At 59.4% G+C, this 230,686-nt stretch carries 158 protein-coding genes, 19 pseudogenes and 1 riboswitch (1 of these 178 cut by a window edge); of the genes and pseudogenes, 105 read left to right on the plus strand and 72 right to left on the minus strand.

Annotation, left to right across the window (positions count from 1 at the left end; all coding sequences use genetic code 11):
- From ACOIX3_RS10145 to ACOIX3_RS10190, 10 genes are all read left to right on the plus strand, one after another.
- Nucleotides 1-105, plus strand: the final stretch of a protein-coding gene (locus ACOIX3_RS10145; RefSeq protein WP_420969603.1) for a hypothetical protein. The gene continues 564 nt to the left of window position 1, outside the view; the window shows 105 of its 669 coding nt (coding positions 565-669); its start codon lies beyond the left edge, outside the window; the stop codon is at nucleotides 103-105.
- Nucleotides 102-1,088 (plus strand): type III secretion system cytoplasmic ring protein SctQ, encoded by a 987-nt coding sequence (gene sctQ, locus ACOIX3_RS10150; protein ID WP_420969604.1) that lies wholly within the window; start codon nucleotides 102-104, stop codon nucleotides 1,086-1,088. Before ACOIX3_RS10145 ends, sctQ begins: the two co-directional genes overlap by 4 nt.
- Nucleotides 1,085-1,747 (plus strand): type III secretion system export apparatus subunit SctR, encoded by a 663-nt coding sequence (sctR, locus tag ACOIX3_RS10155; RefSeq protein ID WP_420969605.1) that lies wholly within the window; start codon nucleotides 1,085-1,087, stop codon nucleotides 1,745-1,747. The genes sctQ and sctR overlap by 4 nt, the downstream gene beginning before the upstream one ends.
- 26 nt (nucleotides 1,748-1,773) lie before the next feature.
- The gene (sctS, locus tag ACOIX3_RS10160) at nucleotides 1,774-2,004 is read left to right on the plus strand and encodes a type III secretion system export apparatus subunit SctS (RefSeq protein WP_420971704.1); all 231 of its coding nucleotides are present in this window, start codon (nucleotides 1,774-1,776) and stop codon (nucleotides 2,002-2,004) included.
- Nucleotides 2,005-2,100: 96 nt separating this feature from the next.
- Nucleotides 2,101-2,889: a type III secretion system export apparatus subunit SctT gene (sctT, locus tag ACOIX3_RS10165; RefSeq protein WP_420969607.1), complete on the plus strand. Its 789-nt coding sequence runs from the start codon at nucleotides 2,101-2,103 to the stop codon at nucleotides 2,887-2,889.
- Nucleotides 2,890-2,895: 6 nt separating this feature from the next.
- The gene (locus ACOIX3_RS10170) at nucleotides 2,896-3,957 is read left to right on the plus strand and encodes an EscU/YscU/HrcU family type III secretion system export apparatus switch protein (protein ID WP_420969608.1); all 1,062 of its coding nucleotides are present in this window, start codon (nucleotides 2,896-2,898) and stop codon (nucleotides 3,955-3,957) included.
- 1,457 nt (nucleotides 3,958-5,414) lie between these two features.
- Nucleotides 5,415-5,918, plus strand: coding sequence for a SycD/LcrH family type III secretion system chaperone (locus ACOIX3_RS10175; protein WP_420969609.1), 504 nt, complete (start codon nucleotides 5,415-5,417; stop codon nucleotides 5,916-5,918).
- A gap of 1 nt (nucleotide 5,919) precedes the next feature.
- A complete protein-coding gene (gene sctE, locus ACOIX3_RS10180) occupies nucleotides 5,920-7,041 on the plus strand; it encodes a type III secretion system translocon subunit SctE (protein ID WP_420969610.1) in 1,122 nt (373 codons plus the stop codon).
- A gap of 229 nt (nucleotides 7,042-7,270) precedes the next feature.
- Nucleotides 7,271-7,951 (plus strand): hypothetical protein, encoded by a 681-nt coding sequence (locus ACOIX3_RS10185; RefSeq protein WP_420969611.1) that lies wholly within the window; start codon nucleotides 7,271-7,273, stop codon nucleotides 7,949-7,951.
- A 48-nt stretch (nucleotides 7,952-7,999) separates the two neighbouring features.
- Nucleotides 8,000-8,530 carry a hypothetical protein gene (locus tag ACOIX3_RS10190; protein ID WP_420969612.1) on the plus strand — a complete coding sequence of 177 codons (531 nt, stop codon included), beginning with the start codon at nucleotides 8,000-8,002 and terminating at the stop codon, nucleotides 8,528-8,530.
- Nucleotides 8,531-9,282: 752 nt separating this feature from the next.
- Here ACOIX3_RS10190 and ACOIX3_RS10195 read toward each other — a convergent pair.
- Nucleotides 9,283-11,007, minus strand: a complete 1,725-nt coding sequence (locus ACOIX3_RS10195) for an outer membrane beta-barrel protein (RefSeq protein WP_420969613.1) — start codon at nucleotides 11,005-11,007, stop codon at nucleotides 9,283-9,285.
- A 530-nt stretch (nucleotides 11,008-11,537) separates the two neighbouring features.
- Between ACOIX3_RS10195 and ACOIX3_RS10200 the strand changes: the two are divergent.
- Both ACOIX3_RS10200 and ACOIX3_RS10205 read left to right on the plus strand, forming a co-directional pair.
- Nucleotides 11,538-12,749: pseudogene (locus tag ACOIX3_RS10200) on the plus strand (IS3 family transposase).
- 293 nt (nucleotides 12,750-13,042) lie between these two features.
- Entirely contained in the window at nucleotides 13,043-14,233 is a 1,191-nt protein-coding gene (locus ACOIX3_RS10205) for a hypothetical protein (protein WP_420969614.1), read from the plus strand.
- Here ACOIX3_RS10205 and ACOIX3_RS10210 read toward each other — a convergent pair.
- Nucleotides 14,218-14,433 (minus strand): annotated as a pseudogene (locus ACOIX3_RS10210) (transposase); the annotation flags it as partial. The gene ACOIX3_RS10205 and the pseudogene ACOIX3_RS10210 sit on opposite strands and share 16 nt — an antisense overlap.
- A 351-nt stretch (nucleotides 14,434-14,784) precedes the next feature.
- Between ACOIX3_RS10210 and ACOIX3_RS10215 the strand changes: the two are divergent.
- The 8 genes and pseudogenes from ACOIX3_RS10215 (at nucleotide 14,785) to ACOIX3_RS10250 (ending at nucleotide 21,003) form a co-directional block, all read left to right on the plus strand.
- The gene (locus tag ACOIX3_RS10215; protein WP_420969616.1) at nucleotides 14,785-15,891 is read left to right on the plus strand and encodes an IS5 family transposase; all 1,107 of its coding nucleotides are present in this window, start codon (nucleotides 14,785-14,787) and stop codon (nucleotides 15,889-15,891) included.
- Nucleotides 15,892-16,356: 465 nt separating this feature from the next.
- Nucleotides 16,357-16,554 (plus strand): hypothetical protein, encoded by a 198-nt coding sequence (locus tag ACOIX3_RS10220; protein WP_420969618.1) that lies wholly within the window; start codon nucleotides 16,357-16,359, stop codon nucleotides 16,552-16,554.
- A 365-nt stretch (nucleotides 16,555-16,919) separates the two neighbouring features.
- The gene (locus ACOIX3_RS10225) at nucleotides 16,920-17,195 is read left to right on the plus strand and encodes a helix-turn-helix transcriptional regulator (protein WP_342710075.1); all 276 of its coding nucleotides are present in this window, start codon (nucleotides 16,920-16,922) and stop codon (nucleotides 17,193-17,195) included.
- On the plus strand, nucleotides 17,195-18,556 hold the full coding sequence (locus tag ACOIX3_RS10230) for a type II toxin-antitoxin system HipA family toxin (protein ID WP_420969620.1): 1,362 nt from the start codon (nucleotides 17,195-17,197) through the stop codon (nucleotides 18,554-18,556). Before ACOIX3_RS10225 ends, ACOIX3_RS10230 begins: the two co-directional genes overlap by 1 nt.
- A 166-nt stretch (nucleotides 18,557-18,722) precedes the next feature.
- Nucleotides 18,723-19,296: pseudogene (locus tag ACOIX3_RS10235) on the plus strand (DNA polymerase III subunit alpha); the annotation flags it as partial.
- 292 nt (nucleotides 19,297-19,588) lie between these two features.
- Nucleotides 19,589-19,718 (plus strand): annotated as a pseudogene (locus tag ACOIX3_RS10240) (IS5/IS1182 family transposase); the annotation flags it as partial.
- A 111-nt stretch (nucleotides 19,719-19,829) separates the two neighbouring features.
- Complete coding sequence (locus ACOIX3_RS10245; RefSeq protein ID WP_420969622.1) at nucleotides 19,830-20,024, plus strand: NAD(P)-binding protein; 195 nt, start codon at nucleotides 19,830-19,832, stop codon at nucleotides 20,022-20,024.
- Nucleotides 20,025-20,598: 574 nt separating this feature from the next.
- On the plus strand, nucleotides 20,599-21,003 hold the full coding sequence (locus tag ACOIX3_RS10250; protein WP_420969624.1) for an FAD-dependent monooxygenase: 405 nt from the start codon (nucleotides 20,599-20,601) through the stop codon (nucleotides 21,001-21,003).
- Between the two features lie 201 nt (nucleotides 21,004-21,204).
- Here the strand turns inward: ACOIX3_RS10250 and ACOIX3_RS10255 are convergent, their stop codons facing one another.
- Nucleotides 21,205-22,392 (minus strand): outer membrane protein, encoded by a 1,188-nt coding sequence (locus tag ACOIX3_RS10255; protein ID WP_420969626.1) that lies wholly within the window; start codon nucleotides 22,390-22,392, stop codon nucleotides 21,205-21,207.
- Nucleotides 22,393-22,498: 106 nt separating this feature from the next.
- Complete coding sequence (locus ACOIX3_RS10260; RefSeq protein WP_420969628.1) at nucleotides 22,499-23,686, minus strand: outer membrane protein; 1,188 nt, start codon at nucleotides 23,684-23,686, stop codon at nucleotides 22,499-22,501.
- A gap of 661 nt (nucleotides 23,687-24,347) precedes the next feature.
- Between ACOIX3_RS10260 and ACOIX3_RS10265 the strand changes: the two genes are divergently transcribed.
- Nucleotides 24,348-24,602: a hypothetical protein gene (locus tag ACOIX3_RS10265; protein ID WP_420971705.1), complete on the plus strand. Its 255-nt coding sequence runs from the start codon at nucleotides 24,348-24,350 to the stop codon at nucleotides 24,600-24,602.
- Nucleotides 24,603-25,092: 490 nt separating this feature from the next.
- Here ACOIX3_RS10265 and ACOIX3_RS10270 read toward each other — a convergent pair whose 3' ends face one another.
- On the minus strand, nucleotides 25,093-25,962 hold the full coding sequence (locus tag ACOIX3_RS10270) for a LysR family transcriptional regulator (protein WP_420969629.1): 870 nt from the start codon (nucleotides 25,960-25,962) through the stop codon (nucleotides 25,093-25,095).
- Nucleotides 25,963-27,236: 1,274 nt separating this feature from the next.
- Between ACOIX3_RS10270 and ACOIX3_RS10275 the strand changes: the two genes are divergently transcribed.
- Both ACOIX3_RS10275 and ACOIX3_RS10280 read left to right on the plus strand, forming a co-directional pair.
- Entirely contained in the window at nucleotides 27,237-28,562 is a 1,326-nt protein-coding gene (locus ACOIX3_RS10275; RefSeq protein WP_420969631.1) for a glycoside hydrolase family 28 protein, read from the plus strand.
- Between the two features lie 231 nt (nucleotides 28,563-28,793).
- Complete coding sequence (locus ACOIX3_RS10280; protein ID WP_420969633.1) at nucleotides 28,794-29,780, plus strand: pectinesterase family protein; 987 nt, start codon at nucleotides 28,794-28,796, stop codon at nucleotides 29,778-29,780.
- Nucleotides 29,781-30,392: 612 nt separating this feature from the next.
- Here the strand turns inward: ACOIX3_RS10280 and ACOIX3_RS10285 are convergent.
- The 4 genes and pseudogenes from ACOIX3_RS10285 to ACOIX3_RS10300 form a co-directional block, all read right to left on the minus strand.
- Nucleotides 30,393-30,962 (minus strand): HPF/RaiA family ribosome-associated protein, encoded by a 570-nt coding sequence (locus ACOIX3_RS10285; protein WP_420969635.1) that lies wholly within the window; start codon nucleotides 30,960-30,962, stop codon nucleotides 30,393-30,395.
- Between the two features lie 79 nt (nucleotides 30,963-31,041).
- Entirely contained in the window at nucleotides 31,042-31,881 is an 840-nt protein-coding gene (locus tag ACOIX3_RS10290; protein ID WP_420969637.1) for a sulfite exporter TauE/SafE family protein, read from the minus strand.
- Between the two features lie 303 nt (nucleotides 31,882-32,184).
- Nucleotides 32,185-33,371, minus strand: a protein-coding gene (locus ACOIX3_RS10295; protein WP_420969330.1) for an IS3 family transposase whose coding sequence is annotated in 2 segments (ribosomal slippage) — nucleotides 32,185-33,119 and nucleotides 33,119-33,371 — 1,188 coding nt in all. Because the reading frame shifts where the segments join, the coding sequence is not laid out codon by codon here.
- A gap of 26 nt (nucleotides 33,372-33,397) precedes the next feature.
- Nucleotides 33,398-33,900: pseudogene (locus ACOIX3_RS10300) on the minus strand (transposase); the annotation flags it as partial.
- A 1,119-nt stretch (nucleotides 33,901-35,019) separates the two neighbouring features.
- Between ACOIX3_RS10300 and ACOIX3_RS10305 the strand changes: the two are divergent.
- Together ACOIX3_RS10305 and ACOIX3_RS10310 are read left to right on the plus strand one after the other, a co-directional pair.
- Nucleotides 35,020-35,562: pseudogene (locus ACOIX3_RS10305) on the plus strand (TlpA disulfide reductase family protein); the annotation flags it as partial.
- Nucleotides 35,563-35,810: 248 nt separating this feature from the next.
- Nucleotides 35,811-36,633, plus strand: a pseudogene (locus tag ACOIX3_RS10310) (IS701 family transposase); the annotation flags it as partial.
- 149 nt (nucleotides 36,634-36,782) lie between these two features.
- Here ACOIX3_RS10310 and ACOIX3_RS10315 read toward each other — a convergent pair.
- The 3 genes from ACOIX3_RS10315 to hemN (ACOIX3_RS10325) form a co-directional block, all read right to left on the minus strand.
- On the minus strand, nucleotides 36,783-38,876 hold the full coding sequence (locus ACOIX3_RS10315; RefSeq protein ID WP_420969639.1) for a prolyl oligopeptidase family serine peptidase: 2,094 nt from the start codon (nucleotides 38,874-38,876) through the stop codon (nucleotides 36,783-36,785).
- Nucleotides 38,877-39,263: 387 nt separating this feature from the next.
- A complete protein-coding gene (locus ACOIX3_RS10320; protein WP_420969641.1) occupies nucleotides 39,264-40,556 on the minus strand; it encodes a carbohydrate porin in 1,293 nt (430 codons plus the stop codon).
- Nucleotides 40,557-42,632: 2,076 nt separating this feature from the next.
- Nucleotides 42,633-43,967 (minus strand): oxygen-independent coproporphyrinogen III oxidase, encoded by a 1,335-nt coding sequence (hemN, locus tag ACOIX3_RS10325; RefSeq protein ID WP_420969642.1) that lies wholly within the window; start codon nucleotides 43,965-43,967, stop codon nucleotides 42,633-42,635.
- Nucleotides 43,968-45,877: 1,910 nt separating this feature from the next.
- Between hemN (ACOIX3_RS10325) and ACOIX3_RS10330 the strand changes: the two genes are divergently transcribed.
- A complete protein-coding gene (locus tag ACOIX3_RS10330) occupies nucleotides 45,878-46,000 on the plus strand; it encodes a hypothetical protein (protein ID WP_420969644.1) in 123 nt (40 codons plus the stop codon).
- A 624-nt stretch (nucleotides 46,001-46,624) separates the two neighbouring features.
- Nucleotides 46,625-47,350, plus strand: coding sequence for a LuxR family transcriptional regulator (locus tag ACOIX3_RS10335; RefSeq protein WP_420969646.1), 726 nt, complete (start codon nucleotides 46,625-46,627; stop codon nucleotides 47,348-47,350).
- A gap of 370 nt (nucleotides 47,351-47,720) precedes the next feature.
- On the opposite strand, the gene ACOIX3_RS10340 is transcribed toward ACOIX3_RS10335, so the two are convergent.
- From ACOIX3_RS10340 to ACOIX3_RS10350, 3 genes and pseudogenes are all read right to left on the minus strand, one after another.
- The gene (locus ACOIX3_RS10340; RefSeq protein WP_420969648.1) at nucleotides 47,721-48,452 is read right to left on the minus strand and encodes an outer membrane protein; all 732 of its coding nucleotides are present in this window, start codon (nucleotides 48,450-48,452) and stop codon (nucleotides 47,721-47,723) included.
- Nucleotides 48,453-50,749: 2,297 nt separating this feature from the next.
- Nucleotides 50,750-50,860 (minus strand): annotated as a pseudogene (locus ACOIX3_RS10345) (transposase); the annotation flags it as partial.
- A gap of 75 nt (nucleotides 50,861-50,935) precedes the next feature.
- Nucleotides 50,936-53,647 carry a DUF5695 domain-containing protein gene (locus ACOIX3_RS10350; protein ID WP_420969650.1) on the minus strand — a complete coding sequence of 904 codons (2,712 nt, stop codon included), beginning with the start codon at nucleotides 53,645-53,647 and terminating at the stop codon, nucleotides 50,936-50,938.
- Nucleotides 53,648-53,752: 105 nt separating this feature from the next.
- On the opposite strand from ACOIX3_RS10350, the gene ACOIX3_RS10355 reads away from it, so the two are divergent.
- Nucleotides 53,753-53,905 carry a hypothetical protein gene (locus ACOIX3_RS10355; RefSeq protein WP_420969652.1) on the plus strand — a complete coding sequence of 51 codons (153 nt, stop codon included), beginning with the start codon at nucleotides 53,753-53,755 and terminating at the stop codon, nucleotides 53,903-53,905.
- Nucleotides 53,906-54,005: 100 nt separating this feature from the next.
- Entirely contained in the window at nucleotides 54,006-54,290 is a 285-nt protein-coding gene (locus ACOIX3_RS10360) for a hypothetical protein (protein ID WP_420971988.1), read from the plus strand.
- A gap of 57 nt (nucleotides 54,291-54,347) precedes the next feature.
- On the opposite strand, the pseudogene ACOIX3_RS10365 reads toward ACOIX3_RS10360, so the two are convergent.
- The 5 genes and pseudogenes from ACOIX3_RS10365 to ACOIX3_RS10385 form a co-directional block, all read right to left on the minus strand.
- Nucleotides 54,348-54,410: pseudogene (locus tag ACOIX3_RS10365) on the minus strand (DUF2274 domain-containing protein); the annotation flags it as partial.
- The gene (locus ACOIX3_RS10370; protein ID WP_420971989.1) at nucleotides 54,382-54,687 is read right to left on the minus strand and encodes a hypothetical protein; all 306 of its coding nucleotides are present in this window, start codon (nucleotides 54,685-54,687) and stop codon (nucleotides 54,382-54,384) included. The pseudogene ACOIX3_RS10365 and the gene ACOIX3_RS10370, both read right to left, overlap by 29 nt.
- A gap of 286 nt (nucleotides 54,688-54,973) precedes the next feature.
- The gene (locus tag ACOIX3_RS10375) at nucleotides 54,974-55,348 is read right to left on the minus strand and encodes a NolY (RefSeq protein ID WP_420969653.1); all 375 of its coding nucleotides are present in this window, start codon (nucleotides 55,346-55,348) and stop codon (nucleotides 54,974-54,976) included.
- A gap of 1,147 nt (nucleotides 55,349-56,495) precedes the next feature.
- A complete protein-coding gene (locus ACOIX3_RS10380) occupies nucleotides 56,496-57,524 on the minus strand; it encodes an LLM class flavin-dependent oxidoreductase (protein WP_420969655.1) in 1,029 nt (342 codons plus the stop codon).
- 172 nt (nucleotides 57,525-57,696) lie between these two features.
- Nucleotides 57,697-57,954, minus strand: a pseudogene (locus ACOIX3_RS10385) (transposase); the annotation flags it as partial.
- A gap of 545 nt (nucleotides 57,955-58,499) precedes the next feature.
- On the opposite strand from ACOIX3_RS10385, the gene ACOIX3_RS10390 reads away from it, so the two are divergent.
- On the plus strand, nucleotides 58,500-58,733 hold the full coding sequence (locus tag ACOIX3_RS10390) for a hypothetical protein (RefSeq protein ID WP_420969656.1): 234 nt from the start codon (nucleotides 58,500-58,502) through the stop codon (nucleotides 58,731-58,733).
- A 1,016-nt stretch (nucleotides 58,734-59,749) separates the two neighbouring features.
- On the opposite strand, the gene ACOIX3_RS10395 is transcribed toward ACOIX3_RS10390, so the two are convergent.
- The 3 genes from ACOIX3_RS10395 to nodD1 all read right to left on the minus strand — a co-directional run bounded on the left by ACOIX3_RS10395 (nucleotide 59,750) and on the right by nodD1 (nucleotide 64,008).
- Nucleotides 59,750-60,463 carry a MerR family transcriptional regulator gene (locus ACOIX3_RS10395; protein WP_375789989.1) on the minus strand — a complete coding sequence of 238 codons (714 nt, stop codon included), beginning with the start codon at nucleotides 60,461-60,463 and terminating at the stop codon, nucleotides 59,750-59,752.
- Between the two features lie 972 nt (nucleotides 60,464-61,435).
- Nucleotides 61,436-62,419: a transcriptional regulator NodD2 gene (gene nodD2 / locus ACOIX3_RS10400; RefSeq protein ID WP_420969658.1), complete on the minus strand. Its 984-nt coding sequence runs from the start codon at nucleotides 62,417-62,419 to the stop codon at nucleotides 61,436-61,438.
- A gap of 644 nt (nucleotides 62,420-63,063) precedes the next feature.
- Nucleotides 63,064-64,008 (minus strand): transcriptional regulator NodD1, encoded by a 945-nt coding sequence (gene nodD1, locus ACOIX3_RS10405; protein WP_420969660.1) that lies wholly within the window; start codon nucleotides 64,006-64,008, stop codon nucleotides 63,064-63,066.
- Nucleotides 64,009-64,865: 857 nt separating this feature from the next.
- Here nodD1 and ACOIX3_RS10410 point away from each other — a divergent pair.
- The 14 genes from ACOIX3_RS10410 (at nucleotide 64,866) to ACOIX3_RS10475 (ending at nucleotide 82,577) form a co-directional block, all read left to right on the plus strand.
- Nucleotides 64,866-65,498, plus strand: coding sequence for a NodA family N-acyltransferase (locus tag ACOIX3_RS10410; RefSeq protein WP_420969662.1), 633 nt, complete (start codon nucleotides 64,866-64,868; stop codon nucleotides 65,496-65,498).
- The gene (nodB, locus tag ACOIX3_RS10415) at nucleotides 65,495-66,154 is read left to right on the plus strand and encodes a chitooligosaccharide deacetylase NodB (protein ID WP_420969664.1); all 660 of its coding nucleotides are present in this window, start codon (nucleotides 65,495-65,497) and stop codon (nucleotides 66,152-66,154) included. Before ACOIX3_RS10410 ends, nodB begins: the two co-directional genes overlap by 4 nt.
- Nucleotides 66,155-66,170: 16 nt before the next feature.
- Entirely contained in the window at nucleotides 66,171-67,538 is a 1,368-nt protein-coding gene (gene nodC, locus ACOIX3_RS10420) for a chitooligosaccharide synthase NodC (protein WP_420969666.1), read from the plus strand.
- A 52-nt stretch (nucleotides 67,539-67,590) separates the two neighbouring features.
- A complete protein-coding gene (locus ACOIX3_RS10425; RefSeq protein WP_420969668.1) occupies nucleotides 67,591-68,085 on the plus strand; it encodes an SAM-dependent methyltransferase in 495 nt (164 codons plus the stop codon).
- Between the two features lie 12 nt (nucleotides 68,086-68,097).
- Entirely contained in the window at nucleotides 68,098-69,807 is a 1,710-nt protein-coding gene (nodU, locus tag ACOIX3_RS10430; protein ID WP_420969670.1) for a nodulation protein NodU, read from the plus strand.
- A gap of 1 nt (nucleotide 69,808) precedes the next feature.
- Nucleotides 69,809-70,729 (plus strand): nodulation factor ABC transporter ATP-binding protein NodI, encoded by a 921-nt coding sequence (gene nodI / locus ACOIX3_RS10435; protein ID WP_420969672.1) that lies wholly within the window; start codon nucleotides 69,809-69,811, stop codon nucleotides 70,727-70,729.
- A gap of 3 nt (nucleotides 70,730-70,732) precedes the next feature.
- Nucleotides 70,733-71,521 carry an ABC transporter permease gene (locus tag ACOIX3_RS10440; protein WP_420969674.1) on the plus strand — a complete coding sequence of 263 codons (789 nt, stop codon included), beginning with the start codon at nucleotides 70,733-70,735 and terminating at the stop codon, nucleotides 71,519-71,521.
- A gap of 322 nt (nucleotides 71,522-71,843) precedes the next feature.
- Nucleotides 71,844-73,859: a carbamoyltransferase gene (locus tag ACOIX3_RS10445; RefSeq protein WP_420969676.1), complete on the plus strand. Its 2,016-nt coding sequence runs from the start codon at nucleotides 71,844-71,846 to the stop codon at nucleotides 73,857-73,859.
- A 181-nt stretch (nucleotides 73,860-74,040) separates the two neighbouring features.
- Nucleotides 74,041-75,153, plus strand: a complete 1,113-nt coding sequence (locus ACOIX3_RS10450; protein WP_420969677.1) for a nodulation protein NodZ — start codon at nucleotides 74,041-74,043, stop codon at nucleotides 75,151-75,153.
- An 840-nt stretch (nucleotides 75,154-75,993) separates the two neighbouring features.
- Nucleotides 75,994-76,830, plus strand: a complete 837-nt coding sequence (locus tag ACOIX3_RS10455) for an SDR family NAD(P)-dependent oxidoreductase (RefSeq protein ID WP_420969679.1) — start codon at nucleotides 75,994-75,996, stop codon at nucleotides 76,828-76,830.
- A 184-nt stretch (nucleotides 76,831-77,014) separates the two neighbouring features.
- Nucleotides 77,015-78,838 carry a nif-specific transcriptional activator NifA gene (gene nifA / locus ACOIX3_RS10460; RefSeq protein ID WP_420969681.1) on the plus strand — a complete coding sequence of 608 codons (1,824 nt, stop codon included), beginning with the start codon at nucleotides 77,015-77,017 and terminating at the stop codon, nucleotides 78,836-78,838.
- 863 nt (nucleotides 78,839-79,701) lie between these two features.
- Nucleotides 79,702-80,544: an electron transfer flavoprotein subunit beta/FixA family protein gene (locus ACOIX3_RS10465; RefSeq protein WP_420969682.1), complete on the plus strand. Its 843-nt coding sequence runs from the start codon at nucleotides 79,702-79,704 to the stop codon at nucleotides 80,542-80,544.
- Nucleotides 80,545-80,570: 26 nt separating this feature from the next.
- Nucleotides 80,571-81,893: a GFA family protein gene (locus ACOIX3_RS10470; RefSeq protein WP_420969684.1), complete on the plus strand. Its 1,323-nt coding sequence runs from the start codon at nucleotides 80,571-80,573 to the stop codon at nucleotides 81,891-81,893.
- A gap of 6 nt (nucleotides 81,894-81,899) precedes the next feature.
- Nucleotides 81,900-82,577: a 2OG-Fe(II) oxygenase gene (locus ACOIX3_RS10475; RefSeq protein WP_420969686.1), complete on the plus strand. Its 678-nt coding sequence runs from the start codon at nucleotides 81,900-81,902 to the stop codon at nucleotides 82,575-82,577.
- Nucleotides 82,578-83,142: 565 nt separating this feature from the next.
- Here the strand turns inward: ACOIX3_RS10475 and ACOIX3_RS10480 are convergent.
- From ACOIX3_RS10480 to ACOIX3_RS10520, 9 genes are all read right to left on the minus strand, one after another.
- Entirely contained in the window at nucleotides 83,143-84,441 is a 1,299-nt protein-coding gene (locus ACOIX3_RS10480; protein WP_420969688.1) for a peptide ligase PGM1-related protein, read from the minus strand.
- Between the two features lie 184 nt (nucleotides 84,442-84,625).
- Nucleotides 84,626-86,161 carry a class I adenylate-forming enzyme family protein gene (locus tag ACOIX3_RS10485; protein WP_420969689.1) on the minus strand — a complete coding sequence of 512 codons (1,536 nt, stop codon included), beginning with the start codon at nucleotides 86,159-86,161 and terminating at the stop codon, nucleotides 84,626-84,628.
- A 1,422-nt stretch (nucleotides 86,162-87,583) separates the two neighbouring features.
- Nucleotides 87,584-88,708, minus strand: coding sequence for a M20 family metallopeptidase (locus tag ACOIX3_RS10490; RefSeq protein WP_420969691.1), 1,125 nt, complete (start codon nucleotides 88,706-88,708; stop codon nucleotides 87,584-87,586).
- A 470-nt stretch (nucleotides 88,709-89,178) separates the two neighbouring features.
- Nucleotides 89,179-89,703 carry a flavin reductase family protein gene (locus tag ACOIX3_RS10495; protein WP_420969693.1) on the minus strand — a complete coding sequence of 175 codons (525 nt, stop codon included), beginning with the start codon at nucleotides 89,701-89,703 and terminating at the stop codon, nucleotides 89,179-89,181.
- Between the two features lie 849 nt (nucleotides 89,704-90,552).
- The gene (gene trpD / locus ACOIX3_RS10500; protein ID WP_420969695.1) at nucleotides 90,553-91,566 is read right to left on the minus strand and encodes an anthranilate phosphoribosyltransferase; all 1,014 of its coding nucleotides are present in this window, start codon (nucleotides 91,564-91,566) and stop codon (nucleotides 90,553-90,555) included.
- A gap of 745 nt (nucleotides 91,567-92,311) precedes the next feature.
- Nucleotides 92,312-93,919, minus strand: a complete 1,608-nt coding sequence (locus ACOIX3_RS10505; RefSeq protein ID WP_420969697.1) for an acyl-CoA carboxylase subunit beta — start codon at nucleotides 93,917-93,919, stop codon at nucleotides 92,312-92,314.
- A gap of 1 nt (nucleotide 93,920) precedes the next feature.
- Entirely contained in the window at nucleotides 93,921-94,424 is a 504-nt protein-coding gene (locus ACOIX3_RS10510; RefSeq protein WP_420969699.1) for an acetyl-CoA carboxylase biotin carboxyl carrier protein subunit, read from the minus strand.
- A gap of 1 nt (nucleotide 94,425) precedes the next feature.
- On the minus strand, nucleotides 94,426-95,895 hold the full coding sequence (locus ACOIX3_RS10515) for an acetyl-CoA carboxylase biotin carboxylase subunit (RefSeq protein ID WP_420969701.1): 1,470 nt from the start codon (nucleotides 95,893-95,895) through the stop codon (nucleotides 94,426-94,428).
- A gap of 2,402 nt (nucleotides 95,896-98,297) precedes the next feature.
- On the minus strand, nucleotides 98,298-98,834 hold the full coding sequence (locus ACOIX3_RS10520) for a YopT-type cysteine protease domain-containing protein (RefSeq protein ID WP_420969704.1): 537 nt from the start codon (nucleotides 98,832-98,834) through the stop codon (nucleotides 98,298-98,300).
- A gap of 1,785 nt (nucleotides 98,835-100,619) precedes the next feature.
- Here ACOIX3_RS10520 and ACOIX3_RS10525 point away from each other — a divergent pair.
- The 10 genes from ACOIX3_RS10525 (at nucleotide 100,620) to ACOIX3_RS10570 (ending at nucleotide 110,714) form a co-directional block, all read left to right on the plus strand.
- Nucleotides 100,620-100,790 carry a hypothetical protein gene (locus ACOIX3_RS10525; RefSeq protein ID WP_342710133.1) on the plus strand — a complete coding sequence of 57 codons (171 nt, stop codon included), beginning with the start codon at nucleotides 100,620-100,622 and terminating at the stop codon, nucleotides 100,788-100,790.
- A 182-nt stretch (nucleotides 100,791-100,972) separates the two neighbouring features.
- A complete protein-coding gene (locus tag ACOIX3_RS10530; RefSeq protein ID WP_420971706.1) occupies nucleotides 100,973-101,191 on the plus strand; it encodes a DUF7694 domain-containing protein in 219 nt (72 codons plus the stop codon).
- Between the two features lie 807 nt (nucleotides 101,192-101,998).
- Nucleotides 101,999-102,616 (plus strand): nucleotidyl transferase AbiEii/AbiGii toxin family protein, encoded by a 618-nt coding sequence (locus tag ACOIX3_RS10535; RefSeq protein ID WP_420971707.1) that lies wholly within the window; start codon nucleotides 101,999-102,001, stop codon nucleotides 102,614-102,616.
- A gap of 612 nt (nucleotides 102,617-103,228) precedes the next feature.
- On the plus strand, nucleotides 103,229-104,758 hold the full coding sequence (locus tag ACOIX3_RS10540) for a class I tRNA ligase family protein (RefSeq protein WP_420969706.1): 1,530 nt from the start codon (nucleotides 103,229-103,231) through the stop codon (nucleotides 104,756-104,758).
- Nucleotides 104,755-105,972 (plus strand): MFS transporter, encoded by a 1,218-nt coding sequence (locus tag ACOIX3_RS10545; protein WP_420969707.1) that lies wholly within the window; start codon nucleotides 104,755-104,757, stop codon nucleotides 105,970-105,972. Before ACOIX3_RS10540 ends, ACOIX3_RS10545 begins: the two co-directional genes overlap by 4 nt.
- 24 nt (nucleotides 105,973-105,996) lie before the next feature.
- Nucleotides 105,997-107,307 (plus strand): lysine N(6)-hydroxylase/L-ornithine N(5)-oxygenase family protein, encoded by a 1,311-nt coding sequence (locus tag ACOIX3_RS10550; RefSeq protein WP_420969708.1) that lies wholly within the window; start codon nucleotides 105,997-105,999, stop codon nucleotides 107,305-107,307.
- A 49-nt stretch (nucleotides 107,308-107,356) separates the two neighbouring features.
- On the plus strand, nucleotides 107,357-107,698 hold the full coding sequence (locus ACOIX3_RS10555; protein ID WP_420969709.1) for a cupin domain-containing protein: 342 nt from the start codon (nucleotides 107,357-107,359) through the stop codon (nucleotides 107,696-107,698).
- Nucleotides 107,695-108,759 (plus strand): NAD(P)/FAD-dependent oxidoreductase, encoded by a 1,065-nt coding sequence (locus ACOIX3_RS10560; RefSeq protein WP_420969710.1) that lies wholly within the window; start codon nucleotides 107,695-107,697, stop codon nucleotides 108,757-108,759. The genes ACOIX3_RS10555 and ACOIX3_RS10560 overlap by 4 nt, the downstream gene beginning before the upstream one ends.
- A gap of 35 nt (nucleotides 108,760-108,794) precedes the next feature.
- On the plus strand, nucleotides 108,795-109,949 hold the full coding sequence (gene alr / locus ACOIX3_RS10565) for an alanine racemase (protein ID WP_420969711.1): 1,155 nt from the start codon (nucleotides 108,795-108,797) through the stop codon (nucleotides 109,947-109,949).
- 12 nt (nucleotides 109,950-109,961) lie between these two features.
- Nucleotides 109,962-110,714, plus strand: a complete 753-nt coding sequence (locus ACOIX3_RS10570; protein ID WP_420969712.1) for a hypothetical protein — start codon at nucleotides 109,962-109,964, stop codon at nucleotides 110,712-110,714.
- A 461-nt stretch (nucleotides 110,715-111,175) separates the two neighbouring features.
- Here ACOIX3_RS10570 and ACOIX3_RS10575 read toward each other — a convergent pair whose 3' ends face one another.
- From ACOIX3_RS10575 to ACOIX3_RS10600, 6 genes are all read right to left on the minus strand, one after another.
- The gene (locus tag ACOIX3_RS10575; RefSeq protein WP_420969713.1) at nucleotides 111,176-112,780 is read right to left on the minus strand and encodes an acyl-CoA dehydrogenase family protein; all 1,605 of its coding nucleotides are present in this window, start codon (nucleotides 112,778-112,780) and stop codon (nucleotides 111,176-111,178) included.
- Nucleotides 112,781-113,559: 779 nt separating this feature from the next.
- On the minus strand, nucleotides 113,560-115,200 hold the full coding sequence (gene groL, locus ACOIX3_RS10580) for a chaperonin GroEL (RefSeq protein WP_420969714.1): 1,641 nt from the start codon (nucleotides 115,198-115,200) through the stop codon (nucleotides 113,560-113,562).
- Nucleotides 115,201-115,273: 73 nt separating this feature from the next.
- Nucleotides 115,274-115,588 carry a co-chaperone GroES gene (gene groES / locus ACOIX3_RS10585; RefSeq protein WP_420969715.1) on the minus strand — a complete coding sequence of 105 codons (315 nt, stop codon included), beginning with the start codon at nucleotides 115,586-115,588 and terminating at the stop codon, nucleotides 115,274-115,276.
- Between the two features lie 523 nt (nucleotides 115,589-116,111).
- A complete protein-coding gene (locus ACOIX3_RS10590) occupies nucleotides 116,112-118,484 on the minus strand; it encodes an LPS-assembly protein LptD (protein WP_420969716.1) in 2,373 nt (790 codons plus the stop codon).
- 844 nt (nucleotides 118,485-119,328) lie between these two features.
- Nucleotides 119,329-119,964, minus strand: a complete 636-nt coding sequence (locus ACOIX3_RS10595) for a hypothetical protein (RefSeq protein WP_420969717.1) — start codon at nucleotides 119,962-119,964, stop codon at nucleotides 119,329-119,331.
- Nucleotides 119,965-120,240: 276 nt separating this feature from the next.
- The gene (locus tag ACOIX3_RS10600) at nucleotides 120,241-120,864 is read right to left on the minus strand and encodes a hypothetical protein (RefSeq protein WP_420969718.1); all 624 of its coding nucleotides are present in this window, start codon (nucleotides 120,862-120,864) and stop codon (nucleotides 120,241-120,243) included.
- 258 nt (nucleotides 120,865-121,122) lie between these two features.
- On the opposite strand from ACOIX3_RS10600, the gene ACOIX3_RS10605 reads away from it, so the two are divergent.
- Entirely contained in the window at nucleotides 121,123-121,770 is a 648-nt protein-coding gene (locus ACOIX3_RS10605) for an FkbM family methyltransferase (protein ID WP_420969719.1), read from the plus strand.
- A 201-nt stretch (nucleotides 121,771-121,971) separates the two neighbouring features.
- On the opposite strand, the gene ACOIX3_RS10610 is transcribed toward ACOIX3_RS10605, so the two are convergent.
- The 7 genes from ACOIX3_RS10610 to ACOIX3_RS10640 all read right to left on the minus strand — a co-directional run bounded on the left by ACOIX3_RS10610 (nucleotide 121,972) and on the right by ACOIX3_RS10640 (nucleotide 129,245).
- Nucleotides 121,972-122,193, minus strand: coding sequence for a hypothetical protein (locus tag ACOIX3_RS10610; RefSeq protein WP_420969720.1), 222 nt, complete (start codon nucleotides 122,191-122,193; stop codon nucleotides 121,972-121,974).
- A gap of 635 nt (nucleotides 122,194-122,828) precedes the next feature.
- Nucleotides 122,829-123,590 carry a hypothetical protein gene (locus tag ACOIX3_RS10615; RefSeq protein ID WP_420971708.1) on the minus strand — a complete coding sequence of 254 codons (762 nt, stop codon included), beginning with the start codon at nucleotides 123,588-123,590 and terminating at the stop codon, nucleotides 122,829-122,831.
- Nucleotides 123,591-123,645: 55 nt separating this feature from the next.
- Nucleotides 123,646-124,158, minus strand: coding sequence for a hypothetical protein (locus ACOIX3_RS10620; protein ID WP_420969722.1), 513 nt, complete (start codon nucleotides 124,156-124,158; stop codon nucleotides 123,646-123,648).
- A gap of 20 nt (nucleotides 124,159-124,178) precedes the next feature.
- Entirely contained in the window at nucleotides 124,179-125,324 is a 1,146-nt protein-coding gene (locus ACOIX3_RS10625) for an MFS transporter (protein ID WP_420969723.1), read from the minus strand.
- A 98-nt stretch (nucleotides 125,325-125,422) separates the two neighbouring features.
- Nucleotides 125,423-126,370 carry a sulfotransferase family protein gene (locus ACOIX3_RS10630; RefSeq protein ID WP_420969724.1) on the minus strand — a complete coding sequence of 316 codons (948 nt, stop codon included), beginning with the start codon at nucleotides 126,368-126,370 and terminating at the stop codon, nucleotides 125,423-125,425.
- Nucleotides 126,371-126,394: 24 nt separating this feature from the next.
- The gene (locus tag ACOIX3_RS10635) at nucleotides 126,395-127,702 is read right to left on the minus strand and encodes an aminotransferase class III-fold pyridoxal phosphate-dependent enzyme (protein WP_420969725.1); all 1,308 of its coding nucleotides are present in this window, start codon (nucleotides 127,700-127,702) and stop codon (nucleotides 126,395-126,397) included.
- Between the two features lie 28 nt (nucleotides 127,703-127,730).
- The gene (locus ACOIX3_RS10640; RefSeq protein WP_420969726.1) at nucleotides 127,731-129,245 is read right to left on the minus strand and encodes a GMC oxidoreductase; all 1,515 of its coding nucleotides are present in this window, start codon (nucleotides 129,243-129,245) and stop codon (nucleotides 127,731-127,733) included.
- 1,652 nt (nucleotides 129,246-130,897) lie between these two features.
- Here ACOIX3_RS10640 and ACOIX3_RS10645 point away from each other — a divergent pair.
- Nucleotides 130,898-131,218, plus strand: a pseudogene (locus ACOIX3_RS10645) (class I SAM-dependent methyltransferase); the annotation flags it as partial.
- Here ACOIX3_RS10645 and ACOIX3_RS10650 read toward each other — a convergent pair.
- Nucleotides 131,217-131,468 (minus strand): annotated as a pseudogene (locus tag ACOIX3_RS10650) (IS6 family transposase); the annotation flags it as partial. The pseudogenes ACOIX3_RS10645 and ACOIX3_RS10650 overlap by 2 nt on opposite strands.
- Nucleotides 131,469-131,855: 387 nt before the next feature.
- Nucleotides 131,856-132,347: a calcium-binding protein gene (locus ACOIX3_RS10655; RefSeq protein ID WP_420969727.1), complete on the minus strand. Its 492-nt coding sequence runs from the start codon at nucleotides 132,345-132,347 to the stop codon at nucleotides 131,856-131,858.
- A gap of 806 nt (nucleotides 132,348-133,153) precedes the next feature.
- Between ACOIX3_RS10655 and ACOIX3_RS10660 the strand changes: the two genes are divergently transcribed.
- Entirely contained in the window at nucleotides 133,154-134,896 is a 1,743-nt protein-coding gene (locus ACOIX3_RS10660) for a type I secretion system permease/ATPase (RefSeq protein WP_420969728.1), read from the plus strand.
- Nucleotides 134,893-136,203 carry an HlyD family type I secretion periplasmic adaptor subunit gene (locus tag ACOIX3_RS10665; RefSeq protein ID WP_420969729.1) on the plus strand — a complete coding sequence of 437 codons (1,311 nt, stop codon included), beginning with the start codon at nucleotides 134,893-134,895 and terminating at the stop codon, nucleotides 136,201-136,203. Before ACOIX3_RS10660 ends, ACOIX3_RS10665 begins: the two co-directional genes overlap by 4 nt.
- 1,276 nt (nucleotides 136,204-137,479) lie before the next feature.
- Here the strand turns inward: ACOIX3_RS10665 and ACOIX3_RS10670 are convergent.
- Nucleotides 137,480-138,595, minus strand: coding sequence for a branched-chain amino acid ABC transporter substrate-binding protein (locus ACOIX3_RS10670; protein WP_420969731.1), 1,116 nt, complete (start codon nucleotides 138,593-138,595; stop codon nucleotides 137,480-137,482).
- Nucleotides 138,596-140,366: 1,771 nt separating this feature from the next.
- Here ACOIX3_RS10670 and ACOIX3_RS10675 point away from each other — a divergent pair.
- A pseudogene (locus ACOIX3_RS10675) lies at nucleotides 140,367-140,645 on the plus strand (integration host factor subunit beta); the annotation flags it as partial.
- 370 nt (nucleotides 140,646-141,015) lie between these two features.
- On the opposite strand, the gene ACOIX3_RS10680 reads toward ACOIX3_RS10675, so the two are convergent.
- A complete protein-coding gene (locus ACOIX3_RS10680) occupies nucleotides 141,016-141,702 on the minus strand; it encodes a Crp/Fnr family transcriptional regulator (protein WP_420969732.1) in 687 nt (228 codons plus the stop codon).
- A 1,502-nt stretch (nucleotides 141,703-143,204) separates the two neighbouring features.
- On the opposite strand from ACOIX3_RS10680, the gene ACOIX3_RS10685 reads away from it, so the two are divergent.
- The 4 genes and pseudogenes from ACOIX3_RS10685 to ACOIX3_RS10700 form a co-directional block, all read left to right on the plus strand.
- Nucleotides 143,205-143,357, plus strand: a complete 153-nt coding sequence (locus ACOIX3_RS10685) for a hypothetical protein (protein ID WP_420969733.1) — start codon at nucleotides 143,205-143,207, stop codon at nucleotides 143,355-143,357.
- A gap of 60 nt (nucleotides 143,358-143,417) precedes the next feature.
- Nucleotides 143,418-144,182: an amidohydrolase family protein gene (locus ACOIX3_RS10690; protein WP_420969734.1), complete on the plus strand. Its 765-nt coding sequence runs from the start codon at nucleotides 143,418-143,420 to the stop codon at nucleotides 144,180-144,182.
- Between the two features lie 464 nt (nucleotides 144,183-144,646).
- Nucleotides 144,647-145,237 (plus strand): hypothetical protein, encoded by a 591-nt coding sequence (locus ACOIX3_RS10695; RefSeq protein WP_420969735.1) that lies wholly within the window; start codon nucleotides 144,647-144,649, stop codon nucleotides 145,235-145,237.
- A gap of 33 nt (nucleotides 145,238-145,270) precedes the next feature.
- Nucleotides 145,271-145,434: pseudogene (locus ACOIX3_RS10700) on the plus strand (IS5/IS1182 family transposase); the annotation flags it as partial.
- A 520-nt stretch (nucleotides 145,435-145,954) separates the two neighbouring features.
- Here ACOIX3_RS10700 and ACOIX3_RS10705 read toward each other — a convergent pair.
- The 3 genes from ACOIX3_RS10705 to ACOIX3_RS10715 all read right to left on the minus strand — a co-directional run bounded on the left by ACOIX3_RS10705 (nucleotide 145,955) and on the right by ACOIX3_RS10715 (nucleotide 149,070).
- Nucleotides 145,955-146,671, minus strand: a complete 717-nt coding sequence (locus ACOIX3_RS10705; RefSeq protein WP_420969736.1) for a carbonic anhydrase — start codon at nucleotides 146,669-146,671, stop codon at nucleotides 145,955-145,957.
- Between the two features lie 31 nt (nucleotides 146,672-146,702).
- Nucleotides 146,703-147,428, minus strand: a complete 726-nt coding sequence (locus ACOIX3_RS10710; protein ID WP_420969737.1) for a thermonuclease family protein — start codon at nucleotides 147,426-147,428, stop codon at nucleotides 146,703-146,705.
- Between the two features lie 817 nt (nucleotides 147,429-148,245).
- Nucleotides 148,246-149,070, minus strand: coding sequence for a nodulate formation efficiency C protein (locus ACOIX3_RS10715; RefSeq protein ID WP_420969738.1), 825 nt, complete (start codon nucleotides 149,068-149,070; stop codon nucleotides 148,246-148,248).
- A 1,424-nt stretch (nucleotides 149,071-150,494) separates the two neighbouring features.
- Nucleotides 150,495-150,698, plus strand: a riboswitch (cobalamin riboswitch).
- Nucleotides 150,699-150,798: 100 nt separating this feature from the next.
- Between ACOIX3_RS10715 and metE the strand changes: the two genes are divergently transcribed.
- Nucleotides 150,799-153,144: a 5-methyltetrahydropteroyltriglutamate--homocysteine S-methyltransferase gene (metE, locus tag ACOIX3_RS10720; protein ID WP_420969739.1), complete on the plus strand. Its 2,346-nt coding sequence runs from the start codon at nucleotides 150,799-150,801 to the stop codon at nucleotides 153,142-153,144.
- 765 nt (nucleotides 153,145-153,909) lie between these two features.
- On the opposite strand, the gene hemN (ACOIX3_RS10725) is transcribed toward metE, so the two are convergent.
- The 4 genes from hemN (ACOIX3_RS10725) to ACOIX3_RS10740 form a co-directional block, all read right to left on the minus strand.
- Nucleotides 153,910-155,262, minus strand: a complete 1,353-nt coding sequence (gene hemN / locus ACOIX3_RS10725; RefSeq protein ID WP_420969740.1) for an oxygen-independent coproporphyrinogen III oxidase — start codon at nucleotides 155,260-155,262, stop codon at nucleotides 153,910-153,912.
- A gap of 484 nt (nucleotides 155,263-155,746) precedes the next feature.
- The gene (locus ACOIX3_RS10730) at nucleotides 155,747-156,376 is read right to left on the minus strand and encodes a hemerythrin domain-containing protein (RefSeq protein ID WP_420969741.1); all 630 of its coding nucleotides are present in this window, start codon (nucleotides 156,374-156,376) and stop codon (nucleotides 155,747-155,749) included.
- A 161-nt stretch (nucleotides 156,377-156,537) separates the two neighbouring features.
- Nucleotides 156,538-157,131, minus strand: coding sequence for a helix-turn-helix domain-containing protein (locus ACOIX3_RS10735; protein WP_420969742.1), 594 nt, complete (start codon nucleotides 157,129-157,131; stop codon nucleotides 156,538-156,540).
- A 673-nt stretch (nucleotides 157,132-157,804) separates the two neighbouring features.
- Nucleotides 157,805-158,638 carry a universal stress protein gene (locus ACOIX3_RS10740; RefSeq protein ID WP_420969743.1) on the minus strand — a complete coding sequence of 278 codons (834 nt, stop codon included), beginning with the start codon at nucleotides 158,636-158,638 and terminating at the stop codon, nucleotides 157,805-157,807.
- A gap of 167 nt (nucleotides 158,639-158,805) precedes the next feature.
- Between ACOIX3_RS10740 and ACOIX3_RS10745 the strand changes: the two genes are divergently transcribed.
- A complete protein-coding gene (locus ACOIX3_RS10745) occupies nucleotides 158,806-159,162 on the plus strand; it encodes a hypothetical protein (protein WP_420969744.1) in 357 nt (118 codons plus the stop codon).
- Between the two features lie 395 nt (nucleotides 159,163-159,557).
- Here ACOIX3_RS10745 and fixJ read toward each other — a convergent pair whose 3' ends face one another.
- The 3 genes from fixJ to ACOIX3_RS10760 form a co-directional block, all read right to left on the minus strand.
- Nucleotides 159,558-160,154 carry a response regulator FixJ gene (gene fixJ / locus ACOIX3_RS10750; protein WP_420969745.1) on the minus strand — a complete coding sequence of 199 codons (597 nt, stop codon included), beginning with the start codon at nucleotides 160,152-160,154 and terminating at the stop codon, nucleotides 159,558-159,560.
- Nucleotides 160,151-161,581 (minus strand): PAS domain S-box protein, encoded by a 1,431-nt coding sequence (locus ACOIX3_RS10755; protein WP_420969747.1) that lies wholly within the window; start codon nucleotides 161,579-161,581, stop codon nucleotides 160,151-160,153. Before ACOIX3_RS10755 ends, fixJ begins: the two co-directional genes overlap by 4 nt.
- 102 nt (nucleotides 161,582-161,683) lie before the next feature.
- The gene (locus tag ACOIX3_RS10760) at nucleotides 161,684-161,911 is read right to left on the minus strand and encodes a hypothetical protein (protein WP_420969748.1); all 228 of its coding nucleotides are present in this window, start codon (nucleotides 161,909-161,911) and stop codon (nucleotides 161,684-161,686) included.
- A 1,741-nt stretch (nucleotides 161,912-163,652) separates the two neighbouring features.
- Between ACOIX3_RS10760 and ACOIX3_RS10765 the strand changes: the two genes are divergently transcribed.
- The 11 genes from ACOIX3_RS10765 to ACOIX3_RS10815 all read left to right on the plus strand — a co-directional run bounded on the left by ACOIX3_RS10765 (nucleotide 163,653) and on the right by ACOIX3_RS10815 (nucleotide 173,968).
- Nucleotides 163,653-163,880, plus strand: a complete 228-nt coding sequence (locus ACOIX3_RS10765) for a hypothetical protein (RefSeq protein WP_420969749.1) — start codon at nucleotides 163,653-163,655, stop codon at nucleotides 163,878-163,880.
- A 442-nt stretch (nucleotides 163,881-164,322) separates the two neighbouring features.
- Complete coding sequence (locus ACOIX3_RS10770) at nucleotides 164,323-164,652, plus strand: hypothetical protein (RefSeq protein ID WP_420969750.1); 330 nt, start codon at nucleotides 164,323-164,325, stop codon at nucleotides 164,650-164,652.
- Nucleotides 164,653-164,721: 69 nt separating this feature from the next.
- Nucleotides 164,722-166,413: a cytochrome-c oxidase, cbb3-type subunit I gene (gene ccoN, locus ACOIX3_RS10775; protein ID WP_420969751.1), complete on the plus strand. Its 1,692-nt coding sequence runs from the start codon at nucleotides 164,722-164,724 to the stop codon at nucleotides 166,411-166,413.
- Entirely contained in the window at nucleotides 166,382-167,116 is a 735-nt protein-coding gene (ccoO, locus tag ACOIX3_RS10780) for a cytochrome-c oxidase, cbb3-type subunit II (protein ID WP_420969752.1), read from the plus strand. The genes ccoN and ccoO overlap by 32 nt, the downstream gene beginning before the upstream one ends.
- Before the next feature lie 11 nt (nucleotides 167,117-167,127).
- Nucleotides 167,128-167,292, plus strand: a complete 165-nt coding sequence (locus tag ACOIX3_RS10785; RefSeq protein WP_420969753.1) for a cbb3-type cytochrome c oxidase subunit 3 — start codon at nucleotides 167,128-167,130, stop codon at nucleotides 167,290-167,292.
- 6 nt (nucleotides 167,293-167,298) lie between these two features.
- Complete coding sequence (gene ccoP / locus ACOIX3_RS10790; protein WP_420969754.1) at nucleotides 167,299-168,171, plus strand: cytochrome-c oxidase, cbb3-type subunit III; 873 nt, start codon at nucleotides 167,299-167,301, stop codon at nucleotides 168,169-168,171.
- 89 nt (nucleotides 168,172-168,260) lie between these two features.
- On the plus strand, nucleotides 168,261-169,718 hold the full coding sequence (ccoG, locus tag ACOIX3_RS10795) for a cytochrome c oxidase accessory protein CcoG (protein ID WP_420971709.1): 1,458 nt from the start codon (nucleotides 168,261-168,263) through the stop codon (nucleotides 169,716-169,718).
- A gap of 22 nt (nucleotides 169,719-169,740) precedes the next feature.
- Nucleotides 169,741-170,241 (plus strand): FixH family protein, encoded by a 501-nt coding sequence (locus ACOIX3_RS10800; RefSeq protein WP_420969755.1) that lies wholly within the window; start codon nucleotides 169,741-169,743, stop codon nucleotides 170,239-170,241.
- 12 nt (nucleotides 170,242-170,253) lie between these two features.
- Entirely contained in the window at nucleotides 170,254-172,440 is a 2,187-nt protein-coding gene (locus tag ACOIX3_RS10805; protein ID WP_420969756.1) for a heavy metal translocating P-type ATPase, read from the plus strand.
- Nucleotides 172,440-172,667: a cbb3-type cytochrome oxidase assembly protein CcoS gene (gene ccoS / locus ACOIX3_RS10810; protein WP_420969757.1), complete on the plus strand. Its 228-nt coding sequence runs from the start codon at nucleotides 172,440-172,442 to the stop codon at nucleotides 172,665-172,667. Before ACOIX3_RS10805 ends, ccoS begins: the two co-directional genes overlap by 1 nt.
- 114 nt (nucleotides 172,668-172,781) lie before the next feature.
- Nucleotides 172,782-173,968, plus strand: a protein-coding gene (locus tag ACOIX3_RS10815) for an IS3 family transposase (RefSeq protein WP_420969330.1) whose coding sequence is annotated in 2 segments (ribosomal slippage) — nucleotides 172,782-173,034 and nucleotides 173,034-173,968 — 1,188 coding nt in all. Because the reading frame shifts where the segments join, the coding sequence is not laid out codon by codon here.
- A 1,264-nt stretch (nucleotides 173,969-175,232) separates the two neighbouring features.
- Here ACOIX3_RS10815 and ACOIX3_RS10820 read toward each other — a convergent pair.
- Nucleotides 175,233-175,724 carry a MarR family winged helix-turn-helix transcriptional regulator gene (locus ACOIX3_RS10820; protein WP_420969758.1) on the minus strand — a complete coding sequence of 164 codons (492 nt, stop codon included), beginning with the start codon at nucleotides 175,722-175,724 and terminating at the stop codon, nucleotides 175,233-175,235.
- A gap of 1,149 nt (nucleotides 175,725-176,873) precedes the next feature.
- Here ACOIX3_RS10820 and cysD point away from each other — a divergent pair.
- From cysD to ACOIX3_RS10860, 8 genes are all read left to right on the plus strand, one after another.
- On the plus strand, nucleotides 176,874-177,773 hold the full coding sequence (gene cysD / locus ACOIX3_RS10825; RefSeq protein WP_420971710.1) for a sulfate adenylyltransferase subunit CysD: 900 nt from the start codon (nucleotides 176,874-176,876) through the stop codon (nucleotides 177,771-177,773).
- A complete protein-coding gene (cysN, locus tag ACOIX3_RS10830; RefSeq protein WP_420969760.1) occupies nucleotides 177,773-179,656 on the plus strand; it encodes a sulfate adenylyltransferase subunit CysN in 1,884 nt (627 codons plus the stop codon). Before cysD ends, cysN begins: the two co-directional genes overlap by 1 nt.
- A 1,774-nt stretch (nucleotides 179,657-181,430) precedes the next feature.
- Complete coding sequence (locus tag ACOIX3_RS10835; RefSeq protein ID WP_420969761.1) at nucleotides 181,431-183,842, plus strand: 2-aminoethylphosphonate--pyruvate transaminase; 2,412 nt, start codon at nucleotides 181,431-181,433, stop codon at nucleotides 183,840-183,842.
- 31 nt (nucleotides 183,843-183,873) lie between these two features.
- Nucleotides 183,874-184,932: a dhydrorhizobitoxine desaturase gene (rtxC, locus tag ACOIX3_RS10840; RefSeq protein ID WP_420969762.1), complete on the plus strand. Its 1,059-nt coding sequence runs from the start codon at nucleotides 183,874-183,876 to the stop codon at nucleotides 184,930-184,932.
- Complete coding sequence (locus ACOIX3_RS10845; protein WP_420969764.1) at nucleotides 184,929-185,747, plus strand: gamma-glutamyl-gamma-aminobutyrate hydrolase family protein; 819 nt, start codon at nucleotides 184,929-184,931, stop codon at nucleotides 185,745-185,747. The genes rtxC and ACOIX3_RS10845 overlap by 4 nt, the downstream gene beginning before the upstream one ends.
- Nucleotides 185,748-185,876: 129 nt before the next feature.
- Nucleotides 185,877-186,779, plus strand: a complete 903-nt coding sequence (locus tag ACOIX3_RS10850) for an EamA family transporter (protein WP_420969766.1) — start codon at nucleotides 185,877-185,879, stop codon at nucleotides 186,777-186,779.
- Complete coding sequence (locus tag ACOIX3_RS10855) at nucleotides 186,776-188,065, plus strand: ATP-grasp domain-containing protein (protein ID WP_420969767.1); 1,290 nt, start codon at nucleotides 186,776-186,778, stop codon at nucleotides 188,063-188,065. Before ACOIX3_RS10850 ends, ACOIX3_RS10855 begins: the two co-directional genes overlap by 4 nt.
- Complete coding sequence (locus tag ACOIX3_RS10860; RefSeq protein WP_420969769.1) at nucleotides 188,062-189,399, plus strand: glutamine synthetase family protein; 1,338 nt, start codon at nucleotides 188,062-188,064, stop codon at nucleotides 189,397-189,399. Before ACOIX3_RS10855 ends, ACOIX3_RS10860 begins: the two co-directional genes overlap by 4 nt.
- Before the next feature lie 967 nt (nucleotides 189,400-190,366).
- On the opposite strand, the gene ACOIX3_RS10865 is transcribed toward ACOIX3_RS10860, so the two are convergent.
- Nucleotides 190,367-191,296: a TauD/TfdA dioxygenase family protein gene (locus tag ACOIX3_RS10865; protein WP_420969770.1), complete on the minus strand. Its 930-nt coding sequence runs from the start codon at nucleotides 191,294-191,296 to the stop codon at nucleotides 190,367-190,369.
- Between the two features lie 267 nt (nucleotides 191,297-191,563).
- Entirely contained in the window at nucleotides 191,564-192,352 is a 789-nt protein-coding gene (locus ACOIX3_RS10870; RefSeq protein WP_420969771.1) for an HAD family hydrolase, read from the minus strand.
- 338 nt (nucleotides 192,353-192,690) lie between these two features.
- Here ACOIX3_RS10870 and ACOIX3_RS10875 point away from each other — a divergent pair.
- Nucleotides 192,691-192,869 (plus strand): annotated as a pseudogene (locus ACOIX3_RS10875) (GMC oxidoreductase); the annotation flags it as partial.
- A gap of 675 nt (nucleotides 192,870-193,544) precedes the next feature.
- Here the strand turns inward: ACOIX3_RS10875 and ACOIX3_RS10880 are convergent.
- Nucleotides 193,545-193,913 (minus strand): LysR family substrate-binding domain-containing protein, encoded by a 369-nt coding sequence (locus ACOIX3_RS10880; protein ID WP_420969772.1) that lies wholly within the window; start codon nucleotides 193,911-193,913, stop codon nucleotides 193,545-193,547.
- 120 nt (nucleotides 193,914-194,033) lie between these two features.
- Between ACOIX3_RS10880 and ACOIX3_RS10885 the strand changes: the two genes are divergently transcribed.
- A protein-coding gene (locus ACOIX3_RS10885) for an IS3 family transposase (protein WP_420969330.1) occupies nucleotides 194,034-195,220 on the plus strand; the annotation gives its coding sequence in 2 pieces (ribosomal slippage) (nucleotides 194,034-194,286 and nucleotides 194,286-195,220; 1,188 coding nt in all).
- Here the strand turns inward: ACOIX3_RS10885 and ACOIX3_RS10890 are convergent.
- Nucleotides 195,108-195,719, minus strand: a complete 612-nt coding sequence (locus ACOIX3_RS10890) for a LysR family transcriptional regulator (RefSeq protein ID WP_420969773.1) — start codon at nucleotides 195,717-195,719, stop codon at nucleotides 195,108-195,110. The genes ACOIX3_RS10885 and ACOIX3_RS10890 overlap by 113 nt on opposite strands.
- Nucleotides 195,720-195,856: 137 nt before the next feature.
- On the opposite strand from ACOIX3_RS10890, the gene ACOIX3_RS10895 reads away from it, so the two are divergent.
- From ACOIX3_RS10895 to ACOIX3_RS10910, 4 genes are all read left to right on the plus strand, one after another.
- Nucleotides 195,857-196,825: a hydroxymethylglutaryl-CoA lyase gene (locus ACOIX3_RS10895; RefSeq protein WP_420969775.1), complete on the plus strand. Its 969-nt coding sequence runs from the start codon at nucleotides 195,857-195,859 to the stop codon at nucleotides 196,823-196,825.
- Nucleotides 196,815-198,017, plus strand: a complete 1,203-nt coding sequence (locus ACOIX3_RS10900; RefSeq protein ID WP_420969777.1) for a CaiB/BaiF CoA transferase family protein — start codon at nucleotides 196,815-196,817, stop codon at nucleotides 198,015-198,017. The genes ACOIX3_RS10895 and ACOIX3_RS10900 overlap by 11 nt, the downstream gene beginning before the upstream one ends.
- 7 nt (nucleotides 198,018-198,024) lie before the next feature.
- Nucleotides 198,025-199,524 carry an MFS transporter gene (locus ACOIX3_RS10905; RefSeq protein ID WP_420969779.1) on the plus strand — a complete coding sequence of 500 codons (1,500 nt, stop codon included), beginning with the start codon at nucleotides 198,025-198,027 and terminating at the stop codon, nucleotides 199,522-199,524.
- A gap of 349 nt (nucleotides 199,525-199,873) precedes the next feature.
- On the plus strand, nucleotides 199,874-200,326 hold the full coding sequence (locus ACOIX3_RS10910; RefSeq protein ID WP_420969780.1) for a hypothetical protein: 453 nt from the start codon (nucleotides 199,874-199,876) through the stop codon (nucleotides 200,324-200,326).
- A gap of 726 nt (nucleotides 200,327-201,052) precedes the next feature.
- Here the strand turns inward: ACOIX3_RS10910 and ACOIX3_RS10915 are convergent.
- The 3 genes from ACOIX3_RS10915 to ACOIX3_RS10925 all read right to left on the minus strand — a co-directional run bounded on the left by ACOIX3_RS10915 (nucleotide 201,053) and on the right by ACOIX3_RS10925 (nucleotide 204,408).
- Nucleotides 201,053-201,355, minus strand: a complete 303-nt coding sequence (locus tag ACOIX3_RS10915; protein WP_420969781.1) for a HigA family addiction module antitoxin — start codon at nucleotides 201,353-201,355, stop codon at nucleotides 201,053-201,055.
- A gap of 19 nt (nucleotides 201,356-201,374) precedes the next feature.
- Nucleotides 201,375-201,656 carry a type II toxin-antitoxin system RelE/ParE family toxin gene (locus tag ACOIX3_RS10920; protein WP_420969782.1) on the minus strand — a complete coding sequence of 94 codons (282 nt, stop codon included), beginning with the start codon at nucleotides 201,654-201,656 and terminating at the stop codon, nucleotides 201,375-201,377.
- A 1,939-nt stretch (nucleotides 201,657-203,595) separates the two neighbouring features.
- Complete coding sequence (locus tag ACOIX3_RS10925) at nucleotides 203,596-204,408, minus strand: FadR/GntR family transcriptional regulator (RefSeq protein WP_420969783.1); 813 nt, start codon at nucleotides 204,406-204,408, stop codon at nucleotides 203,596-203,598.
- 173 nt (nucleotides 204,409-204,581) lie between these two features.
- On the opposite strand from ACOIX3_RS10925, the gene ACOIX3_RS10930 reads away from it, so the two are divergent.
- The 11 genes and pseudogenes from ACOIX3_RS10930 to ACOIX3_RS10980 all read left to right on the plus strand — a co-directional run.
- Nucleotides 204,582-205,547 (plus strand): dihydrodipicolinate synthase family protein, encoded by a 966-nt coding sequence (locus ACOIX3_RS10930; protein WP_420969784.1) that lies wholly within the window; start codon nucleotides 204,582-204,584, stop codon nucleotides 205,545-205,547.
- Nucleotides 205,548-205,573: 26 nt separating this feature from the next.
- On the plus strand, nucleotides 205,574-206,686 hold the full coding sequence (locus ACOIX3_RS10935; RefSeq protein WP_420969785.1) for a BMP family ABC transporter substrate-binding protein: 1,113 nt from the start codon (nucleotides 205,574-205,576) through the stop codon (nucleotides 206,684-206,686).
- A gap of 38 nt (nucleotides 206,687-206,724) precedes the next feature.
- A complete protein-coding gene (locus tag ACOIX3_RS10940) occupies nucleotides 206,725-207,774 on the plus strand; it encodes an ABC transporter permease (RefSeq protein ID WP_420969786.1) in 1,050 nt (349 codons plus the stop codon).
- Between the two features lie 3 nt (nucleotides 207,775-207,777).
- Nucleotides 207,778-208,704, plus strand: a complete 927-nt coding sequence (locus tag ACOIX3_RS10945) for an ABC transporter permease (protein ID WP_420969787.1) — start codon at nucleotides 207,778-207,780, stop codon at nucleotides 208,702-208,704.
- Between the two features lie 38 nt (nucleotides 208,705-208,742).
- Nucleotides 208,743-210,257 carry an ABC transporter ATP-binding protein gene (locus tag ACOIX3_RS10950; protein ID WP_420969789.1) on the plus strand — a complete coding sequence of 505 codons (1,515 nt, stop codon included), beginning with the start codon at nucleotides 208,743-208,745 and terminating at the stop codon, nucleotides 210,255-210,257.
- Nucleotides 210,258-210,299: 42 nt separating this feature from the next.
- Nucleotides 210,300-211,799 (plus strand): CoA-acylating methylmalonate-semialdehyde dehydrogenase, encoded by a 1,500-nt coding sequence (locus ACOIX3_RS10955; RefSeq protein ID WP_420969790.1) that lies wholly within the window; start codon nucleotides 210,300-210,302, stop codon nucleotides 211,797-211,799.
- Nucleotides 211,800-212,810: 1,011 nt separating this feature from the next.
- Complete coding sequence (locus ACOIX3_RS10960; RefSeq protein ID WP_420969792.1) at nucleotides 212,811-214,928, plus strand: prolyl oligopeptidase family serine peptidase; 2,118 nt, start codon at nucleotides 212,811-212,813, stop codon at nucleotides 214,926-214,928.
- 1,907 nt (nucleotides 214,929-216,835) lie between these two features.
- The gene (locus ACOIX3_RS10965) at nucleotides 216,836-217,159 is read left to right on the plus strand and encodes a hypothetical protein (protein ID WP_420969793.1); all 324 of its coding nucleotides are present in this window, start codon (nucleotides 216,836-216,838) and stop codon (nucleotides 217,157-217,159) included.
- A 90-nt stretch (nucleotides 217,160-217,249) separates the two neighbouring features.
- Nucleotides 217,250-217,483 (plus strand): annotated as a pseudogene (locus ACOIX3_RS10970) (IS21 family transposase); the annotation flags it as partial.
- A gap of 109 nt (nucleotides 217,484-217,592) precedes the next feature.
- Nucleotides 217,593-219,131 carry a S10 family peptidase gene (locus ACOIX3_RS10975; protein WP_420969794.1) on the plus strand — a complete coding sequence of 513 codons (1,539 nt, stop codon included), beginning with the start codon at nucleotides 217,593-217,595 and terminating at the stop codon, nucleotides 219,129-219,131.
- 114 nt (nucleotides 219,132-219,245) lie between these two features.
- Nucleotides 219,246-219,647 (plus strand): annotated as a pseudogene (locus ACOIX3_RS10980) (hypothetical protein); the annotation flags it as partial.
- Nucleotides 219,648-221,123: 1,476 nt separating this feature from the next.
- On the opposite strand, the pseudogene ACOIX3_RS10985 reads toward ACOIX3_RS10980, so the two are convergent.
- Both ACOIX3_RS10985 and ACOIX3_RS10990 read right to left on the minus strand, forming a co-directional pair.
- Nucleotides 221,124-221,460: pseudogene (locus tag ACOIX3_RS10985) on the minus strand (transposase); the annotation flags it as partial.
- A gap of 1,513 nt (nucleotides 221,461-222,973) precedes the next feature.
- On the minus strand, nucleotides 222,974-223,513 hold the full coding sequence (locus tag ACOIX3_RS10990; RefSeq protein WP_420969795.1) for a hypothetical protein: 540 nt from the start codon (nucleotides 223,511-223,513) through the stop codon (nucleotides 222,974-222,976).
- A gap of 565 nt (nucleotides 223,514-224,078) precedes the next feature.
- Between ACOIX3_RS10990 and ACOIX3_RS10995 the strand changes: the two genes are divergently transcribed.
- A complete protein-coding gene (locus ACOIX3_RS10995) occupies nucleotides 224,079-224,591 on the plus strand; it encodes a hypothetical protein (protein WP_420969796.1) in 513 nt (170 codons plus the stop codon).
- A gap of 606 nt (nucleotides 224,592-225,197) precedes the next feature.
- Nucleotides 225,198-225,401 carry a hypothetical protein gene (locus ACOIX3_RS11000; protein ID WP_420969797.1) on the plus strand — a complete coding sequence of 68 codons (204 nt, stop codon included), beginning with the start codon at nucleotides 225,198-225,200 and terminating at the stop codon, nucleotides 225,399-225,401.
- A 34-nt stretch (nucleotides 225,402-225,435) separates the two neighbouring features.
- Here the strand turns inward: ACOIX3_RS11000 and tnpC are convergent, their stop codons facing one another.
- The 3 genes from tnpC to tnpA are packed head-to-tail and all read right to left on the minus strand — an operon-like array spanning nucleotide 225,436 to nucleotide 227,867.
- On the minus strand, nucleotides 225,436-227,007 hold the full coding sequence (gene tnpC, locus ACOIX3_RS11005) for an IS66 family transposase (RefSeq protein WP_420965445.1): 1,572 nt from the start codon (nucleotides 227,005-227,007) through the stop codon (nucleotides 225,436-225,438).
- Nucleotides 227,008-227,059: 52 nt separating this feature from the next.
- Nucleotides 227,060-227,413 (minus strand): IS66 family insertion sequence element accessory protein TnpB, encoded by a 354-nt coding sequence (tnpB, locus tag ACOIX3_RS11010; RefSeq protein WP_229179435.1) that lies wholly within the window; start codon nucleotides 227,411-227,413, stop codon nucleotides 227,060-227,062.
- Nucleotides 227,394-227,867 (minus strand): IS66-like element accessory protein TnpA, encoded by a 474-nt coding sequence (gene tnpA / locus ACOIX3_RS11015; protein ID WP_253576817.1) that lies wholly within the window; start codon nucleotides 227,865-227,867, stop codon nucleotides 227,394-227,396. Before tnpA ends, tnpB begins: the two co-directional genes overlap by 20 nt.
- Before the next feature lie 813 nt (nucleotides 227,868-228,680).
- Here tnpA and ACOIX3_RS11020 point away from each other — a divergent pair.
- Together ACOIX3_RS11020 and ACOIX3_RS11025 are read left to right on the plus strand one after the other, a co-directional pair.
- A complete protein-coding gene (locus tag ACOIX3_RS11020; RefSeq protein ID WP_420969798.1) occupies nucleotides 228,681-229,508 on the plus strand; it encodes a Ulp1 family isopeptidase in 828 nt (275 codons plus the stop codon).
- A gap of 109 nt (nucleotides 229,509-229,617) precedes the next feature.
- A pseudogene (locus ACOIX3_RS11025) lies at nucleotides 229,618-230,032 on the plus strand (DDE-type integrase/transposase/recombinase); the annotation flags it as partial.
- Nucleotides 230,033-230,686: the final 654 nt, after the last annotated feature.

Below are 230,686 nucleotides of genomic sequence, written 5' to 3' on the forward strand. Positions count from 1 at the left end.
ATTGCGGTAGTTGCCCAAGGCTCACTCTGGAAGGAACAAGACGGTCATCGGCACTCTTCCGGCTCGGAGGCGATACTCCGTTACAGGGCTGAGAAGGGCGCGTGATCAATCTCCCCCATTATGACGGGCGTGAGGCAGTCGCAATATCCCGAATTGCTAGCCGCCTTCCGCTTGCTTTCAGTCTCGCCGGCATAGAGGTGCAGGCGGTCATGTCCGATGCAGCGCTGCGACAGATCCCGGCGCCAAGCTACAACGTGGTAATGAGTGTGCGCGGGCACGAAATCCGCCTCGCGTTGGGACGCATGCTCCTTCCGCAGTTGGCCGTAGAACGGTGGCCGGAGATCACCACATTGCCCTCGGACAACGGGTTAGGCGAAATATTGTTTGATATCGTTCTCCAGGATCTGGCGATTGAGGTCGAGCGATGGTGTGGTCAGCGGCCGACCTGGTCCTGCTCCGGCATCGCGGTCCCGCGTCCCTACGCGTTCAAGGTTGTTCGGCTGGAGCGTCCGAATGATCTGGTCGGTTTGATAGAAGTCGATGGTGGGGGGCTGCAGTGGGTCGCCGATTGTTGCTCCGACCTGCCGGTCGTAGCCGCACCGCTCGATGAGCTTCCGCTTCTTCTGGATGTGCGAATTGCTCCCATCAGCCTTGCCTTAGCGGAACTGCAGCGACTTGCGCAAGGTGACGTCATCCTGCTGGACAATCAACCGGTGGGCAATGATGGCGCGATGACCGTTGTCGCGCACCTCTCCGACAGTCCCTGGTTTCGTGCCTCGATCCTGGATTGCCGCCTCTCTGTCCAATCAGTAGTGGATCGTTTGATGGATAAGCCGGAGTTCCTCCTGTCTGAAAGCTTCGATAGCATCAACCTACCCGTTGATGTGGATGTCGGACGCTTGACCATGCCGCTCAGACAGCTTCGTGAACTCGCTGTGGGACAGGTCATTGATCTTGGCTTTGATGCAACTACTAACGTTTCTTTACGCGTCAACGGCCAAGTAGTCGCAACGGGTGAGTTGGTGCGCATCGCTGAGCGGACGGGTGTGCGCTTGTTGGATTTGCGCTTACCGCGGGCGGAACGATGAACAGGTTGCCCGATCCGGCTACGCTTATCGTCCTGATGGGGGCCATCGCGGTCGTCCCCTTCGTTGCAATTACGGTTACGTCTTACGTGAAGCTTGTCGTTGTCCTTGGGCTGCTGCGCAACGCCCTCGGCGTTCAGAATATTCCACCGAACATGGCCTTGAACGCGATCGCTATCTTGCTTTCGGTCTACATCATGCAACCAGTGGCGAAGAGCGCGTATCAGGCTCTGCGTGACAGGCCGATCGCGTACGAAACGTTCGGAGAATTAGTCGACACGATAGCGATAGGTGCCGAGCCAGTTCGTGACTTCCTCGTGAAAAACACGCCCCAGGCAACACGTTATTTCTTCGTCAATGCGACGCGCAAGTTGTGGAGCAAGGACGATTCGGCTGACGCGGTCGACAACGCGTTCTTGATCTTGGTGCCGGCCTTCATCACATCCGAACTGGAAGAGGCATTCAAGGTTGGGTGCTTGCTGTTCCTGCCCTTCATCGTCATCGATCTCGTCATCTCCAACATTCTTCTAGCGATGGGCATGATGATGGTTTCACCCATGACGATATCCTTGCCATTCAAGCTGTTCTTGTTCGTTGCCGTGAACGGGTGGCAGCGCCTGATCCACGGCCTCATCTTGTCCTACGTAGGACCCGCGTCTTGAATTCCGCCACACTCGTCAACGTCGCCATTGAAGCGCTTACATTGTCGGTCGTCCTGTCCATGCCGGCAGTCCTCGTCGCTACAATAGTGGGGCTGACTGTCAGTCTCGTGCAGGCCATGACTCAGGTTCAAGAGCAGACGCTTCCCTTCGCTTTGAAGCTGATAAGCGTGAATCTCGTGCTAGTGGCCACGGCGAGCTGGTTTGAGGCGCTTGGCCGGTATACCACGCGTATCTTCGACAAGATCGGCGCAGTGTAGGCGTCGGGGCTCGAGCAGATCGTCGATTGTTCATCGCGGCATCTACAACAGCGACCGCAGCCGCAGCCGCTCTTCATCATTCTGGTTGCCCCTTTCATGTTGCCACTTGATCCGGCCGAGATGCATACCGCCCTCGTTGTTCTTGTGCTCGCGGTCGCGCGCATGACGGGCATGATGCTGGTAGTCCCAGTCCTGGGGCGCCCCATGATGACGGGAATGGCGCGCAACAGCGTGATCGTCGCATTGGCATTCCCTGTAATAGGGCTCGCCTGGACAACAAGGCCTGCGGACCTCGACCTTACCAGCCTGACGCTGATCCTGGGCCTTGGACTCAAGGAGCTTTTGCTCGGGCTTGTGCTCGGCTTGCCAGTTGCTGCCGTCATGTGGGGCGTGGAGGCGTCCGGCACGTTCATTGACAACCAAAGGGGCGCAACGATGGCCAGCCTGCTTGATCCGGCAAGCGGCAATCAAACGTCGCCGCTTGGGACATTTCTAGGCGAGCTTTACGTCACATGGCTCTTCGTCACGGGAGGATTCTCTAAGCTCTTGGAAGCACTCTATCGCTCGCATGAAATCTGGCCTCTGTGGACCTTTCGTCCGACAATTGGTCCAGCATTCGTCGGGGCGGTCCTGAGTGTCGCAGACCTGGTAATGTTGCTGACATTGCTTCTGGCCGGTCCAGCCATCGTCGCCATGCTTCTAAGCGAATTGGGTCTGGCGCTGATTGGTCGGTTCGCGCCACAATTGCAGGTCTTCTATGTCGCTATGCCAGTCAAAAGCGTGGTTGCTGTGCTCCTTCTGATCCTTTCGCTCGCGACCGTTTTGGCCCATGCCGGCGATCACGGACTATCGCCTGTCGCATTTGTTAGCCGCATCGCCATGTGACTGTTCATGCCAAGTAGCAAGAGCGAAAAACCGACCCGTCAGAGGCTACGCGAGCTGCGTAAGAGAGGACAAGTCGCTCAGAGCAGGGAGCTTGTCTCGGCGGTGTTGACCATTGGGTTCTTCGCCTTGTTCTTCGCCTCTTTGCCTGGTCTGGTAGACCGATTTAAGGCAGCGCTCCTGTTCCCGATCCCGTTTCTGAAAAATGAGGACTTTGTCGTTGTCGCGCTGCAACTCGTTGAATCGTACAGCCGGGAAATACAGAGCCTAACAACACCGTTTCTCGGCGTCGTCCTGATCGGCGGTGTGGGCGCCCACCTGTTGCAGATCGGAGTGCTTTTCTCGCCCTCAGCGGCCGCGCCATCGCTCATGAAGCTGGACCCAAGTGAGAACATCCGCAGGATTTTCTCGTCGCAGAGCCTTTTCGAGCTGAGCCGGTCAGTAGTAAAAGTGCTGTTACTCGGTCTCGTTCTTCTATTTGTTATTCGTGCAGGCGTAAGTTCGCTTGTATGGATCCCGACCTGCGGCATATCCTGCCTGGCTTTACTGACGGGTAACCTCTTATTCTATGTCGCCGTTTGTACGGGATCGATCCATCTTGTGGTGGCAATTGCGGACTTCGCGTTCCAGCGGTGGCAGTTCGAGAAGAGGAATATGATGTCGCTGGAGGAAGTGAAGCGAGAGTATAAGCAAAGCGAAGGCGACCCGTTGATCAAACGGCGTCGCAAGAAACTCCATTCGCAATTAATGGCCAAAGATCCGATTGCCCTATCGCGCAGTGCGACCGTGTTGATCTCCAATCCCACCCATGTTGCAGTGGCAATTTACTACGATGGGCAACAGGTTCCGCTACCCATGATTGACGCTATCGGTACTGATCTCGTCGCACAGCAAATGATTGCGGCCGCCGCGTCCGCTGGTGTGCCGGTGATGCGAAACGTTCCGCTGGCGCGCGCGCTACTAGAAGGCGGTCTGGTCGATGAGTATATTCCGTCGCACTTGATTGAACCTATCGCAGAGGTGTTGCGAGCGCTCGGAGATCTTGCGACCGAGACTGGCAGTCGGTTCTGATATCGTCAGGTCAATTGCGGGATTGCGGAATAGTCACCATCGGCGCGAATGAAATGGACCGCATGTTTGGGACCAGGGACTAAGTTGGAGATTGGCGCTCCGCCTGATAGACGGAGCGAACCGTCATGAAGACGAGACGCACGATTGATGCCGCTTAGAGGCGACGAATGCCCTGCAGGCGGTGCGGGAGCGGGCCGCGGTTGCCGATCTGGCGGTTCACCCAACTCCTCTTACTGCGTCGTAAGTGGTCGTCTGGGTGGGCGAACGTGATCGCACAACAAGGACATCTCGACAGCGTTCGGACGAGTCCTTGTTCGAGCCGCCGTCGTATCGTCGCGATCGAATTGAAATTTGGCGGTGGGTCCGCGGCGGCAGACCCGCGGGGTCTGTAATCTGCGGAAATGCGAGCGAGCGGGATCGGCCCGGCGCGCCACGCGCCTGAGGGGCAATCGTCTTGCGCTCGGAGATCAGGGCTCTGTAGGCGCGCAATGCGCATCGTTGGTTGATGATGAGCGCCGCGCCAGGCGCGTCCCTCGAAGTGGCCGAGCCCGATCTCCTGCTTGAGGTCCTGATAGTCGCGCTCGATACGCCAGCGCGATTTAGCCGTCTCAACGAGCGTCCAGAATACCACTTCTTCCGGCAATGTCGGGAGCCAGTATGTGGTAGCCTGGTCCTCGCCTTACGGCCATTCGATCAGCAACCATCCTTCAATTGCCGGGTAGTTTGCCAATAATCACGATGCGCGGCACGAACCCGCACGCGGGCCAAGCCCGAGGTCAACTTTCGTTCGTTCCTCGGTGCTACGCGATGGTGCACCAAGCGTTGGCCGGCAGGCTGAGTTCGCTGAGGTGGACTTGGTTGCGCCGAGACGAGCGGCCCTATCATTCCTGCCAATATACTCATAGCGATTCGATATTTTGCACGCTGCGGATTCCCGGCTACTTAAGTGGCGTCGGGTACTCGTGGATGCTCAAGTTATTCTCGGCGCCGTTCAGCCGAGATAAACGGCATCTTGTGTCGGACCTGGTTGTCTCGGCGGTAGAGCCGAGCCGCCGATCTGGCAGTCGACGTCCTCGAGCGGTTTGCGCGCTGCTAGCGGCATGGCGTCGTCGGCGTGCGGTTGCACTTAAGTTGTTTCGGCATAGAGCTCGTGGGGGAAGCGAAGGTGGATCTCGATGAAACGATACAAAGGTCCCGAGAAACCATCGAGCAGATGGATAGCCTCTTGAGGAGGGCTGACGCTCAATTTGAGTTGCTGGCTCAACTGTTAAACGTCGCTTCTGTTGGTCCAGAGTCAATTCCGGCGCGGAGCGGCGGCTGCGACGAGGGCTGTCACGCAAGTCATTTATGCGAGCAGGCGACCCAAAACGATATTTTGCCTCCGCTCGAAGCGACTTTGCGTCTTTCATGGGCCGGACGAAGGGTGTGATATGGTGGACGGGGGCAGGCATGACCTGTTGAGCGATCCTGACGCGACTGACGCGATTGAGGGGGGAGCCTTGTCGGGCGTCGCCATCGACCTCATGGCAGGACGCGCAACGCTTGCCGATGTAGTTGGCATTACAGACGAAGAGCTTGAGGCGTTATATGTGCTTGGCTACCGCTATTACTGTTGCGGCAAGTATGAGCACGCGCTGAGTTTCTTCCGCTTTCTATGCTTGCATCGGCACACAGACGCGCGATCCTGGCTCAGTCTGGCTGCTGCGAGTCAGATGCTGGAGGACACAGAGGGCGCGGTACAAGCTTATAGGTTGGCTGCGCTCCTGAACAGCGAGGACCCGCAGATACCGCTTCGTGCTGCAGAATGTTTCGTCAAGCTAGGGCGGCCGGCAGCAGCAATGGTCGCGCTCGGTGATGTCCTGGCGCTCAGCGCCGGAAATCCCGGGCGCGACACGCTCGCCTGGCGTGCACGCAGGATGCTCGATCGTCTCAAACCGGAAAGCAACCCAGATAATGCATAGCTTGAACGTAACCGGCTGGACCGGTGAAGCGCAGCACGAAGCAGGGCCGCTGCCGCTAGCCGGTTGCTCCTTCAATGCTCCTTCAGCCGCGCCCCATACGACTGCAGTTGGCCGTTTGCCGCCAGCGGCCTCCTACAAAATGGTCGCGTCAGCGTCGATTCCGAAGTTGGCGGTGCCGCGCGAGTTCGACCCGGTCGAACTCGCTACCAGCCTGCTCGCGCTGAGGGTCAAGATGGCTGACCGGTTAATTGCGAACGGGATGGCGGATATCCGACACGGAGGCGAATTGCTAAAGCAGCAGCACGAGACGATCGGCAAGAAGATCATCGAAGCCGCAGACGCCATGGCGAAGTCGAAGAAGAGCTCACGGATAAAGAAGTTCCTCGGATGGCTTGCAGTCGGGCTCTCGGTCGCGGCTGCCGTTGTCACCGGCGGCACTCTTGCTATGGTGGCGGCGGCAGTCACAGTTGGAGTAGCGGTGCTCAACGAAACGGGAGTCATCGACAAGATGACCCAAGCGATCGCTAAACGTCTCATGAGCGATGGCACGATGGACGCCGCCAAAGCGAACAGAGTGGCTATGGGCATCACGATTGGCATCATGTTATCCGTCGCCGTGCTGTCGGGAGGCGCTGGGTTTATGAGTGGCGCTGCGAATGGAGTCCGCGCCACCGCTGTGTGCAGCCAGCTCGGTCAGGCCGGCGCTTCGGCTCTCCGTGGACTTGCCGCCCTCGCAAGCAAGCCGAGCTCGTTGGCGACCGTCCTCGCAAGAGCCCTTAATCAAGCCGCTTCCACGGTCGCGGATACAACGTCAAACGCTACTAAGATTGCTCAGATCAGCCAGAAGGTTTCGACTGCCGCTAGCGTTGGCGAAGTAGGTGCTTCGCTGGGCGAGGCCGCCGCGGGCATCGCGACTGGGGTTCAGCAGAAGGAGGCAGCGGACACTCAGGCGGAAACATTGGACATAAGGAAGCGCATTACGTGGATGAAGGAGCTTCAAAACAACGAGATGGACTTCATCAAGCAACTCGTCCAGGACCAGAAGTTGACCACGCAGAAGATTGCCGAGGTTATCGAGAGCCGTAGTGTCAGCGATGCGTCTCTTATCCGTGTCTTCGGCTAACCAATTCTAAGAGCCTCCCTCGAGCTTAAGGAACGCATTTTTGCTAGGTGCTATTGAACGTGTAAGTGTTGCCGGCATCGATCCATTGGATACTGCCGCACATCGTCAGTTTCCTCTGGGGCGGCCCTCGGTCCCCCTCCGCGGCGCGCGCGTAGCAGAGGCGACCATCGCTCAGTCGTTTGCGCGGGGTGTTAACGACGCGCCAAATAGGGCATCGTTCGGAAACTCGATGTTTCCTGAGCGTGTTACTCAAGAGACGCTCTCGAGTATCCAGCCTAAGCTCAAAGACTTCGCAACGGGGAGCAACCTATCGGCGGTCGCCGCACTCATTGTTCGTCTCAGTTCCGAGCGTCGCAAGGCGGCGAGAGAGGATCTGTGGGCTGCGCTTGATGCCGATATTGCTGCGCAGGACGCGGCTGCCGAGTCGCTTCGAAAATCAGGGCTCTGCCAGTTGTTTGGCGCAATACTCGCGTCGGGTGGCGCTATCGCCGGTGCCGGCATGAACCTCAAAGGCGCTCGCGAGAGTCAATTGCGATTCGACAGCAATGCACCCAAGGCTTCATCGGGCCTGGACGGCCGCAGTTCTAGTGGCGTGGACCCGCTTGACACTACGCGCATCGCTCACGCGCAAACCGCAGCGGCACGGGAGACCATGAGATGGAGTGGCATGGCTACGATCGTAGCGGAAACATCTAAGATCTACGGGGCCGGCTTGAATATGGCGTCTACTAACTATCAGGAAGAAAAAGCGAAGCACGAGGCAGATAGCACCAAGGCTAAGGCCCACGTGGAGGACGAAAGGCAATACATGGAATATTATCAGGCGCAGATTCAGGATATGCTGGGCAAGCTTGCTGAGATCCGTAGTGCAGATAGCGAGACGAGGGGCAAACTCGTCAACATGGTATGAGTACAATGCATCGTTAACACGCGATGTTAGATCGAACGAGGGTTTGAGATGATCAATCGAGCTGCCAGTGTAACGTCTTACAGTGCAAACTATCCCATCGGGGATGGGGAGTCGCTATATTCGACCATGATGATGATCATGATGGAGCGACACGGGATCTACGAGACCGAGCTGCGAGCTGAATATGCCAGCATGCAAGCGCGTAACAATCTTTTGAAAGACATGAATAGCGCATTGGCGACTCTGCGTGCCGAAAGGCCAAACGACGACAAGACCGTTAAAGCGTACGGCGTCTTTGTTGATTCGCAAGGCAAGACCCAGAGCGTTTATAGGTTCATGGAGGCGAATGGCATCGCCATCGAGCACATCAACAACGACGTGTATGGCATACAGGCGGAGTTCGAGGCCGCGATCAACAATCTTAAAGCGGCGGTTGATAGCGCCAACAGCGAATCGCAAATGGCAGTACTTTACTTGCAGGGGCTTCTGGATAAGCTCAACCGGGCCACTGAATTGACATCTAACTTCATTTCGAAAGACTCAAAGGCCAAGGAGGCTGTCGTTGGCAATATTCGGTAATGGGCCAACATTGACCGTGCGGGGCAGTTAATCGCTGTTGCAATACTAAATCGACATAGGATGGGTCAGCAGGGTACGGCCAATCAATCGGTTGACGCTGATGGGTAGCAGGGGCAGCCTCGCTGAGGTCCTTCAGTCGGCGGACGTCGTTCTTCAAGACCTCAAGGTCGAGACGCTTGTGCGTACGCGAGGCGATTGCGACGCCTTCGGGCTTAATCCACCCATCGAGCCATGGCGCGACCCCGATACTGAGTTTTCGTGGGTTGCGCTGGGCAGACTCCTAGAGCGAAGCCCACAGCGCACGTGCTGCGGTTGATATTCGCCAGCATTGAGCCGGAAGAGGCGGACATACGGTTCTTACGAAAGGCCCATGCATATTTGCTTTGATTGCGAAGCGCCTTCAGGTTCTGCGAAGAAAAACCTGGTGCTCCAGGCCTGCCGACCCAATGCTGGCTATGTAATTCAACCCGCGTATAGTCAAGCCTGTCGTATCCCTTCATTGAGGCCCGCCTTGTTTGACGGACGCGAGCGCTGCAGGTCCTCGGGGTAATCCTAGGAGAAGCGCTTTGGTCCGAGCATTGGAGTTGCGCTCGCCTTGTCCACGCCGTTGATCTAAATTCGGCTTTCACTCACGAGGGGTGAGCCGCGCCTTAACAACGGTGTCGGCGCCAATGTTGGCGCCGACGTTGATTGTCACCAGCCGGCTTCAGGATGCCGTCGAAGAGGCTGGAGCTTGGCTGTGGCGAGCCCTTTCAATTGAACTTGTAGGAGGCCTGAAAGAATGTACCCCAGCGCTCCATGCTGTACTTCGCAAATGAGGGCGGCTGACCGACGCAGCCGCTGCTGCTGCACACAGAGTCGCCCCACCTTTTGGTCCACATGGCCCAATAACGGCCACCGACACCGACGCTGATGTTTTCGGTGATGAAGTAGGACAATACGCCTTCAACCTGGACCCCGCCGCCACCTGCGCCGCGTTGTTCAACAAAGGTGCTCTTGTCGCGATTGAGATGATGGTCACGGCCCTTGAAATCGGTCCAAGGCAGGTAAGCGACATCGGCGCTCAAACGCCAACGCTCGGTCAGCCTGGTTTCTGCGCTCAGACCGATCCGAGGCGCATTCCATTGAGTATCCTCGCTCCCAACAACCTTGGCGTCACCCGGCGCAAGACATGCATAGCGGGGGTTGGGGTTGGCGATCTGCACGCATCCGATTGAGTCCGAGCTCTGGCCATAATAAGTCCAGCCTAGAAATCCGCCGATTTTGTAGTCGATACCGCGCAAGAAATCGTAACCGGCATCGGCCGTGTAGTACGTGAACCTTCCGTTTGCTTGCCCTGATATGGTGTTGACGTAAGGGACGCCCCAATCTTCATTGTTCATGTTTCCGTTGTTGAAGTGGCCGATGCCGATATTGCTCTTCAGGAACAATTCCCAAGGGCTGTCAAGACGGCCGAACAACTCCCCGGAAAGTCCGCCCAGTCCGTGATAAGTGAGCCTCGATAAGAGCATGCTGGGATCTTGAGGCTGGCCGTACTTCACTGTGCCGTGGTCCCATTGGAACCTTCCCCGGCTGAGCCATAGCCGTGAGCCGCCTTCGAACGACCAACCGGCCGTGTAAGCAATCGGCGGCCCGCTGGCGGGTGCCTTCGCGTACAGCGGCGTATCGAACCATTGTGCGGCCTGCGCCTCGGCGCCAAAATGGTAGTTCAGACCAAGCTTTGCGATGTGATAGTTGCTGGAGAGGCTGGTTGAGTTCGCGGGCAGAATTGCAAACGGTGGGTACTGCACGGTCGGAGCGGTCGAGACGCTCGGTCCGCCAAAATGCAGATATTCATACTCGGCTTTGACCGACCATGCAGGCGTGAGCGCTTGCTCGACGCCCAGCCCGATGATGCCGCCGAGGCGACCATAGTCGAAATGGGTTTTCTCCTGTGGCCAGCCGCTTTCAAAGTTGCGGACGACGTCGCCCCGATTGTTTTGCCAGGCCACACCTGCCTTGAGATAGGCCAGCGCGTGGCCGAGCGCGCCAAACGCGTAACCAACGCGACCGGTCCCGGTGGCAAAGACCTTGGGACCAGCCCTGCAGTTTGCGCTCAGTATGAAGCCGGAGGCGGCGAGGCAGGTATTTGTGCCGTCGGAGACAGCGCCGCTGGCGTCCAGTTCGACGCCAAACATCCAGCCGTTGTTCTGCCAATTGTAGCCGATCTGGCCACCTGCCAGGAACACTGGGGTGTCGACGACACCACCATAGATTGACGGACCGTAGGGATTGCTGAAGGAGGTGCGGCCGTACCCACCGCCGACGTGCCCGCCAATATAGCCTCCGGACCAGTTCCACACAGCCGGCGGCAGTTTCACTTCTGGCTGAAGGTCCACCGCCTTGGCTGCAACGCTTGCGACGAGTGCAATTGTTGTGGCGCCCCACAAAAGAACTCTAGATCGCATCAAAAATTTGCCTGCACGTTCCCGGTCCACAACCCGGCTCCTTGAGTGATCGCCGCACGGCGGACCGCTTGGGCAAACCAGACACTAACGGCAACGCGCGCTGAGTCCGCCTCGAAGATCACCGCACTGCGATTGGTGATGATGCTTCAGCGAAGCAAGCCGCGTGCCGAATTAAATTCGCTGTCTTCTGCAGGCACTTCGCAAGAGAGTGTAGCGTCGATTTGCTGACAGTGGTCTCAAGTCTGACAATCGAAACGTGCGATAAGTTCGCCGTCGCGCGGTAAATGTGCGAGACACGATTTGATGCGCGGCATTCCTGTTTCGTGCGGGGCGCGCGACGGATCTTTCGGCTTTGTCGATGTGATTTCAACATAGAACATCCTTGTCGCCGCGGCCGCGGCGGTCCGTGGCAATGAGCTGATCGCCCTGCAAAGCTCAGCGCGTTCGAACTATTCGGGTGAGCGCGAGCGTAGAAGCCCGCGCGGCTGAAATGGACCCCGGTTTTGGGACCAGAGGCTAAGTTGGAAAAGGGCCGCTCCGTTTGATAGACGGAGGGCATGATGACGAAGAAGACACGACGGAAGATCGACGCGGCGTTAAAGGCAAAGATCGCGCTGGAAGCGGTGCCGGAGCAGGCGACGGTGGCCGATCCGGCCCAGCGCTGAGGTTCACCCGAACCAGATCTATGCCTGGAAGAAGCAGCTGCTGGACCAGGCGGCCCGGGCTTTTGACGCGGGTGTCGGGCGCGAGAGCGAGGAAACGCGCGAACGCGAGATCGAGAAGCTGCACGCCAAGATTGGACAACTGACAGTTGAGCGCGATTTTTTAGCGCGGAGGTCCGGAAGATGAGCACGCCGGACCGTCGAGGAATGCTTGATCGCGCCGACCAGGCGCTGTCGATCCGCCGGCAATGCATGTTGCTTGGCATCGCCCGTTCTGGGGTCTACCGGCCGCCACAGCCGGCCAACGACAACGACCTTGCCCTGATGCAGCGGATCGACGAGCTGTTCACCGCCTGGTCATTCCTCGGCTCGCGGCGAATGACCGCGATGCTGAAGGCTGAGGGGCTTCAGGTTAATCGCAAGCGCGTGCAGCGGTTGATGCGCAAGATGGGCATCGCGGCGCTGGGACCGAAGCCGAACACGACAAAGCCGGCGCCGGGCCACAAGATCTATCCCTATCTGCTGCGCAACATGACGATCGACCAGCCGAACCAGGTGTGGGCGGCCGACATCACGTATCTGCCGATCGGGCGCGGCTTTCTCTATCTCGTCGCCATCATCGACTGGGCGAGCCGTGCGGTTCTGGCGTGGCGGTTGTCGAATACGATGGACGTCTCGTTCTGCGTGGCGGCTCTGGAAGAGGCGCTGGCGACGTACGGCACGCCGGAGATTTTCAACACCGACCAGGGCAGCCAATTCACTAGCGTGGCCTTCACCGGCGCGCTGGCGGCCGCAGGGATCAAGATCTCCATGGATGGCTGCGGTCGTTGGATGGACAACGTCTTCATCGAGCGGCTGTGGCGGTCGCTCAAGCATGAGGACATCTATCTCAAGTGCTATGCCGACGGCCGCGAGGCCAAGGCAGGGATCGCGAGCTGGATCGCCTTCTACAACGATCGTCGCCTTCATCAGTCCCTCGGCTATTGCATGCCGATGGCGGTCTGGCGCGAACGGATGCAGGCCGCGAAGGCTGTGGACATGGTGGACAACGCTGACGCGTTGACCACATGCCCACAGCAACTGCAGCAGACAGAAGCTCTGTCTGCGTGATAGAAAGGGATTAGGAGCGATCCGTTTCCAACTAACAAGCCGGTTCAACCGGTCCCGCTCCGCGGGTCCATTTCATCGTCCAGAACACTTCCCAGCTCAGTACACACTTTGTTTTGGGACAATTTCTAGGCCCATGATGCTACTCCACATAATAGAATCTGTTCGTGTGTGGCAGTCGGGCTGGCCAATTTGGCTCACTCGTCAGCTTGTCGACAGCTGATCCTAATAGAGCGAGAACCAGAGCGCGACACTATCTGCTCAGGATTGCGAACCGACTCAAACCGGGAGGGGACATGGACCCATTTAACAGCATCAACCCATTCGATCGGGATTTCGCTGCTTACAACGCTGCGGTGCCACAACCGCAACAGCAGCAAGCGGAGTTTGAGCCGTACTTGGACGAAGTGCCGCAGCTTGATACCACTGCCGACGCGGGGGTCCCTGTTTCTCCAGATCGCTACTATCCTCATCTGTCTGACGAAGACCGTAGACTCACCGAGGCGCTGGAACTTGGGACAACCGCGCGCGATCACCAGGCACCGGATCCCGGAGAAGCCGTTCGTCACTTCGACTGGAGCGACGGCTACCAGCCGGCTCCGAACGAGCTGACCGGGAGCGCTCCCTCTTCAAGTCACGAGGTCCTCATGGGTGAGGATTACACCGGGGAGTTGAGGCCTGCGAAGAGGCAAAGAACACTAAGCCATACGGAAGGGGATGCCATTGGGCGCCAGCTGAGCGAGTCCGGCAATTCAGTCGCTCCCGTGCTGATGGAACACGCCGGCGCACCGTCGCCTTTCGGGCCGGTGGTCGGTTCGCCGTTGGTCCTTCCTGCGGAAGGTTACGATCAGCATCTGCTGTGGGCGATGGAAGACGCCGGCCCATCGTCGTCTCGCGAGCCACCTGTGCACCATCACCAAGCGCTGGATTTAGAATCGGTCGTTCGTCCCTTCAATTTCCCGCAGGGCGACCAGCACGCGTCCGCTGCGCTTGACCCTAGCAACGTCCCGCCGAGCCAGGACAGCCGACCCAACAGTTTTATCGTTCACAATGACCGCTACACGGCGCTGTTCGTGCCCGCTGCGGCGATGAGGCGAAGCACCCCACTCAATCCGCCAGGCGCTGCCATTCCTCTCCGATCTCGACCGGAAAACGTTCCGCAGCCCGGCGCGCAGCGAGCGAATCGAGCCTCACCAGCGCTGCTTGGACGGTCGATGGAGCAAGCCGCTCCGGCGTCCGCCAGGGTTGAGACGACGTCCCCCGCGGTCCGCGAGATTTATGCTGCATCATTCGCCGTTCCCGAGGACTTTTCGCACGGCACCCAACCCGCCTCGGACACGATGCTCTCGAGGCTCGGCCGCTGGGGCCTCTTGCCGGACGCGGCGCAGCCGGTAATGCAATACGACATTCGCGGCGAGCGCTACAGCGCCCTTCTAGGGCCGGGAGGGCCCAATGACGTTCGGCTCATCCATCACCCTCGAGTGTAGACGCCGACGGACACTCCCGACGCTAGGAGCCCGTCCAGATAGCTCTGGTACTTGGCCAGGTTGTGGGCGGTGCAGATGGGCGCCCACTCGGCTTTCACTTTGTCCATGACGCGCAGCAGGAATTGCCTGAACCTGCGCGCCTGCTTGATCTGTCCGAAGATCGGCGCGACGATTTGCTTCCTGAGCCGATAGCGGCTTCGCCACCTGAGCGCCTGCATGAGGAGATCACCGCCGACTACAACGACATAATTGCCGGGGCGACCCGCGAGAAGATCGAGGCGCGGCGCAAGGCCTACGCGCGATAACGCGGCGCCGGCCTAAGTCTACTCAAACCCCAAAACGAATGTCTGCCGCAGCATCGCTATGACAGCGTTGGTAGTCGCCCGCGAAGAATTCGGAAGCGATTGATACGTCGCGATGATTTAACCTGAGCAAGTATTCGATTTTGCAAGAAAGCCGGGGTGGGTGTCGGTTTTCTTGCGTTTTGGGATACCGGATTTTGGTGGATCGTGATTCCTTTGACGGCAAGATTCGCTGTTGGAGAACGGGCCGTGAGTGAGCCGCACGACGATCGCCAGGACGACCTATTTCGGGCTTCTCTGGATGCGATCATCAACCTTCGTCATCCGCTGGTGCGGCTTGCGGCGGAGATTGATTGGGATTTTCTGGCGAAGCGCTTCAGCTCGGTCTGTCGCATCGGGCCGGGCCAGCCGCCGCTGCCAACGAGGCTCGTGGCCGGGCTGTTCATTCTCAAACATATGCACAATCTGTCTGACGAAGCGCCGTGCGACAGGTGGGTAGAGAATCCGTATTTCCAGTATTTCTGCGGCGAAGTGGTGTTCCGGCACGAGCTGCCGTTTGACCGCTCGTCGTTGACCCGCTGGCGCCAGACATTGGGCGAGGAGCAGATCGCCGCGTTGTTGCAGGAGAGCCTCTCGGTGGCGCATCGGGCCGGGGCGATCGAGACCAAAGATCTCGAGCGGATCGTGGTGGACACCACCGTGCAGGAGAAGGCGATCGCGCATCCGACCGATGCGCGGCTCACCCACCGCGCGATCGAGAAGCTGGTCGACCTGGCCAAACGCGAGGGTGTCGAACTGCGTCAGAGCTATCTGCGCGTAGCCAAGCGTGCCGCCATCATGGTGGGGCTACACCCATGCCCATCAGTTCAAGCGCGCCCGGCGCGAACTCAAAAATTCCTGCGAACCCGGCTCGGCCGCGTGATCCGTGATATCAGCCGCAAGATCGAGGGCAATCCCGCGCTCGATGACCGCTTCGGCCCGCTGCTCGATCTCGCGCGGCAGGTCCGCCTTCAAGAGCAGCGCCAGCGCGGGCCCAAGGTCTACTCGCGGCACGCCCCCGAGGTGGAGTGCATCGGCAAAGGCAAGGCTCGAGCGCCATATGAGTTAATGGCATGGACCACGCCCGCTCCCGGCGGCAACATACAGTCCCCGGCAAGAGAAGGAGCGCAAGCCATGCCCCATACGATTGTCACGATCGGTATCGATCTAGGCAAGAACACATTCCATGTGGTGGGTTTCGATGCCACGGATGCAATCATCCTACGCAAGAAGCGATCGAGAAATCAGCTTGAGCCGCTATCCTGGCGGATGAATCCGAAACCTGCGTCAGGATTGACGTGCTGGATGATGCCCTGATTCAATCGACGCTCCTGGCGGGATGGCCGCGTCCAGATGACCAAATGATTTGGCATCGCCGATGAACGTGAGTCTGCCACCAGCTTTCGTAGCGAGAGCTTTGCCCTGATATCGCTTGGCGCAATGCCGCGAGCGATCGCTCTGATCCTTGAATGTATCGCTCTTTTACCTGGTCGAACGTCACGATGGGTATGATCAGATTGCAATGGGTATGATCAGATTGCAGATGACACGTGTTTCGTCGAAGTTCTTTCTCGTAACTTCGACCTGCTTCGTCAGCCGACCATACCGACCGGACGGCAGGGGGGCTCGGCCTCGACCTCTGCGATCGTCGCGACGTCGCGGGCTTCCTCGTTCCTGAGATCGGTGAGCAACGACCCGAGCCGGTCGCGGTTTGCTTCGAACGGAGAGAAAAGGGCGCCTCGGCAGGAAGCGGTCTGCCGCTGCCGAAGGGCGTTTGTAACCGTGCGCCGCTATCAGCCCGGTGTTGGCTTTCACGAATCTGCCACAGCACTGGCACGTCATCTCGCCGCCTCGCCTGACGGCTTGGACGACGAAGACGAAATGGCGAAAGCGAAGGAGAATTTCGTCGAAGCCGGGACGAAGTGCTTCGCCGGAGGCGCCGAGGGCGTCCCGGAGCGATTCAAGCGGCTAGGCCGCTGAAACGCGGGCCGACCGCTCGGGGCCGGCTCAGTTTTCAGAGCGCACTCGGGACAGGTACCATCGACCGCATGCGACGTCTTCGGCGCCGTCTGCGGGGCGGCGCGGACGACGTCGAAGGCGCGGTCCAGCTCCTCGCATTTGCCGGCTCCTGGTGAGCAGATTTTCGAGAAACGGACGCCCTTCCTCTTTATAGTTTCCCGATCGGAAAAATTGGCTCGCTTATCGGTCCCGATGGCAAGTGGATTTACCGCTCGGGAAATTTAACTCTTCGCGAGCTAGTTCCAAGCGCGAATATTCCCGCTCGGGAAATTTTTCTTGAAAACGCTAGTTTGCCTTATTAAATATTCCCGCTCGGGAAAATGGATATGGCTATCACGACGACATCGGAACTCGGCGAAACCATTCGGAACCGACGCACGTCGCTTGGGCTACGGCAACAGGACCTAGCGCTTGCGGCGAACGTCGGCGTGCGGTTCATCGTCGATATCGAAAATGGCAAGGAAACCAGTCAAGTAGGGCTCGTCCTTCGGCTGCTCGGCGCGCTCGGCATAACGCTGACTGCCCAAATGCATCCGGCGCCGACGGCACGGCCGACGGCCGACGATGCCGAGCCCTTCGACCCAGAGCAATTCCATCCGTGATGAACACGAAGAAATCCGGCGCCGCTGGCGAAACCCTCCAAGTCCGCTTCGGCGACGAGCTCGTCGGGCTGCTGCGCCGTCGCTCGGAAGAGATCCAAGACATCGAGTTCGTGTACGATAACGCGTGGATGGCGGATCCGCAGGCGTTCGCCGTCTCCACCCGTATGCCGTTGGCGCAACAGATCCACGATCCGGGCGTCGTGTATCGATGGTTTCTGAATCTGCTGCCGGAAGGACGAACGCTTGCCACCATAGGTACTATCCTCAAGATTCCGGAAGCGGACGTCTTCGCGCTCCTGGAAGAATTGGGAGAGGACCTTCCCGGAGCGCTCGCGGTGTACCGTCCTGCCGACCAGCGCCCGGAGCGCAGGCCGCGGTACCATCGCCTGACGGAAGCGGAGCTCGCCGCGGCGATCCGCCGTCTTCCGGAGAAGCCGCTTCTCGTCGGCGAGGAGGGCATCCACATGTCCTTGGCCGGCGCGCAGGATAAACTTCCCGTCGTCCGATATCCGGACGGTGGCATCGGCCTCGCGCTCGACGGCGCGCCTACGACGCACATCCTCAAACCGGCCAACAAGCGTCTCAACAACGCGGTCGAGAACGAAGCCTTCTGCCTTCGTCTCGCGGCAAAGGTGAAGTTGCCCGTCGCCGAGTGCACCGTGGGCAAGGCCGAGGATCTCGATTACCTCCTCGTGAAGAGGTACGACCGCGAACCCCACGGGCGAAGCATCCGGAGAATCCATCAGGAGGACTTTTGCCAGGCGACCGGCCACATCCCTTCGACGAAGTACGAGTCCAATCCGGCGACCAAGTTGCGCGGCCCGACGTTGAAGGACTGCTTCGACGTCCTGAGGAACACGCAGGCCGGCGCGTTCAACGCGACCCGTTTCCTCGACTTCTTCGTATTCAACGTGCTCTGCGGAAACGTCGACGCCCACTCGAAGAACTACTCGTTGCTCCTTCAGCCCGGCGGAGCCGTCTCGATGGCACCCCTCTACGACGTCATGAACGCAGACATCTATCCGGACGTCACGCGCAACATGGCGATGAAGATCGCGGGCAAGAACCATGGCCACTACATCCACGCGCGGCATTGGAACAGCATGGCTGCGGAGAACAAACTTTCCGCGTCGCAAGTGCGGCGCCGCGTCGGTGACCTGTCTCAAGCCGTTCTCGATGCGCTCCCGTCCGTCGTCGACGAATTGAATGCGCTGAAGGTCTCGCCCGTCTACAAGCAGCTTTCCGACTTCGTCGCGGGTTACTGCCGCGACATGCTGCGCAATCTGAAGACCGACGTCGCCGACGAGCCGGCGGATGATCCGGAATCCGAGAACGCTGCGCGCCCGCCGGGCTTCTCTTGAACGCCTCGAAATGCCCGGCGTCCGCGCGGCTCCGTGCCGACGCTCCGACGTCGAATTGCTCGCCATGGTAATCGAGCGAACCGACGATAAACGGGCATCATCATCCCTTCAGATAGGCAAGCCGAGTTGCGGTTCTTCCTGCCCCTCGCCATGCAGCGCGGAGAGCGAGATGACCGCCGGCGGCGAAGTCGTGGAAGACTACCGGCACATCGGCCTCACGCTGCGGCGGCATCCGGTCGAGTTTCTCCGCGCAGACCTGACCGCGCGGCGGATCGTGACCTGCGCCGAAGCGATGGCGGCGAGGGACGGGCGTTGGCTCGAGGCCGCTGGTCTCGTGCTGGTCCGGCAGCGCCCGGGCTCCGCCAAAGGCGTCATGTTCACCACCATCGAAGACGAAACCGGCGTCGCCAGCCTGGTGGTCTGGCCCTCGTTGTTCGAACGTCAACGACGCATCGTGCTGTCTGCCGGCATGCTGGTGGTGCGCGGCAAGATCCAGCGCGAGGGTGCCGTCGTCCACCCCGTCGCGCATCACCTCACGGATCTGTCAGACCTTGCCAGCGTCGGCGAACGCGACTGAGGCTTCCCGCTGCCGTACGGACGCGGCGATCAGATCAGCGACGGCGGCAGCTTCTCGGCCGATCAGCGGGGATCAACCACCGCCGGCTCTCAAGACTCGGGAGATCTACATTCCCGACCTTCACATCGACGCCATCAAAGTGAGGACGCGGGATTTCCGATGATCATCTTCTGTCTCATCGCTTGTCATCGACGCTTGTGGCGAGCGAGAGATCAGCACGGTATCGGATGGCACGATCGTTCACGCAGTGACCGACCCTTGAGGATCAAGCTCGCTGCCGTCGCGGATTGTAAATAAGCCCGGGGCGACGTGAGGCCAACCTGTTGATTTGTTTCGCGAATTTGGAAGGTGGCCGGGGCGATCGGCGCCGATCCGGCCCCCATCGTGAACGAATTCGTGCGACATCAAAGCGCTGCGTTCATCTGAGTTGGGGTCCCGCTTCGGTGCTTATTCACACTCAGCGCCATCTCGTCGAATGCTGCTTCAGCAAGCTGAAACAGTTCCGCCGTGTCGCAACTCGTTTCGAAAAAACCGCCCAACCTTGCCGTCGTCACTCTCGCAGCCATCGTCTTATGGATACGATAAGTGTCACCACTGCCTAGTGGCTCACTGAATACGATACTTTTCATAGAACGCGCGGCGTCCGCGAGGTGTGATCGCCAAGATAACAAAATGCCAACAAGGAGAGGAGGAAACATGGGCGCGGTGAAGACCGTTTTCATCGCAGGTGGCGGAATTGGCGGCTTGACGGTCGCCCATGCGCTTCAACAGATAAACGTATCCACCAGAGTCATTGAACTGGGAGACAAGCGTGACCGGATCGGCACCGGTATTACGCTGCTGGGGCTTGCGGTCACTCGCCGAACTGGGATTGGTGGATGCCTGCCTTGAAGGCGGCCTTGGTTGGGACATCGTGTCGGTGCGCGATGGCGCGGGAACGATTCTCAGCGAGCAGTCCTCACCAAGAATTTGGGACGCTGATTGTCCAGCCGCACTGGGAATCATGCGGCCACGTCTAGGACAGATTCTGGAAGACTTTGCGACGAAGGGCGGCGCGAAGATCGATTTCAACGCAACGGTCACCCGAATTGATCAGGACGATGGAGGGGACAGTTCAGCTATCGAACGGCGAGACAGATCGCGCCGACCTGCTGATCGCTGCGGACGGTGTCTATTCCAAATTCCGCCAAAACATGTTCGGCGAAGAGTTCAAGCCGCATTACGCCGGCCAAGGGGTATGGCGCTACACTGTCTCCCCGCACCGAGGCGATGAATGGCTTCGTCCTATATCGCCTTCCGACGGGCCGGGTAGTTCATGCGCTGCCCATATCAAAGGAATTGTGCTATCTGTTCTTCCTGGAAAGCACCGACGAAAAGCTTCGCATTCCGCAAGATCAGGTGTGCGATTATCTCCGTAGCCTGCTCGCCCCCTTTACGGCGCCCGAACTGGGTCGCGGCTGCCAAGGTGATCGGCGAAGACAAGCACATAAGCTACCGCCCATTTGATGTCTTGATGATGCCAGCCCCCTGGCACCGTGGCCGTGTCGTGCTGTTGGGCGATGCGGCCCATTCGTCGACGCCGCAAATGACATCCGGCGGCGGTATGACAATCGAGGATGCACTGGTTCTTGCCCAGGAACTGGATCGCAAAGACGACTTGGAGACTTCGCTCGTGACCTATTGCCGTCGGCGCGAGCAAAGGGTCAGTCGCGTATACGAGATCGCGTACGCTATTTGCCGGGAAGAGCGCAAACCGGAGCATGGCCGGGACTATTCGATGGGCCTTCTTCGTGAAGGCTACGCGTTTCTGGCTACGCCAGCCTGCTCGGAAGCAGGCGAAGGGAATCGGAACGGCCGAAAATCCAACTAACAAGCCGGTCCACGTGGTCCCACGGATAGGGTCCACTCAGTTCGGGTGCGCTGCAACGACGGTTTTTCGTGATGCTCAAGGTGCCGGGCATTGGCCACAGACGGATCATCGCGCGCTGGGCCGGCCGTCCAATCACGAAGGACGAGCTGGACCAGAACGCGAGAACCATTCATCAAATCACCGATCTCCATCGAGATGAAATCAAAACTTGTAGTTCACGCCGAGCTTGAAGGCGTCGACGCCCTGCTTCATTTTGATGGTCTTCGAATTGATCTCGCCGACGGTCGGGAACGGAACGATCGTCGAGGGAACGCCGATGTGGTTGTATTCGGCGAACGCGGTCCACTGGTTGGTCAGTGCATATTCGACACCGCCACCAATCACCCAACCCCACGTATTCAGGGTGGTGACGCCGGTCCCCCAAAGGTGGGCGTTCGTGTCGGCCAATAGATCGTAGGTGGTCCTGCTTAGAGCGCCGCCGGCTTTGGCATAGGCAAGTGCGCGACCCCACGCATAGCCGACGCGTCCAGTGAAGGTGGCGATAGCCTCGGCCGTGTGCTTGCAGTTGATGCCGCCGATGCCGGAAAAGCAGGTGTCCTCGCCGCGGATGTTAACGGCGCCGAGTTCGCCCTGAACGCCAAAAACCCAAGTTCCCCATTGCCAGTTGGCACCGATCTGAGCACCTCCGAGCGGGCCGGTGGCGCGTGTCTGGTTGCCGAAACCGGCGACATTGACGAAACCATTCAAGCCATCCGTGGACGCGAACGGATCAGACCAACGACCAACACTGAGGCCGCCGCCCAGATATCCGCCGACATAGAATCCGCTCCAGTCCATTGGGCCTGTCGCCGGGCGGGGCGCCTTGGTGGGCAAGATGGAGCCTTCAGCGGGAACGGCCGAGTCGCCCCAGCGATAGCTCGACTGCATGAATATGCCGTAACGCTCCGTGCTGGCCCGCTGCGGCTCAACGGCTTTGGCAGCCGGATCGGTGAGTTCGACGAAGCCTGCCGTGCCGGTGTTCATCTGCCAGGCCCAGTACCGTCCGCCAACCCCAATGCTCCAGGCATCGGTGAACTTGTAGTCCAGCACAGCCTCGAACATGACCCCGGTCCCGCTATGCGACGCGTTGGGGCCGAGCAATTGACGCAGCAGATGGTTGTCCAGTCCGCTATAGGTGACAAGCGGCGCGACGGCGGCATCTGCGGTCAATCGCAGCCGGTCACTCAACATCACTTCGCTGGACAGACCGACTCGCAGTGAATCGAAATGATCGTTGTTGGTCAGCCCGAGAAGCGTCGACGACAATGGTGGTGCGCAAATGACGTCGCCCGCAAGTTGCGCGCACCCATAGGTGTTGATCGCCTGGGCATAATAGTTATAACCGACCAACGCGCCGACCTTGGCACCGGGCGCTCTCAGGAAATTGTAGCCGAGATCGATCGTGGCATAGCCGATGTGTCCCGAGGCATCATGCCTCGTGTTGGAATAGGCGTACTCAGCGGGAAAATCCTCGTCGTTGAGCTGTCCGTTGCCAATTCCGCCAGCTCACAGATGGCCTTTTGCAAAAAAAACCGCTGCGGTGATCAATGCGGGCAAAGGCTTCGCCGGAGACCGCGTCAAGGCCGCTGTAGATCAGCCGGGACGCGAGTCGAAAAGGCGGAGTGTTGAACAACGGTCCTTCGCCGTCAACACCTGTGCTGATCCAGACGCGAGTGCCAGTTTCGATGCTCCAATCGCTTAAACCGTTCCGAGCCGGTATTTTGAGCCACTGGATCGGAGCACCGCCGGCCGACGTATTGCTGCCGCCGAACCGGTAGTTCAACCCCACACGGGCGAGGTCGGCCCGAAGACCACTGGAATGCGTGACGACCTGGCCGGCGGCGCCGACATTCGCCATTCCCCCGGCGTTGGGGAAGTCGACATGAAGATAGTCAGCCTTGACGCTCAACCGATCGGTGAGCGGCACCTCAACGCCGGCGCCGACGGCATAGCCAGCCCCGACGGCGTTCAGCCTTCTCCCTGATTTCGCGGCACCGTCGATAAACGAGAAGTCGGTTTGCACCTGGGTGAGCGCGAGGCCGCCCGTGATATAGACAAGCCATTGGTACGGCGTGACGAAGCCCAGACGCGGTCGCGCGGTGAACAGCCCGTTGGCGTTGCCATAGGACGTGATGGTGAAAGAGTCGCCTGAAGACCCTGACGACGGGCGGTACCCGGCATGGCTGGTCGCCGCACCGTTCAGATGAACGGCTTGCAAATCGGCTTCCCAGCCGACCAGCAGATTGCCGATCTGCCAATTGTAACCGCCTTCGATGCCAGCGGCAAAACCCCGGGGCTTGATGCGTTGCACTCCGGCCGCGGTAACGGTCTCTGCATCAGTGAGGTTGAAATACGGACCCTCACTCGCTGCGGTGGTCGGATCATACTGTCCCCACGCGCCACCAGCCGTAACGCCGGCATAGTACCCAGTCCAATTATAGGATCCGGTCCCTCCGAAGTTGATCGGGAGATCGGCAGTCATCGCAGGAGCAGCGAGCATGCAGAGCCCAAACGCGATCGAACCCGCCGGCCCGAAATTGATGGGCCGCAGGCGGATTTGCCCGCAGTCAGGAACCTGCTTGCGGCAGAGGACAGTGTACATGCGCTGCTCCAGAAGTTGCGAGGACTTCAGATAGAACAGCAAGTGCCGTACCAGTCCTGGCACTCTCGAAAATAGGGCGTCGAACCAAAGGGTTGAGAGGATTGCAGCTGGGCTCGAGCGTGTTATGCGCATCGACGCAATTTCGATATTGTCGCAGATGCGACAGCGCGTTTGGAAGGCCGCGACATCCGTTGATATAGACTGGCGGTCTAAGGGGCATTCGGCAAGAGCTGCGCACGTATCAAAGCCGAGCGGCTGCCCGCGACTGAATTCTCGCCCGACTTGCTGGGCGATGCCAGCATTGTCAGAGTTCGTTTAGATGACGTACTCGCCCACGGCGCATAACAACCGCGATACTGTGCGAAAGCGGTCGGCGTGACTGAGTTCGCGCAGCTCGCCTGATCGCCGGGCTTGCCGCGTAGGCCAGAGCTTCGCCGCCCCAACGCGACGGCCCGGCGAAGCGCTTGGTCCGGCGCTTCGCTGCTTGTGAATCGCCTTTGTCGGGAGCCAGTATCACCGTGAGGTTGGCGGCCAGGATTACTACCTCGACCTCGTTTCTATCACCTCCGCTCGCGCTGCTTCGTGGCAATCGAGCTAAAGATCGAGGACTTCAAGCCGAGTTCGCTGGCAAGATGAAATTCTATCTTTCAGCTGTCGATGATCAGCTGCGCCATCCGGTGACAAGCCGACCATCGGTATCATCCTGTGCAAGGGACACAACGAAGTCATCGTAGAGTACGCGCTGCGGGATACCAGCAAGCCGATGGCGTCCCGCACGGCGGCGAAAATGCCCGGCGCCCGCACCGATCCATGTTCGCTGATCAACATCAAGCCAAGGGACCACGCCACGTGTGCGTCCTTATATGGTGTTGCCTTTCGTTGTATGAAACAAAACGCGGTACCCACGCTTTCCAATCTTCTTCAGACCACTTCCACGTCCGGAGGTTCCCAAACGTAGCGGCGCGCTCTTCGTGCGCCGCCTTCTCCTCAGGCGTCATGCGCTCCAACTGCGCCACCAACGCCGCAGCCAAGTCGCCTCCGTTGAGCGCTTCGCGGTGCACGTCCACGATGACGGGCGGCGGTAGCCGCTCGCCAACATCTCGCGCACGCTAAGCAACGGGAGCAGACGCGCGTTCAAAACAGGAAAACCAACAACGTTCACTTCGCAATCTCCACAATCTCAAGCCGCACATGCGCGCCTGACGACATGGCCATGTTGGAGCGGTCAGGAGCGTCAGGTTTTCTGCGCCAACAAGAGTAGTGGATTGCCGCACCGCTAACAGCAGAGCAAGCCACTCCCGATCATCTGGAGTCCAAAAGATCGACCGTTACGTACCGAGAATGTTCGCGGACCCCGAATTCCGACCTGATGTCGATCCCCGGGGCCGGGACCCGGCAGTCGGCGAGCAACTGTCCGCAATCCATGCGTCATCGTTTATTCATGCTCTCTACCGAGCGAGCACAGTGGCTTGATGGTGTTTGTCGTCAAATATTCCCCTGACCCTTTGTACAAGCCTGGTCGCAACTTCCTTTCGCAGTCCCGGCCTCGCACAGATGACAGCCCGGAGATCAGACAGTTGCGGTAAGTAGTACTCGGGGGATTGAACCAAATCATCAGGCACGCAGAACGAAGGCAGTGCGGTCAAACCTATGCCAAGGCGTACAGCTGACAACCTCACCGAGTGGTCAGAGGCGTGAAGAACAACCCTGTAAGCCGATCCCATCCGATTTAGTTGACCAATCATCCAATCGTGGTCCGGAGGGGTCACTATCGGAATAGGGGCGCCCGGACTGAGAACAAAGTCGCGCGAGCGAACCCAGGTGGCCGAGAATGCCCGTTGCTCTAGGATGGTTTTTGAAAGTTCGGAATCGACGTCCGAAGCGAAAATGCAGGCTACGTCTATGTAGCCCTCAATTAAGCCCTTGCGGATCTTGCTGGAACGATCGGCGCAAATAAAGAGATCCGAAAAGTCGTCCTTTCCGGCGCGCTCCAAAAGCCGTTGAGCAAAGAGGCTGCTGAGGCCAACACGATGAACGGTCGCGTTGCCATGACCAGCAAGCCTGAGCACTTGATCGTTGGCCTCGAGTATTATGCGTGCCTGTTGGAGGACGAGTTCGCCGAGGCCGGTGACGGTCGTGCCGTTGGGGGTTTTGACGAACAGTTGCCCGCCAACTAATCCCTGCAATCGCTTAACCTGAGCGGTGACAGCGGGTTGACTAAGCCCGAGCTTGGTTGCGGCTCTTGTTAAGCTACCCGTCTCAGCTATGGCGACAACAGTACGAATTGACTCAATAGGAAGGTTTAGTGCTCGTAGCATTATTCCGCACTGAATCACGAACTTGCATTGGTTGTACCAGTGTAGTCGCAATAGCACACCGCAGGCAAAGCACTAACCCCAATGTCGGGCAGAGCGGCTAGTTGGTCCAAAAGGTCTGTACGCAACGTACGCATCTCCCCGTTCTCGCATCTAGATCATCACGCCTCATTCGCCCGAAATGACCAACGACCAACTTGCATCGGCATCCATAGACGCGCCGCCAAGCGCCAGCGGTTTAGAGGGAGAGCTGCAAAGTAGTCGGACACTTGCTGCCCTCTGTTCGGCCTCTAATGCGCAGCTGCGGGCCTGTATGGCCGCGGGCCGTCATCTTTAGGATCGGGGGTTGCTGCCTGCCCTCGATTCGATGCTTTCAGAACCGAGATGCCTGCTAAATGGGGTAACGCGCTGCAGACCACGACCGCCGGCGTCGTGAACTCCGCCATTTGATCACCAACCAATAGTCAGTCGAAGCTGCAACGATGACGAGGGGCCGCCCGCTCTTGATGGAGCGGGAGCCCTCGCTAGAGCTGTAGACGAGCGGCCTAAAATATCCCGCCTTTTTGCGCATTCTTGGATGGATCTTAGCCCGGCCGCGATGGGATTCCGCTCGCCGGTCCTGCTGCGCCAGAGCCAATCCGTGACCCAGGCGGACGGCTCGATCAGCTGCATGTCGTGTCAGCCGCGCTCAGCAGTTCTTTCCCGTCTCGGTGTATCGCACCTAAATGCATGCTCTATGCCTGTCGCTTTGGGCCATCCAAGATCTACTTGATCCTGCTCGCAGGTTTCATTGATGTAGATCACAATGGAAGCGAGTGACTGTCCAGTGCGACGCGCCGTGCGATGAGGGGCTTGCTGGAAGTCTCCGCTGTTCGAGGTTTTGCCGACGGTATATCCGATCTCGGACAAAATGGAGCAGCCGAGATAGGAATGTCAGCTCATACCCACAGGCCATCGATCGGCCTGATCTTGCTTCGCGCGCTCTGTTCAGACCCTGTAGGCCCGGTCCACCTGAAGCGCACCGGCGCCCGGGCCGTCTCGTCTTTTGATGCCCCTTTGCTGGGGAATCCATGCGGACGTGACGAGCTTCCGGCTCCGCCTCGGCACCGTCAACCCGCTAGTGCGGTGGCTGCTGACAACGACGAGGTCTACGCTCTCCTTTGCGGCCTTATTAATGTCATTTTGCGCGGGCCACTGAGGGCTGCGCTCGATCTCACTTGTGTTTGGTTCCCCGACGGATCACGCGGTAGAATGCGTACAGAGCCGCGAGGATGTCGATGACAAGGCGTTTCCGTTACTGGGCACTGTTGTCCATCGCTGCCTGCGTGCTTCAATGCGGCGCCGTCCAGGCGAAAGACCGACGCATTGTCGTCGAACCTGTTGCGCCTCGTAACGTCTGCGCCCGCCCGGTGCCCTCCGGCAGGGATGATACTTCCGCACTGCAAGAGGCTATTGCGCATTGCTCCGCCGGCGCCGCGGTCTATTTGGCTGGTGGAGAGTTCCTGTCCGGTCCGTTCGAGATGAAGTCAGGTGTAACGCTTTGGATCGAGCGCGGCGCCACACTTTTCGCCATCCCCAGGCCGACGGCCTTTGACAAGGGCGGGGGATATTGCGGGCGCATCGCTGGCAAAGGCGACGGCTGCCGCCCACTCATCAGCTTTTCGAAGACGCGCGGGGGCGGCATCTATGGTCAAGGTGTCATCGATGGTCAGGGTGGCATGCCCATGGTCGGCAGTGCCGAAACTTGGTGGCAGCTGGCGCGACGTGCGCAAACCGAGGGAGGCAACCAGAACGTTCCGCGCTTGATTCAGGTCGACCATGCGCAGGACATCACGTTCCACGGCGTCACGCTGCGCAATGCGCCCAGTTTCCACGTCGCGATGAACCGGGTCGAAGGTGCCACCTTTTGGGGGCTCACCATCGATGCACCCGTCGACGCTCGCAACACCGATGGCATCGACCCAGGCGCAAGCCAGGATGTCACCATCACCCACAGCTTCATCCGCACAGGAGACGACAATGTGGCGATCAAGGCGGGCAATAATGGTTCGAGCCGGCATATCTCCATCATAGATAACCATTTCGGCTGGGGGCATGGGATGTCGATCGGCAGCGAGGTGAACTCCGGTGTCAGCGACATACTGGTGCGCGGCCTGACCCTCGACGGTACGACGTCTGGCCTGCGCATCAAGAGCGACGTTGGTCGGGGCGGAGTTGTGGAACGGGTGACTTATGAGAATGTGTGCCTGCGCGGCAACCGATGGCCAATCGTGTTCGATACAAAATACGATCCACACGCCCAAGGCGACAGTATTCCACTCTATCGCCAGATCGTTCTGCGCCACGTGCATGGCGACAATGGTGTGCTGCTGATGCGCGGGATAGACGAGGGGCATGCCCTTGACGTTACGCTGGAGGATGTTCGATTTGCCGATTCCGCCACCTGGCAGCTAGAAAATGCCAATGTGACCGTGGGGCGTTCCGGCGTGTCACCGCCGCTGCCGGGGCGAGCTGGAGGACCGGCGCCGAGCGGATGGGAGGGATGTGCAAAGGCATTACGTGAAAGCAACCAAAAGCCGGGGCGACCTGGTGGCGAACGTTGAGCCGGTAAGGCTCGCGCTGATGCGGCTTTGGATGCATCGACGTTGCGTCCGAGCAGCTCGATGGCGGTGCCATCTCGCTGCAGGCTTTTCGACGAGCCTTCCTGCGAGCTTTCCCTCGGCAGTTGGCGCGGGGGGCGACGGCGATACGAATACCTTGACAGTTCTCAGCAGCTATTTCGTGGTGGCACGATCGTATCGAAAGTGCACGAGCCCTACCAAAAGTGAGATGACATGCGGGCTTTCCTGATTTCTGCTGGGGCGCTGGCCGGATGCTTCGGCTTCTCGGCAGTATATGCACAGCGGCTTCTTGTCTCGCAGGCTGATGAGACGGCCTATCACTCCCTGCAGGCAGCCATCGACGCATTACCGGCGCGAGGCGGGGATATCCAGATCGCCCCTGGCATCTATCGCGAGAAGATCAAAGTCGTCAAATCCGGTGTTCATCTCAAAGGTGCTGGCGGGAAGCCGAATGATACGGTCATCGTGTATGGCGACGGAGCTATCAATGTGGGAGGGACCGCTCATTCTGCAACGCTGGACGCTTCCGGAGATGACTTTCGGCTTGACAATTTGACTGTTCAAAACGACTACGCCCTCAACCCGGCCAATCCTGCTTCGCAGGCCGTGGCGCTGTCCGTCACCGGAGACAGGGACGTTATCACCCGTGTCCGCCTGCTCGGCGCACAGGACACGCTGTTCGCCGGCAGGGGGCCGAACGGCCGACTGTCGCGACAGTACTTCTCGGATTGCTACATCGAGGGGCATGTCGATTTCATATTTGGCAATGCCAAGGACTATTTCCGGCGCTGCGAGTTGCACGGCATCGCGAACCAAGCGGTCGTTTATACCGCGCAAAGCAAAGCCACGCCGGACGAGGACAGCGGCTATGTGTTCGATCGTTGCAGGCTGACTGCCGACCCTGCCGCGCGCTATGTTGCGCTTGGGCGCGCTTGGCGCCCCTATGCCGCAGTGATCTTTCTGGCAACGAAGATGGATGCGCCGGTCATCGCGGAAGGGTGGCGCGAATGGACTCCCGGCAAGACCAATACGCTGACAACGGCCTACTATGCCGAATACAAATCCTCGGGCATCGGCGCCAATTCGGCGGGTCGCGAGCCTCACTCTCATCAACTGTCGGACAGCGAAGCCGCGAAATGGTCCCTGAGAGCATTCTTCGGTCGTGCCACAGATTGGTTGCCCAGCGAACCATCAAGATAGGGATTGGAAAAACGTTCAAGAAGCCGCCATTAGTCCTACTGCGTCATATAATTCGATGGCTACTTTGACTTGAGATTGCTCTGATGCAACAAGGACATTGAGATAGGGCCCGAGAAGTATGTCGGAGTGACCGCCCGCGTATGCTTGAGCATCTGCTCAAGCTCGCGGATGTGTCCTTTCGGTGTGACCGAACACCTCGTCATAGGGGCGGACGACCAGTAAGACGCGCGATCGCTTGCTTATGGCACTCAACAAACCACAGTCTCCCACAGGCTACGAACGCGGGCCTCCACCGGCCGGTAAAGCCCACCGTGCACCGCGTCTGCTCAATCACGTCCGCACACCAGATCACAGTTGCGATCCCGATTCGGAAAATTAGCGCCGCCTCGTGCCACGAAAGACCGTCCTCGAGGATGGCCTTGATCATTGGAATGCGAAGACCCTCTCCGTGCGCCATCCTCGGGGTCCCTCCCGGGGATTAGGCAGGAGCGCGCTTCGCTCAATTTGGGCATCCCTCGATTTCGACCCCAAGCTGCTCTAAGGCGCATGCAGGTGCTATTGATTCGAAACTGACACAAGGAAAATAAAGAGGGTCATGTTTGGCGACAGCCCTCATCGTGCAAAGACGGACAAATTTGCTCGAACTTTGATTGCGAAGGCTTGCAGACCGTCTTCACCGAGCTCCGCGACGTAGCTGACACGCGAGCCGACAACGATATCGTCGCGACCTTCTAGGACACTGATAAAACTGAAGTAGATCTCATGGCCGTTAGCGCTCTGGAGGACGCCGAACGCGCCGCCGGGATCTATCCGCACCACGGTCCCAACCGGCTCTCCTTCACGGAAACCTGTCTCGCAGCCCATCAGGCGCTTTTGATCTTGCAGCTGGTTCCGTGCTTGATTGAAGGTATCGTCCAAGGCGTAGGCGAGATCGGCGTACCGCTTATCCTGCTTGGGCGTCCGTCCGACATTGACCTCCCGCCTATTGGGAAGCGCGAGCCGAATGCTCACCTGATACTGACCACCCGGCTCGTGACGATCAGCCGGGCCTCGCACGGTGATGCGCCCTGCCGACACTCGACCATACAGTCTTTCCAGCTCGCAGATTTGCTGCTCGATGACGGCTTGCAGTTCTGGGGGCGTCGTTAGATTGCCGAACTCGACTAGAACCGTGGTTTGCACAATATTTCACTCCAACCTCGATGCTGAGCGATTTCCTAGGGCTCGCCGCCAACTTCCTGTGCCACCAGCGACTGAGACCTCAAACGAAAATCAACTGGACGCCGGCAGCGAGCAGAAGCGCCGCGAGAATGAACCTGATGGCTGTCTGACTTAACCACTTTAGGCCGATGGCCGTTCCAGCGATGGCGCCCGCCAGGGCGGCGATTGCATAATGATCCAAATGCAAGGACGGAGATTGACCAACGAAGAGAACTCCGGCCAACCCCACGGTGGAGTTCGCCAGGATAAAGGGAGCCGACAACCCGGCGGTCTGCTTGGGTGATGCCCAATTCATTGCGATGAGCGTCGGGGCCAGGAACACTCCGCCGCCCACGCCGGTCAGGCCAGAAACCAGGCCGATGACCGCTCCAATGCTCAAGGCTCCACAGAGCGGCGTTTTGCGAACCCGATCGGTGGCGCGTCCCCGCCGCACGATCGTCACGGCGCCTGCCAGAAGAAGGACGACCCCGGTCAGCGGCTGGTAAACGTGCCCCCCGAGCGCGATGAGGCCACCGGCAAGCGCCGTCGGCATCGATGAAAGCAGAAGCGGACGCAGCATTGTCCAGTCAATGACTTTGTTGCGGTGGAAGAGCCATGTCGAATAAGTCGCGACCACGATATTGAGCGCCAGTGACGTCGGGCGCATTTCTGCCGGCGGCAGACCGGCGAAAGCCATCAGCGCGAGAAACGCAGTACCGCCCGCCTGTCCAACGGTCGAATAGAGCAGTGAGATGACGGCGAAGAGCAGAGAAAGCACGCTACATCGATCCTGACGAAATTCTTCGCCTTGCTTGCATTCACCACGCAGCGATGTTCTCGCGAGCCATGGCGCATTGTCTTGCCGTTCCGATACGTTTGCTGCGGTGTCCGAGCGCTTCAATCGGGGTACGCTCGTCTCGGTGGTAGATCGTTACTGCCTTCGTCATTCCGACGGAAGGGGCAGTGACGTCAATGAGCTGCGGCGGCGCAGGAGAGCCGAAGCGCGTGTATGCATTCCATGTAAGAGATCACGAACAGCCGACGATTTAGCACATCATCAAGTCCGTCGGCATCTTCATCAATTGCCAAGGTTGGTAGTTGACCTAATCCTACTGCGTCACAAACGATGATCTGTCTAGTGGTCGAACTTGATCGCACAACAAGGACATCTCGACAGCGTTCGGACTGACCTGCCACCGAACTTTCATCCAGCGGCGGTTAGAGTCTCGGGGTTTTGTACGCCGAGTGGCGCGGGTGGAGCAACGGGCGATCGGCGGAGCTGGTCGGGGTTGCGCAGCCGATCGCCCGTTGCGGTGAATGTGGCGGCGTAGGCCGCGGGGGTCTGGTATTTCAGCGAGGAGTGCGGTCGCTCCCCATTGTAGTCGGCGATCCATGCGGCGACCTTCGATCGGGCATCGTCGAGGTCGAAGAACAGCGTCTCGTTCAAGAATTCATCGCGCATGCGGCCGTTGAAGCTCTCCACAAAGGCATTCTGGATCGGTTTGCCTGGCGCAATGAAGTGCCAGTCGATGCCAGTCTCCTTGCACCAGACCAGCATCGCATTGCAGGTGAACTCGGTGCCGTTGTCGGAGACAATCGAGCCCGGTTTACCGCGCCGCGCGACGATCGTCGTCAGCTCCCGCGCCACCCGTCGCCCCGAGATCGAGGTGTCTGGGATTGCGCCCAGACACTCCTTGGTCACGTCGTCGACGATGTTAAGGACGCGGAAGCGTCGTCCGTTGGCAAACTGGTCATAAACGAAGTCGAGCGACCAGCGCGCGTTCGGCCTCGCTTCCAGAAGGATCGGCACCCGGACGCCAACCGCCTTGCGGCGGGCGCGTCGCTTGCGCACGGCCAGCCCTTCCTCCCGATAAAGCCGGTGGATGCGGTTGATCCCTGACGGCTCGCCCTCCCGCCGTAGCAGGATGAACAGCCGACGGTAGCCGAACCGGCGGCGCTCATTGGCAAGCTCGCGAAGCCGCCCACGAAGCTCCGTGTCCGGACGACGGCGGGAACGGTAGCGGACCGCCTTCCGATCCGCACCGACGATCAAGCAGGCCCGCCGTTCCGAAAGGCCCATGACGGCTTTCAGGTGCGCGACCCCTGCGCGCTTGGCGACGGGCCCTACCATTTTTTTGACAACAGCTCCCGGAGCGCTGCCGCATCGAGCATCTGCTCGGCCAAGAGCTTCTTCAGTTTGGCGTTCTCATCTTCCAGCGCCTTCAGCCGCCTGGCCTCGGAGACGTCCATCCCGCCGTATTTGGACTTCCAATTGTAAAACGTCGCTTCAGAGATCCCGTGCTTCCGCGCAAGATCAGCCGTCTTCGCTCCAGCCTCGTGCTCCTTCAACACCGCAATGATCTGCTCTTCCGTGAACCTTGCTCGCTTCATCTGTCCGTCCTTCGTCAGGCCGGACTCTAACTCCTTCTGGAGGAAATTCTCAGGGGCAGGTCAGGACGAGCCCATGTTCGAGGCGCCGTCGCATCGTCGCGATCGAATTTGGAATGTGACGTTGGGTCCGCAGCGGCAGATCCGCGGGGTCTGTAATCTGCGGGAATGCGATCGAGCGGGATCGGCCGGGCGCGCCGAGCGCGTAAGGGGGAATCGTCTCCCGCTCGGAGATCAGGAATCCGTAGGCTGCGATGCACATTGTTGCGTGATGATGAAAGCCGCGCCAGCCGCGTCCCTCGAAGTGGCCGAGCCCGACCTCCTGCTTGAGTTCCTGATAGTCGCGTTCGATGCGCCAGCGCAATTTAGCCGTCTCAACGAGAGTCCGGAATGCCACATCCTCCGGCGATGTCGAGAGCCAGTATTTGGTAGGCCGGTCCTCGCCTTTTGGCCATTCGATCAGCAACCATTCCTCCAATCGCCGGGTGGTTTGCCAATAATCACGATGCGCGGCGCGGACCCGCACGCGTGCACAAGCGCGACGAGGTGTCGGACGGGGCGGAAAAAAGGAATCAACGGGCCTCTGCCTCGGCCAACCATGCCTGCCGTACATCACGCCATCGTCGATCTCATCCTGCGGCCGCCGGCTCGGCGGTGTCCATACTGCAGAAAACAAATCCTTGAAAAACACTGGCGCAAACAGATTCTGCCAAAGTAGTGCTAGACTGGAATTCCATAAGTGATCACGATCATGGCGGCGCGAGCCGTGTCCAATTCGACCAGCTTCCTGAGCGCTTGCTCGCGCTAGCCGAGCAAGACACGCGTTGTCGGTATCCGTCCATGACATCGCGCGAGCCACGTATTGCGATTGTCTGTGTTGAGACAATATCAGCAACTTGACGCCACACACCGCAACGAAGTGGCTGCGTAGCCTGCGAATTCACTTCGACACGAGACTTGCCCTCGTTGCGGCATGATCACCAATCGCAGTGCGATAGTCTTCGGGACGGACTCGGCGCGCGTCGCTATTAGCGTCTGGTCCGCCCCGTGGTTTGCTGCGGCGCTAACTTTAAGGGCGCTCGGTCGTGCGCCGAGAAAATGCAGGGAAGTGTTGGGCGCGATCTGGAGTTCTTCTTCTGGGAACCACAACAATTGCGCTCGCCGCAAGCGGCGAGCCAATGCGGCAGACCTTGAGGCAGAAGTGAAACTGCCATCCCCAGTGTGGAATTGGTCCGGAGGCTATATCGGCGGGCACATCGGCGATGGGCACGGCCGCACCCCCTCGCAGGCGGCCAGATCGGCTACAATTGGCAGAGGAACGGCTGGGTGTTTGGCGTCGAACTCGATGCCAGCGGTGCTGCACGCTGACGACATGGCACAGACGTTGCTAGTAGGTGCAGCAATAGCGAACGAGTGCTGACTGCACACAGATGAGACGACAGATGCTTTCCTTCAACTCATGTGCCCCGCTCCTGAGATGAAAAACTCCCTGCTTGTGACTTGGAGCGTCGCCGCGCTTAGTGCGGCGGCACCGACATTCGCCGCGGATCTCGCTGCGCAGTCCGTACACACCAAGCCGCTCTGTGCCGCGAAAAGAGATCAGCTAGCACAAAGAGTGGCGCAAGGTCGGGCAATAGTTTTGCAGAGTGATATGGTGCTGGGCTTAGAATCTCCAGCTCCTCCGATCAAAGTCGAAAAATGGCTGCGTGGCCAGCCCCTTGTAAGCTTCCAGCCCGGAACAGTATATATCGTCGAATTCTGGGCAACTTGGTGCAAACCGTGTGAGGCAGCCCTGTCCCATCTGGTGCAGTTGCAAGAGAAATATAAAGACAGCGGAGTTGAGGTCCTCGGACTCGCAGCTCTTGAACGCGCTCAAACAGCGGACGAGGCCCAAAACAAGTTGGACGCATGGTTGACCAAAAAGTTGCCGAATCTCAACTACCGGATCGGGTTCGACTACACACGCGAAATGGAAAAGCTTTGGTTACGTCCCAGCCGTTATGTCGGGATTCCCACCTCGTTCGTCGTCGACCGTGACGGCCGCATCGCCTTTGTCGGTTTGACGATGCAACTCGATGACGTTCTACCCAAAGTTCTGACCGGCAGCTGGCGCACCAGCGGTGAAGCTAAAGCCGCCGAGACAGAGCGGATCGCCCAAGACAAGCGCATAATGGGCGAAACGTCGCGCAAGAAGCGCTGACTGATACCACGTCGTGATCCGGTTTGGATCCGCCACTAACTGCAGTAGTCCTCCGCGCCACGTTTGTGCTCAACAGGTTTTCTCGGGCCAACGGCGGCAGACCCGTCGCTACCCGCGGCCTTACCGCCAAGTAGGCGGCTTGCGCGACGAGAACGGCTCGGTAACCATGGCTTGGTCGACCAGGCGGGCAAGGTCGCAATTGCGTCGCGCCTCACATCCGATCCTTCAGCATGGCGTCAAAAGACGCGGGCTATGGCAATAACAGCGACCTGCGCACGGAGATCACGGCGCTGGGATTGACCTATGTGGCGGGTCTTCTGTCGAGCACAACGGTATGGGCGCCCGGCACCGGTCCGTTGCCGCCGAAGCCATGGTCGGGCCGCGGCCGTCCACCGAAACTGATGCGCCGCAACCGTCAGCATCAGCCGGCCGCTGTCAAGGCGCTCGCGATCGGCCTGCCGGCCAAAGCTTAGCGCACCATCACGTGGCGGCAAGGAACGAACGAAAATCTGACCTCGCGCTTGTGCACGCGTGCGGGTCCGCGCCGCGCATCGTGATTATTGGCAAACCACCCGGCGATTGGAGGAATGGTTGCTGATCGAATGGCCAAAAGGCGAGGACCAGCCTACCAAATACTGGCTCTCGACATTGCCGGAGGATGTGGCATTCCGGACTCTCGTTGAGACGGCTAAATTGCGCTGGCGCATCGAACGCGACTATCAGGAACTCAAGCAGGAGGTCGGGCTCGGCCACTTCGAGGGACGCGGCTGGCGCGGCTTTCATCATCACGCAACAATGTGCATCGCAGCCTACGGATTCCTGATCTCCGAGCGGGAGACGATTCCCCCCTCACGCGCTCGGCGCGCCCGGCCGATCCCGCTCGATCGCATTCCCGCAGATTACAGACCCCGCGGATCTGCCGCTGCGGACCCAACGTCACATTCCAAATTCGATCGCGACGATGCGACGGCGCCTCGAACATGGGCTCGTCCGAACGCTGTCGAGATGTCCTTGTTGTGCGATCAAGTTCGACCACTAGACAGATCATCGTTTGTGACGCAGTAGGATTAGGCCGCTGACGGGAAAGCGGGGATTCGAAGAGCGTCTAGCTGTTCTGGTCGAGCCAGCCGCTGCCTTCATGGCTCCTCTGCGCCCTGACATCGCTGTCATCCAACAATCACCTTGAATTGTGGGATCGTACGGGACTGCGCCCCCTAAGCCTCGCCATCTGACCAGCCGATCTTGCTCTTCAAGAATCGAAAGCCCAGGACCTCGAAGCCGGCGTGTTCCTTGCTGTCTCGGCCATAGCCATGTCCGTCCGCAGCCAGCTCGAAGAAATAGGCTTCATAACCCATCGCCTGGAGCTTCGCTGCCATCTTGCGCGCATGTCCAGGATGAACACGATCGTCTCGCCGCGTGGTGGCGATCAGGATCGGCGGATATTTTTGTCCGCTTTTGGCGGCATGATACGCGGAGTAAGTCTTGAGCCATTCCCAATCCGCGCGCTTGTCGGGGTCGCCATATTCCGCGATCCAGCTAGCTCCTGCCAGAAGCTTACTATAGCGGCGCATGTCGATCAGCGGGATCGTACAGAACAGCGCGCCGAAGCGTTCCGGATAGCGCGTCAGCATATTGGTGATGAGGATGCCGCCGTTCGATCCGCCCTGGGCCGCGATCCGCTTCGGCTTCGTCACGCCGCGACGCACGAGATCGGCGGCGACGGCCGCGAAGTCGTCATGCGACAATTTCTTGCCGGCGAGCCGGCCGGCATCGTGCCAGCGCGTGCCGAACTCACCGCCGCCCCGTAAATTCGCCTGAACCGTTGTGCCACCCCGCTCCAGCCAAAGCTTGCCAAGCGCTGGATCGTAGTGTGGCATCCACGAAATCCCAAAGCCGCCATAGCCGCTCATATGGACCGGCGCATCGCCGCTCTCGCCGGCCGGACCGGTTTGGACATAGGGAATGCGCTCGCCATCGATCGAAATGGCCTCGTGTTGAGTGACCACAAGCCCATCCGGGTTAAAGGTCATTGGCGCCCGCTTGAGCACGGCCGGACTGCCGATGCCATTCTCGATCAGCATCAGCGAAGGTGGCGTGAGCGGATCCTGGCTGATGACGAGCAGGTCGCCATTGCTTTCGGACGGTTCGCTGTCGATGGGCCCGACGTCGACAACCCCGATATCGGGAAGCCCGTGCAGTTGCGTGCGGCGCCACCCATGATCAGAGGGCGTGCAGATCTCGAAGGAGGGCCGTAGCTCGTCGAGAATGGAAAGCACAAGCTTGCCGGCGCTCCAGAAGAACTCTTGCAGGCAGCGGCGCAAGCCCGGTTCGAACAAAACCTCGAACTTGCGGTTGCCTGCTAGGAAATCTGCCAACGAGATAACGATCACCTGATCCGCGGCATAGGTCTGCCCCGCCACAGACCAGGATTTGCGTGGCCCGATCGCAAGCCAGTCGCCATGGGCTTGCAGGCGGATGTCGCTTGGAAGATCGAGCTTCGTCGTGGCGCCCGTTTCATCGCCAAGCCACCAGAAAGAGTCGAAGGCGTCCAGCTGATCGACGAACCACATCCGTGGTGGCACGACGGTGTGGTCGACACCGCACCATGCCATTACATGATCGACTGGGACCTCAAAGATCACCGGAGCTTGATCGATCCGGGTACCGCGCCGCCACAGCCGCACCGTGCGCCCATAGCCGCAGTCGGTGGCCATGCCCGGCCCATGAGAGCTCGTCAGCACCAGCGTATCCGAATCGAGCCATTCAACGTCGCTCTTCGCTTCCGGCAAGGCAAAGCCATCCCGGACAAAGGTTTTCACCTCCGTATCGAACTCGCGCAGGGTGACGGCATCGCTGCCACCGCGCGACAACGCCAAAATCGCCCGTCCATGATTTAGTGGCAGGAAGGCTCTCTTCAGAAGCCAGTCTTCGCCTTCGCTGCCGGCCACTTGATCGATGTCGAGCAGAACTTCCCATGACGGGTTTGGCCTGCGAAATTCTTCCAGTGTAGTTCGTCGCCACAGGCTGCGTGGATTGTCGGCGTCGCTCTCCTGATTGTAGAGATAGCCGCCGCGTCGGCTGACGGAGGGGATGTTGTCCTCTCGATCGTAAATAGAGGCCAGCGCGTCCCGATCCCGCTCGAATGCCATTCCGCCAAACACCTGCAGCGTCTTGCCATTCTGCCGCTCGACAAATTTCAGCGCCCGCACGCCCTCGATCTGCTCCAACCACAGATAGGGATCATCATCAGGAGCGAGGATGGTCGGCCTTCCAGCCGGTGATCTTGCCGACGCGCTTGCTTTGACCACGCTTCACTCCACTTCTGGCCTTGATGCGCACGCCCATCGCCGCATCAAAGCCTCGCAGTCTTCAACCTTGAACGACCGTCCGAGTCTACATCCTGACGCTCGGGATAATTCAAGATGATTCCTGCGAGCTGAATGTCGCACGCCCAATTGCGGTGAATCGGCGTTCGGGCTGCTAAGATGCCGCGCAGCCGCGATCGTCAAAATGACTGAAGCTCGAATAAAGAACCTGTCTCTTGCGACTGCTGGCATTGTGACGTCCGTCGCGATGGTACCAGCGTGCGCTGCGGATATCGCTGCGCGGCCGGTCTCGCCAGTCGTCGTCGCGATCGGCAGGCAATTCATCAGAAGCGGGCGTCCCGGGCCGAATTGGTGAGCATTCTCGATGAGTCAGAAGAATATCAACGTGGACACCAGGAGATTGAGGGCATGTTCCGTTTGGGGCGTGTGTGTGACGCTCGTCGCGTTATGAATGTATGACATCCCGACGCTTGCATATATCCCCGGAGCGAGATGCGCGGTATATGTTCCCGTGATTGCTGTGGTATCGCGATGCGCAAGCTGCCCTTCAGCCAAGGCCGCATCCACCGCAAACTTGCTCCAGGCCGTGTTGGTGGCAACGAGAGCAATCAGATCACTGGGCCGACTATCAAAAGGTCCCTTCGCATAAAGACGAAGCTCGTAATACCGGCTGATTCTGTTCAGGTCAGCCGGAGCAACCATGACCGAGAATCCGCCGTAGATGCCGCGAGATGGCGCCCCCTCAGCGTCACTCTGCGAGAGCTGCCTGTCCGCTGCGATGTAATGAAAGTTATTCCCACTCTCCCTTTGCTGATCCGGATCCGCTAGGTTCTTGTAGTGACTGGTGTTGAAGCCGACGCCCGCGCGCAGCCACGTGTCGGGCACGCCGGTAGCGGCGTTGCTCTTGTAGCCAAGTTCATCAACGAAAAGAATGCCCGCGTTGGCTGTGCTCCAGTTCAAGCCGGAGAGATTCTCGGTTATCTGCGCATAGGGACCATCTGGGCTGATCGAGCGCTGCACGGAGACTTTGTTGTACAAGCGATTACCAAGATTGTACTTCAGGTTGACCGCGGGCGTGGGCGCGGCATTGGTACTCATGCCTGCTTGGAACAAGGCAAACATGTTTGATCCCGAGATCCCTCCTCCGAAAAATGTGCCGGTGAACTCGTTTTGATTTCTGAGATAACCTAGTTTGAGTTCGAGTGTCCTGTCGAAGAAGGTCTGATAGTAGGCGAGCGTATTCAGTCCCACTCGATCTGGCCCCGGGCGCTTCCATGTCCAGTATTGCTGCTCGGCTCCCACGACGATCTGGCCATCGGGAACGCCAAACCGGCTGAGATCGTAAGTGACGATCATGAAGTTCGCTGTAGCAAACGTCGGATTCTGACCCATATAGAGCTGGTTGGCGATGCTGCTTCTGGTTGCATTCGGCAGCTGGTTGTTTGCAAAGGTGTTATGTGTCCAGCCGATATAGCCGATGCCGACGTCTGCCAGCGCGGATCTGATGCCGTGCTTGTCCTGATCAATCGTATCGGCAGGGCCAGGTATGTCGAGCCACAGCCCCTTTTCACGCAGATTTTCGTACCTTGCGAAGGGCTCGATCGTCTTTTGTGTTCTCACCTGAGCAGCCCTATCCGCACTGTTGATCTTGTCGACAGACATGTCGGGACTTACTACTGGCGCCCAGGCACGAGAGTGGATTGCCCGACCGATCATGCCGATCCGGAACTTTGTGGCCAGATCGGAAGGCCTTTGAATTCTTCGTCTGTTGGCCCGATCCGCGGTGCCGCTCTTGGGATCAGGTTCGTTAGCGGCTTGTGCCAGCACGGAATTGCCGACCAGACAAGCCGCTAGCAAAAGTGCAATGGCAAGCCCACGTCGCTTCCCCGCTGGTCGAAAGTTGATAGAAAGTGCCGCCGTAACCGAGTCTATCCGAGGCGATATCGTCGCAAGAAGGCAATCACGCGTAGGGCACTTTGGTTCGTGTCTGCTAGCCATGAATGGATTGAACTCCGGTCTGATTGGCCCAGAGCGGACTCCCAATTTTTCGCGTCAGAGGGCGGACGAGGGGGACGCCCTACAGCAGGATATCCCTTCATCCCGGCGAATTCCGCTTAGCCTTGCCGGACCTCGTCACTGGTGGGCGCAAGCATGATCTGGTTGCACCTTGCTTTGTGCATCGTTCGAGCGGCGCGCGCGGGCTCGGCGAGATGCTGGCTGCGACCCGTGCGGAGCCTCAGCTGTCCTCGCCACCAAGACATTGCGAACGACGACCTTGCTTCACTGTGGGGCGGAGGATTCTGGCGGTACCGAATACTTTGATCGAAGGCGCCTTTCTCGGTGCAATGGCAGCTACCAGAAAGCAAGCTTCGCCGGCGACGTCCACGAGACGTGGCCTCATGAAGCTTCCTTGGTACCGTCGTGACCGAAAGACAAGACAATCGATCGGCCCGGAGGTCAGTGAGCGTTGGAGCCTGTGCGCCCGGCGATCGCGCCACAACGTCCATCATGGTTGCCCGGGAGATCAGAGGAATAAGCCTTCCAGCAGCTTTGGTTGGGGCGGACGAGCAGTTGGTAAATCCTTCGGCTCGGCTGGACCGGCCAAATCTGTCCTGCATTCGGAGTCCCTTGACGTGTGCGGCTTTCGTTAGTCACGTTTGCCATGTACCCGTCATCTCGATCAATCTGCCGAGATTGGTAGTTGACCATGTGCAACGGTTCGATGAAGTCGCGGGTCGCGGCAAAGCCGCAAGTCGGGCTCGATCGCGAAGAGACTCCGGGAGCAGTGGCGTTCGCATTCGAGCGCCGTCAAAGAATCTGCAACGATCTGGAAAATGCTGCGCGATCGCCGACGAAGACGAGAACTGTTGCTCGCTGGTGGCGCCATAATGCAGGGGTCCGCGCAAAGGGTGAGGTTGAGAAGAATGATATTGTCCTCGCTGCCGCAGGAACACGTGAGCGTCGCAAGCTGTCGCGTCGGCGAAGCAAGTCGCTCGGAACAGGGATGTTGGGTGAGGGACGATGGAGATGATGGATCAAGCGGCCGCTTCGGACTTGCGGCCGCTCTTGCACAGACCGCCAAGACGCATTCTCTGGGTTTTGGCGCTCCTATTCGCCATCCTCGGCTCGTGTGCTGCTGGCGCCTATTTTTGGGCCAACCTCGGGGAGTTTGTCGAGACGCCGGTCGCCCGGGAAGTCCCTCCAACGATGGACCTGTCACCGGTGGACAGGGCATCCCTGTCCGAAATAAAGTGGGCCCAGCAGAAGGCCAGCGATGAGGTCGCAGAACTCAACCGCCGGTTCGATGCCCAGCGGCAGGACCTCAAAGCAACCTTGGATCAGATTACCGCGCTGAGTTCGCGGATCGAGTCCCTGCAGAATTTAATGCCCGTCCCCTCTGCTCCTTCCGTCCCTCCCTCGTCGCCAACCCAAGCTGTTTCCAGACCAGCCAAGAAACGCGTTGGGCGGTCCAAACCACAGGGACCTGTTTCCGTCGGAGGCGCGCCAGTGATCGCAAGACCGAAGACAGGCGAGCCCTGACGTCTCAGACGGCTACAGGCGTGGCCGAATCCTCATTCGCACCCGAGGAGGTGGGCCGTAGTTTCGCAAAGCGCTCGCTTTGTGGCGGCAAGACGCCCGAAGCTTTGGAGGGCGGCAGCGTCCCGGGGCGCATTGTTCCGATTACTCGTTCGCGAGAAGCGTTGATGCGTCTGGAGTGTGGTCACATGCGTGGCTATTTTAGTATGGTGCGCGGTCGAAATGAGTGTCGAAAGCGGCAGCTACAGCGCGAATGACAAAACGGTGCTCCTGCCTGACACGGATGAAACCCTCTTCGATGTCCACTATCCCGTCTTCCGCGAGCATTCCCAAGCGGTCAGCTGAATCGAGAACAGCAATCGGATCAAATCCGTGAGCAGCACAGATTGCGGGTACGTCGGCCTGCAAATCGCACATCAGACGCTCGATGATTGCGGCCCGGAGCCGATCCTCGGCCGTGAGACAGCAGCCCTTAGCGATTGGCAGACGGCCAGCTCTGATGTGCTGGCTATAGGAAGCGGTTGTGGTTTCGTTCTGGACGTAACCATCACGGAGGCGGCCGATGGCTGATGGACCGAAGCCGATCACGGCTTTACAGGTATCGGCCGAATAACCCAAGGAGTTGCGGCGTAGCTGACCGGCTTTCTGCGCCAGCGTGAGCTCGTCGTTCGGCAAGGCGAAGTGGTCGAGCCCGATTTGCAGGTAGCCGGCGGAGACAAGCGTATCGGCCACGGCCGCGGCTTGCTCGGCGCGCGCAACATTGTCCGGCAGCGCAGCCTCATCGATCCGGCGCTGACGTTTCATATAGGAGGGAACGTGGGCGTAGCCGAAAACCGCAAGCCGGTCGGGCTGCATGGCCAGCGCCGTCCTCGCGGAGTTCACGCAGGACTGCACCGTCTGATGTGGCAGTCCGAAGAGGAGGTCGAAATTAATGCGGCTGATTCCATGCTGGCGAAGGCTTTCGACGGTAGAAGCCGTCTGCGCCTCGCTCTGGAGGCGGTTGACTGCCCTTTGGACCAGAGGGTCGAAGCTTTGGACGCCGATGCTCGCGCGGCTGGCGCCGGCCGCTCCTAGGGTTTCGGCCATCTCGGCCGTGAACGCACGGGGGTCGATCTCGATGGCGACGGTAGCCGATTTGCTGAACGCGAAGCAGTGGCGCAGGACTTCCATCAGGGCCAGGAAATCGGCCGGCGCGATGGTGGTCGGCGTTCCACCGCCAAAATGCACGTCGCTGACGGGCAGCGCGTGCGGCGCTTGCTCTGCGACCAATCGAATCTCCTCCCGCAGCACCGCCAAGAAATCACGAATCGGCCGCTCGCTGCGAGCAAGGCTTGTGGGGAAGCCGCAATACGAGCAGATCGCCCGGCAGAACGGAATGTGGAGATAGAGCGATACGGGTTCGTCCGGCGGCAGCCCCCTCAACCATGTCTCACAAGCCTTGGCGCCGACGGTCGCAGAGAAATCAGGTACGGTTGGGTAGATGGTGTACCAAGGCAGACGAGCATCGCAATACTTGTTCAGGAGTGAGGGCTGCAAGGCTTAATATTCCCATGCTGATACAGCATGAAGCTGACCTATGCTGTCCCCTGTGTCTTTGCGTTATGTCAACGCGCCCACTTTGGTCCTGAAATCTGGGTCCCATTCTCGATGTCACTGCCATGGCGGCTGAGCGACCGAGAGCGCGAGTGGGACTCGCGGCCAATCATTTGGATGCCCTTGGAAGAATGAACGTGTCGTATGAGCACGGCTGAAGCGGCTAGACGTCTCCCGACTGACCTGCGCAAGGCACATCGCTTCTGCATCCACTGAGGTGCAGTCTCTTGTGAAGAAAACAGGAATCGAAAGGCCTCACCCCAAGGCGAGCCAAACTGCCCCCCAGCCATCTCAAGCTGGTTTTCCGTGGAAAAGCTGAGCTCATGGTATTCGACCCAGGATGTGGAAATCGCGCCACAGCCGGGTGGTGGAGCACGGGAAGGCTGGCGAGATCACGTTCAGTCCGGCAGCACAGGATCAATGCGGTAGGAGAGCTCATGAACCTGAAAACACGTCAACCGCGAGATCGTACAACTTGACGCTACGTGCGATTCAAGTCCCTTGGAGCCGCGCATGAAAACATTTTGAGCTCCGAGTTAAAGGAATGGATGAGCCTCAATTCCGCCACGCTGCTTGTCTCATTGCCACAAGCGTCATCACGGATGTACTGATGATGTCGGGGCCGGCCCGGCGCACTTCCACCCCCGGCAAAGTGCGTCGGGGCGCCTTGGTTCGCCAGCGTTCCGTCTCGTCGCCAAATCCAGGCAACTCACCAATTCACAACCAAGTTGGGGTGCTGCTGATCACGAACGTGAGCCAGGTCAGCTTCCTCGCATGTGAAGGTGAACTGCGATATGTTTCTGCTCCGCTTCAGCACTTCATGTCGTTCGTTCTTTGCGATTGCTTACGCGTGGCCGCGGTCGATCCTCGCGAAAGCTCGCGCAGTTTTTGCAGTTCGGCTCCTTATCGGTGCTGTCGCATCAATCCGACACTCCTGAGCTTTCACTGCTTCACATACGCCGCCATGTGACGCGTCGATGGATAGAGCTCGCCCGCGGTCGGCCCTTATCGACATTCGTCAACGCGAGAGCTGCGTCGTCCAAGAGGCGGCGAGGTCCCTCGGACATGACCGGCGTCCCAGGCGCGAGATCGGTATGGATCCTGGGTTATCTCTGTTGATCGTAGCCATACGACGATTTGGTTGCGGCGATGGATCGGCAGCATCCCCGCGATCCGTTCGACGTCCTCGAATGGAACCTGATGGGAATGCCACATCTGGAGCAGCTCCCGGGGGGCGACGGAAGCTGCAAAACCTTGAGCGACTGCACAAAGCCGAGATCCGAAAGTCTGCCAAACAATCCCAGCGCCTGGCGAGACCGTTGGGGTGATAGCCGGATGAGGCAAGCAGCAGTGTCGACTTTGCGGGGCTCATGCGCTCGTGCTGGCAGGTCGCCCCACCGAAGAGACGGAGCGACGATCGAGCCCGCTCCCCGCAGTTGGCGCGAATGGCGCTGTCGCGTTTCCGTCCGATGTCACGATTGCTTCAATGCGTATAACGGGGCGCGAACCGATCCCCATCCTGTCAAGTCCTTGTCTGGTCGGTTGATTATAGCGAACCCAACAATTGGTACGACACTTGCTGGTCCGATCCGAGGTCCTCTCCCTTTTTGAGATGCGCATGCAAAGTGTCCTCTGCATCAAACAGGTCTCGCGACTCGGCGTATCTCCCGTTGCGTCTCGGATGCGACCATTATTTGCCCCCTCGATTCATTCGCGCCGGACCGGCACGACAGAACCGCTCAGAGGCCGGGCACTGATGCCAGGCGGTCACCGTTTTCGTCGACTGTTGCGCGTTGCTCATCGATCGCGTCCTCGACGCCGTCGAAAGGCGGAGGATCAGCCAAGGGCTAGCGATGGAAATCCGCAAGATTCGGAAGAAATATGACGCCCCTGTCATCTTCGCCAGCAAGCAGGGCATCGATGCCCATACAGAACAGGTGGAATCCGGCTCGGTCAAGCGAGCCGACGTGCTCTAGCTCACCTAGATCGCGAACTGCAGCGCCTACGGCCTCCTTGTGCTCGGCCTTGAGACGGAACGAAGTGTCATTCAGGCCGGACCTCGGCTTTGCGCAGCCTAATCTGACCTGTGCCGATGCCGTAGCCGCTGGTGCTGGTTGGTTCGTATCGCTAGCTGGGTCTTTAGGACGGCCGGACCGCTTCCGATCGGTTGGTCGTGCATGTCGGCCAGACCTACTGTCACTGCCGGCATTACCAGGGCAATTCAGCTTTAGGTCGGCACCGAGAGCTCAGACCATCAACACGGACAGCCCTGCAGCGATATTCGATGTCGCCCGTGCGCCATCCGCGAGCGAGCCGGACAGATCACAATGAATGGGCACCGGCGCTGCGGTTGCGGCGTGCCGTTCAGCATCAGACGAAGGATAGCGGCAGCACCTCGGCTGTTTGACGGTGACGATCACGCGCCGCGGCTGGCTGCACGCAACGAATTCGGGATGGGCGTCTGACGCAGCATGCGAGCGCTCCAGACTTCACGAAGAACAAACCGAAGAGTTCAGGTCATGCAATGGAACTTGGCTCCGCTTGAAACAAGCGCAATTCCGCGTGAGACCGACCTTGATCGGCGTCCTGAGGCGCCCATCATGGATCTCTTTATCTTCACTGAATGCGCAAACCGAACACATTCGCTCAGAGCGCTGTTCGATCTTCTTGTAAGCTGTGCCACTGAGGAGGGCTTCAGTGAAGTTGCTTACGGCGCCCTCAACTTCGTCGATCCACTTCGGCTGGCGGAGTATCCACCCCCCACCGTGGCCGTGAAGTGGCCGCCAGACTGGTGCGACCGATACTTCAAACGCAAGTACCACACCATCGATCCTGTGATCCGGCGGACGCCGATGCTGTCGCGGCCGTTCTTGTGGGATCAACTCGCCGACCACTATCAACTTCAGCCCGACGAGAGGCGCGTACTCGATGAGGCCAGAGAGGCAGGCCTGAAGCATGGCATGAGCGTGCCATTGTTTGGGCCGTTGGGCCGCGTATCTGTGGTGTCGTTTGCATCTCCGTCCGATGATGCTGATCCTCAGGACCGCATCGGTCACCTCAACGCACTGGCCTGGCACTTTCACACCGCCTATGGCGAGATCGCACGCCCCTGCGATAATGGTCGTGAGAAAAAAGTGGCACTATCGCAGCGGGAGATCAGTTGCATGCGGTGGGTGGCGGAGGGGAAATCGTCATGGGAAATCGGGAAGATCCTGCAAATCAGCGAAAATACAGTCAATTTTCATATTAAGAACGCGATGCGAAAGCTGGGGGCGACCAGCCGAATCCAAGCCATCGTTATGGCGCTTCGCCTTAATGTTCTGTGAATTCCTCGCGAGAGTGAAGCAAGCGGCAATTGGCTAAATTGTTGCTCCCGGCTTCTGGCAAGTCTCAGCATGGCGCTATTTGCCGAAACCGCAGACACACCGCTCCGTCGAGACGAGCGATTTGAAACCTCACGCTGCGTCAGGTTGTGGAGCTCCGAAACCTTCAGATGACATGTCGAGTCAACTGACGTGGACCGCCAACGTTGGGGCTCGGCGACGTCGTGCCATCCAGCCAGGGATCGCTGACGAGCTCGAGCCTGGGGCTTCGGAAAGTGCTGCAGGGATACCGTTGGAGAGAGGAGCGCTTAAAGAAAGAACCCCGGCCGATGGTCGGGGCTCTCGATTCACCGCTGCAAGCGCGTGGTGATCATTATTTGGCAAACACGGGGCTGAACTTGTAATTGAGCCTAGCCGTAATGAGATCGACATCCTGGTGGACGCGGTCGGAACCAACGGCTGTTGGGAAGGTTACATTGCTGCCCTGCATGAACAAGTGGTCATACTCGACGGCAGCTGACCAGCTCGGCGTGAGGCTGACTTCAACACCGGCGCCGAGCGCGCCGCCCCAACGCACATCGTTGTTTCTCGCAATCTCGGGCCCAGGAGCTACTGGGTTGATGTGATAGGTGTTGCTGGTCACCGCAGCACCGCCCTTCGCGTAAAGCAGCACGGCATTGAAAGCGTAGCCGATGTGGCCGGTGAGCAAGCCGAACGCATCGGTCTTGGTGCCAACGGTGCTTGCTGGGAAGGCGGTGCTGACATTGGAGCCGCTGAAGTCGGCCCAGTTGCCCTGACCTTCGATGCCGTAGACCGTCCTGAAGATCTGCCAACGATAGCCAATCTGGCCGCCGACGCTGCCACCAGTTGAATTATGGCAGCCCTCCGGAGTGACGCCATTGAAGTCCCAGCAGTTGTGGCTCGATCCCCAGCCACCATTGATACCGATATAGTAGCCGGTCCAGTCGTTGATTGCGGCTGCGATCGGCGGCGGAGGGGGAGGCGCCTGGATGTTGACCGGCTGCGCGGCGAAGTCCGCACTGAATGCGGGAGCGGCCGCACTGAGTGCGCCGATGCTTGCAGCCAGAATCAGAACATTCTTCATTCGAGTATCATTCCTTTCGATGCCCCCCGGCGCCTTGCGTCTTAGCAACATCATCGCGAATTGCTGTAACTGCAGCACAACATTGTTTCGGAAGAAATGGGTCGAATCGCACGCGGCGTCAGCTTGTGAAACGCGCAACCGTCATCATGCACAGCCGCGACAGAGGTTTTCCGAACCGAGAGTGGATCATGGTGAGCGAACGGTAAACCCGGACCAAACCACGCTGAATGAACTGACAGTCTTGGATCGATTCGTGTGTTCGTTCTTAGAAGGCAATCCGCTCACGATGGTCGACGAAGGGCAACGCAGCGGTGCGGCGTGTTTTGCTCTCACGTCACTAACCAGCTTCAAAGCCAAGCTGTGCAACACCAGCCGGTGCACGCTCGCTGTCCAGCTGAGTTTCGTCAGATGATGGGCGGTTGAGAAAAACACTATTCGAGGGACGATCAAGCTCATCCGTCCAACAGGACGACCATGCTGCCGTTTGCGATCGTGACGCGCGCGGCGATCATCGATAAAATCCGTCAAGGCCTCGAACTTTACGGCTCAGCCGGTCCGATCGCAGGTCTTGCGCGATGTTGCTCGATCTATAAGCGCTCGCGGGAGCGACAAAAAGTCCGACTCAGCCGGGCTCGTGTTTAGGGCTGTTTTGCAGCGCAGTGTTCGCCGCGCTTGGCGAAGCGCGACCCTGAATGTGCGCAAGCTTGCGTTGAGCCGACGGCAGGGCGGAATTTATCGCATGCATCGTGTGCGCAAGGATAGCGCATGTCTCGCTCGTCATCGCGGTGCTTGGGCTTTGAGCTGACTGGTCGCCCAGCGCCACGAGGTTTGCACAGGCAACAGTAGTCGTGGTTCGCCTTCAGCGGAGCGGAATGCTAGCGGAGGACGGCTAGCTCGAGCACGATCTATGCGGGGTTAACTTCCGAAGATCACGAAGAGCCGTAACGAAAGCGAAGTGTTCCTGCCAGTGGAGGTGCGAACGACATTACTGTTTGGTCGACGGTGCCAGTTCTGCGCGCAAATTACGTATCGCCTCGTTTGCTAGACGCAAGGTATTCCGTTCGCCGTTTCTTATCGAAAACTCTAGGAAAGCTCGCAATCGGCTATGAAGGACTGTCTTGAGATTGTGCGCCAGGAACGGGTCCTTCTCGACAAAGCGCCACGCTTTGTCAAATGCGACGCTCACGAGAGCCTCTGGCACTTTCGCTTGTTCGGATAAGACCTGATCCATCTCAAAACCTCACTCGACGTCGTGACAAGGAAGTAACTTGTCCAAGGCGAAACCGAGCGCCTGCGATTTGTCCCAGAAAGCAAGAGATTCGCGGCCGGCTCGCGTACCGAGCTGCGCTCGGCGCTACAATGAAGTTTATATAGATGATTGTTGAAGTTCGGATGACCGAATGTCGTAGTGCGAAGCTCGATTCGAATAAATCTCAGGCGCTTGAATCGAACTGCGTTGTCGCGTGCGTCTCTGTCCCATTGGCCGTGGTGCTGGGTGTCGGCCAACACTGGTGGCTCGTCTTCCAAGCAATCGGAAGATCGGTCCCGTACTTGTCGCTGCCACAGCCGTCCTTGACGAAGTGGCCGTTCGCCACGCTTTCGCAGCGTCAAGCCAAGGAGCGTTCTAGCTGCAATGCCGTCCGTGTTCTATGATGTGGTCTTCCAATCGTGTGACGTATTCCGCACATTGCTCGTTTGCTTTGTGACACGTCTCTGCGGCATGCCCGTCGATCTGTTGCATGGCCCCGTGCACTTGGTCGCGGCGTTTCCTCGAGTAAGGCGCACTAAAGGAGAGGATGACGAGATGCAGGGCAATCGCGACAACGATCTTTGGATTGCTCCGCAGCCTTGACGCTGACTCTTCTTCTCGGACCCTGGGTGTTCTAATCGACCAATTTAGAACGAGCTTAAAGCAACACATGGTGAATATGGCCTACGGGCCGCGGCGTCCTGGGTATCATGCGGTCCACAAAAGCGCGGGTGATCCGATTCGGGCGTTCTACCGAACGAGCCTCGGCCGGCTCTGCCAGCCCTATCGCGACGCGGAAAAGCCACGTGCGACGCAACAATTCATGTCTTCTTGAGCCTTGCCCTCCGAAGGCGCGCGTCAAGCTGGCTGGTGCGAAAAGTGAGGAAGAAAGACTATTGTAATGCAATCGCTTGCGAGGGTGGCGCGTTGGGGTTAGCTCATGCGCGAAATCTGCGTACGCACTAGTCTGGAGGCGATTCTCCCGGGTGAGCGCGGCCCCGGCATTCACTTTTTCCATATTCAACGATTATTGAATTTGCCGCCGATGCCCACCCGGCACGATCATGTGGATGTGCGGATGGTGGGTCATCGCTGAACCCGAGGTATGCAGCACCGCGGTGATGCGGATTCGTGCGCCGAGATGCTCGGGATTTGCGGCGATGATTGTCATCGGCTCGGAAGCCGCGTGGAACAGCAGGCCATAAGTGCCGATCGCACCCGATAATCGGCAACACTAGCGAACCTGAACCCGCGGTAAGCGCGCCACAGGCAAGCGGACCACGATCTGGCTGTCCGTGATGTCGACGACTTCCTTGCGCTTCCTCCCGTCATCGTACCGCAATTCGAACGTCACTCCCGATGCAGATGGGGCAAAGGGCTCAGGCGTAAGGCTGATCCACCCGTCCTCCAAATTCAGAATGATCGGTCCATCCGCCCGGAATCGGGCGTCAAGCAGCACCAAGTCCAATCGGAGAGACTGGAGCCGCACGTTGAGCCGCCGCCGCACGCCATCACGTGGCCAGATGCGCAGGGTGTGAGCGAACGTCTCCATGATGCCACCGTGACAAACCTGCCCAAAGACGGGATCGTCGGCAACGATCGTCGCAGCAGCGCGGACCGCCCCACAAAATCCCAGGTCGATCTCGCACGAGTAATACCACGTTCCACGGTGATGCGGCTGACCGAGCCATGTGGTCCCGCTCGGCGCCGGCTCGAAGCCGCCACCGGCCGCGCCGTCATTCTCCTCGCCCGGATACCAATAGCCATGACCGACCGACGCAGGGCCGCTGTTCAGCAAGGCCCACGCGCTGAGTTGTGACGCATAGCCGAGACGAAGGAGCGGATGCGGGTCGTCTGCATCGTTCAGCGCATGATCAAGCAGCGCCCAGCCGCCCATCTGCGCCATGTAGGTCAGCGTATAGGCGTCGCCCGCAGTCCCGCGATAATCGCTGCCCAGGTAGTAATAAGCAGGTTCCAGCCAGCCACGGCAGAACAGGTTTGCAGCGATCTGACGCTCCGCGAAGGCACGGGCTGCCGCCTTCGAAACCCCCATGGCGACAGGGTCGTCAAGTGCCGAGCGCGCCAGTGCCTGTGTTGATTCGAAGCCTGTGGAATCGAACGGATATTCCGACCCGAACAGGTCCGCCTTCGGATCGACGAAGGCGCGCACCTTACGCGCCCAGTGCGCCTCCAGCGTCGCCGCCTCGCGCAGCAAGCCCGCTGTCGTGAGCGCCGAAACCAGTTCGGGGATCACACATTCGTTGTAGAAGCCGGTGTGGTAGGCAGACCACATCATCACGCGCATCGGCACCGTGAACATGGCCAGCGCCGTACCGTAGGCGCGTACCAAATAATCTCGTGCGCTCTGGCGGGTGGGTATCGCGGGATGGTCACGCGCGATGCGGTGCATGGCCAAATACATCGCGAAGATGTGCGGATAGTCATAAGGCTGCCAGATATGCAGGCGGCCCTTTGGGCCGGGATCGCTGCTTTCCCGGTTCTGCTTCCAATCGGGTATGCCGTAGAGGCCGTAGGCGTATGCCTCCTGTGTGGTACGTTGCAGCCCGCCCCAGACGAACGTATCGATATACCGGTCCAGCGCCGCCACTTCCGCCGGATCAGGATGCTCGGCATTCTTGGTCGCGAGGTAAGCGGGCTTGCTCAGTCCGGGATCGTCGCACGTCACCTCGTAGATGCGCCAGCCCTTGATCCGGTCGTAATTGTCCGGGCCAAGCAGGACCTGCGTCTCCATGTTCCACTCGCCGAACAAACCGTCGTACCATTTGGACGGGTCACGATGCTGCCGCTTCACGATGAAGGTTGCGCGCTTCTTCATCATCGTCTCGACGGGTTCGGTAGCGAAGAATTCAAGAAAGGTCTGGCGGGCACCCGGCTGGTGCAGGGTCAGCCGGTTCTCGCCCAATCGCGAAAACCGGACCCGCCACAGTCGCCTGCCAGCCCGATCCGGCAACCGTTGCACCACCGTGTCGCCGCTAAATTCCGCTTCGATTCGCTCCACCGGAATGGAGGACGCGAGCGCGATGTCGACATGCAGGTCGTTGGGAACCGTCATGCCCGGCATTACTTCCACGTCCACCAGACCGGCGTCCGCGATAGCCCTGCGCGCCGCCTCATAATCGGCAACCCACTGGAAGCGGAGACGGTAACGCCGTTCCTCGGCCGGCGACAGGGACAGGGAATGGGTCGGCTGTCGCCAGCGAGTCCCGCCCGCCACTGCCTCGCCGGCGGCCGCCCCGCCCAAGATGTAGGCGCACCACGTCCCACTGGCTTCGGCCGAATCCTTGTGGACATCCCAATATTCCAGTGACGTGTCCGCGTCCGGTAAGAGCATGAGGAGGGGACCGGTGCTGTTGCCGCGAATCCAGAAGATGTGCGATCCATGCCCCGAGACGAAGCTGTGCTTCAAAACAGCCGCCGACACCGGTTGCCCTGCCGGAAATTCGGTGTTCATCGGCATGGGCAAATAGAGGTCGCCAACCTCCACGCTCGCCATGCCGTCGTTCCGCAGCATGATCTCCCACGTCAATCCAGCCTCGTCGACTGCGAGGCGGGTCGTGAGAAGGACGCCGGCATCGCGGGCTGCTAGTTCAAGGGCCGCGCTATGCATCGGCTTCGTTGCATCAACGCCGGTTCGAAGCGTATGCCACTCGGATCCGGCACGCCGAACTCTAGCGTGAGCCGTCCCCAGCACGGCTCCAGGCAGGACATAATCCGTGTCATACGTATCGTTACGATAACGCAACGAGGTAATGCCGTCTTGTGTGCACCCAACGACGAAGGGAGAGTCAGCCGCCTTCAACACCATGGCAACCTTGCGCTGCGGCCGATTGGGTGTAGGCACCGTAACGCCCCCGAACAACGCGCTACCCAAGAAGCTACTGCCCAACAGCATCGTGCGACGCGTATACGTCCAGACTTTGGACATTCGTCATCAACCGTATCCGGTATTGCCCCATCCGGATGATCAAGGCGTGCCGTTTCCCGCCGTAAACGTCAACGCGACAAAGCGACATACGTTCTCAAGTACCGAGTGTTCGGTCGGCAGCGCTTCGTCACCATCGGTCCTCACGGTGCCCCTTGGACACCAGCCCTTGCACCCAAGGAGGCCAAGCGGCTTTTGGGCCTGGTTGCCAATGGCAAAGACCCGGTCGACGACAAAGACTCCCCCAGAACCATCCGCTGACAGGTCGTGATGTGGTCCACTGGGGCGAACTGAGGCGCGAACCGCTGTTGTCGTCACAGCGCGGCGCCGGACCGGAATTCCTCAAGCTCTCATCAGCAAAATGGGATATTTCGACGCTTGCCTGCTGCCTCGCCACGATGTCGGGCTCGACCGGCTTCTCATCTTGGTCGGCGCGGGCTGGGGTATCCTGCTGGTATTGGAAAGTGCGACTGGAGCTGCCTATCCTGGTGTCATCTTCCGCGAGGTGCATGATGCCGAGGGGCCGACACGGTTGAGCTTTCGCGCTTATTGGCGGCAGGCCAACGGCAATCCATCGCTGCGTCCGTTCCTCGACCTGCTTCGGGAGCGCCATCCGGATCTCTCGACTGCCCCAGGAGCAGGCTGAGCGACTACGCGTCAGAATCTCGACGTAGCTCTTGATATCCCCGAAGAACGCCGCCAGCAGTCCGATCGTGAGCTTAACCGGATTGTCCTCTTCAAGGGGCCCAAGCCTGCGCCTGGTCATGGCGTCCTCCCTTTCCGTAGCGCGCCAGCACGAAATCGCGCGTCACGATAAACCGCACCGGGAAGCCTGGCAGGATAGTCAGCGCCGGCTGGATGTTCAACTGGCGCTGCACGGACTGCTGGCCGATCGGAGGGTTCGTTGTCGTCCTGCCAAGAAGTGTGGCGTGTAGTTCGTTGTGGGCGTGTAAGGGGCAATGCGGCCGCAACAGGGGTGCAACCGTCCGGGGAAAGTCAAGCATTAGACCGGCGATCAACCCGTACCCGCGCTTCACGCTCATGCGTTGCTTCGCGCGACTCCGCTATCGGCCGCGAGGTTGGCAAAAGTAGCTGTACCATCTCGGCGCAAGATCGTTTAGTACGGCGCTGCCCTTCCGAATCCGGCGGCGATTGGGGACGGCAGCGAAATGGGCAAACCAGTGGAATCGGCACGCTCGCGCAATGGTAAGCCCATCCAATCGCGAACCTCGCTGCGGTACTCAGTGCAAGGTCGCAATGCGATTTTCAGTTCAGCAGTGAACGTTCTGTAAGCGCGCCGTCAACCACAGAAAAGTGCCAGGCGGCATCTCACTCCCTTGCACGCGACAGAATGAGCGTGGCGATCTTCATCTGGTTGGCAGGAGTTCGCAGAGCTGCCGGTAAGGCCGCCACCGCTTGATCGAAAACGCGTCCCAAGACCAGAAGGTCTTCTGGATAATAAACGCCGCGGTCCCGGGACATTCGCGTCGTTCGCCCATCGCCGGTGCGGCCACCGGTTCTCGTATCGCCGAGCCGGCTAAGCTCCAGTTCTGCCGTGATCATTTCGTTTGTGAGCACGTTAAGTAGTCGGATCGTTTCGAGCTGGTTGCCTTGTTCGCCGACTAGCGCGGCAACGATGTCCAGTTGCAGGTCGATGCGATCCTCGAGGTCCTGTTTGCGTGAATTGGAAGGGTCAAGTTCCACGGTGTTGCTCCAGAGTAATTAAACAGCAGGGTAGGCCGAGTAAGAATGTGTGTCTCGTTTTTCCGACCCGCGAGGTGGCGGATGCGAGGCTGGAACGAAATGCCGCATAGGGCCGTGCGCGTGCGGTCAGTCGAGAGCGGCGCACAGGACGAGATGGCGACGGTCCGGATTGTGGGAAGCAGGTGTGGGCGACCGCCGCCGGGCAAGACCGAGCACGCGAGCGGAACGACAATCTCCGATCACACGACGTAGTGGCCGGGCAGTGAGACCGCGAAGCTGGTCTGGTCGCACAGGTCAACAGCAGTGCCTCGTCCTGACCGGAGGACATGTGTCTCGCAATTGGGATAGTCGGTTGGCAGCCAGCACTGCGTCGCCGGCAGGCCCGCCACAGTGCCAGTTCGATGGCGCTGCCCAAGCTGTTCAAGGCGACAAGTCCAGGCCACGCTTGCTAAGACCGCTGTTTGCCAGTCCGAGTTCTGGGCGGCGCCACGCATCAACCCCGGCCAATGAGAGTGCGTGAGAACCAATCTTCTGGGGCGCCTCTGGGGTGGTGGCAATTGGGTCGGCGACGACGCGATAGATTGCGCGCCAGACGTTGCGATGGGCCATCTGACTGCAGCGGGGCCGCACGTGTGTCGATTTGAAAGAGTGGGGAGTCGCGTTGGAGATGCAGGCACGAGGGATTTGAGTTGCCCTGCGACTACGCTGAAAGCAAAGAGGGTCCATTGTCACACGACGTCGTCAAAGGTGCTTTCCGGAAACCGGCGATCTCGACTATGGGGTATTTGACTAAAACCGGTAAAATCGAAAGTTTTGATGGGACGCATCCAGCTCCCGGATAGCGCGCGCGAGCAGGATCAACCTGCTTTGGATGACGCACTAGGCCAAGCCCATATGAATCGATTCGGCTTGTCATGCCAGCGCGCCCGAAGCCAATCACGTCATTGCTGATGATATCGGTCAAGCAGCTGACATGATGGTGCTCGAGGCGCGCTCTGGTGTCCTTCTTGTCGGTCGACCTCCTGCAGTGCAGGCGAGAGGTCCAGATCTCCGGCCAATATGCCCTCTGCGGTCGGCAGGACGCCCGATCATAGACGGAGGTAGCGATGCGTTGGCCTATTGAGGCGCAAAGCTCGGATAGACCTCGTCACCCAGGCCGAGGGATGATTTCGGATTGAATTGTGGTCGCGGTGTATAGGGAAATCTCCAACGGAAGGTTCCCGAATGCAAGCTGGCAAAGTAGGTAGTTGGCACCTGCCTGCTCCATCTGATTAAGGAGGAGCTGTCGGACGGAAGCTGGCGTTCCGACGACGCACAATTCGCTCTCAAGCGCGGCATCGAAGCTCAGCGGCAGGTTAGGTGGTGTCGGAATGGCGTTCCGCTCGTAAAGGAATTTGAAGCTCTCCAGCCATCGTCGATAAGCAGTTTCGGCGGCGGCATGGGCGTCCTGGTCAGACTGCGCGATCACGACCATGCGGAGCAACCCAAGAAATGGCTCTCGACCGTTCGCGGTTGTGTTGCGCGCGCGATGGGAGCGGAAGGCATCCGTAATGTTTCGGACAGCGGAGGAGGGGCCTACGCACGCCAGATTAGCGCCATTTGCAGCGGCCCACTCCGCCGACTCGGCCCGATTGCTCGCGATCCAGGTCGGCGGATATGGACGCTGATGAGGCCTCAAAGTTAAAGGTATCTCGCTCAGCTCAAAATGGTGTCCCCGATAGGATAGCGTATGCCCCTTCAGCGCGATATTTAGGATTTCGCTGGCTTCCTCATAACGGCTTGGTGCCGCGTCCGCACTGATGCCGAAATAGCCCCATTCGATCGGCTGCGAGCCCCGTCCGATACCGAGCTCAAGCCTGCCGCCGCTCAACTGGTCGAGCATGCAGATCTCTTCGAATGCGCGCAATGGATGATAGAGGTTGAGCAACAATACCAGCGGACCAAAGCGCAGTTTCTGGGTACGCTGCGCGACGCTTGATAGAAACAGATTCGGCGACGGCCCTCTGCCATGTGGTGAGCAGTGGTGCTCGGCCAGGTGATAAGCGTAAAAGCCCAGAGAATCGCACGCCTCCGCCAACTTGAGACGATCTTCGTATTGTCGTGCGACATCGCGGCCGTCGTCGTCCAAGTGGTCGAAAATGCCGCAAGTTAGTCTTGAAGGAAGGTCGCTTTTCACTCGATCATCTCCGTCCGATTGTGGAATAGGGTCCGGGTGGCTTCATGCCATCGCGCCCAAATTCGTCTCGTTCGTCATTGGCGCTCAGCGTCGTCTCTTTGGGATGCGTGGTTCTGAGCGTGCACGATGTGAGTGGCTCATGACGACCAGCAGTTGGCGGTCCCGACCACTACTTTGATAGGAGATCGCGAAGCGCCGCCACGCCGAGCATGTGCTCGACCAGAAGCATCTTTAGCTTCGCGTTCTCCTCTTCCAGGGCTTTCAACCGCTTGGCCGCAGCAACGTCCATGCCGCCAAACCTGGCCTTCCAATTGTAGATCGCCGCCTCAGACGTCCTGTGCCTGCGAGCTAGATCAGCTGCTTTCGCTCCAGCCTCGTGCTCCTTCAGTATCGCGATAATCTGCTGTTCCGTGAATCTTGGTCGCTTCATCTGTCCGCCCCTCTTGGGGCCGGACCTGCACGCCAGCGGGAAGAAATACGCAATGAGAGGTTATCTGCCACATGCGCCGGCCCGAAGCTTGGGTCCGAAGGCGATCCAGAAAGTCCGAGTTCAGTGAAGTCGGCTGCCACGACTTGCCGCTTTTGCCGGATAGGCCGGCGGTTGTCCTCGAAAGCGGAACGATGAAGGATGCGGACGCTGATGGCATGGCTGATCACAATCATGTTGAAGACGTTCTGGATCTTGCGAAGTGACCCGATTGGCGCCTCGCCATGCTCGGCTTGGCGGCTGCGTGCCCCAGGATGAGACGGTCCTCTCGATATCGGCACTCCCGTTCGAGGGCGGCAGCAATTGACCGTTGCATGAGGCGTGGGGGCACCGGAAATCGGTTTTCATTGATGTCGAGGTCGACGCAAGTCGCGTGGGAAGCAATCCGGCCGGATAGCAGAGCGACCAACTGGCGCACCACCGCACAGCGAGCAGGGCATACAGTTCGCCCTGTCCCACACGACATGTTGCTCCCGGGAAGTTGCGGAGTGCAGGTGCAGTTGTCAGCATGCGAGCTCGATAGGACAGAATTGTACGGCAAATTGAGTTTCATGGTACTGTTGCGGCCGGCACTTCGTGACATCGCCAACAAGGCCGTTAACATCGACCCATTTGAAGAAGAAACCGACGAACCAACGCGGCCGACCATCGAGCTGATCAAAGCAGGCCAGGCAAGGAAGATCGCTGAGAGTTGGTGCAGGTGCTATTTGCCTATCATCTGACGCAGTTCATCCTCCAGCGGATCGACATCTGCAAGCTCCGCGAGCGTTGCAGCGAGCGCTACAAATGCTCCGAAAGCCGCGAGTACGAGAGAGCACGCGAGTATTGTTGCACCAAGGTCGTGAGAGCGTCGTCTTATCATCTGTGTCACCGGTTGAATCTAGTGAGGCGTTGTGTTGTGCCGGTCAGTGTTGCTCGACAGCCGCAACGACGCCCTGGTCGTCGTGGCCGCAGATCCGAAAGACGGTCTTAAAGCCACGTTCTGGCAGCTGAGGATTTGTCGAGCCTGGTGATCCTCGAATCATGTCCGCTTCGTCGTAGACGTCGGAGCCGGGGATCGAAGAAGCGGAACAAGAATGACCAGCGACCCCGCCGGACTCGGTCTGTTGTGAGCTCATTGGGAACTGCCACGGCTTGCTTCGGGGTGCAGGTGTCGTTGGCGACGCCCAATGCCACCTTTGTATCGGGAAGTAGGCCCACCAAACCGTTCAACGTCTCGACCGCCGCTGCCGCACCACCGCGCATCAGCGCGCCGGACGCATCGCTGCTTCCGCTGATCGGGCTAACCGCGGCAATGTGGATGTCGGAGGCACGCGCAGTCGAGATGAATGCGCAGAAGAGGAGCACAGTACTTGCGGCTGAAACGTAACGCCCTCCTAACATTGTAGAGCTCCCAATGCGCACCTGAAGTGAACTGCTAGCCTCTGCGGTCAAACGCGCCTGCAAAGATCGATGCGGTTGCTTCTGCCAAGCCAAGCCATGCGCGTCAGCTTGGCCACACCGCGACCATGGGAGAGCCTACAATTTGACGTTACGTGCGGTTCAAGCCCCTTTGAAGGCCGCGTTCGATGAATGTGTCAGGCGAGGGCCGATCGACGAGGCCAGGGCGGCAAGAGCTGTCCCTGACTCCATAAAGCTGCCGCCGCGCATCGTCGCGGCCAGATCAACCGACACTTCATCGCACTCCCGGCTCGAGAAGGGCCGACCGACAATCCTGTGCGCATCCTCCGTGAGGATGTCAGTACGGCTGATCCTCCAACCCGGCAAGGGCGAGATCGAGATATTGCATGAGGCAGGGATCCCAACCAGCCAGGCTGCGGGGGGCGCTTAACCGTGCAAGTACCTTTAAAATCGTCGAAACGCGTGAATCGGCTCCGGCTATCTCGCCGATCAGCAAGCGCGCCGCAATCGCGACAGCCTTTGCCCGCTCGCCGCAAGGATGCTCACCCCTGTCCATACACTCACGCAGCTCATCGCGGATCCGCCGCCACCGCTCCTCGCGTTCTGCTGCCAACTTGCATGTGCATCGGGACGTTGGTCTGCGCGTCTCGACCCGCGACATGGCATCCAAAGTGGCAGGCAGCTCATCTACACTTACCTGGACGTCACCGTCCGTCGTCATGTTGCGCAGACGATCTCGCAACAGGGTCGCACGAGTAACTTGAAGTTCAATCCGCTCCAAATGTTTGCGCAGCAGGTCTGTGAGTGAGGTCGTTCCCTCCATAGCTTTACGGATCTCGAGAAGAGAGAAGCCAAGCTCACGTAGCGCCCGAATCTGATGAACCCGTTGAGCGCTTTCGCGGTCGTACATCCGGTGGCCGCCGTCCGTACGATCTGAGGCGGCCAAAAGGCCCGTGTGCTCGTAGTGATGCAGCGTGCGTACCGTCACTCCGGTCGCCTCCGCCAGTTCGCCAATGCGCCATCGACGCCTTCGTGGTGTAGCTTTGTTCATGTTGTTCAATTTCAAAGCCTACAACCTGACGTCACGTATGATTCAAGCTATTTCAAAGCTCTAGCTGGATCGTCTCTGATTCCAGCGTAAGAGAGGTGACTATCCTCAGAATGGCGGGCGATCAACCCTGACGAGAAATGGTGTTCAACAACTTCGTTAAGCATGCCAGTTGAGCCTCGCTAACCGCTGTACGCTCCAAAATGAGCCTGGCGATCGCCGTTCGATTTTCCAAAGTTCGCATCGATAGCGGTAACGCCGTGACTGTGCCGTCAAATAGGCTTCCCAAGACGGAAAGTTCTTCCGGATCGAATACACCACTGTGTTGCGTCAACGTTCAGCTCCTTGTTTGTCATTGCGCCGGGGCAGCGCACGTCGTCAAGACGTGTGGCCGCGATAGGGCCAGAAGAAGTCAGACCGACGGCGTAGAGCGATGAAGATTCGATGCGCTTGAAGGTGATGCGATAGGGCAACACAGGTGCGCGGCACTCAGCGTCGAAGCGCACGGGCGGTTCTCGTCAACTGCACAAGCGATCGGCGCCGCGCGGGCTGTGCATCATGGTGCCGCGCCGGCGAAACCGGATCGGCTCCGCTCACCGAGAGCCTACTCATTCCGAGAATTGACGGCGAGCAGCCGTGAGCTGGTCCTGGTATGTCTATCGAGGGCTGCTGCACCCGGAGGCTGGACTGCAACGCAGAAGGCGAACTTCCGCGAGGCCACAATCGTGTCGCGCTTCGTCCCTGTGGCCGGCCCTCGAGAACATGGCAACACTCGGATTGAGCCGTCGTTCGGACATCGGGCCTGATGCCAAATGTGCGAGCGAACGGCGTCATGATAGCCCGTCCATGCAACCCACACTGCAGGACGCTCGATCTAGCAGCAATAAGTTGGAGCAGGGCAAGCCCAAATCGCGTGCGTCGAGCATCCCTCCGGATACAAGGGCGCGTACCTTGCAAGCGTCCTTGCGGCAACGGCTAGACAGATCTAGCGAACTCTCCGTCAGTGTCCGCTTGTTGCGAAGCGCAGATGATCGAGCACTCGTCGCGCGCCGACGCCATACGTGCTGCTTCCTGCAACAATATCTCTCGCATCCAGCTGCTTTCCGGATCGCTGTTGTGAAGGACAGGCCATTGGACGGCCTCGGTAAAGGTGGGGAAAGGCTGCGGAAGGTCGGCAATGCGAAGCGGCGTCGTTCTTTGGAAGTGCCGAACGAGCCTCAATGGCATAGTCCCTATGCGGCTTGTGCCTGCCAGCAGGGGCGGGATCATGTTGAAGTTCTGCACTAGAATGTCGATGCGCCGATTGAGGCCGAGACCGAGTAGAAAGCATTCCTCGATGGCGGCCTTGCGCGTGCCTCCGAGCTTAACCGCAACGTGGCCCATTGACATATATCGATCAAATGTAAGCGGCCGTAGTAGCTGGCCGTTCGTGCAGCAGCCAACGCAGACGAGCCTCTCCTCGAACAGGGCCACCCGGGGGTGCGCGCTGGACATGAATAGTTCCGGCAGGATAACAAAATCGACGTCGCCGCGCCGGAGAAGCTCGTCGTGCTCGTCGGCGAGTGCCACCAGTTCGAAGCTCACGGCGGGCGCTTCTCGCGCTACGCGCTCCACGACATTTCGGAAGAACACGACTGTCATGGAATCAGAAAGGCCGATCCTGAATCGCCGGTTCGATTGAGCCGGGTCGAACGCCTCCCGCGCGATGATGGCGAGCTGGATGTGCATCAGGGCCTCGCGAACGGGAGCCGCCAATCCCTCGGCGCGTGAGGTCGGGACGAGCTCCCGGCCTCTCATCGCAAACAGCTCATCACGGAAATAGGACCGCAGTCGGCTAACGGCTGCGCTCATGGCGGGCTGACTAAGGTTAATCTTGCGTGCTGCTGCGGTGAGATTGCGCTCAGTCATAAGAGCATCAAGCGCGACGAGGAGATTTAGATCCAGGCCTTTGAAACGCATATCTTCTTGTCCGGCGTAAACGTTTGGCGGTGCATACAATGAGCGACAACGGCTGCGCTTGATGCAGTCTCATTGGCTCGCCCGAATCGACTCTGCTCCTACCCTGCGATCGCAAAAGGAAGCTCGCGGAATCATCGCTAGATGCGCGAGCGAGGCGATCGGCGGACCACAAGCGACCGGAAGCCGTCGGCAGCCGCGATGATCGGACTCGCCGCTCCGGCGACACTCGCAACGCGAACTGGACAATAACATGACTGGCAGGCGGCCCGGAGCCTATCCGGCCAGAGCCGTGGAGTTTGCCAATGCGCCCCGTCGACGTCCGCGTAGCGCAGGGTTAGTCACGGCGGCCAATCTACAACCTGACGCAGTGTGGGATTCAAGCAGTTTAATTCGGCTAGCCTGGCTTTATTGAACCGAAAACAGCCCCCCGCGATCGTGTCGGACGCCGCCGCTTGCAGTATAAGCGCGCCAAACCACACCTTGAGAGATCACGACGGCCGCCAATGGGCGAATCGTCGCTACCCATCGCAGGGTTCGCACGGACCGGAACAGCGCCGTTCGAGACGTTGAAATGCCAACGCGGCCGAGCACGTCAAAGGAGTTGGTAGTATATTTGCAACTTGTCGAGAGCGGCTTGCGGCGACTTAGCAGCGCCTGCGCGTTGGGGGCCCCTGATGCGCAGATGCCATATTGAATGCCTCCTCCAACAATATCCGACGCATCCAAATGCTCGCCGGATCGGTATTGTGGAGCGCAGGCCACTGTACAGCCTCGGTGAAGGTGGGCAGGGGGAGCGGGGGCTCGACAATCCGCAGAGGTATCCGCTTTTCGAAATGTCTGGCGAGTCGTAAGGGCATTGTCCCTATACGGGGCGTGTCTAACAATATAGGCGGAATCAGGCTAAAGCCCTGCACAACGACTTCAATGCGTCTCTTGAGGCCGTGCTCAAGCAAAAACCATTCTTCGAGAGTCGGTCTCAGTGCCCGCCCAAACTTGGCCGTCACGTGCCCCATCGAAATGTATTTCTCGAATGTAAGCTGTCGTGATAGCTGCCCGTTTGTACGGCATCCCACGCATACGAGAGTCTCATCGAACAGCGTCGCCTTGGGATGCGCGCTCGACATGAACGGTTCCGGCAGAATGAGAAAATCGACCTCGCCGCGGCGGAGCAGTTCATCGGACTCATCGGAAAATGGCAGCAATTCGAAGCGCACGGCGGGAGCCTCCTGTGCGATGCGATCAATAATTCTCCGAAAAAAGACGATTGTCATGAAATCGGAGAGGATGACCCTGAAGCGTCGATCCGACTGAGTAGGGTCGAACACGTCCCGTGAAATGATCGAGAGTTGGATGTGCAGGAGGGCCTCGCGAACCGGACCCGCGAGCGCCTCCGCGCAAGGTGTCGGGACGAGCTCACGACCTCTCATCGTAAACAGTTCGTCGCGGAAATAGGTGCGCAACCGTGCGATCGCGGCGCTCATAGCGGGCTGGCTGAGGTTAATTTTGCGCGCCGCCGCTGTGAGGTTGCGCTCCGTCATCAGAGCGTCGAGCGCAACGAGAAGGTTTAGATCAAGTCCCTTGAACCGCATGTTGTGAGTCTATCCATCGTGTGGATGTGTTCTATCGAAACAATCGATTTTACCAAATTGCGGAATGTTGGATAGCAAACATCAGTTTGGAAAAAATTATCAGGCATATCACGATGGCTGCTGGTGGTTACGCGGGCTCCGAGAAGAATTCCTGGACGTGCGCTCGCCTGCCGAGTCCGCTGAGTGGGGGTGGCTTTCGGCGCGCGATGCGACCTGCGTCGCTTCTTCTCGATACGACGGGGGCTCGATACGACGCTAGGCGGGCCCCGACAAACCTTCGTATGTGTATTCCATCCCTTTCCATATCGGCGGTTTACCCACGTACACTAGAGGGTTGGCTCAGCCTCGCCCTAGTGTCGCGATCGAGCGGCAGGCGCAGATTGCGAATGCCAAATATCTCGGGCGAACGGCCAAACGGCTCGCCTGTCCATCGCATTCAGGGCGCGTCGAAAATGCATAAGACACAAGTTGATCTGGTGCCAATCGGACGCGCCTTCGATGAGGTCTCACGCTTCGATGGCCAGGCGTCAGACTGCACAGCGCCGATAACGATCCCGGACGAGGTGGAACCGCTCCGTGGTGCCGATAGGTTGTGGGCAATCCAATCGCCCCGTCGGCATGTCCTGCCATATCTCGGGCGTGGCATCGGTCGGAGCGACGCGCGCAACCTGTCCGTTGATCTCTCCGCTAGTGAAGGCGCCGTTGCAATCGATCCGCTCAGGCGCGGTGCTGGCGAGGGGGCCGAGCTCGGATGCCGCGTGTCTGCGCATATCAGTATCGTTCAGCGGTTCGGCGCATAGCGAGTTGCTCACGTGACCATCTTTGCTCTTAACCCCACTGGCGCCGGGAAGCCCGCCATGAAAAGTGCCGGATCCCGGTCTGAGGAGGGGCCTTCAGCGCGCTCTCAAGTCCAGTGGAGCCTTCGCTGGGAAAACGAGCTGCGGCTCGCGGACCATGCCGCGCTCGCCGACTTCTTCCGCCAGAGCTACGGGCCGACCGGTGCGTTCAATGCGCAGTCATTCGAAGGCAATCGAAGTTGGGCCGGTGCAAGGCCGGAGGTCCGCGCAATTGGTTACGACGCGCGCGGCGTCGCTGCTCACATCGGCCTGCTACGCCGATTCATCAAGATTGGCGGGGTCGATCTACTCGTGGCCGAGCTTGGACTATATGCGGTGCGTCCGGATCTTGAGGGGCTTGGAATCAGCCACTCAATGCGCGTGATGTACCCTGCACTGCAGGAGTTCGGGGTTCCGTTCGGCTTTGGTACGGTTCGGCCTGCGCTTGAGAAGCATCTTACCAGGCTGGTCGGGCGGCAGGGGCTGGCAACCCTCATGTCGGGTATTCGCGTCAGGTCTACGCATCCAGATGTGTATCCCAATTTGTCGCCGGTCCGGATCGAAGATGTTCTCGTGGTGGTTCTCCCCCTTGGGCGCTCGATCAGCGAGTGGCCGGCCGGGACGATTATCGACCGCAACGGGCCTGAGCTGTGAAAGAACTCGCCCCCCCGTCCGCGGTGCGTCGCGATTACGCTGACGTCGGTGGAAGTCGCAGCGTCTATTTGACCTTCGATGATGGGCCAAATCCATTTTGCACGCCAGACGTCCTTGATGTGCTGACGCAACATCGGGTGCCGGCGACGTTCTTCGTGATCGGCACGTACGTGGCCGATCAGCCTGAACTCATTCGACGAATGATCGCGGAGGGGCACGAAGTCGCAAACCACACGATGACGCATCCGGATCTGTCCAGGTGTGAACCAGCAGTGGTCCACGATGAAGTGCTAACGGCGAGCAAAGCGATTCGTTTGGCATGCCCGCAGGCCTCGCCCAGGCACATGCGAGCACCCTACGGCATATGGACGCAAGAGGTGCTCGCTACGTCAGCGAAGGCTGGTCTCGCAGCTGTGCACTGGTCGGTCGATCCGAGAGATTGGTCGCGCCCTGGGGTTGATAGGATTGTGAATTCAGTGCTGGCGGCCGTTCGCCCGGGTGCAGTTGTGCTCCTGCACGACGGATATCCTCCGGGTGAGGAGAGACTGGGCACTGATGCCACTTTGCGTGATCAGACGGTGCTGGCGCTGTCATATCTGATTCCGACGTTACAACAGCGCGGCTTTGCAATCCGTCCGCTTCCGCAACTTCACTGAACAAAATTGGCACCCTATGGACCTGCTCGCTACAACCAGCGCTGTTGCCGTTTCGTCTTATGCGCTGCTCTCGACTGTCTACAAGAGCGCGCAAGCGCTTTATGCTCAGCCGGCGATTGCCTCATCGTTGCAGGACGATCTGGGACAATCCGAGGTAGCTGTGCCGAGCGTAGACGTCATCGTGCCTTGCTTCAACGAGGACCCAAACACGCTCGCCAAATGTCTCGAGTCGATTGCAAGTCAGAACTACGCAGGAAAACTGCGGGTCTATGTGGTCGACGACGGATCAGCAAATCGCGACGTTGTGGCGCCCGTACATGACATCTATGCGAACGATCCGAGGTTCAGCATCACCTTGCTGGCCAAGAATGTTGGAAAGCGCAAGGCGCAGATCGCCGCGATACGCAGCTCTTCTGGGGATCTGGTGCTCAACGTCGACTCGGATACGATCCTCGCCACCGACGTGGTCACTAAGCTTGCATTTAAGATGCGAGAGCCAGAGATCGGTGCGGCCATGGGACAGTTGATAGCGAGCAATCGCGACGAGACCTGGCTGACCAAGCTGGTCGACATGGAATACTGGCTGGCGTGCAACGAAGAGCGCGCGGCGCAGGCTCGGTTCGGGGCAGTCATGTGCTGCTGCGGCCCATGCGCGATGTATCGTCGCTCTGCTCTCGCATTGCTGCTTGATCAATACGAAGCGCAATTCTTTCGTGGCAAGCCGAGCGATTTCGGCGAGGACCGCCATCTAACGATCCTCATGCTCAAGGCAGGGTTTCGAACCGAGTATGTCCCGGCCGCTATCGCGGCAACAGTCGTCCCCGACAGCCTTGGGCCATATCTGCGTCAGCAACTCCGCTGGGCCCGCAGTACCTTTCGGGACACGTTTCTTGCATTACGCCTGCTGCCAGAACTCGATAGCTATCTCACGCTAGACGTTATCGGACAGAATCTCGGCCCGTTGCTGCTGGCGCTGTCATCACTGGCTGCGCTCGCACAGCTGGTAATCGGCGGGGCGGTGCCCTGGTGGACGATACTGACGATTGCAGCAATGACAATGGTCCGGTGCAGTGTGGCAGCCTTTCGTGCGCGCGACGTACGGTTTCTCGGGTTCTCACTTCACACACCGATCAACATCTTTCTCTTGCTGCCTCTGAAAGCTTATGCGCTTTGTACGTTGAGCAATAGCGATTGGCTGTCGCGTAAGGTCGTCGACTTGCCGACCGAAGGCGAAAAGGAGGCCGTCATCCCGCACGCGAATGCTGGAGCGAGCCCTGCAGGTACTGCGGGAAGTTCTGGCGCAATTCGCAAGCCGGGATTTTCATCGAGCTTGGTGGCCGCCGAGAGTGCTTGCGGTCGCGACCGATCGACTGCCTACAAATAGGTTGATTGAACTCGTGATAGCGGACAGCAACCATCAGATACGAGAGCGCGAGTTGGCCGTCGGCGAGCCGTGGCGGCTCGACCGCAATTCGTTCGAGCAGGAGCGGTACGCGCAAATGCTCCGGATCGCGCGTCGCAACGGGGATGTTAGGCGTGCCTTTGATGTCGGATGTCCAGCCGGCGTATTCACGGAGATGCTGGCACCCCACTGCCAACGAATCACCGTGCTCGATGTCATGCCGCGGGCGATCGCCGTAGCTAAGGGTCTTTACGACCTCAATGATGCTGCCGAGATGCACGCAGCGATCCGCAACCTGCCGAGTATGCTTGCACCGAATGGTACCCTGCTGTTCGGATCCACGCGCGATGCCACGTGTCGGCGCTGGGGTCACGCTGCTCGCGCTGAGACGCTGATTTCCCTCTTCAATGAGATCCTATCGGTGGTCGAGCGTCTGCATTGCCACACGGAGTCGGTCAACGAAGAATGCTTGCTCGTGCTGTTCCGGGAGCCGAGTCACTCGTCAGAACAATCAAATCGCGGTCATTAGGCCAGGAGGCATATGCGTATCTGCGGCATCAAGTTGACACATGACGGAGCAATCGCTGTCGTCGAGGACGGGCAGCTTGTCTTTTGCACCGAGCAAGAGAAGCGCGGCAACAATCCACGCTATCAGTCCATCGACAATCTCGATGCGGTTGTGCTCGCATTGGCAGAGCATGGCCTGGATCCGCGAGATATTGATCAGTTCGTCATCGACGGCTGGGATGGGGAGATCCAGTCGCAATTCCACGTGCTCAGTGGGGCGGTGCCGATCGCGCTGAAAGGGGCGCCATATGTCGAGCGCCATGCTGAGGGCCTTCTTGATTCCGTAGACGGCTTTGGCTTGATCCTTGGCGGCAAGGTGTTTCCCTATAAGAGTTACCCGCACGTCGCGGGCCACGTCGCGTCAGCATATAGCACCAGCCCCTTCGCCATCTCGGGAAAGCCCGCGTTCTGTCTGGTATGGGACGGCAGCATCTTTCCCCGGCTTTACTATGTTGAACCTCGGGGCGCGCGGCTCATAGCGTGCCTGTTTCCGATGATCGGTCACGCCTATGCCGCCGCCGGCCTTCACTTCGGGCCGTACAGGAAGCCGGATCGCGCCAATTGGGACTTAGGCATCGCCGGCAAGCTGATGGCTTACATCGCGCTTGGCTCTGTCGACGAAAGCATCGTGGCAGTGTTTCAGGAGCTTTACGAAAGGCGATTCGCTGCGGACACGGAACAGGCTCGCCGCTACCGCGCGGACATCTCCAATGAGGAAGCGTCGCTTGCAGCGATGCACGAGTTTTTCGAGGCGAGCGCACTGCACCTGAAGGCCAAGCCAGCGGAGGACGTCCTTGCGTCGTTTCACGTGTTCCTAGAACGTCTTCTTGTCCAGGAAATTGCGATGGTCTTGCTGCGGCATTCGTCGCTTCCGGGGGCGCGAAATCTATGTGTCGCCGGTGGTTGCGGTCTCAATATCAAGTGGAATACCGCGCTTCGCGCGACGGGACTGTTCGATGATGTCTGGGTGCCGCCATTTCCAAATGACAGCGGCTCGGCAATCGGTGCTGCCTGCAGTGCGATGGCGGCGCAAAATGGGTTCGCGCCGCTGGAATGGTCGGTCTACAGTGGTCCTGCCCTGCAGGCCAGCGAGATCCCGTCAGAATGGGAGGCCGCGCCGTGCAGTCTGCGTGAGCTGGCGGCCATTCTCGCCAGCAACAAGCCGGTAATCTTTCTTTCCGGGCGCGCCGAGCTGGGGCCGCGGGCGTTGGGCGGCAGAAGCATTCTTGCAGCTGCGACCTCGCCAGCGATGAAGGATCATCTCAACGACATCAAGCGTCGCGAGCACTTCCGGCCGGTCGCGCCGATCTGCCTGGAAGACCGCGCGCCAGAGATCTTCAGCCCAGGTACGCCAGATCCTTACATGCTGTTCGATCACCAGACTCGAGCGGCATGGCGCGACAAGGTCCCCGCTGTCGTCCATCTGGACGGTTCTGCGCGATTGCAGACAATCTCACGCAACTCTCCGCACAAGATCGCCGAGCTCCTCGTCGAATTTGAGCAACTCACGGGCATTCCGCTGCTCTGTAACACGAGTGCAAACCTCCACGGACGTGGATTCTTCCCGGATGCTGCCGCGGCCTGCCAATGGGGACGCGTCGAACATGTCTGGTGCGACGGCCTGCTCTGGACCAAAACGGTCGTACGCAAGCCAACATCGGCTGAACGACTTCTGCCTGCCTAAGATGAGCATGTCCACCGCAGCAATCGACCTTGCCGGCGTAACAAAGGCCTTTGGCGACAAGATCATCGTCAATGAGCTGTCGTTCTCGGTTGCGCGCGGAGAATGCTTCGGCCTGCTCGGGCCCAATGGAGCTGGCAAGAGCACGATTGCGCGTATGCTCCTCGGCTTGATCTCGCCGGACGCAGGCAAGATTACAGTCCTTAATGAGCCTGTGCCTGCACGCGCTCGTGTAGCACGTGTGCGCATCGGCGTGGTGCCGCAGTTCGATAACCTTGAACTCGAGTTCACGGTACGAGAGAACCTGCTGGTGTTTGGCCGCTACTTCGGCATGAGCGCTCGGAAGATCGAGGCAGTCGTGCCGTCGTTGCTTGAGTTCGCGCGCCTCGAAGGCAAGGCGGACATGCGCGTCGCCGAGCTGTCCGGTGGCATGAAACGGCGGTTGACGCTGGCGCGTGCGTTGATCAATGATCCACATCTTCTGGTGATGGACGAGCCGACGACTGGTCTGGATCCACACGCACGCCATCTGATCTGGGAACGCCTGCGGGTTCTGCTTTCCCGTGGCAAGACGATCCTCTTGACCACACACTTCATGGAAGAGGCGGAACGCCTATGCGATCGGCTGTGTGTCCTCGAGGGTGGACGCAAGATCGCTGAAGGCAAACCCGACGCCTTGATCGACGAGCATATCGGCTGCAACGTAATCGAGATCTATGGCGGTGATCCATATGAGCTCTGTGAGCTGATCAGGCCTTATGCGCGGCACATCGAAGTAAGTGGAGAGACACTCTTCTGTTACGCGCCATATCCGGAGCAGATACGCGAGCAACTGCGCGAGCGTGCGGGCCTTCGTATTCTGCAGCGTCCGGCAAATCTCGAAGACGTATTTTTGCGGCTGACCGGGCGCGAGATGGAGAAGTGAGCGATGGGTGAAGGTTATGCGGCGGTGATGCCCGCTAACGCGTACAACTGGATCGCGGTGTGGCGTCGAAACTTCCTAGCATGGAAAAAAGTCGCACTTGCATCGGTTCTCGGCAACCTCGCGGATCCCATAACCAATCTATTTGGCCTTGGCTTTGGCCTCGGGCTGATCGTGGGGCGCGTCGAGGGAACCTCTTACATCGCGTTTCTGGCGGCGGGCATGGTCGCGACCAGCGCCATGACAGCTGCGAGTTTTGAAACCTTGTACGCAGCCTTTGCGCGCATGGAGTCCTCGCGCACCTGGGAAGCTATTCTGTCAACACAGCTTACGCTTGGCGATATCGTTCTAGGTGAATTGGTGTGGGCGGCCAGTAAGTCCGTTCTGGCCGGAACTGCGATCGGGACTGTTGCTGCCACGCTGGGTTATGCATCCTGGCCGTCGATTGTCTATGCGGTGCCAACCGTCGCCCTTACCGGCCTTGTCTTCGCCAGCCTGGCGATGGTCGTCATATCTCTTGCGCCAAGTTACGATTACTTCGTGTTTTACCAGACGCTTGTCCTTACCCCTATGGTGTTTCTGTGTGGCGCGGTGTTTCCGATGAGCCAACTGCCCGGCTCATTTCAGCACTTCGCCGGTTTGCTGCCGCTCGCACATTCGGTCGACCTCATTCGCCCGGCGATGCTTGAGCGCACAGCCGGCGGCGCTGCCCTGCATGTCGGTGCGCTTTGCATGTACGCGATACTGCCGTTCTTCGTATCGACGGCACTGTTTCGCCGGCGCCTGCTGCGTTGACATGAAATCTCGCGAACACGGAGAAAATTCAATCGATGCGGTCGCACGACGCTCTCTGCGGTGGGGCGAGGCGACCCGACCCGCCACAGCAACAGCTGCATGGGTTTAAAAAGAACGCGATCAAGCTGGTTAGCCGACTGATCAGTTGATCGGTGCGAGCACCAGCCGCTCAATTGCTGCTCGCCGATCGCTACGCGTCGGGGCGGATTTTGCGAGAGTCCTGGTTGTGCTGTCCGGCCCCGCGCAGCCGACGTAGTGCGAGTCCAGACTGCGTAGGTGGAACGGCAGTTGACATTCTTGTCATGATTAAATGGAGAAGGTGATGTTGTGTCTGGGAGTGAGTGGCGGTCTAGACAGAGTCTATGAGAGCTCGCCCGAGTTACCGAATACATTTCTGCACGACGGCGCTGCAGTTCTTGTGCGAGATGGCCGCGTTATCGCTGCCGTCGAAGAGGAGCGCCTCAATCGGGTCAAGCACTCCAATAAGTTTCCCAGCAACGCGATCCGATACTGCCTTTCTACTGCAGGAGTCGAGCTTGACGAAATCGACCGTATCGCGTTCTACGCGACCGAAGCTTACTGCAATACTATGCTCGAGCGCCTTTGTGTTTCCCAGCCCATTCCGTTGGACGCCAGACTGGTGCTGCGGCAGCTGCTGGCACGGGAGTTCGGTGCCGAGGTCGACGCGTCGCGGGTTTCCTTCGTAAATCACCACGAAGCTCATGCCGTGAGCGCGTTTGCGATGTCTGGATTCGAGCAAAGTCTCATTTTTGCGGTCGACGGAGGTGGCGATTTTCTCTCGGGCCTCTTGGCTGTGGGGTCGGGCACCGACATGACGCAACTCACTAGCTTCCCAGAACATAATTCTCTGGGGCTGTTCTATCTCGAGGCGATTCGATATCTCGGCTACGGGTTGTTCGACGAGTACAAGGTGATGGGACTTGCCCCTTACGGTGACCCCGCTCGCTATCGCGAGCTCTTCGCGCAGTTCTACGAGTTGTCGGACAATGGTGGCTATCGCGTCCACCTGGATCGAATCGGTCCGGCCCTGCTCCGCAGCATCGAGATCCGGCGAAAGGGAATGCCATTCACGCAGCAGCATCGGGATGTCAGCGCTTCGCTACAGGAGGCGTTGGAGCGGATCGTGTTTCACGTCCTGCGGCACCATCGCGAAGCGACCGGCATGACGCGTTTGTGCCTGGCTGGTGGGGTAGCGCACAACTGCACCGTGAACGGTAAGCTGCTCTATTCCGGACTTTTCGACGACATCTTCGTCCAACCCGCGGCGCACGACGCCGGTTGCGCACTAGGCGCCGCGCTGATGATGTCTAACGAGCTGGGCAAACCAGTGCCGCGCGAGCGACTGCAGGACGTCTATTGGGGGCCCGATCTCGGAAACGAGCGAGCCATCGAACAGGAGCTCAATGCATGGTCCGGCCATCTCGATATTCAACGAAGTGATGACATAGCAGGCAGTGCGGCCGACTGGATGGCAAATGGCGCCGTGATCGGCTGGGTTCAGGGCCGCTCTGAGTTCGGGCCGCGTGCGCTTGGCAACCGCAGCATTCTTGCGGACCCTCGGCCGGCCGAAAACAAGGATCGGATCAACGCGATGGTCAAAAAGCGCGAGGGCTATCGTCCGTTTGCACCATCGGTGCTGGAGGAGGATGCGAGCGAGTTCTTTGAGCTCCCGGACGGCAAGCGGGAGTTTCCCTTCATGAACTTCGTGGTTCGCGTGCGTGAAGCACAGCGTAGCGTGCTCGGTGCGATCACGCACGTTGATGGTACCGCCCGGCTGCAAACAGTATCGCGCAAGACAAACCCCGCCTATTGGGATGTGATTAATGCGTTCAAGAAGCGAACCGGCATCCCGGTTCTGCTGAATACGTCCTTTAACAACAATGCCGAGCCGATCGTGGATTCCGTTTCAGACGCGATCGCCGCGTTCTTGACGACTGACCTGGACGGACTTGTTGTTGGACCCTTCCTTGTCAAGAAGCTGGCAGCAACAATGCAGGATTGGACTGCACTGAGCGTGTCATTGCCGCCCTATGCAACGCTTCATCGCGTTCGCTCCCACACAGCGGGAAATCGTCAGGAAACGGTCTGCGAGATCCGCACGGGACGTTCGGGCCACGACAGCATGCGTGTCTCACATGAGCTTTTCGAGTTGCTGATGCGGATCGAGGGTGAGGCGTCGCTCGGCTGGCTTCTCGACACAACCGAATTGGACCAGGCCAGGCGTGAAGACCTCGTGAAGGAACTGCGGCTCGTCTGGGAGCAACGCCGCATCCGGCTGCATCCGCCACGCGCTGTTTGCGACTACACCGAAACATAAGGCGAAGCCCAACCGGAGCTCATGAGTAAGACCACATCAACTCGTCCATCGGGGAAAGGGTCAGGCCAGCGGGTTCGGTTGCAATCGGCATCCGGCTGAAATCGGTTATGTCGTGGCGACACCGCAATAGAAGAGGTCGAAAGCGTTGAGAGAACCCGCCACAACAGGGGGTATCGCTGCTATGAAGTTCTATCGACGCAGTTCACCGGCACGGCGAATGCCGACCATGACATCGGACGAAATCATACGTGAGGCGTCTCCAATGGCGTCTCATGTCCAACAAGGAGCCCGGAACGAGGCAATGCAGATGCTTAGCGGTTCAAGGAATGATCGGTTCGTGGTCTCCCGGCGACGTACGGGGTTCGGCGACTGCCTGTGGTCGCTCGCTGCAGCCTGGCGTTTTGCACAACGGACCGGACGGACGCTTGCCATCGATTGGCGGGGGTCCTGTTATCTCGATCAGCCAGTCACCAATGCCTTTCCGGTCTTCTTCGAACCAATTCAAGACATTGCTGGCGTACCGGTGATCTGCGACGACCAGATCAACCAGCGCTCATTTCCAGGACCATTCTTCCCGGCATGGTGGAACAAGCCGTCCATAGACTGCGTCTATCGGCCGGACGAGCAGATTTTCCGGGAGCGCGACGAACTCGACCAACTGTTCGAAAGCCAGCAAGATAGTGATGCTGGCACCGTTGTGTGCGACGCGTGCTTGATGTGGCGCTGCGATCAGGATGCCGAACGAGAGATCTTTCAGAGCATTAAGCCGCGATCTGAAATTCAGGCTCGGATTGATGCCATCTACCGGGAGCACTTTGAGCCGTACAGCATGATCGGCATTCATGTTCGGCACGGGAACGGCGAGGATATTATGGGGCATGCTCCTTACTGGGCCGATCCGGAGCGTGCCTTGCGGCAGGTATGTAATGCCATCGATAAGGCCAGGGCGTTGCCACACGCAAAACCGGTGAGGGCCTTCCTGTGCACGGACAGCGCGCTCATCCTTGAGAAGGTTTCGTCGATATGTCCCGAGGTTTTCACGATCCCAAAACGTTTCCAGGCGCCCGAGGCCGGGCCGTTGCACAGTGCCGCGCTCGGAGCCGATGGAGGCTTTTCCGCCCTCATCGAGATGTATCTCCTTGCGCGGTGCAACACCGTGATTCGTTTCCCCCCGACGAGCGCCTTCACGCGTTATGCGCGCCTCTTTGCGCCACGCGTTATAGAATTCGATTTGAACGATCCGAGCCGATTGATCTTGATCGAAGAGACCGCGCAAGAGCTTGTGGCTCTATGAAAGTCGTAACCCGTTTCATCGATCTGATGGCCGCTCTTTGCATCCAGCAGTACTGTCACTATGTTTCCGCGCGGCAAGGTGTTGCCCGAACTGACGCTCCGACGCCACCTTTCACTGGAGAAGACAAAGATGCTGTGGCCGGAATGCCGTCCGCTGAAGCTCGATCTCGACAAGAGGGGCCTAACGCGCTGCCGCGTGCTGAGCAGTGTAACACATCTTCGTCTTCGCCTCGCGCGAACCCGCAAGCAGAACCTTCTCGGTGACGGATCGCGGATGAAGGCATCGAAGAGGTCTGCGTTGAGCCGGCGAGTTCCGTCGCGCCCGTCGGGCACACTCGCTCACGCGGACTGGCGCATCCGGGATCGACTACGCGAGGCTAGACATTCGGTGCGTCAGCTCGTGGTCGCGAAATCAATCCGCGCGGCGATGTGTCAGGGCTAGACACAACAGGACAGAGCGCCATGAAGTCGGCGCCAGTTGCGGGTGAACCTGACGTGGAAACCTGTAACGTCAGGTTTCGATCACAAGTGGGTGCGGCGTTATCCTGACCTATCGGCGCTCCGATGAAAGGCGCCGTCCATCCGCTCGCTCCTTCGGTTGCGCGATCATGAAGGAGAGCGCGGCCTTGTAGCGTGGTCTTAGCAGTGGGGCGAGCTTGCTCTGGGCATTTTGTAGGTGATGCACCGTCGCTGTCGCAAAGCAAACACGCCGTGTCTCGAACCCGCCAAGCGTTCAGCGTGCGCGACATTAGGACGCAAAACCGGAGCCCGTTTGCGTGCATCGTAGTGGCCCAAATCCTGCTACGGCTTCGCCAGCGGCGCTAGAGGAGAGGAGGTGGGCGTGGGTCTCGATCTGCCAAATGACGATCCGGTCGGAAGTCCGCTGTCGGCGACGCACTTGGGTTGTCCCTCGCACGCCGATAAAGTCCGCGTCGATCGGGGAGAACAAAAGGCGATGTTGCTGACCGGGGCATCGCGCGGAATTGGTCACGCCACTGCCAAACTGTTTTCGGAGGCGGGCTGGCGCATCATTTCTTGCGCGCGCCAACCGTTCGAGGGCGAGCGATGCCCGTGGGAGTCCGGGATCGAGGATCATGTCCAGGTCGACCTCAGCAATCATCGAATGCTGCCGCGCGTGATCACCGAGGTCAAGCGACGCCTGGCGGGCGCACCTTTGCACGCGCTGGTGAACAATGCCGGCATCTCACCGAAGACGCCCGATGGTGACCGGCTGACGTCGCTGACAACGTCGACTGAAACCTGGATGAGGGTGTTCCATCTGAATTTGGTAGCCCCGATCCTGCTGGCGCAGGGTCTATTTGACGAGCTAAGGGCCGCGTCAGGATCGATTGTAAACGTGACGTCGATCGCGGGGTCGCGGGTGCACCCGTTTGCGGGCAGCGCCTATGCGACGTCGAAAGCTGCGCTTGCAAGTCTCACACGGGAAATGGCCCACGACTATGCACCGCATGGCATTCGCGTGAATGCGATCGCGCCCGGCGAAATCAAAACGGACATGTTGTCGCCCGATACAGAAGCGCGGCTCGTGCCAAACATCCCGCTGCGCAGAGCGGGAACGCCCGATGAGGTGGCTAAGGTCATCTTTTTCCTATGCTCGGATGCCGCAAGCTACGTCACGGGGGCCGAGGTGCCGATCAATGGTGGGCAGCATCTGTGAAACGAGTGGGCCTGGCAACGCAGCTCACTTGAGCTGCGGCGACGGACCTTGCGCTCTACGCTAAGGTCGCGCATCCATTCCGAAAAGAGAAAATCAAGTGCACTGTAAGTTTACCGTCGTGCCATGAAAAGGTGCTACCTCTCCATGTCATCTCGTCAATCCGTGGCGCTAGATCGAGAATGACATGCAAAACGAAGCTCGCAAATCCGAACAGGATGCCAGGGAGGATGATCAAAACAACGGAGACCGCCCCATGCTGCATATCCCTTCCGCACACGAAAGACCGACCTCACTTCCGGAGACGGAGCGCGAGCTCTCGGTCGAGCCGTTGCGCGAGAGCGCTCTGACCGGCATCTTCGAAATATCGAAGATACTCACGACTCCTTGCCGGCTCGAAGTCACGTTGGCCAACGTCGTCGATCTTTTGCAGTCGTTTGTGGAGATGCGACACGGCATCGTCTCACTGTTCGACGATGACGGGATGCCGGACATTACCGTGGGCGCCGGCTGGAGCGAAGGCAGCGACGAGCGCTACCGGATGCACCTGCCGCGGAAGGCCATCGACCAGATCGTCGCGACGGACAGGCCTCTTGTCGCCGAGAACGTGGCAGCCGAGTTGGCATTCAGTGCTGCGGACCTGGAAGTGCTCGGCGCCTCCGATGATGTGTCAGTGTCGTTCATCGGGGTTCCGATTCGCATTGATCCGAAAGTCGTGGGTACACTGACGGTCGACCGCATCCGTAACGACGGGTCGAGTCTCCGGCTCGATTATGACGCGCGGCTGCTTGCCATGGTCGCCAACCTGGTGGGACAGACAGTGAAGCTGCATCGCTTGTTCGCCTGCGACCGCGAGCGACTGATGGCGGAGAAGGACCGGCTGCAAAAGCAATTGTTCGAGCTCAGGCAGCCTGTACGAGAGCGTAAGAAGGTGCACGTCCATGGGATCATCGGCGACAGCCCGGCGCTGCGCGGGCTGCTCGAGAAGATTGCGGTCGTAGCCAAATCGAACAGTACGGTTCTGTTGCGCGGCGAATCGGGTACCGGAAAGGAACTCGTAGCCAAGGCCATCCACGAATCGTCGTCCCGCGCAAAACGGCCTTTCATCAAGCTGAATTGCGCCGCGCTCCCCGAGACGGTCCTGGAGTCCGAATTATTTGGTCATGAGAAAGGAGCCTTTACCGGCGCGTTTAGCTCGCGCAAAGGGCGGTTCGAGCTTGCTGACAAAGGGACGCTATTTCTTGACGAGATAGGTGAGATTTCGGCCCCGTTCCAGGCGAAGTTGCTGCGGGTCCTGCAAGAGCAGGAGTTCGAGCGCGTCGGAAGCAACCAGACGATTAAGGTCGATGTTCGTGTCATAGCTGCGACCAACAAGAACCTTGAAGAGGCTGTGGCAAGGAATGAGTTCCGCGCAGACCTGTACTATCGTATCAGCGTCGTTCCCTTGCTGCTGCCACCGTTGCGGGAAAGGCGCAGTGATATTCCGCTGCTGGCCGGCGAGTTCCTCAGGAATTTCAACAGCGAGAACGGCCGTACGCTGACCTTAGAGGCGAGCGCGATCGATGTGCTGATGAACTGCGGCTTTCCAGGCAATGTCCGCGAACTCGAAAACTGCATCGAGCGCACAGCGACCATGTCCGCCGGACCATCGATTGTGAGAAATGACTTTGCATGCTGCCACGGCCAGTGCCTTTCAGCGATGCTATGGAAAAGTTCATTGGACGAGATGACAGTCCAGCCGGCTGCGCCTGTGCCGATGCCGGCGAAGTCCATCACCCCGCTATCTGGAGCGGCCTCGCCGGCCTTGCCCGTCGGCGGCGAACTTACCTCACTGGCGTCTCCCGGCACTGTCCTCGTAAGTGGCGCGAAGGTGGCCGATCGCGAACGGGTCATCGCCGCCATGGAAAAATCTGGTTGGGTGCAGGCAAAGGCAGCGCGCGTGCTCGGACTAACGCCGCGCCAGATTGGCTACGCGTTGAGGAAATACGGAATCGAGATCAAGCGGTTCTGAACGGAAGGACCATAGCGACAGGAGCTGCGACCATCACAGTTGAGAAAAATGGCCAAGAGGACAATCTTCGGGGTATCCAATCCCGTCGCAATTTGAAGGGGATGGTCTCCCCTCGGCGGCAGCTTGGCCACGAGCGAAAGGACCTGTCCGCTCGCGAAAGCCGCTGTCGCCACGCGAGTTCGCCTTGCTGCGTCGAGAGCTGGAGTTGCTCGTCACGAAATGCAGAGTCACCTGGCGCCTGTTCATTCGTGAGCGCTGGGGAACGGTTCAGTTGGTTGACGGAAGGCGAGGTATCAAGTGCGTCCGCCGATCAAGCTTGAGGTGGCCAGCGGCAATTCTCGAAGCGCGCCAAGCGCTCGTAGCATCGAGATTAAACGCCGCGACCGTCTGAACAACCGAGCGTCAACCTCGCGTTTTGCGTTTTCACGAGATCCTTGAACAGGTCTGCCAATTGATTTCGAGCGCGAACCCGGTAACGCAGCCTCGATCCTGTCTCAACGTGGCCTCGGTCTGGCCCGCTTCAGCATACCGCGCCAGACACTGCTGAACGCGGCAGCTCTTTCGTTTGCGAGGCCAGACGTTTCCGTGGTGATTCCAAGCGCGCATTGTTCACCATCGACCGGTACGTTGCCCGCTTGGGATCAACGACGGTCGTCTGTCGCGAGCGATTTGGGCGCGTGCCCAGCGGAACAACGCTGTCGCAGCTCCGACGCGTGTCGGTATTCGTTCGTCAGGAATACCTGGCTGGGTAAATGCATCAGCCCCGTCTAAGCCTCTGTGATAACGAGGCGAGTCCAGATCGGATGCGGTGGTACAACACTTGCTGTTCTCTTCGCAGCCGTCGCAACTTTTGGAGCAACTCCATGCACAATGTCGTCTGCATCAAACAGGTTCCCGACTCTGCGCAGATCCGCGTGCACCCGGTGACCAATACGATCATGCGTCAGGGCGTGCCGACCATCATCAACCCCTATGACCTATTCGCGCTTGAGGCCGCGCTCGAGCTGCGCGATCGGTTCGGCGGCGAGATAACCGTGCTGACGATGGGGCCACCATCGGCGGAAGACTCATTGCGAAAAGCGCTGACCTTTGGCGCCGATCGTGCCGTACTGCTCACCGATCGCTGCTTTGCGGGCTCCGACACCCTCGCCACAACGTATGCACTGGCAACGGCCATCCGGAAAATTGGTAAGGAGTATGGTCCGCCAGACCTCGTCTTCACCGGCAAGCAGACCATCGACGGCGACACCGCGCAAGTTGGACCCGGCATCGCAAAGCGGCTCGGCGTGCTGCAGCTTACCTACGTCGCGAAGGTTAGATCCCTGGATCTCACCGCCCGTACAATCGAGGCGGAGCGACGCTCCGAAGGCGGTGTCCAGGTGCTGCACACGAGGCTGCCCTGTCTCATCACCATGCTGGAGGCAACCAACCAGATTCGGCGCGGCGCGATGGCGGATGCCTTGCGTGCCGCACGCGCGCCAATCGTGAAATGGAGTGCGCAGGATGCCGGCGTCGAGGACGTCTCCAAATGCGGCCTTCGGGGCTCGCCGACGGTCGTCAAGCGCGTGTTCGCTCCCTCTGCGCGGGCTGAGAAAGCGGCGCTGGTCGAGGCAACCGAGCAACCAGCGCAGGCGTTGATTGACGCCATCTTCAAGCATCAACCGAAGCTCGAGACAGATCTTGCAGCACTAGCCCGTGATACTTGATCTGAAGAGTTTCGGCGACGGTAAATGTGAACGCGACCGTAGACCCTGCGAACTCATCGATCTCGCTGCTGCCGTCAGTCGGGCCGGGCACGAAACTCGCCCCCGTCAAGGATCGTTCTCTCCTCATGGCTAGGAATCAAATGAGGTCTTCTCAAGCGTCTCAATTTGCACTGGATCAGCCCTCGCAGATAGTCTGCGAGTATTTGACTGAGCAAGCGCGAGCGCTGTTCGGCCCGCATCCGCTCGCTGCGGAGTTGTCTGAAGGCCAACTTGCCAGCCTGCTGCCTGAATACTTGGCGATGTCACAAGCGTTCCCGTACCTGCAGGCGGGGTCGCAAAAGGATCTCATATTCGATGCAATGCATCACAATCGAGACCTTCCGAGAGATATTGAGCTGACGAGCGTCGTCGGAAATTTCATCTGTTGGGACGAGACGGGTGGTTATGGTCAAGTTCTCCAAGGCGGCAAGGCGGCGCTGCCCGATATTCTGGCCACTGAAAACTTCCACTCAAACCTGCTTAGACAAGATGCATCGCGACTACTCGGTAGAGCAATACAGCCTAACTACAGCGCCACAACGAAGCGGTACCTGCATTCTCTCTTTGCCGGATTGTCATCGAAAGACCCCGTAGTGCGTTGCGCCCACATGGTCGCTTTCGAGTTGCATGCTGCGGAAATGATCCGGTCACTGTGGACTACGCTGGTCAAGGCCTTTGACGTGCGGGCTGACGATCTTGTGTACTTCCGTAGTCATGTCGGCGGAGAGGATCCCGCGGAGAAATATCACGGAGAAATGACAACCCGGCTCATTCGCGAACTTGTACCGGCCGGCAGTAATGGTCGCTTTTGCGATGAATTCGATCGAGCCTATCGGCTAAGCTTGCAGTGGTGCCGCGATCTGCTCCGAATTGTCGCACTTGAGGGAGAGGGTCGAGCGGAGATCGAGCACCATGGCCGTTGTCATTGTGGCGCGGTCAAGTTCCGCGTCCTCGCGCCGCGAGCGCTGTCAGCAGTTCGATGCAATTGCTCAATCTGCCAAATGTCTGGATTTCTGCACTTGCTCGTGCCTGGTGACAAGCTCAGCATCGAATCCGGCGAGCAGTGCCTCACTTCATACCAGTTCAACAAGAGCATCGCTCGACACACGTTCTGCCGGATTTGTGGCGTAAAGCCATTCTATAGGCCGCGGTCGAACCCCTCCGGTTTCAGCGTTAATGTTGGATGCTTGGATAGAAGAGCCATCGACAGCATAAGAATAGATGATTTCGATGGCGAGCATTGGGAGCAGGCGTTCCATGCGATACACGAGGATATGGAAGCCTCCCTTGAAGATCAAACCTTGGAGTGAACCCGAATGGCGCGCGCGGTGAATCATAGATCCGGTCTGCTTTCAGAAGAGGCACTCACGAAGTACCGCATAGAGTTGTTGGTGAAGGGTACGGTCGTGATCGGCCCACAGACATTGTTCACTCAAGACGACTTGGCGAGGATCGATCAGCTGCAGATTGAGATTCCCGAAGAAGAAGTACGGGTGGGAGATGCCGGCGACTCACACAATGTCTTCGTAAAACGCGTGAGGGTCGATCCGCCCGGCCGCCCTCCTAGCAATGTAGATGGTACGGCTCCAAGGCAGATCATCGAAATTCTTGAAAAGAAGGACCGCAGCTTCGCGCTCAACAAGATATTGGGAGCATCGTCGGATTACGTGATTCGCCGATGCCAGATGCATCGTATGCCCCCTGGCTCCTTTGTTGGCATCCATTTGGATGCCGAGAGCGACCCTGATTTCGAGTACTCCGTGATTGTGCAACTCGCGAGAGAGTTTGAGGGAGGTGAGTTTGTGGTATACCCAAGCGCTTATGAACAACAGGTATTCCGACCGCCATTTGGAGCCGTACTTGTCACCACATGTAGGCTCCGGCATGAGGTGAAGCCTGTACACGCTGGAGAGCGACGATCGTTGGTGTACTTCTGCTCAAAACGCAGCGGCGCGAACCGCCGAATCATCGAGAGCTCTACTGGTAGCCCATGAGGTGGGTAGCCGAAATGGCTTTCGAATGAGTTGAGTAACGGGTGACCTCTCGGGAGGTGATCTCGGTAGCTCGGTCCTTGCAGAAGATATCGTGCGGGGTCTTCGTCGCTGTGCGATATGGGTTGTTCGCTCAGGCTCGGTGACACGTCGTCAGAGAAACCCGCTCGGCAGAGACGATGCGTCGAGCGGAGCCTGGGTCTGATTGCGGAGTCTTTGTGGTGGTCGCCACGCGAGCGCTGATTGGACGATTGGCGCAAGGCGAGGGGCCCGACGAGGAGTTGGCACCTTGACGACATCGCCGATCGGCCGGCATTCCAGCGCCGACTCAAGGGTGATCGCGGTGTGAGTTGACGCTCACTGAAAGGGGGCGCCCACATCAGACTGTGCGGTTGGCTAAACAGTGGATAAGGGCGACAACCCGCTCCGCTTTGAGGATCTTCCGGTCCGCCGACTTGGCTTCGGAGAGTGAGCTGCTGACAGACTCCGTTCACGGCGGTTTCAGGCACACGTTCGAGGGCGAGTTCGAATGAATGGAGGGGGTAAGATATGGTCGCTGAGAGCTCAATCAAACCATTGTCAATAGCCGGTGCTGCAGATTACGGGCTGCGGGCCTATCACGCGCAATTACAAGGCACTCCACGGTGCCAGCCTCTTGATCGGCGGCAAGCGGGATCACGCCTTCCTTGCGTGTGCCGTCGAACAGAAATCCGTCATCGACGAAACGATCATACGCAGTTTGGAGAGAGCTTGATCGGACGTTTCTCACGGATAAAACGACGTAGCAACCGGAATAGTCGTAGCCCAGCAGGCGGACCGCAATGTTGTGTAACACCGAGCCGCCGCCCCACCGGCCATTCGCTTCATTAAACAGCAGCCGCCCGTCGCTCGCGAAAATGGCGTCAATGTTGATCATGCCGCGATACCCAAGGGTTCTGGCAAGCTCCACAAATCGGAAGGCGTGCGCCTGGGCGGTCAACCATTGCTCATTCCTCAGGTCGCTTGGAAGCTCAAGCCCTGTCCAGATGAGAGCCCTTTCAAACCGATCGTTGCTTCGACGCAGACGTATGTTTCCACTGTTGATGAAAACGATTGGACCGTCTTCCTCGATCTCATACTCGAGATAGAACAGAGACCGAGCCAGGTGGTATGACTCCACGACCAACGTCTTGCACGATGCCGTTGTCATCTCCGACCACAGTGCTTCAGGATCAAACGACTGCCAAAGAATCTGCCTGGTATCTCTTGCCCCAGGCAGTGGACCGCTCTCGTTGCTGGTCAGGACGACGTTTCCGATTCCGCCGGCCCCATTGTCCAACTTGACAATCACGCTGCCGGTCTCAGACTTTAGGGAGGTGACCGCCCTAAATAGTTCGTTTGAGTCCGTCGTTACGCAGCCATTGGGCAACGGAAGTCCGACACTTGTCGCCAATTGGCGGAAGTGGCTCTTGCGATTCAACAGATCAGGTCCTCGCTGCAGAGCGAAGTCGTCCCCGCTCTGGGGGATGCCCAGCAGGGCCGCCAGGCGCGCCACCCCTTCAGTGGAGTAGCAGGGATGTATTCTCCAGGATGATTTCGGGTGAATATGGCTGTTGATTCGTTCAACAACAGTATTGGACAGCAGGGTGCAATCATCAAGGACCGGCGCCTCGCGGGTACCTTCAGGCGCAAGCAGCAAGAGGCTCGAGGCATCAAAATCGAGCGTCGTGCCAATCAAAGATAGCAGATCGGTCGGGATGGCTACCGGAGAGACTATGAGGTCACCCTCCTGTGCAAACCAGGCTGAGCGGCACGCCGAGTTGGCGGCAAGGGAAAGTTGAGCGGCTGTTAGATCGCCGCCCGACATTTGAGGCGTACCGGCATTCATGATTAGGATCCGAGGCAACAACGACCTCCCGGGCATTTGGCGCGATCAGACAGAGACCGCCATGCCAGCAATGATGACCTCGCTGCGGCGCAGCGTGTACAGTCTCCGACCAAAAGCTGATTGTGCGCCGGCTCGATAACACCCGCGGTGTAGCGGGACAGTACGGCCAGCCAATCGGCCATCCTCAATTGCTGTCTCCTTTTGGGTCTGATCGCATGCCGACTTCCTTCAGCATAAAATGCTGGACCTTGCCCAATGCCGTTTTCGGTAGTTCTTGCGTGAAAATGATTTCGCGCGGTGCCTTAAAGCGGGCGAGCTGTGATTGCACATGCGCCAGCAGCGCTTCCGCTTCGATCTGGGCCCCCGGTCGCCTGATCACATAAGCGATCGGTACTTCTTCCCAGCGCGGATCGGGGCGACCGACGACGGCGCATTCCGCGACATCCGGATGGCCCATAAGCACGCGCTCCACTTCGGCGGGATAGATATTCTCTCCGCCGGAAATGATCAGGTTCTTCTTGCGGTCGTGGACCCAGAAATAACCATCGGCGTCGCGGCGGCCGATGTCACCAGTGCGATACCAACCATTACTCAAAGCCTCATGCGTAGCCCGCTGATCGCCCCAATATTCGTAGAAGACGTTTGGCCCACGTACTGCGATCTCGCCTGGTGTCCCGGGCGGCAAACTGCTGCCAGAACCGTCGATGATCGCCGCTTCGCAGCAAAGACCGGGCAGGCCGCTCGACCCGTCAGGCACGTGATCTCCGCCGAGCTTCGTATACACCGCGATAGGGCAGGTCTCCGTCGAACCGTAAACCTGTAAGACGGGCACTCCGCGCGTGACAAAGCGCTCGACAAGGCGCTGCGGCACCATCGTCGATCCGGTGCAGATCGCTTTGAGCGCGGAGAGGTCCGTGCTTTCCCATCGCGGATGGTTGGTCAGGGCCTGCATCATGGCAGGGACCAAGGCTGCCAGCGTGGGCCGGTCACGCTCGAACGCATCAAGCGTTGCCTCCGGCGTAAAGCGGCTTTGGATAGTGACCGTGGCGCCGTGATGCAAGCTCGGTGTCGTCTGGATGTTCAGACCGCCGACGTGGAAAAGCGGCAAAACAGTCAGGGCATGATCGGCCGAGGTGAGGTCATGCATGTGCTGACTCATAACGCCGTTCCACAGCAACGCGTCCTGACGCAACACTGCGCCTTTTGGTCGCCCTGTGGTACCTGAAGTATAAACGATCAGAAGCGGGCAGGTCAGGTCCGCACGTCGATTGCGTCCGTCACCACCGTCTTCATCCAACAAATCGTCCAACTTGCTTCCGCCGGGAGGCGCAAAGTCCAGCCCGACGAGGGAGGCATTGGGCAGTTGCCGCGTCAGAACCGGCAAAACTGCGTCGAAGGACTGCTCTAGCACGAGCACTTTTGCCCTGGCGTCGGACAAGATGAAAAGCTGCTCGGCGGCCGCAAGGCGCCAATTCAATGGTACGAGGATTGCGCCGAGCCGTGCGCAGGCATAGAGCAGCGCCAGATAATCAGGCCGGTTGAGGCTGAGGATCGCGATCCGGTCTCCTCTCTCCACGCCGAGCTGGCTCTCGAGCGCGCGAGAAACCCGCTCGATTCGTCGATTGAAGCCGGCGTAGCTTAGAGTCTGTTCCTCGAAGTGGATCGCGGCTTTGTCGGGAGCATGCGCCGCGTTGCGCTCAATCAGTGTGCAGAGATCCAATGTATTCTCCGTGTGACTCGGCTTGGCACAACAGGTTTGTACTGATGCAGTTAAGCCAGAGCTCGCAATTGCTGCGGGAGGCGTCGATCACGTGCTTCGGTCGTCCTTTGCACGGGCCATGATCACAAAGCCTGAGCAAAACAACGCGGTTCTTGATGGGTGTCATGGGTTGCGAACAATGGATATTGCTGGAGGACTCCCAGGCGCTTGAGTACTTACTCTGTTCTGCTCGACAGCGGTCGCGTGCATCTGCCCGTGATGATAGGCGCACCACGACGACTGTTTCTTGCCTGGTTTTTGATATACAGGCTCGCCGCACATATACGCCGCTCTGGGATCTCCATCTTTGAAGCCGACAATAGCCCGGCATTGGCCTTCAATGTGGTCGATTAACAGGACCTTCTTGACGCCGTCGGGCTCTTTCAACTTGCTGCTCCACAGTGCCAACTCACCCCTTCCGATGTCGTGCCGGTCACGCCGAGCGACGCTTGCAGCTCAAGCCGTTTGAAAACCTCCGCGATCGCGAGGTCTGTCGCACACTTGCGCGATGAGAAGGCCCTGCCAACACCGGGAAAGCGGTGTGAACAGAGCGAAATGTTGCTTCGCCGACCTGATTTCGGCACGGTGCCCCACTTGAGGAATGGTTCGGTTTCAAATTCGGGAAGCAGCGGCGCCCTGCAAAGGCTTGGGATCGGAATCGACGTCGATCTTTTCTGATATCACCGGCTCTCTGGTGACCCGGCTTAGGAACGCCGCATGGTATCGGTTCTGGAATGGCGGGCCATGCACAACGACCTGCGAGCCGTAGCGCCGCGATCATGACGCGCTGCATAGCCGTTTCGGCCGACCCGCTGTCGGGGATGAGGATCGTGACCAACCGTTGCGGCGCCGTTCTGATCAGGTGAGACATTCGCAATCCTTCACAATCCCGACGGCAGACGAAGATTCGTGCCGATCTCGGGATCGTACAACTTAACGTTACGTCCGATTCAAGCCCTTTGGCAGCCGATATGAACATGGCAAAAACTCTCAGGTTCGCCGGAAAAGCGCCGCCGAGCGACATGGGGTTGACAGCATTCTGCGCTTCGTGTGTCAGAAAGGTCGTCACCCCATTGAGACTAGATTCACAGCAGGTGAGCCCGTTGTCGGAAACGCCTGCGCTTCCGCGATTGAGGTCTCGCCGTCCTCGGAGCCGATTTCGCGCACGACGTCCGCAGTGCCGTCATTGAATAGTTCAGTCGCAGCTGTCCGCCGCTGATGCGGCAATGCTAAGTGCGAGATCCGACGATAATTGTCGATCAGGTCCGGCCTGACGCGAAGGCAGTTATGGCTCTTGCGCCGTTCGAGCAACGAGCGGTGCAAACGTGCGAGCGGCCATCATCCGACGCATGTCGCACTCGCGGACTTGGCCTAGTGCTGAGATCATCGCAGCGTCTGATAGAGGCGGTAGAGCAGCCGCGCGCGAGGCTCAATCGATGAGACGTAGAGTTGCTCATAATACGTATGCGCGCCCTTGCCGTCGACGCCAAGGCCGTCAAGCGTCGCGGTATGCGGCGCGGTGAAATTGCCGTCGGAGCCGCCGCCGCTGAAAACATCAAGCAGCTTGAAGCCGAGCTCGGCGGCAAGTTCCCTGGCGTGTTCGTAAAGCGCGGCGCCGGCGTTGCTCTTCTCGTAGGGCGGACGGCTCAATTCGCCGCGGACCTTCACTCTGACGCCCTTGGTGCGCGAGGTGATCCCGAGGATCCTAGGCACCAGCTCGTCGGCGTCGGCCATGGTCGGCACCCGCATGTCGACTTCGGCATAGGCCTCTTCGGCGATCACGTTCGGCTTGGTGCCGCCGCGGACCACGCCGACATTGACGGTGACGCCGCGCTTGAGATCGTTCATCGCCTCCAGCGTCTGGATCACATTTGCGAGTTCGCGGATCGCGCTGCAGCCGTCCCCGGGGCGCGTCCCGGCATGCGCCGGCGCGCCCCTGACGAAGACGTCGAAGCGCGCAACGCCCTTGCGTCCGGTGACGATCTTGCCGCCGTCGCGCGCGGGCTCGGTCACGAGCACATATTTGGCCTTGCGACCCTCGTCCTCGATCAACGCCCGCGACGTCGGACTGCCGATCTCTTCGTCCGATACGTAGAGCTGGGTGATACCGAGTGGCGGGCGGACATCATCGTCGCAAATCTGCCGGAACGCGTGATAGGCGAGGTAGGCGCCGCCCTTCATGTCGTAAATACCAGGGCCGAATGCCCTGTCGCCCTCGATCTTGAACGGCAAGCGCTCGATGAACCCCATCGGATGAACTGTATCGAGATGGCTCAGCACCAGAATGCCCGGTACGCCCTGCCCCCAGGACGAGCGCGCGACCAAATGATCGCCGCAGCCGTCACAGCCCGCAACGCGCTCGATGGTGACCGACAGGTCACGATAGCCCGCCGCGACGAGGTCAGCCAGTTTGTTGACCTGATCCGGCCGCTCCGTTGGAGACTCGATCTCGACCCAGCGGCGGATGCCGTCGAGGATCCTAGCTGTTCCAAACGGATTGCTGGACATGGTGTCTCTGTGAATTTGAGGGCGTGCTCGCACAAGTTCATGATAAGGTTCACACAATCGCATCTTGATCGAGCGCGAGGATCTTCAGATTCGCCAACTGTTGCGAGCCAGGTGTGCTTCTGAAGCTCGGCCTTGCCGCGGCAAGGAAGCTACGCGTCTGCCGATCGTAGAGGAGCTACCAAGGCTGGTAGGTATCGACGCAATTGCTCAAGCTCAAGGGTCTGTCCTGGTTGGTGGCCGTTCTGGTGAGTTGTAGCCGTTCCGATCGGAACTCCTTCGACATCGTTGCAAATTGCATTCCCATGGCATCAATCCGGCCGCCTCACGGGCGCTTGCTGCTCCGTTCTCGTAGGCTGCTACTCGGGCCTCACGGTCCTTCGGGGCGACCAAGCAGAGGAGGTGCCCACTCAACACAGAGCTCACCGTATTGTCCTGTTCTCTCTCCTGACGGCGATTTTCGTAAATCGCACTTAGTCAAGCGGCAGGGTTCGAAGTGCGCCCCGAAAGTTGATCAATGGATTGCCCTGGCCAGCCCGGGTCGCGACAATTCGTCCGGTAAAGATGGTATGTGTGCCAACGACCTTGTGGTCGTACAGAACGCATTCGAGCGAACAAAACGCATTCGGCAATAGCGGTACATTGAGGACGCCTTGACTCCAGGGCGCGGTATCGAAGCGGTGAACACCTCTCGCGCCCTCCTGCCCGCCAAAACGCAGCGCAAGGTCCTCCTGGTCTCCGCGGAGAAGGCTTACTCCAAAACTGCGGCTGGCCAGTATCCCATCATGGGTCTCGGTGCTGGCATTGATGCTAACGAGCAGGCACGGCGGCTCCATGGAGATCGACGTCACAGAACTTACCGTCAGTCCACGTCGTTCGTCGGCGGCTCCGGTCGCCACAATGGCGACACCGCTCGCCAGATGTCGCATGGCCTGACGGAACTCCGCCGATTGGATAGACGGAATATCCCGAATTGCAGGAACGAATTTTTGGCTCATGATGCGTCTCTGGAGTTGCACTTCATTTCTGGTGTCTCCGGTACGCAGAGATGACCTTGATACCCGACTAGCGAGCGCAGATTGGTACCGGGTACCGCATCGATCTCCTCCAGATCAGCTACAGTGATGACCTGACGGACGTGCAATATCTCGCCGCGTCGCGCCGGATCGGCGGTCGCAGCAGCAGAAGTGCGAGTTGTCCACCACCTGTTTCAAGAACCCTCCTCAAGAAACCTGCTCGCCCTGAGCTGCCCGGGCGAGGGGCGGCCAGTGTTCATGGATTTGTGGCGCGATCGGAGCAGCTGTGCTGGAACCCTCCCACGCGCCCGTGCGCACGAGACGATGCCGAGCCCGCTACCGGCGGGCGCCGACCTGATTTATCCGCACGTAACAGCATCGGCGCGCCTAATTTACTCTTGAGAGAACACGCCTTTTCGCATCGAGAAGATGCCCATCGAGCGTCGCGTGCAGCGCACCCCGCAGCTCCGGCGGGATCGAGCTATCTGTATCGATCAATTCCCGAAACTTTCGAATGATGTGTTCTATCATGGCAATAGATCCGAGTGCGTCCATAGTCTGCGAGGACATCATCGATTATCTCCTTTGGAGCGCGGCGCGCACTTCGTCGCGGGCCCTGACCTCAACGGCGTGCCGCAACAGGCGCTCGCCAACCAAGAGCGTTGGCTCTCGCACCGCGTGCTTGACGCGAACTGCGTTGGTCCGCGCCGCGGGCGGGTGGCGCACGACCCTCGAAATCTCGCGGAAACAACAAGCGTCGCGAACGCAATCTCGTCGCGCTTGCGAGCGTTGGTCTTGGTCAGAATATTGAGACATCGGCGAACCCGGCTGTCATGCGTTGGAAACCGCAATCAGGCACTTCAGTCGAGCGGCTGCGGCGCCGCGATCAAGCGATTCTTGCCCAATTGCGACGCCTTCCTGAAGTGTCGAGGCCCGGCCGGCTACGATCAATGCCGCCGCCGCGTTCAAAAGCGCGGCGTCACGATATCGACTTGGTGCGCCATCGAGTACGCTTTGCAGCGCGACGGCATCGATATCGGCATTGCCGCTCTCCAGCGCGTCGTTGCGGCAGCGCGGGAGCCCGGCGTCTTCCGGCATCACTTCGAAGGTGCGGACTATACCTGCCTCAAGCGCGGCAACAAAGGTCGGGCCGGTGAGGGTTATCTCGGCGAGCCCGTCCGAGCCATGAACCACCCATACCGATTCGGCACCAAGGTTCTTCACCACCTGCGCCAGTGGCTGGACCCATTCGCGAGAGAACACCCCGATGATCTGCCGCTTGACCCTGGCCGGATTGGACAGAAGTCCGATTAGATTGAAAATCGTGTGGGTCCCAAGTGCGGTCCGAATCTGACCAATGCGCTGCATCGCCGGATAATGGGCCGACCCAAACAAGAAGCCGATGCCGGCTTTGGCCACACAACGAGCAACAGCGTCGGGCTTGAGATCGATCTTCACGCCAAGGCGCGCCAACACGTCTGCAGCGCCCGAAGCTGACGATGCAGCGCGGTCGGCATGCTTGGCGACAGGAACGCCGACCCCGGCGACGATAAAGGACGCGCATGTCGACACGTTGACCGAACACAAGGGCGCGTCGCTGGTGCTAGCGATATCGATGGCGTCGCATGCCGGCTCAAGCCGTGGCATTTTATTCCGCATCGCGGAGGCTGCGCCGGTGACTTCTTCAACCGTTTCGCCGCGGACCCGCATTCCCATCAACAAGCCACCGATCTGCGAGGGGGTCGCGTGGCCCGACATCATGGTGTCGAAGGCTAACGCAGTTTCCTCACGTGTCAGAGTGGCGCCCGTGGCTACTTTTCCAATGATCGATTTGAGCGCTTCCATCGAACTGTGCACGGTCTCTCTGTCCAAACCTGAGGCTCTTCCGTTCAACGGAGCTTTCGTTGAAGAAAGGTGGCGATGCAGCTGGCCGCCCCATCCGCGCGAGGCAGATGCCTCATTGACGCTTGCGTGTCGGTCGGTGTGAGCGCGGGCCTCACTCGGTGAGGCTACAACCTGACGCTACGTCAGGGTCAAGCTCTCCATTTCGTGGAGCGGTCAAGAGAAGATCGTCGGCCGACGAGGACGGTGTCGGCGCGTGGACGCCAGCACGGATGGGACTGTCTCACGCCGCCGCTTGCCGCGTCCGCCTCGATCGCAGCGTTTATGCCGATTCACCGTATCCTTCGAAGCCTTTCGGCTCGCGGGCGCCGCCGTCGTGGAGCTTTGAAGCAGGCCTCCTCGACCTGCTTCTGGAGTATCGATGCCGGTTAGATCGAAGCGGAACCTCATGCCCTGCCGGAACGTGAATGGAGATGTGCAGACCTCCACGAACAACGGGCTGCCTGTTCTCTCATTGATACCACCGAGAACTCCCTCTCGTTGCAGCGGCAGGCGAGCGCTCGCTTAAACGAGGGAGGGCCACGGCCCAATTTGGTGTCTTGACGATGCAGATGACGATCGCGACACCGCCATCGATACTGCGGGGCGACCACCTTCGAGGCTCGCGGGATCCGTTATCATCATAACTCGACCTCTCAGCTAGCGGAACGAGGTATGTCTTGAACCATGCATCGTGTTCTGCCCCGCTTCACAGCCGGAACACGCCGTACTGTGGTGCGTCGATCGGCGCATTGAGCGAAGCGCTCAATGCGATTGCCAGGGCGGTTCTGGTGTCGATCGGATCAAGAATGCCGTCGTCCCAGATTTCGGAGGTCGCATAATAGGCGCTCGACCGCTCGCGATACTCTTCAAGGATGGGCTCTCGAATGGCTGCCAATTCCTGTTCCGAGAGGCGTCCGCCCGCGCGGGCCAATTGTCTCGCCTTGACGTGGGTGAGAACACCGGCAGCCTGCTCGGCACCCATCGCAGACATCTGAGAATTCGGCCAGCTGAACACAAACCGGGGATCAAACGCGCGTCCCGACATAGCGTAAGTGCCTGCGCCGTGCGAGCTGTTACAAACAATCGTAAACTTCGGCACGGACGCTCCGGACACGGCCATGATCAGCTTGGCGCCGTCCTTGGTGATCCCACGCCGCTCATATTCGCGGCCAACCATGAAGCCCGTGATGTTCTGCAGGAAGAGCAGGGGCGTTCGGTTCTTGTCGCACAATTGGATGAAATGAGTGCCCTTTAGCGCACTGTCGCCGAACAGCACGCCATTATTGGCAAGGATCCCGATTTGATATCCATGAAGCCGCGCAAAGCCGCACACGAGTGATGTCCCATAGCGCGGCTGGTATTCATGAAATCGGCTGGCATCGACCAGACGAGCGATGACCTCTCGCATGTCGAACTGCGCTCGCGTGTCCATTGGAATGATACCGTAGAGTTCCGTCGCACCATAGGCCGGCGGCTCAGGGGCGACTCGATCGATCCTGGTCTTCGCCGGCTGGTGGAAGCGCGCGACGACGTCGCGGGCAATCGCAATCGCATGAATCTCGGAGCTTGCGAAGTAATCACTGCTGCCGGACACGCTGGTATGCATGAGGGCACCCCCAAGCTCTTCGGCGGATACTTGTTCCCCGGTGGCAGCCTTCACGACCGGGGGGCCACCGAGGAAAATCGCCCCTGCACCTTCGACCATAATGTTGTATTCACTAAGCGCTGGGACGTAGGCCCCTGCCGCGGTGCATTGGCCCATCACGATGGCGACCTGCGGCACTCCCATCTTCGAGAGAATGGATTGATTGCGGAGAATTCGACCGGCATGGTAGCGATCAGCAAAGAACTCCGCCTGCAAAGGTAGGAACCCGCCCGCGCAGTCGCACAGATGAACCACTGGCAGACGGTTTTCGATAGCGATATCTAAGGCCCGCACGATCTTCTTGACCGAGAGCGGATACCATGCGCCGCTCTTCACGCTGGCATCGTCGGCGTGAACAATCACCTCCCGACCCGCCACAATGCCGATGCCGACGACCTGCGCAGCGCCTGGCACCTCGCCATCGTATGCCTTGTTAGCGGCCAGCGTGGAAAGCTCCAGGAATGGGGTTTCCGGATCGAGCAAGGCCGCGAGGCGCTCGCGAACAAACAGTTTATTTTGCCGACGCAGCCGCTCGAGGTCCCGCTCGGGTCGGTCGAAGCGGGCAACGCGCTGGCGTTCCTTCAACTCGGCCGCAAGTTGTCTGTTGTGGAGGTCGTTGCGACGAAACTCCGGTGAGTTCACGTCCGCCACGGAACCGATCCGCTGCATTTCAGCGCCCTTCCGTGGAGAGCGTGACCAGCACAGCGTCGCGCTCGAAGCTCTCGCCTTCCTTGACGTGAATTCGATCGACGATGCCATCCTGTGGTGAGCGTATGATCGTTTCCAGCTTCATGCTTTCAATCATCATCAGCGCCATTCCCGCCGAGACTGCCTGACCAGGAGAAACGGTGGTCGCAACAACCACACCAGGCATCGGCGCCCGGGCAACCCGCGGACGTGCCTCGTCATTCCCGGAAACGAGCGTTCGCAATGGGTCATTGTGGCGCAATACGCGCGTTCTGCCGCGTATGTGTAGGTAAATCAGCTCGCCCTCGATGGCGAACCGAACCGGTTCGCTCTCGCCCGCAATGGTCAGCATGCCGCTACTGTCGCTGTGACGGGTGAACGCGACGGGGGCGATCACTTGATCACACAGATGGAGACGGTAGCCCTGCTGGCTGGCTGAAAGCCACAATCTGTGATCTACGCCGTCGACCTCGAATGAGTGATACACGTCAATTCCTCCAGCTGCCGAGTGCCGCGTGAAGCGCGGGCACGGCATCGGCCGACTCGCGGACCGGCCCGGTCAGGAGAGCAGCGCATGCCAGGAACGCAGGCATTCCGGCAGCAAAGTTGCCCGCTGCGAGATGCGGGTTCTCTTCGAGGTATCCCGTATGGAACTGACCGTCGAGAAATGCTTCGTCGGAAAGGATCCGGGCGAGTAAGCTTGCGTTGGTCTCGCACCCAAGGAGAACCAGCTCCCGAACCGCGCGATGGGCTTTCAGAGCAGCCTCTATGCGGCTTGGTGAATGCACGATGATCTTGGCGAGCATGGGATCGAACGCCGGCGTTATGGTCTGGCCTTGCGTGATGCCGCTGTCGATCCGTACGTTATCCGGATACTCGAGAAGAAGTACTTTCCCAGTGGTCGGGACGTAGTCGCGTTCCGGAGCTTCCGCGTACAATCTGAGCTCGATTGCATGCCCATTTGAAACAATGTCGGACTGCGAAAGTGCAAGTTCGCGACCTGCTGCCGCATAGACCTGTTCGGCGATCAGATCGACGCCGGTTATCATCTCAGTCACCGGATGCTCGACCTGAAGGCGTGTATTCATTTCGAGAAAGTAGAACTCTCTTCCGCTGAAAATGAACTCGACCGTTCCTGCATTTTGATAGCCCGCTGCGCGGGCGATGCCGACCGCGGTCTCGCAAATTCGTGTCCGCAATTCTGGTGATAGCGAAGGCGAGGGCGTTTCCTCGATGATCTTCTGGAAACGACGCTGGACCGAACACTCGCGCTCGAAGAGATGGACCAGGTTACCGAAGGAGTCACCGAGCACCTGTACTTCAATGTGTCGCGGGCTTTCGACATATCGTTCGACATAAAGTCGGCCGTCTCCAAAGTAGCGGCGCGCCTCACTGCGCGCCCGCTCAATGGCGACCTCCAATACGTCGAGTTCGCGTACAATTCGCATGCCCTTGCCGCCGCCACCCCCTGATGGCTTCACGAGCAAAGGAACTCCAATAGCCCGCGCTCTCGAAACGAATGTCGCCGGATCATCTTCTTCGATAGCGCAGGGCGCGACTGGAAAGCCATTGCTCTGAACGAAATTGCGGGCGCGGATCTTGTCGCCCATGAGTTCGATGATTTCTGGAGCGGGTCCGATGAACGCAATACCGGCCTTTATCACTTTCCTGGCGAATTCCGCATTCTCAGCAAGCAATCCATAACCCGGATGTAGCGCGCCGGCGCTCGCTCCGTGGGCGACAGCGATGATCTGCGCGATGTCCATATAGCTCGCGATCGGCGTGCGGCCGGTGATCGGAATCGCCAGGTCGGCCATGGAGACGGCCGGAGTCTGCGCGTCAACCTCGTGGTAGACAATTGCGGAACGAAGTCCAAGCTTGCGTAACGTTCGGATGATTCGTGCGGCTATCTCACCCCTATTGGCGATCAGAACCGTATCGAAGGGTAATTTGTGCATTTGCCTACCCGGACAAGCGCGCTGGAACCAGAGCGTCGTCAGTTGTGAGCGTCCGAGCTCGTTAATCTGTCCTCGCGTGACCGTCCCTCAGGTCGGGCTGGGGCACTTCCGAGCGTGAGCGAAGCGAACAGGCCTGCCTGGTCCGCGATCCTTCACTTCGAGTCGTTGTTTCTCTTACCAGTATCTCGAACGGAGATGACGTGGCGACATTGCTGACTGAGGCTCGTTTGCTGGGATCTGAGACAAGCAAGGATAGCGGCGCGATCTGGTATGTGGGTGGCACACAGGCGGAACACGTCCTCCATGCAAGCCTCTTTCTCCTCTGCGGTCGGCGCTTGATCGCGCGCGCTAATCCGCTCGGGGATCACAGCTGTCATTGCGATAGCAAGAGCGATGGCGCAGTGGCGGGCTTTGAGGAGCGAAGGCAAATGGATTCGTTGGTTTTGAATCATGATGTCTCTTCAAGTCGGTGGGTTTGCGGTATCGGTCTTCCCGAGCCAAACGCAACATGACCTGTCAAACGGGATACAGGCCGGAACTGCTTCAGAACGGTGCCTGCGAGTCCGCTCTTTCGCTTCTGCGGACCTAGCCACGGCGCTCGTCCTCTGTCGGCACGACGCAATCAGCATCGGTCGTAGTCGGGGCCGAGCCCCAGGCGGACGGAAGGCGTTCGCGGCTGAGCTGGCTGAGCAAGTGATCATTTTTGGGCTTCCGGTGATTGTGTGGTCGGGTCTGCCATGCCTAGATGTCGCGAGGCATTGCGTGGGCGTGGCGTGCTTTAAGGTGCCGGGCTCGGCCGACTAACTTGCCAGCCCCCTGATGACGCCATAGCCGGCGCGACGCAGGATCAAGACTTACGGCCCGGGCCAAGGTGTCGCGTGGCAGAGTGATGAGGCAGAAGCGAGGTGCGCTTAAGCCATTGCGAATGATACGCTCGATGGTGGGGAGCGAACCATGGTCGCGCGCGCCTACGTCATGTGTGGTGTAGTCTTGCAACCTGTATTCCACTCGATGTGAAGACGACGGGCGGGATTTCTGAGATGGACCCTTTGCCGAGCGCCCGTTCTCATGCGGATAGTGCGACGGGAGAGCGTCCCGTGCAGATCTCGAAACGCGTAAGTTCGTCCAGCCGACCGGCCTCCGATGAGATGCGGATAACAATGCATTCGGAGGATCCTAGAGTCGTGATTGAGTCTTGCGGAACGAGCCTGGATGCGTGAGACACTCGCAATTCTCGGTACCTGTCGGGAAGCGTCTAGATTGTCGGAGGTGGTCCCCACTTGTGTAGGATCGTACAATCTAACGCCACGTGCGATTCAAGCCTTTTCGTGCGTCCAATCGCCTGAAGGTGTCTGAGGTGTGCGCTATTTCGGATAAGTTTCGGCTGCAAGGTCGCACATCGTGTGTTCTGAACGGCGACGGCTGTGCATGGCGCGGGGCAGCGCAAGCAACGGTCAGCGCCTGCTTTTGGTGTGACGATCGCATTAGGTAACGGAGACCTCCAGCGTTGCTGCTACGTAATTGTACGTAGCGCCGGTGTCGCATTTCTTTGATCTGCGAATTGCATGCTCAGGGCATGAATCCGAAAAGTAAACTCTGCGAGCCCGACCACTGGCGAGGCCGTGCGGAAGCAACGCGAAAGAAAGCAGAAGCGCTCGCTTACGGCAAACCCAGAGATCGGCTTCTTAAGATTGCCATGGAATACGACAAGCTGGCGCGTCGTGCCCAAGAGTGGCAGACGCGCAGAAACTCGGACGATACATGGCCTGCTCAGGACTCGTAGGCCGTCGCTGCGCCTCGATCAAGCGCCCGCGGATAGACCGCTACGCAGCTGTTTCGGTGAAGAAAAATGTTCCCCGTGGCTCGGTGCAGGCAAGTCAGCGGCCGCTTGCATGCGACGTTGAGGCGACGCCGTATGGCGAGCCGACCGACGGTTCCTGGGTCGCGCTAAATGGCTTCCAATCGAATCGCAACCGGCATGGAATGCCTGGGTGCTTCTCTAGAGTCAGCCAGTGAGGTCGTGTCCAGGTCGCATTCACTCGGTGTGTGGAATGCGTCGATCGAGCTTTACCCGGACTGATGCCGCCGATCCGCTCATCTTGCTATTGTCGGGGGAGGCTGGGCGTGGTGTCCGGCTCCATTGCAAATGAGCGGATACGGCGGCGTGCTCCTGTTGCGATGTCTGATCGCGACACGTACGTCGTTTGGCGACGAGTTGGAAGCCGGCCGCCCCCGCCCGGCGGCCGCACTTCAGGCCTATTCTTTTGGTCAGCTTCTCGAAAGCTGATCCTCCTTTATGTCATCTTGCGCGCGCCACTGAGACAACAGACGTCGACCTAACTATTGTTCCGAGGAGGCGCGCTCGTGGAAAGCGCCAATCGGCGGCGGTCTGCGACGGCTCATCACATCTTTTGTGTGGTGATTGTCGATATAATCATCCCGTTGGGGTTCCTGTAACGATTGTCCAGGCTTTCGAATAGTCCATTCACCTGGTCTGATCGAACGGTAAACTCTCCATAGTTTGGATCGAACAGCGTGGTCCTTCCCTCCGACGCCGACGTCGCAATTGTGTGCCGGCCACCCTCGGCGAAACGTAAGCTCAGCAAATGCGTCGATCCGTCGCGGGTGATTTTGTCCAGCATGCGCGCGCGGTTCTCAGGTTCATCGAAACTGTATACTTTCTCTCTTCCGGATGGTTGCAGGCCCATTTCCGTCAGCACGGTGTTTTTTGCCTGCATGTTGGCCTGAGAACGTTCTACCCCGTCGCGTCGCAATCCAGCTCTAAGGTCCTCATACTGCTCTTGCCGCTCAGCCGCAGCGCGGTGCCCTTGCGATCCGGGTACTAACGCATTCATTCGGGATGTCGGGCTGTTGTGGAGATTGCTGAGCCATTCTCCAGCCAGCCCAACGCAGATGCCGTTTACATTCGCGTCGGCCAATCCGGCCGTCCTGTAGTCGAATAGGGAGGTGCTCGGCCTCGCCGCAGAGGATGCACCGGGGTTGTCTGGATCCGAGGCGCGTGGCGTGCTAACGCAGCACCCCATTTGGTCGGGCACTCCAGGCGACGGGCTCCTCAGCAGCGCGAGATCCGCAAGCGTTCTCGTAAAGCTGTCGCTGTCGCCTAACTGGCTCAGTGCGTCACTTTGGATAGCGCGTGTGGATGAGTCACTGATTCGATTATCCATGGCGATTCCTGTTTCCCTCGGCGTAAGTCTTTTCGCAGTGAGTTCGGGCCGCTTAGGCGCTGCTGCGGATGATACTCAGACGAGCTGACGACAAGCTGACGGGCAGCACCATTTGTCGTGAGCTTCGTTAGTTCGTCGAGGCTATTGCACCTATAAGAAGGCTGCGATGATCCAGCAAACACCGGCCCAAAGCAGCGCACTGAGCAGAAGCGCGGCCAGCGGCCACAGGTTCCCCCTCCTTTGCGCCTGCCAAGATCGGCAATCAGCGCCGCAATGCTTGATCCCGCAGTGCCTTGGTGTGCGCCAGTGCGTCATTCATCACAACCCGCGCCGGTCCACGGAAAAAGGCTAGTGTCTGGATGCTTCGTATCAGTCATAAGTTTGCAGTCTTCTTTTAGAGCTCTGGTGTCGTAGTCTTGTTTGTTGCGCGGCAATCATCCAGCTGATGATTTGGCCGCGCTCCTTAGCAGTTGCATCGGTCAGGATCAAACAATAGTCCATTGTGGATTGATGCTTGGATATAGGGCGTCATGCTGGCTCGCGTTTCTCCACCACAGCAATCAGCGTGCCATGGGCGGAGAAGCCCCGTGCCGGTCGACACGAGAAAAATACGTGTCTGTCGGTTCGACGACATGGATGGTTGTGCGTAGTCGGATTTGCGACATCGATGTCTGAAAGAACCGGAAGTAGCAGGAAGGGTGAGTGGTATGTTTGCGCCATACCGGCAACAATGCGTTAGGAGTTGCATCGTAATGACGCGGCGATAGATCCGCCAATGGTCTAGTTACATTCAATGGGGCCCTAATCACGTTCTCGGGTCGTTACCCTACAGGGACGCACTGAGATGGCAGGCGATCCGCTAGATGTTGTCTCAGCTCAATCAAGGAGGCAGTACGCCGCGCGTCCGCGGCTCTGATACGAGCCCGTTCGATTTAGCCCGCGTACAACTCATCATGGTCACATAGATGACGCATTGGCCATGTTTCAGACTCGTCGAGCAGAAGGCCGCGAATGATCAAGTACCGCATCGCGAAGCAGCATCGCACCAAGACGATATCGCCTTTGCGAAGCGTCACCCGGTGCGGGCGCAACGTGGGTTTGCAAGCCATAATGGAGTGCAGATATCGGAGGCCATCATATGGAGCATGCCAGGATGACGCTAAATCCAATTTCGATGAGTTGACTGGCCCATTCCATATGCTCAAGCACATCTCCGGGAAACCTGAATGGACAGGGGCAATGCGAACTTGGTTTGTAAGTGCGAAACTCAAGGGCAGAGTTTCCCATTGCTGACGCGCGCGCTCTTCGGCGATGTGCGGCTAGCGCTTGCTGTCATCGATGAAGCAAAATGCCCGGCGTGAGGCTCGCTCGGTGACGGATGTATCCGTCCGGCTATCATCAGCGTGGAAGTCCAATCGGCGGGTCGAGTCGCATCGAGCAGATCGTGCACGGCCCGCATTCAGGCAATCAGGGACCCGTGAGAGCGTTTCGTCGGAACCTTGAAACACGAAGCGTCGGAAAATAATAGGAGAACAAGTGATGATGGACATCTGCGGTTTTCTCAGCAGATGGTTCGCTGAAGAGTGGTATGGGAACGCTGCGCTGAGGACCGAGCTGACGCCGGTTAACGAGTGGCGAGACAACGTCATCTACGTCGACTTCAAAGCGGTCCGCGAGGCAAAGGAGGGGGCGTGCGAGCGCATATCATAGAAAAGCTGGAGGCCGGCCGCGTACAATACGGCCAGTTCGCCAGCATTCCGGGATCAGGCCCTTGCGGCCTGTTCTTTGTCCAGGGACCTTGCGGGTGTAAGCTGAAGATCAGTGGATTAGTCCGTCCTGGCTGGGAGCATGTAGCTGTCTCGACGCCGCGGCGTTGTCCGAACTGGGAAGAAATGTGCTTTGTCAAAAACCTGTTCTGGGATGAGGAGGATTGTGTAATGCAACTGCATCCGCCACATTCGCAGTATGTTAACAACAGCCGGTATTGCCTGCACCTGTGGAGACCCACTTACCGGGACATTCCAATGCCCCCGCCGAGCTTTGTAGGCATCGTTGGGCTAGGACCATCCGAAGCGGCAATGTTGTTTGCACGGATGGGCGCGACAGCATGACGAGTTGGGTCAATGACATCCGCGCGGAAGATGATGCCGAGCCGGTGCAGAAACATCGGTGCGGCGCCGCCGGAAGGCAGCGCCACCAGCGGACATGTGCTTCCATCTGTTGACATCGTGCAAGGGTTCAGAAGCGGGAAATCACTGCTGCTGACCCGGAGGCGGTGACAGTGCATTGAGCCGGTTCAAGAGATGTCTCATATGCACCGGTGCGACCGATTCCAATGTGGACGGAACGATAGGATTGGAATTGGTTCTTGGCGGCGTTCAAACCAGTGTTTGCGGAACCGCGCTGAACATGGGTTTGGGCGCAACAACCACCGAGGCCGATGGCCGGCCACCCGCAACTCGCCAAATGGCCAGCGCGGGTGCGACAGCGTCTCCAAGCCTATTTGCTCGTCAGTTCGTCGTCAGCTTGCCGCAATATCATTCGCAGCAGGGCGCAAGCGGTTGGCACTCGCTTTGAGGTAACGCACGCTGAAGAGGCAGGCGCACCGCCATGGATAATCGAGCTAGTGGTCGATCCATACGCGCTAATCAAACTGACGAACGGAGTCGGTCGGCGGATAATAGCAGCCAGCGGCTGACAGCAGGCAATGCCAAGCTCGATCCCGTCCTGGAGTGCAAGCGAACCATCTCAAGATGACGACGCCTCACTCCACCAGCTTGGGGCCCGAGCCCCAGGTTGATTGACAAGCGCAAAGTCCACGACCTCGCCACGCAGACAGCCGCATGTCATCGAAGGATCGTGTCCTTGGCTGGATGCTCGTAGGCAGCTATGCCGATGAGTAGCTCGCCGAAAGCTGGATATTCGACGGCGAAGCCAGTCTCAAGGAGTGCTTCCTCGAGAGCTGCCGGTTCTCGGAAGACCTCGACTTGACGGTGCGCAATGAGGCGCATCTCGACGAAGGCTTCCGAAGCCGGTCTTCGCCGAAGTCGGCGCCTGGGTTTACGAGGAGACCGGAATCGAAATCCGGGTCGACCGGCAGGAATTCGATACCTTACCGCAACCCTCGCCGCAATCTCTCGTGCCAGGCGGCGATCAACTACAAGGCGCCGGCTTCGCCGATCCGGCTTTTGCGGCGCATCAAGCTCGGCCACGCCGCCGGCGGACACGTCGTGCCGCCCGAGACCGTAGAGATCGTTCATCCGATTCTGACGCGCCGGGAAGAGGGGAGCGAAGTGCTGGCTTACGACTACATCGAGGTCCTCGCCGAAAGATCGGGGGCGCTGGCCGAGCCTACCCGCCCGCGCGACCTCTATGATGTCGTCACCCTCTATCGAAATGCTGATGCTCACCCGAGCCGCAACAGTTTTCCGCTGTGCTGCGCGAGAAATGCCCGTTCAAAGGTATCAAGATGTCACAACTTGCCGATTTCGAGCCGCCTCGCGGCGATGTCGAAGCCGGTTGCTCCGGCATACTGAACCATCAGCGTCCGGCATTGCTGCCGATCGGCTCGTTCTGAGAGCAACGAACTTTCATCCGCCTTTACTGAGCCGCTTGTTAGGTTCGTGACCAATGTCGGAAAGTCGACGATCTGCAGGTTCAGAGGATGCGCAAAATCAGAAGTCTCAGTTTGGCGCGCCGCTTGCTTTGTTGATGGCGTCATCATCGAACGGTTCCAAGGGGGACAGATGGTTGGTCTCATTGGGCAGAGGGCAGAGATTAGCCGTGTCGCGGGCTGAGGTAGAGCTGTTCGTCAAGGATTCAGCGGAAGAGAAGCTTCTGCTCGGAAACCTCAAACAGGCTGCTGAAGGCTTTCGACGGATTGTGGAGACCGGCTTGAAATACGCGACCCGATTGCGTCCATAACTCCGTCAGCTGACTGAGCTTTGGTGTTTTCGGAGGGGAGTGCCGGGCCTCTGTTTCGGCATTTCTCTGTTCAAGGGAGCCATTGTGCAGATATGAGAAGAAGCCCACCCATCGCGCGGATAAATGCAGCGAACACGTATCCCGTCGACGTGTATTTCTCGCCCGTCAACTTGACAGCCAATGGCAGAGCACATCTAGGGCACGCTGCCGGACCGTACTTCAGAATGGATGTCCTACAGAAGCACCTGAAGAGAGCGGGGCATCATGTCCGCTCTGGGCTGACGACGGACGGTTTCGAGAACCATGTCCTGGTCCGAGCAGCTCGCGAGAAAGTTGACCCATCGGACTTGGCGCATGGCTTCCATATCAAGATTGTGGAAGATCTTGCCTCATTAGGTCTCGTTTTCGATCATTTCGATGATCCGGCGTATGGCCGGAATCTGCAGCGCTTTTCGAATGTCAGCAAGGCGCTCATGGGCGACTTACTTGCAGCCGGCTCGCTACATTTCCGCGCAGCACGCTTACCAGTGGATGATGCGGTTCCCGCGGCCATGCCACGAGAACAGCGCTTCTGCATTGGAGGCTGGTTTGGTGCGACCTGTCCGGCTTGTGAAGCGTCTGCGGGTAGCTTCTTCTGCGAACACTGTGGCCATCATTTCGAGCCCGAGGAAGCGTTGAGCCCAGTATCGAGGCGAGGGCGGATCGTCGAATGGACGGACAACATTTCCGCCTTTATTTCAATTTCGGGAAACGACCGACTCCGACGGGCGTGGGAGGACGCGGCCATCGAAGCTTGCTTCCTGGACATAGCGAAGCGGTATGTCGCACGCAAAGGACAGCAAATGCGGGTGACCGCACCGGGACTGCACGGATTGGCTTGGAATTCGCGGCATTGCAATACACAGCAGATATTGTTTAGCTACTCCTCGTTACTCTACGCTCATTCCCTTTATTGCGGGCATAAAGACACAGAGGGCTCCGGCAAGCCCAATCCTTTTTCCCGCGAGTCCGATGCGTTCCTCATTAGCGCTACAGGTATCGATAACACAATTCCGATGCTTGTCGGAGTCACGGGATGTGCGTTGGGGCAGAACTCGTTTCGCCCGTTTGATCGAATTTTCTTTAATCACTTCCTTCGGCTGAACGGATCGAAGTTCTCCACCAGTCGCGGCCACGTGATCTGGGCGGGTGAAATCGCTCGAATTCCAAATATATCTGTCGATGTTCTTCGGGTGTACCTGGCGGAGATTTGCCCGGAAGAAACCGAGACCGATTTGGTGTCAGTGCAGTTGGTCGATCGTTACAACGCAATTTTCGATAGCATATCAGCAGCCGTCGACCGTTGTACGGAGTCGATAAACCGGGTGCCGGCTCTCACCGGGTGTTACGTAGATGCTGCGATGATGATCACGCTGGACCGGCTCTATGAGAAACAATGTGCCGCCTTTTCGCTAGACCACCTGCGAGTATCCCAAGCGTCGAGGTCGGTTGTCGAATGGATCGAATATGTCGGTGCCGCGCCGGACCATCAGACAGCTTACACATGGTTGATGGGGTTCAGCATACTGGCCTGGCCGCTGATGCCAAGGATAACGCAGGCCGTATGGTACTGGCTTGGTCATAGCGGACATCCCCGTGCTGCATGGGCTTCGAGGCCTTCAACCGAGCGACGCGGAACAGTACCGAGAATCGATGGAAGCAGGTTAGCGGCCGCAGATATTGATCGATGCCTTCCCGGAAGGATTGCAGCATGACACCGGCCACGAACATCGTTCCGGTCGAAGAATTGCCCAATGCCGTCTCTTTGGAAGTCTCGATTCCCTTCATGCTTGGTAGTATCAGCTTAGCGGCATCCTATGGCTCAAGTTTCTTTCTCGTGGACGCTCTGCGGTCCATTGGACAAAGTACCACGACCGCAGGGGCCGTTATTTCGACCGGTACCATCGCGACAATACTCTGTTCGCTTGTAGCTGGCCGCATCGCCGATGCACTTGGCATGATGCAAACGATCACCCTTGCCGCGGCGATGACGGCGATAGCGATGATATGTTTCGCATCCGCATCAATTCTGACAGTCTTCGCCTACATCGGTGGGCTTCTTCTCGGCGTTGGATGGTCGGTCTTCTACATACTGGCGCCTCTTCAAGTCTTGTGTCACGTGCGAGCTGACGCCCGTATCAAGTATCTTACCTTACTTTCCGGATCTCAAATGCTGGGCATCGGGCTTGCGGCCCCCCTCGCACGCACCATTGCAGGAGTCGCAGGATCCTACATTGCAGTTTACGCTTTGTTTGCCGCAGCATGTCTCATTGGTACAGTGCTGTTGGGGTTCGCCGGTGGAGCACTGGCACAAGCTCCTCAGATCAAAATGCCGACCGTGCGACTTACCTTCGAAGGCGTGCTGGGAGCCTTTAAATCGAACACGCGCTATCCGATAATCATGATCGGCGTCGGGGCCTGCGTTTTCGCAGGTCTTTCAACGTTCCAAACGCTCTACGCTGCGTCGCGGGCGCAATCTCCCGATACATTCTTTCTGGTCTTCACGCTGACAGCCGTCTTCTTGCGGTTTGCAGTGGCGCCAGCAATTGGAAAGTTTCGCCTTGAGCGCGTGGCCGCGTTTCTCATCGTGTGCACTATCGTGGGACTGGTCATTCTTTTCGTGAATGCAGGCAGTACGGCAACCTATATCCTTGGCACAACGATATTCGCGCTGGGGTATGGTCTCAGCTATTCGACATTGAACAGTATGGTTGTTTACATTGCCGGTTTTGACGGGACGTCGTTGGCCATCGCTTCTCAGGTCTTCACGCTCGCCTACTTCATCGGCCTATTCGGATTTCCATACATCGCGGCGCAGATCGTGAAAGCCGGCGGCATCGATTATCTGCTGATGAGCACGATCATGCTTATCGGCGCCGACGGCGTGCTTCTTACAATTCAAGTGTTCTCAACCAGCGGGAAGCATTGAGTGGCTCCGTTTAGGGATGATGGGATGCTGAAGGACGGCGATAGCTATGACGTAATCGCGATCGGTGCCGGGCCCGCGAATCTAAGCCTGGCAGCGCTCGCGGCACCGATCCCGGGAATGTCTCTGCTCATCCTGGAAAGGTCGGAGACGCTTCAGTGGCATCCGGGCCTGCTCATAGAAGGCGCCGTTATGCAGACCAGCCCATTAAAGGACCTGGTCACACCGGCGGATCCGACGAGCGCATACAGCTTCCTCGCCTATTTGCATGATCAAAGACGACTTTATCAAGCCATTGTCCGTGGACTCGACCGTGTTAGCCGGAGTGAATTTGAAGATTATTTGCGATGGGCATCGAAAAAGCTGACGAACATTCGATTTGGCGAACGTGTTATTGCACTCGAACTCCGCGGCAACTCCTTTGAGGTCATAACCAGTCGACGCAGATATCAAACATCGACGGCTGTGCTTGGCGTGGGTAGAGTGCCGTCTATCCCAGATTGGGGCCGCAATGCACCGTCAAACGAGGTGTTTCACGCGAGTACCCTTCTTCTCCAGCGCCGCGAATTGTCGGGCAAGCGCGTTGTGGTCGTCGGCGGCGGACAAAGCGGGGCCGAAATATTTCTTCATCTGCTGCGTGGTGCATGCGGCGCGCTGGGGGCTCTGACGTGGGTGACGCGTCGCGCAAACATATTCGCGCTCGAAGACAGCCCTTTCGTCAATGAATGGTTCTTTCCGCAATATGGCGGTTGGTTCTTTGAGCAAAGTGACTCCACTCGAACTCAGATTCTGGAGCGACAGTCATTGGCCAGCGATGGCGTCAACAGTTCGACGCTGCGCGCTATCTACAACGGGCTGTACGATCGCGAGGTTCATAAGCGGGCTTACCCGACTCACGTAGAAATACGCGTCGACACCAGCGCTGAAGACTTGCGCGGCCTATCTCCTTTTCGCTTGGGCTTGCGACAGCGGACGACAGGCGATTGTTCAGAGCATGTCGCTGATATTGTCGTCTTAGCCACGGGTTACCGTACCGAAATCCCTTCGTTTCTGGAGCCGATCGCAAGCCGGCTCACGGTCGTGAGTGCCCCCGGTGGCTCTCAGGAGATCGTGGTCGAGCCGGACTTTTCGGCTCGTTTTGATGGCCCCGAAGGATGTCGCTTGTACGTACAGAATGGCGCGCGCTTTCAACATGGCATCGCTGATACAAATCTGAGCCTGGTTCCTTGGCGCGCTTCAACGGTCCTCAATTCTATCATCGGCCGCGTCGTTTACGATTGCCGGCCTGCAACGGGCGTCGTCAAGTGGAGTAGCTTTGGCTTTGAGGGCTCTTGTTGAAAAACTCGGCAGTATGCCGCCACCACCCTATGTTCATTCGGAGTACACTATGAAGAATGCGCAGTTGATGACCCTGGGCGACATGACGGTCTATAGCCCCGGTGTATTGGTTCAGCACGTCGAAGAAACAGCTGATCCCGAGACCGCTTGTCCGGTCGATCTCATCGAATTTCGGCTGGATCCGTTTGCGGTGTCGACGCCTCATTCCCATCCTTCCAGCGAGATCTGGCGCATCACGAGCGGCCACGGTCGGGTGATAACTGACGATGGTGAGCTGGTGGTCACGGCAGGAGACCTGGTGTTTCTGCAGCCAGATCGAACCCATCATTTGGAAAATCGTGGCAGTGACGTTTTGAGCGCCTTGTCCATCTCCTGGAGAGAAGCCCGATGACCGACGGGATTTGTGATCTTGCCGTCGTTGGCGCCGGCGTCATGGGCCTGAGTGCGGCCTTCATGGCAGCGCGCAATAGTCCGCGGGAAAGAATCGTCATCTTCGAACGAGATACCGTTGGGGCAGGTGCCAGTGGGTTTGCTCCCGGAATCCAAGTCAACATCTGTCGCAATGAAAAGGAAAGAAGCCTCGTCAATCGAGGTTCGAAATTCTGGCGAGGAATCTATCCCCGTGGGCTTTGGCGCAACGGCCGAGACTGTGATGTGTTCTGGTTGACACGCAATCCCAACGAACTGGCCCGAGTGAGTAGCGTGGGCGGTCCCACCCCATCAACTTCCTTTGCGCTGACCGAGAGGCTTTCCTCGCTGCCCCGTTTTGTGATCCCCGGCGGTATGGCTGTGGCACTGGATCGGGGTTCTTACAGTCCAGTGAATTCCATTGTTCAGGATCTGGCCCAAAGGCTCAAAGCCGTCGGCATTTCGGTATGCGAAAAGACATCTATTGAAAGGATACGGCAGGGACGAAGCAATCTTCATCTCCAAACCTCAGATGGTGGCGAAATCGCGGCGAGGCGGGCCATCCTGGCCATTGGTCCGTGGCTACCCGATTCACCCTTGCGTGAGCTTCTCGCAGAGCAGCCGCGATTGCGAGTTAAAAAGGTGGTCGCGCTTCACTTGGCGGTGCGCCCCACCCCAACGTGTCCAATGATCGGTTTGCTCGATGACTACGCTTTCCTCATTCCCATGATCGAGGAGGGATATTGGTTGTTCAGCTTTACCTCGCAGGAATGGGATGTGAAGCCCGACCCCGATGGGCTGCATGTGAGTTCGGACGATCTCGCGCGCGCAACCGCAATCCTGGCAAAATGGTTCTCCTCGGACGTGCCCGCGGTGGCCTCAGCGCGTGTGTTCTGCGACTGCTATTCTGACGATGGTGTTCCGTTTTCCCGGCCAGCTAGCAATGTCGCCGGTCTCTACGTCATTGGCGGCGGAGCAGGTAACGGGTTTCGCTTTGGGCCGGCCTGTGCGGAAGAGGCAATACGTTCCCTGTATGCGCCGTAGTCGCCATGTCAATCACCGTGACATGAGGGGGGACCATGCCAGATACAAGGGATATCGAAGTCAGCCTCTCTCACAAATTTGCAGATACCGGTTATCGCGATAGCTCGAGATCGACCATGATTGTTGATCTCAGCGCCATTCAATCCAATTATCGGCAGTGTCAGGCGCTTGCGCCAAACAGCGCCTGCGGCGCAGTTGTCAAGGCTGATGCCTACGGTCTTGGCGCGGCGCGCATAGCGCCCTTCCTTGCTCACCTTGGCTGTACGCATTTTTTTGTAGCTGATGTGGAGGAAGGCATTGCCCTGCGCGATGTGCTGCCGCCGTCTGCGAAGATCTACATGCTCCACGGCGTTATGTCAGGTACGGAGCTGCTGGCCGAGCAGTATGATTTGTTGCCGATTCTCAACAGCCGGGAACAACTGGAGGCCTGGCTTCGGCATTGCCGACTTCGCAATCGCGCGTTGCCAGCAGGTATCCATGTCGACACCGGCCTGTCTCGACTGGGTTTTGCCATTGATGAGTTGCAGACAATCGCCGAGAATGAAAATGGGCTGTCGGAATTACCTGTAGCGCTGTTCATGAGTCAGCTCGCCTGTGCCGAGTGGCGAAACGAGATCAGTCTTCAACAGTTGAATCGGTTCCGCAAACTTACCTATTTGTTCCCGAAAGCTATTCTTTCACTGTCGAACTCGGCGGGACTATTCGCCGGATGTGAATTTCATTTTGACCTCATAAGGTCCGGTGGAGGGATTTTCGGCCTTTCGACGTCCGATGATCCCTGCTTCAAGCCGTCGCAAGTCGTTGGTCTGCGAACGCAAATCATTCAATGCCGTAAGGTAAAGCATGGGGAAGCGATCGGATATCACGGATCCTACCGCGCGAAGAGGCAGATGCGTGTCGCGACCGCCTCCATCGGTTACGGAGATGGGTTCCCGCGCATCCTGGGCAATCGAGGGCACGCCTTCATATGCGGTACTCGTGTGCCAATCGTCGGCTTCGTTTCGATGGATCTTATGACTATTGACGTAACTGATCTGCCCGAGAGTTGGACGGCGCCGGGTACTTTGGTCGACCTGATCTGTCCCGAGCAAACTGTGGGAGATATGGCGTCAGCCGCGAAAATGCTGAGCGATGAACTGACCACAGCGATTGGGCGGCGGTGCTGCAGACTTTATGTTTCAGCGAAATGATGGGAGGCAACGGTGAACTCCTCGGCCCACCAATCGGAGCAAGTCAATCGAGCGATCTATCTCGGTGACGCAGGCATGCGTCTCATGTGTCCGAACCACTTCACCGCCAAGGTGCGTCGGTTCCATGATTATGAGAGACGCTTCTATCGCGGTCTCCTGCGCGCCAGCCGATACGATTTGATCATTGAGGTAGGTTGTAGCGGCTATCGCCTGATCGGCGTCAAAGGCGATTACAATGATTACCTTGGCATCGATATAAACCCACCTCGTGCACGGCGGTTAAAAAACGAGCGCGGAGCGGTTATCCGCTGTGAGGCTAACAAATTCTTCAAAAGAACCCGGCTGATCAATGAGATAATGATCCGATATGACGGACGTGTGCTTTGCACATTGCCATTCAATTTTCTCGGTACGATGGATGCGCCGATGGAATTTCTCACGCTGGTCTGCCAAGCGCCCTTCGATCTCGCTTTGTCGCTCTTTTCAACGAGCGAGACGGCAACGGTTGCGCGCCTCGAATACTATGATCTTTGTGGTATCTCCGTTCAGGGTGTAGTGCGTACCGATGACTATGTCCGCTTAGACTGCTCCAACGGGTTCCAGGCGTTCGCTTTCGATCCGTTTTTCCTGGAGAGGCGCATATCGGCCTGTGGCTTCCGCTTAAGCAATGCTGAGTGCTATGATGTCTGTCACTTCCTCCATTTCAAAAGGGGTAATTCTGAATACAGTGATCAGGATAATGCCGCCCGCGCCCAGAAAGCTTGATCGGCGAGCTGCACGGCGCTTTCGGCCAGCGCGGTAGGATCGGCCGACGAAGATGCCGCACGCTCCTTCCTTCTCATTGGATTTTAAGCTGCCCGGTGTCGGCCGAAATGATTTCATCAATAGCGTAACGCATGTATTGAACCTCAAAATGGTCTCGCCCCACGCACTTACAATCGTCTTGAAGGCGATTTTCCTCCGTCCCTAGGCTCTTCCGGGGGGCTCCGGGGAAACGCGGCACAAGGCGGCGTGATTGTCCGCATCAACGGGAAGTCCCCCGCGCTCGACGGAGGAGCGGTAGGTCAAGCTAGGCCGGTCATCGAGCTGGCTCATGGCTCGCGCGGTGCGCCTCCGCCTTGAGCCCGCCCGATCGCCGATTTGTTGGCTTGGCAAGCGCTCGCTGACGACCGAGCACCATCGGCGCGCTTGCAATGCCGGCAGTGTACCGGTCCTCGCTCACCTTACTAGCTACGATGTCGGACGTACTGCACCAACTTGAGATAGTCGTTTGTGAGGACAGGTGAGCGGATGGAAGAAGCTGCGTCTTGAAGGAAGGTATTCAAAGTTCGACTAGCGCGAATGCGGCCTTCGAAAGACAGCCGTGCCGGCGCTCGAGTACGGAGAGTTGCTAGTTCGGAACTGACCAAGTCAGCCGCAGCTTTGGCACAATCTGACTCGGAGAAGCAACCAGCAGACATGACGGCTTGTGCCAGTCCTAGTGTGGTGAGCCAACCCGCGTAAATTAGCACGACACCGTCTGTCTCATCGAGCCCAGCGAGTTCCTTAATTGCGGCAGCATGGACTGGCGCCGCATCAAGAGAAAGAAAAAGATCGGCTATTTCGTCACGTGTGGCTCTAGAGAGAAGGCAGCGGCCGAGATGTGATAGGAGCGTCTCGGTTGGACCTTCGAAGATGCGGAGAATGCGAACGTCTCGATAGATTTTAGCTACAGGCGTTCCCTCATCGTAACCACGGCCGCCTAACAGCTGGACGCATTGATCAGCGACGAGGCCGCTCCACTCCGACGACAAAACCTTCGTTGCCGACGCAAGGTGGACGTTGGGGCCGCCCTGCGCTGAGACAAGTCGGCAGGACGCCGCCAGCATTGCCTTCACTACTTCCCGCCGGAGTACCATCTGCCCAAATAACTGCTCGATATAGCTGTTCTCAATCATGCGCAGCTTACCTAGTCGACGATGGCTTGCATATGAGGCTGCGACCTGGATAGCGCGCTCAAGGGCTCCAAGACCCATAGCAGCCACACCGATACGCCCGCGATTCATGCTGGATGCCGCTGCCCCCCAGCCGTCTTGATCGCGAGAGAGCACGTAAGCGCGCGGCACCTCGACATTCTGGAACTCCAGGGTATTTTGAATGATGCCACGCAGACCGAGTGTGCGATGCTCGTGCGTGACCTTTAGGCCCGGAGCCTGCCTATCAACGAGCACACCGACAAGCCGACCTTTCGCATGTCCGGGACCAGAGGCTCGCGCAAAGCAAACGATCCAGCGGGCCCAGTCAGCGAGGCCAATCCAAATCTTGCGGCCAGAGATGCGAACTCTGTCTTCGTCTATGAAAGCCGAAGCCTCTATGTGCCGCGGGGCAGAGCCAGCTCCAGGCTCCGTCAAGGCGAAAGCGCAAAGGTCGCCGCGTGTGGCACCCCACATGACATGCCTCTGTTCAGGGATGTGCGGTGCCGCTTCGATGCAGGGCAAGGCCAGGAAGTTATGGATAACGAGGGTAGAGGCAGCCGAGATATCGAAGGATGCAGTGGCGGAGATGAGGTCGATTGCCTCTTGCAAGGGAAGAGCTAATCCGCCGTGGTCTACGGGTGCAGTGAGCCCGAAGAGTCCATGCCTTGCCAATATGCTGTGTAGGGTCGGAGGGAATGCTCGACGGTCATCTGCATCTGCGAAATTCAGCTGACTGAGGTCATCGATTAAACTGGGATATAGGCTAGGTGCACCGCCTTCAGCTGTGCGTTCCTGCGCCTCCTCGAACAGGGAGTTAACTGGAGTGTACATATCCATGAGACCATAATGATTGCGCCTGCGCTTCGTGCCAATCATTCCCGTGGTTAGCTCGAATACACATTGGTATACATGGATGTGAGCGCAGTGTAATGAGGTTGCCCCAGATCGGGATTCATCGCGAGCGCTGCGCGAGCTCACATCGAAATGCGTCTTGTCGATATGGACTCTCGGAGGAAAACTCTGGTTTAGTCGGTGACCACCATTCTCCTCAAGGGTCAGGAGTCATTGAGTTGTGAGTCTCCCAAGGAGAGCCTGGCGAGCGGTCCGTCATGCCCCCAAGGCAGAGCGAGACGATGCTCGCTTGAGAGGAGTTCACCGAAACGAAAGCACCTCCGCTTTTGCAGGCGCTTCGCGGCCTAGCTACGGAGCAAAATAGATGAGGTGCCCGTGCGCAATGTCGAGGGATAAAGTGGGCTGCTCAATAGCGCCCTGCAAAGCGGCGTCTGACTATGAGCCTCATACGCTTTCGGGTGCCGAAGCCCCCGGCTCGCAACTTCTTGCGGTCGTTCGGTTTCGTCTGCCTCCAGCCGCACTAGCCGGTGGCGGGGAAATGCCGATGATTTGCTGGATCCGAGCCGAAAGCTTGCCCTTTTGCGGCGAGACTGGATGGGCCGCCCCGCCAGGAAATCAACGTGTACGGCGACCACCCGGGGCGGACCTGCAGCCTGCAGATCGACCTCCGAGGTCGCCAAGTCTCGATTCCGCATCCGGCCAATCTCGTCAGCCTGCCAATCGTTGCAAACCCGCCCGAATTCCAAAGACCCTGGCATTGCTGCCAGGGTCGTGCATGTCATCGATGCATCGAGAGGCTGGACTTAGAAGTCCATGCCGCCCATGCCTCCGCCCGGAGGCATTGCGGGGCCGCCGGCGTTCTTCTTCGGCAGCTCGGCAACCATCGCTTCGGTGGTGATCAGCAGTGCCGCTACCGAGGAGGCGTTCTGGACCGCGATACGCACGACCTTGGCTGGATCGATGATGCCCTTGGAGACAAGGTTGCTGTACTCGCCAGTCTGCGCATCGAAGCCGTAAGCGTACTGATCCTGCTCCAGCACTTTGCCGACCACGACCGAACCGTCTTCACCGGCGTTGATCGCGATCTGGCGGGCCGGCCAGGACAGAGCCTTGCGCACGATCTCGACGCCGGTCTTCTGGTCGTCGTTCTTGGTGCGCAGGCCCTTGAGCTGCTCGGACGCACGGAGCAGGGCGACGCCGCCACCCGGCAGGATGCCTTCCTCGACGGCCGCGCGGGTCGCATGCATCGCGTCATCAACGCGATCCTTGCGCTCCTTCACCTCGACCTCGGTCGCGCCGCCGACGCGGATCACCGCGACGCCGCCTGAGAGCTTGGCGAGACGCTCCTGCAGCTTCTCGCGGTCGTAGTCCGAGGTGGTCTCCTCGATCTGCGCCTTGATCTGGGCAACGCGAGCGTCGATGTCGGCCTTCTTGCCGGCGCCGTTGACGATCGTGGTGTTCTCCTTGTCGATCATCACCTTCTTGGCGCGACCGAGCATCTGCAGCGTGACGTTCTCGAGCTTGATGCCGAGATCTTCCGAGATGGCCTGACCGCCGGTCAGGATCGCGATGTCCTGCAGCATGGCCTTGCGGCGATCGCCGAAGCCCGGAGCCTTGACGGCCGCGACCTTCAGGCCGCCACGCAGGCGGTTGACGACGAGGGTGGCGAGCGCTTCGCCTTCGACGTCTTCAGCGACGATGACCAGCGGCTTGCCGGCCTGCACCACGGCCTCGAGCAGCGGCAGCAACTCGTTCAGCGAGGAGAGCTTCTTCTCGTTGATGAGGATGTAGGCGTCGTCCATCTCAACGCGCATCTTGTCGGCGTTGGTGACGAAGTAGGGCGAGATGTAGCCGCGATCGAACTGCATGCCCTCGACGACGTCGAGCTCGGTCTCGAGCGACTTGGCTTCCTCGACCGTGATTACGCCCTCGTTGCCGACCTTCTTCATGGCGTCGGCGAGGAACTTGCCGATCTCGGCATCGCCGTTGGCCGAAATGGTGCCGACCTGGGCGATCTCCTCGTTCGAGGTGACCTTCTTCGAGTTCTTCTGGAGGTCCGCAACGACGGCTTCGACCGCGAGGTCGATACCGCGCTTCAGGTCCATCGGGTTCATGCCGGCGGCAACCGACTTGGCGCCTTCGCGCACGATCGCAGCCGCGAGCACGGTCGCGGTGGTGGTGCCATCGCCCGCGGCGTCCGCCGCCTTGGCAGCGACTTCGCGTACCATCTGCGCGCCCATGTTCTCAAACTTCTCCTCCAGTTCGACCTCCTTGGCGACAGCGACGCCGTCCTTGGTGATGCGGGGAGCGCCGAACGACTTCTCGAGCACCACGTTGCGGCCCTTCGGACCCAGCGTGACCTGCACGGCGTTGGCGAGAATGTCGACACCGCGCAGCATGCGGTCGCGCGCGTCTACGCCGAATTTGACTTCTTTGGCTGACATAAGGAATTCCCTCAATTCTTATTCTCTCATCCTTCAGCGCGCCCGGCAGGCGCTCGTCAGGGGGTGAGCTGGATTAGGCGGCTTTCTTCTTTGAAAACACGTCGGTGAGAACGCCCATGATGTCGCTCTCCTTCATGATCAACAGCTCCTGGCCGTCGATCTTGACCTCGGTGCCCGACCATTTGCCGAACAGCACGCGGTCGCCGACCTGGACATCGATCGGAATCAGCTTGCCGGTCTCATCGCGGTCACCCGGGCCAACGGCGATGACTTCACCCTGCGAGGGCTTTTCCTTGGCGGTGTCGGGAATGATGATGCCGCCAGCGCTCTTCTCTTCGGCGTCGATGCGCTTGACCACGACGCGGTCGTGAAGCGGACGGAAATTCATACAGGCCTCCTGAGCATTTGAACGAGTTGATGATGGGCAGATTGTGAACAGCCCAGTTATAGCAAGAGACAGGCCAAAAAAGAGCGGGGCGATCCGTACCTGCAGTTCTGCTGAATCACGCGCCTGGCCTCCGCATGTGTTCGTCCGGAAGCAAACTCCCTCATGTACACAGCCCGCCAAGCTGTTGCGAAAATGACATTGCGTTCCGTCAAAACACATCGAGCCCAGGGTTGCTCAACATTGCACTGGCAGCTGTTACACCTATCGAAGCGCCGCGTGTTTTGACGACAGGGCCGGGCTGCACATGATTGTTTCGTCTGATGGCAGCATTTAGCAGCTGAGGCCGGCGAAGCGTACAATGCACAAGGATCTATAAAGAGCTGCGCTCGATGAATGTGACCCTAACGCAGCACAACAAGTACGCCAACCATCCTGAAAATTCAGGCTATGTTTCCGTGTAGGAAGCTGCCTGCTCTAAGAGAGCCATAATGTGCATTGTCCCTCTCCGGGAGTGACACATCGCTCAAAAACTGACCGAATTTGCCCCGATCGTTCGTAGACCGATAGTGAGCAGGTAGGTCTCGTTCAGCACAGGCGGTGCCGAACCAACGGAGTAATTGTAGGAGCTTACGTAGTTCGCCGCCAGCACGAAGCAATCGTCGACATAGCCGCCGCCGAGAACATATTGATTGATCTTGTTGGTCTGGAGATCCCAACGCGCCGAACCCGTCACCACCCAATTCGTGGCGACCTTCAGCGAACCGGAGGTCATGATACCCTCGCGGCGGGCCAGATAACCGAGTTCCGGCTGTGCGGCATAGTCGCCATACATCACGCTTGCAGACCAGCGCTCGAAGTTTGCGCTGGCCTGGGCCTCGAACCGGTTGATGCTCCAGGTCGCCTCGTCCATCCGCGAGCGCACACTGAACGTATAGGTGCGGCTCGGCGAATAGGCGAGGCTCGCTACATAGTCGGAGTGCGGGTTCTGCAAGCCTGAACTGACGGCGGTTTTGGTGACGTCAGCGACAGCGAACGAGTTCATCCCGAACATCTGGTAGGACTGTCCGAACATCGTCTTGATGCTGCCGCCGCGGTCGAACTGCGTGGTGGCCTGCACGCCGACATTGGCGCGGCTGCCGCCCTCGACGCGGTCGTAGCCGGAGAACTTGTCGACCGCGAACAGGTTGCTGGTGTCGAATACAAAACTTTGTGCGTCCTCGTTAGGAAGCTTGCCGGCCTTGGGTTCGTCCGGCCGGATGATGACCTGCGCAATCGGCTCGATGGTCGTCGTGCCCCACGGCTGCACGTTGATGAAGGGGTAGCGGTATTCGAGGCCGACGGTCGGCATGAAGCGGACCGTCTGGGTGTCGCCGACCGGCAGGAAGTTGGAAACGTCCGGCTGATTGGAGACGTCGGCGTTGATGGCGTCGGCACGGATGCTCGCGAACGGCGTCCAGATTTGGCCGAGCGGATCGGTGTAGGACTTGCGCCACTGCGCCTCGGCCGTCAGCCGTGTGTAGGTGCCCGGCATGCCGCGCAGCAGGCACTGCGACGGCGTCCGCGCCATCGGATCGGCGGACGTGGTCAAGCACAGGCTGCTGGTATTGGCGGTCGTCGTGATCGGATCGAACACCGCAGTCTCGCGCCTCAGGTTGACGAAGTTCATCTTGTAGCTGAACTCGCCGCCCAGGATCGGGCTGTTGATCACATTGTTGTAGTCGATGACTGGCGCGACCACAGGAACCTGGTTCTGTTTGCCAGAGTAACTCTTATAATGGATCGCGCGCGCGTCGAAGAAGCCGCGGTTGCCTACCTCGGTCAGATAAAGCTGCGAGATCGCCTCGGTGGGCAGCGACAGGAACGATCCGAAGGGGTCCTTGTACTGGGCGAGCCGGTAGTCGGACATGAAATAGTAGTCGGACAGCAGCACGCCGTCCCAGCCCCACACCCATTTGTCGTTCAGCGCGAACTGACCCTTGGTCTCGATGGCGCCGCGGAACTGGCGGTCGCCGGGCTGGCCGGCGAAGGCGTCCTGATCGAGCTGGTCGATGCCGTAGAGCCGGACCTGATAGGAGCCGCTCGACAAACGCTGACGGAATTCGCTCTGGAACAGCACGCCCTGCCGCGACGTGATGCGCGGACTGAAGGTAGCGTCCATGTCAGGCGCGATCGCCCAATAATACGGGATTTCGACGCCGTAGCCGAACGCCGTGTAGCTGGTGAAGCCCGGCATCAGGAAGCCGCTCTTGCGCTTCACGGTCGGATCGGGCGTCGAGAAATAGGGCAGATACGCCATTGGAACGCCGAAGAACTCGAGCTGGGCGTTCTCGAAATAGAGCATCTTCTCGGTCTGGTTATGGATGATGCGCGCGCCCTTGACCTGCCAGAGCGGCGGCTTCTTCGGATCATCCCGACAGGGCGCGCAGGCGGTATAAACGCCGTTGTCCAGGGCCGTGTAATTGTCGCTGGACCGATCGGCGCGGGTCGCAGCCATCCGGGTCTGGTCTTCGGTATCGACGCGCAGCGAATCGACGAAACCGTCGCGGTAGTCGTCGCTGAGATCCATGATGTTGGCGTAGGTGATCTTGCCTTCCGCATCCGTCATGCGGATGTTGCCTTCGGCATGAAGACGCTTGGTCTTCTGGTCGTAGATGACCTTGTCGGCCTCGACGCTGGTGCCGTTGTAGAACATCTGCACGTTGCCGACGGCCGAGATGCGCTGGTTGTTGTAGTCGTAATCGACCTCGATCGCCTGAACGAGTATGTGGTTGTCGTCGATCACTTTTGGCCGGGTAGCTCGCGGTTGATGCTGATTGTAGATGAAACCTTGCGCCCATGCGGTCGCGGGCGCCGTAACGCCGCAAGCGGTCGCAATAACACCCGCGATGATAAGCATTAAGCCTCGGCGGCGAGCGATCGCGCATATCCACTCCACGAGCTCAGCAAGGCATACCTGCCGACCGGGAGAAGCACCGCAACAATCCCAGCTAACGAGCGCATCATACGACCCACGCGACAGCTCCATCATAGCACTAATTTGAATCAATCGGACGAAGTCCATCTGAACCGTTAAAGGGGCTGCGATCCGTCATCGACACAACGAGATGCCTCGCATCTGAAGCAATCGACGTGCCATTGCATCTTTGGTGACGTCGGCGACCCCTGGCGTCTTGCCGTAGGGTCTGCGACATTGACGTCTCAGATCGGACGCGGATCGCCGCGACAACAACATGAATCGTCAATGGTGACGATTCTCGAAGCTCCAGTCCGCGAAATCACCGCCGCCACACCGCGCTCTCCGTCGGCGTTAACGCCCGTAAGCGAGATGGACTACAACGCGCGTTGCTGTGCGAGTGATCCCCCTCGTGAAAGCAACCGGCTAAGGCAGTCGCGCCGGGTCTGCCATACCAGAAGCTCCTTCAGCACGCCGCTAGGTCGGGCCAGACGACCTTGTGCTCGTTGAGCACGTGTTCGCCCTCAGCGAACCTTCCTGAATTTCCGTCCGTCTTCTGGCCGGCTTTACTTCTATGAAAAGGCCAATTAGATGGGCGCGTTCTTAGCGGCCGAGAACGCAATCAGTGGCTTTCAACTGCAGGAGCTGCGCCTGCGACGGGATCAATGCTGCTTCACTTTGGACGCCAGAACTTGCATCACCCAACAGCAAGCATCACCCATGTCCTTGGTATTGCAGAAGCTCCCCTGGAAACGGTGGTTCCAAGGGAGGCTGAACTCAATAAAGGTCAAGGCCCTGATCCATGAGCGGCTATCATTATTGGAGCGCCTCCATCATTTTTCGCCAGCAGACAACCGCTCATAATACCATTCGTAGCCTCGGCGGCCCAGTCATCCGCAATGGATCGTTCGACGTTTACGCGAGGAAGTCCTGTGCCCGGATCGGCAGCCTCTTGGACGAAAGCGTCAGCCAACGAATTCCGGAATCCGTAGATTGTTTCCGTGTCGGAGGGCGAGATCGCGCACGCCGCAGCTTTATTGTCTGCGTCCATATACACCTGAGGTCCAAAGGCATTGCGGCTGGCATTAAAGGCCATGATCAGAGTGTAGGTGATTTTGGTGCCGTTCGAGGATGTAAATGTATGGTTTCCGACGGAAGCGGGAGTGGCTATCAGGTCAAAATTGGCAAGCCCATCCGCAAAGAGTTTCGGACGCTGCTGCCCGAAAACTCCCGTCCCAGTAAATTCGGCAACTTGATCTTGCGCGCAGTGTTTTAAAATGTGACGAGTGCAGTTTGGTTGCTCATCGCTGCTCAGCGGCTCCGGCCAATGCCGACGACACGAGAGCGCTGGAACGCTGGCGGTAGCCAGCGGAGCATTCGCCCGATCGATACAGAAAAGGTCCACGACGGGTTTGGTCAGCACAGGACGTCGTTGCGACTGCCTGAAATCCAAAATGTATAGCGCAAGGAACTTTGCTCGAGAACTTGTCGAACCACGGTCAGTCGAGTCGGTGGCCGGCGCTCCAGGTATGCTGGCCACCAACATCGACGCCGCGGCGAGCAACTTGAATCCCGCGAGATACAGGTGCGGCAAACATTGGGATCGTGGAATCGGCCTATGTCCGAGCATAGCTAAGAAGTCCACCGCCGATGGTGACGAGGCGATCGCCGACGACTAATCGCTCCCCTCGCCAGTGGCTCAGATGTCACTACCCCAAAAGCTGCCAAGGTCCTTGCTTCTCTCAAAAGCAAAACGACGTCGTACGTGAAACGTCACCACATCATCGCCCCCAAAGTCGGGTGACAATGCCCGGAACAAAAGCAAGTGCCGTGCCTCGTGCACAATGCAGATTTGCGAATCCTTCGTGGCATGTGCGTGCGTTCGAGACATCGATACTTGTCTCGAACCTGACAAATTCGATGCTAGGAGTCGGAATACGTGCACCAGCGACTTGAAAGCTCGCTGTTGCCGGTTGACCCGCTTTTTGGGGGCGGGACGCGCATCCGTGCGAGGATTTCGATGGTCATCCTTGAGCGGAGATCGGCCGACCTGGATTTTGCCATCAGGAACGTTCCGCGTGATCCCGTTCTGCTCTAGGCCGAACAACCACGACTGCGATTTTGAAAGATCGCGACTGCGCAGATTTGGAAGGGCAACGGTCAGCTGGCAGCATGAAATTTGGCTGGTCGCAACTGTGATCGAGGTGAGTGGTCCTTGTTGCGCAGGAGCGATTACTCCGTCCTCGACCGCTTCATCAAGAGCGGCCAGCGGATAAAGTGCGGCGAAGCCGATCGTTCGACCGCCCGGACAGCACACCGGCATTCGCTATTCGCTTCTCGTGCACGTCCCGATGTACCCGCTTCGTCGATAGAACGGTCGTTGCAGGGCAATTGCTGCGGCTCCCGCCGCGACAGGCTCCCATTTACGTCGCGCCGTCCAGATAGCCATCATGGATGAAAGGGGCTGGGCGAGCATATGAATTATATACGTTGATATACGTTGTGCGGGAGCGTCTGGCGTGTGATCTCGGCTTCGAGGATAAAATTCACCCGATCTCCGCGCCCAATGGAAAGAGAAACAGTGTCGTCTGTAGAAGTACACCAGCACATCGTCTCGCTTCTTCAGAAGCCGAATCCTGTCATCCTGGATATCGGCTGCAATGACGGAACCGATACGCAACATTTTCTCAACCTGTGCCCGCAAGGTCAAATCTACTGCTTTGAGCCGGACCCCAGAGCGATCATGCGCTTCAAGAAGAGGCTGGGCCCATCCCTCGGGAAGGTGAGGCTGCTTGAAATCGCGATCAGCGATAGAAACGGAATGATCGACTTCCATCCAAGCAATGCAGATGGTGATGTGAAGGAATGGGACCTTTCCGGCTCGATACGCCGCCCGAAAAATCATCTTACCGAGTATGATTGGGTTCGTTTCGATCGCCCCGTCCCGGTTCAAACGCGGCGGCTTGATGATTGGTGCAGCGAAGCCGGGCTGAACACGGTCGATTTCATCTGGATGGATGTCCAGGGAGCCGAAGCCGATGTCATCGCCGGCGGCATGCAGACCTTGAGCAACACGCGCTTTATCTACACGGAATATAGCGACCGCGAACTTTATGAAGGGCAGCTGTCCCTGCAAGCCATTCTTGACCTGTTACCGTCATTCGAAGTGACGGCCCATTATCCCCGCGAAGTGGAAGGTGATGTATTGCTCAAAAATACGCGGTTCTAGCGGCCAGTTGGATCCGGCGCCTTATTCATTGCTAGAAGACTGACCAGCGCAGTCTATGCCGCCCAAAGCTGCACAACGAGTGATCAATAAGGTGAACAAAATATATCGCTGGCCGGACAGGCTCGCGACTGTCCTTTGGTTTCCGGCTGCCATTGCAGATCCCACCGAGGCCACGTTCGGCGTTTGGTGAGTTTCTGACCATCACTTGCTTGGCGAGCCGGCACGACCGGCAGCATCGCGGTCAGCAGCCCGAGCCGTTTCAGATGCTTGAATCAACACGACCAGCCGGCGCTCGAAGCGTTTAAGCGTCTGAACGGCTGCTGTATGGTCCGGTCCTCTAGGAAGCTGATGCGCTTGTTCGAACAAGTGCCAAAGCAGTTGCATCAGTTCGCGCAGCTCCTCAAGATAGGCGGATTTCGTCACGCGCTTGGCGTCGCTCTTGTTATCTCAATGGAAGATCGAGCTGAAGCATGTTGTTCAGTCCAGATCAAGATTGCCGTGGGGCGATGCTGGGAAGATCGTCGTTCCTCATCGGATGAAGCGTGTCGCATGGCTTCTCCCCGGGAAGCTCATGGGAGTGCGACAACAGAGATGCCGTTACTGCTGGAGTTGATGCTCACGCCGGGGCGACTCTCTCGAATGGGTCTGTATCTCCGGATAAATCGGTGGCAGCAAGCCTCATTTGAAGGTCCTCTGTATCCATGCGGGCATAACTGCAGCAGCTGATGATCCCGCCGATCCCTCCGCCGTGCAGAGGGAATTGATCTCCTGGCCCAAGACTTGGCAAGCACCGTGCCATCGCCAGCTCAGTGAGAGAAAGCATGCATGGGAGGATGCGAGCTCGATAGACCGCAAGGTCCGGGTTTGCAGATCACATACCGATCGGCACTGTGCCTGCAACCGTTGGGAAGTTTGCATAGCCTTGACCATCGCCCTGATCTCTTGCAAGCCGTCCGCGAGCAGATTCGCTCGAACTGGCTAGTGGAGTTGATAGGGCGTAAGCGCGCTAGCAGCCTCGTTGACGATCGGTCTCCGTTCCTCTCGTGCCGGCTTTCCACTCACGCAAGACGCAGGATCAAATGGGCTTGCGCAGCCACTTCAGCGAGATAGTCATCCATCGCGCTTCGCGCGACAGCGCTGCCGGGGTGGCGGAAGTTCACGGAAATTCCGTGCTGCCAGCGACTGACCCACAGGTATGTCTCGTAAGCATCGGAACTACGGCTAATAAGAAATCGTGCCCGCCAGTGCGGCCAGAAGTCTGACCCGGGCACCGTCCGATTGTCCATATAGGATACCATGAAGCGGTCCCGCAGTGCGGTGCCGAGCAACTCCATGGCCTTTGAAAATGGCACCTGAGCGGTTTTCTTGGCGCGTTTGAGTTCCAGCCGGGCGGCGCGCGGGATTTCCGGCAACGTATCGGCCACCCGGAAGCTCACCGGGCTCATCCCGACATACCATCCAACCGAACGCATCGACCACAGATCGTATCGGGTGTGAAAAGGCGCGAGGGTGTGGAATTGTCGTTGGTTCGCCAGCGTCGTTCCGGCCAGCGCCAGACAGGCGAAAATCCCCGTCGCCGCGTTTCCGCCGTGGGACCTGCACCCGCGATCGAATTCGGATGCCCCGGCCCCATCGAGCAGCCACATTCGTCCGGTGCGCTGTGGGGTTCCTTCCGGCGCACCGAGTGGTAGCGGAAAATCCGGTAATTGATCGCCGTTTGCCGCAATCAGCTCGCGCCAATGGCCAATTGCGGGATGATTGTCGCTCAGGTCGGTCAGTCGCTCTCGTTCGGACACGGCGTGGTCCAGATAGCTGTGCACCGGTACCAACTGGGGCGCCACACCATGGATCGCGGCCGTGTACAGTTCGCGGATCTCATATGGGCCGTCGAGTAGGCATTGCTAACCGAGTGGTCGGAGGCGACCAGCAGGCTCGTGATGTCGACCGGCTGATCGTCACGAAGACATAAGCCGGCCAGCGCAGCCGGTTGGTCTCCGCGTCAAACAGGTCTTCCAGCAGCCGGGCAATTTCGTCGGGATCAGCGCAGTCACCCAGCACGGTTTGCTCTAGCGCTGCCGCGCCTGGATCAATCGTGGCGCGATGAAGGGCTGATCCATTCTTGGCCAAGCGGCTGCGTAATGCCTCGTGCCGGTTGACCCAGCCAAGGATCGCGTTCGTCAGCGCAGCTACGTTGAACTCGCCTGACAACTCGAACGCGGCGCCGAGCCAGCCTGGCCGGCCATCGTCCGCAGAGCGAAGATGTTCCTCCTGAACATGGGACGGACGGCGCGGGTCGGGCCGCCAGCTGACAGGGTCGGGAACGTTGACTCGCCACACCACCAGCCGAACCGGCTGCCGATCAATATCGCCAAATTCTTTGATGTCCATGAGCGGGTCCGTCGCGATGGTCACGGATGCAAGCTGCGCGTGTGGCGCAGCGGCGACCGCCAGATCCAAACTATCGAGGCGGTGCCAAGCAGGCTGCTCGCGAGCAACGTGGCGCGCAGGCCTGTTGCGGCAGCGGCCGCGCCGCCGGCCAGCGCACCCAATGAGGCCAGTCCCCACACCACGCTGCGGATGCTCGCATTGACCCGGCCCTGCAAGCGCTGCGCGACCAGCGCATATCGAATGGGAACCTGCTGCACGTTGTAAAGCCCTTGGCCGATCCACAGAATGAATTGGGAGAGCGCCACGCACGCCACCGCGGCCCAGAAGGGTTGGGTGAGCAGAGCCGCCAAGCTCATGCCTGCGGCGCTCACCGCCAAACCGATCATCAAAACCGGGCCGAGTCCGATTGCCCGGCCCGCCCACGGTGAGCTAGCCGCGCCGACCACACCGCCAAGTGCGCCGATGCCAAGTACCATGCCGACGACGCGGCTGTCGAACCCGAGATCCTTGGTCAGATGCAGCAGAAAAGCCGCAGAATACGCGTTGTGCCAAAAAATGAATGTGCCGCTGGCCAACGTGACTGCCCTCAAAACGGGATTGCCAAACACGCCCGCCAGCCCCTCGGCCACTTGGCCGAACACCGCGCTCGACGCGCCTGCGGAGCAGCTGGCGGCACGCATCGGCACCAGCGAAAGCAACGCGGCGGCAACCAGGAACGAGACCGAGTCCGCCAGGATCGCGGTCGGGGCGGAGAGTGCGTTGACGAGCCACCCGGCGAGGAACGGACCCACAGCCATCGCGCTCGCCTGGCTAAGCTCCAGTGAACTCTGCGCCCGAACCAGCTGAGAGCGGTCTACGACCGTGGGTATGCACGCCAGATAAGCCACGTCCGCGATCACCGCGGCAACCCCAACCAGCATGCTTGTCGTATAAAGCTGAACCATTCCAAGATGTCCAAGGCTGGCGAACAACGGAATCGTGGCCAGCATTGCCGCCATCACCACGTTGGCGGTCAAAAGGATTCGCCGGTGCGGGAGGCGGTCCACGATGACTCCGGCGAACAGGCTCACAACCAGGCACGGCGCCCGACCGCAGGCCAGCAGCAGCCCAGTCTGCGCCGGTCCCGCGTCCAGCAAGGTAATTGCGGTCAGCGGCAGCGCCAGCATGGTTACGTTGGAGCCCAGCAGCGAAATGGTCTGGCCGACGAGCAGTGCAAGGTAGCTGCGTGGCAGTCCGCGAGGCGCGGCGGAACGGGGCCGGTGCCTCACGCGTCGCCAGACAGGCTTGGGACCGAAAGATACCCTAGTCGGGCCAGCTCGCTTTCGGCGATCTGCTCGAACTCGGCAATCTGGGTTCGCGTTAGATCTTGGACGTGACGACCGATCCGACCTGGGTGCAGCGGCTTTCCTGCAGCCTCGGCGGCCGGATGACCGTGCGGTTGTTCGAACAATGCGTGCTCGTATTCGGCGTGACGCAGCACGGCCTCGTCCCAAGGCAAGCCGAGGTGGGCAAGGATTCGAGTCAGAGTGGGGCGGGGACTGCTTACAAGATCCTCGTAACGCACCTCGAGATAACGCCCGGGTGGCGCGATCCGATGCGGCTGGGACACCACGTCAAGCCAGCCGTGCGCGGCGTCGGCAATAGTTCGGTACCCCCAATCGGGAACGGTTTTCAGATGCGAGGCGGCAACGTCGCGACCGTCCCGCACGATATGCACGAAATGCGCACGCGGCCACAGCCGGGCGAAGTCGTCGATCTTGGTGATCTTACGCTGCAGTTTCAATCCCCAGCGCCGGGCTCCGCTGCGCGCTCTGCGCAACTCACCGATCTCGTTGATGAGCCGGCATCGGTCGGCGAACGAAACAATGTCGTTGCCCGCCTCGACCACGACCTTGCTGATCAGCTCGCGCGTGTCATCAAAGTCGAGACCGAACCGGCGGCACTGCACCACAAAATGCACCCCGTCATACCAGAACGGATCAATCGCGTTCTTGGTCGTGCCCGTGACCCGGGAATCGCCGGCCGCAAGCAGGTCGATCGCGCGCAGTATGTGTGGTCCTAGATTGGGCGGTTCGAGGAAGTCGATCTCCGGCCCGACTACCAGATCCAGATGCGAGTCCAGTACGATGCTCAGCAAGGTAGTGCCCGAGCGGTTCTCACCACCGAGCACTACTGGCGCTGTGGAAAATGGACCGGGCTGCGGCATGGCCATGTGCTCTGTTCGAGGTGCTGATCATCAATGGACGGGCGCGGTGAACCAGCGCCGAACCGCCCCCGGGGTCGCCACAAAATGATCTCTGGCGAACCGTACGGCGGCCGCCACTGGATCCGGGTCGCCACCCGTGCTCTCCATGTGGGACAGCGCCGCCGGCAGGGCCTCTCCAGCCGCTTCGACAGCCGCCTGCACGTCGGCGTCGGACACCGCGGCCGATGGCATGAAGCGCCCTCCGTACTGCATGAGGAAGCCCCGCGCCCACATCTCCTGGAAGAAGGCGTGACCAAGTTCGGCGTCGGCAAACACGACGTCGAACATGGTGGGCCAGGCGAACGCCCATGCCGCGACCTGCTCTCTGGCGAATACCTCGTTGAGTCCCTTGATCAGTTGCTCGCCAACCTCGCGCATCCGGGCGAGCATGGTCCCGTCGCGCAGCGCGTGCAGGGTGCTCAGTGCGGCCGCGAACGGGGTGACCTCGCGCTGGTAGGTGTTGCCCATGTATGTCTTCTCGCCGGCGGCGAGTACGTCTGCCCGCCCCGCCACTGCGGATAGCGCCATCCCGTTCGCCAGTCCTTTGCTCAGTGTGATCAGATCGGGCGTGAGGCCGACCGCCATGTGGTAGCCGCCAAAGGCGTAGCGGAATCCGGTCATCACCTCGTCAAGAATGAGCAGGGCGCCGTGCCGATGCACCAGCCTCTGCAGTTCCTGATGGTACTCGGGCGGGAAGAAGTTGACCTCGGGGGTGACGATTACCGCGGCGACGCGCTGGACACTTGCCAGTTCGTCGAGCAAGTCCAGGTTGTAGCGGAAATCCACGCTGTCCCGGTCGCGGTTGGGCAGCCCCATCTCCGGCCGGTCCTGCAACTGCCAGTCGTGCCAGCCATGATATCCGCTGGTAAGCACATGGTTCAGACCCGTGAACGCGCGGGCGAGGCGGACAGCGGCGGTGGTGGCGCACGATCCGGTGCGGAAAAACATCGAGCGTTCCGCGACCGGGAAGATCTCCGCCAGCCGTTCGGCCAGTTCGACCCGGTGCACGGACAGCGGCCCGGGCAAGATGCCGCCGGTACGGTGCATCTCGGCGGCTGCATGCGCCACGACCGGCTCATACCCGGCTCCGAGCGGCGCGGCCCCGCTACAGGAAGTGAAATCGACGTATTGCTTTCCGTTGATGTCCCATGCATGCGCGCCCGAAGCGCGCGTCATCACGACCGGAAAACGCCTGTTGAGATCCCATTTCTCCGAGGCGGTGACGCGCAGGGCGCGGCGTAGCGCGGATCTGTGCCCGTCGGTGGCGGCCGCGGTGGCAGTAGGCGTGGTGATGGACATGAGCCGTCTCCGTTTGATGATCATGCCCTCAGGTCAGCTGCGTGACTATTCTTCGAGCGATCCGCAGCGCGTTCGCCTGGATGGTGAAGGTCGGATTGACGCCTCCGGAATAGGGGAAGAAGCCGCCGTCCGCGACATAGAGATTGTCAACGTCATGCACCCGGCCCCAGCGGTCGACCACGGATTGTGTCGGATCGATCCCGGCCCGACAGCCACCATGCAGATGCCCACTGCCAAACTGATAATTGGAATCCTGATAATCGACTTGTTCCACACCGGCCTCGGCCAGCAGGTTCGACGCGCGTCGGGACAAATAGCCCAATCGGCGTTTGTCCAGCGGGTGGGTCTGGTAGTCGAGAATGATCTTCGGCAAGCCCAGCGCGTCCCGACTGTTGGCCAGTCGGACCGCGTTGCCGCGCATGGGCTGGTCGGCCGCCAGGAAATGCAGCCGTAGCGTTATCTTTCCGTCTTGGTCCGTGCGCTCAACCCGACTTGCTTCGTAGATCATTCCGCCGAGCCCCGAAGGAGCCTCGTCGTCCAGGTAATGATCGGAGATCGCGACGGTGGAGAACGGGCCGCCGGCCGGGTGCCCGGCCAGCGGATCGATCGTGGTGCAACCCGACACGTAGCCGCTGATTTTGAACGAGATGCCACTGCCGACCATGCCCGAGGCGTTGCCGATGCCGTTGGGCGCTGCTCGCTGCGCTGACCGTAGCAACAGGGCGGCAGATTGCACTGCGTTGCCGGCGAGTACCACGCAGCGGGCGCGGACCCGAGCGCGTTGTTGGCTCAGAGTGTCCAGCCATTCCACCGAGTCCGCACGGCTGACGTTGCCGAGATCGATGCGGACGGCCTTGCTGCCAAGGGCAACCGTGAGCGCGCCGGGCGGCAGGGAGGTATCGGTAAACGGCGAGCATGCGTCGGCCCTCGCGCCGGTCGGACACAGATGTTCGTTGCACGGCCCGTCGCAGTGACAGGCTGGCCGGCCGCGATATGGCACCGAGTTGATTGCCAATGGGGTGGGGAACGGTAGCCGGCCTAGGCGTCCGCCCGCATCGGCAATCAACCGGCCCTGCGCGCTGTACTGATGCGGGGGCAGAACGGGCGGATCGCTCGGCGGCTCGAGCGGGTCCGCCCCGGCTAAACGGGCCACTCCCATGCGCCATTCCAGTTCCTCATAGAACGGGCGTAGTTCGGCGTAGCTGATCGGCCAGGTCGGATCGAGCGCGTCCCCGGCCACATGTGCACGCGCGTCAAAATCAATAGTGCGATATCGGAAGGCTATTCCGGCATACAAAGTCATTCCGCCGCCGAGCGCGCAGACGGTCCACGGACGTCCGAACGGCGTCATCGTACCTGCCGCAGACAGCACCAGGGCGGCATCCATGCCATTTTGGACGCTCGCCAGCGAGGCGTTGGGAGGAAGCGCCCGACCTTGCTCGAGAAGGAGCACTCGCAATCCGTGTTGGGCGATCTCGTGGGCCACCGTCGAGCCGCCGGCACCACTCCCGATTACACATACATCAACGATATCGGCCGTCATATCCCACCCGCTGGCAACGAACATCGATGGTGCGCAATCGCGTCCTATTCATTAATGACCAACTGCCGTGAGACAATTGCCATATCCAGCGCTGAACGCGTGGCAGGTCTATGCGAGAGTCCCAGATTACCCGGTATGGCCTCGCCGCTTGCCAAGGATCATCGCGAACTACGCGAGATCGTACAATGTGACGTCGCGTGCGATTCAAGCCCTTCAGGCGGCAACCGCATGAATATAACCAAGCAGCTTTTCTGGAAGCAGTAGGAATGTCGAAGAGATCCATGAGGTTTCAGTCAGTTGTCCAATCCACCCGCCTGTGTTTTTGAGCGATCGAACGGGCGCTCGCCGATACTCCTCGAATCCGGATGCGTCGAGGGTCATGCGGGGGAGCGTTTTGAGGTCCCGATTTCGCCGGCAACGGGCTGGTCGGCGCAAACAACACTCCTGCCTGTGCAATCGTTGGTCGCGAGCAGGCAAGGCGATCCCGTGATGATGAGCCTTGAGGACGCGCTTGTCTTGCCAAGTCTTCGCAATCATCGGACGCGGGCGCGAACATTCCAAGCTGCCCTTCATAGTCGGTCAAAAAAAGCCCGGCCTCATTTCGAGGGCCGGGCGCAAGTCAGTCTGGGGGAGCGGGGCTGCTAAGCAACCCGCCAACCGCCGTCGACAGAGGGAGGACTGCCGACGGATATTTGCGGCGAAACATTCACCGCAAATTCTAATTACGAACGATCGCTGTCGGACAAATCTGGCGTCGCCTCCTTTGTTAACTAAGACGATTTTTCGCGGACTGCGGCTCAACATCGGCCAGCACAAGCTTGGGAAGGTATGTCCTTTGTCCTGGAAGATCGTCAGAGTCATGCTGATTAGATGAGCGGCACCGAACAGAGACGAACCGCGGCTTTCCGAACGGCGTCAACGCGCCGACGGCAGAGCGCAGCAGGGCTGCATCCCCTGTGGACATCCGCCAGTGAGGGGTCGGGAAGAACCACCGTGTTCGGAGGCGAGCACTCGGAGCCTGTTCGCGCGACCTCGCAGGCGATGATCGGGGCACCGGCATCGCCCTCTGCTGTACACACATCGACCGCATTGGCATCATCGTCTCACCGCTGGCAGCAGACTGTAGCGCCCGCCGACTTGCCGGGGATCCTCGTGGCCTACTATGAGATGGTACAACGTGACGCTAGGTACGATTCAAGGCCTTTGAGCTGCCCTCGCATGAAATTCAAGCTCCCGTCCCCCGCCAAGCAGCTAAGTCATCGGCGGGGTGGAGACGCATGTCGCATTCCGTTCATGGATGGGCCTGTACCACGTGAGCGCTTGTGGCACATTGCGCGTCGTATTTTTTGTGATGTCATATGTGTTTGTCTTTTCCGGAAGCTTACGCATTTCTATGTGGCGGGCATGAACCTTCAGGTCGTCATTTCGAAGGTTCTTGTTTGCTGTCCGAGTTGCATCGCCAACGTCGATGATCAGTTGGCTTGTAGGTCACCCCGTATGGCGGGCGGTGTTTGATTGTCAGAGACTCTCCTGGTGACTTGTACCCAGGAGGTCATATGAGCGAACATAGGTCTGAGACTAAGAACTTCGAAGTTATCACGGCGACACCCGAGCGGCTTCCGCTCAGCCCGGGGGGGGGGGACGATCGCACCATCTCAGGTGTTTGCCTGGCGGATGATCCGCGGGCATATTTCTCGGTCCTGGGAGACTTGGACTATATGATCCCGGACGTGGCTGAGCCGGTTGTGCGCCAGATTCTGGCAGCGAAGGCTTCGGCAACTGGCCTTAAGCCGGTAGTGCTTGACGTTGGCCGTTCCTACGGCATCAACGCAGCGGTGCATCGGTTTCCACTGACCTTCGGGGGCTTGCGTCATCGCTACGCCCGGCGTGAGATGAGGGCGATTAGTTCTGAGACACTGGTGCGCCTCGATCGCAATTTTTATGCAGCTTGGCCTGATGTCGGTTTGGCGCGACCTCGTCCAGATGCCATTTGTCACCGCGAGCGGGAGCGCGCTGGCAGATTCGCTCGGAGAACGGCTTGCCGAATTTCCGTGCCCACTGACGTCCGGTTTCGTAGGGCACGCCAATGCCACGCGCCGCCAGCATTTCCTCGACCATGCGCAAGCCTAAGGGAGGAAACCGGAAATACAACCAAACGGCAGAGCTGATCACTTCCGGTGGAAAGCGATGGCGGCGATAAAGAACGGCCCGGGCGGCCAACATGCCCGTCCTCTACCCCCCTCGGCCGCTCCAAATTCGTTAACTTGACGGTACCATCCTCGGCCTTCATACGCGGCCGCAATTGGCGACGATCGGCTTGGTCAACGCGCGCTTGCGCGTTATCTCGCGTGTTCGTGCGTTCGCCTTCGGCGATTCGCTTCGTATCACCCGGTGCCGGAACGCTACCGTGGCAGGGGCGTAGGGCCCATCCGGGCTTCATGCAACTCTGCACTTCATGACGATGATCCCGGACCGCCATGTCTCTGCCCAGTCGGAGATGTTCAATCATCTGGTCGGGGGCAACGGCGACTCGCCGTAGGCAGAAAGGATGTGCCGTAGCGATCGCCGTGCCCGGTCGCCTATTTCGGCCGAACGGTATGGCCGAAAAAGTCAGATGAATAGATCGCTGGAATGTATGATCGAGAAGTATTGTTCAGGATGATGCTGAACGTCGGCAGCATTCACATTGGAGAGCGTGATCGAATTACCCTCTCCGAGGTCAACGACGGTAGAATTCGAGCCATCCCCTTCGACGCGATTGACAAGATCGGCAAGCGTATGAATACCCGTATGATTGATCCCTTCCTCGATGTGCAGTTTATCCCCCAGCGTGAAGTCCATCACGGCATCCTTGCCGTTTCCGCTCGTAAACATGAAGTTGTCGTTACCGTCATTGCCGAACAGAACATCGTTGCCCTGATCGCCGAACAGAAAATCGTCGCCCGCATTACCAGAGAGCGTGTCGTCGCCCTGATTGCCTTCCAGATCATCGGTGCCCGCACCACCAGCGATCCAGTCGTTCCCGCCCATGCCCTGGATAAAGTCCCTATCGGGCGTCCCAACCAAGTGATCGTCGGAGTTTGTGCCGCGGATTATAGCCATGCCGTTCTCCTGTGTTGTCTCTGCTAGGCGAGCGGTCACGCAAGTGATCGCGCTCTGGCTACGAAACATAAACGTCGAAGCTGACGAAAACCTGATTGCACACTCAGCCAAAACGGATGCGATGAGTCGTCTGACTGCCGAGCGTTGTGCAAGTGGTTTTTCAATTGCCCTCCGGCTCGACACCGCGATCGGTGTTGCCGCGTTGATGGTGGGTGGATGCGAGACCTCACAGCGGTTTTTGGTCGTTGTAATTGTGCCAGAGCCACAACGGAAGCCGCTGGGACGCATTCCTTGCAAGACAACCAGATCGTTTTGATCTCCTGCCACCACGAGATTTGAAGCAGCCGGCTCAAGCAGGAATCCAATAAACAGCTTGAAGTTTACGTGGCGTCAGGTTGTAGGCTCTCGACGAGCGCTGACCCAAGCTACACGAGAAGGCAATCTATGATGCGCCAGGAGATCGAATTCGAGCGCCACGTGACGTTGGATATCTCGCTTCAAGGAGTCTGGAGAACGATGGACGGCAGAGTGTCGTCTCCTGACTCATTAATACATGCATCTGGAATACATGCATCTGGGAAGGGCCGGGAAGAATGATGGGTAGTTCGATCGAGCAAGTGCAGATCCACGGATACTGCTTTCGAACGCGTAGCAGGGCGACCACACCTTCAGCTTATGACTCTTTCAGAGTCCGCCGCCCTCACCGAAATGCGGTCGCGAACCTGCTCCGGGGGAATGCAACGGACGATGGCCACAAACGTCGGTGCCGCATGCTTTCACGTAACCCGTTTTAGATGTTGGATTTAATGGCAGTCGCGCCCGCTGTCCGGCGTTCCGAACTGGCTGAGGCGCTGCGCGCATGCCGCAGTGCCTTCATCGGCGTTGGCCTCATCAGCTGCATGATCAACCTGCTCTATCTGACAGGTTCGATGTTCATGCTGCAGGTCTACGACCGCGTGCTGCCGAGCCGCAGCGTTCCGACCCTGGTCGGCCTCGTCGTGATCGCCGCAGTCCTCTACATGGCCCAGGGCGTGCTCGATCTGCTGCGCGGACGGATCCTCGGCCGCGTCGGCACCGCGCTCGACGAAGCGCTCAATGCACGGGTGTTCGACACCATCGTGCGGCTGCCGCTGATGGCCGGCAATCGCAGCGAGGGCCTGCAGCCGCTGCGCGACCTCGACAATGTCCGTTCCTTCCTCGGCAGCATGGGTCCGGGCGCATTCTTCGACCTGCCCTGGCTGCCGTTCTACATGTTGATCTGCTTCGCGTTCCATTGGCTGCTCGGCGTCACGGCGCTGGTCGGCGCCGTTATCCTGGTGACCCTGACGCTGATCACTGAATACATGTCGCGCACGCCCGCGAGGGAAGCGATGTCGCTGGCGGCGCGGCGCAACGATCTCGCCGCCTCCAGCCGCCGCAACGCCGAAGTGCTCGTGGCGATGGGCATGGCCGGGCGGATGAACAAGCGCTGGAACGAAGCCAACGAGGAATATCTGACGGGCAACCAGCGCGCGAGCGACGTGAGCGGCGGGCTCGGTGCGGTCGCCAAGGCGCTGCGCATGATGCTGCAGTCCGCCGTGCTCGCGGTCGGTGCCTATCTCGTGATCCACCAGGAGGCCACCGGCGGCATCATCATCGCCGGCTCGATCCTGAGCGCGCGGGCGCTGGCGCCGGTCGATCTCGCGATCGCGCATTGGAAGAGCTCCGTCGCCGCGCGGCAGAGCTGGCCGCGCCTCAACCGCCTGCTGCAGCAGATTCCGGCGCGGCCGGAGCAGACGCTGTTGCAGGCGCCGCAGAAGAAGCTCTCGGTCGAGGCGGTGACCATGGTTGCGCCGGGCGACCAGCGCCCGATCGTGCAGGATGTCACCTTCGCCGTCGAAGCCGGCAGCGGCGTCGGCGTGATCGGCCCGAGCGGTTCCGGCAAATCGTCGCTGATCCGGGCGCTGGTCGGCGTCTGGGTGCCGGCGCGCGGCAAGGTACGGCTCGACGGTGCCGCGCTGGATCAGTGGTCGTCGGACCAACTCGGCCGCCATGTCGGCTATTTGCCGCAGGACGTCGAACTGTTCGCTGGCACGGTCGCGCAGAACATCTGCCGGTTCGATCCCGACGCCAAGTCCGACGGTATCATCGCGGCGGCCAGAGAGGCCGGCGTGCACCAGATGATCATCAAGATGCGCGAGGGCTATGGTACCCAGGTCGGCGAGCAGGGCACTGCGCTTTCCGCCGGCCAGGCGCAGCGCGTCGCGCTGGCGCGCGCGCTCTACGGCAATCCGTTCCTGATCGTGCTGGACGAGCCGAACTCCAATCTCGACAGCGAAGGCGACGAGGCGCTGACCCGCGCGGTGCGTGGCGCCCGCGAGCGCGGCGCGGTTGTGATCGTGGTCGCACACCGGCCGATCGGCATCGAGGGCGTCGACCAACTCCTGGTGCTGAAGGACGGCCGCATGCAGACCTTCGGTCCGAAGGAAGCCGTGCTCGGCCAGGTGCTGCAGCGTGTCGCGCCGTCGCCGATCAAGATCGTCTCCGACGCGGGAGATGCGAAGTCATGAAGGAGCAACGGCGGAACGCGCACAAGTCGATCAGGAAACACCTGATCGTCGGCCTCGTCGTGGTCCTGGTGCTCGCCGGCGGCGTCGGCGGCTGGGCTTCGACAGTGCCGATCTCGGGTGCCCAGATCGCGCGGGGCTCGGTGGTTGTCGATTCCAACGTCAAGAAGGTGCAGCATCCGACCGGCGGCGTCGTCGGCGAAATCCTGGCGCGCGACGGCGACACGGTCAAGGCAGGCGATGTCGTCGTGCGTCTCGACGAGACCGTCGTGAAGGCGAGCCTCGCGATCGTGGTCAAGACGCTGAACGGCCTCTATGCGCGTGCGGCCCGGCTCCAGGCCGAGCAGCAGGGCCTCGACAAGATCGCGTATCCGCCGCAGCTCATCGAGCAGGCGAGGGATCCCGACGTCCGCGATATCATGGCGAACGAAACCAAGCTGTTCGAAGTGCGGGTCAACGGCCGCGCCGGCCAGAAGGCGCAGCTGCGCGAGCGCGTCACCCAGCTCAACGAGGAAATCGCCGGCCTGCAGGCCCAGGAAACCTCCAAGGACAAGGAGATCGCGCTGGTGCAGCAGGAGTTGGTCGGCGTCCGCCAGCTCTATGAGCAGCATCTGGTGCAGCTCACCCGTCTGACGACGCTGGAGCGCGACGCGGCGCGGCTCTCCGGCGAGCGCGCGCAGTACATTGCCTCGCGCGCCCAGGCCAAGGGCAAGATCACCGAGACCGAGTTGCAGATCATCCAGGTCGACAAGGACATGCTCTCGGAGGTCTCGAAGGACCTGCGCGAGGCCAACGACAAGATCGGCGAGTTCGTCGAGCGCAAGGTGACCGCCGAAGACCAGCTCCGCCGCATCGACATCCGCGCCCCGCAGGACGGCGTGGTGCTGCAATCGACCGTCCACACGGTCGGCGGCGTCGTCACGGCGGGCGATGCCATCATGATGATCGTGCCGAGGGCCGACGACTTGTCGGTCGAGGTCAAGGTCAATCCGCAGGACATCGACAAGCTCCAGGTCGGACAGAAAACCGTGCTGCGGCTCTCGGCCTTCAACCAGCGCACCACGCCGGAGCTGAACGGCGTCGTCACCCGCGTCTCCGCCGACGTCACCACCGACCAGCGCACCGGGCAGAGCTACTACACCATCCGCGTCTCGATGCCGGCCGAAGAAGTCGCGCGCCTCGGCAGCGAGGTGAAGATCATCCCCGGCATGCCGGTGGAAGCTTTCATCCAGACCGGCGACCGCACCATGATGTCGTACCTGATGAAGCCGCTGAGCGACCAGTTCATGCGCTCGTTCCGCGAGAAGTGAGTCCTTCCCAATGCGTCGAAATCATTCCCGCCCTCTCCGCGATCTTCACTTCGCCTCCGGCGTTTTCCAAGGGACTCGCCGATCTCCTCGGCTCCAACGGTCATGCCGTCCTACAAGGAGAAGGCGATACCCGAGCCCATCGAACGCGCAGGCATGTTCTAGCCGAATGGAGCGTCAACTCGGGACAGGTGTTTGTTCTCGAGACCGAACTGGCATGCCACGTGGTAGCGTTCGTGATGCGAGCAGGGTTTTGTACGAGACGCTCAGATCTGCAGCCAGAACGACACGCTAGGCGGAGGCAGCGACATAATTTGCTCACTGAGTACCGTGTTTGCTGGCGAAAGAGCGCGGTTGCCATTATTATCTTGGACGAAGCGCAGCTTGAGACGTTCGCGCTCGCCTGGTCGGATAAAGTTCAGTATGAATCATATGGCTGGGAACCACTATGAAGTATCGGTAATGACAGATGAACAGCGCGAATTGGCGCGATGCAGGCAAGAAATAGCGCGCCTCAAACAGCTAGTTGCGCAGCTTTCTGCGCTCGTTTTGCGGAATGTCGCGGAAAATGCCGAGAGCCGAAAGCCGCGATGCAGATGAGGCGGCTCAGCCGCGTGCCGAATGATGAATCGACAGAAGGCGGACGTTAGACCATTGCCGTTGTGATCCGCAGCGCGGCGTCCCCCGGGGGGAGGGGGAGCGGCCCCGCCCTTTCTGTGGGGGCGGGGCCGCGGCATTTCCGGGCGAACTTTTCCTGGGTCGATGGGCAAAAGCGATGCGTGTCGCGCGGCGCGAAGGCCGAAACTCGGCCACTAGCGGTAGCATGCGGGACTGCGTCCCTCGAACAGGTCGACTCATCCAGCTGACCGTTCAAACATCTGCTTCAGGCCAGGCTAACCGTCTTCGATTGAGCCCGAGTTGGGGCCTAGTGCTGCATGGATCGGGAGGGGAGATCCGACCATCCGCATGTACGTGATGCTGGCTTTAAACCGATGGCGGTCTGCGGATGCCAAGCTCCTCAATGGCAAGCCTTGATATCTCCGTTGGATCGCCAACCCCTCTTGCGCCGATCTCGATAACCTTCCTTGCGACGATTTCGGCGATAGGGTCGTCACGATCGACCAAGCAAAGCGAGCGCAGGGTCCGTGTATAGGCCGACCTCAGACATTCAATTTCTTCAGGCCGTAGCTTGCCGCCTTGGAGCAACCGATCGATTGGCATTAATCGCTGCCTACCTCCCCGCGAACGCACCCCTTTTGACGGGGCGGACTAAGATGCGTCAGAAGGCGCTCGGGTTAGTCTCGCTATAGCCGCCCGTGGCGTCCCACTTATAAACAACATAGTCGATCCGCTTGATGTCTCCCTTGGCATCGTAATCCAGTTTGCCGATCACCGTGTCCCAAGAACCCGCTTTGATCGTGTCCATCACCTTCTTCGGATCGGTGGTGCCAACCTTGGTTGCGGCTTGCGTCCAGACCTGCACCGCAGCATAGGTGTATAACGTGTAGCCTTCGGGATCGATATTCCTGGCCCTGAATTTATCGACGATCGCAGCCGCCGTCGGTTTCCTGCGTGGGTCGGGCCCGAAGGTGAAGAGTGTACCTGCTCCAGCCGCGCCGGTGATCGAGGCATATTCCTTGTCGGCCAACGCGTCACCCGACATCAGTACGGTCTTCAGGCCCTGATCGCGCATCTGGCGCAGGATAAGCCCCGCCTCCTGGTGGTAGCCGCCGACATAGACGAGGTCGATATTGTCACGCTTCAAGCGCGAGACAATCGCATTGAAATCCTTGTCGCCCTTGTTATAGGACTCGTACATCTTCTCGATGACGCCAGCCTTATTGAGGGCCTTCTTCGTCTCGTCGGCAAGCCCCTTACCATAAGTGGTCTTGTCATTGAGAATGGCGATCTTCTTGCCGTTGAAGTACTTCGTGATATACCGGGCAGCCACCTGGCCTTGCTGGTCGTCGCGGCCGCAGACGCGTGCCACGTTCCATAGTTTGCGTTCGGTGAATAGTGGGTTTGTGGAGGCCGGCGTGATCTGCAGCACGCCGCCGTCGGCATAGGCTTCCGATGCCGGGATCGATGACGAAGAGCAAAAGTGCCCAGCAACGAATGGGATCTTGGCGGCGGCCACCTTTTCCGCTACCGATCGCGCCTGCTTGGGATCACAGGCATCGTCCTCGACGTCGAGGACGAGCTTCTTGCCGAGCAGGCCGCCGGAAGCGTTGATCTGCTCCACCGCCATCTCGGCGCCGTTCTTCATCTGCCGCCCGAAGGCGGACTCACCCCCGGTTATCGGCCCGGCGACGGCGATGGTGATGTCTTCCGCAAATGTCGCGCTGGACAGCATCGACGCTCCAAGTGCAAAGCCGATCAGCTTGAACGATTTCATGGGGTAATCCTCACAGGGTAAACGCAGCGGCGAGTAAGCTCGAGCAGAGCAAAACGAGCCCGGCGGCGGTCAGCGCCAGAAAGCAGCCGGAGATAAAGTCATGGTCGCGCATCAAACCCCTTCGTGCACTTCCACGAGCGAGCAGGAGCCCACCTGCACTTGGTAAGGAACGGCCCGCGCCGCTGAAACGCACAACGGTTCGCAGAGCTGTCGGCAGACAGCTCATCGCTCGAAAGCAGTACATGGATATTTGCCGACGTCGTCCCAACGGGGCAACGAGCCAAGGCGCCATGCGCAAAGCGAGAGCTGTATGAACGAGTAACGGTAACGTACAACGCGCTCGTCCCGTCTCATGTTCGTGGCGCATGACCACTTTCATCCCGGCCCGCCAGGTAACGCACAGGGTTATCTTGGATGGAGACTAGCTGAATCAGGCATCTATGAAAGAAATAGCTCAGTCCGTAGCGTACAGAGCTCGCCACTTCTGAAACCCAGCCACGGCCGCTCTGATAGGGAATGCCAACAACCGTTGGCCCAAAAGGACAAGCCATCAATTGCGACGCGGCTGCCATTGATCGATTGGTTGGCATCTGCGTCGCTACAACCGATCAAAGATGATGAGTTCGTTGGCATTGGAGGCTCATGCAGGATCCACCACGCTAGCGGGGGCCCGTTTGCCATCAGCCCGAGATCGTCGCGGTAACTTGCTTGCCAAGGCGCGTCGCGAACAGTGCGTGGCGCCATCCATTAAGAGGAGGACGTGTTCGCGGAGAGGCGCGGGCATATCGAGTTGTTCGCAGTGCCAGTGGCATCCGGCCCGCTGGAACACGCGCTCAATGGGCCACTCATCTCGGCAACGCGGCGGGCGGGGGCGAGAGAGTACCGGCACGCATAAATCCCTTCGTCCTCGCATTTGTCTTCCTCCGCCGTCGGGTTTGGCCCTTTGCATAAGAGGGCATGCGCGTGATCGATGCGGTGGGCAATCTTGAGGTGATCGCGCGACAAGAGCGGTCGTACCTTCGCAGATCCTGGAAGCTGGAATGTTTAGCTATGCGCATCTGGGCTCCACCGCAGACGCCTAACACTGCCGAGATGCTTACAGCTGTTTCAGCTGAGAGATATCACCGAGCAGGCGAAAAGCGCGACAAGAATGCCCGCGATCGGATCAAAGCCGGTAAATTTGTTTTTTTACCAAACTTGATCAGTCAACGTGGATCGGAGAGGAGTCTGGGGTATTGCAGGTCACCGGCACCGGCTCATTCGGCATCAACTACATCAATCCCGCCCCTCATGCCAACAAGCAGCGATAGATGAGGGCTTTGTCGAACGCGAAGTCCACCGGCTGGCCTATGTCATGCTAACGATTTCGACTGCGAACGGACCGCGCTAGCCGAAGTCTCGCGCCCCCTTCGACGTTTGATGATGCGTTTCGCCCGCGAGAGGAGAAGCGGGTATCGTCATTGAACTGCTGCTGCAGTAGAGTCGGGGAGAAACCAAAACAAGGCGCCTGACGCATATGGGCTGTTCGTCGAATCCACAACCATTTCGATCTGGATATGCCGGTGGCACCTCTTCCTTTGGTGTTGCCGTGCGTCAATGCTGGAGCATGTCGGGCGAGCTGAAACGACTCGGGTTCCACCGGCAAAGGCCTTGTCTTTTGATCGCGCGATACCGTTATTGAGCGGGCTGCCATAAACCTGCCATGCTTGACAATTGTCGACGCTTTCGAGGATATGGCCTCTCGCAAAAAATTTGGTGGGCATCGCCGTCGATGATCAGGTCCGAGCTCGTTCAGCGCATCACCGACCGCAACGCGAATCTCTATCTGCGCGACGGCGAGAAAATCGTAGGCGCTATTCTGGACGAAATCGTTGCTGCACTCGCGCGCGGCGACCGGGTTGAGCTGCGTGGCTTCGGAGTATTTTCGGTCAAGCTTCGGCCGGCCCGCATGGGCCGCAATCCGCGAACGGGGAGAAATATGCGAATTGACCAAAAGCGTCTTGCGTTCTTCAAGGCCAGCAAGGAACTACGCGAGCGCCTGAAGCGCGATGCGACAAAGAAGGCGATATCCCCACCGAGGTCAGCTGACGAGGGTTTGCCGCAGCCAACTTCGACCGGAGAATGCTCAGAGGTTCTTGACGCAAGAGGTACTACTTGACATCTGGACGAAGGCGACCGTGTTCGTCACTCATGACACTGAGGAAGAGCGTCCCCTGCCGGTCGGATCTTCGTCATGAGGGTGAGGCCGGCGGGTGTTGTCAGCGACATTGACTTGCCATTTGAGCGGCCGCGGCACACCGAAAGTACCGCCAGCAGTGACATCACCAGCAAAAGCAACACCACGCGCGATACCATCGGTCATCGATGGCCCGAAAAGGCCGCCTGTGCGAGGGCAAGATAGGGATCGCGCAATCATCCGATTATTGGGCGGGTTCTTCGTCTCTCTCCAGTTGAGGTTTTTCATACAGGACCGCGTTCAACAACGAACGATGCACTTCAATCTTGCCGTTGTAGCTGATCAATCCGAGCTTGCGAAATTTGTTCAGGAAGAAGCTCACCCGGGATCGGGTCGTTCCGATCATCTCCGCCAAGGTTGCCTGGTTGATCGACGCATCGATTGGCGTTGGCTTGCCATCTTTTCCGAAATTGGCCAGCAGAAGCAGCAGGCGTGCGAGCCGCTTCTCGCTCGAATTGAAGAGCTGGTCGATCAGATCTTCTTCAATGCGATTGCTCCTGGTCACCAGGTAGGTCACGAAGAGCTCTGAAAATCGTGGCTCCTTGCGGAGCGCCGCCATCATCGCCTTTTGCGTGATTGAGGTGATAAGGCACTCCTCCATCGCCCTTGCGGTTCCAACGCGGACCGCCTGACCATTCAGGCAACCCTCGCCAAAAAACTGCGCTGCATCCAATATGCCGACGACGGCTTCCTTGCCTTGCTCGGAAACAACGGTCACCTTGACCTTGCCCGATTGGATGTAAAAAACCTTATCGGCCTCTTCGCCCTGGGCGTAGATGATCCGGCCTTTACGGTACTTCAATATCGTCTTGCCGGCCCCGACTTTGGCGAGAAAAGCCTGGGGATCGAACTGTCGCTTGGTAGACTTCACAAGGCCCTCCTTCGGACCAGCGATGTCCAAATATTAAAACTGGTGGGCTGTGGTCAATATTGACCAGCGGACCAGTTTCCAAGGGGAGAAAATCACCCAGTCGATGGCCGGCAATGTGGTGGGCGCCCGCCCGATCCAGAAAGGGTGCCCGCATGCTCGGCTTTCGCACGCATCCAACCGGTCCGCCGCTGAGCACCATCGAGCGCCCGCACTGTCCGCTCTGCCGGACCCGCACGCAGCTGGCCTGCATTGCGCCGGGCGCAGCAGGTTACCTGCTCCGCACCTTCGAGTGCCCCAAATGCGATCGTGTTTAGCAGTCGGTCGTGGATAGCGATCCCATGAAAGGCGCCAAAGGGTGGCTTGGCGGCGAGCTTAGATCCCCGGACTAGATTTTGGCAATCTCACGGGAGATCAAAATGGCCGATCACATAGCTCCCTCACCGCGGGTCCGATCGAGTCCACGATGCCAGCGATGTGCGGACGCTACCGTGGTGCAGCGGATCACGCCTTCGCGAGCTGGAGATGAGCATTGGACGCTGCGCTGCAAAAGCTGCGGCCATATCCACCAGATGCAGGTCGTGTCGGGCCCGTCGCAATCCGGACCTCTCGACTGGTTTAAGAGAGAAATTGTGGATTACCGAAATGAGCATAAAAAAGTGTAAGAGACGAAGGTCACATTTCTGACGGCGGATCTAAGAGCAGGCAGATGCGCGCGCCAGCGAGGCGACGCTATTGCTTGAAGGCGAGGCGAGACAGAACGCGCTTCGTAACGCCGCACAGCTGAGGGTGTATGGCTTCATGAAGCGCGCACTGCACCACAAGCCGTCAAATCGAAGTAACAGATGCGGATCGGGAAAGTCGCGGCATGGCGGATTCCGGCTCTGAGATAAACCAAATCACCAATCCGGCTTGGATTACAACCACAATGAGCACTGGCAATCCAGGCATCTATCCGTGATTTGCAAGCCACTGCAACGCGTTGTCGGTCTCGCGACGGTCAGCCCCGCGCAACGCGTCGGCGGCTCCATGACCATCCAGCTCGCCGACGGCCGCAAGATCTTCCTCGATTTCGCGAGACCGTCCGAGGGGCGCCACCGCCAACATGTATCTCGACAAGGACGGCAACGTCGTCAACGTCCTCTCCACCAACGGGCATCTCGCCGTCGGCGTGGGGCCAGTCACTTACGTCGACGACGAACAACGACAAAGCCGAGCCCTTCGTCTGGACCAAAAAGGTCCGTCAACACGGTTTCAAAGGCCCCGTATCACTCAGCTCTGGATACTAGCGCCAGATATCGAATTCCAAACCTGAAGAAGGAGCAATCTATGCCTGACGCACCGAACTTGCGCGCACCTTCGTGCGAAACGTACGAAGGATTTGATCTGCTTCATTTGGCACCATTGTCCCTGTTTCTCGTTCGCGCTAAGGGAAATGGGCGAAGACTTGAACTCCTGAACTAATAACCAAATGAACACCTACAGCGAGCTAATGATACAATGGCGTGCGGGTCCTCTACCTCGAACGCGGCTCTATCGGCGCGTCCGTGGAGAATGAGCGCTTCGAGCTGGACGCGCGGCGCGACGTCGTCCGCCGCGTGCTCAAGCAGAAGCTCGCGAGTCTCCGCGGTCACCGGGCAGCCGTCAGCGAGTTGTGATTTTCGAGTGCACTGCGGACCAGCCGGCGCTCTGCCGGTTGCGCTCTGGGACGGCCAGCCATGAGGATCGACTGCGAGGTTCACGCCTTCCGTCAAGAGGTCCGGCGGGCGACGCCCGTCATCGACGGCACCTTGGAACGGCTGGAAAGCGCGGCGCGCGACTGCGCGATCACCGGGCTGGTGCTGGTCCAACCCACTTTCCTGCACGGCGACCCGATGGAGCTCTTTAGCCAGGCGAGCCGGGCCCAAATGCCGGTGCGACTCGTTCCACCCCTCATGCAGTCGTTGGCACCTGCGGTCATGGAGGAGTGGGCCCGATCGGGCGCCGTGGGTTTGGCGGTAACCCTTGATGATCGTGATCCGCTGGCTGAGTCCTTCGAGGCTGCTCTTCAACTGGGCTTCCACCTGGAGGTGTCCGGCGGGGTCGAAGGACGAGAGGGCCTCGCAGAGTCGCTGCTGGCCGACGGCCATCGCCTGGTGTTCCGAGACTTCGGACTCGCGGACGGCACTCGCGATCCGATCTGGGACCCTCGATTGGAGCGACTTCTGGCCCTCGCTGAAGGCGCCGAGGTGTGGGTGAAACTGGCGGGGATCGGACGTGTCGCGGATGGTTGGGCCAAGGCAGCGGCGGGGCGGCTGCTGAAGAGGCTCGGGCCGGAACAGCTGCTCTGGGGGTCGCAGTGGCCGCACGTGACGGCAGCGCACGCCTATGCACCAACCTATGCACAGACGTTGGACTGGCTTGAGGAGCTCGTCCCCGACGATGACGCAAGAGGACGGATCCTTAGCGCGACCCCTGCTGCCCTCTACGGTTTCCGCAGCTAGGACCTGTGCGGCAAGATTCCGCGCGCTGTGATCCGCTATTCACGACTGACGCTTCATGTCCACGGCGACGGCTTCGATCGTCCCGCCGGCCTTGATGGTAGCCACAGCTTTCCAAGTCTACGTTCGATGCGCGGAAGCTCATCCTTTATCGACGCAAAGCTACCATCTCCGTTGAATGGTCAAAGATGCGGCTCGAGGCCAGAAAAGCGAGGTTGAGGGAGAAGCTCGCGAACGCGGAAGAGCCGCCGCCGCTCCTGCATCCGAATTTGACTGAGATCTCCATCAGCGCGTAGGCGCGGCAGGCCACGGCATGCGAGCCGGCACAGCTGTTTTCCTGAAACTCGTCAGCTTCTGGACAGTCAGCCTTACTAGCGTGAAATCTGGTCTCTCGGTCACGGACCTGGGCTACCGCATCGGGCGGATCTGCAAGAGACCATGTTCCCAAGGCAAGATAGGAGAGTTGCATGGATTTCAACCGAACTGACGGTGCCGGGTCGTCAAGGTCTCCCGGTGAGTACGCCTGGAATCAAGCGGATGATGATTTCCTTCGTCAGGTCATGGATGAAGCAAGGGCAAACGAAGCGGGGCCATCATTGGCTCCGCCTGAGGAAACATATGATGTCTCATGGGCGGCTCCCCAGAGATTTTCTCACGGCTCTCAACCCGCCCCGCAACAAATGATCGACAGACTGTCCCACCACGGTCTCCTGCCGGACGCGGACCAGCCGACGATGACCTACGAGATCCGGGGTCACCGCTACACGGCCACGCAAGACCCGACCAGCGGCACTCGTCTCATCCACCATCCTTTGGAGGACCAGAGAATTGGCAACGGGCCGCAAGGGGTGCCAGATTTCGGAGCATTCTTCCGGGAGACCCGCGTTCACGGTGTCCCGCCGCCGGAGCAGTGGGCGTCGCTGGCCCTGATCGAGAAGCTGCGCGAGACGGATCACATGCCTGTCCCTGACCACCCAACAACTATCGCGCTCGACGGCAAGCTGTACAAAGCCGAACTAGCTCAAGGAGGGTTCGTCAGGCTTACGCGGCAAGGATGAGACTCTAGGCGATGGCTAAACCGGCGCAGCGCAACCAGGCTAGGTGTCTGGTTGCGCATGTTCGAAGCGTTGACGACGATCCGAACTTTGAATACCTGATCGTCGATTCCACCTTCGTCCGCGCCGGCACCCCAGCCGCGCAAGAGCGGGCTCAAAATCAGGCCGTCGGGCGTTCGCGCGGCGGCCAGACGACCAAATCCTAGAGCAGGAATAGCCCTCCGATGCCGACGCGAGTAACAGTTTTCCTCACGTCAGCCGGCTGGACAGCTGTTGTGCTCGCAATCCTGCTCTATCTGATCTTCAGCCCTGGCTGAGCCGGGTGATCCTAAACGGGCCTATCTAAATCGATGCCATAGCGGATGAGCCGGCGAGAATACTCTGCTGGAATTTCTCGCGTGTCCTGGAGACCGAGCGCAGACCCCGACATGCCTCGCAGCGCGCTCTGCAGCTTCAGTCAACGCTGTTGGCTCGGGCATTAACGGGGAGGCATGGACGCTATCGGCCGCGGCACGGAATTATCTTGGTGATGGCCACGCGTTGCCAACATAAGTACGAAGAATAGGAGGAGGACTACGAGCCCGCGCATATCAAAGCTTATCCCGAAGCTGTACGACAATTGTGGAACGGATCTGCAGCCGACCGATGAGCGAATTTCGCGGGGCTCAAGAAGCCCTGGTTGGCCTGCATGCGGCTGGGCGCCGCGCGAAGGTGCCGGCGTCAGCTCAGCAGATCGACCCTGCCGGTGTCGAGCCGATACAGACCCCCGACCACCTTCAGTCTGTTCTGTCCAACTGCCGCGTTCAGAATCGGACCCGCCGATTTGAGTTTATTGACGTTATCGACGACGTTTTGCCGGGTCGCATTGGCGAACGTATCACCTGGTTGCTGGCGAGATTCCTTTACCGCAGGCGCAAGCGCCGCGACGAGGGATGGAATACGCCCCGGCGGCGGCTTGTCGTCGTTGAGAGACTTGATCGTGGCGTCTATCGCGCCGCAATGATCGTGACCGAGTACCATGATCAACGGCGTGTTCAGAACGGCGACGGCATATTCCATACTGGCGACCGTGTCATCGTTGGCAAAATTGCCGGCGAGGCGGCAGACAAACAGATCACCAAGCCCGCTGTCGAAGGCAAGTTCGGGCGCTATGCGAGAATCGGCGCAGCTCAGAACCGCCGCATATGGATTTTGCCCGTCGACCAAGACCTGGCGCTCGCCTTTCAAATCGCCGCCTCGTGATGCGCCCCGGACATAGCGGTCATTACCTTCCAATAGCCGCTTCAGCGCAGCATCAGGCGAAAGCAGGTTGTCCGGCTTGGGCGGCCCTTTTGCTTCCTTCGCGTCAACAATGTTGCCAAGCCGCATGCCAACCGCCGAAACAGCGAATAACAGCAGCGAGCGGCGCGAGGGCACGATCGTGATCGGATAAGACATGTTCCGGGAACGGTTTGGGTGCATGTGTCACTCATCGTACGGATTTGCGCCACCCCGTGGCTTCGGCCTCTGCTTCGCTGCAGAGCCAGCGATCATCCAGCTTCTTCGTCATATCGATTTGTCCGTAATCGAGTTGCCCGGGCAAATGATAAATGCGCTCGCCCTTGCGGCCCACGGTGCCCTTTATCAGGCAGTCGGGTGAGGGCGGGTCCGATAGCAAAGCGGATCCGAGCAGGAGTTCCTGAGCGTCGGCCGGTATCGAGCTCGAGCCAATAATGATCGTCGCCTTGTTGCGGTGACGCCAGTCCCAAGGCGCGATGAACGCCCCCGACCATATGCCCGCATAGGCATTACTCGCCACAACCTCATAGATAACGTAGGTATGGGCAAATCGACCCCATGACAGCGCCCAGCCCGAGCTTACCATCCACGCGTTCACGTCCTCGCCTGCGATGAAGCAGCTCCCGAGTGACCGGCCGTACTCGTCTGCCCCTGTGGTATGACAATCCCACGTTCGTCCGTTCGAATGCTTGATAAGCTCATCGCGAGCAGCTACGCCGCAAGCCCATTTCTGGCCATGGGCGTCGAGGCAAATCTGATCAGTCTCTGGCGCGTCAATGCCCGAAAGCCGAATTTTGGTTTGCTCGATCTCGATCGTATTGCCGTCGATGACGCGCGGAGGCCCGCTGAGTTTCGCCGCGCAAACCGGAGATGCTATGATAGCGAGCAATGCGGCCATCATCACGCGGCGTTTCATCCCGATAACCTTTCGCTCTTGGTCCATCCGGTCAGACACCCGCACAATCCGGCGCCGCCACTTTCGGCTGCCTGATCTTTCCATGTCCGTTATTTGGCCTGTGCTGCATCATCCGGCGTTTTCTTTGTGAGGGCTTGGTCGTGGATTCCACCCTACGTCCTGACGCAAGGTGAGGTTCAAGCGATTTCTTCCGGAGTGCGTGCTGCGGCATGCTTCCGGCCTCGACGGTCTCTCTCTGCCCAATGCATCGCGCTCGGCCCGCGAGTTCGGCGAAGCTGCGCATGGGGGATTTCCTCCTCGCGCCATGAGGAAGTCAAACCTCAGGAAAAGGGGCCCGCCGTCATGGAGTATGCCGGCGTCGTTATCATTCCCCGTTGCCGGGTGCCCTCATTAGCGGTCTCGCCGCTGCACCCGGTCCCGCGTGCCGCCTTCGGCGTCGCTCATGCTCACGCTCCTATGGGTGCCAGCAGTCGCGCGCTGCGCTGCGCGCACGCCTGATCGGGACTTGGGTCTCCCGAGCATCTCCAGGCCAAGTTCCGTGAACAATGGCACGGTGAGCTGGTCGCGTCGCAGATGATTGGCGTCCTCTCACTGCATGCGTATGGCGGGGGTCAAACCGGCTCTCGTAGGTGGCACGCGGCCGCCTGGTCACGGGTCGATTCCCTCGCGGACCGAGCCGAGCCAACAGTGCTGCCTGACGTTTCTCACGACGGGTTGAAGGCTGCGAGGGAGGCTCGCGGTCTATTTGCGGAAACGTCACAGGGCACGTCAACTTTCAGAGCGCATGTGGTTTGCCGTTGCTCCGACGCGCTCAGCGTCAAGGAGCTGCAGCGCGATCTTGCTCTGTGCGACCATTTGCCGAGGCCTTTCGCGCTCCCTCGAGTGCTTCCCGTTCATTTGGCTCTATGCGATCGAACCAAGCGCCAGGAGGAAAGGCCGCGATACGCTTGGCAAAGAAGGATTGCGGCGCCCAATCTTGTCCCTCGCTCTTCTCGAAGGTGATGACCCCGTTATGGGTAAAATAATGGGGCCCGGGGATATTGCAGTTCACCAAAAGCAAAACGCGCCACAGATCACCTTTCTCGGCCGGCTTGTCATTCGGCTTTGGCACGTAATCCACTTCAACGGGTTCAATGATATTGCAGCGCCCGTGCCGCAGAAGATTGCCGAGCTTGCCTTGCGCGGTCATCACGAAGTTGAAGTTGGCCGGATCATGCAGAAATGGAAGATTTGCGTCCTCTTCGCCATCTGTGATTTCACTGGCGATCAACGAGAGCGCCAAGGCGCGCCAGCCCAATTCAATCGGCTTTGCATACGTCGACGCAAGTTTAATCGTCCCATCGACTGCGATCTTCCAAGCAATAACGTACTGTTCGTCTGATTTGTGGTTCCGGTGCCTGGTCCATAGAAGATAAACGTACTCAGTTCGGTCAATTCCTTCAGCGACTCCCCACGTTTGAGGAACGAACTGCGCCACCTTCGAGACCTTGGAGATAATGTGTTCTATCGTGTCACCGTCCTGTGCTCGCCACACTGACTTGACTCGTTCGACAAGGGCGTTGTCGTCGCAGCGAACATTGTTGCTCGTCGCAGCCAGCGCGGCCAGGCAGATCAGTGATCGACCGAGATAGAACCAAAGCACGCGTCTTCCAGATATTTTCTTCATAACCGCCGGCCCATCTGGTTTTCATTTACACGTCAATTCCAAAGCGGAGCAACCTTCAACGCGCTATGCGCGATCGCAAGAAGTTAGCGGCGACGTGACGCGGGCGCCCGCCAGTGTCCCGCGCGAGCAGGCGCTGTCCCCTCGATGTCACGCGCCGCTAACTTCGATGGCCAGCCAAAGCCTCAATTTGCGATGCTGGACCTACCCAGGAGGAGAAGCCTGGGCAGGCCGAGGGTCTGCATTCTTCGTGCCAGGTAATAGGCGGCAGTTCGCACCATATTTGTGGCGTCTTTGTTGGCTTTCCGACTTGCGAACGTATTGATGTTTCCATTCGGCCTATCCGCCGCGACCTCCACGATTTATCCCTGTCATGCACTGGATCTTCGACAGCGCAGGCGAACGCCTTCCCGCCACGTTCCCGGCGGCGATTGGGAGAAGGTGTACCGCCATTGAACCGTTCGGGTCGGTGTCGTTGCCGACAACGTCGGCGTTCGATCCCTGCCATGCCTTTGGGCACTTGCAGCCAAGGCGTCCATTGCGGCGTCTTGGCGCTCCTTCGCGGCCATGGGGCGCTCCTGGAGTTTCGAGGGTGATCGGTTGTGCTTGGCACTCTACGGGCCCACAACGACGCGAAGTCGCTTTTCAGCACCGAGCATTTGGAATAGATGCCAAGGAAGTTCACCCCTCGAGCAGGCGGATGAGACGGCGTTTCTCGCTGCGCACGCGCGATGGCAGGTTTATCGGCCCGTCATTTATCGACTTTTCGTAAGCGGGTAGGGGGCGTCGAGCCGTGCTAGTTTCGGCTTGAGCTGATCAATAGTTTCGCGAGTATCCGTCTAACGGGTTGACGCATAAGCGGCCTTATCATCCATTCGAACAGACCGACCGCAAAGACGCCAACAGAAAAGACGCCTAGGGCACTCCAAACAGCCATTTTCATTGCGGGCCTCTCTGTTCTTGTTAAGGCGGTTCGACATGCTTGCTTAGGCAGTATCGCCAAGAAAGACCAACGTGACGCCTGCCAGAATTGGCTGGCATCGTAAGACAATATGCTCGCTGAGTATGCTGTTGGAGTTCGCATATGTCCTGCGCTTGCCAACGCCGATCCTTGGTTGTTGGTGGAGAAGGCAGACGCAGGGTCGCGTTCTTGATGAACCGTAGCTGACTCACATGAAGACCGTCTGCTCGACGCAATAGCCCTCATCGCGCAGGCCGCATTTGTCTCTTGCACAGATCTGACGCGCGGCTTCAACGTCAACGCACCATTTGATATGGTCATTGTGATATTCATGATTGCAGAGCGGCTTCTACATCGAGATCCATGGTGGAGGCGGACCATCATTCGCATAAGAGAGGCCACAACATTTAATTTGAGAGGTTGACGGAAGAGCTCTCTTGCCGATAATCCAAGTCGTCGAGGTTCTCCGGGTCCCACTTGATCCGGAGCTAAGAGGGAAGCCGGTGCCAATGCCGGCGCTGCCCCCGCAACTGTGAGCGGAGAGCCGCTGTCCAACAGAGTCACTGAAGCCTGCGCGGCTTCGGGAAGGCCGGACAGCGGCGATGACCCGCGAGCCAGGAGACCTGCCCCGGCAGTATATTCGTCCACGGGCGGGGTGCCCCGGTGGTGCGCCAAGCAGCCGTCGCTCGCGCGACTTCCCTGCCTGCGTCCGCCATGGCCTTTGCCCCCAATATGGGGTTAACGCTATGTCTCTTCTCTCGCTTCCGGTTGCCACGCTCGGAACGCCGCGCATCGGTCCAAGGCGCGAGCTCAAACTCGCGCTCGAAAGCTACTGGGCAGGAAGAGTCAGCGAACAGCAGTTGCTCGAGGACGCAGCTGGCCTGCGTGCTGCGAACTGGGCTCGCCAGACATCCCTCGGTGTCACTGTCATTCCGTCGAACGATTTCTCGCTGTACGACCAGGTGCTCGACACCAGTGTCATGGTTGGCGCCATCCCGGAAATCTACGTGCCGAAAGCCGGATCCGCTTCGCTGGAGACGTACTTCGCCATGGCACGCGGTTCACAATGCGACGGGCAGGATGCGAGTTGCGGTCACGGACCGCGCGCGTATGGCGCACCCGCGCAGGAGATGACCAAGTGGTTCGACACCAACTACCACTACATGGTCCCGGAATTTAACCGCGGACAAACGTTCAGCCTGTCCTGTCGCAAACCTATCGATGAGTATGAGGAAGCCAAGGCACTTGGCTTTCAGACTCGCCCAGTCCTGATCGGGCCGGTCACATTCTTAAAGCTCGGCAAGAGTGCGGATCCTGCGTTCCAGCCACTGTCACTGCTGGATGACCTGATACCGGTCTATATCGAGGTTTTGCAGGAATTGGCTAAACGCGGGGCAAACTGGGTTCAGTTTGACGAGCCCTGCCTCGTCCTCGATCTGGATGAGAGCTCGCGAAAATCCTTGCTCCATGCCTATGACCGGCTCGCAAAGGAGGGGCCGGCCATCAAGATCATGGTAGCGAGCTATTTCGGCGACCTCTGCGACAATCTGGACACCGCCTTGCGCCTGCCTGTCGCCGGGCTGCACCTCGATCTGGTTCGCGCGCCACAGTTATTGGACGAGATCATTGCTGGCAGCCGGAATGATCTCGTCATGTCGCTCGGCGTCATAGACGGCCGCAATGTGTGGCGGTCGAACTTGTCGGCGCTCCGCCAACGGCTGGATCCCGCAATCGCGAAGCTCGGCAAGGATCGCGTCCAGATCGCCCCATCCTGCTCGCTGCTTCATGTGCCGGTCGATGTCGAACTCGAGACGGAGCTCGCTTCCGACGTTAAGACCTGGCTTGCTTTCTCGGTTCAGAAGATGCGCGAGCTTGCGACCTTGGCGCGGGCACTCGCAGGCGACCAGAATGTTGCGAAAGCTCTTGCGGAATCCGAGCGTGCCGCGTCCATCCGCCGCACTTCGCCGAAGATCCGTGATCCCAATGTCGCCGTCCGACTCGGAGCGATTAACCGGACCATGCGCGGGCGCGCCAGCCCATTTGCCAGTCGTGCCGAGATCCAACGCAAGCGCTTCGGACTACCGGCTTTTCCTACCACGACGATCGGATCGTTTCCGCAGACCACTGCCGTCCGGAATGCCCGTGCGGCGCATGCGCGAGGCTCGATGAGCGACGAGCAATACGACAAGTTCCTCAAGGAAGAGACGGCGCGCGCCGTACGTTGGCAGGAGGACATCGGTCTGGACGTGCTCGTGCATGGCGAGTTCGAGCGAAATGACATGGTGCAGTACTTCGGCGAGCAACTCGCCGGCTTCGCATTTACGAAGAACGGTTGGGTGCAATCCTATGGCTCGCGCTGTGTCCGGCCGCCGATCCTGTTTGGCGATGTCTCGCGGCCGCAGCCGATTACCGTAGACTGGTGGCGCTACGCACAATCACTAACCAAGAAACCGATGAAGGCGATGTTGACCGGACCGGTAACGATCTTGAACTGGTCGTTTGTTCGCGACGATATTCCCCGAAGCGAGGTCTGCCGTCAAATTGCGCTCGCGATCCGAGACGAAGTCGGCGATCTCGAGAATGCTGGTGCGACCATGATCCAGATCGACGAAGCTGCCCTGCGCGAAGGATTGCCATCGCGTCGATCGGAATGGCCTGCTTATCTCGAATGGGCCGGCGACTGCTTCCGCATCTGCTCATCGGGCGTCGCCGATCAAACCCAGATCCATACCCATATGTGCTACTCGGAGTTCAACGACATCATCGATGCAATTGCTGCAATGGACGCGGATGTCATTTCGATCGAGACCTCGCGCTCGAAAATGGAACTGCTTGACGCGTTCAGGAGCTACAAATATCCAAATCAAATCGGGCCAGGCGTGTACGACATCCATTCTCCACGCGTTCCCGAGACGGGCGAGATGAAGGAGCTCATGGCGCTGGCTCGGAAGCGGCTGCAGGATTCGCAGCTCTGGATCAATCCTGACTGTGGCCTGAAGACGCGCAAATGGGAGGAGGTTCGCCCCGCGCTGGTCAATATGGTCGCTGCCGCCCGCGAACTGCGCGCTGCATCCGATCCAGTAGGCCGCTGATCCAGCCTGGTCTCTCGTCAAGAAAGCTGATCCGCTTGTGGGCCATTTGCGCTCTTGATCATCGCGAGGGAGTTTTGATGAGCACAAAAAGCCCGGCCGCCATTAGCGGCCGGGCGGAAGTCTAGTCTGGGAGGAGCGACGCTGCTACGCATCGCGCCGAACTTCCATCGGCGCAGGGAGGACAGCCGACGGCTCGATCACGGAGAGGACATTCGCCGAAATCTGAACCCAGTTAAAGCACAAGCTCAACGCAGCTCAATTATGCCGTGGTATGCGGCCGATATCGCCTGGGATTAGAAATCTACACCAAGGTTTGCCGCTGATAGGCACTTCGCGACGCTTTGCCGGGTCGAGTAAATTTGGGCGGCAATGCCGGGCGGTCGCGGCATGCACGGGTATTAAGCGCACGTTGGTGTGCGTTCCTGCCCGCAAACGATATGCTCGATCAGCGAGACTATACGAAAAATGCCGACCGCAAGGATCTTATAGTCGTGACCAATGCAATGAGCGCCTTGCTATTGATTGAGACCCTGCTTCAGGCAGTCATTGGTTCACCGGGTCCATCCGATAGTCAAGTCTCGGTTCCAACCTCTGTTTGAGATCCTTGTGCGGCCAGATGGAGAAGGTGTGACGACGACGCCTGAAGGTAAACTCGCAGCGGGAAAACATGCTCTTCGGTCGTGCGATTGGTGCCAACCCGACGCATAAGCCGGTTCGGTGATGTCGATTTCGGACTCCGAAACCGCTCGGTTCGGCTTGGTCGGTTTAGACCGCCCGACTGTGTGTGGCCCGGGACCGAGGAAGGTGAGCGTCGAACGCCGATGCGACGCTCCGGACCAGGAACTCTGCGCCATCGGCTACGGAAAGCCGGCCATCGTCAATGACCACGACGCCATCTGCGATAAGGCTGTCGAACCTGGAATGATCGACGACGGCCAACCTCGGATCCCTGCCGTGACGACGGGAGGTCTCGGAGAGATCGACTGCCATGTCGCACATGATTCGCTCGATGATCTCGGCACGGAAGCGATCGTCATCCGTCAGTAAATAGCCCTTCGTGGTGGCGAGCCGATCCTCGGTGATGCGTGCGAGGTAGTCCTTTGTCGAGACAGCGTTCGCGACAAACCCCTGTTCCATGCGGCCGATGGCGCTGGCGCCCAGACCAATGAGCGCTTCCGCGCCATCGTCAGTATAGCCCTGGAAATTGCGCCTCAACCTGCCTTCCCGCCTTGCCTGGGCGAGATTGTCGTCGGGCAGGGCGAAGTGATCGATGCCGACGCGTACGTATCCAGCATCAACCAAAGCTTCCGCGATCGTTTCGGATTGGAGGTGCCGCTCGACACTGTCGGGCAGGGTGGATTCATCGATCTTGCGTTGATGCTTCTTGAAGGACGGAATGTGCGCGTAGCCATAGGTCGAAAACCGGTCCGGATGCAGCTCGAGGCATTTGGCGACGCTGTCCAGGCACGAAGAGACCGTCTGCTGGGGCAGGCCATAGAGCAGGTCGAAACTGATCCGGCCGACGCCGGCGCGGCGCAACCGATCGACCGAAGTCGCGGTCTCTGCGAAGCTCTGCACACGATTGATGGCCCGCTGAACAACTGGATCGAAGCTCTGGACACCAAGGCTCGCCCGGTTAACCCCGCAATAGCCTAGCGCCTCGGCCATCGGCTCGTTCAACATGCGTGGATCGATCTCCACGGCGATCTCGGCATCAGGCAGGACAGCGAACCAATAGCGCAACGAACCGACCAGATCAGCAAACGTTTCGGGTGTCATGATCGTCGGGGTGCCGCCCCCGAAGTGAATGTGAGAGATCGGCTGTCGTTGACCGACGGTTTCTGCAACAAGGTAGGCTTCAGTACGCAGTCCCGCTACATAGTTCGCGATCGGCTCCTGGCGTTTCGTGATAGATGTATGGCAGCCACAACACCAGCACATGTTTCGACAAAATGGCACGTGCACGTAGATTGAGGCGGATTGCCGGGTGCCCAACGACCTGAGCCACGTTTGGTAGTCGGATTCGCAAACTGACGCTGAGAAATGCGGGGCCGTCGGATAGCTGGTGTAACGCGGCAGCCGGTGCCGCCCGTAGGATTGTGCCAAGTCCGGTCGCATTCAGATGCCTTGCCTTTCTTCCTCGCCAGGCTACCGAACACGCGGCACATAAGCTTTGCGCTGGCTCAAAATATCCGGGTTGCTGATGGCCATGGTGACCCTGAAACCGAGACTGGTAGAGCATGCCCGCGGCGTATACCGCACTTTTGATCGCGATGAAGCGGTCACGCGCCGGGCTCCGCGCGGTCGCAATTGTCCGTCCTTATCGGTCGGCGGACGTGCGTGACACCCGTTTCGCGCGATATCAATGCGGCGCAGGCCGAGCGATACTGCCAACTGTCGTGCTGACGGTCACGATATGGAACCTGCCGGCCCCCGAGCTGCGGAGAGGTTCGGCCATGCCGTGTGCGACCGGTGGCTGAAGGAGGCGATGATCGAGCGCAGAAGCCGTCCTGGCCGTGCAGGCAGCGTGCGCCGGCGAGCATCGCCACCTTCATTTCAACAAGATGAGCATAAGCGGTTTCTTCTCATGAAACGCCAGCGATCAATACGGGCCATCCGTCTCGGCGACATTTAGCGGCTTGCCGGCCATCGAGGGCAAGAATGCGACCGAGCTCCGTTCGGCTTCAGCTTCTTGCTCCAATTCTAGAATGTGCGCTCTTAGCGCATCGGAAGTCGCTTCCGCTGTCTCGCTGAATAGCGGATCCCCATGATCGGTGACGGCGGAAGCGATTTCGGTCCAATCCTGAGCCGATAGAGCCTTAAGGGCAGCGGGGAAGAAATCTCGTTCTTCCCACATCATATGGTAGCGCTCGCCTGCTATAAAGTCGCGTACGATGTTGCCGACGTCTTGCCGAAGGATTTCACGATCTGCGAGGACGCCATCAATAGCGTGAGCGAAGCGGTGCAAACGGTCAACGACTTCCTGGTGTTCATGCGCGAGATCGCCGACGAGTGCGGCCGCGTCCGGGTCGCGAGTCTTGAGCTTGGAAAAAATCAAGTCTTCCTGGGGATGATGGTACACCTCCGGGTAAACCTCGAAGTAGCTGATGATCGCGCGAATGACCTCGTAGTCAGGACGGATCCCATGCTCAAAGATCTCCAATTCACGTTGGAGGGCGACCAGAAGCAGGTCAATGTTGCGATGCTCTCGAAGCAAAAAATCGATGATCATTGCGGTGCTCCATGGAGGAACAATCGAATTTTAAATGCGATTCTTCCATTCGTGCTAGATCGCCGAGTTTCGGTGTCGTTCACTCGCAGCAATCTGTCCGCGCTGTTCGTCGCACAGAAGTAGCGCATTTCACCGTGGTGCTTGCACTGGCGCAAACCAACTTAGCCCAGGTTCTGCAAAAAACGGCTGGGCAATCTGTCGTGACGCAACTCGACTCGGCGTGAGGTCGGCAGGGCGATCACGCCATTCTGCTCAAGCTGTGTAAAGGTGCGCGACACCGTTTCGATCGTCAAACCAAGGTAATCGGCAACATCTCGCCGTGACATCGGCAGTTCGATGGCAGCGTTGTTCGTAGTGCGACGAGACATATCGAGCAGGAAAGTCACGACCCGCTCTTCAGCGCTGCTGATTAAGAGCATCAGATGTTCCTGAAAGCGGTGGAGCTCGATCGCCATCGCCTCCCACAGCTGTCGTGTGAGTTCCCTCTCGTGACTGGCGCGAACAATGAGGGCGGTGCGCTTCACCATTAGCAGGTGCGTCTCACAGATCGCCTCGGCCGAAGAGATATGGCCTTCTCCGGCCTCGAAGCCGAAGATGTCACCGGGCAGATAGAACGCACCGATCTGACGACGTCCATCGTGTAGAATCTTGTAGGTCCGTACCGCACCCGACACCACCTGATATAGGTATTCCGCTGCCTCGTTCTCGCCGTAGATCTCGCTATTGAGAGTGAAGCGCATCGGTGTGGCAATCATACCAAACGGTCCATGGCTACGAGCTTTCCCACGCAGGACGTTAGTCGGATGACGGCTGATCTCGTGAAAACTGGCGGCCTGGGGGCACATGGCGAACTCAATCTTGCGAACGTCGATGGTACGCAGATTGGCCGCTCGTAACGAACTGGGAAATTTGGATGTTTCCCCTAAGTAAAAACCCCTAAGTATTTACACCTAAGTCCTATGAGGAGGGCGTCTTGAATGAGTGCGGCACGGTCCCTTGGTTGCTCAAACACGCTCAAAAATCAGCTAGGCCGCTTCGGATCGGAGGCTGCATGCTGGTGGCAGCAGACATTGGCGGCATCCCGGATCGATTTGCGCGGGCCGATTCGGACGACGTGCTTGGTCATGATCTGATCCGCGCTTGTGGGATCCTGATTGGGAGAGTGGATCATAGCACTCGGCTCGCGTGACATGTTGACCTGGCTCAACAGCCGGGCTTGCTCTCCAGGATTTCAGATGCCGGAGGAAATCGCGACCTGGCCTGGCCGGAAGCTGAACTCGGGCATCGTCGGTTGGCCGGTAAAAAGACTATCCGCGAGGCGGCGGTCCTGTTGCTGATCGGGGCGGTGGCGTCGCCATTGCGCCGATCGCGACGGCGTTCAGACCGCATCCAGGATCTGGCGGCATGTCGTCCGTACAATTCTTGCTCTCAATGCGACATCAGGACCGGGATGGTGATTGCACGGAGCATGTCCCCCGAGATGCGGCCGAGCAACCTTTCCTGCAGCCGACAGTGGCCGTATCCGCTCATCACCAGCAGGTCGAGGCTTTCCTCCGCTGCAAGCGAAAGGAGGGCGCGCTGCGCGGACCAGGATGCTGGGAGCGACACGACCTTTGCAGGAAGCCCTGACCTTGCAAGGTACTGTCCCAAATGGTCGGCGGAACTTTCCGCCCGCACCCTGTCCGGAGCGGTGATCGCGATGATGGTGAGCGCGCCGGCTTTGCGCAGCAGCGGCATCGCGTCGTGCAATGCGCGGGCCGCACGGCGGCTGCCGTCCCAACAAATCCCGATTCGTCTGGTCGAAAAAGCCCCGTGGAAGGTGTATGGCAGGTACAGGACGGGCCCGCCGGCCTGGAAAAGGATCTTCCTGGGAATAACGTTATCGTAGCTGTCACAGCCGCTCTGAGGCTGTGTGACGATGGTCATGTCGTGGACCCGCGCGCTCGCGCAGATGATCCGGCGCGCCTCGGCTGCAACCGCACTCAGCGCGCGGCTCGTGTAGGAAATACCTGCATTCCTTGCTTGCAGATCAAAGACATGAAGTGCCGCTTCGGCTCGCTCGAACGCGCGCGCCTGCTCGACTTCGAAGACCGAGGTGACTGCCGTTCCGCTGAGCCCAACGAGCGGAACAATAGTTCTTTCATAGCCGATCGCCACCACGTCAAGATGCGCGCCCGTGCTCAGTGCGAAGGAAATCGCACCGTTCACCGTAGCCCGCACCGGGAGCTCCGTAGGAAGATGGACCAATATGGTCCCGAACATTGCCGTTCTCCGGGCATGAAAGGCCTGCTGCCCACCGGAGCACAAATCTGGGCCGGGCAATTGATCTGCTTCAAATGCCGTCGTTGATTTTGTTTGAGTACGATCAAACCGGCCACGGAGCAGTTCGCGTGACGGTGTGATGCCAAGTCAAGCAGAGAGGAACCAGCATGACATGTGTTGCATCGGTAATGCCGGCCGCAGTACTGCACGATTCGGCATGGTCATTCCGTCGCAGATACCAGTGCGGCGATCGGGGCCGCGAAGCAACCCTGGATGCCGTCCATTCCTCGCCATCGTCGGTCGACATTCATGTTGAGGCAAACAGGTGTATGCTGAACGCGAGGAACGACAAGCCAGCAACCAAGGTGATGAACGGCCGGTTCGCCGCGGCGGAGCGGGATGCGCCAATGCTCGAACTTCGCGAACTGCTGCGGCCAATCCATCAGCGCGGCTCGCCGGCGATGGATGACAAAAGCAGTCGCGTCGGCACCCTTGTGTCCGAGATCGGCGCTTCCCGGAATTGATGAGAACAGTCCTGGGCTCGAACGCGCCCATCACTTCGAGTAGGTGCTCTTGAGGGCCTCTCTTGCTGCCATCGGTATCGATGCGCTCGACGACGTCGTCGCGCAGATCGGGGCAGATGGACGTCAGCGCGACAGCCGTGCGCGGATCTGCCGCACCGGGGGCCCGTCTCGCTGATCAATGCCGGTTTGTTGGTCGCGGCTTGTGCTGAAGGTTCCGCCGCGATGTGCCCATGACGTCTCACGTCCCCGCGACTGAGGATCATTCATCGACGAATTCGTCCAAACGACCGCCACCAACAACATCACCAGCCCGGTGCGGAGCGTTGCTCCCGGAACCACCGTTCATCGCCTGATCCACGCACCTTGAACAAGCCATCGTGCCGCTTGCGATGCTGCTAGAGCCCCGCGGTGATGGCGATCCGCATCAACTCGGACATGCTGCGGACATCTGTCTTGGCCATGAGGTTCGCGCGGTAAACTTCGACCGTCCGGGGGCTGATGCCAAGATCATGGGCGATCACCTTGTTGATCTTGCCGGCTAGTAGTCCCTGCAGAACGTCACGCTCGCGCGACGAGAGGTCCGCGAGGCGGGCTTCAGCCTGCCGCTTCGCTGCGTCATCGGCTGGTTTCGCTTCCAAGGCACTATTGATGGCACGCAATAGACCCTCGTCCTGGAACGGCTTCTCGATGAAATCGACCGCACCCGCTTTCATCGCTTCAACTGCGAGCGATACGTCGCCGTGGCCAGTTATCAGGACGACGGGACAGCCGACGCGGTCGGCCTTCAGCTTGCGGAGCAGTTCGAGGCCGCTCATGCCCGGCATGCGGATGTCTGATACAATGCAGTCGGCCGGACCGCTCGCGACCTCATCGAGGAACTCAATCGCCGTCTCATACGTCGCTACGCAGAAACCGTTGACATCAAGCAAAAACGCGAGCGAGTCCCGCATCGCGGCGTCATCGTCGATCACAAGAATGCGCCGCCCAGTCATGCTTCTTCACCAATCTCCGCAAATGGCAGGGTGAACTGAAAAATCGTGCCGCCGCCCGGCTTCGCTTCCGCGACGATGTGGCCGCCATGGGATTCGATGATTGTCCGGCAGATTGAGAGTCCCACGCCCATGCCATGCTCTTTCGTCGTGACAAAGGGCTGGAACAGGCGGTCGGCGATATCGGGGCTGATGCCGGGACCCGTATCGGCAACGGTAAACCTGGCGAGGCCATCGACCTTGGTAACTCCGACGGTCAATTCGCGGCGCGGGCAGGACGCCATCGCCTCGATTGCGTTGCGTATCAGGTTCAGCGCGACTTGCTGGATCTGGATCTTGTCGACGATCATTGACGGCAGATCGGGGTCGCTGCTGATCGCCACGCGCACGCCTTGTTCCTTGGCGCCGAGAAGTGCCAGCGCAACAGCCTCTTCAAGTAGCGTGATCGGATTCTCCACAGAATGCTGCGTCTCGCCTTTGGCAACGAATTCCCGCAGGCGTTTGACGATATCGCCCGCGCGCAGAGCCTGTTGGGCGGCTTGTTCCAGTGCATCACCAATGCGATTGGCGTCCGGCTTGTCTGACGCCAACACAGCCTTTGCGCCCCGCATGTAGTTTGTAATGGCGGAAAGCGGCTGGTTGATTTCATGGGCGATAGACGATGCCATCTCACCCATGGCGGTCAGCCGCGACACGTGCACGAGCTCAGACTGCAGCTCTTGCAGCCGCCGTTCCTGCGCCCGCCGTTCGGTCAGGTCTCGGATGAAGCCAGTGAAGAAGCGTTCGTCGCGCACTTTGGCCTCACCTACGGCAAGCTCCATCGGAAAGGTCGAGCCGTCGCTCCGCTCGCCGACCACGATGCGGCCGATGCCGATGATGCGCCGCTCGTCCGTGGTCAGATAACGATCCATGTAGCGGTCGTGCTCGGTGCGGTAGGGCTGCGGCATCAACTTGGATACATTCTTTCCGACCACTTCGTCCGGCGACCAGCCGAACAAACGCACTGCCGCGGCGCTGAACGAGCGAATGATGCCCTTCTCGTCAATCACGATCATCGCTTCCGGAACGGTGTCCAGGATCGACTGCAAATGAACTTGCCGATACCGCGCCTGCTCCGATTCCCGCCGCAGCCGATCGCCCATGAAGCCAAGCATGGGACCAAGGACCGCGAATCCGGCGATATCGATCATGTTTGCGGAATCGGTGATGAGGCCTTTGCCAAGAAAGGCCGCGCTGATGACCAGGCAGAGCAGGGTAGTGAAACTCGCCGGTCCGCGGCCGCCGGCGAAAGCTGCAAAAACGACGGCTGGAAGGTAGATGATCGTGAACGTGCGGCCCTCAAGATAGGGATCTAGCGCTGCGCGCAGCATGAGGGCCAGCGCGGCGGCTGCCGCGGCAGTGCCATAGCGGTACCAGTTGCGATCGAACATATCTTCGGGCAGGCCCTCTCATTGGATCGACTTTACATCGTTGGGCCGCGGGGGGCTACGGGAGGCAGGAGCGTATCAATTTACGTCGATGTATGGCCGCCGCTATTTGGGCCAGATGCGCCAGTGCGTGGGCTGCACAGCAACGTGTTCTCCGGTCTTGGCCTTGACCCAGCCGCCGAAGATCCGGCGGCAAGGGAAGACGAGCCGGTGAATGGCATTACCTTCGATTACGGCAATCTCCAGGTCCCAATCAAAGGGCGCCGATTCGACCCGTTCCCAGGTCACGTTGCCAATAGATCCTGGACGGAGTTCATCACCACGGACTGACATATTTTAAGCATCCTTCCGAACAATACGGACCACATCACGTGTCCGTCGCGCGAGCAGGGGCAGCGCAATAATCGCCCAAGAGGCGCGTGGTCTCGATCGCGTCAGTCGCCGCCGGGGTTCTGTCGCCCATGGCGTCGTCGCGCCCATCGTGCTGCGAGATGGTCCTCCCGCCAACCGAAATATGAGGACTGACACTTGCAAAGCAACTCCCGGGCTTCGGTCGGGGCGATCCGGACCTGCTCAAGCCAGGGCCGGTTAGTCTTCATCGGCTTCTTAAAGCATTTGGACTGCACTGCGGCTCCCGAAACGTACCCGCGGCGGGTTGGTTTCGCCGTGGCTTGTCACGTCGAACATCCTCGTCGTTGGGAAAGTCTCCTTGTCCTACGGCGTCATCGTGAGGCGTTGCGTGTTGATGGGGGCGACCACGCCCTTGCGAGCCCAGAAGCGTCTTCAAGCGAGAACGGGACGATCCCGCATTCGCTTGATGTCATTCGGGTCGGCCTAACTACGCTCGGCCCCGAGCATCGCGCCGGTCCGCAGGTCGATGAAGTGGACGCCATCGCAAGCGGCGCAGGCTATCGGGTGAAGATCGTCGGCGCTCAGCTCGGGTGCGTCGTCCGGCAGCAATCCTTGAACCCGGTCGCCGGTATTTGGGCACGAAAAGATGATGGGGCGCCAAGTCTTTCTGTCTGCCATGTGTCTGACCTTGACTGGAAGGCCGTTTCTATCGTTAGCCCGCCGCTGACATATTGATGCAGGTCAAAAAGCAGATGCGCGTCTAGAGCGCCGGATAGCCAGCGGCCGCTGCGAGCGGGACAGGCGACTTGCGGGCAACATGTTCGAACTCGGGTGATTCGCTAGGGCGCGCCTTGGTCCGCGACAAGCCTGCGAGCAGCCGGGTTGATGGAAATCAAAATGCCGGACCCGCGATTGTGTCAGTGTTGAAGGGCACCGCACGCGCGTCGGGCCATGACAACATGTGTCAATATGCTGCGAGAGCCACGAAGGAGATGATAAATTGATTGCTCGCCTCGCATTGTCGGTGGCCCTGTCGGCGCTGATCGCGGCCATAGGCCTCGGCGCTGAGGTCCTGAACCTTGGGCTTATCGAAACCTTGGCTGCGACTGGCCTGATCATCGGCTTTGCGGTCGCGGCGGCAGGGTGGACTGTCAGAAGTGGGATGGGGTCGGCTCGCCTCATTTGCCTACGATCACGGGCGCGCGGGTCTCGCCGCCGATAGTGCCCCCGCCGTCCGGCGCTCGCCAGTAGAGGCTCTGCCCGGTGATTGGCCAATTAGTCGGATCTTGCGGAAATGCTTGCTGAGAACACTAAGCATCGCCTGCAAGATTCGCGACGCCTTGAGGCGCCATATTGCCGGCGATTGAATAGGGGGTCGATGGAGGTCAACAATCGGTATCTCGGACGTGACGGTCCACGCCGCTCTCGACCGTATCGACGAGAAATTCCCGGATCAGCGTCTCAACTTAATCGGTCGAACGCATGAACAGGCCAGAAGTCGCTGTCGCGGAGCCGCGTCAAGCTAGCGATTGCGGATTGTGTAGAAGAATAAGAACGCTTTCGTCGCGCTGCCCAAGCCTCGACGTGATCTCGACAAACCGGAACAGACAATCTCTTTGCGATGCGGCTTGAGGCAAATCAAATACTTTTCTGGCGCAAATGGCAGAATAGGCATGGCTAAGCCAACCCACAGGATAGGCCAACCCACAGGAAGAGGGTGTTCATGCCTTCATTTAACGTTCGATTCATTAAGACCGTTTGCGACGATACCGGCCACGAGCATCGTGCCTGCCAGGCAGCGTTCAAGGTTGATGCCGCCTCGCTGAGTGCTGCTGCACAGCAGGCGGAGACCGACTTCTGCAAGCAAAGGGGTGTCCGCGATTGGACCATCTTCGCCGATGCGATGGAGCTTCGAACCCCGCCTGCACTGCCGCCGGCATGGGGTGGCTAGCTTAAGTTCGGCTAGCCAGAGGTCCGCGAATTTCATGACGCACTCAATCTGCGAATTCAAATGCGATCGCAAAAACATTATTGCGAGCGTTGATTCGAGAGAGGAGCTTTGCGATGCCGTCACCAATTCGGCAGGCGCCCTGTTGTCCGCGGCACCAAGCAGACCTTGCCGGACTTTTGTCGCTCGTTCAGCTGCCTCGCCGCGGCGCTCCGCCGAGCGTCGGTCCGGAAGACGGATCCGGATCAAACGATTTGATCTCACAAACTGGTCTTGTGCATGCCAAAAACAAATCTACCTCCGGCAGCTAAGGCTGCCTCGAGGAATATGACGCATGGTTAACCAATCTGCACATATCGGGGGTCCTTGGTGGTTTCCTTGGCGGCTTAGGAATCTGCTTGGCCGGTTGCGAGCGAGCCTGTCTCGGACATCCGAACTGGCTTACTTGAGCCCGCAAGACGTCGATGCGATCGCGCGTGAGCTCAATCTGTCCACGTCCGCTTTTCGAACGATGGCGCAAAGTCCAGGCTCTCCTGAACTCTTGAGCAAGCGCCTCGCACTTGCGGGCTTTTCCGAGAAAGCGCTTGCCGCCCGCCATGGTGACGTATTGCGCGATCTGCAGCGGGTGTGCGGTCTGTGTCAGGCCAAGGCCCGCTGCGCCGCCGCCGTCGAAAGAGAGATGTTTGCAAGTCCCCTGAAAGACTGCCCCAACGAGCAAACCTTGCTCGCGCTCGGTCGCGAGATCGACGGGCTCCCGCAGCGCTTTCGCGACTGATCGCGCTCAATTGTTCCCTCACCGGATATGTGAGCCCCGAGCCATCCCGCTTTCAAAGAAGGCCAACACATGACAAGCCCATCCACTGCCGCGAAATCCACGACGATGGGTGAAGCAGGCCTGATGTCGGTATTCGCTGTTTCTGCCTACGTTTGCTTTTTCGCCGGGGCGATGGGGCACGATTCTGCGTTTACCTTCCACGCATTGCTGGCTTCCGCCGCCAGTCTAGCCGCAGCAGCCGTCATCCTCAATCGCTACTATGAACGACCGGCGCTATTGCCGCCGGCAGAGATCAATGGCCGGCCGAACTACAATCTCGGCCCGATCAAATTCGCCTCGGTGTTGGCGATGTTCTGGGGCATCGCCGGCTTTTCCATCGGTCTTCTCATCGCGTCACAGCTCGCTTGGCCTGCACTGAATTTTGATCTGCCCTGGACGAGCTTCGGCCGGCTCCGCCCGCTGCACACGTCGGCTGTGATCTTTGCGTTCGGCGGAAACGTGCTTATCGCGACTTCGTTCTACGTGGTGCAGAAGACCTGCCGGACCCGCCTCGCTGGCGATCTTGCGCCGTGGTTTGTGGTGGTTGGCTACAACTTTTTCATTCTGATCGCGGGCACCGGTTATCTTTTCGGCGCCACCCAGTCCAAGGAATACGCCGAGCCGGAGTGGTACGCCGATCTCTGGCTCACGATCGTCTGGATCACCTATCTCATTGTGTTTCTGACGACGCTGATGAAAAGGAAGGAGCCGCATATCTTCGTCGCCAACTGGTTCTATCTCGCCTTTATCGTCACCATTGCGGTGCTCCACGTTGGCAACAATCCGGCATTGCCGGTCTCGATATTCGGCTCGAAATCCTACATCGCCTGGGGCGGCGTGCAGGATGCCATGTTTCAGTGGTGGTACGGCCACAATGCGGTAGGCTTCTTCCTGACCGCCGGCTTCCTGGCGATCATGTACTACTTCATTCCGAAGAGAGCCGAACGCCCCGTCTACTCTTATCGCCTCTCGATTATCCACTTCTGGGCGCTGATCTTCCTCTACATCTGGGCTGGACCGCACCATTTACACTACACGGCGCTGCCGGACTGGACCCAGACGCTGGGCATGACGTTCTCGATCATGCTGTGGATGCCCTCATGGGGCGGCATGATCAACGGCCTGATGACGCTCTCGGGTGCGTGGGACAAGCTGCGCACAGACCCGGTGCTCCGTATGCTGGTGGTCTCGGTTGCCTTTTATGGCATGGCGACATTTGAGGGCCCCACGATGGCAATCAAGGTCGTCAATTCGCTCAGTCATTACACCGACTGGACGGTCGGTCACGTGCATTCCGGTGCGCTGGGCTGGGTCGGCTTCGTATCATTCGGCGCGCTCTATTGCCTGATTCCCTGGCTTTGGGATCGCCAGCTGTACAGCCTCAGGCTCGTCAACTGGCACTTCTGGATCGCCACGATCGGGATCGTGCTCTACATCTCCGCGATGTGGGTGTCTGGCATCCTGCAGGGGCTGATGTGGCGCGCCTACACTTCCCTTGGCTTCCTCGAGTACTCATTCATCGAGTCGGTCGAGGCCATGCATCCCTTCTACATCATCCGTGCCGCGGGGGGCGCGATGTTCCTGATCGGCGCGCTGATCATGGCCGCCAATCTCTGGATGACGGTAAACGCAAAGCAAACCGATCAAATCCAGGACGCTGGACGCTCCAACTCGCGGAATAGGTTATCGCATGTCTCTCTGGAATCGACACAAGATCTTTGAGAAAAACTCGATCATCTTGATCGCTGGCATCCTTGTCGTGATAGCGGTCGGCGGCCTGGTCGAGATCACGCCGTTGTTCTACCTCAAGAGCACGATCGAGGCGGTGGACGGCGTGCGGCCGTATACGCCGCTCGAGCTTGCCGGCCGCAACATCTACGTACGTGAGGGGTGCTATCTCTGTCACTCGCAAATGATCCGGCCGTTGCGCGATGAGGTTGAGCGCTACGGCCACTACTCGCTGGCCGCTGAAAGCATGTATGATCACCCGTTTCAATGGGGGTCGAAACGTACCGGCCCGGACCTTGCTCGTGTTGGCGCGAAATATTCCGATGAATGGCACGTCACGCATCTGATCAATCCGCGCGCCATCGTGCCGCAATCGGTGATGCCGGGCTATCCGGCGCTGGCGCACACGGAGGTTGACCTGACTGACATTGTCGCACATCTGCGCACCAATCGGGCGGTCGGCGTCCCCTATACCGAGGACCAGATCAAGAACGCAGTCGCCGACTTGAAGGCGCAGGTCGATCCTGACAGTGCGAACGTCGCGTCGTTCCAGAAGCGCTATCCGAAGGCGGCTGTCCGCAAATTCGACGGCAGGGCCGGAAATCCGACCGAACTCGATGCGCTCATCGCCTATCTGCAGATGCTCGGCACGTTGATCGATTTCAAGCTCTACGATGAAAAAGCCAATCTGCGCTGAAGGAGTCTGTGATGAAAGCCGTCATTTCGATCGAGAACCTGGCGTCAAGCGTCGTCGTGACCCTCTGGACGCCGTTGTTCGTCGGCATCTTCATCGCCATCGTCGTGTATGCGCTGTGGCCCCGTAACAAGAGGCGTTTTGACTCTGCGGCGCGCTTGCCGTTGCGCCGGGATTGACAGATCATGACCGAGCATAACGACATCGATCGCATCTCCGGCCGTCCCACGACGGGGCACGAATGGGATGGTATAAGGGAACTCAACACGCCGCTGCCGCGCTGGTGGATTCTGGCCTTCTACGCCACGATCCTTTGGGCGATAGGCTACTGGGTCGTTTATCCGGCCTGGCCGCTCCTCTCAAACTACACAATCGGCGCGTTGCATTATTCGACCCGCGCCAGCGTCGTTAGCGACCTTGCCGGTCTCGAGAAGCTGCGCGGCGAGAAGATGGCCGTGCTTGGCAAGGCGTCTCTGGCCGAGATCGAGAATGATCCCACCCTGCTGGCAATGGCCCGGGCCCGTGGCAAGACGGTTTTCGCGGACAATTGCGCGCCATGCCATGGGAGCGGCGCCGCGGGTGCCAAGGGCTATCCGAATCTCAACGACGATGACTGGTTGTGGGGCGGATCGCTTGACCAGATCCTAAAGACCATCCAGTTCGGCGCACGTTCCGGGCATGCCGAGGCGCATGAAGGACAAATGCTGGCCTTCGGCCGCGACGGCATCCTCAAGATCGGTGAGATCGTCACGGTAGCGAATTACGTGCGGTCGCTGTCTGGCTTGGCAACGGCAGCCAATTTCGATGCTGCGGCCGGCACAAGGATCTTTGCCGAGAATTGTGCGGTCTGCCACGGCGAGAATGCCAAAGGCAATCAGGCACTCGGTGCGCCGAACCTGACTGACGGAATTTGGCTGTACGGCTCGGACGAGGCTACGCTGGTCGAGACCATCAGCTATGGCCGCGCCGGCGTCATGCCGGCTTGGAGCGGGCGCCTCGATCCCATCACAGTCAAGGCACTCGCCGTCTACGTGCACTCCCTCGGTGGCGGACAATAGGCGAGAAGTGTCGCCAAGCCCACGGCGCCGTCGACGTGGGTCAACGTCATTCGTCCGCGCCAGATGCAAGGTCGGCCATGAAGTCCGTCATGAACAAGACCGTTTCGCAGGATGACCTGCTGATCGAGGAGGATAGACCCCTCTATGTAGCCCATAGGCGGGTCTATCCGCAGAGTGTCCGCGGCACTTTCCGCACGATCAAATGGCGGCTGATGGTGGTGTGTCTGGGCATCTATTATCTGCTGCCGTTCGTGCGTTGGCATCGTGGCTTGGGCGCGCCCGACCAGGCGGTGTTGCTCGATCTGCCGAACCGGCGGTTCTACTTCTTCTTCATCGAGCTCTGGCCGCAAGAGCTCTATTATTTCACCGGGTTGCTCGTGCTTGCTGCCATGGCACTGTTCCTGATGAACGCGCTGGGCGGGCGAATTTGGTGCGGATATCTGTGTCCGCAGACGGCCTGGACCGACCTGTTCTATGCGGTGGAGCGTTGGGTCGAGGGCGACCGTCGCGAGCGGCTGAGGGCCGCTGCACGCCCAATGACAATGGGGCGCGGGGCAAAGCGCGTGCTGAAGCACGCGATCTGGTTGATGATCGCTTGGTGGACGGGTGGCGCGTGGGTGCTGTACTTTGCCGACGCGCAGACATTGGTGCGCGATCTGGCGGCCTTCCAGGCGCCCGCAATCGCCTATATCTGGATTGGCATCCTGACGGCTTCGACCTATCTGCTGGCCGGCTACCTGCGCGAGCAGGTTTGCGTTTATATGTGCCCGTGGCCGCGGATCCAGGCCGCGCTCACCGACGAGTGGGCGCTCAATGTGACCTATAAATACGATCGCGGCGAGCAGCGCTGCTCATTGAAGAAATCATTCAATCTGCGCGAGCGCGGCCAAAGGGTCGGAGACTGCATCGATTGCAATCAATGCGCGGCTGTCTGCCCGACCGGGATCGACATCCGCAATGGCGCCCAGCTCGGTTGCATCCAGTGCGGGCTCTGCATCGACGCCTGCGATGCCGTCATGAAGAAGGTCGGGCGCAAAGCCCGCCTGATCGGTTACGACAACGACATCAATATCCGGCGGCGGATCGACGGCAAGTCGGAGCTCTTCAAACCGGTACGCCCGCGCACGATCGTCTATGCTTCCTTGATCGCGGTCGTCTGCGCGGTGATGCTTTATGCGCTGTTGTCGAGAACGCTGCTCGATCTCAGCGTCCTGCACGATCGCAATCCCGTGGCGGTCAAGCTCAGCGATGGTTCGATTCGCAACGGTTACACCGTGCGCCTGCTCAACAAGCGCGGCTTCGATCGCGTGGTCGCGATCGACATCGATGGGCCGCCTGAGGCGTCCGTCCACGTCGTCGGCGTCGATTCGGTGACGGTGGATCGACCGATGATCGTCTTGGCTCGCGATACCACGACAGAACTACGTGTGCTGGTGACGGCGCCGGTCGACGACAAGTCGGAACGGTCGATGCCGGTGAGGTTTCGGGTCACCGATATTGGCCTCGGCGAGGTCGCTTCCGCAACAGATCATTTCGTCCTCCCCTAACGACCACAGGCGGGACCTCATCATGACCGCATCAGTGCCAGCCGCGCGGCCCATCACCGGACGCTACGTCTTGATCGTCATTCTCGTCTTCTTTGCGGTCGTGATTGGCGCCAATCTGGCAATGATGCGCTTTGCCGTCATGACGCTGCCCGGGACAGAGGTCGACAGCGCCTATAGCGCGAGCCTCGCCTATCAACGTGAGATCATCGCGGCACGGCAGCAGAACGAGCGAAACTGGCTGGTGCAGGTACATATCGACCGGCAGTCCGATGGCCGGGCTGTGCTTGCGATCGAGGCGCGCGACCGCGCAGGCGCGCCTCTCGCCGGAATGGGTTTCGTGGCCCGGCTCGAGCGACCGGTAGACCGTCGAGCCGATCGGACGATTGATGTCTCGGAGGCTCATGCTGGAACCTACCGCGGCAGCGCCGAGGGCGTCGCTGCCGGGCAGTGGGATCTCGTGATCGAGGGCGACGCCGATGGCCGCCGCATGTTTCTATCGAAAAACCGCATCGTCCTGAACTGAGAGTACATGCACATGCAGGAGGACATCGATTTTTCTCACTATCTGAAGAGGACAAGCGCGGGCCTCCTCCAACTCGACCTCGCGGTGGAGGGCATCAGTTGCGCGAACTGCATGAGCAAGATCGAGCGCAATCTGTCGAACATTCCGGACGTGACCGCGGCACGCGTGAACTTCACCGATCACCGGCTGGCGCTCGAATGGAAGGCGGGAGCGCTCGATCCAGCCCTATTTGTCAAGCGGCTCGCCGAATTAGGCTATAGGGCATATCCCTTCCAGCGGAATAATGCGGAGGCGCTGGAGGCGGAGCGGGCGCGGAGCTTGCTGCGGCGGCTGGGCGTTGCCGCGTTTGCCGCGATGAATGTGATGATGCTGTCGATCCCGGTATGGTCCGGCAATGTCTCGGACATGCTGCCGGAGCAGCGCGACTTCTTTCACTGGCTCTCCGCGCTGATCGTACTGCCGGCCGCGGCTTACTCCGCGCAACCGTTCTGCTCTTCCGCTTTTGCCGCGCTGCGGGCGCGCAGAGCCAATATGGACGTGCCGATCAGCATCGGCATCTTGCTGGCGTTGGCGACTTCGCTGATCGAGACTATCGGTCATGCCGAGCACACCTATTTCGATGCGGCGATCATGTTGATCGCCTTCCTGCTCGCAGGCCGCTATCTCGACCAGAACATGAGGCGGCGCACCCGCGCCGTCGCCAGCAACCTTGCCGCACTCAAGGCGGAGACGGCGGCGAAGTTCATAAGCCCGACCGAGATCAGAACCGTTCCGGCGTCAGCGATCAAACCGGGGGATGTCGTGCTGCTGCGGCCCGGCGAATGCTGTACCGTCGACGGCAACGTGATCGAGGGACGTTCCGAGGTCGATCAAAGCCTCATTACCGGCGAGACCTTGCCGGCGATCGCGACGCCTGGCAGCGCGGTGTTCGCCGGCACATTGGTACGATCCGGCACCCTGCGGGTTCGCGCGGCGGCGGCTTCGGGCGATACACTGCTTGCCGAGATTTCCAGGCTGCTTGATCATGCCCTGCAAGCGCGCTCGCGCTATCTGCGCCTCGCTGAGCGCGCGTCGCGCCTCTATGCACCGATCGTTCACGCAACTGCCTTCGTGACGATGCTGGGCTGGCTTGCCTCTGGCGCCACATTCCATGATTCGGTCGTCACGGCGATCGCGGTCCTGATCATCACCTGCCCTTGCGCGCTGGGTCTGGCTATACCGGCGGTGCAGACCGTGGCCTCCGGCGCACTGTTTCGTTCCGGCGTGCTGCTCAATGCCGGGGATGCGATCGAGCGCATTGCCGAGGTGGACCGGGTGATCTTCGACAAAACCGGTACGCTGACGCTGCCTGAGCTCGATGTCGCCAATCTCGCCAGCATTCCCGACGATGTCGTCAAATTGGCGGGCCGGCTGGCGCTGTCGAGCCGCCATCCGGTCGCCGCCGCCGTGGCGCGAGCTGCCGGCGCAAGCGAGCCGCTGGCCGATATCGAAGAGGAGCCGGGGCGAGGCGTCCAAGGTTGCTATGAGGGGGCACCGATCCGGCTTGGCCGCCCCTCGTTCTGCAGTGCTGACATCCTCGCCGACGCGATCCTGTGCCGCGATCCTGAGGCCTCCGTCGTCGCGTTCAGCCACGGTGACGCCAAGCATGTCTTTGCTGTCCGGCAACGGATGCGGCCAGACGCAGCCGAGGTTGTCGCAGGCCTCGCACGCCTTGGCATCATGGTGGAGATCGTTTCCGGGGATCGCGAGCCAGCAGTCCGGCGGGCGGCCGAGACGCTCGGCATTCGTAAGTGGCGCGCCAACGTCTCGCCGGTGGACAAGGTTGCCCGGATCGCAAGTCTGACGAGCCGGGGGTACAAGGTGTTGATGGTCGGCGACGGCTTGAACGACGCGCCCGCGCTCGCTGCGGCCCATGCCTCGATGTCGCCTGTCACTGCGACCCGTATGAGCCAGGCGGTCGCTGATGCGGTCTTCCTCGGTGGGCGTCTCGGGCCGGTGATGACGGCCGTCAGGGGCTCGCGCAGGGCGCTGCTTCTGATGCGGCAGAATCTCTGGCTCGCAGTCGTCTACAACGTCCTGGCCGTGCCCGTCGCGATCGCCGGCCTGGTGACGCCGCTGATTGCCGCCGCGGCGATGTCAGCTTCGTCGGTGCTGGTCATGCTCAATGCGCTGCGGGCGCGAAGGAGGGAGGCAGTCTGATGGAGGTCCTGGTCTATCTTGTTCCGCTCGCCCTTGCGCTCGGCTTCGTCGGCCTGCTCGGCTTCCTGTGGTCGCTCAAGAGTGGCCAGTATGACGATCTCGATGGCGCGGCCTGGCGCGCCATCGCCGATGACGAGTCCAACGTGCCGTCGGCGCCCGTCCAAATAGTGCAAATGGACCAGCGCGATTGTAGAAGCGGTGGTCAACGCTGTGCAGGCGAGTGCTAGCTTGGGTGGCCAGTCGGTCCACCGCCGCGACTGCGGCACACGCGAAACGCATGACCTGCCCCTGAGAATTTCCTCCAGAAGGAGTTAGAGTCCGGCCTGACGAAGGACGGACAGATGAAGCGAGCAAGGTTCACGGAAGAGCAGATCATTGCGGTGTTGAAGGAGCACGAGGCTGGAGCGAAGACGGCTGATCTTGCGCGGAAGCACGGGATCTCTGAAGCGACGTTTTACAATTGGAAGTCCAAATACGGCGGGATGGACGTCTCCGAGGCCAGGCGGCTGAAGGCGCTGGAAGATGAGAACGCCAAACTGAAGAAGCTCTTGGCCGAGCAGATGCTCGATGCGGCAGCGCTCCGGGAGCTGTTGTCAAAAAAATGGTAGGGCCCGTCGCCAAGCGCGCAGGGGTCGCGCACCTGAAAGCCGTCATGGGCCTTTCGGAACGGCGGGCCTGCTTGATCGTCGGTGCGGATCGGAAGGCGGTCCGCTACCGTTCCCGCCGTCGTCCGGACACGGAGCTTCGTGGGCGGCTTCGCGAGCTTGCCAATGAGCGCCGCCGGTTCGGCTACCGTCGGCTGTTCATCCTGCTACGGCGGGAGGGCGAGCCGTCAGGGATCAACCGCATCCACCGGCTTTATCGGGAGGAAGGGCTGGCCGTGCGCAAGCGACGCGCCCGCCGCAAGGCGGTTGGCGTCCGGGTGCCGATCCTTCTGGAAGCGAGGCCGAACGCGCGCTGGTCGCTCGACTTCGTTTATGACCAGTTTGCCAACGGACGACGCTTCCGCGTCCTTAACATCGTCGACGACGTGACCAAGGAGTGTCTGGGCGCAATCCCAGACACCTCGATCTCGGGGCGACGGGTGGCGCGGGAGCTGACGACGATCGTCGCGCGGCGCGGTAAACCGGGCTCGATTGTCTCCGACAACGGCACCGAGTTCACCTGCAATGCGATGCTGGTCTGGTGCAAGGAGACTGGCATCGACTGGCACTTCATTGCGCCAGGCAAACCGATCCAGAATGCCTTTGTGGAGAGCTTCAACGGCCGCATGCGCGATGAATTCTTGAACGAGACGCTGTTCTTCGACCTCGACGATGCCCGATCGAAGGTCGCCGCATGGATCGCCGACTACAATGGGGAGCGACCGCACTCCTCGCTGAAATACCAGACCCCCGCGGCCTACGCCGCCACATTCACCGCAACGGGCGATCGGCTGCGCAACCCCGACCAGCTCCGCCGATCGCCCGTTGCTCCACCCGCGCCACTCGGCGTACAAAACCCCGAGACTCTAACCGCCGCTGGATGAAAGTTCGGTGGCAGGTCACGCAAAGTCAAGGTTGAGCCGGACGATCGGTGAGGGGACTCGATGCATACGACGCCGCGGGCCGAGGCTGGTCAGAGCGACCATAGTGAGAGACCGCCACGACGTCTCACAGGGATTCGATGGCTGATCCCTCCAAGCTTTAACCCAAATCACGAGCCTGCCCGACTTGGAGTTGTTCAGCCAATCACAATTCGCTTGCTCATCTCTTTTCAGAGACATGTTATAAGCTAATGATTAGCTTCGAATAAGCGGGTCTCGATTAGGGGCTCCATTCGCCAATTCATGGCGAAGCCACTCGACACGGCACCCTCACGAAATTTGCGATCCCGCAGCCGCCATTAGTACCAAGCTCTTGTCTTCCAAACACATGACTGAGCTTGCAGGTTGCGCGAGTTCCTATGATTGCCTGTTTTTTGCGGTCGTCGCTCCGAAAAAACTATGTTACAAGCCGCTCCTCTCAAAAGGAGCATTCATTGTGAAAAAAGCAACCAAGAAACGCGTTAAGCGGCGCGAGTGGACCAAGGCAGATATCAAAGATCTCAAGGTCCATTCGAAGGCTCGGACCCCGGTCATAAAAATAGCAAAAATGACCAAGCGTACTGTCGGTGCGCTACGTCAGAAGGCCTTGCATCTCGGAATCGGACTCGGACATCAGCGGTAGCTTACTAGGCAGTGCTGGTAACTGGTACTGTAGGGCGGCTCGCGGGCCGCCCTTTGTTCCCTTTGGTATTGTATAGTAAATTCGTCTTGGGAATTGCGGTAAATGGCCTGCGGATCCGCATCCTGCCTGGCCCTGCGTAGGCTGCTGTTGGAGCGCAGTGATTTCCGATCCCGATAACTCGGTCCACTGTGAGGCAATCAACTACGAGCGCCCAGGCTGATTTCCGGTCGATTTCATCGCCACCATTCTCCTCATGCAAATGCCGCGAACTTAGCATGGTCGGCTCGATATAATGTGGGGCGTCGAATCTCGTGAATTCGGTGAGTCACCCCCGAAGATCATGGTAGGCTAAAGTTTAGGGGATAAGCGGGCGGCGCCGGGCCTGTTGGTTAGCTCGAGCTCCGCAATGATACGGCGCGCTCAGCAGCAATAGAAAAAGCGCTCTGTTAGCTTGATACCTGGCGGCGGAGCGGCTACGCCCTGAACCCATCATCAGCTGCGTGCCTTCGGCGGTGTGAACGGACCACAACCACCTTCGCCCGCGCTGCTTCAAGAAAAAGTCGAAGGCTGGAAGTCTCGACATGGCTAGCCAGCGTCATTTCTGACGGTCGTGCGTTTGGTCCTCAGAACGTCAGAGCGGCTCTCATGGCGGGCCTTCTCCAGACGATGCCTCACTGCTGCCAGCTTGGTAATGAAATCGCTTGACCCGTTAACCCCGAATTCATCAAAAGCGAGCTCTTCGAGTGCTTCCTGTCGTGGCGCCAAAGTTGAGAGATGTTTGCGGGTTTTGGCCGTCAGCGACATCTGCACGACCCGCGCATCGCTTGCGGAAGACTTGCGGCGTAGAAACCCATTTTTCTCTAGCAGCTTTGACTGGGTCGTGACGAAGGAAGAATCGACGTGCATCAACTTTGACACCTCGTTGACGGCGACACCGTTTTTCCGGTCCAAATAGGCCACTGCCATCAGGATCATCCACTGGGGCCCAGTGATGCCAAGCCCATCGGCTCGGAATCTGGCAAGCTCTTCGAGACAGGCGCTGATCGATCTGATCTCCCACACGAACGGCTTGACCATCTCCTGTCCGTCAGGAGAGATACTGCCAAGCGCGCTTGCTGCACCAGGTAAATCCGGCGGCATCGTAGGTCGGGTTCCATCCTTTACCGGCTTCCCTTAGCGCGAATTGGAAGCGGGAACAACGCCGCAAGAGTTGGCAAATCAAATACTTGGTACAGTTCGGACGGAAGTGGAGCTTGCGAATAACGCTGGCGCCGGAGCTGCTCGGGGCGGTATGGCGCTCACTGTCTTGACGGACCAGCGGCGCGGCTCTCAGGCAGCAACTTGCATCGGGATCGAACCCGCCCGCAGGTCGGATCGATACGCCCTGACCAAGTTGAGATGTCCGCCACTTTGGTCTGCTTCCTTGGCCCGCCCGTCGACCGGTCCGCTCCTTTGCCGAATTTCCCTCATGTATGCGGAGCATCAGGCAGGTGCATGTCGCATTTGTCGTTTTCAGTGCCGCAGCAAACGGCATCGTGCCGGCTTGACATAACAACGTCCCGCGCGCCGTGAGCGATTAGCGGACGGGAGGTAACCGAACTCTATCGTCAGGTATTCCGAAACCTGGTGGGATTTTGCGCAGCAGCAAGGCAGGAGCATTGTCCGGCCCATCTCATGCCGGTGAGCCAGTCCACACTGCCCGGCAGGTTTCAGAGAACTGCTGCTCCGCGTCTATGGTGTTGCGGCAGGCCCAAAATCTATTGGCTACCAACCTTGAGGAGAATTTGCGGCCGACGAATCCAATGGAAGCTCCGTTGCAACAGGCGCCGTTGGCGTCACAAGCTGATCGAGCTGCGGGCTTGATGCCATTCGGAATCGCGACGCGGTGGTCGCGATGTTGTGAGGCGAGGTCTGGCGGCTTGAGCAGATCCTCGATTTGTTCTAGGGTGATCTGGATGCTTGCGATCAAAACACGCTGGCTGATTTAGCCAACATCCTTCAGAGCGCAACGAGCCGATCTGCGCACCGATAACGTGGCGCAGGCTGCGGCCGTACCAGTCGTAGAATACGATCGGCTGTCGGGTGTGCATGTCTGCTGCCCAACGGGCACTTGACCTGATGGACGAGCCATGCGCTCTGGCGAGCGCGTTTCCGCCGCGGGAATTTCTCATCTGGGCCGGAGCCGTAGAACGGCGAAGAACAGCGATCCTGCATCGAAAACAACATATGCTGCCAAAACATCTGCGCCGTCTCGAAGCTGAATCGATTGAAATCATGCGTGAGGTGGTCGCCGAGTTCAAAAGGCCGGTCATGCTTTACTCGATCGGAAAGGACTCGAGCGTGATGCTGCACATTGCGATCAAGGCCTTCTATCCCTCAAAGTTGCCTTTCCCCCTGCTTCACGTCGACACGACCTGGAAGTTCCGCGAGATGATCAGCTTCCGGGATGCGACGGCCAAGCGGCTCGGCCTCGACCTGATCGTCCATGTAAACAAGGAGGGCATCGAGCGGGGGATCAATCCGATCGACTCAGGCTCTGCTCTTCATACCCAGGTGATGAAGACCGACGCCCTCAAGCAGGCGCTCGACCTCTACGAATTTGATGCCGCCTTCGGCGGAGCCCGACGTGATGAGGAAAAGAGCCGCGCAAAAGAACGGATACTCTCCTTCCGTTCGGCCAGGCACACATGGGACCCCCGTAACCAGCGGCCGGAGCTCTGGAACCTGTTCAACACACGGATCCGCCAGGGTGAAACCATGCGCGTGTTTGCAATGTCGAATTGGACTGAGCTCGACGTGTGGGAATACATCATGCTCGAGAAGATCCCGGTCGTCCCGCTCTATTTCGCACAGCAAAGACCGATAGTGCGTCGAAATGGCGCGACGATCATGATCGACGACAAGCGATTGCCGCTTAACTCCGGCGAGACGCCGGACATGCGGATGATCCGTTTCCGCACGTTAGGATGTTATCCTTTGAGCGGGGCTATTGAGTCCGGTGCGACGACGATCGAAGACATCGTCGCAGAAATGCAGACCGCGACGGTGTCTGAGCGCCAGGGTCGTTTGATTGATAGCGATGAATCCGCTTCCATGGAGAAGAAGAAGCGGGAAGGCTACTTTTGATGCTTTCCAAGCCGACAACGGAACCTGTCCAGGCCAAGCCAAAAGATCAACTGCGATTCATCACATGCGGCTCAGTGGACGACGGGAAATCCACGCTGATCGGCCGGCTGCTGCACGACAGCAAGATGATCTACAAGGATCAGCTTACGGCGCTGGAACGCGACAGTGTCAAGCACGGTACCACCGGCCGTGAGATCGATTTCGCGCTGCTCGTCGATGGGCTTGAAGCCGAGCGGGAGCAAGGCATCACGATCGATGTGGCCTACCGCTTCTTTGCGACGAAGCGGCGCTCGTTTATGGTGGCCGATACGCCCGGCCACGAGCAGTACACCCGCAACATGGCAACCGGCGCTTCGAACGCCCAGCTCGCCATCATTTTGATCGACGCCCGCAAGGGCGTGCTGGTCCAAACCAAGCGCCACTCGTTCATCTGCTGGCTACTTGGTATTCGCCACCTCGTCTTGGCAGTGAACAAGATCGACCTCGTCAAGTATAACAAAGAGATCTTTGATCGGATCTTCGCTGACTATGCGGCCTTTGCTGCCGGTCTCGGCTTCGCCTCGATCGTTCCGATCCCGATCTCTGCCCGGTATGGCGACAATGTCGTCAATTGTTCCGGCTACACTCAGTGGTATGATGGTCCCTGCCTGCTCGGCCACCTGGAGAGCATCGATATCCGGTCCGACAGCGCGAGCCAGGCTTTCCGCTTTCCGGTGCAGTGGGTGAACCGGCCGAACCTGGATTTCCGGGGGTATGCCGGGTCCGTGGCTTCGGGGAGCATCTCGGTGGGAGACGACATCGTTGTCGCTGCGTCTGGACGGACCGCGCGCATCAGGCGGATCGTGACTCAGGGTGGCGATCTACCCCGCGCTGAGGCCGGTGATGCCATCACGATTACTCTTGACGACGAGATCGATATCGGCCGTGGCGATCTCCTGGCACGTCCGACCGAGCGGCCGGAGCTCGCCGACCAGTTCGCCGCTCATCTGATCTGGATGGACGAGGATCCGCTCGTTGTCGGACGCGGTTACATCCTGCGCATTGGGTCGCAGACCACAGCCGGCAGCATTACCGCAATCAAACATCGGATCGACGTCAACACACGTAAGCATCTGACAGCCACGACGCTTAGCCTCAACGAGATAGGCTTCTGCAACGTCTCGACCGCGCTGCCCGCGGCGTTCGATCCTTACGAGGTCAATCGCAAGACCGGATCATTTATCGTCATCGACCGTCATACCAACCGTACGGTTGCGGCCGGCATGATCGCATGTCCACTGCGGCGGGCTGCCAACATCGCTTGGCAACCCGTTGCAGTGGGAAGGAAGGAGCGGGCCGCTCTCAAGAACCAGAAGCCTTGCATCATCTGGTTCACCGGCCTGTCCGGCGCGGGAAAGTCGACGATTGCCAACATCGTCGATCAAAAGCTGTTTGCCATGTCGCGGCATGCCATGCTGCTGGATGGAGACAACCTCCGGTACGGATTAAACGCCGACCTCGGCTTCTCCGAGGCTGATCGCGTGGAAAACATTCGGCGTGTCGGGGAAGTTGCCAAGTTGATGGCGGACAGCGGCTTGATCGTGATCTGCTCATTCATCTCGCCCTATAGGGCCGAACGAGACATGGTGCGCAGCCTCGTTAGTGAGGAGGAGTTCATTGAAGTCTTTGTCGACACGCCGATCGAAGAATGCGCGCGGCGCGATCCCAAAGGTCTCTATTCAAAGGTGAAGTCCGGTCAGATCAAGAACTTCACCGGCATCGATGCGTCCTACGAAGCACCGATAAGACCCGAAATTCATCTCAGGACCATGGAGCAGACGCCTGAGCAATCCGCGGAAGCCGTGGTCGGTGTCTTGATGGCGCGCGCAATCCTTGGTCGATAGCAGCATCGAACCTGTCACCTCGCGTCGCGCCATCGATTTTGCGGCAGACCCTCACCAGCCTGCTGGCCCGGCCAAGGCGCCTCGGGCTAAGCAGGAACATCGATCGGAATCATCACTCTAAGGGATCAAGATGATCGTACCCACTCGTCGATTGCCCGCTGCTGGTTATGTGCTCGAAGTCGACGGTCAATTCAAAACCGAATTCACGACCAGAGATGGGTGCTTGGGCAGGAGCGGAGGAGCTCAAGAAGCGCCGTCCCTTGCTTCAGGTCAGAGTCTACGACGCTATGACAAAGGCCAGAGAGGAAGTCCGACTTCCAGTTGTTTGAGCTTTCGCTGGCGCGTTTCCTGCGCGTGCGGCTAGCGCCATTCCGAGCTTTCGTGAAACCGAGCTGCTCGGCGTCTCGGCCATCCGGCTTCGATCTGTCGCGCACAATGAGGATGTCCTTCGTTTTCGGGGCCTAGTTCCAGCCGTAGCGGTGCGCAATGCTGACCAGCGACAGATAGGGCCGGGCTCACCGAAGCCGCGGCTCAGCGGCGCTTTGAGATGTCGCAGCACATCTTGTGGGACACTCGCCGCGCATTATTTGCGCAATCGCTGAGAAGGCACTCCGCGTTCCTCCCCGCTGTTACGACCGCCCAAACGATAACGCGCCCAGCCAGATCCGGCCGGTATTGATTGCCTGTGTAGCGGATATAGAGGGACGCAGCACTGGCGCGTATGATTCCGGCGGCTTCGAGCCGCTAGTGCGGCGGGCGAGCGTATCGAGACCGCGCTCTCGCTCCGATCCGCAGCTGCGAAGATGCCAGTCGCTGCGGCGCATTGCGCGAACCATCTTGCTGCGCCGCAGCCATGCTGGCGGTCTGCCGATCGGGGCATGCACTTCCCGGGCTCGGCATCCAGGCAAATGCGCCAACGAGGCGAAGAAACTCAGTCTCCCGGTCGGGAGGTTTGGCAAGGATCGCGCGCGAAGCGAGTGGGGCAGGCCAACCTCACCTGCCTGCGGCATCTCGCAGCAAGAATGTCCAAGATCCTAACGTCGCGCTACGAAAACTCTCAGCCGGTTTGCTACCGATCACGACGCTCAACCGCCGGACTTCGGCTTGTCGCTCCTGATGGAGGTGCGCGTCAGGAAAAATTCACGCGAGAAAAGCTCGGAGAGGGGTTGAAACGCACCTAACGACAGGTTGTACGATCTCGAAATATGCCGCGTCAGGTTCTCCAAGGAGCGACAGTGCCCGAATGTCTCAAGTCTCAAGCTCACGCAGGATGAGTCCCGTTACCAACGACACTCTTAAAGTGCGCCCTGCGCGCAGCTGTATCCGCGCGCGATGGCGCGACATGCACCTTTGTCAGAACCTCGACATTCGCCTGAACGGCACAGCTCACACGTGAGCCGATCGGCCGACCTGCGTGGTTTGCGACGCCGCGTCGCACCGACTGCGAAGGACGCGGTCGCAACGCGAATTCCTAGGAGAGGCAAATGATATCGGTGAGCGGCCTTGCGAACATCACTCTCCATCTATGGCTAGATACGGATGTTGCCGTCGGCCAGAGTTTTCAGTGCGCCGACACGCGAACGCGCCCGGGCTAGTGGCGTTTCTCCCAAAGCCGTTGAATCGAGGACGTCGGCGCTTGCCAGAGGGTCTCCTCGGCCGCGCCATCATGCTCCAGCTCCGTTGAGCAACACAACTTAAGGGGAATTGTGTGACAAGACAGCGCTCTCTTCTGACGCCTGGTCCATTGTCGCTGTCGGCAGCGGTTAGGAACCAGATGCAGCTTGACCTTGCCTCGCGCGATTGCGAGTTCAAGGAGGTGACCGCCCGCATGAGGCGGCTGATGCTCAATCTGCTGGGAAATGCTGAGGACTACTCGGTAGTCCCTATTCAGGGAGGCGGCTCCTTTGCAATGGAAGCCGCTCTGTCTTCATTTGTGTCCCGGGTCGACAAGCCGCTCGTTTGCATCAACGGCATCTATGGCGAGCGCATTCTTAGTATTCTGCGGCTGTGGGGCGTCGAGGCACTGAAGCTTGTCAAGCGAGCCGCCGAGCCCTTGGACCCTCAGGAAGTTGCCGAGCATCTGAGCCGGAATCCTGACGTTACCCATCTGTGCTTCGTGCATTGCGAGACTACGACCGGAATCATCAATCCGCTGGATCCGATCGTAGAGGAGGCGAGGCGACGTGGTGTCAAGACTATCGTCGACGGGATGAGTTCTTTTGGCGCCATTGATATTGACTTGAGCCGGGGTGGAGCGGACGTCCTGGTCACGTCGAGCAACAAGTGCATCGAAGGGCCGCCCGGTGTCGCTTTTGTCATCGCTTCTCGCGAGCTGCTCGAGAATGCGGTGCAGGAACCAAGGTCATTTGTGCTCGACGTGAGAGATCAATGGCTTTCGCTCGAGCGTACAGGCGAGTGGCGGTCGACCCCGCCCACCCACATCGTTCAGGCAGCTACAAAGGCGTTGGAGATTCTGAACGGCGAAGGCATTCATGCCAGGCGCCGCAGGTATGAGAAAGTCAGGGACGATCTCATCAAAGAGCTCGAAGGAGTGGCGTCTCCTCTGCTGCCCGCGGACTTGCAATCGCCGGTCTGTGTCGCGTTCAGTGCGCCATCCGGAATTGCGGATCAGGCAGGGTTCGATGGGTTATATCGTCACTTGGCGGCCCACAACCTTTACGTCTACTCGAAGCTGCACCTTGCGACGCGGAGTTTTCGGGTCGGTTGCATTGGGGAAATCCGATCCAGTTGGATCGAGCAGTTGGGGTGCGCTTTTCGTTCATATTTCCGGTCCGGTCAGGCTTCTTCAGCGGGCCCGATGTCAGCCCAGAAAACTTGCGGGCCCCGCGTAGAGATGTCACCTCCAGTCGCAGGAAACGCGCAGCTCCCATTTGCCGCCGAAACGGCAGTTCTGCACGCGGGCTATCGACACGACCCGGTGACGAAAGCGGTTGCGGTGCCGATCTACCAGAATACGGCTTATGAACTCGATGGCGATCTAAACCACATTGCTGACGTCTACAACGTAAAGGCTGATGGGTTCACCTATACGAGAATCATCAATCCGACGACCCGCGCGCTGGAAAGGAGGTACGCCGCCGTCGATGGGGGGAGTGACTCGCTCGCTGTTGCATCAGGTCAAGCGGCGACGTTCCTTGCCATCGTAAACTTGTCAAGCGGCGAAGTGGGGGACAATGTCGTCGCTTCTCCGTATCTATATGGCAATACCTGGAACCTGCTTCACAACACATTCAAGCGTCTTGGGATCAGCGTTAGGACGGCAGATCCTCGACGGCCCGAGACGTTCGAGCGCGCCATCGATGATCGCACGATATGCCTGTTCGGAGAGGTGATTTCAAATCCTTGTCTGATTCCTCTTCCGGTCAAACAGCTGGCGGAGATCGGCCGGAAGTACGGCGTTCCCTTGGTCGTGGACAATACGACGACGCCAATGTTGTGCCGGCCGTCAGATCTCGGCGCTGCGATCACGACGTACTCCGCAACGAAATATATATGCGGTCATGGCACGACGCTCGGCGGGCTGATCGTTGACAACGGCGAATTTGGCTACCGGGGAGCCTCCCGCTTTCCCTTGTTCAACAGTCCTGACGATGCGCATGGGGGGATCATCTGGCGCAACGCGCTGCGCGATGTCGACGATCTTGGAAAAAGCGAGTTTCTCCTAAAGGCTCGCATGACCTGGTTGCGCGATACCGGCGCGGCCATCTCCCCTTTTGCGAGCTTTCAACTGATCCAAGGACTTGAAACGCTGCCTCTTCGCATGAAGCAGCACTGCGCAAACGCCAGGATCGTGGCCAACGTTCTCAATGAGCATCCAAAAGTGCGCCGTGTCTTCTACCCCGGCCTCTTCGAAGGAGCTGATCGGGAAACCGTCGATCAGACACTCAACGCCGCATACGGACACGGCGCGATGGTCATGTTCGAGGTGGAGGACGAACAAGCCGGACGGAAGTTCATCCAGAGCGTCGACTTGATGTATCACGTTTCGAATGTAGGGGATGCCCGCACACTCGTGACGCATCCTGTTTCAACGACCCACACCACCGTCCCACGGGAAAAGCGCGAGGCCGCCGGCATATTTGGCGGCTCGATCCGACTTTGTGTCGGCATCGAGGATGTCAACGACATCGTCCGCGATCTGGACAAGGCGCTTTCCGCAATCTGACAACCCGTAAGGCTATCAGGAGGAGGTTCTCATGAATCAGGCAGAAGCTTGGCAACTGAGGTCGTCGCGTTATGAGGCCGTTCAGTTCAGCCGCGAGATCAACAAGCAACTCTCGGAGCTGAGGCCCGACAATATAACGGGAGCCGCCTATATTGCCAAAGATTACGCTGTGATCGCCGCTTGCACGCTCGCGACGGTCTACGTCTCATGCTGGCTCTACCCGGTCGCCGTTCTTCTGATCGGCGCCTACCAACGTGGATTGACCACCATCGCGCATGATGCGGCGCACCGCACGCTCGCGAAGAACACGACCTGGAACTACATCCTCGGCATTCTGTTCGCCGCCTATCCCCTGTTCCAGCGCCACTGGGCCTACCGGATCTCTCACGTCTATCTGCATCATCCGTATCTCGGCGATCCTGACAAGGATCCGGACCTGAAGTTCTTCCTGGCCAATGGCGTTTACGACGTCCAGCCTCCGGAACGGTACGCCTTCAACATTATCTGGAAGCCGATATTTGGTGGCGCGACAATGGCCTACCTGAAGTATCTCTGGACCAATCGCTTCTCGGTAACAGATGCCGAGGACCAGAGCCGGTCAAGCATACTTGTCGACAAGTATGGCTTCTATCTTTTCTGGTTCGGCATACTGGCCGGATCATATGCTCTTGGGCTGCTCCACATCGTCATCCTGTTTTGGATCGTGCCCTATCTCACAACGTTTCAGGTTCTCGGTTGGTTTGTCGAGCTCGCCGAACACTCACCTATGTGCGAGACCGAGACGAAGAACGTCTATCTAACCAGGAATCGGAAAGGGAATTTCCTCGAGCGGGCCATCCTTGGGCAAAATCTGGATGAGTACCACCTCGAGCATCACCTGTCGCCAGGTATCCCATTCTGGCTGTTGCGCAAAGCTCAGAAAATCCGGATGCAGGATCCCAATTACGCGAAGGTTGCCGCGAGCTGGGGCGGGCTCTTCGTCAAGGGACCTCAAGGTCAACCTAGCGTTATCGCTCAGTTGAAGGAGCGAAATCGGCGCCTGTATGAGCAGTCTTTGGCCGATGCCCGTGCGGGAGGGCAGGTGGCGTGACATTGCAACGGCCAGACAAAGCTCGAGCCGTGGTCGGCGTCACGTCGAACCGTCTTTTGGTCGATGGTGTGCATCGCGACGGGTTGCGGCGCAAGTACGTACAGGCCCTTTTTCATCACGCCGGGGTTGCGTGCGTCATATTGCCGACGATCGACGCTGAAGATGTGAGGATTGAGGCTGGCCAGGCGATCATGCGCGGGCTGGACGGCCTGGTGTTGACTGGAGACGAATCGAATATCGATCCTGCCGCCTTGAGAGCGCCTGCGTCCTGTACAGGGGCAGACCAGCAAGACGTTGTGGGTGGGATCCGTGACCGCCCACGGGACAGGCTCTCTGCAGTGGTCATTGGCAGGGCCATCGCGCTCGGAATGCCGATCTTGGGCATCTGCCGTGGGCTTCAGGAGCTCAACGTGTATTTCGGCGGCACACTTCGCCGATCGCTCACGGAGTGGAGCCTCGGAAGCGGCCAGATGCATGCCGAGAAACCGGATCGTCCACGAGATCGCCAGTACGATGCCGCGCACAGCGTCAGGATATGTCCCGATGGCGCGCTCTTTCCGATCGCGCGCACAATCGAAGCGCAGGTGAACTCCCTGCACAATCAAGGCATCGACGCGCTTGCCACCGCGCTGAGGCGGGAGGCATGGTCGCCTGACGGTCTGGTCGAAGCAGTTTCGGTCATTGGCGCGCCGACGCTGCAAATCGGCGTGCAGTGGCACCCGGAATGGCACGTCTCAACCGATCTCCTCAGCAGGCAACTGTTCACGGCATTCGGAGAGGCGTGTGTTGCATACTGCCAATCAAAGACAAACTAGAGGCGGATCTTGACATTTCAATCCAAACGCGGTCCGCCCAGATCGAAGGCAGAGGCCCTCGAAACTGACGCACGAGCACGGTTCTGGGAGCGCCCGCCACCGTGCCAAGGGCACAGCGAGAGCGGGCGATTGACAAATCGCTTCGCTCTGGGAGTTGTCTTTGTGGCGCTTTATGTCGTCGTGAGCGCGGCAGGCGAGGTCTATGCTGCATCGTATTTTCAGCAAGCAGATGTATTCGTCGCTCTCCTGCTGTCCTTTGCTGCGGTGTGTCTGACATTCAATCTCCTGGTTGGTCGCGACGGACGTAACGTAAGAGCAACGAAGTCATCGCTCTTGATTTTTGCGTCGCTCAATCTCGTGACCGCGATAAGCTGGATCGGGTTGTTTATCGGACTGAAATACGCCGAACCAGCGATCGTTATCGCATTCATGGTAGCGTTGGGACCCGCCGCAACAGTGTGGTTGAACGCCCTGATCAGACGGCAGGGCGTCCCTCCAGGATCAGACGTTGCCGTGAGCGTTCTGATCGCAGCGATGGGAAGTTACATGGTGTGGATCTCGGCAAGCGGTAACGCGGGCGTGGAGTGGGGGGCTCGATCGTCCTTTGGTCTTTTCTTGGCAATCGTCGCCGGCCTATCGCTGGCCCTTACAAATATCCTCATCAAACTGCTGTTCGACCGCGGATTTTCCGGCCGACAGGTGCTTGCGCATCGCTTTTACGGAATAATCCTTTTGCTGCTCGGGCTGGTCGACCATTTCTCGATCGTGCCTGAGATCTCGCAGCATTGGTTTGCGATCGCAATGATCGGGCTATCGACGATCATCGTCCCTCTGCTCCTGATACAGGAGGGCATTCGCCGCATAGAGCCCGTCACGGTCAATATGATCCTGTCCATGGCTCCGATCATCACGTTCCTGTTCCAGTTCTTCGACTCTCGCATCGTGCCTTCGTCACATACGTTCGTTGGAAATGTTCTCATTACGGCACTCGCCGTTGGCAATATCTACCTGCAGTATCGGAGATCCGCATGAACGGACGGAATTGCGTAATCGTGGATGCATACTCCACCGGCCGATACTTGCCGGACGAGTTCAGGCGTTATGGAATTGGAACGGTGCACGTGATGTCTGCCGCGCAGATTCCACCCATCTTCCAATCGCATTTCAATGCAGATCTGTATGACGAAATCATTCGCCCGCGCGAGCGCATGACTGATGAAGAGGTCGCTGAACTTCATCTTCAGGCTCTCCGTGGCAGGAAGCTGGAGTTCGTTATAGCAGGGTGCGAGACCGGCGTTGAGCTCGCCGACTCCTTGTCGGAACGGCTTGGGTTAGCTTCAAATGGGACCGCTCTGTCAGCCGCTCGGCGCGACAAAGCGCGTTTGTCTGACGCGCTGGCCTCTGCAGGCGTGCGATCAATTAGCCAAATCGTGTCCGATAATGCCGGAGAGGTCGCAAACTGGAAGCATCAAGCGGGCTTCGACGAAATCGTAATCAAGCCCCTGAACAGTACAGGTACCGAGGATGTGTTCTTTTGCTCGACTGACGCCGACATTCAGAGAGCTGTAGGCATCATTGTCGGGAAGACGAATCGTGTCGGAGCGTTGAACCGTTTTGCGCTTGGACAGGAAAAAATAAGCGGCCAGCAATACACTGTGAATGCCGTCTCGATCGACGGGGAAGCCTTCGTTACGGAGGTCTGGACCTATGACACCGTTCTTATTGACGGTGCGTCATCGGTCTGCTCGCTTGAGCGCTTGTTGGGGGGCAGGGAGCCAATTGTTCACGAGCTATCCGACTACTTGGTGCGTGCGTTGCAGGCGCTTCAGATCGTCGACGGTCCGGCTCATGCCGAGATCATCGTCGATCATCGGGGGCCGGTTCTGGTGGACTTCGGAGCGAGGCTTCAAGGTACCATGTCGGCAAAAGCTCGAACAATGGCGTTGGGTCACAACCATATGACGCTAACGGCGTGGCGCTACGCAGATCCAAAAGGCTTTGCTGAGTATATGAGGAGACGCGGAGCTTACAAGCGGCAGGCTCATGCACTATGCGTCTCGCTGATTTCCGACACGGGCGGCGTTGTTGTCGGTTATCCGGGACTCGAGGCAATCCGTAAGCTTCCGAGCTTCGCCGATGACATTGCATTCGTTCCGGTAGGTCAAAAGCTGGTTCCGACAATCGACTTGGCGTCGACACCGGGGATCGTTTACCTCGTGCATGACGACTTGACCCAGCTTGAGGACGACTATCGCAAGTTGCGAGCGATGCGGATGGACCAGGTGTTCGATTTGGTGACGCAGGATTGCAACTCATGACAACTGATGCCCGGCCGACCGGCGTAAATCCAGCCCGCGCGGCGATGATTGGCGTGAGCGACTTTGATGGCGTCCTGCGAGGCAAACACGTACTAAGTGAAGACGTCTCGAATACAGACAGAGTTGTCAAGTTCTCTGAAGCGGTGCTCGCCTGGGATTGTTCGGATCGAGTGCTGCCAGCCAGTTTCACGCAAAAGCCTCTGTCGACGTTCGGAGACGCCGATCTGCGCATTCTGTCAGGCACCGGACGTGCTGTGTCTTATGTCGGGGATCTTCGCCTCTACCTCGCCGAGTTTACGGGAACGCACGAAAGCCTCTGCCCGCGTGGTGTTCTGCGTAAGGTCCTGCGAAGGGCGGCTGAACACGGTTTCAGCTGCACTGCGGGCTTCGAGTTTGAATTTATGCTGTTCAAGGAGAGCGCCGACACAATCGAAGAGAAGCCCTTTGCGACATGGGTTCCCTTAACCCGCGGTCCATTCGGTTACTCGATTGCGCGCTCGGTTGCACACCAGGAGCTGCTCGGTGAGATCCTGGTACTTTGTGAGAAGGCCAGGATACCTCTTAGCGGCCTGCACTTTGAAACGGGACCTGGCGTCATTGAAGCGTCACTTCTTCATTGTGATGCGCTGGAGGCAGCAGATCGCGCAATCATATTCAAGTCGATGATAAAGGCGTGGGCGCAGACGCGAGGCATGATGGCCACATTCATGGCCAAGGTTTCCGAGAAATGGCCCGGCCAGTCGGGACATATTCACATTTCGGTATCCTCGGACGGTCGGAATGTGTTTTACGACAGCGACACTGTTCGCAACATCTCAACAATGATGCGTCAATTCGTTGGCGGACAACTGAAGTATATGAATGACTTCTGTGTGCTCGCTGCGCCGAATTTCAATAGCTATAAGAGATTGGTTCCTGGCTGTTGGGCTCCAACCTCTCCAAGCTGGGGAGTTGACAACCGCTCCTGTGCCGTGCGGGTTATTCCGGGCGAGCCATCTGCGCATCGCCTCGAGTACAGGCTGGCCGGTGCAGATGTGAACCCATATCTTGGCCTGTCATGTGCCGTTGGCTCGGGCATTCTGGGAGTTGAAGAGAATGCCAGCTTATCGCGTCCGATCGTCGGCGATGCATGCGAGGAAAGCGGCCTTCCCTTCGGTGGGCTGCCTCAAGGGTTGTCAGAGGCGACGTACCGGTTTGCACAATCTCCAAAGGCCAGCGATGTGTTTGGAGAGAGGTTTGTCGAAGCCTTCTCTTGCTCCCGCCGCTGGGAATGGGAAGCTGTTCGGCATCGCGTCACCGACTTTGAACGTCAACGCTACTTTGAGATTATCTAGCGTGAGGTATCGACCGACCGCTGGGCCAAGTCGGACGATGGTTCATGCCACCGATCATCCTGTCGTAATCAATCGAACGAACAGATGGTTGGTGGTACCGCCGGTATCGATGCGAGACTCATGATCGGTACAGCCCGTATGTGGATCACTGGTTCGGTACCGGGGCGGGCCAGGCGTGCCGAAGTCTGCCGCAATCTGCCGTGTGGTGTCGACACGAGGCATCTGTCGTTTTGGGCGTGTGGAGGATCCATTGGCGTGAGTAGGGCTGTCGTCCGTCCCCATAGCGAGCCCGACGCAGCTTTTACTGTAATCCCGTTAGGCCAATCAGTTGGACGGCTTAGGCTGACGTGAATGTCGTCTCGCCGGCCTGATTGCCCGAACATGGCAATGTACGGCAGACTGTGAGGTTCGTTTGCAGCTTGTACGGGCTCGGTGGCATCGGCATGTAGTGCCGTCCTCGCGTAAGGTCCTGAGATGCCTCTTGGAGTGCGTGTTGCCAGCCTGGAACGTGGATTGCCAGATACTGGCCGGTGCAAACCTGTAGGGCAGATGCTGGCTCAGACGTCGATCCTCGGACGCATTGGCGTATGCTACTCTGGCTAGCTACCGAGGATGCTGACGCAACCTGCGGCGGGAGCTCTGAAGCGGAATGGCCGGTCGGCCAGTTTGCGGAGACCGACATGCTGCACTCACGCGCAGCCGTCTGGCATCGTCAGACAGGCCGGGACAAGTCGGTGACGCACTTCCATCAGTGATCTGTCGGGATCCGATCAGCTCTGCCAGCGCCATTTGCTCGGCTTTTGATGTTCCGCATCGCGATCGCGACGATATCTCGTTTGGGTGCTGCTGTTGCGGTGGTTATCGTCCGGGGTATCGCCGAAGTGCGGATACCTGTCGGAAGTGTGTACCACCGAGAACAGCTCTGCTCGCCGGTCTTTCTCGATTCGTTCGATTTCGAGAGCGCTAGCTAGCCAGCGTCGATCAGCGGCTGTTTGGCGACCTTGAGACGCGTGACACTGCGGCGGCCGTCGACGCTGACGGGCACATCACCATCGATGGTGGCACGACGCACGACGCGATGCTCGTCGCCGTAGTCGTTGACCGCATAATGCTGTGTCGCACGGTTGTCCCATATCGCTATATCGCCCTCCATCCAGTTCCACCGCACGGTGTTTTCGGGCGCGGTGATGTGAGACTGGAACAGGTCGAACAGCTTGTGGCCGTCGTATTTGTGAACGCCGACAAAGCGCTGCACCAAGGCGCCGAGCACGAGCGTGCGTTCGTCTGTCTCGGGGTGGATGCGCACGACGGGATGCTCAGTTTCAAAAATTGTTCTGGTGAAAACCGCGTCAAAGTGCTTCTTGTCCACCTCGCGGACGCGGGCCATTCCGGCGTAATCGAAAACGTTGCTGTGCACGGCCCAAAGCTCGTCGGCGAGCCGTTGCAGGGGTGGCGCCAGATCCAGATAGGCGGTCGCTGTATTCGACCACAACGTATCGCCACCGAACGGTGGGATTACAACAGCTCGCAGAACCAGAATCTTTGGGTAGGCGTCGGCGAAGGTGCCATCCGCATGCCATATGTCGGCGCGACCGCCGCCGCGACTGGAGTCAAGCTCGAGGAGCGACGCCGTTCCTTTGCTCGCACCGAGCATCGGATGGGGCACCAGCTTTCCGAAACGAGCTGCAAAGCGCTCCTGCTCGGCGTCATCAAGGTGGCCCTGGTTACGGAAGAAGATCACCTTGTGCTCGAGTAACAAGCTAGTGATCGCAGCGATGGTCCGGGTCGGCAAATCGCCCGTGAGCCTGAGATCTCTGATTTCTGCACCGATGCGCGCTGCGCGCTTCACAACGTTGCTGCGCGGAATAACGTCATCGATCAAAGCCGTTGCACTCATCGTGGCTTGTTTTCCAGGTCTCGTGGTTGCTTGTTCGTCCCAGCGGGTGAATGGTCCTCAGCAAGCATCGTAAGCAAGCATCGCGCCAGGCGAAGGGGCTCGCGCCTTGCAACGGCCGTCTACGACATGAGCAGTCAAGGACCGGGAGGTTCGGCGCGAGCCGGTCAAGGGACTGAGCTCAGGATTCCATCGCGTGCTCAAAGCAGTCGGCGCCGACGTCTTCATTCAACATCATCGAGGCAGCAATGACGGGCAGGCGGAAAATCTTCAGTGCTGCTCTTCGCGATCACCCGAGTCCTTCGAAAGAAGGTCGTGGTTTTGCAAAATTGGCACTAGCTCATGGTGGTCATGAACGATGTAATCCGGCTGCGCTGCCCGCAAGCGCGCTTCGGAAACAAATCCGCCCGTCATCGACACGCTGATAAGTCCGAGATTGCGCGCGATCTCCGTCTCGACTTCCATGTCGCCGACGATAACGGTTCTTGCGGGGGATAGATCATTGACCTGCATATATTGGCACAACCGTTCCTCCTTGCTCATGCTTCTAAACTGACTTGTGCGGCTCTCGAATGCCAAAATTCTGGTGACGTAAGCCTCGATACCGAGTCTTCGTGCTTGTACGCGAATTGGTTCAACAATGTGATTGCTAAGAATGACGACTGGAATGGATTGTCGACCTGCGGCAAGCAAGAGATGTTTTGCGCCCTTGCGCAAAGCAGTCCTACTCGCCAGGGGTTCGTATGTGTCGTGAAAGAAGGCGTTGTCGTTGCCAAGCACGGCGTCGACTTCGTCTTCTGATACGCCCAGTTTGTGGAATATTGCGGAGATCGGAAGCTCGAACTCTTCGCGAAACCTATGCATATCGATAGCGGCGCGACCGAACCGGCTCAGAACTGCATTGATCGCTTCCAACACCGCGCGAGCGTCATCGAGCAGCGTACCATTCCAGTCGAAGACAATCGCGGATTTCACGGGTGAACCTAAAGGCAAGCGATGGCCGCGATGAAATGTGTCCGACACCATGCGATTTCTGATCTGCTTGTCGGGGGCGATCATCCTGGGTATGTCCGCTATCATAGGTGCAACGCGCCTCAGTGAGCTGAACGGGCAGGCCGTTCTTCGCCCAGACGGGGAGGTTGGAGAGGTGAGCATTGCTGCTTTTGTGCCTCTATTATTCGATTGATGTTTATCGAGGCAATGAGCATGCCAACCGCCGCTTGCATACAATAAGGCCGGCCCAGCGTTGTGAAGCATGTTAGGGTGCCCTTGAGCGATGTACTGGACCTGACACGACATTGTGCCGCTGTCAGAATGTGGACAGGGGTCGGTACAGCCGTGAGGTTGACGGGGACACCAATGAATTGCGCGAATTTATTGATGATGGGCATCGCTTGCATCCAGTCGGCGCCTGCAGAATGGGTACCGATCGGCTGGCCGTCGTCGTTCCGAACTGCGGGTTCACGGCATCGACGGTCAGCGGGTCGTTGACGCTTCGGTCATGCCGGATTTGCCGGGCGGCAACACCAATGTACCGACCATCATGATCGGCGAAGAAGCTTCGGAGATGATCCGGGGCCGCAAACTCCGCCGGCGACGGACGTGTAAGTCGATTGCGGTGAGACGCGTCCCCTCAGCACGCGGACGAAGCGAAGATGGCCAGCCGAATGATCCGGATCACTTCCGGGCCTATTGCGAATAGAAGCATCATCCATTGGTGGCCCAACTGCCCGGCGAATCGCCGATCGATGCATTTGTAAAGGTCGCCAACGTTGCGGACGTGGGTCAGATAGATTCTGAACATCGGCGATGTCAGCCAGCCCCGCATTTCGAGTCGCGAGCATGCGGCCAATCTTGGCGGGAGCATAATCGCACTTTCTTGTCGAATTCGCCCCGAAGGCGGACTTGAGCTGTATGCCGTATGGTGCCGTCCTCGTCTTCAGTGCCGATACCCACACAAAAATCGTCCGACTGCGCCTCGCGACCGTGACCATGTCGCTGAAGTGTCCCTGATGAGAGGCAATTACGTTGGACCCACGCTTTGAGAATTGCACGACGCGTAAGGGCGGAGATAACAAGAGCAAAAAGTCAAGTGTCGCGGACTGCAAGGAATTGAATGCCTGGCTTTACTGCCGCTTCGGTAGATTGATGCTCTGGCGACCGATCCGCCGCGTTGGAGTCTGGATCAGGAAGGGCCGTCAGTGGCACAAGCCCCACCTCCAGATACGGTCTATCTGATATTTGGATGCCGTTAGTCCGCTGTGGCCGAACCTGATCCGAGTGCCACAAATCGCATCAGTTGATCGGACGTGCGGTCCTGGTTGTAGGCAATACAAATATGGCTTTTTGCTTCCGCCGAGCGCAGCGTGCGCTGCACGACATCGCGTACGACGATTTGACCGTAACATTGTGGCAGCACGGCAACCCCAAAACCCGCGGCCACGAGGCCCAGAATGGCGCCACCGTCTTCTGCTTCCTGGACCACGTTGGGCGTGAATCCTGCGCTGCTACAAAGGTGTACGACGTGACCATTCAGGCCGCGCTGGCTCACATTCGCAAAGAAGATGAACGGCAGCGGCTCCAGTGCCCGTACGGCAATGGCCCCGCGCTTACACAGCAAGGGATGATCGTTCGGCGCAAACAGCTCCAGCGGGTCCGGCCAGATCCGACGAATGATTGACCTGCCCCTGAGAATTTCCTCCAGAAGGAGTTAGAGTCCGGCCTGACGAAGGACGGACAGATGAAGCGAGCAAGGTTCACGGAAGAGCAGATCATTGCGGTGTTGAAGGAGCACGAGGCTGGAGCGAAGACGGCTGATCTTGCGCGGAAGCACGGGATCTCTGAAGCGACGTTTTACAATTGGAAGTCCAAATACGGCGGGATGGACGTCTCCGAGGCCAGGCGGCTGAAGGCGCTGGAAGATGAGAACGCCAAACTGAAGAAGCTCTTGGCCGAGCAGATGCTCGATGCGGCAGCGCTCCGGGAGCTGTTGTCAAAAAAATGGTAGGGCCCGTCGCCAAGCGCGCAGGGGTCGCGCACCTGAAAGCCGTCATGGGCCTTTCGGAACGGCGGGCCTGCTTGATCGTCGGTGCGGATCGGAAGGCGGTCCGCTACCGTTCCCGCCGTCGTCCGGACACGGAGCTTCGTGGGCGGCTTCGCGAGCTTGCCAATGAGCGCCGCCGGTTCGGCTACCGTCGGCTGTTCATCCTGCTACGGCGGGAGGGCGAGCCGTCAGGGATCAACCGCATCCACCGGCTTTATCGGGAGGAAGGGCTGGCCGTGCGCAAGCGACGCGCCCGCCGCAAGGCGGTTGGCGTCCGGGTGCCGATCCTTCTGGAAGCGAGGCCGAACGCGCGCTGGTCGCTCGACTTCGTTTATGACCAGTTTGCCAACGGACGACGCTTCCGCGTCCTTAACATCGTCGACGACGTGACCAAGGAGTGTCTGGGCGCAATCCCAGACACCTCGATCTCGGGGCGACGGGTGGCGCGGGAGCTGACGACGATCGTCGCGCGGCGCGGTAAACCGGGCTCGATTGTCTCCGACAACGGCACCGAGTTCACCTGCAATGCGATGCTGGTCTGGTGCAAGGAGACTGGCATCGACTGGCACTTCATTGCGCCAGGCAAACCGATCCAGAATGCCTTTGTGGAGAGCTTCAACGGCCGCATGCGCGATGAATTCTTGAACGAGACGCTGTTCTTCGACCTCGACGATGCCCGATCGAAGGTCGCCGCATGGATCGCCGACTACAATGGGGAGCGACCGCACTCCTCGCTGAAATACCAGACCCCCGCGGCCTACGCCGCCACATTCACCGCAACGGGCGATCGGCTGCGCAACCCCGACCAGCTCCGCCGATCGCCCGTTGCTCCACCCGCGCCACTCGGCGTACAAAACCCCGAGACTCTAACCGCCGCTGGATGAAAGTTCGGTGGCAGGTCATGATCATGTTCTTGGGGGGCGGAAATATCGGGGACGGTCGCAGGAATCCGAGATCGAGCCGACGGTCGGTCAGCATCTCGGCCTGTTGGCTGGTGGAGGCGTGAAGCAGCTCGAGACGTATCTCCGGATAGGCTTGCGAAAAGCGGCGCAGGATCTTGGAGAACGACGCATGGAGCGGGGTTGACCCGGTGTAGCCGATGCGCAGCAGGCCCGCTTCTCCGCGCGCAGCCCACTGCGCCGTTCCCATCGCGTGATCGAGCTGCGTAAGCGCCTTGCGTGCCTGTTCAAGCAGGATCTGTCCGGCCCGGGTCAACTCGACCCCCCGGCGTTGACGCAGAAAGAGCGGCGCGCCCACCTCATGCTCGAGGGCCTTGATCTGGAGGCTGAGGGGAGGCTGGCTGAGGTTCAGACGGCGTGCAGCCTTGCTGAAATTCAGCTCCTCGGCGACTGCTATGAAATAGCGAAGCTGTCGGATATCCATCCTGATATTTAGAAATCATATGGCTAATGCCGTCAAATCAGTATTGGACGAAATAGCGCCACCGCCGCCATCCTGTGCTCAGCGCAGAAATCGAGGGACAGTCGCGGCCACGGTCGCAGCTCCGCCGAGGAGGATGGATGGCAGACCTGCCAAACGAAGTGGAAATCCAGGAGGAGGGGCCGCGCGAAGGCTTTCAGATCGAACCAGGACCGATTGCCTCCGCGGACAAGATTCGCCTCATCGAGGCTTTGGGGCAAACCGGGCTTCGCCACATCCAGGTTTGTTCCTTCGTCAATCCTCGCCTCGTGCCCGGATGGGCAGATGCGGATGACGTTGTCGCTGGCTTTCGGCCGGCGGCCGGTGTCCACTATGTCGGGCTCTGGTTCAACGAAAAGGGACTCGATCGTGCCCTCGCGCATTCGGACAAGCTGACGCTTTCCGGCTCCATTGCGCTGTCGGCGTCCGATGCGTTCACCCGCAAGAACCTGCATCGCAGCCACGCGGAAAACCTGGAAGCGATGCGCAAGCAGACGCGCCTCCATCTGTCGAAAAACGTTTTGGTTCGGCGGATCGGGGCCATGGCGGCGTTCGGCTGCAATTTCCAGGGCGATATCACGCCGGCGCAGGTCATCTCCACCCTTCGCGACGGCTTCGACATTGCGGACGAATACGGTGTGGCAATCGACAACATTTCCCTGTCGGACACGATGGGCTGGGCGACGCCGCTGCGCGTCGAAAGGCTGCTCGGGGAGGTGCGAAGCAAGTGGCCGCATCAGCGGATCACGTTGCATCTGCACGACACCCGCGGGCTCGCGATCGCCAACGCGATGGCGGGCCTGCGCATGGGAGTGACGAAATTCGACTCGACTGTCGGCGGACTGGGCGGTTGTCCTTTCGCCGCACACAAGGGCGCTGCCGGCAACATCTGCACGGAAGAGCTCGTGCTGCTGTGCGAGGAGATGGGGATCAGTACGGGCGTCGACCTCGATGCGCTGATCGAAGTCGGGCGGATGGCCGAAGAGGTCGTCGGCCACCAGCTGCCGAGCGAGCTTCTCCACGCCGGAAGCCTCAATTCATTTCGGAGGAAGGCGTCAGGTGTCCACTAAACCATTGACGGGACTAAAGGTCCTCGAGTTCAGCCACACGATCATGGGGCCCTGCGCCGGCTTGATACTGGCCGATCTCGGGGCCGACGTAATCAAGGTCGAGCCCGCGCCCGACGGCGACCACACGCGCCGCTTGCCTGGCTTCGGCGCAGGTTTTTTCGCCGGCTTCAATCGCAACAAGCGCAGTATCGCGATTAACCTGAAGCATCCCGAGGGACGCGCGACTGTCCATCGGCTGGTGAAGGACGTCGATATCGTCCTCGAGAACTACGCGCCCGGCACGATGGAGCGGCTGGGGTGCGGCTATGCTGATCTTGAAGCGATAAATCCACGTTTGATCTATCTGGCCCTCAAAGGCTTTCTCGCAGGTCCCTACGAGCACAGGCCCGCGCTCGATGAAGTCGTGCAGTTTCAGGCGGGGCTTGCCTATATGACAGGCCCCGCGGGGCGGCCATTGCGTGCGGGCGCTTCTGTCAACGATATCACAGCCGCAATCTTCGGCGTCACGGCCGCGCTCGCAGCGCTTCGCGAGCGCGACGCGACCGGACGAGGCCAGCGGATCAGCAGCGCATTGTTCGAGAGCGCGGCGTTCTTCATGGTCACACACATGGCGGGCGCGGTCGCGAGTGGATACCCGCCAAGGCCCATGCCGGAGCGCCGGCATGCCTGGGCGATCTACGACGTCTTCAATACGAGCGACGATCAGGTATTCATTGGCGTCACCAGCGACAAGCAATGGATCCGGTTCACTGAGGAATTTGGGCTCGCCGCCCTCGCCGGCAATCCGGATCTCGCCACCAATGTCATGCGGGCGAGCCATCGAAGCTGGCTCCTCCCTGCCGTGCAGGAAGCGCTTGTCCCGCTTTCGAAGGCGGTGATTGCCGAACGTTGCGAACGCGCGGCCGTCTCATGGGCGGCTGTTGGCAAGCCGACGGACCTGTTCAACGATCCGCATCTCGCCAGTCACGGTGGCTTGATTGACGTTGCGATCCGCACCGCCGAAGGCGCAATCGAGATGACGCGGCTTCCCGCCATGCCCGTCGAATTCGGCGCGGTACGCGAGCGGCCGGGGCTGACCCGCCAACCGCCGCGTCTGGGCGAGCACACAGACGAGATTTTGGTCGGCGCCGGCTTCGACCGGCACGAGGTCGAGAGGCTGGCACGCGAACGGGTCATCGCCGCCACGCCGTAGGTCGCGCGTGCCGAACAAGAAGAACAAATCAAAGCAGAGGGGAAATCAAGCCATGCATGGGCCGGCGACACGAACGACCGTCGCACTCGCGGATGGCAGCGGAGCGGAAGCGGTGGACACCGATAACGCATCGGCTGCGGCCATAATCAATGCGCGCCTTGACCGTGTTCCGATGAGCTGGCCGATCTGGAAGCTCGTCTTGATGGTCGCCCTTGGCGCCTGGTTCGAGATCTACGACGTCTTCTTCACCGCCTACATTGGACCGGGGCTCGTCAGAAGCGGAACTTTCACGACCTCGACCGTGAATTTCTTCGGCTTCTCCGGACTGGGGGCTTTCGTGGCTGCCATGTTTGCCGGCCTGTTCGTCGGAACGCTCGTGCTCGGCCAATTGGCCGATCGCTTCGGGCGGCGGGTCGTCTTCACTGGCGCGCTGCTCTGGTATACGGCCGCAGCCGCCTTGTTGGCCTGTCAACACAGCGCGGGGTGGATCATTTTCTTTCGGTTTCTAACCGGCATTGGTGCAGGCGCGGAGATCGTGACGATCGACTGCTACACCACCGAGCTCGTGCCGGCGAATTCGCGCGGAAAGTCGTTTGCCTTCCTCCAGGCGATACAGTTCTCCGCGGTCCCGACCGTCGCGCTGGTCGCTTGGTATTTCGTGCCGACGGCTCCCCTTGGCTTTGACGGATGGCGCTGGGTGATCTGGATCGGGTGCCTGGGCGCGACGGCCGTCTGGTTCATCCGGCTCGGCTTGCCGGAAAGTCCGCGATGGCTGGCGCAGAGGGGCCGCCTCGGCGAGGCGGATGCGATTGTTTCCCGGCTTGAGTACGAGATCGTGGTGCGGACCGGCGCGCCTTTACCCGAGCCGCGGCCTCACCCTCCCGTGGCCCAAGAGCAGAACGCGAGTTTTGCCGAGCTGTGGCAATCCCGATATCGGGGGCGAACCATCATGATGCTGGTGTTCAATTTCTTTCAGTCGATCGGTTACTACGGGTTTGCAAGTTGGGTTCCGACGCTCCTCATTGCCAAGGGCATTAACGTCACGCACAGTCTGCTCTATTCCTTCGTCATCGCGATTGCCAACCCCATCGGTCCGTTGCTGTCGATGTCCTTCGCCGAGCGAATCGAACGCAAGTGGATCGTAGTGGGATCTGCCTCAGCGATCGCGGCTATTGGAATCGTCTTCTCCCGGCAAGAGGAAGCCGCCCTCATCGTGGCCCTGGGCGTTGCTATGGCCTTGGCCAGCAACTGCCTCACATTTTCCTATCGCGCCTATCAGGCGGAGCTCTTCCCCACGCGCATGCGCAGCCGCGCCATTGGTGCCGTCTATTCGGTTAGCCGCGTCAGTGCGACGTTTTCGGGTTTCCTGATCGCGTTCTGCCTCCGCGATTACGGTGTGACCGGCGTATTCACCCTGATCGCGGGGGCCATGGCGATCGTCGTTGTGACGATCGGCGTGTTCGGACCGCGCACCAACGGACTGAAGCTCGAGGCGGTTTCCGGGTAGCTGGAGCAACATGATCGGACTAATGCGAAGATGACGAATGCACCGAACAGGCTGCGGATGCTTCTGGGCGACTAACCCGGAACCGCCGCCGTGAAGAGCGGAGCGCTTGCCTCGGATCGAATGACGCTCGATTCGTCCGCTACGCTTCGGTCATCGATGGGTTCAAACCGACGGTCAGGGAGCAGCGCTCGACGTCTCCGAGCTCGCGATCGGCAGCTATCTCATCCCTCCGGAATTTCGACGAGCCGCTGGTGCTCCTGCCGGCAACAATGACCGGTAGGTTTCCCCTGCGCGCGTTGTATAATGCCGAGTGCTGCCGGCTCGGGCCGGGGATCCGGCTGGCAAGCGTATGGCGGTGCGGTCGCTGACGACGACGACCGGCATTTGGTTGCGCGGCATGCTGGCCGACGATTACGGTGTCGACCTTGATCGCGTCGAGTGGGTCACGTTCGAGGAACCCCACGTCGCCGAATATCACGAGGGTGGCACGCGAGCTGCCGCAGGACGAACGATCCTTCAGATGTTGCTGGACGGCGAGGTGGACGCGGTCCTCAGCGAAACATCCGACGATCCACGGTTGAGGTCTCTGTTCGCAGACCCGAAATCCGCGAGCGAGGCAAGGTTTCAGAAGCACGAGATCGTTCCGATCAACCATGTCGTCGTCACCAAGGCGCTGCACGACGAGGATCCTGGCTCCATAAGGGAGATCTATCGCTTGCTGAAGCGATCGAATGAACTCTGCTTGCCCGAGTACCAGACCCTTTCGGGTTGGCTGCCATGCGTCCTGCCTTGCAGATCGTGACCGACTATGCCGAGCGACAGAAGCTGATCTCACGCCATCTGCGCGTGGAGGAGCTCATTAGCGATTTGACGGCGAGCCTGGCCTGAGGATTCGCAACGCCCCATGGCTTCCCCGTCGCTGCACATTTTTCGCTGCGCCATCAAGAGCGCCGCTCTCCAAGAAAAGCCCTGCCCCGAGCGGCGGGCAGCCCGGGAGGAGAAGCGTCCTGTCCAGAGAACCGCGCCGGGCAGTCGCGACGCGAGGATCATCATTGTCCAGCGAATTACGATTCACCAGCAGAAGTTGACGATAGCATCCATCCGGAAACCAGAACACACGAGGGCGTTGGCCCGGGCTATTTGACTTCGACAAGCGTTCCGTTCACATCGTCAATGGCGCTTAGAGCCGGCGCGCCGGCTCCGCCGACCTTCCAGTACACAGCGAAGTTCGAAATTGATCGAAAAATTATCAGGTGAGCGTACCCATTTCCCACGTGCTTAAGTCGCGTGGAGACCGACCGATTCACCGTCAAATTGGGATGGAAAAGTCGGCCGTACAACTCGTTCGTCGCGAATCTGATCTACACCGACGGTCACGAAATAGCATCTTCACCGCTAGAGCTCGTTGGGTTCCTCCCGCGATCCCGGCGCGAGCTACTTGAAGGGCCGTCGAATGAAGCGATCTGGCCACACAGAGTGATCTAGCCAGCGCGCGCCCGCCACGGAGGAATCCACGGCGGGTTTCGTTTCAGGCAGCCTTCGCCTCGATCGGTTTAATCTTGTCCAGGTCGTTGCCAAGCTCCTGTTCGGCCATCCGCACGTCATAGGCATTCTGCAGGTTCAGCCAGAGTTGAGCAGAGGTCTTCAGAGCCTTGGACAGGCGAAGAGCAGTGTCTGCGCTAATCGAGGTTTCCTCGTTCGCAATGCGCTCAATCCTGGTACGAGGCACGCCGCAAACCTTGGCGAGCGCTCCGGCCGAAATGTCGAGCGGGACGAGAAATTCCTCGCGTAGCACCTCGCCGGGGTGCATGGGAGGCAATTTCTTTGCCATGTGACCCTCCGTGGTCTGGCTAGTGGTTGTCAACGAACTCAACTTCCTTTGGACCTTCATCGGACCATGTGAAGCAAATGCGGAACTGATCGTTCACGCGGATGGAATGTTGGCCCTTACGGTCGCCTTTCAGGGCTTCGAGCCGGTTGCCGGAAGGGGCCAAGAGGTCGTCTAGGTTCACGGCTGCATTCAGATATTGGAGCTTACGAGGCGCTACCTTGAGCAGATCAGCCGGAAAGCCGTTCTTGGCTTTGCCGTTGAACCCCGCTTCGGTCAGTTCGTCTTTGAAGCTCTTGATCATGAACCAGTGTGTATCGCGTCGCGATACAGATTGCGAACGGTCTGTATCATTCCGAGGTACATTTTGCCACCCTGTTTCCTCCAGAGACTTGCCCGGAGACCGAACCGGCGCCGGGCTCGTTCTCAATGACAGGGGAGGCAACCCAATTCGTAAGGCGCCGAAGATGAGACGGGTCCTAGCGACGGCTGGAGGGATTGCAACCGTTCACGCGCATACTAGAGACGTTCAATTCACGCGGCGGTAAACGGCCTTACCATGGGAACTCCAGTCAATTGCGAACAATATCGAGCGCTCGGAGGGCAGCATAAATGAGGATTGCCCAAGTCCCAGCGCAAAACAACACGACAGCACGCCACGTGTTGGCCCTGAATCGATTTCGCCATTTGATGAGCTCGGATGCGCAACCACTGAAGCAACGACCGCGGACGACACCGATCATCTGGTCGTAGCTGTCAAACCGGAATTGGGAACGATGTTTTCGGATGTAGTTGATCCTTTCTTGAGGCGAGAAACACCAAGTCCATATGTCAAGAGCTGCGGCTGCCTGCTGCTCGAGATTCGGCGTCCCGTGCAGTCTACTGTGATGATAACCTGATCCCGAGGCCCTGCTATATGCTCTGTTAGCGATGCGCACGTCGTCGAAGTCTGAAAATCTAAATTGCATTATCGGATCGAGCCTGCTTTGGGTCGTGTTTCGCGGGCGACGCTACAATATGCCCTTACGTCAGCTTCAAGCCAAATCTGACCTACCAGACCTATGAGGCTCCTCGACGTCTTGATAAGCCATGAGCGCTACATGGGGGGATGGTGAGCGATCACCGCTGTCACGATCGCCGATCGATGTTCGTCGTGAGCTCGCGTCTCTCTAACAAGTTTGCGATCAACTGACCCGAAATCCCCGATCGTGGCGATTGTGCCAACCGCCTGCGGCATACTCGCTCAGTGCGGAGACGCCTCAATTGTCTGAAGAATTTGTTCGTAGAACCTGCTTGCAACGGACAATGGCCCGATGGGCTCGCGACGGCCGCTCCGTCCAGGGATAGCGGCTTGACTTCGTAGAGAGACTGCTCGGCAAGTAGCTTGCACTCGTCTTTTAACCGTTTTCTTCGCAAGTCGGGGCCATCAGCTCTCTTTTGACACGTCTATTCCAAAGCGCACCAACCGTCGAATGCGCTACTTGCGAGAAATAGAAGTTAGCGGCGACGTGACGCAGGTGCCTGCCGCCGTCCGCGCGAGCAGGCGCCGTCCCTCATTCATGTCACGCGCCGCTAACCTCGGTGACCAGCCACGGCCACGTAGCGATGCCTAAGGGAGGGTGCCCCAGGCATGTCGAGGGTCTGCATTCTTCGTGCCAGTGAACAGTCGATAGTTCGCACCATGTTTATGTGTACACTTTGTCTGCTTTCCGACTTGCGCACGTCATGTTTGCACCCAGGCCTACCCTCAGCGATACCTCATATCGATCGTTGTCGTCCCCGTAATCATCAACAGCGCAAGAGAACGTTTTGCTGCCAGTTTCGAACAGGGATGGACAGGCCAGGCTTTCCGTCATCGCCGCTGTCCCTAGACGCGGACAATGCCGGATAAAGAGCAACGCGATAACGTTGATGGATATCAGGCCGGCCGCGTCTCGTGAGCCTCTCTGTAATGTCGGATAGCCCCAGTTCCAGGGCAGCAGCTCGCCCGCCGATGAGCTGGGTGGGCGGCGATGCGGGCGAGGACATGCGTGTCTCCATGCTCCTCGAGACCACAACATCTGCCGAGTCGACCCAAATCGAATCCCGGTTATCCGGGGCGCCACCAGCCTCTCATCACTCGCGAATTGTTTGACCGCGTCCAGACCATCCTGGAAAAGCGCAACGAGAGCAAGCTACGGCAGGGATCGCGAAACTTCGTCCGGAGTATCACCTTCGGTGGAGTTGGCGTAACAGGACGTCCGTCACGACAGCGGTCGCGCGCGCGGCGCCATTTCCGAGTCGAGGATCAGTCGTCCATCGAGTCGGCCGTCCAGACGCTTCACGTACTCGGAAGCCTCTTCCATATGCGCCTTCATGAGCGCACGCACGCGCTTGCTGTCTCGCGCGCGGGCGGCCTTCGCGATCTCCGCGTGAAACTTGACGTTGGCGCACCCGAATTTCGCGTGTTCTTCCGGCGGAGTCTGCGTGCTGAAGACAACCAAACGGCGGAGCATCTCGTTGATCAACTCGCACGCGAAGCGAAGAAAGGGATTGGGGTTTGCGGCAGCCAGGATGTCGTGAAAATCCAGATCTGCCTGACGTTGCCGAACGAGACGAGATGGTTCGTGAGAGGTCGGCTGGCAGTTCTCGATGTTGTGTTCCAGCGCATCAAGTTGTTCGTCGGAGAGAAACGGAACTGAGCCGGCGGCCAATTCCGGCTCCAACAATCGCCGCGCTGCATAGATGTCCTCCATGCTGACCTCTTTGAAGAACAGGTAGTTCTGCAGCAGTTGAAACGTGCGCTCGAGCGGCACCTCGATAATCGTCGCCCCGCCGGTAGGACCGGTGCTGACCGTGATCAGTCCCTGCACCTCCAATGACTTCAGCGCCTCGCGGATCGTGCTCTTGCTGACCGAAAACAGCCGCTGAAGCTCCTTTTCCATCGGGAGTTTGGCGCCCGGGCGAAGGTTCTTCTGTGTGATCAACTGCTTGATCTCTTCGGTAACGAGATCGGCCCGCTTTTGAATCTTCAGCCGCCCGGGCTGCTTCGGCATTTTTTCCAGTTCTACCGCCATCAGAATTCTCCAGATCGATCAATGGGTTCCCCTGCAGTTCCCGGCGGGTCAAGCGCGGGCCCAGCGAAAAAGAACCGAGTCGTCGATTGACACTTCTCCCATAGCAGGCATATTCATGCAAATCCGGTTTATCATGATAAATCGAATAGACCGGTCGATGAGCGGAAACGAGCATGGTGATCGGGCAAAACATTCCTGAAATCTGGGCGGCGATTCACACCCCTTTCGACAACTCCGGAGCCATCGACGAGGCCGGGGTTCGCCGAAATGTCCGCCACTACATCGCAGCTGGCCTCGCGGGAGTGTTCTGCAATGGGCTGATCGGCGAGGTCTGGTCGCTCACGTTGCAGGAGAGGAAGCGCGTTATCGAAGTGATCGCCGATGAGGCCGGAGGCCGTCTCGGGATCTCAGTGGTGATTTCGGGTCCTTCAGTTGATGAGACCATCGAGCTTGGCGAGCACGCGCGTCGGCTTGGCGTCAGTCACGCCGTGCTGATGGTCCCGACCTCCGGCCCGCGATCCCCTGCACAGCAGTTCGCGTATCTGCACCACATCTGCACGCGTCTGGAGATGCCGATCGTCATCTTCAATGCCCGAACCGCTGCAGGCAGCCCATTGGATCCTGCCGTTTTCACGCAGCTTTGTTCGCTGCCCAACCTCAAGCTGCTGAAGACCACCGGCAATGCAGCCGAGAACGCTGCGCTTCGCCAAGCCGCGCACAATGGCGTGCTCGTCTCCGATCCTCTGGAAGAGAACTTCTTCGGCAACATGCAGCGCGAAGGTCAGTCGATCCTGTATGCAGACCCTGAGCCCTACCTGTATCAACGCGGCGACTTTCGGCCGATCGCGGACTACGTGGCGCTGCTGGCGTCCGGACAAACGGAAGAGGCGGCACGCATTTGCGCGTCACTCGCACCGCAACGGGTCGTCTTCAACAAGTGGATCATGGACCCGCTGAAGAGCGGTCATATGCCGAACGCTGCGGTCAAGCACTGGTGCGATCTGATTGGCATTGCCGGCGGCGCCGTCCGCTCGCCCGTCACGCCCCTGTCCGCCGCCGAGCGGAGAGAATTGGAAGCAGACCTCGTCGCATGTGAGGCGCCAGGCCTGCTCTCTGCCGCCGAACGAACCTCGTCGTAACCTGCTGATCATCCAGGGAGAGAAAAATGACCTTGAAACCGTTCGACCGTCGCTCGTTCCTTCAGATGCTGGCCGCTGCCGGCTCCGCACCCTTCGTTCTCGAAATTCCGGCTGCGCACGCGGAAGCGCCCCTTACGGTCGGGATCCTCTATTCAGGTTCGAAACAGGATTATGGCTTCAACCAGTCTCATGCGCAGGCCGCAGCCGCGCTGAAGAAGCTACCCGGCATCAAGGTGGTCGAAGAGGAGCGCGTTCCCGAAACAATCGCGGCCCAGCGCAGCATGGAAGGGATGATCCGCCAGGATGGCGTTCAGCTGATCCTGGCGACGTCCTTCGGCTACTTCAAGCCTCACGTTCTGGAGATGGCGGCCAAATATCCGGATGTCACCTTCGCTCACACCGGCGGCGTCTGGACAGCGGGCATGCCCGAAAACATCGGCACGTTCTACGCCTACATTTTCGAGGCGCAGTACATTTCGGGAATCGTCGCGGGCCACATGACGAAGAGCAAGAAGCTCGGCCTCGTTGCCGCGAAGCCGACGCCCAATCTTCTGCGAAGCATCAACGCATTCGCGATCGGCGCCCGTTCGGTCGATCCGGCCATTCAGGTGCAGGTCATCTTCACGGGCGATTGGGTGCTTCCGGTGCGCGAAGCAGAGGCGACGAATACGCTCGTCGACCAGGGAGCCGACGTTATCGCGGCCCAAGTGGACAGCCCGAAGGTGGTGATCGAGACGGCCGAGAAGCGCGGCGTCATGTCGTGCGGCTACCATTCGAGCCAGGCGGACGTCGCTCCCAACGGCTATCTCACGGGAGCCGAATGGAACTGGATCACGCCATATCTTGTGTATGCCGGCAGCGTCCGCGGTGGCAAAAAGCCCGAGCACTATCTGCGTGCCGGCATCTCCGACCATTTCGTCAAGAATAGTCCTTTCGGAAAGCTCGTCACGCCCGAGGCCGGCGCGGCCGCCGAGAAGGCAAGAGCAGACCTTATCGGCGGCAAGCTGGTGATCTACAGCGGCCCGCTCAAGGACAACAAGGGTAACGTCGTCATCCCTGCCGGCGTCATGCAGAGCAGCAACGACCGCGCGCTCGACGGTATCAACTACCTCGTTGAAGGCATCATCGGCCAAGTCTAAGGGGGGCGACCTTGTCTTCGATCTCGGGAGTCGAGTCCGTGCCTTCGGGCCAGCCGCGAACCGCAGCCCAGCTCAGCGTGGCCTTGCCCGTCCTGGCGGTGCTGCTTGCATCGGCGGTCTTTGCGGCCTTCGTCGCTTTATACGGGCAAAACCCTTTCACGGTGTTCGGCCTGATCGTTCAAGGCGGCTTCGGCAGCAGCTTCGCTTGGCAGGATACTTTATCGCGGGCCGCACCGTTGATTCTGGTCGGATTGGCCGTTGCCATACCTGCGCAGGCAGGGCTGGTGATCATCGGCGGCGAGGGGGCCTTGGTGCTGGGAGGACTTGCAGGGGCCGTCGTGACGTTGCCGTTTGCGGGAGCGCACGCACTTCCGATGCAAGTCACCATGTTGGTCACCGGCGCTCTGGCCGGGGGACTCTGGTTCGGTCTGGCCAGTGTGCTCCGGCAATACCGGGGTGTGAATGAAACGATCTCGAGCCTGCTCCTGTCCTACATAGGGATCGCTATCTTTCACCATCTGACGGAGGGCCTGCTCCGGGATCCGGCGAGCCTCGACAAGCCGTCGACCCATCCGATCGATCCGTCCTACATGTTGCCCATGCTGCCAGGCGTTGGCGTTCATGCCGGGCTTGCGGTCAGCCTGGCGCTGGCCATCATCGCCCACGTCGTGCTGCGCTATACACGATGGGGCTTTGCGCTGCGCGTGGTCGGCGGTAGCGCCAGGGTCGCGAGGATGGTGGGCCTGGCCGTGAATCGCTGGGTCATCGGTGCGACGTTTGTGGCGGGCGGAATGGCAGGAGTTGCCGGCGCGATCGAAGTGGCCGCCGTGCAGGGGACGGCCAACTCCTCACTCATCGTTGGCTATGGCTACAGCGGAATCCTTGTCGCGTTCCTGGCGCGCCACCAGCCGCTTGCGATTGTCGCAGTCGCGCTCTTGATCGGCGGCATGCAGGCAAGCGCCAGCCTGCTGCAACGGCGCCTCGAGCTTCCCGACGCGACGATGCTGGTGTTTCAGGGCTTGATCTTCGTCTGCGTCCTCGTCGCGGATGCAATTGCGCAACAACTGCGAGAAAACACGCGGAGGTAAGGCATGGATGGGACATCAATCGGCTGGCTCACACTGCCACTCGCAATTCTGGGAGGAGCGATCCGTGTTTCCACGCCCTTCATCTTCGTCAGCATCGGCGAGCTCATCACCGAAAAATCGGGGCGCATCAATCTGGGTCTCGAAGGCACGCTCATGCTGGGCGCCATGGCGGGATACGGGGTCTCCTATCTTTCTGGTTCGCCCTGGCTCGGCGTGCTCGCAGCGGGACTGGCCGGAACCGCTTTCGGCCTGCTGCACGGTCTCCTCTGCAGCGTGAAGCGCGTCAACGATACGGCGATTGGCATCAGCCTCATCGTGCTCGGCACTGGCCTGGCGTTCTTCTTCGGCAAACCCTTGATCGAACCCAAGGCGCCGGCGCTTCCTTCGATATCTCTCGGATTCTGGTCGAGCATGCCGCAAGTGCGAGCAGCGTTGGACGTGAACGCGCTGTTCTTTGTCGGAATTCTACTGGCCTTTGCCGTCTATGTCTTCCTGAACCGGACGGGCTGGGGACTGATGCTGCGCACCGTCGGAGACAGCGAGGATGCGGCACGCGCGCTTGGCTTTCCGGTATTGCGGGTGCGCATCCTGGCGACGATGGCCGGCGGCTTTCTCGCAGGCATCGGTGGCAGCTTCCTGTCGCTCTCATATCCTGGGAGCTGGAGTGAGGGTCTGTCCAGCGGGCAGGGTATCATGGCTGTGGCGCTCGTCATCTTTGCGCGTTGGCGTTCCATCAACGCCCTCGGCGCATCACTTCTGTTCGGCGGTGCAGGCGCCCTCGGGCCGGCGCTGCAGGGTGTTGGCGTCACCGGCTATTATTACCTGTTCAACGCGGCTCCCTACATCCTGACGCTGGCGATCATGGCGGCCTCGACATCGCGCGCGGCTCCGTTCGCCGATGCGCCCGGCGAACTCAAGCTGCACCGATGAGAAAGCTGTGACAGGAATACGTCCCTGAGGATCGTCTGATGACCGCTCCGCAAGTCGAACTGTTGAACATGACGAAGCGTTTCGGAGCGAATCTCGCTCTGAATAACGTGTCGCTGCTGATCCGGTCGGGTACCGTCCATGCGTTGCTCGGGGAGAATGGCGCCGGAAAGAGCACGTTGGTCAAATGCCTCGTGGGTTTCTATCATCCGGATAATGGCCATATCCAAGTCAACGGGCGCGAGCACAGGCTGAGCTCGCCGAAGGATGCCGACGCGCTCGGCATCGGTATGGTGTATCAGCATTTCACACTGGTTCCGTCCATGACGGTCGCGCAGAATCTCATTGTCAGCGGCGCGAGATTGCCGGCCTACGTCAACTGGCAAAGCGAGCTGAAGCGGCTGGCCAAAGTCACCAAGACGCTTCCGTTCCACGTCCCGCTCGACGTGCGAGTCTCGCAGCTCTCTGCGGGCGAGAAGCAGAAAGCCGAGATCGTCAAGCAGCTCTATCTCGGGCGCAAGCTTCTCATCCTGGACGAGCCGACGTCCGTACTGACGCCGGCAGAAGCCGATGAGGTGCTCGGCTATGTTCGCAGCCTGACGCGGGCGGGCGAGCTCAGCGCCGTTCTGATCAGCCACAAGTTTCACGAAGTACGCCGATACGCCGACGACGTCACGGTGCTGCGGCGTGGCGCGTCAGTCCGAACCGGAGCGGTCGCGGATCTGTCGGACGATGCCCTGGCCGAAGCAATGATCGGAGAACCCGTCAGCAAGGCAGCGCAGCACGCGCCGAAATTGCCGCCGAAGAGCAATATTGTCCTTTCCATGAAGCAGGTGTCCGTGAACGGGGACAACGGACTACCGGCCGTGAAGGATCTCTCACTCGAGGTTCGCGAAGGTGAAGTTGTGGGAATCGCCGGCGTGTCCGGGAACGGACAGTTGGAGTTGGTCGAGACCTTGATGGGCCAGCGCGATCGCAGCGGTACGATCACCGTATCCGGCGCCGCGTTCAACGGCACGCGGAAGGAAATTGCCCGCCTCGGCGTCTACGGGTTGCCGCAGGAGCCGCTCAAGAACGCCTGCATTGATCGGATGTCGCTGGCGGAGAACCTTGCCCTGCGCAACTTCGATCGGGCGCCGCTCTGTCGAGGTATTGCGATGAACTACCGAGCGCTCGCGGAGCAGGCCGAGAAGCTCGTGAAGCAATTTCGTGTCAAAGCCTCTGGCTTGACGGCGAGCATGAGCGCGCTATCCGGAGGCAACGTGCAACGGGCGGTCCTTGCGCGAGAACTGACCCAAAACGTCCGATTGCTGATCGCGTCCAATCCAACCTTCGGCCTCGATTTCGTCGCCTGCGAAGAGACATACCGCCGGATCGTAGAGGTGCGGAACGGCGGAGCCGCGGTGCTGCTCATCTCGGAGGATCTCGACGAGTTGCTCGGCGTGGTCGACAGGATCCTCGTCATGAGCGGGGGGCGCATCGTCCATGAGGTTGCGGCCGACGGCGCCGACAAGCGCGTGATCGGAAAATACATGGCGGGAATGAAAGCGGCCTGACTTAAGGCGCGTATCGGATCGGAACTTACAAGGAGACCGCTCGTGGTCACGCAGATAAATCATTTCATCAATGGCAAGCGGGTGCCAGGCGGTACGGAGCGAAGGTTGCCTGTCTTCAACCCGGCAACGGGCGAGCAGACGGGTTCTGTCGCGGCCGCCAACGCGACCGATGTGGCGGACGCCGTGGCTGCGGCAAACCGGGCAGCGCAGGGCTGGGCCGATACGACGCCCTTGCGACGGGCGCGCGTGTTGAATCGCTTTCTGCGGATCCTTGAAGATCGCGCAGGACAGCTCGCCGATGTGATCGTATCGGAGCACGGTAAGGTTCATTCCGACGCCCTCGGGGAAGTTCAGCGCGGGATGGAGGTGGTCGAGTTTGCGACAGCTGCCCCGCAGTTGCTCAAGGGCGAGCTCACCGAGAATGTCGGGACCCGCGTCGACAGCTATTCCACGCGCCAGCCGCTCGGGGTGGTCGCCGGAATCACGCCGTTCAATTTTCCGGTCATGGTCCCGATGTGGATGTTTCCGGTCGCGCTCGCCTGCGGAAACACCTTCATCCTGAAGCCGTCGGAACGTGACCCGTCCGCCTCGCTGGTCATGGCGGAATGGCTGAAGGAAGCCGGCCTGCCGGATGGCGTCTTCAACGTGGTGCAGGGAGATAAGGAGGCCGTTGACGCACTGCTGCATCACCCGGACGTGTCGGCGATCAGCTTCGTAGGGTCCACGCCCATCGCGCAGTACATCTATTCGACCGCTGCGAACACCGGGAAGCGTTGCCAGGCGCTCGGCGGCGCCAAGAACCACATGATCGTGATGCCCGATGCCGATATGGATCAGGCGGTTGATGCGCTGATGGGCGCCGCTTACGGCTCCGCCGGCGAACGTTGCATGGCGATTTCTGTTGCCGTACCGGTCGGCGAGAAGACGGCGGATAAGCTGATCGCCGCCCTGGAGCCGAAGGTTCGGGGCCTGAAGGTCGGGCCGGGTACCGATCCCGAGGCCGAGATGGGTCCTCTTGTCACCAAGCAGCATCTGGAGAAGGTTCGCAGCTACATCGATGCGGGCGTCGCTGACGGCGCAAGGCTGCTCGTGGACGGACGCAAGTTCAGGATGCAGGGCTATGAGAACGGCTTCTTCCTGGGCGGGACCCTGTTCGATCACGTCACCCCGAGCATGAAGATCTACAAGGAGGAGATCTTTGGGCCCGTGCTGTCGGTCGTGCGAGCGCCGGATTATGCGACGGCCGCGCGGCTGATCAATGAGCACGAATTCGGCAACGGAACATCGATCTTCACCCGTGATGGCGATGCCGCGCGTGAATTCGCCCATCAGATCAAGGTCGGCATGGTCGGCATCAACGTTCCGATTCCGGTGCCGATGGCCTTTCACTCCTTTGGTGGATGGGAGGCATCGATCTTCGGCGACCACCACATGCACGGACCGGAAGGTGTTCGCTTCAATACACGAATGAAGACGGTCACCAGCCGCTGGCCAACTGGAATACGAGCCGGGGCCGAATTTGTCATGCCGACCATGGCGTGACGGCGCCCGGATACCGGCGTTTGTCTGTTCTCCCAAACTACGAGGGCCGTCGGGCCTCGGCTTTTTATAGGCCATTCCACTGGCCGCAGCCTTAAGAGAAATGCTCGATGATGCCGCAGACAGTTGTGCAAGCCCAGTGCAACCCGACCTCGATTTTTCTCGAGATTTCTGACATCAAATCCATTCTGGAACGATCGAGCGATCCGGCGTCGTCGCCGAGCCGGGCTCGACCCCTTAAGCCCGCGTCAATCGGCCGTTGAGCGGATGCGAAGTCGGCTTTCTCAGGGACCACATCCGTGGAAGCGGCAGCCGAGGATCAAGTCTCGGCACGCACTCCGCGGGCGATCTCGGCGACCGCCGAGCCCTGGGTTCGAAACCATTCGCCCGGAATGTATTGGTCAAGCACCAGCACCGAGAGAGACAGCAGTAAGCCGGACCGCTGAACATGGCGACCGAGATGACGGCGTCGATGTCGGCGACCGACAAGCACGATCCGCTCGGTCAGAGCCTTGCCTTTTCAGGGGTGCTTCGTGGCGCCGGAAATATCCTAGCCAGATTCGCCCGGGCGAGGGTGATGAAAGCAAAACGTTGCTGCTGTCGGTGTAGCTCGTGCCGCAAGCGCCTCTTTGCGCGGCAAGAATGGTCTCGGCCCCCAGCAACCAAGTTCTCGCCTGATCCAGAGGTATGGACGTTGCGAGCGCGGGCATTTGGGGGCGGGTGGTGTCGCCCAGGTGCTCGGTAGTCGTCCCACAGGCACGGAAAGCCGAGCTCGTATCGAGATGAAGTTGCCACGGGCAGTTTGGGGTCTAAGCCTTGAGGGTGTGCGTCGTCGCCAGATGCGTCAGAGCGCGCCCAAGTCAACTACCAGTTTCAGCAATTGATGGAATTGATGGACAGATGGCAATCAGCATCAACGGCCGCCACATCAAGGAACTACCGATGCAATATATGAAAAGCTTTGGTGCGATGCCGTGTCGGGAGTGCACGTCAATGGCAGCGGTGGAGTGAAGGGTGGTCAAAGCAAGCGCGACGACAAAGTCACGGGCTGGAAAGCCGACGCTTTCCGCTCCAGACGATGATCCTTATCTGTGGCTGGAACAGATCGAGGGCGCGCGGGCGCTGAAATTTGTCGAACGGCAGAATGGCAGGACGCTGCAGGTGTTCGGGGGTGTGGCATTCGAGCGAGATCGCGACGCGCTGACCTCGATTTATGATCGACCGGACAATATCCCCTACATCAGCCGCAGCGGCGGCTATCTCTACAATCTCTGGAAGGACGCCAACAATCCACGCGGCCTCTTGCGACGAACCACTCTGGAAGAATTTCGCACGCCGAAGCCGTCATGGGAGGTTCTGCTCGACGTCGATCAGCTCGCGGTCAGCGAAGGCCAAGACTGGCTTCTGAAGGCGACGGTCTCGCTGGCCGGGAATCATAGCAGGACGATTGTGAGCCTATCGCGCGGCGGCGCTGATGCCGCCACCTTGCGTGAGTTCGATTACGACGCGAAGACCTTTGTCCGCGATGGCTTCATCTTGCCGGAAGCCAAGAGCGCGGTTGAATGGCTCGATCCCGATACGCTGGTGCTCTCGAGCTCTTATGGGCAGGGCATGGCGACGACCTCCGGCTATGCGCGTACAGTGAGGCTATGGCGGCGCGGTACGCAGGCGGATCAAGCGCCAGTGATCTTTGACATCGTGCCCGATCATGTCGAAGCCGGCTGCAATGTCGAACAGGCCGTCGTGCCGCCACGGATGTGGTTCGTCGATCATGTGGATACCTTCAATGTTGCCATCTGGCTCGGCGATGTATCCGGCGCTACGACGAAGATCGATCTGCCAAGCAACATCCGGATCCACCCCCATCGCGACTGGCTTGCCATGAGAACGCGCGAATCCTGGTCTGTGGCGGGGCAGACCTATGCTGCGGATACGGTGCTCGTCATCTCTTTGGCCGCTTTCCTTGAAGGCAACCGTCAGTTCGAGGTTCTTTTCGAACCAGGCCCACGCCGCGCGCTGCAGGGGCTGTTTTGGAGTGCCGGCAAGCTTGTGCTTTCCATTCTAAACGAACTGCGGCCATTCTTCGAGACCTGCTCGCCATCCAATGAAGGCTGGAGCCGCGCGCAACTGCGCGGGCTTCCCGACTTAGGGGTCGTCCACGTCTGGCCCCTTGATAGCGATCCATCCGAAAGCAATGGCGACCTGCTCGTCGACAGCCAAGATCCGCTCACGCCAGCTTCGCTTATGCTCATCGAGAAAAACGTCGGCAGTCCGACCGTGCTCAAGCAGGCGCCGATGACCTTTACCCCGGATGGGCTTGTGGTCACTCAACACGAGGCCATTTCGATCGATGGCGAGCGCATTCCCTATGTCCAAACCGGTCCGGCCGGCGAGAGCGGCGATGCGCCGGTCCATATGAGCGGCTATGGCGGCTTTGGGATTTCGATGAGGCCGTTTTACAATTCAGCGCTTGGCAAGCTTTGGCTGGAGCGGGGTGGCACCACGGTTCAGGCCAATCTGCGCGGCGGCGGCGAGTTCGGCACGCGCTGGCACGATGCCGGCCGGCTCGGGGGGAAGAAATTGTCGCATGACGACTTCGCTGCCGTTGCCGCCGATCTCGTGCGTCGTGGCGTCACGGAGCCGAAGCGGATCGCAGCCCAGGGCGGATCTAACGGCGGTATCCTCATCACCAATATGCTGACGCGCTATCCGGAACGCTTTGGCGCGTTGTTCTGTACGATCCCGCTGATCGACATGCGCCGCTACACCAAGCTTCTGGCAGGCGCAAGCTGGATTGCAGAATATGGGGACCCGGATAAGGTCGACCACTGGGAATGGCTCAAAACCTATTCCGCGTACCATGCCGCCACGCACGGCCGAAAATACCCGCCGATCCTGATCGCTACTACGCGGCGCGACGATCGTGTTCATCCCGGACACGCGCGCAAGATGGCCGCGAAGCTCCAGGCGATGGGCTACGAGGCCTATTTCTACGAGCCGGCGGCGGGCGGCCATGGTTACGGTCGGGACAACAGGGAGCGGGCCGGCTTCGAGGTGCTGGGCTTTCGCTTCCTGAAGAGCAAGATCGGCTGGCTTGACGGCGAGGCTTTAGGCGGGGCCCGGCGCTTGTGATCCCACAAACTCCTGCGCGATTGTTGCATGAGATTTGAGCGGTAGGAGATTGCAAAGAAGCTCGGTTTGACCAGCCCTTTCTGAGCCCCGCGGTATCCTGCGGCATTGGGGGCAGCCTTTCCATTTCTAACGTTTTCGCGTGGAAAATATGATTGCGCAGCCGCCAATTTCGAGGCGGCAACCCCAACAACGCGATCATGGCGCGCTGGATTGTCTGAGCCAGGCGCCCGTTCGCCGCACACGAAGGAGACGAGATGAAGCAGCGGGATGTGGCCGAAGTCAATCTTCACGACCTACAGGTATCGGATCCGCTGATTGGTGCGTCAAGTTTGGCCGTGATGATGCCGTATCATCCAGCCTTCCGGTGATCGCCAGCTGATCTGCCCGGTCTTGGCCGGTGAACGCGGTAACCCGCCGCAAGCTTCACCACGCCGAGGGAGTACGTCATGCCAAGCTGATGATTGCTTGTGGGTGCAAGTGCCATCTGGCCAAAGCCGTAGCGGGCAAGCCGGGACCGAGTCTTGCGGGCGTCGCGGCAACGGTGGGGTCCGAAGTGTAGACAGGAGTCGTGCGGGGTGCGGGAATGAGCCTCGAAAGGTGGATGTTCGCGGAGGCCGAGTGTGTTCCCTAAGCACGAAGGCTCCATGAGCATCGTCGAAATGCGAGACGATGACGCTCCGTCGGGGTCGATGGCCGCATCACGCATGGAAGGTAATCATCGGAACATGAGAGGCTCGACCGGGCTGGATTGGTCTCCAGCGGGGGGACAGCGGCAAGGCACTGCCAGAGCTGTTGTCCGAGCTGAGGTCGGGAGTCGGACTGGTCCATACTACGTGTGAAGTCGTCGAAGGTAACGAGACGCATGAAGGGAAGGGACCAGCCCGAGGGGGGCCTGCGCGAGGAGGCCAGGGTCCGGACACAGAGCCGGGTTACCTTGCCGCCGAACCCCAAGCGGGTGAACGCGGCAAGCAAGTTGCCCAAACCCGGTTCACAGCCCTGCTGCACCACGTCGACGAAGACCTCTTCTTCGCGCGTTTCGACGACAAAAGCGGCGGGCCATCGCGGAGGGCGATGGGGTGACGGTGGCGAAGTACGAAGAGGAGTTGACGGATAACCTCCGGGACCTCTGCGGACGAGTCCGCACCGGTCGCTACCGGCCACAGCCGGTGCGGCGCGTCTACATCCTCAAAGCCGATGGCGGTAAGCGGCCTTTCGGTGTGCCGGCGCTAGAGGACAAGATTGTCCAAAGCGCGGTGGCCGAGGTGCTAGGCGCCGTCTACGAGGCCGACTTCCTCGGGTTCTCCTACGGCGTCCGGCCGGGGCGGAATCCTCACATGGCGCTTGATGCCCTGCATACGGCGATCACGAGGCAGCATGTGAACTGGGTGCTCGATGCCGACATAGGCAGCTCTTCGACTCGGTCGACCACGAGTGGCTGTTGCGGATGCTGGCGCACAGGATCGCCGATCCTCGTATCTTGCGGCTCATTGGGCTGTGGTTGCGGGCTGGCGTGCTTAAGAGCGGCGAGAAGCAAGAGACGGACAGGGAAACGCCGCAAGGGCGGGCATCAGCCCGCTCCTTGCCAAAATCCTCCTGCACTACATCCTCGATTCCTGGACCCATCAATGGTGTCGTTACCGCGCACGCGGTCGCATCGTGATCGTGCGCTATTGCGGACGACTTCGTCATGGGCTTCGAGAGCAAGGCAGATGCGCAGGAAATGCTCTTGGCCCTCAAGACGCGGTTGGCCGGCTTCGGCCTGATGCTCCATGAGGACAAGACGCGGCTGATCGAGTTGGCCGGTTCGTGGCCTCGCGCGTCAGCGGCGGGGCGAGCCGCAGCCAGAGACCTTCGCCTTCCTCGGCTTTACCCGCTACTGCGGGCGGACCCGAGATGGCCGGTTCATCGTGAAGCACGAGACGGAAGGGAAACGCCTGACGCGCGAGCTGATGGCGTTGCGCCAGGAGGCCTGGCGGCTCATGCACGCGCCACTGGCCATGCAGCACGAGTGGTTCGCCGCCGTTCTGCGCGGGCACTATGGCTATTATGGCAGGCCGCACAATTATCCAGCGCTCAACGGCTTCTACCGCGAAGTGCGTCGGACTTGGCTGCGTTGTCTGAGACGGCGTAGCCAGAAAAGTCGGCGCATGGGCTGGCCGGAGACCCTGACGGCACGCTTCCGCCTGCCAACTCCACGCATCACTCGCACATGGGCGCAGGCGCGGATATGACGCGGGTTACGCTCGGGAAGAGCCGGGTGCGGGAAATCCGCCCGCCCGGATATGTGAGGGCAAAGCCGAATGGCCGAGCTACTCGACCACGATCGCATCTACCGTTACAAGCACCTGCGTGCGAACTTCGAGCGGTTGTTTGAACAGGCATTCGCGTAGATTGAAACGACGCCACCACCGACATCGCAGCTCATCCAGCATCATCCGTTGATCCGCACCTCCGAGGAATACGGCGATCTCTTCAGCCGCGCTGTGCGGCGCAATGCCGCCAACCAGGGCGATTGTCGCGATGGTGGGGCATATGATCGGCACCCGGCGATGGTGACGACTACTGGATCCAGTAGGTTTGTTGTTCCCCAGCATGAGCTAGTGAGTAGAGCCGTTTTAACAGGCACGCCTCGCGCACCAACGCGCCGGGGACAGGAGAAACTTGATGCAGTTGACCGCAATGCGCCGCGCCTCTCTTGCGCTGATCCTGTTTACCTGTGCGGTGATGGGAAGCGCGCGGGCCGACGATCCGCCGCCGCGCGCCCAGGCCACGACGCCGGCCGACCAGAAGGGCGGCGCCGGCCAAGCGCCGAGTACGCCGTCGGCGGCCGAGCAGCATCAGCTGCCGCCGGACTCCAGCACCAGGCAAACGCTTGATCTCCCTGGGCGGACGCTCTCTTTCATCGCGACGGCCGGCTCCATCCGCCTGTTCGACGAGAAGGGCGAGCCGGAGGCCGACATCGTCTATACCTCCTATCAGCTTGACGGCACCGATCGCGGCACGCGCCCGGTATCGTTCTTCTTCAACGGCGGACCGGGTTCATCATCGGCCTGGCTGCAACTCGGCAATGCCGGACCGTGGCGGCTGCCGATCAATGCTGACGAGGTCACGCCATCCACTTTCCCGGAGGTGAGGCCAAACGCGGAGACTTGGCTCGATTTCACCGATTTGGTGTTTCTCGACCCCGTAGGCACCGGCTATAGCCGTTTCGTGGGGACCGGCGATGATGTGCGCAAGCGGCTCTATTCCGTTGAGGGCGACGTCAACGCGCTCGCGCTGGTGGTCCGCCGCTGGCTCGAAAAGCATGACCGGCTATTGTCGCCGAAATACATCGCGGGTGAAAGCTATGGCGGCATTCGTGGACCAAAGCTTGTCCACCAGTTGCAGATGCGGCAGGGCATAGGCGTCAAGGGCCTGATCATGGTCTCGCCGCTGTTCGACTACAGCCAGCACGGTGGCACGAGCCTCCTGCAATACGTTGCAAGGCTGCCAAGCTATGTCGCGGCGCTGCGTGAAGCCAAGAGTTCCGTAAAGCGATCCGATCTCGCTGACGTGGAAGCTTATGCACGCGGCGAGTTTCTAGTCGACCTCATCAAAGGCCAGGCAGACAAGGAAGCGACCACGCGTCTGGCCGACAAGACCGCGGCGCTGACCGGCATCGACCAGGCGGTGAGTCGCAGGCTCGCGGGCCGCATCGACCTTGCCGAGTTTCGCCGTGAGTTCGATCGTAAGAGCGGCAAGTTAATCGGTAATTACGACGCCTCGGTGCGTGGCCTCGATCCGTATCCGGACTCGGATTTCCATCTTTCCGGCGATCCCTCGAGCGACACGCTGCTGGCACCTCTGACCAGCGCCACTGTCGATCTCCTTACGCGCAAGCTAAACTGGCGGCCGGACGGCTCCTATGAGCTAGTCAACGGCACGGTCGAGCAGGCATGGGATTTCGGCCGCGAGCCTCCGGAGTCGCTGTCGGAGCTGCGCCAGATTCTCGCAACGGACCCGAAGATGAAATTGCTAGTCGGGCACGGCCTGTTTGACCTCGTCACGCCTTATCTCGGATCACAGATCGTGCTCGACCAATTGCCGCCATTTGCCTCAGCACCGCGTGTCAAACTCGTAGTCTTTCCGGGCGGCCACATGTTTTATTCTCGCGATACCTCGCGCCAAGCTTTTCGTGCAGAGGTCGAAGCGATGATGAATTAACGCGAACGGCGAACTAGAACCTATCTCAAAAATTGGAAGCCGTCGTCGATCGACGATGAAAGCGCGAGCTATCGCTGAAGTTGGTGACGGCGGGAATCGGCAAGGCGGCATATCGTGGGGGTGCTTGACGCCTCCAATCCTCCACCGAAGAAGCGATATGCCACGTCCAAAGATAACATCATCCTCACCGAAATCTTGCGTGATGGGGCGCGTGCTCTGTTGGCCCAGGCGGTCGAGGCCGAGGTCGCAGACTTTCTCGGCAAGCATGCCGATTTGAAGATCGCGTAGGGCCACCAGCGCGTCGTGCGCTACGGTCACCTGTCGGAGCGCGAGGTGATGACCGGTATCGGTCCGGTCGCCGTCCGTTAGCCGCGTGTGCGCGGTCGCGATCTGAAGCGGCGCGGGCTCGGCATGCCGCCGCGGCTCGCCACCGCCGATGGCGCGCTCGGGTTCTGGAAGGCCGCCGGTGAGGTCTGGCCGAAAACGCGCGAGCAGCGCTGCTGGCTGCACAAGACCGGGGCAGATCGTAACGACACTCCTGCCGGAGCATATTGATCGGTAGTTGGGGTCTGAAGCTAACTCTTCACACCGATAACGCATCGTGCAACGACGTTGCGAGATTTGACGGCCGGATGGTCGCTCGGCACCATCCGATTCTTGCGACAGAGTTTTTGCTGAATATCCAGCGCCGCCGACTTTGCCGCGAAACTCAAGATTTCCGCGACATTCAAGCGCGCGACGCTGAAGGGCGCTTCATAGTCAAAAGCTCCGCCACATCATGCCGATCATTCGTGGATGAGATAGCAACTGTCAGGAATTTACCGTCCGGGTATGTTTGGCCTCGCGTGCGGCATACAACGCCCAGGTGTTTGAGTTAAAGCTCTGCGCTTGCGAAGGCGTCGGTGTTTCCACCGTAGTCGTTCCCCGCTAGGTCTTAGTTGGGAAGCTCTGCACTAGCTTGCTCCTGCGGGGTCCGAAGCATACCGGCGGTCCCCGCCCGCCCGAAACGCCCTCGTGCACTTCTCGAACTGCCGAATACCTATTTCACGGAAATTGCGAGCGGAGGAAGTCTGTGGGAGCGCCAGCGTCCAGGATTTGAACCTATGTTGGGACCTTTCGAGCTGGCGACAAATAGCGCACGAACGGCGGCTTTTGGCGGACTATCGGGAACAAACGTTGCGAGTTAGGCTGCTCTTCAATAGGAAAAGGGCCTGCGACATGGTGGGTTTCGCGATGTAGCGGACCCCTGACTCGAATCCCGGACGCCTCACAGCGGCTCAGGGGCTCCGGCATGTTGGGTAGCAGACGCGCCGCGCTGCAGCATTCTGTTCTTGCAAACTGAACGTCTCCATCTCGCGCCTTTTGACGATCAGGGCTATTCTTTGCTCACTTGATCGTGGTTTCGGTGAACCGCAGAAAGCTTGGCTCCGTTGCCGGTTTCCCGCGAGAGATTAGGCGCGCAGCATTCGTTGGTGATCAAATGACGCATGGTGGTCAAAAGGGTTTCGGCATGACCAAGCACGGCCGATCGGGGCACGCGACCCGATCGCCCCGTTTCCGTTTCCTGCAGAAGCTCGAGGCACAGAAGAACGATCGCAAGGATCCCTCCCGGATCAAGGACCCGAAACGGTCCATCGACGAACTATTCCATTCCCGGGAGCCAACGCGAACCTGACGGACTAATCGTCAACTGACCATGCCGAGAACGCGCAACAACAAGGCTAGCTCCTTGAACTAAGGGTGGACCCCGACAGCCCGTGGGAGACACCGAGATGAGAGAGGCCGGCGCCTGCTATCACAGTGTCAACATGGGTTGGCAACGCCGTAGCGTGTTCTGCCCAGCGTTCGAGCGCCTCGCGCATCTCGGCGGCGTACCGAGCGCGGTTATATACCAGCAACGCCAGCCCGGTGGCCGCTGACATGGTTTAGGATCGGCCGCCACGATATGCGGCAACACGCCAAGCTGGTCGGCCATCACCGTGGACGCCCAACGTCGGCCCGCACGTACACGCATAGTCGCGCGGACAGATCGCGTCTCTGCCAGCGTTCGTACTCGCCTTGCCACTCGGCCGTCAGCCGGGAAATCACCGCGGGCGACAGGTTGGGTGCGTCCTTGGCCAGCAAGGCCGTCAGCGCCTCCTGGAAATCGCCGGTCGAGTGCCGCGCAGGTACAGAATCGGCAACAGCGCATCCAGGCTTCTGGTCCGCCGTGCCCACAGCGGCAGGATCGCCGAGCTGAACCGGATCCGCTCGCCATCGCCGGATGCCCCGCGTCGCGAATCTTCGCCCGCGCGACTTCGACCGGACCGATGCCGGTCTGGATCGCAAGCGGCGCATAGCAACCGCGACGCAGCGCAGGTGAATGACCAAGCAACGGTCTTCTCCCGGCCTGGAGTCCTCGCGCAGAGCATGCTCCGGCATGCCACATACTAATTCCGCTATGCTCGGCCGGCTGGACGAGGGCCTGGCGATTTCGATTTCGGCGGCACGGCGAGCGCGTGACCGCACCAAAGCCTGGCGAAAACGGAAACGGCGGCAGCTGCCGCGAATTTGAAAAAATCCGTAGCACAAGCTGGCGCTGGACTGAATCTTCGCTATGGCACGTTCACCGGCGGCACGGGCGCGGTCGGACGCGGCACAAAGTTAGATTGGTGCTGGCCGCGTGCTGCTAACACAAGAACAATAGTTACAAAGAAAATTAGGAGTCCACGCATTCAAACGATCACCTCTAAAAATGTTTTGCAGTTCGAAACGGATCGCGCTCTGAGTATACCCTAGCCATCGGCGGTGCCGTGTGCAGCAAGACCACCCTGGCACGCCTACAAAATACGAAAAGCCAAGACCCCAAGCGTTCGCGGACGATTTCGTTTCCGCGAGCCAGCGTTACCACTAAGTGACAGGCCAAAAAAATGCGCCGTTTCCAAGAAACTGCAGGAATAGTGCACGTGATTTCGAATAATAACTGGATCAACCAGCTCAACGCACGGATTGTCGGCCAATACCCGCGTCGCGGCCACGAACTCGGTGCGTATCTCGATCAGTGATGATCATCGTCGACACCGAGTCCCTGTTCTTTCCAAACAGTCATCGTGACAGGCCCATTCTACAGAGCGGCGCGTTTGGAGGAATTTTAGTCCGAACGACAGATTTGAAATCAAGGAATTGCGATTTGGCAAGGCAATTTGGTCCGCGGACAGACGTCGTAAGTAGTGACGCCTACTTCTCGGAATCGGCGAAATGGCGCCCTTGGCGGCTCGCCGCAACTTTCCTGTCTTGGCTACGCCGTGCCATCATGAACAAATGCAGACGGATCGAAGGATTTCCCTTACGCAACAGCTTGAGAACCGATATCGGGCTGCCCAAAGATGATACGAAGTTGGCTTCTGATCGAATTGAGGAATGAGGCGCAAGCACATCATGTGGCCGTAGTCGCGCAGATGCTCCGCCCTGACGCGATTTCCGTTTGCTATCGAGCAGTTCGGAAATGGCGCGGGTGAGCGGGGATCTATTCGAAGCCAGCCGAAGTAGATTGTGGTCGATCCGTTTGTTCAACATCCCTTTTCATAGTGCGATTTTGAGAGAGCCCCGTGCGCGATTGCGAAATGTCCGAGGATCTTGTTGAGGTTTTGCGCAAGGCGCATCTTCGTCGTTCGGCTGACCTGGGATCCTGGCTCAAGCGATGCTTGGAGAAGTGTGGTCAAACCTCGCAGTAGAGTTCGGCGACTCGTTCTTACGAGCTCTCAGGGTAGGCCAGCACGTATCCGGGGTTCAATGCAGAGAAATCGCGTATCTGTAGCACGATCCTCGACAGGCCGGCCCCGATTAATTGCAGAGGTACCGCCCTATGCTTTTGGCATTGGGCGGGATTCTCTGGCGAATGCCTCGTGCAGATACAGAGCTTCGTTTCCCGTGCGGAGAGGCAGGTAGGACGTGTCGATGAACTTATTCTGTCGGGGCCAGATTTGTGTGAGTTCGACGCCCTCATATCCCTGAAAGTCGATGACGGGGGAGTAAAACAGGTGCGCGCAAAGCCTGCCGATGACGAGCGTCGTCACGCGCACATTGCAGTATTCGGGTCCGACTTTATCCGTTGGTTTTGAGTCTAGCTGGGCGGCGTAGGTCCGTGACCAATGCTGGTCTCCATCGTCTCCATTAAACTCCGCAATCCAGATTTTCCAATCGTCACTTGGCACGTGACGTTGCCTCAGCAGATTCCTTTCCTGATCCGGGATAGCTCGCATGTCGCCAAGGAACTCCAACCTCATGGCTATCAGTGTGAGTAAGCCTGCGATTGCATCTTGGCTGTTCAGGTCGAGTAGCTGCGCAGTTCCCAGGATCAGCCGCGCGCCAGGTGCCCGCGCCCGACCCTCTATGACGCTCATCCAGCCCCTGTTGCAGTCCAAGCAGGTGTTGCGTGGCTTGCGTGTTCTTGCGTGCCCTTGGGCTACTCTGATGCTGTGCGCAGGACCCGGAACGGAGGGCTCAAAGGTGTTGAACTTGCCGGTCTCTTGCTCATGGTGAGGAGCAGTTCTTGGAAGTATCTTGTCAATCCAATCTGACCACACATGCCCTTTCGACAGGCCAAGGCCCCCGCAGAACACGCATTTTCCAGCAGGTTTCGACATGTCAGAATCGCTTGAAGGACCGATAAGCTGATGAGCTCTCTCGTTCGGATGAAGCCGAACCGCTCGAGGAAACGAAGAATTGGGCAGAAAGCAAAGCTCGCCGATCCAAGGCACGCCGCAAACGGAAGGCAAAGAAGTGACCGCTCAGGAGTCGAAGCCGCGTCGAATCAATCTGTAGGGATTTACTGACCAGAATTTATATCCAGTTCCTCGAATTTCCCCGGGAAAAACCGTTGGCTCGCCGATTCCCGCGACTCCAAATGGACCATCATTTGGAAGGTGCGGCGCCAGCTCGGGGCAGTCCTAGCCTGCACAGCATTCTTTGGAACAGGTGATAGCGCTCGTCGAGCGTAACCGGTTGATTGTTGCCGCACTGGCTCGTCTCCGAAAATCGTCGGCCGGCGCTGGGGTGATGGAGCTCGAGCGCCATATTGATCCCGAAGGCGCGGCCCTGATGGAGTCGAGGCAGGTCGGCGACGCCGCTGCGCAGCACAGTGCGTCGCAGAAAGCTGGCCGTGGGCCAGAGGAGCTTGCTGCGGAAGGCTACGATCAGGATTTGCTTTTGGGGCTGATGGACGAACCCCGCCCGTCGTCCTCGGCGCCGCAGCCGGCTCAGTCAACTGGGATTTTGATAGGGCAGAGGAAGCAGCCTCTTTATTCCGAGGATGCTCCCCTTATTTCGGGGCTTGAGAGGGCCCTCATCAAGGGCGGGTTCAGCAAATCCCTACCGAGCTGTACCGAGGTTCTCTTCGTAGCTTTAGCCGTTGGCTTTTCGCAGAAAAAAACCGAGCATTCGTGCTCGGCTCGACAACCAGTCGCTGACCGATGGCGGTGAGGTGCTCGAGTTCACCGGACAGCGTAATCCAAAGACACTCCTTCAGGCAATCGACTATCTCCGGACCCTGCGGTCGACGGGCGCCGTGCCGATCTCACAACTCGCTAAGCTGAATCCTCACCCCCAGAACGTGGCCCTCATCAATCCCGAAGACGCGGTACTGATGGATCCGAGGCGCGTTGACGCCGCCGCTGCGCAGCACTGGGCGTCGCAGGAAACTGGCAGTCGGCCAGAGGGGCTTCCCGCGGAAGGCCGCGATCAGGATTTGCTTTTGGGGCTGATGGACGAACCCGGCCCGTCGTCATCTCTCGATCCAGCCGCGCGCCATAACCAGGCACGGATCCCGGAGAGTCCGACCGCCAGCAGTCCCCGGACGGGCCGATGGCTGCGCTTGCCAGGAGCAACCTCCTGCCAAGCGAGGAGGTCCTCATCAACGATGAGCATGACACAGCTGAGTTGAGGCCAGCGAAGAGGCAGAGGACCCTAAACAATCCGCAAGGCGTTGCCAGCGAGCGGCAGCTGAGCGAGATTACCAATTCAGGCGGTCGCCCGCCGACACCGGCGCCTACCCATCAACAGGGTGCGTCGTCATGGGAGACGCAGCCGATGCTGCTGCGGCGCGGCTACGAAGATGCCACGGCGCCGCATGCGGTCGCGACGTACGTCGGGGACGCCGCTGCCCAGCACAGCGCGCCGCAGCGAGCTGTCAGTCGGCCATTGGTCCTCCCGGAAGGTTACGATCAGGATCTGCGCTTAATGGTGGAAGACGGTAAGCGCGATTTTCCCCGCACGTTGACGCCGGCGGTTTGATGGATTGCCCTAGTATCGGGCGATACCGGGCCGTTCAGGCAGTGGCGGCTTTGTGGAAGTTGAAGGGCAGCAGGTCGGCAATATCGGCGTCGCCGGCGCGCCGAGGCAATTCGGTGAGGACGTGGCGCAACCACGCTAACGGCTCGACACGTGAGGCGCGGCAGGTCAGCATCAGGCTGTAGACGACGGCACTGGCCTTGGCTCCGTCCACGGTATCGCTGAACAACCAACTCTTCCTGCCAGTTGCAAAAACCCTGATGTCGCGCTCCAGAAGATTGTTGTCGATCGGCATGCTGCCGTCCCCGGTGTAGCGCGTCAGATATTCCCATTGGTTTCGGGTGTAGGATACGGCGTCGCCGAGTTTGCTGTCAGGCAAGACCTTCGGGGCCATGTCATCGAGCCATACCTTGAGAGCATTGAGGATGGGGACACTATGTTGCTGGCGGAAGCGGCGAATGCAGTCGGCCTGTGTTTCACCCTTCTCCGGTATTCCGTCCCGCGCCTGCCTTTCAACCCGGTAGAGCTGGTCGAAGAACCGCAGCGCCTGCTCGGGCGGACCGCCGCCCTTCTTCCTCGCCCTGAGGGCATCGACAAAGCGCCGCCGGGAGTGGGCCATGCAGCCGATGTGGGTGGCCCGTTCCAGCGTGCGCCATGCGGTATAGCCGTCACTCATCACGATGCCGCGGTAATCGCCGAGGAAGGCCTGCGGGTGGATTTGGCCGCGGCCCGGCTGATAATCCAGAAGAACGATGGGCTCGTGACTGCCCTTGCCGCTGCGATAAGCCCACATATACGATGTGCTGGTGGCCTTTTTGTCCTTCTCCTTGAGGACCTGAACCGTCGTCTCGTCGCCATGGATGAGAGGCTGCGATCTGAGCCGCAGCTTCAGGGCGTCATAGATGCGGGAGAGATGTTTCTCGCTCGAGCCGATCACCCAGCGACCCAAAGCGCCGCGGCTGACCGGAACGCCGGCGCGTTCGAAGGCCTGCGCCAGGCGGTAGAGCGGCGTGCCATCGACATATTTATGAACAAGCGCGAACGCCAGCGTTGAGGCCGTGGCAACGCTGCCCGGCAGCGGCTGCGTCGGCATCGGCGCGGTCACGACAGGGGCGTTGATCCCGGTGCGATCGCAATGGCGGCACCCATATTTGAAGCGTACGTTCTGTAAAACCTTCGCCTTCACCTCGATATGAAGTTGCTCGGTGACAGCCTCGCCCATGCGATGCATCTGGCCACGGCAGCAAGGACACGCCTTCTGATCGTCGGGCAGGTCATACTCGACGCGCTCACGCGGCAGGTTCGCCGGCAGCGGCCTGCGGCCGCGCTTCTTTCCCGTTGTGTTTTCGACGGGTGGCAAGCCCGTGTCCGGAAGTTCGGCGATATTGTTCGTTTCACTGCCGGCGTCATCCTCATCGGCGGCCTGCTCGGCTTCATTGAAGAGACGATCGACGTGCTTTTCGCTGCGTGGCGCAAAACGATGCAGGCGTGCCAGCGCCAGTTCTTCCTCGAGTTTGACGACGCGGTCGGCGAGCTGAAGGTTCTCCGCCTGCAGCGCGGCAATGCGCGCCAACAGCACTTCAACACTCGGATCGCCGGTTCGATTCATCGGATTCTTGAATCTGAACCGTGCCGACGCGTCAACCGCTCAACTCGAGAGCTCAGCCGGCAACCTGATATTGCCGCACCGGATGGCGGACCATCGCGTCGATATCGATGCCGTCAAGGATCCAGTGCAATTGCTCGGTCGTAAGCCGGACGACCGCCTCCTGGCGGCGCGGCCATCGGAACTTGTCTTCGGTCAGCCGCTTCAGGACCAGCACAAAGCCGGACCGGTCGAAGAACAGCAACTTCATCCGGTCGCAACGGCGATTGCAGAACGCAAAAACCGCCGGAGTGAATGGATCGAGCGCCATCGTCTCCTGGACCAGGACCGCAAGGCTGTTGATGCCAGCCCGGAAGTCGATCGGCTCACGGTGCAGATAGACCTGCAGGTCACCGCCCAGTCTGAACATGGCCCAGTGCTCCGATGATCGCCGTCAATGCATCCACATCGCCGCATTCCAGCGCGAGCTTCACGCCGTTCGGCAGCGACACGCTCACTTTGGCCGGAGAACAAAAAGCTGGAGTCCCTTTGGGTTCCGAACCACGCACCTCATCGCAAGTCGCCGGCAAATCCACCGTCGCCACGCTGTCTTGCCGCGACTGGGCTCGATCGGCGGACCCCTCAAGCTGAACCGGGATGAACGCCGGGCGTGAGGACGGCGGCAGCGACCTGGTCGCGGTGTGCTTCTTGATCCACTTCCGAAGGAGGTTCGCGTTGACCCCATGTTCGAGTGCAAGCCTCGATACCGAAACCCCAGGCTCAAGGCAGGCCGTGACAAGACGCTCTTTCGATGCCGCCTCGTAGCGCCGGCGACCGTTCCGGCCAACAAGCCTGACCCGCAGTTTCTGATCATCCGCTGCCATCACAAGGTGTCCACCTATTTTGGTGGACACCTCATGCATCAGAGCATTCAAAAGCAAAAGGTGCCGAGAAATTCGCGCTTACGGAAGACGGCCCATCGTGGCCCGAGGTTCTCCCTGAGCAGGCGCGGGACATAGTCCAAGCTGGATGGCAGGAACCTGCCTGACCGCCCTTGGAAGCAGCGCCAACGCACCCTGCCAGGGCTCGCTCAGACACCTACGGCGGTCTTGAGGCACCGGTTAATCCGAATTCGCCCGCATCATTTGAGTTGCGTGACAATGCTTGGAGCCCGGCGCCTGACTTTCCGCCGCCGTTTGCCGGGCCAGTACCGGGTCATCACCAGGGTGCTCGACAGCTCGGCTCGCCGAAGGGGCTTTCTCCGGTGTCAGCCTCCTCGGACGATGATGCTTTGGCGTGGTTGAACGAGGAGCTTGCGCGGCAGATGCAAGAACCGGCATCACCATCAACTGCCAGGGCTCAGGATCTCTATCGTGGGTTTGAGGCACTGCTTGATCCGGATGCGGCAGAGTTGGATGACAATGCTCACTTTGCGCCAGCGCCCTCTGCCAGGGCTCGCTCAGACACCTACGGCAGTCTTGAGGCAGTGGTTCATCCGAATTCGCCCGCATCCTTCGAGTTGCGTGACACTGCTTGGGGTCCGCCGCCTGACGTTTTGCCGCCGTCTACCGGGCCAATACCGGGGCATCACCAGGACGCTCGACAGCTCGAAGCGCCGCAGGAGCTTGCGCCAATCCTGAACGCAGAAGCTTTGGCTTGGCTGAACGAGCAGATGTCGCCTGAGGAGACATCCGCTAATGTCAGACATTTACCGCGGTATCGAGCCAGAGGTTAATCCGAATCCGCCCACACCCGTTGAGTTGCGTGACAATGCTCACTTTGCGCCGATGCACGCCGCCCGGGCTCCGTCAAACATCTACGGCGGTTTTCCATTGGTTGATCTGACTGCGCCCACGCTGTCCGAATTACGCGACGAGGTTGATTCTGTGCGGGCGTTTCCGACCACCTCCAATGCTCAGCTCGGGACTTTGGGTCCGACAGCCTCGTCCAGCCGGAGCCGACTGATGCTCGGCGACACGCAATGGCTCACCGACGAGCATATTCACAGGGATTATCGGCTCCTGGAGGAGGAGTTGCGGAGGACCAATCCGAATCTCGCCGGCCGGACGCAGTTCGTGGACCCCCTCGTAGCCAGTCAGCTGACCTGGGGCGACACGCTAAGTGCCTTCAACGACATCGTCCATGATCGGCAAGGTCACGATAGAGCCGACTTCCTGTTCCTGCCAGTGAACGACGCCCATCCTACAGATCCTGATCGCCGCGGCAGCCATTGGTCGCTGCTGCTCGTTGATCGCCACAACCGGCAAAGGCCGGTTGCCTATCACTACGACTCCAACGGACGCTACAATGAGATACCTGCAAGCCAACTCGCAGGCCGGCTGGGCGCCCGCCTAGAGTGGCCCCAGGCGCCCCGGCAGGACAACACCTATGATTGCGGCGTCTTTGTCGTCGACGCCACGCGGGAGCTGGTTAGTCAATTGGCGCAAGGAGGGCAGCCAGACCTTCTGAACCTCGACGAACTCGTCGTCGATCGGCAGGCACTGCAAAACCGACTGAGGGACTGATGTCGGGGGCTCTGGCCGACACTCCTATCTGGCAATTGGTCACCTTGCCTGCCGAGCCGGTGTACGCACGCCCCGCACCGCACGAGGCCAGCCGATTGAGTTCGACTACCGGCGCCGAAGAGACTCGCGCGCTGCGCAGCGGCTCATGAAGAAGCTCTTGAAATCCGCCGGCACGCTGCCGCGTGTGATGATTCGTACGGCGCTGCGAGGGCGAAGATGGGCTTTCACGTCGAACATCGCCAGTACAAAGCTCTCAACAATCGGGCCGAGAATTCTCATCAGCCGACGCGGCGACGCGAGCGGATCATGAAGCGTTTCAAATCGTCCCATCAGGCTCAACGGTTTCTGTCAGTTCACGATCAGGTCGCGAACCTTTTCCACATCCCCTATCCCGGAGCCGTCATTGCCGACTTCCGTCGCGCTTCGCGCGAGCGAGCCTTTGCGACTTGGCGCGAGATCTCCACGACAAGCGATCGCGGAATCTCGAACCTTTGAGAAGCGCCTCCTTCAGCTCGGCGGTCGATAAGTTGAGGCTGCCTGCCCAGCGCCTCATGATGATGTCCGGTCGGGCACCTCAGCGTCTGCAGCGGAGTGCGGCCAAGGAGCATCGGGCAATAACTTCCAAATGGCATGCGGATCGATCTGCCGGCGGGCCCCAGCCAAGTAAGCTCGCCGCGACGACGATGGGCTTGAAATTGACGTAGCGTCAGGTTGTACAGTCTGAATCATACATGCACCATCGCTCTGAGCTTCATAGTTACAAGGAGAGGCTTCAATGTCTCAAGACGTCAGGTGCATTCGAGTATGTGGCTGTGCAGGCACCACCCGGTGGGCGAATGTGAGGCTTTGAACTGAAGAATTGAAGAGAAAGCAGGATTTGCAGTGCAAGTATCAAATCCCGGAGGTCTTACATGGGCAATGGGGCCGTCCCAATTTCAGTTCCGATGTTCTGCATGCGAGCTTGTCCGCAGGAGAGCGCGAACGCGCTTGCTGTCTGACGTGGCGCGTATTCTTCTTTCGTTTTCCGGGATTGTATTGAGGTTTGGCGAGTGGTCACCTGCCGCCCAGAACGCCGCAGGGCTCTTCGGCAGCCAAGGTTGGGCTGGTGCGAGGCATGCACGAGCATGGAGCGGCGCGCGATGGCTGTCCTCCTGTTCATGTTGGCAACCTTGACGTTT

The organism is Bradyrhizobium sp. B120 (assembly GCF_049075665.1).
Taxonomy (GTDB): Bacteria; Pseudomonadota; Alphaproteobacteria; order Rhizobiales; family Xanthobacteraceae; genus Bradyrhizobium.

What these genes read in the sequence shown, in the direction of transcription:
- ACOIX3_RS10540 (WP_420969706.1), top strand. Translation starts at nt 103,229, where the DNA reads ATGGATGTCCTACAGAAGCACCTGAAGAGAGCGGGGCATCATGTCCGC.
- ACOIX3_RS10245 (WP_420969622.1), top strand. Translation starts at nt 19,830, where the DNA reads ATGGGCGCGGTGAAGACCGTTTTCATCGCAGGTGGCGGAATTGGCGGC.
- rtxC (WP_420969762.1), top strand. Translation starts at nt 183,874, where the DNA reads ATGAATCAGGCAGAAGCTTGGCAACTGAGGTCGTCGCGTTATGAGGCC.
- ACOIX3_RS10275 (WP_420969631.1), top strand. Translation starts at nt 27,237, where the DNA reads ATGACAAGGCGTTTCCGTTACTGGGCACTGTTGTCCATCGCTGCCTGC.
- ACOIX3_RS10635 (WP_420969725.1), bottom strand. Translation starts at nt 127,702, where the DNA reads ATGTCCATCACCACGCCTACTGCCACCGCGGCCGCCACCGACGGGCAC.
- ACOIX3_RS10370 (WP_420971989.1), bottom strand. Translation starts at nt 54,687, where the DNA reads ATGAGCGTGAAGCGCGGGTACGGGTTGATCGCCGGTCTAATGCTTGAC.
- ACOIX3_RS10590 (WP_420969716.1), bottom strand. Translation starts at nt 118,484, where the DNA reads ATGCTTATCATCGCGGGTGTTATTGCGACCGCTTGCGGCGTTACGGCG.
- ACOIX3_RS10920 (WP_420969782.1), bottom strand. Translation starts at nt 201,656, where the DNA reads ATGATCAAGAGCTTCAAAGACGAACTGACCGAAGCGGGGTTCAACGGC.
- ACOIX3_RS10495 (WP_420969693.1), bottom strand. Translation starts at nt 89,703, where the DNA reads ATGAGCCAAAAATTCGTTCCTGCAATTCGGGATATTCCGTCTATCCAA.
- ACOIX3_RS10910 (WP_420969780.1), top strand. Translation starts at nt 199,874, where the DNA reads ATGGCGGTGCGGTCGCTGACGACGACGACCGGCATTTGGTTGCGCGGC.
- ACOIX3_RS10350 (WP_420969650.1), bottom strand. Translation starts at nt 53,647, where the DNA reads ATGTCCAAAGTCTGGACGTATACGCGTCGCACGATGCTGTTGGGCAGT.
- ACOIX3_RS11020 (WP_420969798.1), top strand. Translation starts at nt 228,681, where the DNA reads ATGTCAGACATTTACCGCGGTATCGAGCCAGAGGTTAATCCGAATCCG.
- ACOIX3_RS10620 (WP_420969722.1), bottom strand. Translation starts at nt 124,158, where the DNA reads ATGGACATCAAAGAATTTGGCGATATTGATCGGCAGCCGGTTCGGCTG.
- ACOIX3_RS10865 (WP_420969770.1), bottom strand. Translation starts at nt 191,296, where the DNA reads ATGAGTGCAACGGCTTTGATCGATGACGTTATTCCGCGCAGCAACGTT.
- ACOIX3_RS10340 (WP_420969648.1), bottom strand. Translation starts at nt 48,452, where the DNA reads ATGAAGAATGTTCTGATTCTGGCTGCAAGCATCGGCGCACTCAGTGCG.
- ccoN (WP_420969751.1), top strand. Translation starts at nt 164,722, where the DNA reads ATGACAAGCCCATCCACTGCCGCGAAATCCACGACGATGGGTGAAGCA.
- ACOIX3_RS10760 (WP_420969748.1), bottom strand. Translation starts at nt 161,911, where the DNA reads ATGTCAGTCCGTGGTGATGAACTCCGTCCAGGATCTATTGGCAACGTG.
- ACOIX3_RS10530 (WP_420971706.1), top strand. Translation starts at nt 100,973, where the DNA reads ATGTGCTTTGTCAAAAACCTGTTCTGGGATGAGGAGGATTGTGTAATG.
- ACOIX3_RS10950 (WP_420969789.1), top strand. Translation starts at nt 208,743, where the DNA reads ATGACCGCTCCGCAAGTCGAACTGTTGAACATGACGAAGCGTTTCGGA.
- ACOIX3_RS10335 (WP_420969646.1), top strand. Translation starts at nt 46,625, where the DNA reads ATGGATCTCTTTATCTTCACTGAATGCGCAAACCGAACACATTCGCTC.
- nodC (WP_420969666.1), top strand. Translation starts at nt 66,171, where the DNA reads ATGGACCTGCTCGCTACAACCAGCGCTGTTGCCGTTTCGTCTTATGCG.
- ACOIX3_RS10975 (WP_420969794.1), top strand. Translation starts at nt 217,593, where the DNA reads ATGCAGTTGACCGCAATGCGCCGCGCCTCTCTTGCGCTGATCCTGTTT.
- ACOIX3_RS10440 (WP_420969674.1), top strand. Translation starts at nt 70,733, where the DNA reads ATGGGTGAAGGTTATGCGGCGGTGATGCCCGCTAACGCGTACAACTGG.
- ACOIX3_RS10230 (WP_420969620.1), top strand. Translation starts at nt 17,195, where the DNA reads ATGAACACGAAGAAATCCGGCGCCGCTGGCGAAACCCTCCAAGTCCGC.
- ACOIX3_RS10575 (WP_420969713.1), bottom strand. Translation starts at nt 112,780, where the DNA reads ATGATTGGCACGAAGCGCAGGCGCAATCATTATGGTCTCATGGATATG.
- ACOIX3_RS10930 (WP_420969784.1), top strand. Translation starts at nt 204,582, where the DNA reads ATGGTGATCGGGCAAAACATTCCTGAAATCTGGGCGGCGATTCACACC.
- cysN (WP_420969760.1), top strand. Translation starts at nt 177,773, where the DNA reads ATGCTTTCCAAGCCGACAACGGAACCTGTCCAGGCCAAGCCAAAAGAT.
- ACOIX3_RS10755 (WP_420969747.1), bottom strand. Translation starts at nt 161,581, where the DNA reads ATGTTCGATCGCAACTGGTACCGCTATGGCACTGCCGCGGCAGCCGCC.
- sctT (WP_420969607.1), top strand. Translation starts at nt 2,101, where the DNA reads ATGTTGCCACTTGATCCGGCCGAGATGCATACCGCCCTCGTTGTTCTT.
- nifA (WP_420969681.1), top strand. Translation starts at nt 77,015, where the DNA reads ATGCAAAACGAAGCTCGCAAATCCGAACAGGATGCCAGGGAGGATGAT.
- ACOIX3_RS10225 (WP_342710075.1), top strand. Translation starts at nt 16,920, where the DNA reads ATGGCTATCACGACGACATCGGAACTCGGCGAAACCATTCGGAACCGA.
- groES (WP_420969715.1), bottom strand. Translation starts at nt 115,588, where the DNA reads ATGAATTTCCGTCCGCTTCACGACCGCGTCGTGGTCAAGCGCATCGAC.
- ACOIX3_RS10855 (WP_420969767.1), top strand. Translation starts at nt 186,776, where the DNA reads ATGAACGGACGGAATTGCGTAATCGTGGATGCATACTCCACCGGCCGA.
- tnpC (WP_420965445.1), bottom strand. Translation starts at nt 227,007, where the DNA reads ATGAATCGAACCGGCGATCCGAGTGTTGAAGTGCTGTTGGCGCGCATT.
- nodD2 (WP_420969658.1), bottom strand. Translation starts at nt 62,419, where the DNA reads ATGCGTTTCAAAGGCCTGGATCTAAATCTCCTCGTCGCGCTTGATGCT.
- ccoG (WP_420971709.1), top strand. Translation starts at nt 168,261, where the DNA reads ATGAACAAGACCGTTTCGCAGGATGACCTGCTGATCGAGGAGGATAGA.
- nodD1 (WP_420969660.1), bottom strand. Translation starts at nt 64,008, where the DNA reads ATGCGGTTCAAGGGACTTGATCTAAACCTTCTCGTTGCGCTCGACGCT.
- ACOIX3_RS10740 (WP_420969743.1), bottom strand. Translation starts at nt 158,638, where the DNA reads ATGTTCGGGACCATATTGGTCCATCTTCCTACGGAGCTCCCGGTGCGG.
- ACOIX3_RS10710 (WP_420969737.1), bottom strand. Translation starts at nt 147,428, where the DNA reads ATGAAACGCCGCGTGATGATGGCCGCATTGCTCGCTATCATAGCATCT.
- ACOIX3_RS10745 (WP_420969744.1), top strand. Translation starts at nt 158,806, where the DNA reads ATGACATGTGTTGCATCGGTAATGCCGGCCGCAGTACTGCACGATTCG.
- ACOIX3_RS10945 (WP_420969787.1), top strand. Translation starts at nt 207,778, where the DNA reads ATGGATGGGACATCAATCGGCTGGCTCACACTGCCACTCGCAATTCTG.
- ACOIX3_RS10630 (WP_420969724.1), bottom strand. Translation starts at nt 126,370, where the DNA reads ATGGCCATGCCGCAGCCCGGTCCATTTTCCACAGCGCCAGTAGTGCTC.
- ACOIX3_RS10525 (WP_342710133.1), top strand. Translation starts at nt 100,620, where the DNA reads ATGATGGACATCTGCGGTTTTCTCAGCAGATGGTTCGCTGAAGAGTGG.
- ACOIX3_RS10395 (WP_375789989.1), bottom strand. Translation starts at nt 60,463, where the DNA reads ATGAACAAAGCTACACCACGAAGGCGTCGATGGCGCATTGGCGAACTG.
- ACOIX3_RS10735 (WP_420969742.1), bottom strand. Translation starts at nt 157,131, where the DNA reads ATGATTGCCACACCGATGCGCTTCACTCTCAATAGCGAGATCTACGGC.
- ACOIX3_RS10895 (WP_420969775.1), top strand. Translation starts at nt 195,857, where the DNA reads ATGGCAGACCTGCCAAACGAAGTGGAAATCCAGGAGGAGGGGCCGCGC.
- ccoP (WP_420969754.1), top strand. Translation starts at nt 167,299, where the DNA reads ATGACCGAGCATAACGACATCGATCGCATCTCCGGCCGTCCCACGACG.
- ACOIX3_RS10555 (WP_420969709.1), top strand. Translation starts at nt 107,357, where the DNA reads ATGAAGAATGCGCAGTTGATGACCCTGGGCGACATGACGGTCTATAGC.
- cysD (WP_420971710.1), top strand. Translation starts at nt 176,874, where the DNA reads ATGCTGCCAAAACATCTGCGCCGTCTCGAAGCTGAATCGATTGAAATC.
- ACOIX3_RS10505 (WP_420969697.1), bottom strand. Translation starts at nt 93,919, where the DNA reads ATGCAGCGGATCGGTTCCGTGGCGGACGTGAACTCACCGGAGTTTCGT.
- ACOIX3_RS10670 (WP_420969731.1), bottom strand. Translation starts at nt 138,595, where the DNA reads ATGAAATCGTTCAAGCTGATCGGCTTTGCACTTGGAGCGTCGATGCTG.
- ACOIX3_RS10475 (WP_420969686.1), top strand. Translation starts at nt 81,900, where the DNA reads ATGGCGCGCGCGGTGAATCATAGATCCGGTCTGCTTTCAGAAGAGGCA.
- ACOIX3_RS10690 (WP_420969734.1), top strand. Translation starts at nt 143,418, where the DNA reads ATGAGGATCGACTGCGAGGTTCACGCCTTCCGTCAAGAGGTCCGGCGG.
- ACOIX3_RS10730 (WP_420969741.1), bottom strand. Translation starts at nt 156,376, where the DNA reads ATGATCATCGATTTTTTGCTTCGAGAGCATCGCAACATTGACCTGCTT.
- ACOIX3_RS10625 (WP_420969723.1), bottom strand. Translation starts at nt 125,324, where the DNA reads ATGCTGGCGCTGCCGCTGACCGCAATTACCTTGCTGGACGCGGGACCG.
- ACOIX3_RS10665 (WP_420969729.1), top strand. Translation starts at nt 134,893, where the DNA reads ATGAAGGAGCAACGGCGGAACGCGCACAAGTCGATCAGGAAACACCTG.
- ACOIX3_RS10705 (WP_420969736.1), bottom strand. Translation starts at nt 146,671, where the DNA reads ATGTCTTATCCGATCACGATCGTGCCCTCGCGCCGCTCGCTGCTGTTA.
- ACOIX3_RS10765 (WP_420969749.1), top strand. Translation starts at nt 163,653, where the DNA reads ATGCCTTCATTTAACGTTCGATTCATTAAGACCGTTTGCGACGATACC.
- ACOIX3_RS10270 (WP_420969629.1), bottom strand. Translation starts at nt 25,962, where the DNA reads ATGCTACGAGCACTAAACCTTCCTATTGAGTCAATTCGTACTGTTGTC.
- ACOIX3_RS11000 (WP_420969797.1), top strand. Translation starts at nt 225,198, where the DNA reads ATGCTGCTGCGGCGCGGCTACGAAGATGCCACGGCGCCGCATGCGGTC.
- ACOIX3_RS10360 (WP_420971988.1), top strand. Translation starts at nt 54,006, where the DNA reads ATGGGATATTTCGACGCTTGCCTGCTGCCTCGCCACGATGTCGGGCTC.
- ACOIX3_RS10935 (WP_420969785.1), top strand. Translation starts at nt 205,574, where the DNA reads ATGACCTTGAAACCGTTCGACCGTCGCTCGTTCCTTCAGATGCTGGCC.
- ACOIX3_RS10660 (WP_420969728.1), top strand. Translation starts at nt 133,154, where the DNA reads ATGGCAGTCGCGCCCGCTGTCCGGCGTTCCGAACTGGCTGAGGCGCTG.
- ACOIX3_RS10170 (WP_420969608.1), top strand. Translation starts at nt 2,896, where the DNA reads ATGCCAAGTAGCAAGAGCGAAAAACCGACCCGTCAGAGGCTACGCGAG.
- alr (WP_420969711.1), top strand. Translation starts at nt 108,795, where the DNA reads ATGCCAGATACAAGGGATATCGAAGTCAGCCTCTCTCACAAATTTGCA.
- ACOIX3_RS10480 (WP_420969688.1), bottom strand. Translation starts at nt 84,441, where the DNA reads ATGAATGCCGGTACGCCTCAAATGTCGGGCGGCGATCTAACAGCCGCT.
- ACOIX3_RS10640 (WP_420969726.1), bottom strand. Translation starts at nt 129,245, where the DNA reads ATGACGGCCGATATCGTTGATGTATGTGTAATCGGGAGTGGTGCCGGC.
- trpD (WP_420969695.1), bottom strand. Translation starts at nt 91,566, where the DNA reads ATGGAAGCGCTCAAATCGATCATTGGAAAAGTAGCCACGGGCGCCACT.
- ACOIX3_RS10185 (WP_420969611.1), top strand. Translation starts at nt 7,271, where the DNA reads ATGTTTCCTGAGCGTGTTACTCAAGAGACGCTCTCGAGTATCCAGCCT.
- ACOIX3_RS10870 (WP_420969771.1), bottom strand. Translation starts at nt 192,352, where the DNA reads ATGATCGCCCCCGACAAGCAGATCAGAAATCGCATGGTGTCGGACACA.
- nodI (WP_420969672.1), top strand. Translation starts at nt 69,809, where the DNA reads ATGAGCATGTCCACCGCAGCAATCGACCTTGCCGGCGTAACAAAGGCC.
- tnpB (WP_229179435.1), bottom strand. Translation starts at nt 227,413, where the DNA reads ATGTTCAGACTGGGCGGTGACCTGCAGGTCTATCTGCACCGTGAGCCG.
- ACOIX3_RS10445 (WP_420969676.1), top strand. Translation starts at nt 71,844, where the DNA reads ATGTTGTGTCTGGGAGTGAGTGGCGGTCTAGACAGAGTCTATGAGAGC.
- sctR (WP_420969605.1), top strand. Translation starts at nt 1,085, where the DNA reads ATGAACAGGTTGCCCGATCCGGCTACGCTTATCGTCCTGATGGGGGCC.
- ACOIX3_RS10805 (WP_420969756.1), top strand. Translation starts at nt 170,254, where the DNA reads ATGCAGGAGGACATCGATTTTTCTCACTATCTGAAGAGGACAAGCGCG.
- tnpA (WP_253576817.1), bottom strand. Translation starts at nt 227,867, where the DNA reads ATGGCAGCGGATGATCAGAAACTGCGGGTCAGGCTTGTTGGCCGGAAC.
- ACOIX3_RS10835 (WP_420969761.1), top strand. Translation starts at nt 181,431, where the DNA reads ATGCAGCTTGACCTTGCCTCGCGCGATTGCGAGTTCAAGGAGGTGACC.
- ACOIX3_RS10190 (WP_420969612.1), top strand. Translation starts at nt 8,000, where the DNA reads ATGATCAATCGAGCTGCCAGTGTAACGTCTTACAGTGCAAACTATCCC.
- ACOIX3_RS10545 (WP_420969707.1), top strand. Translation starts at nt 104,755, where the DNA reads ATGACACCGGCCACGAACATCGTTCCGGTCGAAGAATTGCCCAATGCC.
- ACOIX3_RS10320 (WP_420969641.1), bottom strand. Translation starts at nt 40,556, where the DNA reads ATGTCTGTCGACAAGATCAACAGTGCGGATAGGGCTGCTCAGGTGAGA.
- ACOIX3_RS10925 (WP_420969783.1), bottom strand. Translation starts at nt 204,408, where the DNA reads ATGGCGGTAGAACTGGAAAAAATGCCGAAGCAGCCCGGGCGGCTGAAG.
- ACOIX3_RS10890 (WP_420969773.1), bottom strand. Translation starts at nt 195,719, where the DNA reads ATGGATATCCGACAGCTTCGCTATTTCATAGCAGTCGCCGAGGAGCTG.
- ACOIX3_RS10450 (WP_420969677.1), top strand. Translation starts at nt 74,041, where the DNA reads ATGAAGTTCTATCGACGCAGTTCACCGGCACGGCGAATGCCGACCATG.
- ccoS (WP_420969757.1), top strand. Translation starts at nt 172,440, where the DNA reads ATGGAGGTCCTGGTCTATCTTGTTCCGCTCGCCCTTGCGCTCGGCTTC.
- ACOIX3_RS10655 (WP_420969727.1), bottom strand. Translation starts at nt 132,347, where the DNA reads ATGGCTATAATCCGCGGCACAAACTCCGACGATCACTTGGTTGGGACG.
- ACOIX3_RS10820 (WP_420969758.1), bottom strand. Translation starts at nt 175,724, where the DNA reads ATGGTCAAGCCGTTCGTGTGGGAGATCAGATCGATCAGCGCCTGTCTC.
- ACOIX3_RS10560 (WP_420969710.1), top strand. Translation starts at nt 107,695, where the DNA reads ATGACCGACGGGATTTGTGATCTTGCCGTCGTTGGCGCCGGCGTCATG.
- ACOIX3_RS10915 (WP_420969781.1), bottom strand. Translation starts at nt 201,355, where the DNA reads ATGGCAAAGAAATTGCCTCCCATGCACCCCGGCGAGGTGCTACGCGAG.
- ACOIX3_RS10330 (WP_420969644.1), top strand. Translation starts at nt 45,878, where the DNA reads ATGGAAATCCGCAAGATTCGGAAGAAATATGACGCCCCTGTCATCTTC.
- ACOIX3_RS10280 (WP_420969633.1), top strand. Translation starts at nt 28,794, where the DNA reads ATGCGGGCTTTCCTGATTTCTGCTGGGGCGCTGGCCGGATGCTTCGGC.
- ccoO (WP_420969752.1), top strand. Translation starts at nt 166,382, where the DNA reads ATGTCTCTCTGGAATCGACACAAGATCTTTGAGAAAAACTCGATCATC.
- fixJ (WP_420969745.1), bottom strand. Translation starts at nt 160,154, where the DNA reads ATGACTGGGCGGCGCATTCTTGTGATCGACGATGACGCCGCGATGCGG.
- ACOIX3_RS10465 (WP_420969682.1), top strand. Translation starts at nt 79,702, where the DNA reads ATGCACAATGTCGTCTGCATCAAACAGGTTCCCGACTCTGCGCAGATC.
- ACOIX3_RS10785 (WP_420969753.1), top strand. Translation starts at nt 167,128, where the DNA reads ATGAAAGCCGTCATTTCGATCGAGAACCTGGCGTCAAGCGTCGTCGTG.
- ACOIX3_RS10515 (WP_420969701.1), bottom strand. Translation starts at nt 95,895, where the DNA reads ATGCACAAATTACCCTTCGATACGGTTCTGATCGCCAATAGGGGTGAG.
- ACOIX3_RS10490 (WP_420969691.1), bottom strand. Translation starts at nt 88,708, where the DNA reads ATGTCCAGCAATCCGTTTGGAACAGCTAGGATCCTCGACGGCATCCGC.
- ACOIX3_RS10550 (WP_420969708.1), top strand. Translation starts at nt 105,997, where the DNA reads ATGCTGAAGGACGGCGATAGCTATGACGTAATCGCGATCGGTGCCGGG.
- hemN (WP_420969740.1), bottom strand. Translation starts at nt 155,262, where the DNA reads ATGCGACCGGACTTGGCACAATCCTACGGGCGGCACCGGCTGCCGCGT.
- ACOIX3_RS10410 (WP_420969662.1), top strand. Translation starts at nt 64,866, where the DNA reads ATGAAAAGTGCCGGATCCCGGTCTGAGGAGGGGCCTTCAGCGCGCTCT.
- metE (WP_420969739.1), top strand. Translation starts at nt 150,799, where the DNA reads ATGTCTCTTCTCTCGCTTCCGGTTGCCACGCTCGGAACGCCGCGCATC.
- ACOIX3_RS10695 (WP_420969735.1), top strand. Translation starts at nt 144,647, where the DNA reads ATGGATTTCAACCGAACTGACGGTGCCGGGTCGTCAAGGTCTCCCGGT.
- ACOIX3_RS10860 (WP_420969769.1), top strand. Translation starts at nt 188,062, where the DNA reads ATGACAACTGATGCCCGGCCGACCGGCGTAAATCCAGCCCGCGCGGCG.
- ACOIX3_RS10800 (WP_420969755.1), top strand. Translation starts at nt 169,741, where the DNA reads ATGACCGCATCAGTGCCAGCCGCGCGGCCCATCACCGGACGCTACGTC.
- groL (WP_420969714.1), bottom strand. Translation starts at nt 115,200, where the DNA reads ATGTCAGCCAAAGAAGTCAAATTCGGCGTAGACGCGCGCGACCGCATG.
- ACOIX3_RS10205 (WP_420969614.1), top strand. Translation starts at nt 13,043, where the DNA reads ATGGACCCATTTAACAGCATCAACCCATTCGATCGGGATTTCGCTGCT.
- ACOIX3_RS10990 (WP_420969795.1), bottom strand. Translation starts at nt 223,513, where the DNA reads ATGAGCGTCATAGAGGGTCGGGCGCGGGCACCTGGCGCGCGGCTGATC.
- ACOIX3_RS10600 (WP_420969718.1), bottom strand. Translation starts at nt 120,864, where the DNA reads ATGCCGGTGTGCTGTCCGGGCGGTCGAACGATCGGCTTCGCCGCACTT.
- nodU (WP_420969670.1), top strand. Translation starts at nt 68,098, where the DNA reads ATGCGTATCTGCGGCATCAAGTTGACACATGACGGAGCAATCGCTGTC.